Annotated in this window: 193 protein-coding genes, 2 tRNA genes, 5 pseudogenes and 1 riboswitch (2 of these 201 only partly in view); of the genes and pseudogenes, 133 read left to right on the top strand and 67 right to left on the bottom strand. The window is 71.6% G+C overall.

The window, feature by feature from the left end:
• Together JAO84_RS06055 and JAO84_RS06050 are read left to right on the top strand one after the other, a co-directional pair.
• Positions 1–229, top strand: partial view of a TIGR02611 family protein gene (locus JAO84_RS06055; RefSeq protein ID WP_370411101.1) — the 3' portion only. Its footprint begins 260 nt before the window's first position; only the last 229 of its 489 coding nucleotides appear in the window; its start codon lies beyond the left edge, outside the window; it ends in the stop codon at positions 227–229.
• Between the two features lie 54 nt (positions 230–283).
• Positions 284–355 (top strand) — tRNA-Val (locus tag JAO84_RS06050).
• A 49-nt stretch (positions 356–404) separates the two neighbouring features.
• Here the strand turns inward: JAO84_RS06050 and JAO84_RS06045 are convergent.
• Entirely contained in the window at positions 405–2,816 is a 2,412-nt protein-coding gene (locus tag JAO84_RS06045) for an SCO7613 C-terminal domain-containing membrane protein (RefSeq protein ID WP_370411099.1), read from the bottom strand.
• Positions 2,817–2,898: 82 nt separating this feature from the next.
• Here JAO84_RS06045 and JAO84_RS06040 point away from each other — a divergent pair, with 82 nt between their 5' ends.
• Together JAO84_RS06040 and JAO84_RS06035 are read left to right on the top strand one after the other, a co-directional pair.
• Positions 2,899–3,342, top strand: a complete 444-nt coding sequence (locus JAO84_RS06040; RefSeq protein ID WP_370411097.1) for an SRPBCC family protein — start codon at positions 2,899–2,901, stop codon at positions 3,340–3,342.
• 78 nt (positions 3,343–3,420) lie between these two features.
• Positions 3,421–3,492 (top strand) — tRNA-Val (locus JAO84_RS06035).
• A 62-nt stretch (positions 3,493–3,554) separates the two neighbouring features.
• Here JAO84_RS06035 and JAO84_RS06030 read toward each other — a convergent pair.
• Complete coding sequence (locus JAO84_RS06030) at positions 3,555–4,283, bottom strand: 3'-5' exonuclease (protein WP_265865419.1); 729 nt, start codon at positions 4,281–4,283, stop codon at positions 3,555–3,557.
• A 120-nt stretch (positions 4,284–4,403) separates the two neighbouring features.
• On the opposite strand from JAO84_RS06030, the gene JAO84_RS06025 reads away from it, so the two are divergent.
• From JAO84_RS06025 to thrS, 3 genes are all read left to right on the top strand, one after another.
• Positions 4,404–4,979 carry a DUF4365 domain-containing protein gene (locus tag JAO84_RS06025; RefSeq protein WP_370411095.1) on the top strand — a complete coding sequence of 192 codons (576 nt, stop codon included), beginning with the start codon at positions 4,404–4,406 and terminating at the stop codon, positions 4,977–4,979.
• Positions 4,979–6,328 carry a hypothetical protein gene (locus tag JAO84_RS06020; RefSeq protein ID WP_370411093.1) on the top strand — a complete coding sequence of 450 codons (1,350 nt, stop codon included), beginning with the start codon at positions 4,979–4,981 and terminating at the stop codon, positions 6,326–6,328. Before JAO84_RS06025 ends, JAO84_RS06020 begins: the two co-directional genes overlap by 1 nt.
• Before the next feature lie 138 nt (positions 6,329–6,466).
• Positions 6,467–8,443: a threonine--tRNA ligase gene (gene thrS / locus JAO84_RS06015; RefSeq protein WP_370411091.1), complete on the top strand. Its 1,977-nt coding sequence runs from the start codon at positions 6,467–6,469 to the stop codon at positions 8,441–8,443.
• 59 nt (positions 8,444–8,502) lie between these two features.
• On the opposite strand, the gene JAO84_RS06010 is transcribed toward thrS, so the two are convergent.
• Positions 8,503–9,162 (bottom strand): potassium channel family protein, encoded by a 660-nt coding sequence (locus tag JAO84_RS06010; protein ID WP_370411089.1) that lies wholly within the window; start codon positions 9,160–9,162, stop codon positions 8,503–8,505.
• 65 nt (positions 9,163–9,227) lie between these two features.
• Here JAO84_RS06010 and JAO84_RS06005 point away from each other — a divergent pair, with 65 nt between their 5' ends.
• Positions 9,228–9,791, top strand: coding sequence for an HIT domain-containing protein (locus tag JAO84_RS06005; RefSeq protein ID WP_265865414.1), 564 nt, complete (start codon positions 9,228–9,230; stop codon positions 9,789–9,791).
• Positions 9,792–9,875: 84 nt separating this feature from the next.
• Here JAO84_RS06005 and JAO84_RS06000 read toward each other — a convergent pair whose 3' ends face one another.
• On the bottom strand, positions 9,876–11,534 hold the full coding sequence (locus JAO84_RS06000; RefSeq protein WP_370411087.1) for a hypothetical protein: 1,659 nt from the start codon (positions 11,532–11,534) through the stop codon (positions 9,876–9,878).
• 205 nt (positions 11,535–11,739) lie between these two features.
• Positions 11,740–13,941 (bottom strand): elongation factor G-like protein EF-G2, encoded by a 2,202-nt coding sequence (locus JAO84_RS05995; protein WP_370411085.1) that lies wholly within the window; start codon positions 13,939–13,941, stop codon positions 11,740–11,742.
• A gap of 313 nt (positions 13,942–14,254) precedes the next feature.
• Between JAO84_RS05995 and pgsA the strand changes: the two genes are divergently transcribed.
• The 15 genes from pgsA to JAO84_RS05920 all read left to right on the top strand — a co-directional run bounded on the left by pgsA (position 14,255) and on the right by JAO84_RS05920 (position 29,782).
• Positions 14,255–14,914: a phosphatidylinositol phosphate synthase gene (pgsA, locus tag JAO84_RS05990; protein WP_365755747.1), complete on the top strand. Its 660-nt coding sequence runs from the start codon at positions 14,255–14,257 to the stop codon at positions 14,912–14,914.
• Positions 14,911–15,897, top strand: coding sequence for a phosphatidylinositol mannoside acyltransferase (locus JAO84_RS05985; RefSeq protein WP_370411083.1), 987 nt, complete (start codon positions 14,911–14,913; stop codon positions 15,895–15,897). Before pgsA ends, JAO84_RS05985 begins: the two co-directional genes overlap by 4 nt.
• Positions 15,894–17,051, top strand: coding sequence for a glycosyltransferase family 4 protein (locus JAO84_RS05980; RefSeq protein WP_370411081.1), 1,158 nt, complete (start codon positions 15,894–15,896; stop codon positions 17,049–17,051). The genes JAO84_RS05985 and JAO84_RS05980 overlap by 4 nt, the downstream gene beginning before the upstream one ends.
• 148 nt (positions 17,052–17,199) lie before the next feature.
• The gene (locus JAO84_RS05975) at positions 17,200–17,742 is read left to right on the top strand and encodes a hypothetical protein (protein ID WP_370411079.1); all 543 of its coding nucleotides are present in this window, start codon (positions 17,200–17,202) and stop codon (positions 17,740–17,742) included.
• Positions 17,743–17,866: 124 nt separating this feature from the next.
• A complete protein-coding gene (gene pdxS / locus JAO84_RS05970; RefSeq protein WP_265865407.1) occupies positions 17,867–18,781 on the top strand; it encodes a pyridoxal 5'-phosphate synthase lyase subunit PdxS in 915 nt (304 codons plus the stop codon).
• Positions 18,782–18,787: 6 nt separating this feature from the next.
• Positions 18,788–19,378 carry a pyridoxal 5'-phosphate synthase glutaminase subunit PdxT gene (pdxT, locus tag JAO84_RS05965; RefSeq protein WP_370411077.1) on the top strand — a complete coding sequence of 197 codons (591 nt, stop codon included), beginning with the start codon at positions 18,788–18,790 and terminating at the stop codon, positions 19,376–19,378.
• A 62-nt stretch (positions 19,379–19,440) separates the two neighbouring features.
• Positions 19,441–20,193 carry a YebC/PmpR family DNA-binding transcriptional regulator gene (locus tag JAO84_RS05960; protein WP_265865405.1) on the top strand — a complete coding sequence of 251 codons (753 nt, stop codon included), beginning with the start codon at positions 19,441–19,443 and terminating at the stop codon, positions 20,191–20,193.
• A 143-nt stretch (positions 20,194–20,336) separates the two neighbouring features.
• Positions 20,337–20,867, top strand: a complete 531-nt coding sequence (gene ruvC / locus JAO84_RS05955) for a crossover junction endodeoxyribonuclease RuvC (RefSeq protein ID WP_370411075.1) — start codon at positions 20,337–20,339, stop codon at positions 20,865–20,867.
• The gene (gene ruvA / locus JAO84_RS05950) at positions 20,864–21,496 is read left to right on the top strand and encodes a Holliday junction branch migration protein RuvA (protein WP_370411073.1); all 633 of its coding nucleotides are present in this window, start codon (positions 20,864–20,866) and stop codon (positions 21,494–21,496) included. The genes ruvC and ruvA overlap by 4 nt, the downstream gene beginning before the upstream one ends.
• Before the next feature lie 192 nt (positions 21,497–21,688).
• Positions 21,689–22,777, top strand: a complete 1,089-nt coding sequence (gene ruvB / locus JAO84_RS05945) for a Holliday junction branch migration DNA helicase RuvB (RefSeq protein WP_370411071.1) — start codon at positions 21,689–21,691, stop codon at positions 22,775–22,777.
• Between the two features lie 176 nt (positions 22,778–22,953).
• Positions 22,954–23,415, top strand: coding sequence for a preprotein translocase subunit YajC (gene yajC, locus JAO84_RS05940; RefSeq protein ID WP_370411069.1), 462 nt, complete (start codon positions 22,954–22,956; stop codon positions 23,413–23,415).
• A gap of 144 nt (positions 23,416–23,559) precedes the next feature.
• The gene (gene secD / locus JAO84_RS05935) at positions 23,560–25,329 is read left to right on the top strand and encodes a protein translocase subunit SecD (RefSeq protein ID WP_370411067.1); all 1,770 of its coding nucleotides are present in this window, start codon (positions 23,560–23,562) and stop codon (positions 25,327–25,329) included.
• A 1-nt stretch (position 25,330) separates the two neighbouring features.
• Entirely contained in the window at positions 25,331–26,407 is a 1,077-nt protein-coding gene (gene secF / locus JAO84_RS05930) for a protein translocase subunit SecF (RefSeq protein ID WP_370411065.1), read from the top strand.
• A complete protein-coding gene (locus JAO84_RS05925) occupies positions 26,404–26,955 on the top strand; it encodes an adenine phosphoribosyltransferase (protein WP_370411063.1) in 552 nt (183 codons plus the stop codon). Before secF ends, JAO84_RS05925 begins: the two co-directional genes overlap by 4 nt.
• Positions 26,956–27,316: 361 nt before the next feature.
• Positions 27,317–29,782, top strand: coding sequence for a bifunctional (p)ppGpp synthetase/guanosine-3',5'-bis(diphosphate) 3'-pyrophosphohydrolase (locus JAO84_RS05920; RefSeq protein ID WP_370411061.1), 2,466 nt, complete (start codon positions 27,317–27,319; stop codon positions 29,780–29,782).
• 75 nt (positions 29,783–29,857) lie between these two features.
• On the opposite strand, the gene JAO84_RS05915 is transcribed toward JAO84_RS05920, so the two are convergent.
• Together JAO84_RS05915 and JAO84_RS05910 are read right to left on the bottom strand one after the other, a co-directional pair.
• The gene (locus JAO84_RS05915) at positions 29,858–31,087 is read right to left on the bottom strand and encodes a DUF349 domain-containing protein (protein ID WP_265867165.1); all 1,230 of its coding nucleotides are present in this window, start codon (positions 31,085–31,087) and stop codon (positions 29,858–29,860) included.
• 211 nt (positions 31,088–31,298) lie between these two features.
• Entirely contained in the window at positions 31,299–32,090 is a 792-nt protein-coding gene (locus tag JAO84_RS05910; RefSeq protein ID WP_370411059.1) for a peptidylprolyl isomerase, read from the bottom strand.
• Between the two features lie 164 nt (positions 32,091–32,254).
• On the opposite strand from JAO84_RS05910, the gene JAO84_RS05905 reads away from it, so the two are divergent.
• The 5 genes from JAO84_RS05905 (at position 32,255) to rpsD (ending at position 37,402) form a co-directional block, all read left to right on the top strand.
• A complete protein-coding gene (locus JAO84_RS05905; protein ID WP_370411057.1) occupies positions 32,255–32,965 on the top strand; it encodes an MBL fold metallo-hydrolase in 711 nt (236 codons plus the stop codon).
• A gap of 10 nt (positions 32,966–32,975) precedes the next feature.
• A complete protein-coding gene (gene hisS / locus JAO84_RS05900; RefSeq protein ID WP_370411055.1) occupies positions 32,976–34,241 on the top strand; it encodes a histidine--tRNA ligase in 1,266 nt (421 codons plus the stop codon).
• Between the two features lie 150 nt (positions 34,242–34,391).
• Positions 34,392–35,018: a vitamin K epoxide reductase family protein gene (locus JAO84_RS05895; protein WP_370411053.1), complete on the top strand. Its 627-nt coding sequence runs from the start codon at positions 34,392–34,394 to the stop codon at positions 35,016–35,018.
• A gap of 64 nt (positions 35,019–35,082) precedes the next feature.
• A complete protein-coding gene (locus JAO84_RS05890) occupies positions 35,083–36,438 on the top strand; it encodes a replication-associated recombination protein A (RefSeq protein ID WP_370411051.1) in 1,356 nt (451 codons plus the stop codon).
• A gap of 349 nt (positions 36,439–36,787) precedes the next feature.
• Positions 36,788–37,402, top strand: a complete 615-nt coding sequence (gene rpsD, locus JAO84_RS05885) for a 30S ribosomal protein S4 (RefSeq protein ID WP_265867159.1) — start codon at positions 36,788–36,790, stop codon at positions 37,400–37,402.
• Positions 37,403–37,436: 34 nt separating this feature from the next.
• On the opposite strand, the gene JAO84_RS05880 is transcribed toward rpsD, so the two are convergent.
• Positions 37,437–39,638, bottom strand: coding sequence for an AAA family ATPase (locus JAO84_RS05880; RefSeq protein ID WP_370411049.1), 2,202 nt, complete (start codon positions 39,636–39,638; stop codon positions 37,437–37,439).
• A 174-nt stretch (positions 39,639–39,812) separates the two neighbouring features.
• Here JAO84_RS05880 and JAO84_RS05875 point away from each other — a divergent pair, with 174 nt between their 5' ends.
• The 14 genes from JAO84_RS05875 (at position 39,813) to nusB (ending at position 53,221) form a co-directional block, all read left to right on the top strand.
• Entirely contained in the window at positions 39,813–40,274 is a 462-nt protein-coding gene (locus JAO84_RS05875) for a DUF948 domain-containing protein (protein WP_370411047.1), read from the top strand.
• Between the two features lie 5 nt (positions 40,275–40,279).
• Complete coding sequence (locus JAO84_RS05870) at positions 40,280–40,636, top strand: hypothetical protein (RefSeq protein WP_370411045.1); 357 nt, start codon at positions 40,280–40,282, stop codon at positions 40,634–40,636.
• The gene (gene alaS / locus JAO84_RS05865; protein ID WP_370411043.1) at positions 40,636–43,305 is read left to right on the top strand and encodes an alanine--tRNA ligase; all 2,670 of its coding nucleotides are present in this window, start codon (positions 40,636–40,638) and stop codon (positions 43,303–43,305) included. The genes JAO84_RS05870 and alaS overlap by 1 nt, the downstream gene beginning before the upstream one ends.
• A gap of 94 nt (positions 43,306–43,399) precedes the next feature.
• Entirely contained in the window at positions 43,400–43,864 is a 465-nt protein-coding gene (gene ruvX, locus JAO84_RS05860; RefSeq protein WP_123954413.1) for a Holliday junction resolvase RuvX, read from the top strand.
• Between the two features lie 101 nt (positions 43,865–43,965).
• On the top strand, positions 43,966–45,696 hold the full coding sequence (mltG, locus tag JAO84_RS05855; protein WP_370411040.1) for an endolytic transglycosylase MltG: 1,731 nt from the start codon (positions 43,966–43,968) through the stop codon (positions 45,694–45,696).
• Positions 45,693–46,520 carry a shikimate dehydrogenase gene (locus JAO84_RS05850; protein ID WP_370411038.1) on the top strand — a complete coding sequence of 276 codons (828 nt, stop codon included), beginning with the start codon at positions 45,693–45,695 and terminating at the stop codon, positions 46,518–46,520. The genes mltG and JAO84_RS05850 overlap by 4 nt, the downstream gene beginning before the upstream one ends.
• 190 nt (positions 46,521–46,710) lie before the next feature.
• Complete coding sequence (aroC, locus tag JAO84_RS05845; RefSeq protein ID WP_370411036.1) at positions 46,711–47,895, top strand: chorismate synthase; 1,185 nt, start codon at positions 46,711–46,713, stop codon at positions 47,893–47,895.
• Positions 47,892–48,410 (top strand): shikimate kinase, encoded by a 519-nt coding sequence (locus tag JAO84_RS05840; RefSeq protein WP_265867151.1) that lies wholly within the window; start codon positions 47,892–47,894, stop codon positions 48,408–48,410. The genes aroC and JAO84_RS05840 overlap by 4 nt, the downstream gene beginning before the upstream one ends.
• Positions 48,407–49,507 (top strand): 3-dehydroquinate synthase, encoded by a 1,101-nt coding sequence (aroB, locus tag JAO84_RS05835; protein WP_370411034.1) that lies wholly within the window; start codon positions 48,407–48,409, stop codon positions 49,505–49,507. Before JAO84_RS05840 ends, aroB begins: the two co-directional genes overlap by 4 nt.
• Entirely contained in the window at positions 49,504–49,950 is a 447-nt protein-coding gene (aroQ, locus tag JAO84_RS05830; protein WP_370411032.1) for a type II 3-dehydroquinate dehydratase, read from the top strand. The genes aroB and aroQ overlap by 4 nt, the downstream gene beginning before the upstream one ends.
• A 137-nt stretch (positions 49,951–50,087) precedes the next feature.
• Positions 50,088–50,990 carry an AAA family ATPase gene (locus JAO84_RS05825; protein WP_370411030.1) on the top strand — a complete coding sequence of 301 codons (903 nt, stop codon included), beginning with the start codon at positions 50,088–50,090 and terminating at the stop codon, positions 50,988–50,990.
• Between the two features lie 68 nt (positions 50,991–51,058).
• On the top strand, positions 51,059–52,165 hold the full coding sequence (locus tag JAO84_RS05820; protein WP_370411028.1) for an aminopeptidase P family protein: 1,107 nt from the start codon (positions 51,059–51,061) through the stop codon (positions 52,163–52,165).
• A 49-nt stretch (positions 52,166–52,214) separates the two neighbouring features.
• Positions 52,215–52,781, top strand: coding sequence for an elongation factor P (gene efp, locus JAO84_RS05815; RefSeq protein WP_265867146.1), 567 nt, complete (start codon positions 52,215–52,217; stop codon positions 52,779–52,781).
• A gap of 2 nt (positions 52,782–52,783) precedes the next feature.
• Positions 52,784–53,221, top strand: a complete 438-nt coding sequence (nusB, locus tag JAO84_RS05810; RefSeq protein WP_370411026.1) for a transcription antitermination factor NusB — start codon at positions 52,784–52,786, stop codon at positions 53,219–53,221.
• Between the two features lie 166 nt (positions 53,222–53,387).
• Here the strand turns inward: nusB and bldD are convergent, their stop codons facing one another.
• Positions 53,388–53,891: a transcriptional regulator BldD gene (gene bldD, locus JAO84_RS05805; protein WP_265867144.1), complete on the bottom strand. Its 504-nt coding sequence runs from the start codon at positions 53,889–53,891 to the stop codon at positions 53,388–53,390.
• Positions 53,892–54,138: 247 nt separating this feature from the next.
• Here bldD and pyrR point away from each other — a divergent pair, with 247 nt between their 5' ends.
• The 14 genes from pyrR (at position 54,139) to JAO84_RS05735 (ending at position 70,775) form a co-directional block, all read left to right on the top strand.
• Entirely contained in the window at positions 54,139–54,705 is a 567-nt protein-coding gene (gene pyrR, locus JAO84_RS05800) for a bifunctional pyr operon transcriptional regulator/uracil phosphoribosyltransferase PyrR (RefSeq protein WP_370411024.1), read from the top strand.
• 88 nt (positions 54,706–54,793) lie between these two features.
• The gene (locus JAO84_RS05795) at positions 54,794–55,777 is read left to right on the top strand and encodes an aspartate carbamoyltransferase catalytic subunit (protein ID WP_370411022.1); all 984 of its coding nucleotides are present in this window, start codon (positions 54,794–54,796) and stop codon (positions 55,775–55,777) included.
• Positions 55,778–55,781: 4 nt separating this feature from the next.
• The gene (locus tag JAO84_RS05790; RefSeq protein ID WP_370411020.1) at positions 55,782–57,068 is read left to right on the top strand and encodes a dihydroorotase; all 1,287 of its coding nucleotides are present in this window, start codon (positions 55,782–55,784) and stop codon (positions 57,066–57,068) included.
• Positions 57,065–57,649: a hypothetical protein gene (locus JAO84_RS05785; protein ID WP_265867140.1), complete on the top strand. Its 585-nt coding sequence runs from the start codon at positions 57,065–57,067 to the stop codon at positions 57,647–57,649. Before JAO84_RS05790 ends, JAO84_RS05785 begins: the two co-directional genes overlap by 4 nt.
• Entirely contained in the window at positions 57,646–58,803 is a 1,158-nt protein-coding gene (carA, locus tag JAO84_RS05780) for a glutamine-hydrolyzing carbamoyl-phosphate synthase small subunit (RefSeq protein ID WP_370411017.1), read from the top strand. The genes JAO84_RS05785 and carA overlap by 4 nt, the downstream gene beginning before the upstream one ends.
• Positions 58,796–62,104 (top strand): carbamoyl-phosphate synthase large subunit, encoded by a 3,309-nt coding sequence (gene carB, locus JAO84_RS05775; RefSeq protein WP_370411015.1) that lies wholly within the window; start codon positions 58,796–58,798, stop codon positions 62,102–62,104. Before carA ends, carB begins: the two co-directional genes overlap by 8 nt.
• 56 nt (positions 62,105–62,160) lie before the next feature.
• The gene (locus JAO84_RS05770; RefSeq protein ID WP_370411013.1) at positions 62,161–63,282 is read left to right on the top strand and encodes a quinone-dependent dihydroorotate dehydrogenase; all 1,122 of its coding nucleotides are present in this window, start codon (positions 62,161–62,163) and stop codon (positions 63,280–63,282) included.
• Positions 63,279–64,115 carry an orotidine-5'-phosphate decarboxylase gene (pyrF, locus tag JAO84_RS05765; protein ID WP_370411011.1) on the top strand — a complete coding sequence of 279 codons (837 nt, stop codon included), beginning with the start codon at positions 63,279–63,281 and terminating at the stop codon, positions 64,113–64,115. Before JAO84_RS05770 ends, pyrF begins: the two co-directional genes overlap by 4 nt.
• A 323-nt stretch (positions 64,116–64,438) precedes the next feature.
• Positions 64,439–64,762 (top strand): integration host factor, encoded by a 324-nt coding sequence (locus JAO84_RS05760; RefSeq protein WP_030493613.1) that lies wholly within the window; start codon positions 64,439–64,441, stop codon positions 64,760–64,762.
• Positions 64,763–64,835: 73 nt separating this feature from the next.
• Positions 64,836–65,399, top strand: a complete 564-nt coding sequence (gene gmk / locus JAO84_RS05755) for a guanylate kinase (protein ID WP_265867135.1) — start codon at positions 64,836–64,838, stop codon at positions 65,397–65,399.
• 52 nt (positions 65,400–65,451) lie between these two features.
• The gene (gene rpoZ / locus JAO84_RS05750) at positions 65,452–65,724 is read left to right on the top strand and encodes a DNA-directed RNA polymerase subunit omega (protein WP_030810584.1); all 273 of its coding nucleotides are present in this window, start codon (positions 65,452–65,454) and stop codon (positions 65,722–65,724) included.
• Between the two features lie 115 nt (positions 65,725–65,839).
• Positions 65,840–67,057 (top strand): bifunctional phosphopantothenoylcysteine decarboxylase/phosphopantothenate--cysteine ligase CoaBC, encoded by a 1,218-nt coding sequence (coaBC, locus tag JAO84_RS05745; protein ID WP_370411008.1) that lies wholly within the window; start codon positions 65,840–65,842, stop codon positions 67,055–67,057.
• Positions 67,058–67,298: 241 nt separating this feature from the next.
• Positions 67,299–68,507 (top strand): methionine adenosyltransferase, encoded by a 1,209-nt coding sequence (gene metK, locus JAO84_RS05740; protein WP_265867133.1) that lies wholly within the window; start codon positions 67,299–67,301, stop codon positions 68,505–68,507.
• 114 nt (positions 68,508–68,621) lie between these two features.
• Positions 68,622–70,775, top strand: a complete 2,154-nt coding sequence (locus JAO84_RS05735; protein WP_370411005.1) for a primosomal protein N' — start codon at positions 68,622–68,624, stop codon at positions 70,773–70,775.
• A 98-nt stretch (positions 70,776–70,873) separates the two neighbouring features.
• Here JAO84_RS05735 and JAO84_RS05730 read toward each other — a convergent pair whose 3' ends face one another.
• A complete protein-coding gene (locus tag JAO84_RS05730; protein WP_370411003.1) occupies positions 70,874–71,401 on the bottom strand; it encodes a hypothetical protein in 528 nt (175 codons plus the stop codon).
• Positions 71,402–71,644: 243 nt separating this feature from the next.
• Between JAO84_RS05730 and fmt the strand changes: the two genes are divergently transcribed.
• From fmt to JAO84_RS05670, 12 genes are all read left to right on the top strand, one after another.
• Positions 71,645–72,577 (top strand): methionyl-tRNA formyltransferase, encoded by a 933-nt coding sequence (gene fmt / locus JAO84_RS05725; protein WP_370411001.1) that lies wholly within the window; start codon positions 71,645–71,647, stop codon positions 72,575–72,577.
• A gap of 72 nt (positions 72,578–72,649) precedes the next feature.
• On the top strand, positions 72,650–72,772 hold the full coding sequence (locus tag JAO84_RS05720; protein WP_370410999.1) for a hypothetical protein: 123 nt from the start codon (positions 72,650–72,652) through the stop codon (positions 72,770–72,772).
• Between the two features lie 37 nt (positions 72,773–72,809).
• Positions 72,810–74,258 carry an RsmB/NOP family class I SAM-dependent RNA methyltransferase gene (locus tag JAO84_RS05715; protein ID WP_370410997.1) on the top strand — a complete coding sequence of 483 codons (1,449 nt, stop codon included), beginning with the start codon at positions 72,810–72,812 and terminating at the stop codon, positions 74,256–74,258.
• Positions 74,259–74,380: 122 nt separating this feature from the next.
• Entirely contained in the window at positions 74,381–74,836 is a 456-nt protein-coding gene (locus tag JAO84_RS05710) for a hypothetical protein (protein ID WP_370410995.1), read from the top strand.
• A complete protein-coding gene (locus tag JAO84_RS05705) occupies positions 74,833–76,677 on the top strand; it encodes an alpha/beta hydrolase (RefSeq protein ID WP_370410993.1) in 1,845 nt (614 codons plus the stop codon). The genes JAO84_RS05710 and JAO84_RS05705 overlap by 4 nt, the downstream gene beginning before the upstream one ends.
• Positions 76,678–76,793: 116 nt before the next feature.
• Positions 76,794–77,660, top strand: a complete 867-nt coding sequence (locus JAO84_RS05700) for a hypothetical protein (RefSeq protein ID WP_370410992.1) — start codon at positions 76,794–76,796, stop codon at positions 77,658–77,660.
• Between the two features lie 133 nt (positions 77,661–77,793).
• The gene (rpe, locus tag JAO84_RS05695; RefSeq protein WP_265867124.1) at positions 77,794–78,477 is read left to right on the top strand and encodes a ribulose-phosphate 3-epimerase; all 684 of its coding nucleotides are present in this window, start codon (positions 77,794–77,796) and stop codon (positions 78,475–78,477) included.
• Positions 78,478–78,654: 177 nt separating this feature from the next.
• A complete protein-coding gene (locus tag JAO84_RS05690; protein ID WP_265867123.1) occupies positions 78,655–79,704 on the top strand; it encodes a sugar-binding transcriptional regulator in 1,050 nt (349 codons plus the stop codon).
• An 88-nt stretch (positions 79,705–79,792) separates the two neighbouring features.
• Positions 79,793–80,245, top strand: a complete 453-nt coding sequence (locus JAO84_RS05685; RefSeq protein WP_370410989.1) for a ribonuclease domain-containing protein — start codon at positions 79,793–79,795, stop codon at positions 80,243–80,245.
• Positions 80,232–80,576, top strand: coding sequence for a barstar family protein (locus JAO84_RS05680; RefSeq protein ID WP_370410987.1), 345 nt, complete (start codon positions 80,232–80,234; stop codon positions 80,574–80,576). The genes JAO84_RS05685 and JAO84_RS05680 overlap by 14 nt, the downstream gene beginning before the upstream one ends.
• Before the next feature lie 101 nt (positions 80,577–80,677).
• Positions 80,678–82,120 (top strand): GuaB1 family IMP dehydrogenase-related protein, encoded by a 1,443-nt coding sequence (locus JAO84_RS05675; RefSeq protein WP_370410985.1) that lies wholly within the window; start codon positions 80,678–80,680, stop codon positions 82,118–82,120.
• A 79-nt stretch (positions 82,121–82,199) separates the two neighbouring features.
• Positions 82,200–82,703: a GNAT family N-acetyltransferase gene (locus JAO84_RS05670; protein WP_370410983.1), complete on the top strand. Its 504-nt coding sequence runs from the start codon at positions 82,200–82,202 to the stop codon at positions 82,701–82,703.
• Here the strand turns inward: JAO84_RS05670 and JAO84_RS05665 are convergent.
• Positions 82,687–83,706, bottom strand: a complete 1,020-nt coding sequence (locus JAO84_RS05665) for a GDSL-type esterase/lipase family protein (RefSeq protein ID WP_370410981.1) — start codon at positions 83,704–83,706, stop codon at positions 82,687–82,689. The two genes, JAO84_RS05670 and JAO84_RS05665, sit on opposite strands and share 17 nt — an antisense overlap.
• A gap of 332 nt (positions 83,707–84,038) precedes the next feature.
• Here JAO84_RS05665 and JAO84_RS05660 point away from each other — a divergent pair, with 332 nt between their 5' ends.
• Together JAO84_RS05660 and JAO84_RS05655 are read left to right on the top strand one after the other, a co-directional pair.
• A complete protein-coding gene (locus tag JAO84_RS05660) occupies positions 84,039–85,535 on the top strand; it encodes an amino acid permease (protein ID WP_370410979.1) in 1,497 nt (498 codons plus the stop codon).
• Positions 85,536–85,545: 10 nt separating this feature from the next.
• Positions 85,546–86,001, top strand: a complete 456-nt coding sequence (locus tag JAO84_RS05655; RefSeq protein ID WP_030691274.1) for an Lrp/AsnC family transcriptional regulator — start codon at positions 85,546–85,548, stop codon at positions 85,999–86,001.
• A gap of 68 nt (positions 86,002–86,069) precedes the next feature.
• Here JAO84_RS05655 and JAO84_RS05650 read toward each other — a convergent pair whose 3' ends face one another.
• Positions 86,070–86,615: a Repetin gene (locus tag JAO84_RS05650; protein ID WP_370410977.1), complete on the bottom strand. Its 546-nt coding sequence runs from the start codon at positions 86,613–86,615 to the stop codon at positions 86,070–86,072.
• A gap of 302 nt (positions 86,616–86,917) precedes the next feature.
• Here JAO84_RS05650 and JAO84_RS05645 point away from each other — a divergent pair, with 302 nt between their 5' ends.
• Both JAO84_RS05645 and JAO84_RS05640 read left to right on the top strand, forming a co-directional pair.
• Positions 86,918–87,736 (top strand): carbon-nitrogen hydrolase family protein, encoded by an 819-nt coding sequence (locus JAO84_RS05645; protein ID WP_370410975.1) that lies wholly within the window; start codon positions 86,918–86,920, stop codon positions 87,734–87,736.
• 64 nt (positions 87,737–87,800) lie between these two features.
• Complete coding sequence (locus JAO84_RS05640) at positions 87,801–89,501, top strand: flavin monoamine oxidase family protein (RefSeq protein WP_370410973.1); 1,701 nt, start codon at positions 87,801–87,803, stop codon at positions 89,499–89,501.
• Positions 89,502–89,508: 7 nt separating this feature from the next.
• On the opposite strand, the gene JAO84_RS05635 is transcribed toward JAO84_RS05640, so the two are convergent.
• The 3 genes from JAO84_RS05635 to JAO84_RS05625 all read right to left on the bottom strand — a co-directional run bounded on the left by JAO84_RS05635 (position 89,509) and on the right by JAO84_RS05625 (position 92,987).
• A complete protein-coding gene (locus tag JAO84_RS05635; protein WP_370410971.1) occupies positions 89,509–90,240 on the bottom strand; it encodes a DUF5995 family protein in 732 nt (243 codons plus the stop codon).
• A gap of 76 nt (positions 90,241–90,316) precedes the next feature.
• Positions 90,317–91,723, bottom strand: coding sequence for a uracil-xanthine permease family protein (locus JAO84_RS05630; protein WP_370410969.1), 1,407 nt, complete (start codon positions 91,721–91,723; stop codon positions 90,317–90,319).
• Between the two features lie 55 nt (positions 91,724–91,778).
• Positions 91,779–92,987: an MFS transporter gene (locus JAO84_RS05625; RefSeq protein ID WP_370410968.1), complete on the bottom strand. Its 1,209-nt coding sequence runs from the start codon at positions 92,985–92,987 to the stop codon at positions 91,779–91,781.
• 106 nt (positions 92,988–93,093) lie between these two features.
• Here JAO84_RS05625 and JAO84_RS05620 point away from each other — a divergent pair, with 106 nt between their 5' ends.
• On the top strand, positions 93,094–94,218 hold the full coding sequence (locus JAO84_RS05620) for an ROK family transcriptional regulator (protein ID WP_370410966.1): 1,125 nt from the start codon (positions 93,094–93,096) through the stop codon (positions 94,216–94,218).
• Between the two features lie 124 nt (positions 94,219–94,342).
• On the opposite strand, the gene JAO84_RS05615 is transcribed toward JAO84_RS05620, so the two are convergent.
• Positions 94,343–96,721 (bottom strand): chitinase C-terminal domain-containing protein, encoded by a 2,379-nt coding sequence (locus JAO84_RS05615; protein ID WP_370410964.1) that lies wholly within the window; start codon positions 96,719–96,721, stop codon positions 94,343–94,345.
• Positions 96,722–96,972: 251 nt separating this feature from the next.
• A riboswitch (FMN riboswitch) is annotated at positions 96,973–97,102 on the top strand.
• 178 nt (positions 97,103–97,280) lie between these two features.
• Between JAO84_RS05615 and ribD the strand changes: the two genes are divergently transcribed.
• The 10 genes from ribD to JAO84_RS05565 all read left to right on the top strand — a co-directional run bounded on the left by ribD (position 97,281) and on the right by JAO84_RS05565 (position 105,958).
• A complete protein-coding gene (ribD, locus tag JAO84_RS05610; protein ID WP_370410962.1) occupies positions 97,281–98,375 on the top strand; it encodes a bifunctional diaminohydroxyphosphoribosylaminopyrimidine deaminase/5-amino-6-(5-phosphoribosylamino)uracil reductase RibD in 1,095 nt (364 codons plus the stop codon).
• A gap of 2 nt (positions 98,376–98,377) precedes the next feature.
• Positions 98,378–99,022 (top strand): riboflavin synthase, encoded by a 645-nt coding sequence (locus JAO84_RS05605; protein WP_370410960.1) that lies wholly within the window; start codon positions 98,378–98,380, stop codon positions 99,020–99,022.
• Positions 99,019–99,657 (top strand): nicotinamide riboside transporter PnuC, encoded by a 639-nt coding sequence (locus tag JAO84_RS05600; RefSeq protein WP_370410958.1) that lies wholly within the window; start codon positions 99,019–99,021, stop codon positions 99,655–99,657. The genes JAO84_RS05605 and JAO84_RS05600 overlap by 4 nt, the downstream gene beginning before the upstream one ends.
• Positions 99,654–100,931, top strand: coding sequence for a bifunctional 3,4-dihydroxy-2-butanone-4-phosphate synthase/GTP cyclohydrolase II (locus tag JAO84_RS05595; RefSeq protein WP_370410956.1), 1,278 nt, complete (start codon positions 99,654–99,656; stop codon positions 100,929–100,931). Before JAO84_RS05600 ends, JAO84_RS05595 begins: the two co-directional genes overlap by 4 nt.
• Positions 100,932–101,000: 69 nt before the next feature.
• A complete protein-coding gene (gene ribH, locus JAO84_RS05590; RefSeq protein ID WP_265867104.1) occupies positions 101,001–101,486 on the top strand; it encodes a 6,7-dimethyl-8-ribityllumazine synthase in 486 nt (161 codons plus the stop codon).
• 48 nt (positions 101,487–101,534) lie between these two features.
• Positions 101,535–101,807 (top strand): phosphoribosyl-ATP diphosphatase, encoded by a 273-nt coding sequence (locus JAO84_RS05585; RefSeq protein ID WP_116162050.1) that lies wholly within the window; start codon positions 101,535–101,537, stop codon positions 101,805–101,807.
• A gap of 62 nt (positions 101,808–101,869) precedes the next feature.
• Positions 101,870–102,718, top strand: a complete 849-nt coding sequence (gene hisG / locus JAO84_RS05580) for an ATP phosphoribosyltransferase (RefSeq protein WP_370410953.1) — start codon at positions 101,870–101,872, stop codon at positions 102,716–102,718.
• A gap of 53 nt (positions 102,719–102,771) precedes the next feature.
• Complete coding sequence (locus JAO84_RS05575; protein ID WP_370410951.1) at positions 102,772–103,227, top strand: PH domain-containing protein; 456 nt, start codon at positions 102,772–102,774, stop codon at positions 103,225–103,227.
• A 263-nt stretch (positions 103,228–103,490) separates the two neighbouring features.
• Positions 103,491–104,831, top strand: a complete 1,341-nt coding sequence (locus JAO84_RS05570) for a hemolysin family protein (RefSeq protein WP_265867101.1) — start codon at positions 103,491–103,493, stop codon at positions 104,829–104,831.
• Complete coding sequence (locus JAO84_RS05565) at positions 104,828–105,958, top strand: hemolysin family protein (RefSeq protein ID WP_265867100.1); 1,131 nt, start codon at positions 104,828–104,830, stop codon at positions 105,956–105,958. Before JAO84_RS05570 ends, JAO84_RS05565 begins: the two co-directional genes overlap by 4 nt.
• A gap of 30 nt (positions 105,959–105,988) precedes the next feature.
• On the opposite strand, the gene JAO84_RS05560 is transcribed toward JAO84_RS05565, so the two are convergent.
• Entirely contained in the window at positions 105,989–107,878 is a 1,890-nt protein-coding gene (locus tag JAO84_RS05560; RefSeq protein ID WP_265867099.1) for an AAA family ATPase, read from the bottom strand.
• A gap of 306 nt (positions 107,879–108,184) precedes the next feature.
• Positions 108,185–108,841 (bottom strand): uridine kinase, encoded by a 657-nt coding sequence (locus tag JAO84_RS05555; protein WP_370410948.1) that lies wholly within the window; start codon positions 108,839–108,841, stop codon positions 108,185–108,187.
• Between the two features lie 186 nt (positions 108,842–109,027).
• Between JAO84_RS05555 and JAO84_RS05550 the strand changes: the two genes are divergently transcribed.
• Positions 109,028–110,395, top strand: coding sequence for a peptidase C39 family protein (locus JAO84_RS05550; RefSeq protein ID WP_370410946.1), 1,368 nt, complete (start codon positions 109,028–109,030; stop codon positions 110,393–110,395).
• On the opposite strand, the gene JAO84_RS05545 is transcribed toward JAO84_RS05550, so the two are convergent.
• Positions 110,343–111,485, bottom strand: coding sequence for a tyrosine-type recombinase/integrase (locus JAO84_RS05545; protein WP_370410944.1), 1,143 nt, complete (start codon positions 111,483–111,485; stop codon positions 110,343–110,345). The genes JAO84_RS05550 and JAO84_RS05545 overlap by 53 nt on opposite strands.
• Positions 111,486–112,233: 748 nt before the next feature.
• Here JAO84_RS05545 and JAO84_RS05540 point away from each other — a divergent pair.
• Together JAO84_RS05540 and JAO84_RS05535 are read left to right on the top strand one after the other, a co-directional pair.
• The gene (locus tag JAO84_RS05540; protein ID WP_370410942.1) at positions 112,234–113,067 is read left to right on the top strand and encodes a hypothetical protein; all 834 of its coding nucleotides are present in this window, start codon (positions 112,234–112,236) and stop codon (positions 113,065–113,067) included.
• 84 nt (positions 113,068–113,151) lie between these two features.
• Positions 113,152–113,904: a hypothetical protein gene (locus JAO84_RS05535; RefSeq protein WP_370410940.1), complete on the top strand. Its 753-nt coding sequence runs from the start codon at positions 113,152–113,154 to the stop codon at positions 113,902–113,904.
• A 144-nt stretch (positions 113,905–114,048) separates the two neighbouring features.
• Here JAO84_RS05535 and JAO84_RS05530 read toward each other — a convergent pair whose 3' ends face one another.
• A complete protein-coding gene (locus tag JAO84_RS05530) occupies positions 114,049–114,918 on the bottom strand; it encodes a hypothetical protein (RefSeq protein WP_370410938.1) in 870 nt (289 codons plus the stop codon).
• 334 nt (positions 114,919–115,252) lie between these two features.
• Here JAO84_RS05530 and JAO84_RS05525 point away from each other — a divergent pair, with 334 nt between their 5' ends.
• Entirely contained in the window at positions 115,253–115,576 is a 324-nt protein-coding gene (locus JAO84_RS05525) for a hypothetical protein (protein WP_370410936.1), read from the top strand.
• Entirely contained in the window at positions 115,573–115,938 is a 366-nt protein-coding gene (locus tag JAO84_RS05520) for a hypothetical protein (protein WP_370410934.1), read from the top strand. Before JAO84_RS05525 ends, JAO84_RS05520 begins: the two co-directional genes overlap by 4 nt.
• A gap of 427 nt (positions 115,939–116,365) precedes the next feature.
• Here JAO84_RS05520 and JAO84_RS05515 read toward each other — a convergent pair whose 3' ends face one another.
• The 11 genes from JAO84_RS05515 to JAO84_RS05465 all read right to left on the bottom strand — a co-directional run bounded on the left by JAO84_RS05515 (position 116,366) and on the right by JAO84_RS05465 (position 125,419).
• Positions 116,366–117,256: an HEXXH motif-containing putative peptide modification protein gene (locus JAO84_RS05515; RefSeq protein WP_370410932.1), complete on the bottom strand. Its 891-nt coding sequence runs from the start codon at positions 117,254–117,256 to the stop codon at positions 116,366–116,368.
• 57 nt (positions 117,257–117,313) lie between these two features.
• Entirely contained in the window at positions 117,314–117,475 is a 162-nt protein-coding gene (locus JAO84_RS05510) for a hypothetical protein (RefSeq protein ID WP_370410930.1), read from the bottom strand.
• 92 nt (positions 117,476–117,567) lie between these two features.
• Positions 117,568–118,287, bottom strand: coding sequence for a 2OG-Fe(II) oxygenase (locus JAO84_RS05505; protein ID WP_370410928.1), 720 nt, complete (start codon positions 118,285–118,287; stop codon positions 117,568–117,570).
• Positions 118,284–120,167 (bottom strand): radical SAM protein, encoded by a 1,884-nt coding sequence (locus JAO84_RS05500; RefSeq protein ID WP_370410926.1) that lies wholly within the window; start codon positions 120,165–120,167, stop codon positions 118,284–118,286. Before JAO84_RS05500 ends, JAO84_RS05505 begins: the two co-directional genes overlap by 4 nt.
• A 30-nt stretch (positions 120,168–120,197) precedes the next feature.
• Complete coding sequence (locus JAO84_RS05495) at positions 120,198–121,064, bottom strand: hypothetical protein (protein WP_370410924.1); 867 nt, start codon at positions 121,062–121,064, stop codon at positions 120,198–120,200.
• Positions 121,061–121,984: an NAD(P)-dependent oxidoreductase gene (locus tag JAO84_RS05490; protein WP_370410922.1), complete on the bottom strand. Its 924-nt coding sequence runs from the start codon at positions 121,982–121,984 to the stop codon at positions 121,061–121,063. Before JAO84_RS05490 ends, JAO84_RS05495 begins: the two co-directional genes overlap by 4 nt.
• The gene (locus tag JAO84_RS05485; protein ID WP_370410920.1) at positions 121,981–122,646 is read right to left on the bottom strand and encodes a TylF/MycF/NovP-related O-methyltransferase; all 666 of its coding nucleotides are present in this window, start codon (positions 122,644–122,646) and stop codon (positions 121,981–121,983) included. The genes JAO84_RS05490 and JAO84_RS05485 overlap by 4 nt, the downstream gene beginning before the upstream one ends.
• 5 nt (positions 122,647–122,651) lie before the next feature.
• Positions 122,652–123,122, bottom strand: a complete 471-nt coding sequence (locus JAO84_RS05480) for an NUDIX domain-containing protein (RefSeq protein ID WP_370410918.1) — start codon at positions 123,120–123,122, stop codon at positions 122,652–122,654.
• Positions 123,113–123,982, bottom strand: a complete 870-nt coding sequence (locus JAO84_RS05475) for an isocitrate lyase/phosphoenolpyruvate mutase family protein (RefSeq protein ID WP_370410916.1) — start codon at positions 123,980–123,982, stop codon at positions 123,113–123,115. Before JAO84_RS05475 ends, JAO84_RS05480 begins: the two co-directional genes overlap by 10 nt.
• A complete protein-coding gene (locus JAO84_RS05470) occupies positions 123,975–124,661 on the bottom strand; it encodes a dTMP kinase (RefSeq protein WP_370410914.1) in 687 nt (228 codons plus the stop codon). Before JAO84_RS05470 ends, JAO84_RS05475 begins: the two co-directional genes overlap by 8 nt.
• A complete protein-coding gene (locus JAO84_RS05465) occupies positions 124,658–125,419 on the bottom strand; it encodes a hypothetical protein (RefSeq protein WP_370410912.1) in 762 nt (253 codons plus the stop codon). Before JAO84_RS05465 ends, JAO84_RS05470 begins: the two co-directional genes overlap by 4 nt.
• Positions 125,420–125,725: 306 nt before the next feature.
• On the opposite strand from JAO84_RS05465, the gene JAO84_RS05460 reads away from it, so the two are divergent.
• From JAO84_RS05460 to JAO84_RS05450, 3 genes are read left to right on the top strand one after another with little or no spacing between them, the layout of a single operon-like run.
• A complete protein-coding gene (locus JAO84_RS05460; RefSeq protein ID WP_370410910.1) occupies positions 125,726–127,138 on the top strand; it encodes a helix-turn-helix domain-containing protein in 1,413 nt (470 codons plus the stop codon).
• 59 nt (positions 127,139–127,197) lie between these two features.
• Positions 127,198–128,199 (top strand): asparaginase, encoded by a 1,002-nt coding sequence (locus JAO84_RS05455; protein ID WP_370410908.1) that lies wholly within the window; start codon positions 127,198–127,200, stop codon positions 128,197–128,199.
• 27 nt (positions 128,200–128,226) lie between these two features.
• The gene (locus JAO84_RS05450; RefSeq protein ID WP_370410907.1) at positions 128,227–128,685 is read left to right on the top strand and encodes a PPC domain-containing DNA-binding protein; all 459 of its coding nucleotides are present in this window, start codon (positions 128,227–128,229) and stop codon (positions 128,683–128,685) included.
• Here the strand turns inward: JAO84_RS05450 and JAO84_RS05445 are convergent.
• Complete coding sequence (locus JAO84_RS05445) at positions 128,672–129,295, bottom strand: amino acid transporter (RefSeq protein ID WP_370410905.1); 624 nt, start codon at positions 129,293–129,295, stop codon at positions 128,672–128,674. The two genes, JAO84_RS05450 and JAO84_RS05445, sit on opposite strands and share 14 nt — an antisense overlap.
• Positions 129,296–129,624: 329 nt before the next feature.
• On the opposite strand from JAO84_RS05445, the gene JAO84_RS05440 reads away from it, so the two are divergent.
• The 7 genes from JAO84_RS05440 (at position 129,625) to JAO84_RS05410 (ending at position 136,714) form a co-directional block, all read left to right on the top strand.
• Positions 129,625–130,311, top strand: coding sequence for an ATP-binding protein (locus tag JAO84_RS05440; protein ID WP_370410903.1), 687 nt, complete (start codon positions 129,625–129,627; stop codon positions 130,309–130,311).
• Entirely contained in the window at positions 130,308–131,627 is a 1,320-nt protein-coding gene (locus JAO84_RS05435; protein ID WP_370410901.1) for a hypothetical protein, read from the top strand. Before JAO84_RS05440 ends, JAO84_RS05435 begins: the two co-directional genes overlap by 4 nt.
• A complete protein-coding gene (locus JAO84_RS05430) occupies positions 131,572–132,015 on the top strand; it encodes a hypothetical protein (RefSeq protein ID WP_370410899.1) in 444 nt (147 codons plus the stop codon). Before JAO84_RS05435 ends, JAO84_RS05430 begins: the two co-directional genes overlap by 56 nt.
• Before the next feature lie 60 nt (positions 132,016–132,075).
• Positions 132,076–133,275: a damage-control phosphatase ARMT1 family protein gene (locus tag JAO84_RS05425; RefSeq protein ID WP_370410897.1), complete on the top strand. Its 1,200-nt coding sequence runs from the start codon at positions 132,076–132,078 to the stop codon at positions 133,273–133,275.
• A 685-nt stretch (positions 133,276–133,960) separates the two neighbouring features.
• Positions 133,961–134,431, top strand: coding sequence for a hypothetical protein (locus tag JAO84_RS05420; RefSeq protein ID WP_370410895.1), 471 nt, complete (start codon positions 133,961–133,963; stop codon positions 134,429–134,431).
• 128 nt (positions 134,432–134,559) lie between these two features.
• Positions 134,560–135,819 carry an MAB_1171c family putative transporter gene (locus JAO84_RS05415; RefSeq protein ID WP_370410893.1) on the top strand — a complete coding sequence of 420 codons (1,260 nt, stop codon included), beginning with the start codon at positions 134,560–134,562 and terminating at the stop codon, positions 135,817–135,819.
• 265 nt (positions 135,820–136,084) lie between these two features.
• Complete coding sequence (locus JAO84_RS05410) at positions 136,085–136,714, top strand: HAD-IA family hydrolase (RefSeq protein WP_370410891.1); 630 nt, start codon at positions 136,085–136,087, stop codon at positions 136,712–136,714.
• Positions 136,715–137,076: 362 nt separating this feature from the next.
• On the opposite strand, the gene JAO84_RS05405 is transcribed toward JAO84_RS05410, so the two are convergent.
• Positions 137,077–137,949 carry a helix-turn-helix domain-containing protein gene (locus JAO84_RS05405; RefSeq protein ID WP_370410889.1) on the bottom strand — a complete coding sequence of 291 codons (873 nt, stop codon included), beginning with the start codon at positions 137,947–137,949 and terminating at the stop codon, positions 137,077–137,079.
• 548 nt (positions 137,950–138,497) lie between these two features.
• Between JAO84_RS05405 and JAO84_RS05400 the strand changes: the two genes are divergently transcribed.
• The 9 genes from JAO84_RS05400 (at position 138,498) to JAO84_RS05360 (ending at position 145,587) form a co-directional block, all read left to right on the top strand.
• The gene (locus JAO84_RS05400) at positions 138,498–138,824 is read left to right on the top strand and encodes a transcriptional regulator (RefSeq protein WP_370410887.1); all 327 of its coding nucleotides are present in this window, start codon (positions 138,498–138,500) and stop codon (positions 138,822–138,824) included.
• A gap of 1 nt (position 138,825) precedes the next feature.
• Positions 138,826–139,845, top strand: a complete 1,020-nt coding sequence (locus tag JAO84_RS05395; protein ID WP_370410885.1) for a hypothetical protein — start codon at positions 138,826–138,828, stop codon at positions 139,843–139,845.
• Positions 139,845–140,549, top strand: a complete 705-nt coding sequence (locus tag JAO84_RS05390) for an ATP-binding protein (protein WP_370410883.1) — start codon at positions 139,845–139,847, stop codon at positions 140,547–140,549. The genes JAO84_RS05395 and JAO84_RS05390 overlap by 1 nt, the downstream gene beginning before the upstream one ends.
• A 118-nt stretch (positions 140,550–140,667) precedes the next feature.
• The gene (locus JAO84_RS05385) at positions 140,668–141,234 is read left to right on the top strand and encodes a WhiB family transcriptional regulator (RefSeq protein WP_370410881.1); all 567 of its coding nucleotides are present in this window, start codon (positions 140,668–140,670) and stop codon (positions 141,232–141,234) included.
• Positions 141,231–142,322, top strand: coding sequence for a DUF2637 domain-containing protein (locus JAO84_RS05380; RefSeq protein WP_370410879.1), 1,092 nt, complete (start codon positions 141,231–141,233; stop codon positions 142,320–142,322). The genes JAO84_RS05385 and JAO84_RS05380 overlap by 4 nt, the downstream gene beginning before the upstream one ends.
• Positions 142,323–142,413: 91 nt before the next feature.
• Positions 142,414–142,638, top strand: a complete 225-nt coding sequence (locus JAO84_RS05375) for a hypothetical protein (RefSeq protein ID WP_370410878.1) — start codon at positions 142,414–142,416, stop codon at positions 142,636–142,638.
• The gene (gene mobC, locus JAO84_RS05370; RefSeq protein ID WP_370410876.1) at positions 142,635–143,300 is read left to right on the top strand and encodes a plasmid mobilization relaxosome protein MobC; all 666 of its coding nucleotides are present in this window, start codon (positions 142,635–142,637) and stop codon (positions 143,298–143,300) included. Before JAO84_RS05375 ends, mobC begins: the two co-directional genes overlap by 4 nt.
• Positions 143,300–145,075, top strand: a complete 1,776-nt coding sequence (locus JAO84_RS05365) for a relaxase/mobilization nuclease domain-containing protein (protein WP_370410874.1) — start codon at positions 143,300–143,302, stop codon at positions 145,073–145,075. Before mobC ends, JAO84_RS05365 begins: the two co-directional genes overlap by 1 nt.
• 107 nt (positions 145,076–145,182) lie before the next feature.
• The gene (locus tag JAO84_RS05360) at positions 145,183–145,587 is read left to right on the top strand and encodes a hypothetical protein (protein WP_370410872.1); all 405 of its coding nucleotides are present in this window, start codon (positions 145,183–145,185) and stop codon (positions 145,585–145,587) included.
• Between the two features lie 160 nt (positions 145,588–145,747).
• Here the strand turns inward: JAO84_RS05360 and JAO84_RS05355 are convergent, their stop codons facing one another.
• Positions 145,748–147,517: a hypothetical protein gene (locus tag JAO84_RS05355; RefSeq protein ID WP_370410871.1), complete on the bottom strand. Its 1,770-nt coding sequence runs from the start codon at positions 147,515–147,517 to the stop codon at positions 145,748–145,750.
• A 337-nt stretch (positions 147,518–147,854) separates the two neighbouring features.
• On the opposite strand from JAO84_RS05355, the gene JAO84_RS05350 reads away from it, so the two are divergent.
• Positions 147,855–148,685, top strand: coding sequence for a hypothetical protein (locus JAO84_RS05350; protein WP_370410869.1), 831 nt, complete (start codon positions 147,855–147,857; stop codon positions 148,683–148,685).
• A gap of 537 nt (positions 148,686–149,222) precedes the next feature.
• Here JAO84_RS05350 and JAO84_RS05345 read toward each other — a convergent pair.
• The 3 genes from JAO84_RS05345 to JAO84_RS05335 form a co-directional block, all read right to left on the bottom strand.
• Positions 149,223–149,552: an esterase gene (locus JAO84_RS05345; RefSeq protein WP_370410867.1), complete on the bottom strand. Its 330-nt coding sequence runs from the start codon at positions 149,550–149,552 to the stop codon at positions 149,223–149,225.
• A gap of 74 nt (positions 149,553–149,626) precedes the next feature.
• Positions 149,627–149,839: a hypothetical protein gene (locus JAO84_RS05340; RefSeq protein ID WP_370410865.1), complete on the bottom strand. Its 213-nt coding sequence runs from the start codon at positions 149,837–149,839 to the stop codon at positions 149,627–149,629.
• 125 nt (positions 149,840–149,964) lie between these two features.
• Positions 149,965–150,312 carry a DUF317 domain-containing protein gene (locus tag JAO84_RS05335; RefSeq protein ID WP_370410863.1) on the bottom strand — a complete coding sequence of 116 codons (348 nt, stop codon included), beginning with the start codon at positions 150,310–150,312 and terminating at the stop codon, positions 149,965–149,967.
• A 222-nt stretch (positions 150,313–150,534) separates the two neighbouring features.
• Between JAO84_RS05335 and JAO84_RS05330 the strand changes: the two genes are divergently transcribed.
• Positions 150,535–150,801 carry a hypothetical protein gene (locus JAO84_RS05330; RefSeq protein ID WP_370410861.1) on the top strand — a complete coding sequence of 89 codons (267 nt, stop codon included), beginning with the start codon at positions 150,535–150,537 and terminating at the stop codon, positions 150,799–150,801.
• A gap of 4 nt (positions 150,802–150,805) precedes the next feature.
• On the opposite strand, the gene JAO84_RS05325 is transcribed toward JAO84_RS05330, so the two are convergent.
• The 16 genes and pseudogenes from JAO84_RS05325 to JAO84_RS05250 all read right to left on the bottom strand — a co-directional run bounded on the left by JAO84_RS05325 (position 150,806) and on the right by JAO84_RS05250 (position 163,976).
• The gene (locus JAO84_RS05325; RefSeq protein ID WP_370410860.1) at positions 150,806–151,291 is read right to left on the bottom strand and encodes a hypothetical protein; all 486 of its coding nucleotides are present in this window, start codon (positions 151,289–151,291) and stop codon (positions 150,806–150,808) included.
• Positions 151,292–151,350: 59 nt separating this feature from the next.
• Positions 151,351–152,286 (bottom strand): DUF317 domain-containing protein, encoded by a 936-nt coding sequence (locus JAO84_RS05320; RefSeq protein ID WP_370410858.1) that lies wholly within the window; start codon positions 152,284–152,286, stop codon positions 151,351–151,353.
• Positions 152,287–152,403: 117 nt separating this feature from the next.
• Positions 152,404–153,246: a winged helix-turn-helix transcriptional regulator gene (locus JAO84_RS05315; protein WP_370410856.1), complete on the bottom strand. Its 843-nt coding sequence runs from the start codon at positions 153,244–153,246 to the stop codon at positions 152,404–152,406.
• A 23-nt stretch (positions 153,247–153,269) separates the two neighbouring features.
• On the bottom strand, positions 153,270–154,094 hold the full coding sequence (locus tag JAO84_RS05310; protein WP_370410854.1) for a large ATP-binding protein: 825 nt from the start codon (positions 154,092–154,094) through the stop codon (positions 153,270–153,272).
• Entirely contained in the window at positions 154,091–154,750 is a 660-nt protein-coding gene (locus JAO84_RS05305) for a hypothetical protein (RefSeq protein ID WP_370410852.1), read from the bottom strand. Before JAO84_RS05305 ends, JAO84_RS05310 begins: the two co-directional genes overlap by 4 nt.
• Positions 154,747–155,226 (bottom strand): hypothetical protein, encoded by a 480-nt coding sequence (locus JAO84_RS05300; protein WP_370410850.1) that lies wholly within the window; start codon positions 155,224–155,226, stop codon positions 154,747–154,749. The genes JAO84_RS05305 and JAO84_RS05300 overlap by 4 nt, the downstream gene beginning before the upstream one ends.
• Positions 155,223–156,008, bottom strand: coding sequence for a glycosyl hydrolase (locus JAO84_RS05295; protein WP_370410848.1), 786 nt, complete (start codon positions 156,006–156,008; stop codon positions 155,223–155,225). The genes JAO84_RS05300 and JAO84_RS05295 overlap by 4 nt, the downstream gene beginning before the upstream one ends.
• Positions 156,005–156,610, bottom strand: coding sequence for a DUF4913 domain-containing protein (locus tag JAO84_RS05290; protein WP_370410846.1), 606 nt, complete (start codon positions 156,608–156,610; stop codon positions 156,005–156,007). Before JAO84_RS05290 ends, JAO84_RS05295 begins: the two co-directional genes overlap by 4 nt.
• A 93-nt stretch (positions 156,611–156,703) precedes the next feature.
• Positions 156,704–157,609: pseudogene (locus tag JAO84_RS05285) on the bottom strand (DNA cytosine methyltransferase); the annotation flags it as partial.
• A gap of 121 nt (positions 157,610–157,730) precedes the next feature.
• Positions 157,731–157,904 (bottom strand): annotated as a pseudogene (locus JAO84_RS05280) (DNA cytosine methyltransferase); the annotation flags it as partial.
• A 1-nt stretch (position 157,905) separates the two neighbouring features.
• Positions 157,906–158,490 (bottom strand): hypothetical protein, encoded by a 585-nt coding sequence (locus JAO84_RS05275; protein WP_370410844.1) that lies wholly within the window; start codon positions 158,488–158,490, stop codon positions 157,906–157,908.
• Positions 158,491–158,530: 40 nt separating this feature from the next.
• Positions 158,531–159,703, bottom strand: a complete 1,173-nt coding sequence (locus JAO84_RS05270) for a DnaB-like helicase N-terminal domain-containing protein (RefSeq protein WP_370410842.1) — start codon at positions 159,701–159,703, stop codon at positions 158,531–158,533.
• Positions 159,700–159,930, bottom strand: a complete 231-nt coding sequence (locus tag JAO84_RS05265; protein WP_370410841.1) for a hypothetical protein — start codon at positions 159,928–159,930, stop codon at positions 159,700–159,702. The genes JAO84_RS05270 and JAO84_RS05265 overlap by 4 nt, the downstream gene beginning before the upstream one ends.
• Positions 159,927–161,715: pseudogene (locus tag JAO84_RS05260) on the bottom strand (type IV secretory system conjugative DNA transfer family protein). The gene JAO84_RS05265 and the pseudogene JAO84_RS05260 overlap by 4 nt, the downstream one beginning before the upstream one ends.
• 92 nt (positions 161,716–161,807) lie before the next feature.
• Positions 161,808–162,854: a hypothetical protein gene (locus JAO84_RS05255; RefSeq protein ID WP_370410839.1), complete on the bottom strand. Its 1,047-nt coding sequence runs from the start codon at positions 162,852–162,854 to the stop codon at positions 161,808–161,810.
• Between the two features lie 366 nt (positions 162,855–163,220).
• On the bottom strand, positions 163,221–163,976 hold the full coding sequence (locus JAO84_RS05250) for a hypothetical protein (protein WP_370410837.1): 756 nt from the start codon (positions 163,974–163,976) through the stop codon (positions 163,221–163,223).
• A 692-nt stretch (positions 163,977–164,668) separates the two neighbouring features.
• On the opposite strand from JAO84_RS05250, the gene JAO84_RS05245 reads away from it, so the two are divergent.
• Positions 164,669–165,148: a hypothetical protein gene (locus JAO84_RS05245; protein ID WP_370410835.1), complete on the top strand. Its 480-nt coding sequence runs from the start codon at positions 164,669–164,671 to the stop codon at positions 165,146–165,148.
• A 245-nt stretch (positions 165,149–165,393) separates the two neighbouring features.
• Positions 165,394–166,041 (top strand): hypothetical protein, encoded by a 648-nt coding sequence (locus tag JAO84_RS05240; RefSeq protein WP_370410833.1) that lies wholly within the window; start codon positions 165,394–165,396, stop codon positions 166,039–166,041.
• A gap of 74 nt (positions 166,042–166,115) precedes the next feature.
• On the opposite strand, the gene JAO84_RS05235 is transcribed toward JAO84_RS05240, so the two are convergent.
• The 10 genes from JAO84_RS05235 to JAO84_RS05190 all read right to left on the bottom strand — a co-directional run bounded on the left by JAO84_RS05235 (position 166,116) and on the right by JAO84_RS05190 (position 175,758).
• Entirely contained in the window at positions 166,116–166,886 is a 771-nt protein-coding gene (locus JAO84_RS05235) for a hypothetical protein (protein WP_370410831.1), read from the bottom strand.
• Positions 166,887–166,985: 99 nt separating this feature from the next.
• The gene (locus JAO84_RS05230) at positions 166,986–167,639 is read right to left on the bottom strand and encodes a hypothetical protein (protein WP_370410829.1); all 654 of its coding nucleotides are present in this window, start codon (positions 167,637–167,639) and stop codon (positions 166,986–166,988) included.
• 137 nt (positions 167,640–167,776) lie between these two features.
• Positions 167,777–168,475, bottom strand: a complete 699-nt coding sequence (locus JAO84_RS05225) for a hypothetical protein (RefSeq protein ID WP_370410827.1) — start codon at positions 168,473–168,475, stop codon at positions 167,777–167,779.
• 21 nt (positions 168,476–168,496) lie between these two features.
• On the bottom strand, positions 168,497–170,002 hold the full coding sequence (locus JAO84_RS05220) for an ATP-binding protein (protein ID WP_370410825.1): 1,506 nt from the start codon (positions 170,000–170,002) through the stop codon (positions 168,497–168,499).
• Between the two features lie 30 nt (positions 170,003–170,032).
• Positions 170,033–170,470 carry a DUF6238 family protein gene (locus tag JAO84_RS05215; RefSeq protein WP_370410823.1) on the bottom strand — a complete coding sequence of 146 codons (438 nt, stop codon included), beginning with the start codon at positions 170,468–170,470 and terminating at the stop codon, positions 170,033–170,035.
• Between the two features lie 40 nt (positions 170,471–170,510).
• Complete coding sequence (locus JAO84_RS05210) at positions 170,511–171,983, bottom strand: SCO6880 family protein (RefSeq protein ID WP_370410821.1); 1,473 nt, start codon at positions 171,981–171,983, stop codon at positions 170,511–170,513.
• A gap of 137 nt (positions 171,984–172,120) precedes the next feature.
• Positions 172,121–173,503 (bottom strand): ATP-binding protein, encoded by a 1,383-nt coding sequence (locus JAO84_RS05205; RefSeq protein ID WP_370410819.1) that lies wholly within the window; start codon positions 173,501–173,503, stop codon positions 172,121–172,123.
• Between the two features lie 27 nt (positions 173,504–173,530).
• Complete coding sequence (locus tag JAO84_RS05200; RefSeq protein ID WP_370410817.1) at positions 173,531–174,220, bottom strand: hypothetical protein; 690 nt, start codon at positions 174,218–174,220, stop codon at positions 173,531–173,533.
• On the bottom strand, positions 174,220–174,528 hold the full coding sequence (locus JAO84_RS05195) for a DUF6112 family protein (protein ID WP_370410815.1): 309 nt from the start codon (positions 174,526–174,528) through the stop codon (positions 174,220–174,222). The genes JAO84_RS05200 and JAO84_RS05195 overlap by 1 nt, the downstream gene beginning before the upstream one ends.
• An 87-nt stretch (positions 174,529–174,615) precedes the next feature.
• Positions 174,616–175,758: a C40 family peptidase gene (locus tag JAO84_RS05190; protein WP_370410813.1), complete on the bottom strand. Its 1,143-nt coding sequence runs from the start codon at positions 175,756–175,758 to the stop codon at positions 174,616–174,618.
• Positions 175,759–176,321: 563 nt separating this feature from the next.
• Between JAO84_RS05190 and JAO84_RS05185 the strand changes: the two genes are divergently transcribed.
• Positions 176,322–177,068, top strand: a complete 747-nt coding sequence (locus JAO84_RS05185) for a site-specific DNA-methyltransferase (RefSeq protein WP_370410811.1) — start codon at positions 176,322–176,324, stop codon at positions 177,066–177,068.
• A gap of 96 nt (positions 177,069–177,164) precedes the next feature.
• Here JAO84_RS05185 and JAO84_RS05180 read toward each other — a convergent pair whose 3' ends face one another.
• Positions 177,165–178,100 carry a DUF5655 domain-containing protein gene (locus JAO84_RS05180; protein ID WP_370410809.1) on the bottom strand — a complete coding sequence of 312 codons (936 nt, stop codon included), beginning with the start codon at positions 178,098–178,100 and terminating at the stop codon, positions 177,165–177,167.
• A gap of 243 nt (positions 178,101–178,343) precedes the next feature.
• Positions 178,344–180,035, bottom strand: coding sequence for a DUF6119 family protein (locus JAO84_RS05175; protein ID WP_370410807.1), 1,692 nt, complete (start codon positions 180,033–180,035; stop codon positions 178,344–178,346).
• Positions 180,036–180,252: 217 nt separating this feature from the next.
• On the opposite strand from JAO84_RS05175, the gene JAO84_RS05170 reads away from it, so the two are divergent.
• The 5 genes from JAO84_RS05170 (at position 180,253) to JAO84_RS05150 (ending at position 190,242) form a co-directional block, all read left to right on the top strand.
• Complete coding sequence (locus JAO84_RS05170; RefSeq protein WP_370410805.1) at positions 180,253–181,986, top strand: N-6 DNA methylase; 1,734 nt, start codon at positions 180,253–180,255, stop codon at positions 181,984–181,986.
• Positions 181,983–184,013, top strand: a complete 2,031-nt coding sequence (locus JAO84_RS05165) for an N-6 DNA methylase (RefSeq protein ID WP_370410803.1) — start codon at positions 181,983–181,985, stop codon at positions 184,011–184,013. Before JAO84_RS05170 ends, JAO84_RS05165 begins: the two co-directional genes overlap by 4 nt.
• Positions 184,014–184,027: 14 nt before the next feature.
• A complete protein-coding gene (locus JAO84_RS05160; protein WP_370416666.1) occupies positions 184,028–185,284 on the top strand; it encodes a restriction endonuclease subunit S in 1,257 nt (418 codons plus the stop codon).
• Positions 185,285–185,295: 11 nt separating this feature from the next.
• Positions 185,296–188,517: a type I restriction endonuclease subunit R gene (locus JAO84_RS05155; RefSeq protein ID WP_370410801.1), complete on the top strand. Its 3,222-nt coding sequence runs from the start codon at positions 185,296–185,298 to the stop codon at positions 188,515–188,517.
• A gap of 72 nt (positions 188,518–188,589) precedes the next feature.
• Positions 188,590–190,242 carry a protein kinase gene (locus JAO84_RS05150; RefSeq protein WP_370410799.1) on the top strand — a complete coding sequence of 551 codons (1,653 nt, stop codon included), beginning with the start codon at positions 188,590–188,592 and terminating at the stop codon, positions 190,240–190,242.
• A 69-nt stretch (positions 190,243–190,311) separates the two neighbouring features.
• On the opposite strand, the gene JAO84_RS05145 is transcribed toward JAO84_RS05150, so the two are convergent.
• Entirely contained in the window at positions 190,312–193,134 is a 2,823-nt protein-coding gene (locus tag JAO84_RS05145) for a class I SAM-dependent DNA methyltransferase (protein WP_370410798.1), read from the bottom strand.
• A gap of 475 nt (positions 193,135–193,609) precedes the next feature.
• On the bottom strand, positions 193,610–193,777 hold the full coding sequence (locus JAO84_RS05140) for a helix-turn-helix domain-containing protein (RefSeq protein ID WP_370416665.1): 168 nt from the start codon (positions 193,775–193,777) through the stop codon (positions 193,610–193,612).
• Positions 193,778–194,065: 288 nt separating this feature from the next.
• On the opposite strand from JAO84_RS05140, the pseudogene JAO84_RS05135 reads away from it, so the two are divergent.
• From JAO84_RS05135 to ddaH, 16 genes and pseudogenes are all read left to right on the top strand, one after another.
• Positions 194,066–194,206: pseudogene (locus tag JAO84_RS05135) on the top strand (peptidase C39 family protein); the annotation flags it as partial.
• Positions 194,207–194,408: 202 nt separating this feature from the next.
• Positions 194,409–195,695, top strand: coding sequence for a helix-turn-helix domain-containing protein (locus JAO84_RS05130; protein WP_370410796.1), 1,287 nt, complete (start codon positions 194,409–194,411; stop codon positions 195,693–195,695).
• A gap of 194 nt (positions 195,696–195,889) precedes the next feature.
• Positions 195,890–196,420 (top strand): cobalamin B12-binding domain-containing protein, encoded by a 531-nt coding sequence (locus JAO84_RS05125; RefSeq protein ID WP_370410794.1) that lies wholly within the window; start codon positions 195,890–195,892, stop codon positions 196,418–196,420.
• On the top strand, positions 196,417–197,943 hold the full coding sequence (locus JAO84_RS05120) for a methylaspartate mutase (protein ID WP_370410792.1): 1,527 nt from the start codon (positions 196,417–196,419) through the stop codon (positions 197,941–197,943). The genes JAO84_RS05125 and JAO84_RS05120 overlap by 4 nt, the downstream gene beginning before the upstream one ends.
• Complete coding sequence (locus JAO84_RS05115; RefSeq protein ID WP_370410790.1) at positions 197,940–198,941, top strand: asparagine synthetase A; 1,002 nt, start codon at positions 197,940–197,942, stop codon at positions 198,939–198,941. Before JAO84_RS05120 ends, JAO84_RS05115 begins: the two co-directional genes overlap by 4 nt.
• On the top strand, positions 198,938–200,209 hold the full coding sequence (locus JAO84_RS05110; protein ID WP_370410788.1) for a glutamate synthase-related protein: 1,272 nt from the start codon (positions 198,938–198,940) through the stop codon (positions 200,207–200,209). Before JAO84_RS05115 ends, JAO84_RS05110 begins: the two co-directional genes overlap by 4 nt.
• A gap of 217 nt (positions 200,210–200,426) precedes the next feature.
• Positions 200,427–205,205, top strand: a complete 4,779-nt coding sequence (locus JAO84_RS05105) for an amino acid adenylation domain-containing protein (protein WP_370410786.1) — start codon at positions 200,427–200,429, stop codon at positions 205,203–205,205.
• A gap of 59 nt (positions 205,206–205,264) precedes the next feature.
• Entirely contained in the window at positions 205,265–209,788 is a 4,524-nt protein-coding gene (locus JAO84_RS05100) for an amino acid adenylation domain-containing protein (protein ID WP_370410784.1), read from the top strand.
• A 299-nt stretch (positions 209,789–210,087) separates the two neighbouring features.
• Positions 210,088–211,962: a non-ribosomal peptide synthetase gene (locus JAO84_RS05095; protein ID WP_370410782.1), complete on the top strand. Its 1,875-nt coding sequence runs from the start codon at positions 210,088–210,090 to the stop codon at positions 211,960–211,962.
• The gene (locus tag JAO84_RS05090) at positions 211,959–212,786 is read left to right on the top strand and encodes a thioesterase II family protein (RefSeq protein WP_370410780.1); all 828 of its coding nucleotides are present in this window, start codon (positions 211,959–211,961) and stop codon (positions 212,784–212,786) included. The genes JAO84_RS05095 and JAO84_RS05090 overlap by 4 nt, the downstream gene beginning before the upstream one ends.
• The gene (locus JAO84_RS05085) at positions 212,786–213,976 is read left to right on the top strand and encodes a cytochrome P450 (protein WP_370410778.1); all 1,191 of its coding nucleotides are present in this window, start codon (positions 212,786–212,788) and stop codon (positions 213,974–213,976) included. Before JAO84_RS05090 ends, JAO84_RS05085 begins: the two co-directional genes overlap by 1 nt.
• Before the next feature lie 184 nt (positions 213,977–214,160).
• A complete protein-coding gene (locus JAO84_RS05080) occupies positions 214,161–214,373 on the top strand; it encodes an MbtH family protein (protein ID WP_370410776.1) in 213 nt (70 codons plus the stop codon).
• An 8-nt stretch (positions 214,374–214,381) separates the two neighbouring features.
• On the top strand, positions 214,382–215,404 hold the full coding sequence (locus JAO84_RS05075) for a TauD/TfdA family dioxygenase (RefSeq protein ID WP_370416664.1): 1,023 nt from the start codon (positions 214,382–214,384) through the stop codon (positions 215,402–215,404).
• Positions 215,405–215,463: 59 nt separating this feature from the next.
• Positions 215,464–229,065 (top strand): annotated as a pseudogene (locus tag JAO84_RS05070) (amino acid adenylation domain-containing protein); the annotation flags it as partial.
• 6 nt (positions 229,066–229,071) lie between these two features.
• Entirely contained in the window at positions 229,072–230,382 is a 1,311-nt protein-coding gene (locus tag JAO84_RS05065; protein WP_370410774.1) for an MFS transporter, read from the top strand.
• Positions 230,383–230,449: 67 nt separating this feature from the next.
• On the top strand, positions 230,450–230,686 hold the 5' portion of the coding sequence (gene ddaH, locus JAO84_RS05060; RefSeq protein WP_370410772.1) for a dimethylargininase. The gene runs 576 nt beyond the window's last position; only the first 237 of its 813 coding nucleotides appear in the window; its start codon is at positions 230,450–230,452; its stop codon lies off the right edge, out of view.

The following is a 230,686-nucleotide window of genomic DNA, read 5'->3' as shown; positions in this document are numbered from 1 at the left end:
GGTGATCTTCGCCGGCATGGCGATCTGGGCGACCGAGTTCGTCTGGGCCCAGCTGGTGCTGCGCTGGACCAAGCGGAAGGTCACCGAGGCCGCCCAGCGCGCCCTCGACCCCAAGGTCCGGCGCCGGAACATCATCCTCACCAGCATCGGCCTGGTGATCATCGGCGTGCTGCTGGGCATCTACCTGTGGAAGTTCGGCCTCGTCATGCCGTGGAAGATCGACGAGTGACCCGGAAGCGGTTCGGAACCACCGCTGACATGCGGTAATGTTTGCGGTGCACCCGGGCGATTAGCTCAGCGGGAGAGCACTTCGTTCACACCGAAGGGGTCACTGGTTCGATCCCAGTATCGCCCACCCGGACCGAAGGCCCGGAGACGGAATCCGTCTCCGGGCCTTCGGCGTCTCACCGCATCCTGCCCAGCCGCTCCCGCAGCCGGCGCGCGTCGCGCAGCCGCTGCTCGTACGTGGCGCCCACCGCGAGCAGCAGCAGACCGGCCAGGGCCGGCGGCAGCCAGCGCGGCAGCGCGCCCACCGCCTGCACCACGTATGGCGCGAGCTCGTGCAGCCCGACCAGGGCGAGCACCGAGCCGCCGAGCAGCAGCGGCGCCTGCAGCCGGAACCGCGCGCCGAGCAGCGTCACCGCCAGCGACCCGAGCCCGAGCAGCAGCGGACGCGTCCCGTGCGGGTCGGCCCAGGCCGCGAAGAGACTCGGCACCAGAGTGGCCGCGAGCCCCGGCCCGTACGCCGTCCACGAGGACGCCTCCGGGTCCCGGCGCCGCCGCAGCACGCCCACCACCAGAGCGGGCACCGTCACCGGCAGCGTGTACGCCTCCGGGGTCGTGACCTCCCACACCGTGAGCCGCACCCAGGTCGCGAGCAGGAACAGCACCGCCGCCACCCATGAGGCCACCGGGCGGCGCTCCGGCCGTACCGCCGTCGCCGCCGCGACCACCCCGCCGAGCGCCAGCGCCAGCGCGAGCAGCGCCGGGCGGTCGAGCGTCAGGCCGAGCCCGAAGAGACCCACCGCCGCGCCCGTGGCCTCCACCGCCACGGACTCCGGACGCCGGCGCAGCCAGGCCCCCAGACCGGCCGTCCCGGCCGGCACCACGAGCAGCAGCAGACCCGTCACCGGCTCCGACAGACCCCCGGCCGCCGCCCCGGCCCCCACCAGGCCCGCCACCGCCAGGACGCCCGCACAGGCCGCCACCGTCCGCCGGACCCCGCCGCCGAGCAACGCGACCGCGCCGAACAGCGCCGCCAGCACGCCGAGCACCGCGAACGTCGCCGCCCGGGAGTCCAGCGCCGGGGCCACCGCCGCGAGCCCCGAGGCCAGGCCGCACCCGAACCCGAGCCAGGCAAGGACCTCCGCCGAACCGTCGAGCCCGCGCGCCACCGGCGCCGGGCGCACCGCCACCACGAGGGCCGCGGCCGTCGCGCCGAGGAGGACGGCGAGCGAGGCCCCGTACGACAGGCCGAACGCCACCGGCAGACCGACCAGCAGCGCCCAGCCCAGGACGAGAGCCGCCCCACGCGTCCACAGACGCGGCACCACCACCAGTGCGGCGGTCACCATGAGCAGCACCAGCGAGGCCGTCGCCGGGTAGTCGGTCAGCGTCCGCTCCGGGTGTGCGCCCGACCAGATCTCCGTCGAGCGGACCCGCGGGTCGAGCAGACCGAAGACGGCGGGCGGCAGCGCCCACAGCGTCGCGAGGCCGAGGACCCCCGCGCCCGCCCACGCCAGACCGTCCCGGAGTCCCGGCAGCTTCACCGGCTCCGTCCGCGGGCCCGCCCACGGCCCCCGGTGCCAGGCAGTGGCGCCCGCGAGGACCAGCGCGCACAGCGCGTACGCCGGGACGATCCACGCCTCCGGCACCCCGGCACGCAGCAGACCGCCGGCCGCGGCGATCCCCGCCAGACCGGCCACCACGGCGGAGGCGAGCGCCGACGGCGCGTGGCGCACCGCGAGGAACAGCAGCACGGCGGCGCAGGCCAGCAGCAGCGGCAGCGCCTCCAGCGGCGAGGTGAGCGAGAGACCCAGGCCGGCAAGCAGCGCCCAGCCGCCCAGACCCGCCGCACCCACTCCGGCGGTCACCCGCACCGGCAGAGCCTTGACCCACACCACCGCCGCCACGTCCAGCGCGGCCGTGCCGAGCGCCGCCCACGCGAACGCGGTCAGCGCGCCGTCCGCCGCCAGAACCCCCAGCGTCAGCGGCAGTTGGGCCGCCACCACGGCGGCCGGGAGCGGGGTGCGCAGACGGGACAGGGCGGAGCCGTACGCCGCCCAGGCGCCGGCCAGGATCGCCGAGGCCGCCGCCGTGTAGCCGAGACCGCCGGTCTCCGGCAGGGCCACGCGGTGCAGGGCGTACGCGTCGAGGACCGTCAGGACCAGACCGAGCACCGCGACCGACTCCGCCGTGGACACCAGACCGCGGCGCAGCAGCACCACCGGCGCGAACAGGGCCGCCGAGGTCACCACCGCGAGCACCGCGGACCGGCCGCCAATGCCCATCGTGCCCCAGCTGACCAGCGTGAACACGAGCGCGGCCACGGTCAGCAGCATGCCGCCGAGGGTCAGCAGCACGTTCTGCGTGCTGCGCGGGGTCGCCTCGGGCGCCGGCCAGGGCCGCGGGGCCGCCGCCGCGGGCAGAGCCGGCGGCACGGGCGGCACCGGCGGCACCGGCGCGGCCCGCTGCGCGTCCAGGACCCGCACCAGCCAGTCCCGGCGCAGCAGCAACTGCGCCCGGTGGGCGTCGAGTCGGGCCAGTTCGCGGTCGACGAGCGCGAGCTCTTCCGCGGGAGGCAGGGAGGTGTTCATAGCCGGAGTGTGGCGCCGGACACAGCGAAAGGGGATGCGCGCGGATACTCAGATCCGGCCCTGAGTACCCCACACTGGCCCCATGGACTGGTGCCGCTACCGCTTCCGCAGCGTCTGGCGTCTCGCCGCCCCGCCCGCCGCCGTCTACGGCGTCCTGGAGCGGGCCGAGGAGTACCCCCTCTGGTGGCCGCAGGTCCGCGAGGTCGTCCCGCTCGACGACCGCACCGGCACCGCCCGCTTCCGCTCCCTGCTCCCGTACGACCTGGTGATCACCGCCGAGGCCAGGCGCCGCGACCCCGATGCCGGGGTCCTGGAGGTCGGCATGTCCGGAGACCTGGACGGCTGGGCCCGCTGGACCCTCACCGCCGAGGGCACCGGCACCCGCGCCGTCTACGAGCAGGAGGTCGAGGTCCGCAGCCCCCTCATGCGCGCCCTCGCCGTCCCCGGCCGCCCCCTCTTCCGGGCCAACCACGCCCTGATGATGCGCGGCGGCCGCCGCGGCCTCGCCGCCCACCTGCGGACCTAGGCCACACCAGGTGCGCGCCCCGTCCGTGGCCGGTTTGAACGAAGCCCGTCCGGGCCTGTATGGTTTCACCCGTTGCCCGGGCGATTAGCTCAGCGGGAGAGCACTTCGTTCACACCGAAGGGGTCACTGGTTCGATCCCAGTATCGCCCACCGGGAGAGGCCGGTCCGTCAGAAGACGGACCGGCCTCAGCTGTTTTCCGGGGGCATGCCGCTCACGCCGCCGTCGACAGCTCCGGACGCAGCGGCCACGCCGGGTCCACCGCCTCCGGGGTGCCCTGCCGGGCGAACCACGCCTGCAGGCCGCGGGCCTGTGCCGCGTGCCACACCGCCTGCAGGGTGTGCAGCTCCGCCGGCGTCAGCCGCTCCAGACGGGACGCGAACCGCCGCCCCACCGCCCGTACGACCTCGAGCGCCGCCTGCGCGTCCGCCGCCGCGTCGTGCGCGCCGTCGAGCACCACCTCGTACTGCTCGCACAGATCGGTCAGCGTCCGCCGGCCCTTGCGGTAGCGGTCCAGGTGCTTGTCCAGGACCCGCGGGTCGAGCACGCACAGCGGCACGTGCTCCGTGTAGCGGCCCAGCGAGGACGCCCGGTGCCGGCGCAGCTCGCGGTCCAGGATCGTCAGGTCGAACGGCGCGTTCATCACCACCAACGGGCGGCCCGCCGCGCTCTGTTCGGCTATCGCCCGGGCCAGCTCCTCCATCACGGGCGACGGCCAGCGCCCGTTCCGCTGCAGATGATCGTCCGTCAGGCCGTGTATCGCGGTGGCCCCGGGCGGCACCGGCACCCCCGGGTTCACCAGCCACCGGGTCACCCGCGGCCGCATGCCCGCCGCGTCCTGGACGACGAGGGCGGCGGACACGATCCGGTCCTCCTCGACGTCGACTCCCGTCGTCTCCGTGTCGAACGCGGCCAGGGGCCCGTCGAACCAGTGCGTCGTCATCCCCGAACTCCTCGCGCGTGCGCGGCAGATGGCCAGCCCCCTGCCCGAATCGTTGATACCCGGGCTGTTTGCGCCGTACGCGGGCCGGTGACAACACAGGTGACGGGGAAGGGAACTGACATGGCGCTCGCCCAGCCCGCGTCGGACGGGCTGCCGCCCCAGCGGGCGGCACCGCTGCGCGGCTCGCTCGCCACCACCGCCTGCATGGAGACCCTCCAGGTCGGGTATCTCCACGCGGTCGCGGCGGCGGCGGGCTGCTCGCTGTCGCAGCCGTTTCCGGACAACGGCATCGACTGGCACGTGAGCCACAGCGCTCCCGGCCACACCGTCGACGACGAGGTGACCATCAAGGTGCAGCTCAAGTGCACCTACCAGATACCGCCGCGCACCCCGCGGGACGCGAGCGGCAGCTTCTCCTTCACGCTCGACAACGAGCACCTGGTGAAGCTCGCCCGCACCCCCGTCGCGGTCCACAAGATCCTGGTCGTGATGCTCGTGCCCCGCGACCGCGAGGACTGGCTGCGGGCCGGGCACGAGCGGCTCGACCTGCGGCACTGCTGCTACTGGATCAACCTGGCCGGCCACCCGGTCACGGGACGCCGCAGGACCACCGTGCGCATCCCGACGGCACGGATCTTCGACGACCGGGCGCTCTGCGAGATCATGGCGCGGGTCGGCGTGGGAGGGAGACCCTGATGCACCGGCCGATCGACGAACCGGAGAACGGGGCCGGCCACGGCCCCGACCCGCTGCTCCCACCGGGCCACACCGCGCCCCCGCCCTTCCGGCCGCAGCCCCACCCGGCGCCCGGCGAACTCCCCGGCCACTGGACCGGGGTGCCCGCCGCGCCCGTCGGCCCCTGGGCAACCGCGGGCGGGGACCCCGACCCGGGCAGGGTCGACCCCCGGGTGCTCGGCGCGCTGCTCGCCCGCCACGGCTGGCGCCGCCGCGGCGGCGCGGCCGGCCGCTACAGCCGCTGGTCCCCGCCCGGACCCGGCACGAGCGGCCGCGGCACCAGTCTGCTCGTCCCCGAGAACCGCGCCTTCCCCGACTCCGACGACCTCATCGGCGAGGCGCTCACCGCCCTCGCTCACAGCGCCGACCCCTCCGCCCGCGAGGTGCTCACCGGCCTCGCCGTCCCCAGCGACGAGATCCGCTGGTGGCGCGACGTGCCGCCGGGACCCGCCGGGGCCGTGCCCTGGCCCGTGCAGGAACAGCTCCGCAGCGCCGCCCGCGGACTGCTCCTCGCCGGCGCCCTCGCCGTCCGCGACCGGGCCGGTTACCACGGCGCCCGCCACCGGCGGCAGGCCCAGGCCTCCCTGGAGTCCGTCGTCGTCGGCGCCGCCCCCGGCGGCCGCGGCCTCACCGCCTTCCTGCCCGTCGACCCCGGCCGCGCCGTCTCCGTCCGGCTCTATCACGCGCTGTACGCCACCCGGGAGGCCGTCGACTACCAGCGGGCCACCGGCGGCATGGAGGCCTTCGACACCGCCGTCCAGGCCGGCGTCAGCCGCGAGCTCACCGAGGCCCTGGTCGCCCTGGTGCGCGGCACCGAGGGCGCCGGCATCACCCTGGAGTGGTCCCCGGCGGCCGGCACCCCCGCGGGCTGCGCCGCGCGGCCCGAGCCCGTCGAGTTCTCGCCCGGCGATCTGCCGGCCCTGCGCGAGGCCGGCGCGCGCTATCTGAACGACGAGCCCTCCGTACCCGTACGCATCACCGGCACCGTCGTCCGCATGCGCCGCTCCGGGCCGCGCGGCGAGGGCACCGTACGGCTCCGCGTCCTCGCCGGCGCCGAGGTCGGCCATGTCCGCGCCACCCTCGACGAGGAGGCCTACCGCACCGCCGGCCACGCCCATCTGGTCGGCCTGCCCATCCGGGTCGTCGGACGCCTGGAGAGCCGCGGCGGCTTCCGCCGGCTGACCGACACGACCGGGGTCGTACCGGTCCAGGTCGACGAGGCCGAGCGGGACCGGCTGATGAAGTCGCTGCACGACCCCGGCGAGGGCCGCGGGTTCTTCGACGAGGGGACCGATCCGGAGGAAGGGTGAGCCGCGGGAACGCTCCTCGGGGCGCGACCGGGCCCGACCCGAGCCCGTAGGATCGGTGGCGCGCGGCACCTCGTCTCTGCCGTGCACCGTTGGCGCCGGCACCTCGTGTCTGCCCGCGCCCCTATGTATGGAGCATCCGTGTCTGAAGTCCGTGTGACCGTCCAGTCCGCCTCCGGGCCCGAGGAGAGGACGGTGAGCGCGGGCACCACGGCCGGCGCGCTGTTCGCCGACGACCGCACCGTCATCGCCGCCCGCGTGGCCGGCGAGCTGAAGGACCTGTCGTACGAGCTCGCCGAGGGCGATGTCGTCGAGGGCGTCGAGATCTCCTCCGAGGACGGTCTCAACATCCTGCGCCACTCCACCGCGCACGTCATGGCGCAGGCCGTGCAGGAGATCTTCCCCGAGGCCAAGCTGGGCATCGGCCCGCCGGTCCGGGACGGCTTCTACTACGACTTCGACGTCGAGAAGCCGTTCACGCCCGAGGATCTCAAGACCATCGAGAAGAAGATGCAGGAGATCCAGAAGCGCGGGCAGAAGTTCGCCCGCCGCGTGGTCACCGACGAGGCGGCCCGCGCCGAGCTCGCCGACGAGCCGTACAAGCTGGAGCTCATCGGCATCAAGGGCTCCGCGTCGACCGACGACGGCGCGGACGTCGAGGTGGGCGGCGGCGAGCTGACCATCTACGACAACCTGGACGCCAAGACCGGCGAGCTGTGCTGGAAGGACCTCTGCCGCGGTCCCCACCTGCCCACCACCCGCAACATCCCGGCCTTCAAGCTCATGCGCAACGCCGCCGCCTACTGGCGCGGCAGCGAGAAGAACCCGATGCTCCAGCGCATCTACGGCACCGCGTGGCCGTCGAAGGAGGAGCTGAAGGCCCACCTCGACTTCCTCGCCGAGGCCGAGAAGCGCGACCACCGCAAGCTCGGCAACGAGCTCGACCTCTTCTCCATCCCGGACGAGATCGGCTCCGGCCTCGCCGTCTTCCACCCCAAGGGCGGCATCATCCGCCGGACCATGGAGGACTACAGCCGCAAGCGGCACGAGGAGGAGGGCTACGAGTTCGTCTACTCGCCGCACGCCACCAAGGGCAAGCTCTTCGAGAAGTCCGGCCACCTCGACTGGTACGCCGAGGGCATGTACCCGCCCATGCAGCTCGACGAGGGCGTGGACTACTACCTCAAGCCCATGAACTGCCCGATGCACAACCTGATCTTCGACGCGCGCGGGCGCTCCTACCGTGAGCTGCCGCTGCGCCTGTTCGAGTTCGGCACCGTGTACCGGTACGAGAAGTCGGGCGTCGTGCACGGCCTGACCCGGGCCCGCGGCTTCACCCAGGACGACGCGCACATCTACTGCACCCGCGAGCAGATGGCGGAGGAGCTCGACAAGACGCTCACCTTCGTCCTCAACCTGCTGCGCGACTACGGTCTGACCGACTTCTACCTGGAGCTGTCGACCAAGGACGAGACCAAGTTCGTCGGCTCGGACGAGGTGTGGGAGGAGGCCACCGCGGTCCTCCAGCAGGTCGCCGAGAAGCAGGGCCTCCCGCTCACCCCCGACCCGGGCGGCGCCGCGTTCTACGGCCCGAAGATCTCGGTGCAGGCGCGCGACGCCATCGGCCGCACCTGGCAGATGTCGACCGTGCAGCTCGACTTCAACCTGCCGGAGCGCTTCGACCTGGAGTACACGGCGGCGGACGGCTCGCGCCAGCGCCCGGTCATGATCCACCGCGCCCTGTTCGGCTCCATCGAGCGCTTCTTCGCGGTGCTCCTTGAGCACTACGCGGGCGCCATGCCGCCGTGGCTGGCCCCGGTGCAGGCGGTCGGCATCCCGATCGGCGACGCGCACGTCGAGTACCTGCAGGAGTTCGCCGCGGACGCGCGCAAGCGGGGCCTCCGGGTCGACGTGGACGCCTCGTCCGACCGCATGCAGAAGAAGATCCGCAACCAGCAGCGCCAGAAGGTGCCGTTCATGATCATCGTCGGTGACGAGGACATGAACGCGGGCACGGTCTCCTTCCGCTACCGCGACGGTTCGCAGGAGAACGGCATCCCGCGCGAGGACGCGCTTGCGAAGCTGGCCGACGTGGTGGAGCGCCGCGTCCAGGTCTGACGACCTGAGTGAGCGAGTCAGGAGGCCCCCGGGGATCCCCCGGGGGCCTTCCCCGTCGGTCAGTCCTCGTCGCCCTCCCGGCGGAAGACCTGGATCAGCCAGGACGAGAACGAGCCCGTCACCGCGCCGAGCAGGGCCAGGCCGCAGGCCATCATGCCCACCGCCACCATCCGTCCCCCCGGCGTCACGGGCACGACGTCCCCGTAGCCCACGGTCGCCAGCGTCGCGCAGGCCCACCACACCGCGTCGCCGAAGGTGGCGATGGACGCGCCCGGAGCGCCGTACTCGAAGTCGTAGACGGTGAGCGCGCCCGCGAAGCCGAGCAGGGTCGCGGAGAGCCCGGCGTACGCCATGACGCGGGCGTAGAGCGTGAGCCGGGGCTCCTGCTGCCGGCGCTGCGCCCGGTCGTACGCGGTCACCACCCGCAGCGGCCGCAGCAGCGGCAGGATCAGCACCACCGTGTCCAGGAAGTGCCGGCGCACGAAGCGCAGCGGGCCGAGGCCGCTGAGTCTGAGCCGGACTGCGTAGTCGACGGCGAACACGGCCCAGGACGCCATGGTGAGGGCGAGACAGAAGTCGCGCCAGCCGGTGGGCAGGTCGCGGCCGAGGACACGCATCGCGTAGCTGCCGAGGTAGACGAGGGACGTCACCGTCAGGGGGATCTCCATCCGGCGGTCCCAGCGCTCCTGCCCCGGCGGAGTCGGCGGCCTGTCCTTCATCGGACCAGCATGGCGTGCACGGCGATCTTCCGCCCCGGCGACACGTTCCGAACGGGCGAAGCAATATGCTGCACAGCATGACGACTGAGCCGGAGCAGCAGATCGGAGTGGGGACGCAGGACGCGTTCCAGCGCCTGTGGACGCCTCACCGGATGGCGTACATCCAGGGCGAGAACAAGCCGACCGGGCCGGGTGCCGAGGACGGCTGTCCCTTCTGCACGATCCCGGCGAAGTCGGACGAGGACGGTCTGGTGATCGCGCGCGGCACCAGCGTGTACGCGGTGCTCAACCTGTACCCGTACAACGGCGGGCACCTGATGGTGGTCCCGTACCGGCACGTCGCCGACTACACGGACCTCGACGCGGCCGAGACGGCGGAGCTCGGCGAATTCACCAAGCGGGCCATGGTGGCGCTGCGGGCGGCCTCGGGCGCGCACGGCTTCAACATCGGCATGAACCAGGGCACGGTCGCGGGCGCCGGCATCGCCGCCCATCTGCACCAGCACGTGGTGCCCCGCTGGGGCGGCGACACCAACTTCATGCCGGTGGTCGGTCACACCAAGGTGCTGCCGCAGCTGCTCGCGGACACCCGGAAGATGCTGGCCGACGCCTGGCCGGCCGGCCTCTGAGCCGTACGGGAGGTACGAAGGCCCGGTCCCGGATCTCCGGGGCCGGGCCTTCGGCGTTACGGGGCGGGGCCGGGCCCCGGGGTGCTACGCGTCGTAGACGTCGGCCTTCTTCGGGCCCGGGTCCTGGATGCCGCCGCTGAGGACGAGCGAGCGGGCGGCGAAGCGCTCGGTGTCGACGTTGTGCTCGTCGAGGACCCGGAGGGTCGCCGTGTGCACCGCGCGCAGCACCGGGGTGGCGGTGCGGATGGCGTCGTCCGCCATGAAGCGGTGGCGCCAGGGCTGGCCCGCCCAGGCGTGGCGCAGGCCGAAGGGCTCGGGCAGCACGAGCTTGCCGCCGAGGAAGTCCAGGATCGGCGGGAACCAGGTGAGCGGGGCGCGCACGGCCTGGCGGACCACGTCGTCGGTGTCGGTCAGCGGCAGCTTGATCTCGCGGGTCTCCCAGAACCTGACGGTCTTGGAGACCTCCTTGGTCTTCGCCTTCGGCTTGGTCGTGAAGAGGCCGTGGACCGGGCCGAGGGCGTGGCCGGTGACCTCGACGCGCAGCGTGTGGTGGAGGGAGGTGACGGTCACCATCATGGTGAGGACGAGCTGTCCGTCCCAGAGGGTGAACTGGACCCCCAGATAGTGGCGGTTTCCACTGCCGAACTGCTGGTCGTTGCAGATGCGCTGTATCTCGTGCGGCTTCACCTGGAAGTGCACGATGTTCTCGCCCTCGGGGCGGGCGACCTCGTCGGCGCCCTCGCCGACGGGCGAGACGATCCAGTGCTTGACGGTCGGCTTGGGGAAACCGGTCTTGAGCGAGCCGCGTTCGAGGAGGGTCAGCTCGGTGTGGATCTGGCGGACCACGTCCCAGGCGCGGAAGTCGTGGATCTCCTTGCCCTCGCGCGGGACCAGCTCCTCGGCCATGGTCCAGCTGCCCCAGCGGGTGCCCATGCCCAGTATTCCCTTGGGGCCGGCGTAGAACACGACGTTGGACTGCTGCTCGGCGCCCAGCTTCTCCAGGTTGACGCGGAGGTCCTCGGCGGTCTTCTCGGTGGGGTCCTTGGGCACGGCCTCGGGGATCGTGGCCCCGAGGCCGCCGCCGCTGAGCAGCGTGGTCCAGCGCTCGCGCAGGTCCTTGGCGGTGTTCTCGCAGATCTGCCGGGCCAGGTACCAGCCGACGACGGGCGCCACGATCATGGCGCGGAGGTAGTTGGGCAGCACCCCGTCGAAGGGCAGCTTGATCAGGACGAACAGCGCGAAGAGGCCGGCCGCGACGAGGAGGGCGGTGCCGATGGCGCTGGTGCGCTTGTTGTCGGAGCCGGCGGCGGTGCGGCGCAGCCAGATGACGCCGAGCCAGATCAGCAGGCCGGGCAGGAACAGCACGCCGAAGACGAGGGTGACCAGGGTGAGGCGGACGTCGCGCCGCTTGCGGATGCCGTTGGCGGCGAGGCAGTGCTCGACGACGGGCTGGGGGTCGGCGCCGAAGGACTGGATGAGCGGCTTGCGGGCGCCGCCGAGCAGCCGGACCTGGACGGCGCGGGAGAAGGCTTCGCCGAGGTCGGGCCGGAAGAGCTTGTGGGCCTTGCCCTCCTTGACCGTCGACTTGTGGAGGTCGTTGTTGGCTTCGAGGATCGCCTCGACCGGGCTGTCGCGGTACGCGGCGGAGGCGAGGGCATGGGTCGCCGCCGTAGTCGCGTCCGAGCCCTGGAGGGGAATCTGTGCCCCGGGTCCGAAACTGCCGATCGTCACTGCCGCCCCCATCGCCACGGTTCCTGTGCGGGCTGTTCCCAACTGCCGCGCCCCGCACACCTTCTGAGCTGGGCACCACAGCGTAACCGGGTGGCGACGGATGCGTCACCGGAGCGTGCGGAGGCGGCCGAATGCACGAGGGGGCGGCCGAATGCCGCCCACCGGAGGGGAGTTGGCGGGCGGCACCGGCTGTCGGAGGGTCAGGAACGGTGGGGTGTCAGGCGGCGGCCTCCGTGCGGAGCTTCTCCGCCAGCTGCGGGGGCATCGCCTCGTGCCGGGCGTAGGAGCGGTCGAAGGTGCCGGTGCCGTGCGAGACGGACCGCAGATCGACCGCGTACCGCCCGATCTCGATCTCCGGCACCTCCGCGCGCACCACGGTCCGGCCGGGACCGGCCTGTTCGGTGCCGACCACCCGGCCGCGCCGGGTCGACAGATCGCTCATCACCGCGCCCACGTAGTCGTCGGGGACCATCACGGTGACCTCGGCGACCGGTTCCAGGAGGTGGATCGGCACCTCGGCCGCCGCCTCCCGCAGGGCCAGTGCGCCAGCCGTCTGGAAGGCCGCGTCGGAGGAGTCCACCGAGTGCGCCTTGCCGTCCCGCAGGGTGATCCGGATGTCGACCAGCGGATAGCCGGCCGCGACCCCGCGGGCCGCCTGCGCCCGGACGCCCTTCTCGACGGACGGGATGAACTGGCGCGGCACCGCGCCGCCCACCACCTTGTCCACGAACTCGATGCCGCTGCCCGGCGGCAGCGGCTCCACCTCGATCTCGCAGATCGCGTACTGGCCGTGCCCGCCGGACTGCTTGACGTGCCGGCCGCGCCCGGCGGCGCCGGCGCCGAAGGTCTCCCGCAGCGACACCTTGTGCGGGACGGTGTCGACCTGGACGCCGTACCGGCCGCGCAGCCGCTCCAGGGCCACGTCCGCGTGCGCCTCGCCCAGGCACCACAGCACCACCTGGTGGGTGTCCTGGTTCTGTTCGAGCCGCATCGTCGGGTCCTCGGCGACCAGCCGGGCGAGCCCCTGGGAGAGCCGGTCCTCGTCGGCCTTGCTGTGCGCCTCGATCGCCAGCGGCAGCAGCGGTTCGGGCATCCGCCACGGCTCCATCAGGAGCGGGGCGTCCTTGCCGGACAGGGTGTCGCCGGTCTCCGCGCGGCCGAGTTTGGCGACACAGGCGAGGTCGCCGGCCACACAGTGGGCGAGGGTGTTCTGCTGTTTGCCGAAGGGGGCGGTCAGCGCCCCGATCCGCTCCTCCACGTCGTGGTCCTCGTGCCCCCGGTCGGCGAGCCCGTGCCCGGAGACGTGCACCGTCTCGTCGGGCCGCAGCGTCCCGGAGAAGACCCGGACCAGGGAGAGCCGTCCCACGTAGGGGTCGGAGGAGGTCTTCACGACCTCGGCGACCAGCGGACCGGCCGGATCGCACACCACCGCCGGGCGCGACTGCCCCTCGGGGGTCGTCACGGCCGGGGCCTCGCGCTCCAGCGGGCTGGGGAAGCCGCCGGTGATCAACTCCAGGAGCTCGACCGTGCCCAGGCCCTGCTTCCCGCCGTCCGCCGCCGGGGCCGCGGCGAGCACCGGGTGGAAGGAGCCGCGCGCGACCGCCTTCTCCAGGTCGTCGATCAGGGTCTTCAGGTCCACCGCCTCGCCGCCGAGGTAGCGGTCCATCAGGGTCTCGTCCTCGCTCTCGGCGATGATCCCCTCGATCAGTCGGCCCCGGGCCTCCTCGATCAGCGGCCGCTGCGCCGCGTCGGGCGGGTCCTCCCGCCGTACCCCCGTGGAGTAGTCGAAGATCCGCTCCGTGAGCAGTCCCACCAGGCCGGTGGCCGGGGCGTGTCCGTCGGCGCCCTCGGCGCCGCGCACGGGCAGGTAGAGGGGGAGGACGGCGTCCGGGTCGTCGCCGCCGAAGTGCTGTCCGAGGAGCTCGGTGAGCCGGGTGAAGTCGGTGCGTGCCGTGTCCAGGTGGGTGACGACGATGGCCCGGGGCATGCCGACCGCCGCGCACTCCTCCCACACGGCGCGGGTGGCGCCGACCACGGCGTCGGCCTCCTGCGCGGCCGAGACGACGAAGAGGGCCGCGTCCGCCGCGCGCAGACCGGCCCTCAGTTCCCCGACGAAGTCGGCGTATCCGGGTGTGTCCAGGATGTTGATCTTGTAGCCGCCCCATTCGACGGGGACGAGCGAGAGCTGTACGGAGCGTTGCTGGCGGTGCTCGATCTCGTCGTAGTCGGAGACCGTCCCGCCGTCCTCGACGCGGCCGGCCCGGTTGACCGCGCCCGCGGTCTGCGCCAGTGCCTCGACGAGGGTCGTCTTTCCCGATCCGCTGTGGCCGACCAGCACCACGTTCCGCACGGCCGAGGGCCGGTCGGCCGTTGGAGCCCTGCCGGCGGCTCCGGAGCGGGGGTTCGCCTTGTCGCCCATGATGTTCCTCCCGACTGCTCGTACGGTGAGGCGGGGCGCGGGCCCGGGGGAGCGGCGGCACCTGGCGGCGTACGGCCGCCTGTCGCGTGCGGCTCGGCTCCGACCGACGCCCGCGGTTGTCCTTCGAGCTTTGCACCGACGTCACGGTGCGTCCATACGTCGTACGCGCGGCGGCCCGCGGCCGGCCGCGCACGGCGGGGGCGACGCGGCGGGCGGGTGCCGCCGCTGCGGCGGGGGCCCGCGTGGCTACGATGGGCGGGCCGGTGGTCGTAGGGGCCGCGCGGCCCACGAACATCGGGAAGGCCACAAGGCCATGCTGAACAAGTACGCGCGTGCGTTCTTCACGCGTGTCCTCACACCGTTCGCCGCGTTTCTGCTCCGCCGGGGCGTGAGCCCCGACACCGTCACGCTCATCGGCACGGCCGGCGTCGTCGTCGGCGCGCTGGTCTTCTTCCCCCGCGGAGAGTTCTTCTGGGGGACGATCGTGATCACGCTGTTCGTCTTCTCCGACCTGGTCGACGGCAACATGGCCCGGCAGGCCGGGGTCTCCAGCCGCTGGGGCGCCTTCCTCGACTCGACCCTCGACCGGGTCGCCGACGGGGCGATCTTCGGCGGCTTCGCACTCTGGTACGCGGGCAAGGGCGACGACAACGTGCTGTGCGCGGTCGCGATCTTCTGCCTGGCCAGCGGCCAGGTGGTGTCGTACACCAAGGCGCGTGGTGAATCGATCGGCCTGCCGGTGGCCGTCAACGGCCTCGTCGAGCGCGCCGAGCGCCTGGTGATCTCGCTGGTCGCCGCCGGCCTCGCCGGACTCCACGGCTTCGGCGTGCCCGGCATCCAGGTGCTGCTGCCGATCGCCCTGTGGATCGTGGCGGTCGGCTCGGCCGTGACGCTCGGACAGCGGGTCGTGACCGTGCGCAGGGAGTCGGCGGAGGCGGACGCCGCCGCCCGGGGGAGCGAGGCGACGTCATGAGCGGTCTGAAGGACCGGGTGGCCGACGGCCTGTACGGGCTCGGCTGGGCCACCGTGAAGAAGCTGCCCGAGCCGGTGGCGAAGGGCCTCGGCCGCCGCATCGCCGACACCGTGTGGAACCGGCGCGGCAAGAGCGTGCTGCGCCTGGAGGCGAACCTCGCCCGGGTGGTGCCCGACCCCACGCCGCAGCGGCTCCAGGAGCTGTCGAAGGCCGGCATGCGCTCGTACATGCGCTACTGGATGGAGTCCTTCCGGCTGCCCACCTGGAGCAAGGAGCGGGCGGCGGGCAGTTTCGACCCCAAGGACGTCCACCACCTGACCGACGGGCTCGCCTCCGACCGGGGCGTCATCCTCGCCCTGCCGCACATGGCGAACTGGGACCTCGCGGGCGTGTGGGTGACCCGGGCGCTCGGCGTGCCCTTCACCACCGTCGCCGAGCGGCTGAAGCCGGAGACCCTGTTCGACCGCTTCGTCGCCTACCGCGAGTCCCTCGGCATGGAGGTGCTGCCGCACACCGGCGGCTCCGCCTTCGGCACGCTCGCCCGCCGACTGCGGGCCGGCGGCCTGGTCTGTCTGGTCGCCGACCGCGACCTGTCGTCCTCGGGCGTCGAGGTCTCCTTCTTCGGCGAGAAGACGCGGATGCCCGCCGGGCCCGCGATCCTCGCCCAGCAGACCGGCGCGCTGCTGCTGCCCGTGACGCTCTGGTACGACGAGACGGACGTCATGAAGGGCCAGGTGCACGCCCCGATCGAGGTACCCGGGTCAGGTACGCGGGCCGAGAAGACGTCCTCCATGACGCAGGCCCTCGCGGACGTCTTCGCCGAGGGCATCGCCGAGCACCCGGAGGACTGGCACATGCTGCAGCGGTTGTGGCTCGCGGACCTGGAGCGGCGTCCGGAGGGCCAGGACGGGCGTTCACAGGGGCCGCGCCCGGATGGGCCGTGCCCGGATGGGCAGCGTCCGGAGGGGGAGCGGACCGCGTGAAGATCGGGATCGTCTGCCCGTACTCCTGGGACGTGCCGGGCGGCGTCCAGTTCCACATCCGCGACCTCGCGGAGCATCTGATCCGGCTCGGCCACGAGGTCTCCGTCCTCGCGCCGGCCGACGACGAGACCCCGCTGCCGCCGTACGTGGTGTCGGCGGGCCGCGCGGTCCCCGTGCCGTACAACGGCTCCGTCGCCCGGCTGAACTTCGGCTTCCTCTCGGCGGCCCGGGTGCGGCGCTGGCTGCACGAGGGCACCTTCGACGTGGTCCACATCCACGAGCCGGCCTCGCCCTCGCTGGGCCTGCTCACCTGCTGGGCGGCGCAGGGCCCGATCGTGGCCACCTTCCACACCTCCAACCCGCGCTCGCGGGCGATGATCGCCGCGTACCCGATCCTCCAGCCCGCCCTGGAGAAGATCAGCGCGCGGATCGCGGTGAGCGAGTACGCGCGCCGCACTCTGGTCGAGCACCTCGGCGGCGACGCGGTGGTCATCCCCAACGGCGTCGACGTGGACTTCTTCGCGCGGGCCGAGCCGAAGAAGGAGTGGAGCGGGGGCACGCTCGGCTTCATCGGGCGGATCGACGAGCCGCGCAAGGGCCTGCCGGTCCTCATGCGCGCGCTCCCGAAGATCCTGGCCGAGCGGCCCGACACCCGGCTGCTCGTCGCCGGCCGCGGCGACGAGGAGGAGGCCGTCGCCTCCCTGCCGAAGGAGATGCGCTCCCGGGTCGAGTTCCTCGGCATGGTCAGCGACGAGGACAAGGCGCGGCTGCTGCGCAGCGTCGACGTGTACGTCGCCCCCAACACCGGCGGCGAGAGCTTCGGCATCATCCTCGTCGAGGCCCTCTCGGCGGGCGCCCCGGTCCTCGCCTCCGACCTCGACGCCTTCGCCCAGGTCCTCGACCAGGGCGCGGCCGGCGACCTCTTCGCCAACGAGGACGCCGACGACCTCGCCGCCCGCGCCATCGCCCTCCTCGGCGACGCCCCCCGCCGCGAACAGCTCCGCGAACGCGGCTCGGCCCACGTCCGCCGCTTCGACTGGTCCACGGTCGGCGCGGACATCCTCGCCGTCTACGAGACGGTGACGGACGGCGCGGCCTCGGTGGCGACGGACGAGCGAACGGGCGGGGGGTTGCGGGCGCGGCTGGGGCTGTGAGCCCCGCATCATCCGGCCGGCGGTGCCCATGGGGCCGGCTCGGCCGGGTCGGGGAGCGCGCGGGCGGGCGGCTCGTGCGCGGGCTGTTCGGGCATGATCAGGAGGTGTGGGAGGGGAGGCTGCCGGGGTCCCGGTAGCCTGTGCGCCCGTGACCGAAACCCTGATCTGGACCGTGGCCGCGCTGATTCTCATCGGCGTCTACCTCAGCTGGACGGCCGGGCGGCTCGACCGGCTGCACACGCGGATCGACGCGGCCCGCGCCGCGCTGGACGCGCAGTTGCTGCGGCGGGCGTCGGTCGCGCAGGAGCTCGCCACCTCCGGCGTCCTGGACCCGGCGGCCTCGATCGTGCTGTACGAGGCGGCGCACGCGGCCCGGCAGGCCGAGGAGGACCAGCGGGAGGTCGCCGAGAGCGAGCTCAGCCAGGCGCTGCGCGCCGTGTTCGGGGAGCCCGAGCAGGTCGAGGTCGTACGCGCGGCGCCGGGCGGCGAGGAGGCCGCGGGGGAGCTCGCGGCAGCCGTGCGCCGGGTGCCGATGGCCCGCCGCTTCCACAACGACGCCGTCCGCGCGGCCCGGGCGCTGCGGCGGCACCGCAAGGTGCGCTGGTTCCGCCTCGCGGGCCACGCCCCCTTCCCCATGGCCTTCGAAATGGACGACGAACCGCCCGTTGCGCTTGCGGATCGTCCGGCCTGAGCGCTGATCACCTTCGTAACCGGTGAAAACGATCCACCGGGTACACATTGGCCCTTGCTGTGGACCGCTCGCGGCCTGTTTCCTCACTCTTGTCGTCAACCCCGTTGTCACATGTGAGGTACCCGTGTCCAGCACGCCTTCCACCACCGCCCAGTCCCCCGAGACCGGCACCGCCCGCGTCAAGCGCGGCATGGCCGAGCAGCTCAAGGGCGGCGTGATCATGGACGTGGTCAACGCCGAGCAGGCGAAGATCGCCGAGGACGCCGGCGCCGTCGCCGTCATGGCCCTGGAGCGGGTCCCCGCGGACATCCGCAAGGACGGCGGCGTGGCCCGGATGTCCGACCCGAACATGATCGAGGAGATCATCGGCGCGGTCTCCATCCCGGTCATGGCCAAGTCCCGCATCGGCCACTTCGTCGAGGCCCAGGTCCTGCAGTCCCTCGGCGTCGACTACATCGACGAGTCCGAGGTCCTCACCCCGGCCGACGAGGTCAACCACTCCGACAAGTGGGCCTTCACCACCCCCTTCGTCTGTGGCGCCACCAACCTGGGCGAGGCCCTGCGCCGCATCGCCGAGGGCGCGGCCATGATCCGCTCCAAGGGCGAGGCCGGCACCGGCAACGTCGTCGAGGCCGTCCGCCACCTGCGCCAGATCAAGAACGAGATCGGCCACCTGCGCGCCCTCGACCACAACGAGCTCTTCGCCGCCGCCAAGGAGCTGCGCGCCCCGTACGAGCTCGTCAAGGAGGTCGCCGAGCTCGGCAAGCTGCCCGTCGTGCTGTTCTCCGCCGGTGGTGTGGCCACCCCGGCCGACGCCGCGCTGATGCGCCAGCTCGGCGCCGAGGGCGTCTTCGTCGGCTCCGGCATCTTCAAGTCGGGCGACCCGGCCAAGCGCGCCGCCGCCATCGTGAAGGCCACCACCTTCTACGACGACCCGAAGGTCATCGCGGACGCCTCCCGCAACCTGGGCGAGGCCATGGTCGGCATCAACTGCGACACCCTCCCCGAGGCCGAGCGCTACGCGAACCGGGGCTGGTAAGCACCGATGAGCAGCACCCCCGTGATCGGTGTCCTGGCTCTCCAGGGCGACGTACGGGAGCACCTGATCGCCCTGGCCGCGGCTGACGCCGTGGCCAGGCCGGTCCGGCGTCCCGAGGAGCTCGCCGAGGTCGACGGCCTCGTCATACCCGGCGGCGAGTCCACCACCATCTCCAAGCTGGCCGTGCTCTTCGGCCTCATGGAGCCGCTGCGCGAGCGGATCGCCGGCGGCCTGCCCGTCTACGGCACCTGCGCCGGTCTGATCATGCTCGCCGACAAGATCCTCGACCCGCGCTCGGGCCAGGAGACCTTCGGCGGCATCGACATGATCGTGCGCCGCAACGCCTTCGGACGGCAGAACGAGTCCTTCGAGGCCGGGGTCACCGTCGCCGGAATAGACACCCCCGTCGAGGGCGTCTTCATCCGTGCCCCCTGGGTGGAGTCGGTCGGCGCCGAGGTCGAGGTGCTCGCCGAGCACGAGGGCCACATCGTCGCCGTACGGCAGGGCAAGGCCCTCGCGACCTCGTTCCACCCCGAGCTCACCGGCGATCACCGGATCCACCAACTCTTTGTGGACATGGTGCGCACCGAGCGGTGACCCGATCCTTGTAGGATCTCTGGGGTTCGTTCAGAAATTGGTTACGCGAAGGAGACAGGCAGATGTCCGGCCACTCTAAATGGGCTACGACGAAGCACAAGAAGGCCGTGATCGACGCCAAGCGCGGCAAGCTCTTCGCGAAGCTGATCAAGAACATCGAGGTCGCGGCCCGCACCGGCGGCGCCGACCTGGACGGTAACCCGACGCTGTTCGACGCCGTGCAGAAGGCGAAGAAGCAGTCGGTTCCGAACAAGAACATCGACTCCGCGATCAAGCGCGGCGGCGGCCTCGAGGCCGGCGGGGTCGACTACGCGACGATCATGTACGAGGGTTACGGCCCGAACGGTGTCGCCGTGCTCATCGAGTGCCTCACCGACAACCGCAACCGTGCCGCCTCCGACGTGCGCGTCGCCATGACCCGCAACGGCGGCTCGATGGCCGACCCGGGCTCCGTTTCGTACCTGTTCAACCGCAAGGGCGTCGTCATCGTCCCCAAGGGCGAGCGGTCCGAGGACGACGTCCTGGAGGTCGTGCTCGAAGCGGGCGCCGAGGAGGTCAACGACCTCGGCGAGAACTTCGAGATCATCAGCGAGTCCACCGACCTGGTCGCGGTCCGCACCGCGCTCCAGGAGGCCGGAGTCGACTACGACTCGGCCGAGTCCAGCTTCGTCCCGACCCTCCAGGTCGACCTCGACGAGGAGGGCGCGCGCAAGATGTTCAAGCTGATCGACGCGCTCGAGGACAGCGACGACGTGCAGAACGTCTACGCCAACTTCGACGTCAGCGACGAGGTCATGGCGAAGGTCGACGCCTGATCGACGCCTGATCCAGGGCGGCTTCAGCAGCGGGCCGACGGGGACACACCCCGTCGGCCCGCTGCTTTGTGCCGCGTTGTCAGTGGCAGCGGATAGCCTGCACAAACAGACTTGCGATCAGGGAGATCAGGGAGGGGGCGGGCGTGCGCGTACTCGGGGTGGACCCGGGACTCACCCGGTGCGGCGTCGGCGTCGTCGAGGGCGTCGCCGGCCGGCCGCTCACCATGCTCGGCGTCGGTGTCGTCCGCACCCCGGCCGACGCCGACATCGGCGTCCGCCTGGTCGGCATCGAGCGCGGCATCGAGGAGTGGATCGACCGCTTCGAGCCCGAACTCGTCGCCGTGGAGCGGGTGTTCAGCCAGCACAACGTGCGTACGGTGATGGGCACCGCGCAGGCCAGCGCCGTCGCCATGCTGTGCGCCGCCCGCCGCGGACTGCCCGTCGCCCTGCACACCCCCAGCGAGGTCAAGGCCGCCGTCACCGGCAGCGGCCGCGCCGACAAGGCGCAGGTCGGCGCCATGGTCACCCGGCTGCTCCGGCTCTCCGCGCCGCCCAAGCCGGCCGACGCGGCCGACGCCCTCGCCCTCGCCATCTGCCACATCTGGCGCGCCCCCGCCCAGAACCGCCTCCAGCAGGCCGTCGCCCTGCACGCCTCGAAAGGCCGCACGTCATGATCGCCTTCGTCAGCGGCCCGGTCGCCGCCCTCGCCCCCACGACCGCCGTCGTCGAGGTCGGCGGCGTCGGCATGGCCGTCCAGTGCACCCCGAACACCATCGCGGGCCTCCGGATCGGCGAGCCCGCGCGCCTGGCCACCTCCCTGGTCGTCCGCGAGGACTCGCTCACCCTGTACGGCTTCGCGGACGACGACGAGCGGCAGGTCTTCGAGCTGCTGCAGACCGCCAGCGGCGTCGGCCCCCGCCTCGCCCAGGCCATGCTCGGCGTGCACAGCCCCGACGCGCTGCGCCTCGCGGTCTCCACCGGCGACGAGAAGGCGCTCACCGCCGTGCCCGGCATCGGCAAGAAGGGCGCCCAGAAACTCCTCCTCGAACTGAAGGACAAGCTCGGCGCCCCGCTCGGCAGCAGCGGCCTGGTCGGCCAGCAGCGCGCCGTCGCCACCGGCCCCGCCCCCTGGACCGAGCAGCTCTCCGCCGCCCTCATCGGCCTCGGCTACGCGAGCCGCGAGGCCGAGGAGGCCGTCGCCGCCGTCACCCCGCAGGCCGAGGCCGCGATCGCCTCCGGCGGCTCGGCCCCGGTCCCGCAGCTGCTCCGGGCGGCGCTGCAGAGCCTGAACCGGGCGCGCTGACGGATGCCGCTGCGCGGGGCCTCACCCCACCCCGCCCTCCCCCTGGGCTTCGCCCGGGAGGTACCCCCATCCCGAAACCGGGGGCTCCGCCCCCGGACCCCCGCGCCTCAAACTCCCCCTACGCCTGGCGGCGTGAGGGGACCCCCAGCGGGCTGGATTTTCCACCGCACCACCACCACGAAGGCAGACCACGTGAACTGGGACGACGAGACGGACACCGCCGCGGAGCGGATCGTCGGCGCCGCCGCCGAGGGCGACGACCAGGCTGTCGAGGCCGCGCTGCGCCCCAAGGACCTGGGCGAGTTCATCGGCCAGGAGAAGGTGCGCCAGCAGCTCGACCTGGTCCTCAGGGCCGCCCGCCAGCGCGGCGCCACCGCCGACCACGTGCTGCTCTCCGGCGCCCCCGGCCTCGGCAAGACGACCCTGTCGATGATCATCGCCGCGGAGATGAACGCGCCGATCCGGATCACCTCCGGCCCCGCCATCCAGCACGCCGGCGACCTCGCCGCGATCCTCTCCTCCCTCCAGGAGGGCGAGATCCTCTTCCTCGACGAGATCCACCGGATGTCCCGGCCCGCCGAGGAGATGCTCTACATGGCGATGGAGGACTTCCGCGTCGACGTCATCGTCGGCAAGGGCCCCGGCGCCACCGCCATCCCGCTCGACCTGCCGCCCTTCACCCTGGTCGGCGCCACCACCCGGGCCGGCCTGCTGCCGCCCCCGCTGCGCGACCGCTTCGGCTTCACCGCCCACATGGAGTTCTACGAGCCGCACGAGCTGGAGCGGGTCGTCACCCGCTCCGCCGGACTCCTCGACGTCGCCGTCGACCCGGCCGGCGCCGCCGAGATCGCCGGCCGCTCCCGCGGCACCCCGCGCATCGCCAACCGGCTGCTCCGCCGCGTCCGCGACTACGCCCAGGTCAAGGCCGACGGCATGATCACCCGCGAGATCGCCGCCGCCGCCCTCGGCGTGTACGAGGTGGACAGCCGCGGCCTCGACCGCCTCGACCGCGCGGTCCTGGAGGCGCTGCTCAAGCTCTTCGGCGGCGGCCCGGTCGGCCTGTCCACCCTCGCGGTCGCGGTCGGCGAGGAGCGCGAGACCGTCGAGGAGGTCGCCGAGCCCTTCCTCGTACGGGAGGGACTGCTCGCGCGCACGCCCCGTGGCCGGGTCGCCACGCCCGCCGCCTGGAGCCACCTCGGACTGGTTCCGCCGCAGGCAGCGGGCCCGGGCGGGGCCGGAAGCGGAGGGGGAAAGGGACAAGCGGGGCTGTTCGGGATGTGACGAAGGGGTGACGGCGCGGATAGTCGCCCGGTCAGGAACCACGGTGCCATGCTGGGCGTTGTTCCATCGATGCGGACTCGCCTAGACTCCGCCGTTGCCGCCCTTTCTGGTCGGCGTACCCACCCCCGAAGATCAGGCCGCGGTTCCTCCGCGACCGTGCGAAGGAAACCCGTCCCGTGAACATCGTGACCCTCCTCCCCTTCATCGTCCTCATCGGGGCCATGTTCCTGATGACCCGCTCCGCCAAGAAGAAGCAGGCGCAGGCGGCTCAGATGCGGAACGAAATGCAGCCCGGCACCGGCGTACGCACCATCGGGGGGATGTACGCCACCGTCAAGGAGATCGGCGACGAGACCGTTCTCCTCGAGGTCGCGCCCGGCGTGCACGCGGTCTACGCCAAGAACGCGATCGGCGCGGTCCTCGAGGACTCCGAGTACAACCGGATCGTCCACGGTGACGACGACAGCGAGACCGACGCCGTCGTTCCGGACGACGCCTCCTCGCTCACCGGGGACGCCGACGACGCCAAGGGCCAGGAGGGGGCGGCCAAGGCCGACCTGACCAAGAAGGACGCCGCTCCGGCGGACGCCGAGGTCGAGAAGGACGGCAAGGCCGACGGGGAGACCGAGGCGAAGTAATCGCCTCCGGGGTGCAAGCGGACGCCCACCGGCGTCCGCCGCCCCGGAACGGTTCCAGGTCTGCGGGGGCAGGTCCCCACACACACTTCGTGGCCGTCGCGCGCCCACCCGGCGCGGGGCGGTTTGGACAGGGAGAAACGACAGGTGGCAGCACCGAAGAAGGGCCGAAGGCCGGCGGGGGGCCAGAGCCGGCCGGGCCGCGCCCTGGCACTCATTGTGATCGCCATGGTCGCGCTCACCGGCGGCATGTTCTGGTCGGGGCACACCACCCCGCGCCTGGGCATCGACCTCGCCGGCGGCACGTCGATCACGCTCAAGGCGAAGGCGGAGCCCGGACAGGAGTCCGCCGTCAACGAGACCAACATGAACACCGCGGTCGGCATCATCGAGCGCCGTGTCAATGGTCTGGGTGTCTCCGAGGCCGAGGTCCAGACCCAGGGCCGCGAGAACATCATCGTGAACATCCCGCGGGGATCGAACGAGAAGCAGGCTCGCGAGCAGGTCGGCACCACCGCCCAGCTGTACTTCCGGCCGGTCCTGGCCGTCGCCGCGGCCGAGCAGCCCGCGCCGAACCCGAGCGCCACCCCGAGCGGCTCGGCCACTCCGTCGGCGAAGCCCTCCGGCGCCACCGCGGACCAGGGCAAGGACAAGAAGTCCGCCACCCCGTCGGCGAGCGCCTCCACCCAGGGCCGCGCGGTCTCCGAGGCCCTGAAGGCCCCGAGCCCGACGCCGACCGCGAGCGCCTCCGGCGCGCCGAAGGCCACCACGCCGCCGGCCCCCACGCCGACCGCCGACGCGGCGACCGCCGCCCTGCAGCAGAAGTTCGCGGCGCTCAACTGCCTCGACCCCAAGCAGCGCAGCGCCGCCGGCGTGGGCGTCAAGCCCACCGACACCACCGTCGCCTGTGGCAAGAACTCGATCGGCCAGTGGGAGAAGTACCTGCTCGGCCCGGCCGAGGTCGACGGCAAGGACGTCGACGACGCCGCGGGCGTCTTCGACCAGCAGCGCGGCATGTGGATCGTGACCATGGACTTCACGGACTCCGGTTCGAAGAAGTTCCAGAAGATCACCAGCAAGCTGTCGGCGCAGACCGAGCCGCTGAACCAGTTCGCCATCGTCCTCGACGGCGAGGTCGTCTCGGCCCCGTCGGTGCGCCAGACGCTGAGCGCCAGCGCCGAGATCTCCGGCAGCTTCAACCAGCAGTCGGCCCAGGACCTCGGCAACATCCTGTCCTACGGTGCCCTGCCGCTCTCCTTCGAGACCCAGAGCGTCGACACCGTCACCGCCGCCCTCGGCGGCGAGCAGCTGCAGGCCGGTCTGATCGCCGGCGCCATCGGCCTCGCCCTGGTCATCATCTACCTGGTGGCCTACTACCGTGGCCTGTCGCTCATCGCGATCGCCAGCCTCGGCGTCTCGGCCCTGCTCACCTACGTGATCATGTCGCTGCTCGGCCCGGCCATCGGCTTCGCGCTGAACCTGCCGGCCGTCTGCGGTGCCATCGTCGCCATCGGCATCACCGCCGACTCGTTCATCGTGTACTTCGAGCGCATCCGCGACGAGATCCGCGAGGGCCGGACCCTGCGCCCGGCCGTCGAGCGCGCCTGGCCGCGGGCCCGCCGCACCATCCTGGTCTCCGACTTCGTGTCGTTCCTCGCCGCCGCGGTGCTCTTCATCGTCACCGTCGGCAAGGTCCAGGGCTTCGCGTTCACCCTCGGTCTGACCACGCTGCTCGACATCGTGGTGGTGTTCCTCTTCACCAAGCCGGTGATGACGCTGGTGGCCCGCACCAAGTTCTTCGGCAACGGCCACAAGCTGTCCGGCCTCGACCCGAAGAGCCTCGGCGCCAAGCCGCCGCTGCGCCGCACGCGCCGCACCTCCGCCCCCGCCGGCCCCGTCGACCCGAAGGAGGCGTGAGATGTCGAAGCTCGGCGATCTCGGCGCCCGACTCCACCGCGGTGAGGTCGGCTACGACTTCATCGGCAACCGCCGTATCTGGTACGGCATCTCGATCCTCATCACGATCACGGCCATCGTCGCCCTCGCGGTGCGCGGCCTGAACATGGGCATCGAGTTCCAGGGCGGCGCCGTCTTCACCACCCCGAAGTCGGACGTCTCCGTCTCCCAGGCCCAGGAGTACGCCGAGGAGGCCTCCGGCCACCCGGCGGTCGTCCAGAAGCTCGGCAGCGGCTCCCTGCGCATCCAGGTCGGCGGCCTCGACACCGCCAAGTCCGACCAGGTCCGCGCGGAGCTCGCCAAGGACCTGAACGTCCCCGAGCCGAAGATCGCGGCCGAGCTCGTCGGCCCGAGCTGGGGCGAGCAGATCGCCAACAAGGCCTGGACCGGCCTCGGGATCTTCATGATCCTCGTGGTGATCTACCTGGCGATCGCCTTCGAGTGGCGGATGGCCGTCGCGGCGCTTGTCGCGCTGATCCACGACCTCACCATCACCGTCGGCATCTACTCGCTGGTCGGCTTCGAGGTCACGGTCGGCACGGTCATCGGTCTGCTGACGATCCTCGGTTACTCGCTCTACGACACGGTCGTCGTCTTCGACTCGCTCAAGGAGCAGACGAAGGACATCACCAAGCAGACCCGCTGGACCTACAGCGACATCGCGAACCGCTCGATCAACGGCACCCTGGTCCGTTCGATCAACACCACGGTCGTGGCCCTGCTCCCGGTCGCCGGCCTGCTCTTCATCGGCGGCGGCGTCCTCGGCGCCGGCATGCTGAACGACATCTCGCTGTCGCTGTTCGTGGGTCTCGCCGCCGGTGCGTACTCCTCGATCTTCATCGCCACCCCGCTCGTCGCCGACCTCAAGGAGCGCGAGCCGGCGATGAAGGCCCTGAAGAAGCGCGTCCTCGCCAAGCGGGCCGCCGCGGCCGCCAAGGGCGAGGCGCTCGACGCCGACCCGGCGGACGTGACGGACGCCGAGCCGGCCGTCGTCGGCCAGCACGGCCGCCGCGGCCGCTCCACCGGGCGGCGCGGATGACGGCCGAGGCGCAGCGCACCACCGAGCTGCTGCTCAGCCGGATCCGGGACGTTCCCGACTACCCGAAGCCCGGAGTGCTGTTCAAGGACATCACCCCGCTGCTCGCGGACCCGGAGGCGTTCACGGCGCTCACCGACGTGCTGGCCGGGCTGTGCGCCGCGCACGGCGCGACGAAGATCGTGGGTCTGGAGGCCCGCGGCTTCATCCTGGCCGCGCCCGTCGCCGTCCGCGCGGGCCTGGGCTTCATCCCGGTCCGCAAGGCCGGAAAGCTGCCCGGGGCCACCCTGCGGCAGGCGTACGAGCTGGAGTACGGCACCGCCGAGATCGAGGTGCACGCCGAGGACCTGGCAGCGGGCGACCGCGTCATGGTCATCGACGACGTCCTCGCCACCGGCGGCACCGCCGAGGCCTCCATCGAGCTCATCCGGCGCGCCGGGGCCGAGGTCGCCGGCGTCGCCGTCCTCATGGAGCTCGGCTTCCTGCCGGGCCGGGCCCGCCTGGAGCCCGCCCTCGGCGGCGCACCGCTTACCGCGCTCATCACGGTCTGACGGGCCACCGTCCGACCCGTACAGGAACCGCCCCGGCCCGAGGCTCACCGCCTCGGACCGGGGCGGTTCCACGTCGCGGCGCGCGTCCGCGCGGCACCGGCCCCGTACGAGGGCCGGCCGGACCCGTACCGCGGCCGGACCCGTACCGGAGGCGGTACGACCCGTACGAGGTCCGGTCTGCCCTCGTACGAGGGGCGGCCCGGGGAATCCCCGGGCCGCCCCCGTCGTTTTTCGGACACAGCCCGGAAACAGGTCCCGGCGCCGTCTCAGCTCGCAGGCACGTGAGCACAGGTGCTCCCGGCTCGATACGATGGCCTTTCCGGGCCTGACCGGGGGACCCGGAAATGCCCGAGGAGCGCTCTTGCCAGACGAGGCCCAGCCACTCTCCGCCGCGCAGCCCGACAAGCAGGCCGACCAGGCCGCGCAGGGCACAGCCGCGCCCCAGAACCCGCCCGCGGAGAACAGGCCCCGGCCCGCGGCGCCCGCTCCGGCCCCGTCCGCCCGGCCCACGCCGGCCCCGCCCGCCCGCTCCGGCGGCTCCTCCAGCCGCGTCCGGGCCCGGCTCGCCCGCCTCGGCGTCCAGCGCTCGTCCCCGTACAACCCGGTCCTCGAACCGCTGCTGCGGATCGTCCGCTCCAACGACCCGAAGATCGAGACGGCGACCCTGCGCCAGGTCGAGCGCGCCTACCAGGTCGCCGAGCGCTGGCACCGCGGCCAGAAGCGCAAGAGCGGCGACCCGTACATCACCCACCCGCTCGCCGTCACCACGATCCTCGCCGAGCTCGGCATGGACCCGGCGACGCTGATGGCCGGACTCCTCCACGACACCGTCGAGGACACCGAGTACGGCCTGGAGGACCTGCGCCGCGACTTCGGCGACCAGGTCGCCCTCCTCGTCGACGGCGTCACCAAGCTCGACAAGGTCAAGTTCGGCGAGGCCGCGCAGGCCGAGACCGTCCGCAAGATGGTCGTCGCCATGGCCAAGGACCCCCGGGTCCTCGTCATCAAGCTCGCCGACCGCCTGCACAACATGCGCACCATGCGCTACCTCAAGCGGGAGAAGCAGGAGAAGAAGGCCCGCGAGACCCTGGAGATCTACGCCCCGCTGGCGCACCGGCTGGGCATGAACACCATCAAGTGGGAGCTGGAGGACCTCGCCTTCGCGATCCTCTACCCCAAGATGTACGACGAGATCGTCCGGCTCGTCGCCGAGCGCGCGCCCAAGCGGGACGAGTACCTCGCGATAGTGACCGACGAGGTCCAGGCCGACCTGCGGGCCGCCCGTATCAAGGCCACCGTCACCGGCCGGCCGAAGCACTACTACAGCGTCTACCAGAAGATGATCGTCCGCGGCCGGGACTTCGCGGAGATCTACGACCTGGTCGGCATCCGCGTCCTCGTGGACACCGTCCGCGACTGCTACGCGGCCCTCGGCACCGTCCACGCGCGATGGAACCCGGTCCCCGGCCGGTTCAAGGACTACATCGCGATGCCGAAGTTCAACATGTACCAGTCGCTGCACACGACGGTCATCGGCCCCAACGGCAAGCCCGTCGAGCTGCAGATCCGCACCTTCGACATGCACCGCCGCGCCGAGTACGGCATCGCCGCGCACTGGAAGTACAAGCAGGAGGCCGTCGCCGGCGCCTCCAAGGTCCGCACCGACGTGCCCAAGGGCGGCGGCAAGGACGACCACCTCAACGACATGGCGTGGCTGCGCCAGCTGCTCGACTGGCAGAAGGAGACCGAGGACCCGGGCGAGTTCCTGGAGTCGCTGCGCTTCGACCTGTCGCGCAACGAGGTCTTCGTCTTCACCCCCAAGGGCGATGTCATCGCGCTGCCCGCCGGCGCCACCCCGGTCGACTTCTCGTACGCCGTCCACACCGAGGTCGGCCACCGCACCATAGGGGCCCGGGTCAACGGCCGGCTCGTCCCGCTCGAGTCCACCCTCGACAACGGCGACCTGGTGGAGGTCTTCACCTCCAAGGCGGCCGGCGCCGGACCCTCCCGGGACTGGCTGGGCTTCGTCAAATCGCCGCGCGCCCGCAACAAGATCCGCGCCTGGTTCTCCAAGGAGCGCCGCGAGGAGGCCATCGAGCAGGGCAAGGACGCCATCGCGCGGGCCATGCGCAAGCAGAACCTGCCGATCCAGCGCATCCTCACCGGCGACTCGCTGGTCACCCTCGCCCACGAGCTGCGCTACACCGACATCTCCTCGCTGTACGCGGCGATCGGCGAGGGCCATGTCACCGCCCAGTCCATCGTGCAAAAGCTGGTCCAGGCGCTCGGCGGCGAGGAGGCCGCGACCGAGGACATCGCCGAGGCCGCCCCGCCGACCCGCGGCCGCGCCAAGCGCCGCTCCAACGCCGACCCGGGCGTGGTGGTCCGGGGCGTCGAGGACGTCTGGGTGAAGCTGGCCCGCTGCTGCACCCCGGTGCCCGGCGACCCGATCATCGGCTTCGTCACCCGCGGCAGCGGCGTATCGGTTCACCGCAGCGACTGCGTCAACGTGGAGTCGCTGTCCCGGGAGCCCGAGCGGATCCTGGAGGTCGAGTGGGCCCCGACCCAGTCCTCGGTCTTCCTGGTCGCCATCCAGGTCGAGGCGCTGGACCGCTCGCGGCTCCTCTCGGACGTCACCCGGGTCCTCTCGGACCAGCACGTCAACATCCTCTCGGCCGCCGTCCAGACGTCCCGCGACCGAGTGGCCACCTCCCGCTTCACCTTCGAGATGGGCGACCCCAAGCACCTGGGCCACGTCCTGAAGGCGGTCCGGGGCGTGGAGGGCGTGTACGACGTGTACCGCGTGACCAGCGCCCGCAGGCCGTAACAGCGAGTCGGTACGAGGAAGGGCCCCCGGCACCAGGTGCCGGGGGCCCTTTCCCGTAGCGCTACGGGGCCGGCGTCAGCCGCCGAACTCCTGCAGGCCCTTCAGGGCCTGGTCCAGCAGGGCCTGGCGGCCCTCCAGCTCCTTGGCGAGCTTGTCGGCCCGGGCGTCGTTGCCGGCGGCACGGGCCGTGTCGATCTGCTTCTGCAGCTTGTCGACGGCGTCCTGCAGCTGACCCGTCAGACCGGCCGCACGGGCCCGCGCCTCCGGGTTGGTGCGACGCCACTCGTTCTCCTCGGCGTCCTGGATGGCGCGCTCCACCGCGTGCATCCGGCCCTCGACCTTCGGACGCGCATCGCGCGGCACGTGGCCGATGGCCTCCCAGCGCTCGTTGATCGAGCGGAAGGCGGCCCGGGCGGCCTTCAGGTCCGAGACCGGAACCAGCTTCTCCGCCTCGCCCGCGAGCTCTTCCTTCAGCTTGAGGTTCTCGACCTGCTCGGCGTCACGCTCGGCGAACACCTCGCTGCGGGCCGCGAAGAACACGTCCTGGGCGCCGCGGAAGCGGTTCCACAGGTCGTCCTCGTGCTCGCGCTGGGCCCGGCCCGCCGCCTTCCACTCCGCCATCAGCTCGCGGTAGCGGGCGGCCGTCGCACCCCAGTCGGTGGAGTTCGACAGCGCCTCGGCCTCGCCGACCAGACGCTCCTTGATCTTGCGGGCGTCCTCGCGCTGCGCGTCGAGCGCCGCGAAGTGGGCCTTGCGGCGCTTGGAGAACGCCGACCGGGCGTGCGAGAAGCGGTGCCACAGCTCGTCGTCGGACTTCCGGTCGAGCCGCGGCAGGCCCTTCCAGGTGTCCACCAGGGCCCGCAGCCGCTCGCCGGCGGCCCGCCACTGCTCGCTCTGCGCCAGCTCCTCGGCCTCGGTGACCAGCGCCTCCTTGGCGGAGCGCGCCTCGTCGGCCTGCTTCGCCTTCTGGACCTTGCGCTCCTCGCGGCGCGACTCCACCGACTCGGCCAGCTTGTCGAGCCGGACCTTCAGCGCGGCGAGGTCGCCCACCGCGTGGTGCTCCTCGACCTGCTGCCGGATGTGGTCGATGGCCGCCGTGGCGTCCTTGGCCGACAGGTCGGTGGTCCGCACCCGCTTCTCGAGGAGGCCGATCTCGACCACCAGCCCCTCGTACTTGCGCTCGAAGTAGGCCAGCGCCTCCTCAGGGGTGCCGGCCTGCCACGATCCGACGACCTGCTCGCCCTCGGCCGTACGCACGTACACGGTGCCCGTCTCGTCGACGCGGCCCCACGGGTCGCTGCTCACAGCGCCTCCTCCACATGATGCCGTCGCGGGGGCCTCGACCCCCGGGCATCGTCCACGGTTTCCCGGCGGGTCTCGCCCGCCCTCCACAGCGCGGCCGTCGGCCTGCGCTGTACAACGCCAATCTAGGCGAACGGCGGCCCGGCTGTCCGCACTCAGCGCGACCGAAATTCAACGGTCGTACGCAGGTGTGGTCGCCGGGCCGCCCCCGCACTCACTTCTTGGCGACGGTCGCCTTCTCGATCGTGACCGCCTTCTGCGGCGCGCCGTCACCGGCACCGCCCTGGACGCCCGCCTTCGCCACGTCCTCGACGACCTTCAGGCCGTCCGCGTCGAAGGTGCCGAACGGGGTGTAGTTCGGCGGGAGCTTGGTGTCCTTGTAGACGAGGAAGAACTGGCTGCCGCCGGTGTTCGGGCCGGCGTTCGCCATCGCCACGGTGCCCTTCGGGAAGGTGACCGAGCCGTCCTGGCCGGCCTTGCCGAGCCCGTTCAGGTTCTCGTCCGGGATGGAGTAGCCCGGGCCGCCGGTGCCGTCGCCCTTCGGGTCGCCGCACTGGAGCACGAAGATGCCCGAGGTGGTCAGACGGTGGCACTTGGTCCCGTCGAAGTACTTCTTGTCGGCGAGGTGCTTGAAGGAGTTCACGGTGTGCGGGGCCTTCGCCGCGTCCATCGTGACCTTGATGTCGCCGACGTTCGTCTTGAGGGCCATCGTGTACGTGGCCTTCTGGTCGATCGACATCGCCGGCTCGGGCTGCCCCGAGGGCGTCGGCTCCGCGCTCGGGGTGTCGCTCGCGCTCGCCGCGCTGTCGCTCTTGGTGTCGTCCTTGTCGGCGCCGGTCAGGGCCACCGAGGCCCACACCGCGAGACCGGCGGCGAGCACCACCGCGAGCGACGAGGCGATGACGGTGTTCCGGCGCGACTTGCGCTGCGCCTCGGCACGCCGCTGCTGCTGCCGCGCGTACTTCTCCCTGGCGAGCTGCCGCCGCCGCTGATCGCTGGTGACCACCGGGTCCGCTCCCTTTCGATCGAGTGTTCCTGTCCTGGTCGGATGTGCCCGTACCGTATACGGGTTGGCTGTGGAATACGCACCGCCGGTAGGCTCTGATCTGCTGCATTCCGCTGCGTTCCGCACTGGCGCAGCCAACTGCCGGACGACAAATAAGGACGATCGTGCTGATTGCCGGGTTCCCCGCCGGGGCCTGGGGGACCAACTGTTATGTGGTCGCCCCCGCCGCGGGCGAGGAGTGCGTCATCATCGACCCGGGCCACCAGGCCGCCCAGGGGGTCGAGGAGACGCTGAAGAAGCATCGGCTCAAGCCCGTCGCCGTGGTCCTCACGCACGGCCACATCGACCACGTCGCCTCCGTCGTCCCGGTCTGCGGCGCCCATGACGTACCCGCGTGGATCCACCCCGCCGACCGGTACATGATGAGCGACCCGGAGAAGGCCCTCGGCCGCTCCATCGGGATGCCCCTCATAGGCGAGCTGACCGTGGGCGAGCCGGACGACGTGCACGAGCTCACCGACGGTGCCGCGCTGAAGCTCGCGGGCCTCGACTTCTCCGTCGCGCACGCGCCCGGGCATACCAAGGGGTCGGTGACCTTCCGGACGCCGGAGACCACGGAGATCCCCTCCGTCCTCTTCTCCGGCGACCTGCTGTTCGCCGGCTCCATCGGACGCACCGACCTGCCCGGCGGTGACATGGACGAGATGCTCGCATCGCTGACCCGCGTGGTCCTGCCGCTCGAGAACTCGACCGTCGTCCTGTCCGGCCACGGTCCCCAGACGACCATCGGCCAGGAGCGCGCCACCAACCCGTATCTGCGGCAGGTGACGGCTGGCCTCGGGAGCGAGACGCAGGCTCCCCGACGAGGAATGTGACAAGACTTTCGTGAGCACCTTCAAGGCCCCCAAGGGCACCTTCGATCTCATCCCGCCGTTCTCGGCGACCTATCTCGCGGTCCGTGACGCGATCTCCGCACCCCTCCGGAAGTCCGGATACGGGTACGTCGAGACCCCCGGCTTCGAGGACGTCAACCTGTTCGCGCGCGGTGTCGGCGAGTCCACCGACATCGTGACCAAGGAGATGTACACCCTCACCACCAAGGGCGGCTCCAACCTCGCCCTGCGCCCGGAGGGCACGGCCTCCGTCCTGCGCGCGGCCCTGGAAGCCAACATGCACAAGGCCGGCGGGCTGCCGGTCAAGCTCTGGTACAGCGGCTCGTACTACCGCTACGAGCGTCCGCAGAAGGGCCGCTACCGCCACTTCTCGCAGGTCGGTGCCGAGGCCATCGGCGCCGAGGACCCGGCGCTCGACGCCGAGCTGATCATCCTGGCCGACCAGGCCTACCGCTCGCTCGGCCTGCGCGAGTTCCGCATCCTGCTGAACTCGCTCGGCGACAAGCAGTGCCGCCCCGTCTACCGCGAGGCCCTCCAGACCTTCCTGCGCGGTCTCGACCTCGACGAGGAGACGCTGCGCCGCGCCGAGATCAACCCGCTCCGGGTCCTCGACGACAAGCGTGCCGACGTGCAGAAGCAGCTGGTCGACGCCCCGCTCCTCAAGGACTATCTGTGCGAGGAGTGCAAGGCGTACCACTCCGAGGTGCGTGAGCTGCTCACCGCGGCGGGCGTGGCCTTCGAGGACGACGACAAGCTGGTCCGCGGCCTGGACTACTACACCCGGACCACCTTCGAGTTCGTCCACGACGGACTCGGCTCGCAGTCCGCGGTCGGCGGCGGCGGCCGTTACGACGGTCTGTCCGAGATGATCGGCGGCCCCGCGCTGCCGTCCGTCGGCTGGGCGCTCGGCGTGGACCGTACGGTCCTCGCGCTCGAGGCCGAGGGCATCGAGCTCGACATCCCGCCGGCCACCAGCGTCTTCGCGGTGGCGCTTGGCGACGAGGCGCGCAAGGTGCTGTTCGGGTTCGTCACGCGACTCCGCAAGGAAGGCGTGGCCACGGACTTCAGCTACGGCGCGAAGGGCCTCAAGGCCCACATGAAGAGCGCCAACCGCTCCGGCGCCCGCTTCACCCTCGTCGCCGGCGAGCGCGACCTCGCCGAGGGCGTGGTCCAGCTCAAGGACATGGAGTCCGGCGAGCAGACGGCGGTCGCCCTCGACGAGCTGGTCGACGCGGTGAAGGCGAAGCTCGCCGTCTGATCCGTACCGGCTGTACGTGAGAGAGGCCCCCGGCACCCGGTGCCGGGGGCCCTCCGCGTTCGCTCACACCGTCCGTACGACCGGGTGCGGCAGAATGACCCTGCCCCGGTCGGCGGAGACGACGGAAACGACGAAGAGCGAGTGAGCGACATGACCAAGGCAGCGGCCGCGAGCGGGACCGCGGCGGGGGAGGACTCCCGCACCATCGGCGGGAGCCGCGCCTTCGCCTGGCTCCTGGTGATCACCGGGGCGGCGGGACTGCTCGCCGCCTGGATCATCACCATCGACAAGTTCAAGCTCCTGGAAGACCCGAACTTCGTCCCCGGGTGCAGCCTCAACCCCATCGTGTCCTGCGGGAACATCATGAAGAGCGAGCAGGCCTCGGTCTTCGGCTTCCCGAACCCGATGCTCGGCCTCGTCACGTACTCCGTGGTGATCGCGATCGGCGTCGGCCTGCTCGCGGGCGCCCGCTACCGCCGCTGGTACTGGCTCGGCCTCAACGCCGGCACCCTCTTCGGCGTCGGCTTCTGCACCTGGCTGATGCAGCAGTCGCTGTACGAGATCAACTCGCTCTGCCTCTGGTGCTGCCTCGCCTGGGCCGCCACCATCGTCATGTTCTGGTACGTGACCTCGCACAACGTGCGCAACGGGGTGCTGCCCGCGCCGGCCGGGCTGCGCACCTTCTTCTCGGAGTTCACCTGGGTGCTCCCGGTGCTGCACATCGGCATCATCGGCATGCTGATCCTGACCCGCTGGTGGGACTTCTGGACCAGCTGAGCGACCGGCCGGGCACGGGCCGCGCGGACCGGACTGTCAGTGCGGTGACCTAGGCTTCATGACCGTGGAGCCCGACCTTTTCACCGCAGCAGCCGAAGAACGCCAGGAGAAGGACCCGACCAGCAGCCCGCTGGCCGTCCGGATGCGTCCGCGCACCCTCGACGAGGTCGTGGGCCAGAGCCATCTGCTCAAGCCCGGCTCCCCGCTGCGCCGCCTGGTCGGCGACGGCACCGGCGGACCGGCCGGCGCCTCCTCGGTGATCCTCTGGGGCCCGCCCGGCATCGGCAAGACCACCCTCGCCTATGTGGTCTCCAAGGCCACCAACAAGCGCTTCGTGGAGCTGTCCGCGATCACCGCCGGCGTCAAGGAGGTCCGGGCCGTCATCGACGGGGCCCGCCGGGCCGTCGGCGGATTCGGCAAGGAGACCGTCCTCTTCCTCGACGAGATCCACCGCTTCTCCAAGGCCCAGCAGGACTCCCTCCTGCCGGCCGTCGAGAACCGCTGGGTCACCCTGATCGCCGCCACCACCGAGAACCCGTACTTCTCGGTGATCTCCCCGCTGCTCTCCCGCTCCCTGCTGCTCACCCTGGAGCCGCTCACCGACGCCGACCTGAGCGGACTGCTGCGCCGCGCCCTCGACGAGGAGCGCGGGCTCGGCGGGGCCGTCGGGCTCGACGAGGACGCCGAGGCGCATCTGCTGCGGATCGCCGGCGGCGACGCCCGGCGCGCCCTGACCGCCTTGGAGGCGGCGGCCGGCGCGGCCATCGCCAAGCAGGAGAAGACCATCACCCTGGAGACGGTCGAGGAGACCGTCGACCGGGCGGCCGTGAAGTACGACCGGGACGGCGACCAGCACTACGACGTGGCGAGCGCGCTGATCAAGTCGATCCGCGGCTCCGACGTGGACGCGGCGCTGCACTATCTGGCCCGGATGATCGAGGCGGGGGAGGACCCGCGGTTCATCGCCCGGCGCCTGATGATCTCGGCCAGCGAGGACATCGGCCTCGCCGACCCGAACGCCCTGCCGCTCGCCGTGGCCGCCGCCCAGGCCGTCGCCATGATCGGCTTCCCCGAGGCGGCGCTCACCCTGAGCCACGCCACCATCGCGCTTGCGCTCGCCCCGAAGTCCAACGCGGCGACGAACGCGATCTTCGCCGCCCGCGCCGACGTCCAGGGCGGCCTCGCCGGCCCCGTACCGCCGCATCTGCGCGACGGCCACTACAAGGGCGCCGCCAAACTGGGCCACGCCCAGGGGTATGTGTATCCGCACGACGTGCCGGGCGCCATCGCCAGCCAGCAGTACGCGCCGGACGCGGTCCACGGCAAGCAGTACTACGAGCCGACGCGCTACGGCGCGGAGGCGCGCTACGCGGACGTGGTGGAGAAGGTGCGGGAGCGCCTGAAGGGCGAGGGCGGCTGAGAGGGCCCGGCGCGAGGCGCCCGGTGGACCCGGTACACTGACCCGAAGTGCTGCGTCCTGTGTCCGGCTCCGGCCGGCATCACCAGAACAGGACGGACAGCCGGAGTCCCGGCCTTCGGGCGGGGTCTCCAGGAGCGTCGCGCACCTTCGAAGGTGTCGCGGGCAACCCACCACCACCGGGATTCCCCGGAGCAGGCGGTGGGTCGTTCGCGTGCTGCACGTATGTGCCCAGACCAGGGAGCGGCTGCCCGGCAGGTCCCCTGCGGACCCGACGGGTTTCCCGGCTGCGGATTGCGACCTCCCTAAACCCTGGTGAAGCCGTATTCGAAACAGTGAGAGAGGTTGGTTCATGCCGAACCAGTCCCGTCCCAAGGTCAAGAAGTCGCGTGCCCTCGGCATCGCGCTGACCCCGAAGGCCGTCAAGTACTTCGAGGCCCGCCCCTACCCGCCCGGCGAGCACGGCCGTGGCCGCAAGCAGAACTCGGACTACAAGGTCCGTCTGCTCGAGAAGCAGCGTCTGCGCGCCCAGTACGACATCAGCGAGCGCCAGATGGCCCGCGCCTACGACCGCGCCAAGAAGGCCGAGGGCAAGACGGGCGAGGCGCTGGTCGTCGAGCTCGAGCGTCGTCTCGACGCCCTGGTCCTGCGTTCGGGCATCGCCCGCACCATCTACCAGGCCCGCCAGATGGTCGTCCACGGCCACATCCAGGTCAACGGTGGCAAGGTCGACAAGCCGTCCTTCCGCGTCCGTCCCGACGACGTCGTGATGGTCCGCGAGAAGTCGCGCAACAAGACCCTGTTCCAGGTGGCCCGCGAGGGTGGCTTCGCCCCCGACGGCGAGACCCCGCGCTACCTGCAGGTCAACCTGAAGGCCCTGGCCTTCCGCCTCGACCGCGACCCGAACCGCAAGGAAATCCCGGTCGTCTGCGACGAGCAGCTGGTCGTCGAGTACTACGCCCGCTGATCATCGGCGCGCAGTAGTACCACCCCCGCGGTGTTCAGCCCGCCGCTTCCCCACCCGACACGGTGGGGGAGCCGGCGGGCTTCCGCGTGTCCGGGACCGGTGCCCGGCCGGTACGGAAGGGGCGCGGCGCCGCCGCCCCCGCGCCGTTCCCGGTGGCCGGTTCCCGGCGGTCAGCGAGCGCCCGGTCCACCGCCGCGTCGAGCGGGAGCCGCTCGCCCTCCCGGTACCAGGCGCCGTACGCCTCCCCGCCGAGCAGCTCGCCCGCCTGCCGGGCGCACAGCACGCGGGCCCCGTTGAAGTTGCTCGAACCGAACAGCGGCAGCCCCACCGACTGCCACACCGGCATCGCCGCCCCCTGCAGCAGCGCCGCCTCCGCCGGATCCTCCTCGACCACCGTCACCAGCGCGAGCAGCTCGATCCCGAGCACCAGACCCACCAGATCGTGGAAGGCGTGGTTGATCGTCACGCACTCGGTGAGCAGCTCCCGCGCGGACACCGGATCGCCGTCCGTCAGCGCCGCATAGGCGAGGACGTACAGCGCGTACGCCCGGGTCCACCGCTCCCCGCGCTCCTCGCAGACCTCCCGCACCTCGGCGCACAGCGCGACCGCACCCTCCAGATCACCCTGGAAGGCCCGCGCCATCGCCAGCTCCACCTGCCCCATCAGCACATTGCTGTTCAGCTCGCCCAGCTCGCGGTACGAGTGCAGTGCTGTGCCGAGCAGCTCCTCGGCCCGCGGCAGCTCGTCCGAGATGAGGGCCAGACACCCCATCCGGTGCGTCGCGTACGCCTCCGCCAGCGCGTTCCCGGTGATCCGGGCCCGCTCCCCGCACTCGTGCAGCGCCGCCACCGCCGCCGTCGGATCGCCCTGCAGCACCGCCACGTACCCGAGCACCCACAGCGCCTTGAGCCGGGCGTCCTCGTGCAGCGCCACCGGCTGGTGCGAGCCGGCCGTCACCGCCCGGTCCAGCCAGTGCCGGCCCTCCGACAGGCGTCCGCAGCCCGCCCAGTAGAACCACAGCGTCCCCGCCAGATGCTGGGCGAGCGCCGTGTCCTCCGCCGACTCCAGGCACAGCTCGAGGGCCGCCCGCAGATTCGGCAGCGCCACGTCCGTCGCCGCCGCCACCTCCGCCTGCCGCGGGCTGAACCACTCCAGCTCGCACCAGGTGGCCAGGCCCATGTACCAGTCCCGGTGCCGGCGCCGCATCCGCTCGGTGTCGCCGAGCGCCGCCAGCCACTCCGCCCCGTACGCCCCGACCGTGTCGAGCATCCGGTAGCGCGGGCCCGCCACCGTGTCCTCGCGCGCCACGAGCGACTGCGCGAGCAGCTCGCCGAGCACGTCGAGCACCCGGTCCGCCGGCAGCTCGGCGCCCCCGCACACGTACTCCACGGCCTCCAGGTCGAACGGACCGGCGAACACCGAGAGCCGCGCCCACAGCAGCCGCTCCTCCGGCGTGCACAGCTCATGGCTCCAGCCGATCGCCGTGCGCAGCGTCTGATGCCGGGGGAGCGCGCCGCGCCGTCCGCCGTCGAGCAGCCGGAAGCGGTCCTCCAGGCGCGCAAGGAGCTGCTCCGGCGTGAGCAGCGGCAGCCGCGCCGCCGCCAGTTCGAGCGCCAGCGGGATCCCGTCGAGCCGCCGGCACAGCTCCCGCAGGATCTCCGGATCCCCGCCCGCGACCCCGCCCGCGTCCGGCCCCGCGTCCGGCCCCGCGCCCGCCTCCGTCGCCCGCCCCGTGAGCAGCTCCAGCGCGTCCGCCGCGCCCATCGGCGCCAGCGTGCACACCGCCTCGCCGTCCACCCGCAGCGGCCGGCGGCCCGCCGCGAGGACCGTGAGCCCCGGACAGCCGGCGAGCAACTCCCGCAGCAGCCCCGCGCACTCGTCCACCAGATGCTCGAAACCGTCCACCACGAGCAGCAGCCGCCGCTCCGCGAGGTGTTCGAGGAGGACCTCGCGCGGCGGGCGCACCGTGTGGTCGGTCAGCCCGAGCGCCTCGACCAGGGCGTGGGCCACCAGGCCCGGGTCGCGCAGCGCGCTCAGCTCGGCGAGCCGCACCCCGTCGACGTAGCGTTTCTGCAGTGCCGCAGCAGCCCGCAGGGCGAGCCGGGTCTTGCCCACTCCGCCCACTCCGACCACCGTGACCAGCCGGAACTCGGCGATCATCCGGGCCAGTCGGTCCTGTTCGGCGGCCCGGCCCACGAACCGGTTCAGTTCCGCCGGGAGATTGCTCCGTCGCATGGCACACGGAGCGTACTCATCCGCGCGCACTCCGTACAATCGGCGTACGCAACTCCCCTCCCACAGGCGGTAATGCGGTGCGGCCGGGGAGCTCGGGCGCGATAGGGTCGGAGGACGTGTACACACGGGTCCGACGACCGACCGGGACCCGACGACAGCAGAGAGCGGTGCAGCGTGACCGGTGGTGAGGTTGCCGGGATCCTGGTGGCCGTGTTCTGGGCGATCCTCGTCTCCTTCCTCGCCGTGGTGCTGGTGAGGCTGGCGCAGACGCTCCGGGCGACCACCAAGCTCGTCGCGGACGTGACCGAGAAGGCCGTCCCGCTGCTCGCCGACGCCTCCGCGACCGTGCGCTCCGCGCAGACCCAGCTGGACAAGGTCGACGCCATCGCGTCCGACGTCCAGGAGGTCACCTCCAACGCCTCCGCCCTCGCCGGCACCGTGGCCTCCACCTTCGGCGGCCCGCTCGTCAAGGTCGCGGCCTTCGGCTACGGGGTGCGCAGGGCGCTGGGCCGGGACCGGGGCGCGGACCCGGACCGGGGCCGGGGCCGCCAGGACGCGCCCGCCGCGGCCGACCGGCGTACTGTGATCGTCGGCCGTACCGTGCCGTCCGCACGACGCCGGAAGCAGAAGGGCTGAGCACGATGTTCCGCCGTACGTTCTGGTTCACCGCGGGCGCGGCCGCCGGCGTGTGGGCCACCACCAAGGTCAACCGGAAGCTCAAGCAGCTGACCCCGGAGAGCCTGGCCGCGCAGGCGGCGAACAAGGCCGTCGAGACCGGCCACCGGCTCAAGGACTTCGCCCTCGACGTGCGGGCGACCATGCTCCAGCGGGAGGCCGAGCTCGGCGCGGCCCTGGGCCTGGACGCCCCGCCGCCCGTGGAGCAGGAGCGCGAGCTGCCAGGACCGCGCCGCCGCGCGGCGCTCGGCGGCCGTCCCGCCGACGACACGACCACCTATTCGTTTTCGTACAAGTCTGACAACCGGAATGAGGACCACTGATGGAGTCGGCTGAAATCCGCCGCCGCTGGCTGAGCTTCTTCGAGGAGCGCGGGCACACCGTCGTCCCTTCGGCGTCGCTCATCGCGGACGACCCGACTCTGCTCCTCGTCCCGGCCGGCATGGTGCCCTTCAAGCCCTACTTCCTGGGTGAGGTCAAGCCGCCCTTCGCGCGCGCCTCCAGCGTGCAGAAGTGCGTGCGCACGCCCGACATCGAAGAGGTCGGCAAGACCACCCGCCACGGCACGTTCTTCCAGATGTGCGGCAACTTCTCCTTCGGCGACTACTTCAAGGAAGGCGCCATCAAGCTCGCCTGGGAGCTGCTGACCACCCCGGTGGAGCACGGCGGCTACGGGCTCGAGCCGGAGAAGCTCTGGATCACGGTCTACCAAGACGATGATGAAGCCGAGGCCATCTGGCGCGACGTCGTGGGCGTGCCCGCCGAGCGCATCCAGCGCCTGGGCAAGAAGGACAACTTCTGGTCCATGGGCGTCCCCGGTCCCTGCGGCCCCTGCTCCGAGATCAACTACGACCGCGGCCCCGAGTTCGGCGTCGAGGGCGGCCCGGCCGTCAACGACGAGCGGTACGTCGAGATCTGGAACCTCGTCTTCATGCAGTACGAGCGGGGCCAGGGCATCGGCAAGGAGGACTTCGAGATCCTCGGCGACCTGCCGTCCAAGAACATCGACACCGGCCTCGGTCTCGAGCGCCTGGCGATGATCCTCCAGGGCGTGCAGAACATGTACGAGACCGACACCCTCAAGGTCGTCATCGACAAGGCCACCGAGCTCACCGGCGTCGCCTACGGCAAGGCCCACGACTCCGACGTCTCGCTGCGCGTGGTCGCCGACCACATGCGCACCTCCGTCATGCTCATCGGCGACGGCGTCACCCCCGGCAACGAGGGCCGCGGCTACGTGCTGCGCCGCATCATGCGCCGCGCCGTCCGCAACATGCGACTGCTCGGCGCCACCGGCCCGGTCGTCGGCGAGCTCGTCGACACGGTCATCCGCACCATGGGCGAGCAGTACCCGGAGCTGGAGACCGACCGCAAGCGCATCGAGACGGTCGCCCTCGCCGAGGAGGCCGCGTTCCTCAAGGCCCTCAAGGGCGGCACCAACATCCTCGACACCGCCGTCACCGAGACCAAGGCCGCCGGCGGCACGGTCCTCGCCGGCGAGAAGGCCTTCCTGCTCCACGACACCTGGGGCTTCCCGATCGACCTCACCCTGGAGATGGCCGCCGAGCAGGGCCTCTCCGTGGACGAGGACGGCTTCCGCCGCCTGATGAAGGAGCAGCGGGAGCGGGCCAAGGCCGACGCCCTGGCCAAGAAGACCGGCCACGCCGACCTCACCTCGTACCGCGAGATCGCCGACACCGCGGGTGCCACGAGCTTCACCGGCTACACCAACACCGAGGGCGAGACCACGGTCGTCGGCCTCCTGGTCAACGGTGTCCCGGCGCCGGCCGCCTCCGAGGGCGACGACGTCGAGGTCGTCCTCGACCGCACCCCGTTCTACGCCGAGGGCGGCGGCCAGCTCGCCGACCACGGCCGCATCAAGCTGCACTCCGGCGCGGTCATCGAGATCCGCGACGTGCAGCAGCCGGTCCCGGGCGTCTCCGTGCACAAGGGTTCGGTGCAGGTCGGCGAGGTCACCGTGGGCGCCACCGCCTACGCCGCCATCGACGTGCGCCGCCGCCGGGCCATCGCCCGCGCCCACAGCGCCACCCACCTCACCCACCAGGCGCTGCGCGACGCCCTGGGCCCGACCGCCGCCCAGGCCGGTTCGGAGAACTCCCCGGGCCGCTTCCGCTTCGACTTCGGCTCGCCGAACGCCGTCCCCGGCGCCGTCCTCACGGACGTCGAGCAGAAGATCAACGAGGTGCTCTCGCGCGAGCTCGACGTGCACGCCGAGGTCATGCCGATCGACGAGGCCAAGCGCCAGGGCGCCATCGCCGAGTTCGGCGAGAAGTACGGCGAGCAGGTCCGCGTCGTCACCATCGGCGACTTCTCCAAGGAGCTGTGCGGCGGCACCCACGTGCACAACACCGCCCAGCTGGGCCTGGTGAAGCTGCTCGGCGAGTCCTCCATCGGTTCCGGCGTGCGCCGCATCGAGGCCCTGGTCGGCGTCGACGCGTACAACTTCCTGGCCCGTGAGCACACGGTCGTCGCCCAGCTCCAGGAGCTGGTCAAGGGCCGCCCGGAGGAGCTGCCGGAGAAGATCTCCTCGATGCTCGGCAAGCTGAAGGACGCCGAGAAGGAGATCGAGAAGTTCCGCGCCGAGAAGGTGCTGCAGGCCGCCGCCGGTCTGGTCGACTCCGCCCGCGACATCCGCGGCGTCGCCCTGGTGACCGGTCAGGTCCCGGACGGCACCGGCGCCGACGACCTGCGCAAGCTGGTCCTCGACGTCCGCGGCCGCATCCCGTCCGACCGCCCGGCCGTCGTGGCCCTGTTCACCACGGCCAACGGCAAGCCGCTCACGGTCATCGCCACCAACGAGGCCGCTCGCGAGCGCGGCCTCAAGGCCGGCGAGCTGGTCCGCACGGCCGCCAAGACCCTCGGTGGCGGCGGTGGCGGCAAGCCGGACGTCGCCCAGGGCGGCGGCCAGAACCCGGAGGCTGTCGGCGAGGCCATGGCCGCCGTCGAGCGTCAGGTGGCGGGAAACTCGTGAGCGACGCTCGCGCGGCCGCCGGTCCGCAGACGACGACGATGGCCGCACCTCTGCGCCGCGCGAGCGGAGAAGCTCACCAGGAGGTGCGGTGACGATGCGCCGAGGACGTCGGATCGCCGTCGACGTCGGGGACGCCCGGATCGGGGTCGCCTCGTGCGACCCCGACGGGGTCCTGGCCACGCCGGTGGAGACCGTGCCGGGGCGTGACGTCCCGGCCGCCCACCGGCGGCTGCGCCAGATCGTCGAGGAGTACGAGCCGATCGAGGTCGTCGTGGGCCTGCCCCGCTCGCTCAGCGGGCGGGAGGGCCCGGCCGCGACCAAGGTCCGCGCCTTCGCCCGGGAGATGGCCAAGGGCATCGCCCCGGTCCCGGTCCGGCTGGTCGACGAGCGGATGACCACGGTGACCGCGACCCAGGGCCTGCGGGCCTCGGGCGTGAAGTCCAAGAAGGGGCGGTCCGTGATCGACCAGGCCGCCGCTGTGATCATCCTGCAGAACGCTCTTGAGTCCGAACGGGTATCAGGTAATCCGCCCGGTGAGGGCGTCGAAGTGGTCATCTGATCGCGATACGGTAACGTTCCGCGCGATGCGGCGGTGTTCGAACAGCTGCCGCACAACGTAGAGGCGGAACGTCCGGAAGCCTCGCGGCTGTTTGGGGATCGATGACTGAGTATGGCCGGAGCCCCGGCTCCGAACCGTGGCACCCCTCGGACCCCTTGTACGGGGACCAGGGGTGGGAGGGCCAGCAGCAGTACCCGCAGCAGCAGTACCCGCAGCAGGCTCCGTACGGCCACCAGGACCCGTACGCCCAGCAGCAGACGTACGCCGGCGGCCCCTACGAGCAGCAGCAGTCGCACGATCCGCAGCAGTACCCGCAGGGCTACGGCCAGCAGTACGGCGAACAGCAGTACGGGGAGCCGGCCGGTTACGACACGCCCGGCTACCCCGCACAGCAGTACGACGCCACCTGGGAGACGGGCCAGGCGGCGATGCCGTACAACGCCCCGCCCGCCGATCCGTACGGCGGCCAGCAGCCCGACCTCTACGGCACCCCCGAGGCCTACCCCCCGCCGCAGCCCCCCGGCCGGCGCCGGGCCCCGCAGCAGCAGCCGGTGACCGACTGGGACGCGGAGCCGGAGGAGGAGAACCACCCCTTCTTCACCGGCGAGGACGCTCCCGGCAACGAGTCCGAGCGCTACGACGACGACGCGTACGACGACGACTACGACGACGAGCCGGACGGCCGCCGCTCGGGCCGCCGCGGCGGGAAGAACGGCCGGGGCGGCAAGGGCGAGAAGGGCAAGAAGGCCAAGAACGGCATGGCCTGCCTGGTCGTCGCGGTCGTCCTGGTCGGCGGCGTGGGCGGGGTCGGCTACGTCGGCTACAAGTTCTGGCAGGGCCGCTTCGCGGAGGCACCGGACTACGCGGGCCAGGGCACCGGCGAGGTCCAGGTCGAGATCCCCAGGGACTCCGGCGGCTACGCGATCGGCAACATCCTCAAGAAGGCCGGCGTGGTCAAGAGCGTCGACGCCTTTGTCTCGGCTCAGCAGAAGAACCCCAAGGGCATCACCATCCAGGCGGGTGTCTACACCCTGAAGAAGGAGATGTCGGCGGAGAGCGCGGTGGCGCTGATGCTGAACACGGCCGTCAGCCAGGCGAACCTCATCATTCCCGAAGGCAAGCGCAACGCCTGGGTCTACGCGGAGCTCGACAAGCGCCTCGAACTCAAGCCAGGCACCACCAAGGACGTCGCCCACAAGCAGGCCAACAACCTGGGTCTGCCCGACTGGGCGAAGAACCACGCCGAGGTCAAGGACCCGCTGGAAGGATTCCTCTTCCCCGCGAGCTATCCGGTCGCGAAGGGTGCGAAGCCCGAGGACGTGCTGCGCAAGATGGTGTCCCGGTCGGCCGCCGAGTACGGCAAGCTGGACCTTGACGCCAAGGCCAAGGAGCTCGGTCTCAAGGGCCCGTGGGAGCTCGTCACGGTCGCGAGCCTCGTGCAGGTCGAGGGCAAGTACAAGCACGACTTCGACAAGGTCTCGCGGGTCGTCTACAACCGTCTCAAGCCCGGAAACATGGAGACCGTCGGCCGGCTGGAATTCGATTCCACGGTCAACTACCTGCGCGGCGAGAGCACCCTCGACGTCGGCACAGTCAAGGACCTGCGGCAGATCAAGGACCCGTACAACACGTACCGCGTCCAGGGCATCATTCCCGGCCCGATCAGCAACCCGGGTCTCGACGCGGTCAATTCCGCCATGAACCCGACGCCGGGCCCGTGGTACTACTTCGTGTCGATCAACGAGAACAAGACCGTCTTCGCCGTGACGATCGCGGAGCACAACAAGAACGTCGCGGAGTACGAGAAGGAGCGGGAGAAGTCCGGGCAGTGAGCACACGACACAGGGCGGCCGTCCTCGGCTCGCCCATCGCCCACTCGCTCTCCCCGGTCCTGCACCGGGCCGCGTACGCCGCGCTCGGCCTCGACGACTGGTCCTACGGACAGTTCGAGGTCGACGAGGCGGCGCTGCCCGGGTTCGTCGGCGAGCTCGACGCGTCGTGGGCCGGGCTCTCGCTGACCATGCCGCTCAAGCGGGCGATCATTCCGCTGCTCGACGAGATCACCGACACGGCGGCCTCGGTCGAGGCCGTCAACACGGTGGTGTTCACGGAGGACGGGCGCCGGGTCGGCGACAACACCGACATCCCCGGCATGATCGCCGCGCTGCGCGAGCGGGGCGTCGAGAAGGTCGACTCCGCCGCCGTCCTCGGCGCGGGCGCCACCGCCTCCTCGGCGCTCGCCGCCCTCGCCCGGATCTGCTCGGGCCCCGTCACCGCGTACGTACGGAGCGAGGCCCGCGCCGGCGAGATGCGCGGCTGGGGCGAGCGGCTCGGCGTGGACGTGCGCACGGCCGCCTGGGGCGATGCGGCGGAGGCCCTCGCCGCGCCGCTGGTGGTCGCGACCACCCCGGCCGGGACGACCGACGCCCTGGCCGGCGCCGTCCCCGACGCCCCCGGCACCCTCTTCGACGTGCTCTACGACCCCTGGCCCACCCGCCTCGCCGCCGCCTGGTCGGCGCGCGGCGGGAAGGTCGTCGGCGGGCTCGACCTCCTGGTGCACCAGGCGGTGCTCCAGGTCGAGCAGATGACCGGCCGCACGCCGGGGCCGCTGGCCGCGATGCGGGCGGCGGGGGAGCGGGCGCTCGCCGAGCGCTGAGCGCCGGCGGAGGCGCCGACCGCCCCACCCCGACCTGCGCGACCTCACCCGATGCGTGAGACGAGCGTCCCGACCCGTGGACCGGCGATCGATCGGCCGCCGGGACGTGGGAGGATCGGGGCAGGCGGACCCGGGCCGCGCACCCAGGTCGTGCCGTCGCAGTGCCCAGGCGCGAGCATGAGGAGCATCGTTGAGCAGGTTGCGTTGGCTGACGGCGGGGGAGTCGCACGGCCCCGCGCTGGTTGCAACCCTTGAGGGACTTCCGGCCGGTGTTCCGGTCACCACGGAGCTGGTGGCGGATCATCTCGCGCGGCGGCGGCTCGGCTATGGGCGCGGTGCGCGGATGAAGTTCGAGCGGGACGAGGTCACCTTCCTCGGTGGTGTCCGGCACGGTCTTTCGCTCGGCTCGCCGGTCGCGGTCATGGTCGGCAACACGGAGTGGCCGAAGTGGGAGAAGGTGATGTCGGCCGATCCGGTCGATCCCGCCGAGCTGAAGGAGACCGGTCGTAACGCGCCGCTGACCCGGCCGCGTCCCGGTCACGCCGATCTGGCTGGTATGCAGAAGTACGGTTTCGACGAGGCCCGGCCGATCCTGGAGCGCGCCAGCGCCCGGGAGACCGCCGCCCGCGTCGCGCTCGGCGCGGTCGCCCGGTCGTTCCTGAAGGAGGCGGCCGGGATCGAGATCGTCTCGCACGTGGTGGAACTGGCGGCGGCGAAGGCCCCGTACGGCGTCTACCCGACCCCGGCCGATGTCGAGAGGCTCGACGCGGATCCGGTGCGCTGCCTGGACGCGGATGCGTCGAAGGCGATGGTCGCGGAGATCGACCAGGCCCACAAGGACGGCGACACCCTCGGCGGCGTGGTCGAGGTCCTCGCCTACGGCGTGCCCGTCGGCCTCGGCTCGCACGTGCACTGGGACCGCCGGCTGGACGCGCGGCTCGCCGCCGCGCTGATGGGCATCCAGGCCATCAAGGGCGTCGAGGTCGGCGACGGCTTCGAGCTCGCCCGTGTGCCCGGCTCGCAGGCGCATGACGAGATCGTGCGGACCGGGGACGGCATCAAGCGCACCTCCGGCCGCTCCGGCGGCACCGAGGGCGGGCTGACCACGGGTGAGCTGCTGCGGGTGCGCGCTGCGATGAAGCCGATCGCGACCGTCCCGCGGGCGCTTGCCACGATCGATGTCGCGACCGGTGAGGTCGCGGCGGCCCACCACCAGCGCTCCGACGTCTGCGCCGTTCCGGCGGCCGGGATCGTCGCGGAGGCGATGGTCGCGCTGGTCCTCGCGGACGCGGTGGTGGAGAAGTTCGGCGGCGACAGCGTCACCGAGACCCGCCGCAACGTCCAGTCGTACCTCGACAACCTCCACATCCGGTGACCGGCGGCCCGCAGGTCGTCCTCGTCGGACCCATGGGCTCCGGCAAGTCCACCGTCGGCGCGCTGCTCGCCGAGCGGCTCGGCGCCGTCTACCGGGACACCGACGCGGACATCGTCGCCGCCGAGGGGCGCGAGATCTCGGACATCTTCGTCGAGGACGGCGAAGAGCACTTCCGTGCCCTGGAGCGCGCGGCCGTGGCCGCCGCCCTCGCCGAGCACGAGGGCGTCCTCGCGCTCGGCGGCGGCGCCGTGCTCGACGCCGGCACCCGCGCCCTGCTGCGCGGGCGCCCCGTCGCGTACCTCTCCATGGACGTCGAGGCCGCCGTCCGCCGGGTCGGCCTCGGCGCCGCCCGCCCGCTGCTCGCCGTCAACCCGCGCCGGCAGTGGCGCGAGCTGATGGACGCGCGCCGCCATCTGTACGAAGAAGTCGCGAGCGTCGTCGTCGCCACCGACGAGCGCACGCCCGAAGAGGTCGCCGAGGCGGTCCTCGACGCACTGGAGTTGAAGGACGTATGACGGACCAGGACCAGGAAGTCACCCGGATCCCGGTCGGCGGCTCCGAGGGTTCCGACCCGTACGAGGTGCTGGTCGGCCGGCAGCTGCTCGGCGAGCTCGGCGGGCTCATCGGCCCGCAGGCCAAGCGCGTCGCCGTGATCCACCCCGAGGCGCTCGCCGAGACCGGTGAGGCGCTGCGCGCCGACCTCGCCGGCCAGGGCTACGAGGCCGTCGCCATCCAGGTGCCCAACGCGGAGGAGGCGAAGACCGCCGAGGTCGCCGCCTACTGCTGGAAGGCGCTCGGCCAGACCGGCTTCACCCGCAGCGACGTCATCGTCGGCGTCGGCGGCGGCGCCACCACCGACCTGGCCGGCTTCGTCGCCGCGACCTGGCTGCGCGGGGTGCGCTGGATCGCCGTGCCCACCACGGTGCTCGGCATGGTCGACGCGGCCGTCGGCGGCAAGACCGGCATCAACACCGCCGAGGGCAAGAACCTCGTCGGCTCCTTCCACCCGCCGACCGGCGTACTGTGCGACCTGGCCGCGCTGGACTCGCTGCCGGTGCACGACTACGTCTCCGGCCTCGCCGAGATCATCAAGGCCGGCTTCATCGCCGACCCGGTCATCCTCGACCTGATCGAGGCCGACCCGGAGGCCGCCCGTACCCCGTCCGGCCCGAACACCGCCGAGCTGATCGTCCGTTCGATCAAGGTCAAGGCCGAGGTCGTCTCCGGCGACCTCAAGGAGGCCGGCCGCCGCGAGATCCTCAACTACGGGCACACCCTCGCGCACGCCATCGAGAAGAACGAGCGCTACAAGTGGCGGCACGGCGCCGCCGTCTCCGTCGGCATGGTCTTCGCCGCCGAGCTGGGCCGGCTGGCCGGACGCCTCGACGACGCCACCGCCGACCGGCACCGCGCCGTCCTGGAGTCCGTCGGCCTGCCGCTCACCTACCGCGGCGACCAGTGGCCCAAGCTCCTGGAGACCATGAAGGTCGACAAGAAGTCCCGCGGCGACCTGCTGCGCTTCATCGTCCTCGACGGCCTGGGCAAGCCCACCGTCATGGAGGGCCCCGACCCGGCGGTGCTGATCGCGGCGTACGGCGAGGTGTCCGCGTGAGCGAACCGCGCCGCGTCCTCGTGCTGAACGGCCCGAACCTGGGCCGGCTCGGCTCCCGCGAGCCCGACATCTACGGCGCCACGTCCTACAAGGGCCTGGTGGAGTCCTGCCGCGCGCTGGGCGAGCAGCTGGGCTTCGACGTCGAGGTGCGCGAGACCAACGACGAGGGGGAGATGATCCGCTGGCTGCACGAGGCCGCGGACGGTTCGCTCCCGGTCGTCCTCAACCCCGGCGCCTTCACCCACTACTCGTACGGGATGCGCGACGCGGCCGCCCAGCGCACCGCGCCGCTGATCGAGGTGCACATCTCCAACCCGTACACCCGTGAGGAGTTCCGGCACACCTCCGTGGTCGCCGCGGTGGCCACCGGCACCGTCGCCGGCTTCGGCATCGGCTCCTACCGCCTTGCGCTGCGCGCGCTCGCGGAGGAACTGGACGCCTGAGCGGGCCCTCACCCCGGCGGGTGAGGGCCCGTGCCCCCGGCCGATCGCCCCGGGCCGTTTCCCCTGGGGAAGCCGGGGGCGGTAACGTTCCGGCAACGACGGAAACATCGCCGGCAGGGAACGGAGTGGGGCACCGGATGCAGCACGGAATGGGGGCTCCGCTGCCACCGCAGGAACCCGCGGGCCGCACCGGCTGGGCGCAGGGCCCGCAGGCCCACGCCCCCGGCGCCCCGGTCCAGGGCGGACACCCGCCCGTTCCGCCGCCCGTCCCCGGTCACGGCCACCACCCGGCGCCCGCGCACCACCCCGCTCCCGGCCACCACCAGCCCTACCCGGCGCCGCCGGCCCCCCAGGGCCCGCCCGCCCCGCAGGCCCCGCCCGCGCCGCCCGCCACTCCGGGCCCGCCGCCCGGCTGGGGCGGCGCCCCCTCCGGCCAGGTCACCGGCCACATCACCCTGCCGCCCCCGGTCACCGGCACCGGCGGCGCCACCATCGCGGTCCTGCTCATCGGCCCGGCCGGCGCGGGCAAGACCACCGTCGCCCGCCACTGGGCCGCCCGCCGGCCCGTCCCCACGGCCCACATCAGCCTCGACGACGTCCGCGAATGGGTCTGCTCCGGCTTCGCCGACCCCCAGTCCGGCTGGAACGAGAACTCCGAGGCGCAGTACCGGCTCGCCCGCCGCACCTGCGGCTTCGCCGCCCGCAACTTCCTCGCCAATGGCATCTCCTGCATCCTCGACGACGCCGTCTTCCCCGACTGGCCGGTCGTCGGCCTCGGCGGCTGGAAGCGCCACGTCGGCCCCGGACTGCTCCCGGTCGTGCTGCTGCCCGGTCTCGACATCGTCCTGGAGCGCAACGCCGAGCGCAGCGGCAACCGGCGTCTCTCCGACGAGGAGGTCGCCGCGATCCACGGCCGGATGGCCGGCTGGTACGGCTCCGGACTGCCGATCATCGACAACTCCACGTACGACGTGGAGACCACCGCCCGGGTCCTGGACGACGTCCTCGCCCGCGCGATATCCGGCCAGCCGTCGGCGTAGCCGCTGTGCGCTGCCCGGTCGGGTGCGCACAACAGGCCGGGGCGGGCGGGCGCTCGTAGGCTCGGAACATGTCAGAGGTGTATGCGGACCGCCGGACCCGGCTGCGCGACCGGTGCGCGGCCGCGGGCAGCCCGGCGGCCCTGGTCTCCCGCCCCGCCAATGTCCGCTATCTCACCGGCGGTTCGCCCGCCGGGGCCGTGCTGCTGCTCGGTCCCGACGAGGACGTGCTGCTCTGCCCCACCGCCCCGGGCGCCGATCCGGCCGACGGGCGGCTCGACGAGCTGCTCCGCACGCTGGTGCTGCCGGCCGGCGGCGGGGATCCGGCCGTCGCCGGCGTCGACTTCGCCCGCAAGGCCGGCGCGGACGCCCTCTCCGTGGAGGAGCACCATCTGACCGTGGCCCGGCACCGCGCCATGGGCTCGGTCGCCCCCGGGCTGCGGCTCGCCGACCTGTCCTGCTCGGTCGAGCAGCTGCGGATCGTCAAGGACGAGGACGAGATCGGCTGTCTGCGGATCGCCGCCGAGATCGCCGACCAGGCGCTCGGCGAGCTCCTGGAGTCGATCCTCGTCGGGCGCACCGAGCGGCACCTCGCCCTGGAGCTGGAGCGGCGGCTCGTCGACCACGGCGCCGACGGGCCGGCCTTCGCCACCTCCGTCGCCACCGGACCGCACTCCGGGCGGTCCGGGCACCGGCCCACCGACCGGCGGGTCGAGGAGGGCGACTTCCTCACCGTCTGCCTGGGCGCCGACTACCGCGGCTACCGCTGCGAGATCGGCCGCACCTTCGTCATCGGGACCACCCCGGCCGACTGGCAGATCGAGCTGTACGACCTCGTCTTCGCCGCTCAGCGGGCCGGCCGCGAGGCGCTCGTGCCCGGCGCCGAGTACCGGGACGTGGACCGGGCGGCCCGGCAGATTCTCGTCGCGGCGGGTCACGGGGACGCCACCACCCCGCTCACCGGGCACGGCGTGGGCCTGGAAATCGACGAGGACCCGCAGCTCGCACCCGCGGCCATGGGTAAACTGGACGCTTGCGTGCCGGTCACCGTCGAACCGGGGGTCCACCTCCCGGGCCGGGGCGGGGTCCGGATCGATGACACGCTCGTCGTACGCCAGGAGGCGGACGGCGGACCCGAGCTACTCACCATCACGACCAAGGAGCTGCTCGCGCTCTAGCGCGCGCCGTGCCTCTTGGTCCACGTCAGTACCAGGAGATTCCGCAACCGTGGCTTCCACGAACGACCTCAAGAACGGCATGGTGCTCAAGCTCGAAGGCGGCCAGCTCTGGTCCGTCGTCGAGTTCCAGCACGTCAAGCCCGGCAAGGGCCCCGCCTTCGTGCGCACCAAGCTCAAGAACGTGCTGTCCGGCAAGGTCGTCGACAAGACCTTCAACGCGGGTGTGAAGGTCGACACGGCCACCATCGACCGCCGGGACATGCAGTTCTCCTACATGGACGGCGAGTACTTCGTCTTCATGGACATGGAGACCTACGACCAGCTGCACGTCGACAAGAAGGCCGTCGGCGACGCCGCGAACTTCCTCATCGAGGGTTTCACGGCCTCCGTCGCGCGCCACGAGGGCGAGGTGCTCTACGTGGAGCTCCCGGCCGCCGTCGAGCTGAAGATCCAGCACACCGACCCGGGCGTCCAGGGCGACCGCTCCACCGGTGGCACCAAGCCCGCCACCCTGGAGACCGGCCACGAGATCCAGGTCCCGCTCTTCGTCACCACCGGTGAGACGGTCAAGGTCGACACCCGTGACAGCAGCTACCTCGGCCGGGTGAACAACTAGCCGTGGCCGCCCGGAGCAAGGCCCGCAAGCGGGCCTTCCAGATCCTGTTCGAGGCCGACCAGCGCGGCACCTCGGTGCAGGAGGTCCTCGCGGACCAGGTCCGGCTGCACCGGTCCGACGACCGCCGGCCGCCGGTGAACGACTTCACCATGCAGCTGGTCGAGGGCTACGCCAAGCACGTGGCCCGGATCGACGAGCTCATCGCGACCTACGCGGTGGACTGGGACCTCGACCGGATGCCCGCCGCCGACCGGAACATCGTGCGCCTCGCCGCGTACGAGCTGATCTGGGAGGACGGCACCCCGGACGCGGTGGCCATCGACGAGGCGGTGAACCTCGCCAAGGAGTTCTCCACCGACGAGTCGCCGACCTTCGTGAACGGCCTGCTCGCGCGCTTCAAGGACCTGAAGCCGCGCCTGCGCCGGGACGCGGACGCCTAGCCCGTCCACGGCCCTCAGACAGTCGAAAGGGGCCCGCAGCACCTGGTGTGTGCTGCGGGCCCCTTCGTCGTACCGCCACGCAGGCACACAGAAGCGCCGGGGCCCCGGGAGTCGAGGTGACTCCCGGGGCCCCGGCGGCACGTTTCTGCGAGTGTTCTCCGCAGGGTCAGCTGTTGTCCTCGTGGGCGACCGCGCGGCGCGCGTCCGCGTCCAGGACGCCCCAGCTGATCAGCTGCTCGGTGAGGACCGAGGGGGACTGGTCGTAGATGACGGCGAGGGTGCGCAGGTCGTCCTGGCGGATCGACAGCACCTTGCCGTTGTAGTCGCCGCGCTGCGACTGGATCGTCGCCGCGTAGCGCTGGAGGGGGCCGGCCTTCTCCGCGGGGACGTGGGCCAGGCGCTCCAGGTCGAGGACCAGCTTCGGCGGCGGCTCGGCGGCGCCGCCAGGGGTGGTGCCGGGCAGCAGCTCCTGCACCGGCACGCCGTAGAAGTCCGCAAGCTCGGCCAGGCGCTGCACCGTCACGGCGCGGTCGCCACGCTCGTACGAACCGACCACGACCGCCTTCCAGCGGCCCTGGGACTTCTCCTCCACCCCGTGGAGGGAAAGGCCCTGCTGGGTGCGGATCGCACGGAGTTTGGCCCCGAGCTGCTTTGCGTATTCGCTGGACATAACGCTCCCGGACGCTGAGACGACGTTGCGGCTGCGCCGCGCGGCTGGTAACTCACTGTGAGGTTACGCAGCGTGACACTCTCCCGTCAAGCCGAATGGTCCATACCGCCCCCTCCCGGGGGACGGCGCGCGGTGTGGCGGACGGGGGGTGAGCAGGCGTCCCGTCCGCCCCTGGTAGGGTGGATGGCGCAATTCCGACGTCCTTTAAGGTCCGTCCCGTGAGGCGGAGAAGGAGGTCCGTTTACACATGGACGCTCAGCAGCAGTACAGCGAGACGGCGCGGCCCGTTCTGGAGGGCCCCGACATCGCGCGGGTCCTGACCCGCATCGCCCACGAGATCGTCGAGCGCGCCAAGGGCGCCGACGACGTGGTCCTCCTCGGCATCCCCACCCGTGGCGTGTTCCTCGCCGCCCGGCTGGCCGAGAAGCTCGAATCCATCACCGGCGGCAAGATCCCGGTCGGCTCCCTCGACATCACCATGTACCGGGACGACCTGCGGCTGAAGCCCGCCCGCGCCATCGGCCGCACCGAGATCCCCGGTGACGGCGTCGACGGCCGCCTCGTCGTCCTCGTCGACGACGTCCTCTTCTCCGGCCGCACCATCCGCGCCGCCCTCGACGCCCTCGGCGACATCGGCCGCCCGCGCGCCGTCCAGCTCGCCGTCCTCGTCGACCGCGGCCACCGAGAGCTCCCGATCCGCGCCGACTACGTCGGCAAGAACCTTCCCACGTCGCTGCGGGAGACGGTCAAGGTCCTGCTCGCCGAGGAGGACGGTCGCGACACCGTGCTGCTCGGCAGCAAGCCCGCCTCCTGACACCTTCACCGGCCCCCTCGACGGGAGCCGGGGCACAGCCCTGCGCACCCGTCTGCCCTCATCCTCCCCACCACGGAGAAAAACCCCGATGATGCGTCACCTCATCTCGGCCGCCGACCTCACCCGCGACGACGCCGTTCTGATCCTCGACACCGCCGAGGAGATGGCCCGGGTGGCCGACCGGCCGATCAAGAAGCTGCCGACGCTGCGCGGCCGGACCATCTGCAACCTCTTCTTCGAGGACTCCACCCGCACCCGGATCTCCTTCGAGGCGGCCGAGAAGCGCCTCTCCGCCGACGTGATCAACTTCGCGGCCAAGGGCTCCAGTGTCTCCAAGGGCGAGTCCCTGAAGGACACCGCCCAGACCCTGGAGGCGATGGGCGTCGACGCCGTCGTCATCCGGCACAGCGCCTCCGGCGCCCCGTACCGCCTGGCCACCTCCGGCTGGATCGACGCGCCGGTCATCAACGCCGGCGACGGCACCCACCAGCACCCCACCCAGGCCCTGCTCGACGCCTTCACCATGCGCCGCCGCCTGGTCGGCCGGGACGCCGGCCTCGGCAAGGATCTGGCCGGAAAGCGCGTCACCCTCGTGGGCGACGTGCTGCACAGCCGGGTCGCCCGCTCCAACGTCGACCTGCTGCACACCCTGGGCGCCGAGGTCACCCTGGTGGCCCCGCCCACCCTGGTCCCGGTCGGCGTCGAGAGCTGGCCCTGCGAGGTCTCGTACGACCTCGACAACGTGCTGCCGAAGTCCGACGCGGTGATGATGCTGCGTGTGCAGCGCGAGCGGATGAACGCCGCCTTCTTCCCCACCGAGCGCGAGTACTCGCGCCGCTACGGCCTCGACGGCCAGCGGATGGCGAGGATGCCCGAGCACGCCATCGTCATGCACCCCGGCCCCATGGTCCGCGGCATGGAGATCACCGCCGAGGTCGCCGACTCCGACCGCTGCACGGTCGTCGAGCAGGTCGCCAACGGCGTGTCCATCCGCATGGCCGTCCTCTACCTGCTGCTCGGTGGCTCCGAGCCCGCCGCCCCCGCCACCACCACCCGCACCGAGGAGAAGTAAGAACATGAGCAAGATCCTGATCCGCGGTGCGAAGGTGCTCGGCGGCGAGGCGCAGGACGTCCTCATCGACGGCGAGATCATCGCCGAGGTCGGCACCGGCCTCAGCGCCGACGACGCCCAGGTGATCGAGGCCGAGGGGCAGATCCTGCTGCCCGGCCTGGTCGACCTGCACACCCACCTGCGCGAGCCCGGCCGCGAGGACTCCGAGACCGTCCTCACCGGCACCCGCGCCGCCGCCTCCGGCGGCTACACGGCCGTCTTCGCCATGGCCAACACCCACCCCGTCGCCGACACCGCCGGCGTCGTCGAGCAGGTCTACCGGCTCGGCAAGGAGGCCGGCTACTGCGACGTGCAGCCCATCGGCGCCGTCACCGTCGGCCTGGAGGGCAAGAAGCTCGCCGAGCTCGGCGCCATGCACGACTCCGCCGCCGGCGTCACCGTCTTCTCCGACGACGGCAAGTGCGTCGACGACGCCGTGATCATGCGCCGCGCCCTGGAGTACGTGAAGGCCTTCGGCGGCGTCGTCGCCCAGCACGCCCAGGAGCCCCGCCTCACCGAGGGCGCCCAGATGAACGAGGGCGTCGTCTCCGCCGAGCTGGGCCTCGGCGGCTGGCCCGCCGTCGCCGAGGAGTCGATCATCGCCCGCGACGTGCTCCTCGCCGAGCACGTCGGCTCCCGCGTGCACATCTGCCACCTCTCCACCGCCGGCTCCGTCGAGATCGTCCGCTGGGCCAAGTCCCGCGGCATCGACGTCACCGCCGAGGTCACCCCGCACCACCTCCTCCTCACCGACGAGCTGGCGCGCACCTACAACCCGGTCTACAAGGTCAACCCGCCGCTGCGCACCGAGCGTGACGTGCTGGCGCTGCGCGAGGCCCTCGCCGACGGCACCATCGACATCGTGGCCACCGACCACGCCCCGCACCCGCACGAGGACAAGGACTGCGAGTGGGCCGCCGCCGCCATGGGCATGGTCGGCCTGGAGACCGCGCTGTCCGTCGTCCAGCAGACGATGGTCGAGACCGGACTGCTGGACTGGGCCGGCGTCGCCGACCGGATGTCCGTCAAGCCGGCCCGGATCGGGCAGGCGGCCGGCCACGGACGCCCCGTCTCGGCTGGTGAGCCCGCCAACCTGACCCTGGTCGATCCGGCATACCGTGGTGTCGTGGACCCCGCCGACTTCGCCTCCCGCAGCCGCAACACCCCCTACGAGGGCCGTGAGCTGCCGGGACGCGTCACCCACACCTTCCTGCGGGGCCGGGCAACGCTCGTCGACGGGAAGCTGGCGTGACACCACTCATCCAACTGGCCGCAGCCGCCGCCGCGGCCGATCAGAAGTCCGCCGAGGTCACCGACTGGGCCGGCCGGCTCGGCTGGGTCGCCGGACTGCTGCTCTTCATCACCCTGGTCTACTGGCTGATGCGCCAGGGCTGGAAGTGGCGCGGCAGCCTCCAGTCCGGCCTCCCGCCCCTCCCCGAGGTGCCGGAGACCCCCGGTGAGCCCACGCTGGAGCTCAGCGGCCGCTACCACGGCTCCACCACCGCCGGACAGTGGCTCGACCGGATCGTCGCCCACGGCCTGGGCACCCGCAGCCGCGCCGAGCTCACCCTGACGGACGCGGGGATCAGCGTCGTACGCCCCGGCGCGGACGACTTCCTGATCCCGGCCGCCGCCCTGCGCGAGGCCCGCCTCGACAAGGGCATCGCCGGCAAGGTCCTCACCGAGGGCGGACTGCTCGTCGTCACCTGGGAGCACGGCGGCACCCTGCTCGACTCCGGCTTCCGCTCCGACCACGCGGCCGAGCACGCCGCCTGGGTCGAGGCCATCAACCACCTGAACACCGCACGTACGACGGAAGGCACCGCACGATGACGACCTCCATCCAGGGAGACGCCTCAAAGAGGCACAAGGCGGCTCCCGCCGTACTCGTCCTGGAGGACGGCCGCATCTTCCGCGGCCGCGCCTACGGGGCCGTGGGGGAGACCTTCGGCGAGGCCGTGTTCTCCACCGGCATGACCGGCTACCAGGAGACCCTCACCGACCCGTCGTACCACCGCCAGGTCGTCGTGATGACCGCCCCGCACGTCGGCAACACCGGCGTCAACGACGAGGACCCCGAGTCCGCCCGTATCTGGGTCTCCGGCTACGTGGTCCGCGACCCCGCCCGCGTCTCCTCCAACTGGCGCGCCCAGCGCTCCCTCGACGAGGAGCTGCGCCACCAGGGCGTCGTCGGCATCCAGGGCATCGACACCCGCGCCCTCACCCGCCACCTGCGCGAGCGCGGCGCCATGCGCGTCGGCATCTTCTCCGGCAGCGCCCTGCCCGACGACGGCACCCTGCTCGCCGAGGTGCGCCAGCAGCCCGAGATGACCGGCGCCGACCTCTCCGCCGAGGTCGCCACCAAGGAGCCGTACGTCGTCCCCGCGATCGGTGAGAAGAAGTTCACCGTCGCCGCGGTCGACCTCGGCATCAAGGGCATGACCCCGCACCGGATGGCCGAGCGCGGCATCGAGGTCCACGTGCTGCCCGCCACCGCCACCGCCGAGGACGTCTACGCGATCGCCCCGGACGGCGTGTTCTTCTCCAACGGCCCGGGCGACCCGGCAACCGCCGACGGCCCCGTCGCCGTCATGCAGGAGGTCCTGCGCCGCAAGACCCCGCTCTTCGGCATCTGCTTCGGCAACCAGATCCTCGGCCGCGCGCTCGGCTTCGGCACCTACAAGCTGAAGTACGGCCACCGGGGCATCAACCAGCCCGTCCAGGACCGCACCACGGGCAAGGTCGAGGTCACCGCGCACAACCACGGCTTCGCCGTCGACGCGCCCCTCGACAAGGTCTCCGACACCCCCTTCGGGCGCGCCGAGGTCTCCCACGTGTGCCTGAACGACAACGTCGTGGAGGGCCTGCAGCTGCTCGACCAGCCGGCCTTCTCCGTCCAGTACCACCCCGAGGCGGCCGCGGGCCCGCACGACGCCGCGTACCTCTTCGACCGCTTCGTGACCCTCATGGAGGCCGAGCGTGCCTAAGCGCACCGACATCCAGTCCGTCCTGGTCATCGGCTCCGGCCCGATCGTCATCGGACAGGCCGCCGAGTTCGACTACTCCGGCACCCAGGCCTGCCGGGTGCTCAAGTCGGAGGGCCTGCGGGTCATCCTGGTCAACTCCAACCCGGCCACGATCATGACCGACCCGGAGATCGCCGACGCCACCTACGTCGAGCCGATCACCCCCGAGTTCGTCGAGAAGATCATCGCCAAGGAGCGCCCCGACGCCCTGCTGCCCACCCTCGGCGGTCAGACGGCCCTCAACACGGCCATCTCGCTGCACGAGGCCGGCACCCTCGACAAGTACGGCGTCGAGCTCATCGGCGCCAACGTCGAGGCGATCAACAAGGGCGAGGACCGCGACCTCTTCAAGGAGGTCGTCGAGGAGGTCAACCGGAAGATCGGCCACGGCGAGTCCGCCCGCTCGGTCATCTGCCACTCCATGGACGACGTCCTCAAGGGCGTCGACACCCTCGGCGGCTACCCCGTCGTCGTCCGCCCCTCCTTCACCATGGGCGGCGCCGGCTCCGGCTTCGCCCACGACGAGGAGGAGCTGCGCCGCATCGCCGGCCAGGGCCTCACGCTCTCCCCGACCACCGAGGTGCTCCTGGAGGAGTCCATCCTCGGCTGGAAGGAGTACGAGCTGGAGCTGATGCGCGACAAGCACGACAACGTCGTGGTCGTCTGCTCCATCGAGAACTTCGACCCGATGGGCGTCCACACGGGCGACTCGATCACCGTCGCCCCGGCGATGACGCTGACCGACCGCGAGTACCAGATCCTGCGCGACATCGGCATCGCCGTGATCCGCGAGGTCGGCGTCGACACCGGCGGTTGCAACATCCAGTTCGCCGTCAACCCCGACGACGGCCGGGTCATCGTCATCGAGATGAATCCGCGCGTCTCCCGCTCCTCCGCGCTCGCCTCCAAGGCCACCGGCTTCCCGATCGCCAAGATCGCCGCCCGCCTGGCCGTCGGCTACACGCTGGACGAGATCCCGAACGACATCACCGAGAAGACCCCGGCCTCCTTCGAGCCGACCCTCGACTACGTCGTCGTCAAGGCCCCGCGCTTCGCCTTCGAGAAGTTCCCGTCCGCCGACTCCACGCTGACCACGACCATGAAGTCGGTCGGCGAGGCCATGGCGATCGGCCGCAACTTCACCGAGGCCCTGCAGAAGGCCCTGCGCTCCCTGGAGAAGAAGGGCTCGCAGTTCGCCTTCACCGGCGAGCCCGGCGACAAGGCCGAGCTGCTCGCCCTGGCCGTCCGCCCGACCGACGGCCGGATCAACACGGTCATGCAGGCCATCCGCGCGGGCGCCACGCCCGAGGAGGTCTTCGAGGCCACCAAGATCGACCCCTGGTTCGTCGACCAGCTCTTCCTCATCAAGGAGATCGCCGACGACCTCGCCGCCGCCGAGAAGCTCGACCCCGAGCTGCTCGCCGAGGCCAAGCGGCACGGCTTCTCCGACACCCAGATCGCCGAGATCCGCAACCTGCGCGAGGACGTCGTCCGCGAGGTCCGGCACGCCCTCGGCGTCCGCCCGGTCTACAAGACGGTCGACACCTGCGCCGCCGAGTTCGCCGCCAACACCCCGTACTTCTACTCGTCCTACGACGAGGAGACCGAGGTCGCGGCCCGCACCAAGCCCGCGGTGATCATCCTGGGCTCCGGCCCGAACCGCATCGGCCAGGGCATCGAGTTCGACTACTCCTGCGTCCACGCCTCCTTCGCGCTCAGCGACGCCGGCTATGAGACCGTGATGGTCAACTGCAACCCGGAGACCGTCTCCACCGACTACGACACCTCCGACCGGCTCTACTTCGAGCCGCTCACCCTGGAGGACGTCCTGGAGATCGTGCACGCCGAGTCGCTCGCGGGCCCGATCGCCGGTGTCGTCGTCCAGCTCGGCGGCCAGACCCCGCTGGGCCTCGCCCAGGCCCTGAAGGACAACGGCGTGCCGGTCGTCGGCACCTCCCCGGAGGCCATCCACGCCGCCGAGGACCGCGGCGCCTTCGGCCGGGTGCTCGCCGAGGCCGGCCTGCCCGCCCCGAAGCACGGCACCGCGACCACCTTCGCCGGCGCCAAGGCCATCGCCGACGAGATCGGCTACCCCGTCCTCGTACGCCCCTCGTACGTGCTCGGCGGCCGCGGCATGGAGATCGTGTACGACGAGGCGCGCCTGGAGTCGTACATCGCCGAGTCCACCGAGATCAGCCCCACCCGGCCGGTCCTGGTCGACCGCTTCCTCGACGACGCCATCGAGATCGACGTCGACGCCCTCTACGACGGCACCGAGCTCTACCTCGGCGGCGTCATGGAGCACATCGAGGAGGCCGGCATCCACTCCGGCGACTCGGCGTGCGCCCTGCCCCCGATCACCCTGGGCGGCTTCGACATCAAGCGGCTGCGCGCCTCCACCGAGGCCATTGCCAAGGGCGTCGGCGTGCGCGGCCTGATCAACATCCAGTTCGCGATGGCCGGCGACATCCTGTACGTCCTGGAGGCCAACCCGCGCGCCTCGCGCACCGTCCCCTTCACCTCGAAGGCGACCGCGGTGCCGCTCGCCAAGGCCGCCGCCCGCATCTCGCTCGGCGCCACCGTCGCCGAGCTGCGCGCCGAGGGCCTGCTGCCGGCCACCGGCGACGGCGGCACCCTGCCGCTCGACGCGCCGATCTCCGTCAAGGAGGCCGTCATGCCGTGGAGCCGCTTCCGCGACATCCACGGCCGCGGCGTGGACACCGTCCTCGGCCCGGAGATGCGCTCCACCGGCGAGGTCATGGGCATCGACTCGGTCTTCGGCACGGCCTACGCCAAGTCGCAGGCCGGCGCCTACGGCCCGCTGCCCACCAAGGGCCGAGCCTTCATCTCCGTCGCCAACCGCGACAAGCGCTCGATGATCTTCCCGGCCCGTGAGCTGGTCGCCCACGGCTTCGAGCTGCTCGCCACCTCCGGCACCGCCGAGGTCCTCAAGCGCAACGGCATCAACGCCACCGTCGTGCGCAAGCAGTCCGAGGGCGAGGGCCCGAACGGCGAGAAGACCATCGTCCAGCTCATCCACGACGGCCAGGTCGACCTGATCGTCAACACCCCGTACGGCACCGGCGGCCGCCTCGACGGCTACGAGATCCGTACGGCGGCGGTGGCCCGCTCCGTCCCCTGCCTGACCACCGTCCAGGCGCTCGCGGCGGCCGTCCAGGGCATCGACGCACTCAACCACGGCGACGTGGGCGTCCGCTCGCTCCAGGATCACGCGGCACACCTGACCGCGGCCCGCGACTAGCAGCCCACAAGGGGGACACCGGAAACGGTGTCCCCCTCTTGCTGAGGACACTCCCCATGTACAAGTTCTTCTTCACCCTGGTCTTCAAGCGGATGGACCCCGAGAAGGCCCACTACCTGGCCTTCCGCTGGATCCGGCTGGCCGTCCGCGTCCCGGTCCTGCGCACCTTCGTCGCGGCCGTCCTCGCGCCCCGCCACAAGGAGCTGCGCACCGAGGCCCTGGGCCTGCGCATGCACGGCCCCTTCGGCCTCGCCGCCGGCTTCGACAAGAACGCCATCGCCATCGACGGCATGGCCATGCTCGGCTTCGACCACGTCGAGATCGGCACCGTCACCGGCGAGGCGCAGCCCGGCAACCCCAAGAAGCGCCTCTTCCGGCTGATCCCCGACCGCGCCCTGATCAACCGCATGGGCTTCAACAACGAGGGCTCCGCCGCCGTCGCCGCCCGCCTGGCCGCCCGTAACCCGGTCTTCAGGACCGTCGTGGGCGTCAACATCGGCAAGACCAAGGTCGTGCCCGAGGCCGAGGCCGCCGCCGACTACGTGAAGTCGACCGAGCGGCTCGCCGCCCACGCCGACTACCTGGTCGTCAACGTCTCCTCGCCCAACACCCCGGGGCTGCGCAACCTCCAGGCCACCGAGTCGCTGCGCCCGCTGCTCACCGCCGTCCGTGAGGCCGCCGACCGCACGGTGACCGACCGCCGGGTCCCGCTCCTGGTGAAGATCGCCCCCGACCTCGCCGACGAGGACGTGGACGCGGTCGCCGACCTGGCCCTGGAGCTCGGCCTCGACGGCATCATCGCCACCAACACCACCATCGCCCGCGAGGGCCTCGGCCTGAAGTCCGACCCGGCGCTGATCAAGGAGACCGGCGGCCTGTCCGGCGCCCCGGTCAAGCAGCGCTCCCTGGAGGTGCTGCGGCGGCTGTACGCGCGCGTGGGCGACCGGATCGTCCTGGTGGGCGTCGGCGGCGTCGAGAACGCCGAGGACGCCTGGCAGCGGATCCTGGCCGGCGCCACGCTGGTGCAGGGCTACAGCGCCTTCATCTACGAGGGCCCGTTCTACGCCCGCGCGATCCACCAGGGCCTGGCCGCGCGGCTCGCGGCCTCCCCGTACGCCACCCTCGCCGAGGCCGTCGGCGCCGACCACCGCTCCTCCACCGGAAAGGCCGCCAAGTGACTCTCTCCTTCGGGACCCGCCTGCGCTCCGCCATGGACGAGCGCGGACCACTCTGCGTCGGCATCGACCCGCACGCCTCGCTGCTCGACTCCTGGGGCCTCGCCGACGACATCGCGGGCCTGGAGCGCTTCACGTACACCGTGGTGGAGGCGCTCGCCGGCACGGTCGCCGTCTTCAAGCCGCAGGCCGCCTTCTTCGAGCGCTTCGGCTCGCGCGGTGTCGCCGTCCTGGAGCGGGCCACCGCCGATCTGCGCGCGGCCGGCGGCCTGGTCGTGATGGACGCCAAGCGCGGCGACATCGGCTCCACCATGGGCGCCTACGCGGAGGCCTTCCTGCGCAAGGACTCCCCGCTGTTCTCGGACGCGCTGACCGTCTCCCCGTACCTCGGCTACGGCTCCCTGAAGCCGGCCGTGGAGCTGGCCCGGGAGTCCGGCGCCGGGCTCTTCGTGCTCGCCCTCACCTCCAACCCGGAGGGCGCGGAGGTCCAGCGCGCGGTGCGCGAGGACGGGCGGACCGTCGGCGCGACGATGCTCGCCCACCTGGCCGAGGAGAACGCGGGGGAGACCCCGATGGGCTCCTTCGGCGCGGTGGTCGGCGCCACCCTCGGCGACCTGTCCTCCTTCGACCTGGACATCAACGGTCCGCTGCTCGCCCCCGGCATCGGCGCCCAGGGCGCGACCCCGGCCGACCTGCCGAGGGTCTTCGGCGCGGCGGTCCGCAATGTCGTCCCGAACGTCAGCCGCGGGGTCCTGAAGGCGGGTCCGGACGCCGGTGCGCTGCGCTCGGCGGCGGAACGTTATGCGAACGAGATCAGGGAGGCCGTGGGCGCCTGAGGCACCCCGGCGGCCGATTTCGTCCGGTTCTCGCCAATCCGCAGGTCGGGCGGCGTGTCCTCGCCGTCTCACTCCTTGACAAAACTTGGCCCAAAACGGCGTCGTTATGTCGGAAATGTCCTGGTCGGTCGATGCTGACCAGGACTTTTCGTCTGTTCTCGCTGACTCAGGCGGCCTCGGCCGCTAGTCTCCGGGACAGAGTCGGCGTTCGACGTACTCCACGTCGGTCGTTGCTCCACTGGTGTGGCGTGCCCCGCTCGCGCGGGACGCGCCGTCTCCCGCCGGTCCGTATCCGACAGTTCGACATCCGAGGTGACGTAGGCGTGGCTCTTCCGCCCCTTACCCCTGAACAGCGCGCAGCCGCGCTCGAAAAGGCCGCCGCGGCTCGCCGGGAGCGGGCCGAGGTCAAGAATCGACTCAAGCACTCCGGCGCCTCCCTCCACGAGGTCATCAAGCAGGGCCAGGAGAACGACGTCATCGGCAAGATGAAGGTCTCCGCGCTGCTCGAGTCCCTTCCGGGCGTGGGCAAGGTCCGCGCCAAGCAGATCATGGAGCGGCTCGGCATCTCCGAGAGCCGCCGGGTCCGCGGTCTCGGCTCCAACCAGATCGCCTCCCTGGAGCGCGAGTTCGGCGGCGCCGGCGCCTGAGCGCGCCGCGGCCGCGCCGGCGGCCCGGGACCAGGCGTCCCGGGCACACCGGTGAAGCTGGAATAATCGCTGCATGGCAGCAGAGGTACGTCCGCGGCTGACCGTGCTCTCCGGCCCCTCCGGGGTGGGCAAGAGCACGGTCGTCGCTCATATGCGCAAGGTCCACCCCGAGGTCTGGCTCTCGGTGTCGGCCACGACACGGAAGCCGCGACCCGGCGAGCAGCACGGTGTCCAGTACTTCTTCGTCACGGACGACGAGTTCGACAAGCTGGTCGCCAACGGCGAGCTCCTGGAGTGGGCCGAGTTCGCGGGCAACCGCTACGGCACCCCGCGGCGCGCGGTCCTCGACCGTCTGGAGGCCGGCGAGCCGGTGCTCCTGGAGATCGACCTCCAGGGCGCCCGCCAGGTCAAGGAGTCGATGAGCGACGCGCAGCTGGTCTTCCTGGCCCCGCCGAGCTGGGAGGAGCTGGTCCGCCGGCTCACCGGCCGCGGCACCGAGTCGCCCGAGGTCATCGAGCGCCGTCTCGCGGCCGCGAAGGTCGAGCTGGCCGCCGAGTCGGAGTTCGACACCACGCTCGTCAACACCTCGGTCGAGGACGTCGCGCGCGAGCTGCTAACGTTGATGCACGTTGTCTGATCTTTTATCCGTCATGATCCGTGACCGGATATCCATCTTCGGAAGGTAGAGCGTGTCCTCTTCCATCACCGCGCCCGAGGGCATCATCAACCCGCCGATCGACGAGCTGCTCGAGGCGACGGACTCCAAGTACAGCCTCGTGATCTACGCCGCCAAGCGCGCGCGCCAGATCAACGCGTACTACTCGCAGCTGGGCGAGGGCCTGCTCGAGTACGTCGGTCCGCTCGTCGACACCCACGTCCACGAGAAGCCGCTCTCGATCGCGCTGCGCGAGATCAACGCGGGCCTGCTGACCTCCGAGGCCATCGAGGGCCCGGTGCAGTAAGCACGTTTTTCGGTTTGTCACCCAGGCCCGGCGGAACATCCGCCGGGCCTGTGGTGTCTCATGGAGTCGTACGCGCAGTCGTGCGCATCCGAGTGCGGGGAGTGACGTGACAGTGGTGACGACGAAGCCGAAGGTCGTGCTGGGCGTGAGCGGCGGCATCGCCGCGTACAAGGCGTGCGAGCTGCTGCGCCGGCTCACCGAGTCGGGCCACGACGTCCGCGTCGTCCCCACCGACTCCGCGCTGCACTTCGTCGGCGCCGCCACCTGGTCCGCCCTCTCCGGCAACCCGGTCTCCACCGAGGTCTGGGAGTCCGTCCACGAGGTGCCGCACGTGCGCATCGGGCAGGCCGCCGACCTCGTCGTGGTCGCCCCCGCCACCGCCGACATGCTGGCCAAGGCCGCCCACGGCCTCGCCGACGACCTGCTCACCAACACCCTGCTCACCGCCCGCTGTCCGGTGATCTTCGCCCCGGCCATGCACACCGAGATGTGGGAGCACCCGGCCACCCAGGAGAACGTCGCCACCCTGCGCCGCCGCGGCGCCGTGGTGATCGAGCCCGCCGTCGGCCGCCTCACCGGCGTCGACACCGGCAAGGGCCGGCTGCCCGACCCCGGCGAGATCTACGAGGTCTGCCGCAGGGTCCTGGCCCGCGGAGTCGCCACCCCCGACCTGGCCGGCCGGCACATCGTGGTCAGCGCGGGCGGCACCCGCGAGCCCCTCGACCCGGTCCGCTACCTGGGCAACCGCTCCTCCGGCAAGCAGGGCTACGCCCTCGCCAAGGCCGCCGCCGCCCGCGGCGCCCGGGTCACCCTGATCGAGGCCAACACCGGCCTGCCGGACCCGGCGGGCGTCGACGTGGTCCGGATCGGCACCGCCGTCCAGCTCCGCGAGGCCGTCCTCAAGGCCGCCGGCGACGCCGACGCCGTGGTGATGGCCGCCGCGGTCGCCGACTTCCGGCCCGCCGAGTACGCCACCGGCAAGATCAAGAAGAGCGACGACGGCGGCGCGCCGACCATCACCCTGGTACGGAATCCGGACATCCTCGCGGAGATCTCGGCCGATCGCGCGCTGCCCGGCCAGGTCGTCGTCGGATTCGCCGCCGAGACCGACGACGTGCTCGCCAACGGGCGCAAGAAACTCCAGCGCAAGGGCTGTGACCTGCTCGTCGTCAACGAGGTGGGGGAGCGCAAGACCTTCGGCGCGGAGGAGAACGAGGCCGTGGTCCTCGCCGCCGACGGAACCGAGACCCCGGTGCCGTACGGACCGAAGGAAGCGCTGGCAGAGACGGTGTGGGACCTGGTCCTGCCCCGGCTGCGCCCCCTCTCCGGGTGAATTCCGCACCAACGGCGGGAGGCGGGCGCACTGCGCCCCGAAGACCGCGAGAATTCCCACAAAATCGGGCATAACGCCAGCTGGGGGCCCCGGTTGGCGCACAGATCACGCAATCGCCGGGCGGAAGGCCTGGCCAGATGGGCGATCGTGCCTATTAGACTGTCCATGGAACGTCGCGGGGCGCAGCCCCCTGCCGGTCCGCAATCGACAGCCAGCAGCCGCTGCAACCCCAGGGAGCGTTGTGTCCCGTCGTCTGTTCACCTCGGAGTCCGTGACCGAGGGTCACCCCGACAAGATCGCTGACCAGATCAGCGACACCATTCTCGACGCGCTGCTCAAGGAGGACCCCACCTCCCGCGTCGCCGTCGAGACGCTGATCACCACCGGCCTCGTGCACGTCGCCGGTGAGGTCACCACCAAGGCCTGGGCGGACATCCCGACCCTCGTCCGCGGCAAGATCCTCGAGATCGGGTACGACTCCTCGAAGAAGGGCTTCGACGGCGCCTCCTGCGGCGTCTCGGTCTCCATCGGGTCGCAGTCCCCCGACATCGCGCAGGGCGTGGACACCGCCTACGAGCAGCGCGTCGAGGGCGACGAGGACGAGCTGGACAAGCAGGGCGCCGGTGACCAGGGCCTGATGTTCGGCTATGCGTCGGACGAGACCCCGGAGCTCATGCCGCTCCCGATCCACCTCGCCCACCGGCTCTCCCGCCGTCTGACCGAGGTCCGCAAGAACGGGACCATCCCGTACCTGCGCCCCGACGGCAAGACCCAGGTCACCATCGAGTACGACGGCGACAAGGCCGTCCGCCTCGACACCGTGGTCGTCTCCTCGCAGCACGCCTCCGACATCGACCTGGAGTCGCTGCTCGCGCCCGACATCCGCGAGTTCGTCGTCGAGCACGTCCTGAAGCAGCTCGTCGAGGACGGCATCAAGCTCGACACCGACGGCTACCGCCTCCTGGTCAACCCGACCGGACGCTTCGAGATCGGCGGCCCGATGGGCGACGCCGGCCTCACCGGCCGCAAGATCATCATCGACACCTACGGCGGCATGGCCCGCCACGGCGGCGGCGCCTTCTCCGGCAAGGACCCGTCGAAGGTCGACCGCTCGGCCGCCTACGCCATGCGCTGGGTCGCCAAGAACGTCGTCGCCGCGGGCCTCGCCTCCCGCTGCGAGGTCCAGGTCGCGTACGCGATCGGCAAGGCGGAGCCCGTCGGCCTCTTCGTCGAGACCTTCGGCACCAACACGATCGAGACCGAGAAGATCGAGACCGCCATCGCCGAGGTCTTCGACCTCCGCCCGGCCGCGATCATCCGCGACCTCGACCTGCTCCGCCCGATCTACTCCCAGACCGCCGCCTACGGCCACTTCGGCCGCGAGCTGCCGGACTTCACCTGGGAGCGCACCGACCGCGTGGACGCCCTCAAGGCCGCCGCGGGCGTCTGACCCCGCCGCACCACGGCCTGAAGCGACCGGCGAAGGCCCGGCACCCCTGGACGGGGGCGCCGGGCCTTCGGCGTACCGCCGCCGCTGTCGGTGGCGTCTGGTAGGTATGAGGCTGTGAGCAGCGAGAACGAGAGGCCCGCGGGCGACGGGCCCGGGGGGAACGAGGAGCCCGAGCAGCTCGCGCTCATCCGCGAGACGGTGCGCCGGGCGAAGGTGCCGCGGGCCAAGCCGCGGACCTGGCGGGGGGCCGCGCTCGCCAAGGAGCTGCCGGTCGCGCGGGTCGTGGTGAACAAGGGCGTACTGCACCTCGACCAGTTCTTCGACTACGCCGTGCCCGAGGAGCTCGACGAGGCCGCGCGGCCCGGGGTGCGGGTGCGGGTGCGGTTCGGGGCCGGGGCGCACCAGGTGCGGGGCGGACGGCGCGAGGGCGGACGCCTGATCGACGGCTTCCTGATCGAGCGGAAGGCCGAGTCCGACTACTCCGGGCCGCTCGCCGCACTCGCCGACGTCGTCTCCCCCGAGCCGGTCCTCGGACCCGAGTTGCTCGGGCTCGCCCGGGCCGTCGCCGACCGGTACGCGGGCAGCCTCGCCGACGTGCTGCAGCTCGCCGTGCCCCCGCGCAACGCCCGCGCCGAGGCCAAGCCCTCCCCAGAACCGCTGCCGGCACCCCGGCCGCCCGAGCCGGGCAGCTGGGCGCGGTACGAGCAGGGCGCGGCCTTCCTGGAGGCGCTGGCCCACGGCGGCGCCCCCCGGGCCGTGTGGAACGCGCTGCCCGGGCCGCACTGGGCCGAGGAGATCGCCCGCGCCGTCGCCGCCACCCTCGCCGCCGGCCGCGGCGCCCTCGTCGTCGTGCCCGACGGCCGGGCCGCCGGCCGGGTCGACGCCGCCCTCACCGCGCTGCTCGGCGAGGGCCGGCACGCGCTGCTCACCGCCGAGGCCGGACCCGAGAAGCGGTACGCGCAGTGGCTCGCCGTCCGGCGCGGCGCCGTCCGCGCCGTCGTCGGCACCCGCGCCGCCATGTTCGCGCCCGTGCGCGACCTCGGCCTCGCCGTCATCTGGGACGACGGCGACACCAGCCACAGCGAACCGCACGCCCCCCAGCCACACGCCCGCGACGTCCTGCTGCTGCGCGCCGCCCACGACCGCTGCGCCTTCCTGCTCGGCTCCGTCAGCTGCACCGTCGAGGCCGCCCAGCTCGTCGAGTCCGGCTGGGCCCGGCCGCTGCTGCCCGGCCGCGAGCAGGTACGGCGGGCCGCCCCGCTCGTCCGCACCGTCGGCGACACCGATCTCGCCCGCGACGAGGCCGCCCGCGCCGCCCGGCTGCCCACCCTCGCCTGGCAGACCGTGCGGGAGGGGCTGAAGACCGGCCCGGTGCTCGTCCAGGTCCCGCGCCGGGGTTACGTGCCGAGGCTGGCCTGCGAGCGCTGCCGGACGCCCGCCCGCTGCCGGCACTGCTCAGGCCCCCTGGAAGCCCCCGAGCAGCAGGAGCTGCACTGCGCCTGGTGCGGGCGCGGCGCACCCGACTGGCACTGCGTGGCCTGCGGCTCGAACCGGCTGCGCGCGCAGATCGTCGGCGCCCGGCGCACCGCCGAGGAACTGGGCCGCGCCTTCCCCGCCGTACCCGTGCGCACCTCCGGGCGCGACCACGTCCTCGACCGGGTGCCCGACCGGCCCGCGCTCGTCGTCAGCACCCCCGGCGCCGAACCCGTCGCCGACGGCGGCTACGCGGCCGCCCTGCTCCTCGACGGCTGGGCCATGCTCGGCCGCCCCGACCTGCGGGCGGGCGAGGAGGCGCTGCGCCGCTGGATCGACGCGGCCTCGCTGGTGCGCGGCCAGGACCAGGGCGGCACCGTCGTGTGCGTCGCCGAGCCCACCCTGCGCCCGGTGCAGGCGCTCGTCCGCTGGGACCCCGTCGGGCACGCCCAGCGCGAGCTGGCCGAGCGGGCCGAGCTGGGCTTCCCGCCGGTCTCCCGGATGGCCGCCGTGTCCGGCCCCCCGGACGCCCTCGGCGCCTTCCTGCACGGTGCCGAGCTTCCCCCCGACGCCGAGATCCTGGGCCCCGTCCCGCTGCCCGTCACCCGGCCCGGCGGCCCGCGGCGGCCCGGCGACACCCCGCCCGGCGAGCAGTGGGAGCGCGCCCTGATCCGCGTGCCGCCCGGCAGCGGCGCCGCGCTTGCCACCGCCCTGAAGCGCGCCCAGGCCTCCCGTCTGGCGCGCGGCGGCGGGGAGCCGGTCCGGGTCCGGGTCGATCCGCCCGACATCGGCTGAGCGCCGCCCCCTGATGCGGGCGCGCGAAGGGCCGCCCGCGACAGGACGGGCGGCCCTTTCGGGACGCGATGGCGACTGCGACTGCGCGCGACGGTGCGTCAGCCGTTGCGCGGGGCCGGGAAGACCGGCGGGCGGGGCTCCTCGCGGAGCGCCTGGCTGCCCGAGGTGGGCTGCGGCGGCATGCTGCGGGCCGGCGGCACCACGGGCATGGTGCGGGTGGTGCCCCCCGGCTCCGCCGCCCGCTCCTGCTCCAGGGCGGCGCCGGCGCCCGGCTGCGGGGCGCGGCGGGAGCCGTAACGGCGGTGGACGGCCTGCTTGGTGACTCCGAGCGCGGAGCCCACCGCGTCCCACGAGAACCCGAGCGAGCGGTCGAAGTCCACCGCGGCGGTCACCAGGGTCTCTACGCTGTCCCGGAGCTCCTGGGCGAGCCGGACGGTGGGGGCGGGGGCGCGCCCGTAGACGACGAAGCCCGTCGAAGGGGCGGTGCGGCGCGGGCGGTAGACATTGCCCAGCTGGGCCGTGAGCGTGCGCAGTGCGTCCACCTGCCGCCGGACCCGCTCGATGTCCCGCACGAGCAGGTGCAGACTTGCCCGGGCCTGGGCGTCGTGGGTTGCGTGGTCGGCCATGGATGAGCCTCTCGAACCGGCGTGAAAGGGAGCGGGTCGCTGGGGGAGGGCGACCCGATTCGGTCAATCTCTCTTGACCAACGCGCCACTTGGGGTTGGGTCACGCTGCGGGGGCGTATCCGCATATGCACAGGGCGCTCGCCCCCGCGTACACCCCGGCCGCCCGTGTGAAGCCGCGGGCCCCGACGGCGGCCTAGACTGGTGCGCTGCCGTCATCGCCCCCTAGTTGCGAGGTTCTCCCGCGTGAAGCTGGTCTTCGCCGGCACCCCCGAGGTCGCCGTACCCGCCCTGGACGCCCTGCTCGCCTCCGGGCGGCACGAGGTGGCCGCCGTCGTCACCCGGCCCGACGCGCCCGCCGGGCGCGGGCGGCGGCTCGTCGCGAGCCCCGTCGCCGAGCGGGCGGAGGAGGCCGGGATCGAGGTGCTCAAGCCGGAGCGGCCGCGGGACGAGGCGTTCCTCGCGCGACTCCGGGAGATCGCGCCCGACTGCTGCCCCGTCGTGGCGTACGGCGCGCTGCTGCCGCGCGTCGCGCTCGACATCCCCGCGCACGGCTGGGTCAACCTGCACTTCTCGCTGCTGCCCGCGTGGCGCGGCGCGGCCCCGGTGCAGCACTCGCTGATGGCCGGCGACCAGGTGACCGGCGCGTCGACCTTCCAGATCGAGGAGGGCCTCGACTCCGGCCCGGTGTACGGCGTCGTCACCGAGGACGTGCGGCCCACCGACACCAGCGGCGACCTGCTGACCCGGCTCGCGTTCGCCGGCGCCGGGCTGCTCGCCGCGACCATGGACGGCATCGAGGACGGCACCCTGAAGGCCGTGCCGCAGCCCGCCGAGGGCATCACCCTCGCCCCGAAGATCCAGGTCGAGGACGCCCACGTCGACTTCGCCGCCCCGGCGCTGCGCGTCGACCGGGTGATCCGCGGCTGCACCCCGGCCCCGGGTGCCTGGACCCTCTTCCGCGGCGAGCGCCTGAAGATCGTCCAGGCCGCGCTCGTCACCGACCGCACCGACCTCGCACCGGGCGAGCTCGCGGCCGGCAAGAACAACGTGTACGTCGGCACCGGCTCCCACGCGGTGGAGCTGCTCTGGGTCCAGCCCCAGGGCAAGAAGCCGATGAAGGCGGCCGACTGGGCCCGCGGCGTGCGCATCGCGGCGGGCGAGCGGGTCGGGGCGTAAGCCCCCGAGTTCCGGGAGCCCACCCCCGAGGAGCGGGCCGGGATCGTCCGGCTCGTCGGCGAGGAGCCGTCCGTGCTCGTCGCCTTCGAGGCGGACGGCGGCGGCACGCGGCCGGTGACGTGTCTGATCGCCGCCGGGGACCGGGCGATCCGGCACGGCCGTTTTTCCCGGCAGGGGCCCGCGGACGTAGGCTGAGGAGGTTCGACCTCTTCTTTCGTCACGCGGAGCACCTTTGAGCGAGCAGGCACGTCGCCGCACCCCCACGTCCCCCAAGGGCGCGTCCCCCAAGGCCCCCCGGCCGCACCGGCGGCCCAAGAAGGACCCGGTCCGGATCCTGGCCTTCGAGGTGCTGCGGGCGGTGGACGAGCGGGACGCCTACGCGAACCTGGTGCTGCCGCCGCTGCTGAAGAAGGCCCGGGAGAAGAACGAGGGCTTCGACGGGCGGGACGCGGCGCTCGCGACCGAGCTCGTCTACGGGACGCTGCGCCGGCAGGGCACGTACGACGCGATCATCGCGGCCTGCGTCGACCGGCCGCTGCGCGAGGTCGACCCGCCGGTGCTCGACGTCCTGGCGCTCGGCGCGCACCAGCTGCTCGGCACCCGGATCCCCAGCCACGCCGCCGTGTCCGCCACCGTCGAGCTGGCCCGCGTGGTGCTCGGCGACGGGCGGGCCAAGTTCGTGAACGCCGTGCTGCGCAAGATCGCCCAGGACGACTTCGACACCTGGGTGGCGAGGGTCGCGCCGCCCTACGAGGACGACGCCGAGGACCACCTCGCGGTCGTCCACTCGCACCCCCGCTGGGTGGTCTCCGCGCTCTGGGACGCGCTCGGCGGGGGCCGGGCCGGCATCGAGGAGCTGCTCACGGCCGACAACGAGCGGCCCGAGGTCACCCTGGTCGCCCGGCCAGGCCGGGCCACCACCGCCGAGCTGGCCGAGGCCGCCGAAACCGAGCCCGGCCGCTGGTCCCCGTACGCGCTCCGGATGGCCGAGGGCGGCGACCCCGGCACCATCGAGGCCGTACGGGAGAGCCGCGCCGGCGTCCAGGACGAGGGCAGCCAGCTGGTCGCCATCGCCCTCGCCAACGCGCCCCTCGACGGCCCCGACACCCGCTGGCTCGACGGCTGCGCCGGCCCCGGCGGCAAGGCGGCGCTGCTCGGCGCCCTCGCCGCCGAGCGCGGCGCCGCGCTGCTCGCCTCCGAGAAGCAGCCGCACCGCGCCCGGCTCGTCGAGCGCGCGCTGGCCGGCAACCCCGGCCCGTACCAGGTCGTCGCCGCCGACGGCACCCGCCCGCCGTGGCGCGAGGGCAGCTTCGACCGGGTCCTGATGGACGTGCCCTGCTCCGGACTCGGCGCCCTGCGCCGCCGCCCGGAGGCCCGCTGGCGCCGCCGCCCCGGCGACCTCGACGGCTTCGCCCCGCTCCAGCGCGGGCTGCTCACCGAGGCGCTGCGCGCGGTCCGGGTCGGCGGCGTGGTCGGCTACGCCACCTGCTCCCCGCACCTGGCCGAGACCCGGGTCGTCGTGGACGACGTCCTGAAGAAGACCGGCGGCGCCGAACTCGTCGACGCCCGCCCGCTGTTCCCCGGCGTGCCCTCGCTCGGCGACGGCCCCGACGTCCAGCTGTGGCCGCATCTGCACGGCACGGACGCGATGTACCTCGCCCTGATCCGCCGCACGGCCTGAGCGTCCGCGGGCCGCTCCGGTCCGCGCCCCAACCCCGGTGCGGGGACCCGTGAGTTGTGCGTTGCGGTTGCGATGTAGTGTGGCCCGCCTGGTGATCCACATGGGTGAGACGGGGGCTTCGCGTGGCGTGGGACGAGTGGGAACAGATCAAGGCCGGGGCGGCCGGGCAGCAGCCGGCGGCCATGCAGCTCAACCATGTTCCGGTCGAGCCGGACGCCGGGCCGAGCCAGGTGACCGGCGGCCTGAAGTCCAGCCAGAAGGCGTGGAACACGGCCGGTGAAGGGGTCGGTTCCCTGCGCGGGACCATCGGCACCGCGCTGACCAAGCTGGAGGACGGCCAGGCCGGGCTCGGCGGGACCACGGGCTGTCTGACCGCGGCCGCGCAGAAGGACGTCTACGACTCCTGGAAGAAGTACGCCGAGAACGTCAGCAAGCGGTGCGGCTCGCTCCAGGGGATCCTGCAGCAGGTCGGCCGCGACGTGCTGACGACCGACGACGCGGTCAAGGACGAGATGGACCGGCTGAACAAGCAGTACGCGGACACGGACGCCGTCGGCGGCCAGTCGAAGGGCCGGTGACGGAGCCGATGGACTACGCCACCCTCAAGGCCTTCAAGCCCACCGAGTTCGAGGGCGCCGCCGACGGGTACCGCGCCCTCGGCAACGCGGCCCAGGCGGCCAAGAGCCACATCGAGAACACCGTCGCCACCGGCATGCGCAAGTCGCTGTCGGGCGAGTCGGCGAAGGCGTCGCAGAAGCAACTCCAGGCCCTGGCGAAGAACTTCCACTACACCCTCACCGAGTGCCATGTGATCAGCACGGCCCTCAACGGGTTCGCCTACGACTTCGCGGCCGCCAAGCGCAAGCTCGAAGCGGCGGTCGAGGACGCCCGGGCGGACGGCTGCACGGTGACGGAGAACGGCTCGGTGAGCTATCCGGCCGGCCGCAAGCCGGGGGCGGAAAAGGACACCGAGGGCGGCACGGTGACCGGCACCCCCGGCGGCAACGCCACCTCCGACGCCCTGGACCGCCAGGCGGCGAACATCCACCCGAACCCGCACTACGGCAAGGCCATCGGGTACGCGGACCGGATAGCCGACGCGCTCAAGGAGGCCACGGACGCCGACACGAAGTGGGAGCCGAAGATACGGGCCCTCAAGGCCGATGACGACCTGACCGTCAGCGACCGGGACTGGACGGACGTCACGGCGGACACGGGCGGCGTGAGGGAGGCCGCCGACGCCTACCTCGACGCGATCAAGCCGCCGCCCAAGAACGACTGGCCCCAGGACAACGCCAACTGGTGGAAGGGCCTCACGGACGAGCAGCGCGAGGCCTACATATCCATGCACCCCGCGAGCATCGGCGCGCTCGACGGCCTCCCCTCGGACGTGCGCGACGACGCCAACCGCACCGTGCTCGCCGAACAGCGCGCCGCCAAGCAGATCGAGTACGACGCCTGGCTCAAGAAGGAGCCGGAGCACTACAAGCCGTACATCAGCCCCGTCACCGGGCGCGAGGTCAAGGGCGCGATGGTCCCGACGGACGAGTGGAAGGAGTGGGAGGAGAAGCGGAAGAAGCTGGAGAACGGCTACAAGGGCATGGACGCCATCCAGTCCCGCTTCAACAGCTTCACGAGCGAGAGCAACCGCCCCTATCTGCTCGGGTTCGACGGCGACAACATGGGCCGCGCGATCGTCTCCATCGGCAACCCGGACACCGCCGACAACGTGGTGACGTACGTGCCCGGGACGTTCGCCAAGCTGGAGTCGATCGGCGGTGACATGGACCGGGCGGTGGCGCTCCAGGCGGAGGCGGAGCGCCAGGACGCCGCCCACTCGACGGCCTCGATCGTGTGGCTCGGCTACGACGCCCCACAGGGCATCATGACCGACGCCACCGAGACCAAGTGGGCCGACAACGCCAAGGAGCCGCTCGGCAACTTCATCCAGGGGCTCGAGGAGTCCAACCACCGCCCGAACGGCGTGAACCAGACCCTCATGGGCCACAGCTACGGCTCCCTGGTGGTGGGCGAGACGATGGAGATGCACATCGACCTGCCGGTCGACAACGCGATCATGGTGGGCAGTCCGGGCGTCGGAGTGGACCACGCCAAGGACCTGAACATCCCGCCGGACCATGTCTTCGCGGCCACGGCGCAGAACGACCTCATCAACGTCGCCCCGCCGTTCGCCAAGGACTACCTCAGCCCGAAGGCGTACTGGGACACCTTCTTCGACGGCGACGCGATCGTGCACGGCACCGACCCGACCTCCGAGGACTTCGGGGGCCAGGTCTTCGAGGTCCCCGACGGGAAGCTGCCGGGCACGGACTGGGAAATGATGCCCGCGCACTCCCAGTACTGGGACGAGAAGCCCCTCGGCACCATGGGCAAGATCGTGACCGGAGGACGACTGTGAAACCGCGCAAGGTGATCCCTGCCGCCGCTCTGCTGGCCATGACGCTCATGGTGACCGCGTGCGGGGCGCAGGAGGACGGACCGAAGACCGGCGGAAACGCACCGAAGCAGGTAGTGATGAACGAGCAGCAGGCGATCGACCGGGCAGAGGAGATCATCGGGCAGGCGGTCGACGGCATGTCGCCCCGGCCGACCCTGGAGCGCATGGGCGGCGCGCCCGTCGGCGCCTGCATCGCAAGGGACGACCACGGCCCGGACGACCGGGTGCAGGTCACCCTCATCTATAAGCTGACCGGGGTGCCCGGGGCCCAGGCGCAGAACCTGGTACGGCAGGCGCGGGACGCATGGCTGAAGCAGGGCTACGCGTACAACACCTCGGGCGAGGTCGACTGGTCCAGTGCCTTTCCGACGGTCTACATGCGGACGAAGACCGACGACTTCTGGATGGACGCGGTGACCGGCGTCCTGGACCGCGCCAAGGGCGAGGGGGTGGCCTCGCTCAAGGTGACCTCGCCCTGCTTCCTCCCGCCCGGCAAGTCCTCGGCCGCCCCGGCCGACCCCGCCGCCTTCGAGTCGCCGGCGGCCGACGACCCCGCCGGGCGCCGAGCGCTCGGCCACTCCAGCCGGATCTACGACGCGCTGGGCGTGGGCGCGGCGCCCACCCAGCCCGGGGAGGGCATCGGCCGGGTCCGGGACGCGTCCGGGGCCGAGGCGGTCCACCACACCTGGTCGACCCCGCCGCTGCCGGAGCAGGAGCGGGCCCGGGCGGTGGCCCGCGCGCAGGCGTACTTCGTCGGCGCGGGATGGCGGGTCCGCGTCATGCCGACGGCCGAGGGCGCCCCGGGCGTCGTCGCCGGCCACCCCGGGGAGCACACCGTCGCGCAGGTGGTGGTCTCGGACACCGGCGCGGTGCGGGTCGCGGTGACGACCCCCCTCGACGGCGGTCCGGACGGTTCGGACGGTCCGGATTCCGCGGCCGTGTGACAGTCGGATCCGCCGGTCACTGTCGGCGGAATCCACTGGTCTGTACCATTACGTCCCCGGTGTGAAGCGGCCCCCGCGCAATCCGCACCGCTTCGCGGCAAAGAAGTCCTCAAGAACATGGCAGGCTTGGCACATGGCGCAGATCAATCCCAGCATCCTGTCCGCGGACTTCGCCCGGCTCGCCGATGAGGCGAAGGCGGTCGACGGGGCCGACTGGCTGCACGTCGACGTGATGGACAACCACTTCGTGCCCAATCTGACGCTGGGCGTGCCGATCGTCGAGTCGCTGAGCCGGGCCACGGACACCCCGCTCGACTGCCACCTCATGATCGAGGACCCGGACCGCTGGGCGCCGCAGTACGTCGAGGCCGGCGCCGGCTCCGTCACCTTCCACGTGGAGGCGGCGGCCGCGCCGGTGCGCCTCGCCCGGGAGATCCGCGCCAAGGGCGCCCGGGCGTCGATGGCGCTCAAGCCGGCCACCCCGATCGAGCCGTTCGAGGACCTGCTGCCGGAGCTCGACATGCTCCTGATCATGACGGTCGAGCCCGGCTTCGGCGGCCAGGCCTTCCTCGACATCATGCTGCCGAAGATCCGCCGCACCCGTGAGCTGATCTCCAAGCACGGTCTGGAGCTGTGGCTCCAGGTCGACGGCGGCGTCTCCGCCGCCACCATCGAGCGGTGCGCCGAGGCCGGCGCCGACGTCTTCGTGGCCGGTTCCGCCGTCTACGGGGCGGCCGACCCGGCCGAGGCCGTGCGCTCGCTGCGGGCCAGCGCCGAGTCCGCGACCGCCTCGGCGGCGTGGGCGTGTGGCCACTGAGCCTCCACTGACCCACCGGTACGTGAACGCGGCCCGTCGGGCCGCCGACACGGCCGTTCAGGACCCGCCGGATCTGACAGGATGAACGGTGAGTCGAGAGTGTGAACAACAGCACGTGGAAACAAGCCGCGGCGGCGCCCCGAACCGGCGCCACCAACGGCAGCTGAGCAGCCGTACGTGAACAGCAGTGAGGAGATCGCGGTGGCGGGAATGTCGGCGGGACGGTCAGCCCTGCGGATGGGCCCCGCGGAGCTGGTGCAGGCGGCGGCCATGGCCCGCCGCTTCTACCTCGAGGGCAAGTCCAAGATCCAGATCGCCGAGGAGTTCGGCGTGAGCCGCTTCAAGGTGGCCCGGGTCCTGGAGACCGCCCTGGAGCGCGACCTCGTGCGCATCGAGATCCGTGTGCCGGCCGAGCTGGACGCCGAGCGCTCCGACGCGCTGCGCGCCCGCTACGGGCTGCGGCACGCCGTGGTCGTCGAGTCGCCGGCGGAGGGCGAGGACGAGTCGCCCGACCCCGAGAACCTCGGCGAGGTCGCGGCCGACCTGCTCGGCGAGCTGGTCACCGAGGGCGACGTCCTGGGCCTGGCCTGGGGCCGGTCCACCATCCACATGGCGGCCGCCCTCGACCGGCTGCCGCCCTGTACCGTCGTCCAGCTCACCGGTGTGTACGACGCGGGCACGGCCGAGCGCGGCTCGGTCGAGGCGGTCCGCCGGGCCGCCCAGGTCTCCGGCGGCGAGGCGCACCCCATCTACGCGCCGATGCTGCTGCCCGACGCGGCGACCGCCAACGCGCTGCGCAGCCAGACCGGCATCGCGCGGGCCTTCGAGTACTTCGACAAGGTCACCGTCGCCTGTGTCTCCATCGGCTCCTGGGAGCCGGGCATCTCCACCGTCCACGACATGCTGTCCGACGCCGAGCGCGCCCACTACGCCTCGCTCGGTGTCGCCGCCGAGATGTCCGCGCACCTCTTCGACGCCGAGGGGCGCCGGGTCGGCCGGGACCTCGGCGAGCGCTGCATCACCGTCGAGGCGGACCGGCTGCGCCGGATTCCCGAGGTGGTCGCCATCGCAGGCGGCCAGCGCAAGGCGGCGGCGATCGGAGCGGTGCTCCGCTCCGGCCTGGTCACCAGCCTGGTGACCGACCGCTCGGCCGCCGACTTCCTGCTCAGCGAATTCACCCCCGGCCCGCGCCCGGCCCTCGACCGCGCGGACCCGGACGGCCGCTGACCGACCCCGACGGCCGCCGGCCGACACGCCGCCGCCCTCCGCCCCGTACCGGCACGCCGCCGGGGCGGGGCGGTGGCAGCATCGGGGCATGATCACGCGTTGCGCCCGGATCGGGCTCTCCGTCCTGGCCGGGCTCGCGCTGCTCCTCGCGGGGCTCACCGGCTGCTCCGGCGGCGCCGCGGGCCCCGGGGCCGGCGCCCCCTCCCGTACCACCGCGGTGGCGCCCGCCACCCGCCCCACCGCCTCCTCCGGCCTCCCGGTCGTCCCCGAGTCCGAGCTGCCGGCCGAGGCGCGCAGGACCCTCGCCCTGATCAGGAGCGGCGGCCCCTTCCCGTACGCCAAGGACGGCGCCGTCTTCTCGAACTTCGAGCGCGTCCTGCCGCGGCGCGAGCGCGGCTACTACCACGAGTACACGGTGAAGACCCCCGGCGAACGCGACCGCGGCGCCCGGCGCATCGTCACCGGCCGGCAGGGGGAGACGTACTACACGGACGACCACTACCAGAGCTTCCGGGAGGTGGCCACGGATGAGGATCGATGACGCCGTCGTGCTCGACCTGCACGGGGTCGCCGACAAGACGGCCTTCATGAACCGCTGCGTCCGCGCCCTCCCGCTGCCGGTGTGGTTCGGGCGCAACTGGGACGCCCTGGCCGACTGCCTCGCCGACATGCGCGCACCCATGGCGATCGTGGTCACGCACTGGCAGGCTTATGCCGAGGCCGAACCGGAGGAGTGGTCCACCGCCCAGGAGGTGTTCTCGGCGGCGGCCCGCGCCAGCTCGGCCGGCCTCGCGGTCCTCCTGTCGCTGGGCGGCGACCTCGCCCACTTGGAGGATCGGCCAAGCAGCCCCACGCAAGACTCGGACGATTAGCCCGGGGCGGGTACGCGCGCCCCCGTGGGACAATGAACTACGTGCTTTTTCCCCTGGCTGAAATGCCTAGGGGCCGATCCGAACGACTGGGATGTCAGCACGTGCGTTTCCTCAATGACGTCAAGCCGCCGTACGACCTCACGTACGACGATGTGTTCATGGTGCCGAGCCGCTCGGCCGTGGGTTCCCGCCAGGCCGTGGACCTCTCCGCCCCCGACGGAACCGGTACGACGATCCCGCTGGTCGTCGCCAACATGACCGCCATCGCCGGCCGCCGCATGGCCGAGACCGTCGCCCGCCGCGGCGGCCTGGTCGTCATCCCGCAGGACATCCCGATCGAGGTCGTCACCGACGTCATCGGCTGGGTCAAGTCCCGCCACCTGGTCCTCGACACCCCGATCGTCCTGGAGCCGCACCAGACCGTCGCCGACGCGCTGGCCCTGCTGCCCAAGCGGGCGCACGACGCCGGTGTCGTCGTCGACGACGAGCGCCGCCCGATCGGCGTCGTCACCGACGCCGACCTGTCCGGCGTGGACCGCTTCACCCAGCTGTCCGAGGTCATGTCCAGGGACCTGCTGCTGCTCGACGCGGCCATCGAGCCGCGCGAGGCCTTCACCGTCCTCGACAACGCCAACCGGCGCTACGCCCCGGCGGTCGACGAGGACGGCAAGCTCGTCGGCATCCTCACCCGCAAGGGCGCGCTGCGCGCGACCCTCTACAGCCCGGCCGTCGACAAGAACGGCGGACTGCGCATCGCCGCCGCCGTCGGCATCAACGGCGACGTGGCGGGCAAGGCCAAGCAGCTGCTCGACGCGGGCGTGGACACGCTCGTCATCGACACCGCGCACGGCCACCAGGAGTCGATGATCTCCGCGATCCGCACGGTCCGGGCGCTCGACCCGCAGGTCCCGATCGTGGCCGGCAACATCGTCGCCGCCGAGGGCGTCAAGGACCTCATCGAGGCCGGCGCGGACATCATCAAGGTCGGTGTGGGCCCCGGCGCCATGTGCACCACCCGCATGATGACCGGCGTGGGCCGCCCGCAGTTCTCCGCCGTCATGGAGTGCGCCGCCGAGGCGAAGAAGTACGGCAAGCACGTGTGGGCCGACGGCGGCGTCCGGCACCCGCGCGACGTCGCCATGGCGCTCGCCGCCGGCGCGTCCAACGTGATGATCGGCTCCTGGTTCGCCGGCACCTACGAGTCCCCGGGCGACCTCCAGCACGACGCCCAGGGCCGTGCCTACAAGGAGTCCTTCGGCATGGCCTCGGCCCGCGCCGTCAAGAACCGGACCTCCGACGAGTCCTCGTACGACCGCGCCCGCAAGGCGCTCTTCGAGGAGGGCATCTCCACCTCGCGGATGTTCCTCGACCCGCAGCGCCCGGGCGTCGAGGACCTGATCGACTCGATCATCGCCGGTGTCCGCTCCTCCTGCACCTACGCGGGCGCGAGCAACCTCGCCGAGTTCGAGGAGCGGGCCGTCGTAGGCATCCAGTCCGCCGCCGGTTACGCGGAGGGCAAGCCGCTGCACGCCAGCTGGAGCTGAGCCGCGGCGATCTGAGCGCACCGTGGGCCCCCGGGAAATCCTTCCCGGGGGCCCACGGCGTTCCCGTACGGTCGGCCGCATGGACCGTACGGAGATCACGCCCTGCCGGGCCGAGGACCTGCCCCTGCTCGGCCGTCATCTGCCCACCCCGGGCGCGCCCACCCGGCACGCCGACCGCTTCGCCCGCCAGGAGGCCGGACACGGCACGTATCTGATCGCCTGGCACGGCGGGCTGCCGGCCGGCAACGGGCAGATCCGCTGGGACGGCTGTGCCGCGCCGGAGGTGCAGGCGGTGCTCGCCGGCTGCCCGGAGCTCAACGGTCTGGACGTACGGGAGGACCTGCGCGGCCAGGGCATCGGCACGGCCCTGATCCGGGCCGCCGAGGAGCTGGCGCGCGAGCGGGGCCGGACGCACCTGGGCCTCGGCGTGGGCGACGACAACCCCAGGGCGGCCGCCTTGTACGCCCGGCTCGGCTACGGGCCCGTGACGGCGTACACCGACCGCTACGCGTACACGGACGAGGCCGGCCTCCGGCACGACTGCGCCGACCCCTGCACCTTCCTCGTCAGGCGCCTCGCCTGACGGGCGCCGGGCGGCCCGCGAAGCCCGCCTCCCGCAGCGCCCCCGCCACCGCCGCCGCGATCCGCGCGTGGCCCCGGTCGTTGGGGTGGAGGCCGTCCGCGAGGTCTTCGGGGCCGAGGAGCGGGCCGCCGGGCAGCAGGGCGAGCTGCCCGTCGCCCGCCGCGGCCAGGTCCCGTACGGCCGCCTCCATGGCGGCCCGCAGCTCGGTGAGCGTGGCGCCCAGGGCGTTGCCGGTGTGCTCGGCCGCCGGGCGGAGGACGGGGGAGAGGAGCAGCAGCGGGGTGTCCGGGTGGCCGCGGCGCACCAGGGCGACGAACGCCCGGGTGGTCTCGTAGAGCAGCGGCGCCGAACAGGGCACGGCCGCCCAGCAGTTGGTGCCGAAGGCGAGGGTGATCAGGTCGCCCGGGAGCCGGGCGAGGTGCTCGGCGAGCGGGAGTTCGCCGCGCGCCCCGCCCGCGTAACCGAGGTTCACCGGGTCGAGGCCGAGCAGCCGGCCGGCCGCGGCGGGCCACGAGTGGGCCGGGCGGGTCGACCACCAGCCCTCGGTGATCGAGTCCCCGTGCACCAGCCAGCGCGGACGGCGCGGGGCGGGCGCCAGGCCGCCGCCGGCGGCCCGCAGAGCGCACACGACGGGCGCCTGGCCCTCCGGCAGGTGCACCGTGAACTCACCGCCACCGGGCGGGAGTCGGATGCGTACGGTGCCCTCCTCGGCCGGCTCGGCGAACACCTCCGCCAGACACCGGGCGCCCTGCCAGAGCGCGAAGCCGTGCCGCAGCGCCCGCAGCGCGTCCCCGGGCGCCGGGAGCGCCGCGCGGTAGCGCAGCAGCACCGCCCGCGTGCCCGGCGCCGCCGTGAACTCGAGCCGCACCCCGATCGGCAGCGCGGCCCGCTGGGCGATGTCCCGGGGCAGCCGCTCCAGGTCGGCCGGGTCGGCCCGGACCGGGCGGTCGCCGTCCCGCCACGCGGTGCCGCGCAGGAAGGGCGCGGGATCCAGCCAGCTCACCGATGACCTCCGTTCGGGCGGGTGCAGCGTGGGTCAAACGCCCTGAGGAGTCAAGGGTCACGGGAGGCCGCGCATTGCCCCCGATGTGTCGTTTTTTGCGGGGGAGCGCAATGTTTCCCCGTCTGTGCGGCAAGTGCGCAATGATCATCCGTCAGTGCGCAACAACCCTGCATTACGAGTGCGAAGCTTCACCCCTTAGGCTCGTGCCCCGTACCAGGAGTGGCGGCGACCGCCTGCTCGGCGGTTCCCCTTCCCCCGTGGGCCTGCTTTTCCATGCCCACGCACCGCCGCGGTCCCCGCTCGTCGACAGGCAGCGATAAGGAGCCCCCGCAGTGCTGGACCACGGCGCAGCCCCACCGGTCGAGGACACGACCGTCCCCACCGCCCGCAAGACCTCCGGGCTCTCCGCCCTGACCCGCCTCAAGCCGGTAGAAAGCCTGGTCGCCGAGGGTGGCCAGGGCGAGGGCGGCACGCTCCGCCGCACCCTCGGCATGTGGCAGCTGACCATGATCAGCATCGGTGCGACGCTCGGCACCGGCATCTTCGTGGTGCTCGGCTCCGCGGTCCCGAAGGCCGGCCCCGCCGTCACGCTGTCCTTCGTGATCGCCGGTCTCACCGCGCTCTTCTCGGCCCTCTCGTACGCCGAGCTGGCCGGCTCCATACCGGTCGCGGGCTCCTCGTACTCGTACGCGTACGCAACGATGGGCGAACTCGTCGCCTGGGTCTGCGGCTGGTGTCTGGTCCTGGAGTACGGCGTCTCCGTGGCCGCGGTGGCGGTCGGCTGGGGCGAGTACCTCAACGAGCTGCTCGACGGCACGATCGGCGTCACCATCCCCGACGTGCTGTCCTCCGCCCCGGGCGAGGGCGGCATCATCAACCTGCCCGGCCTGATCGTCGTGCTGCTCGCCATGGTGTTCCTGCTCGGCGGCGCCCGTGAGTCCGCCGTGGTCAACACGATCATGGTCGTCGTGAAGATCGCCGCGCTCGCGCTCTTCTGCGCCATCGGCTTCGTGGGCTTCAAGTCCGGCAACTACAAGGACTTCATGCCGCTCGGCGTCGCGGGCGTCGGCGCCGCCAGCGCCAGCCTCTTCTTCTCGTACATCGGCTTCGACGCCGCCTCCACGGCCGGCGAGGAGGCCAAGAACCCCAAGCGCGACCTGCCGCGGGCGATCATGCTCTCGCTGCTCATCGTCACCGTCCTCTACGTGCTCGTCGCCGCCGTCGCGGTCGGCGCCTGGCACTGGAAGGACTTCGAGGGCTCCGAGGCCACCCTGGCCGCGATCATGAACGACGTCACCGGCCAGACCTTCTGGGGCACCCTGCTCGCCGCCGGCGCCGTCATCTCCATCGCCAGCGTCGTCCTGACCGTCCTTTACGGCCAGACCCGCGTGCTCTTCGCGATGTCCCGCGACGGCCTGGTGCCGAAGGTCTTCGGCAAGGTCAGCGCCAAGACCGGCACCCCGCGCGTCAACACCGTGATCGTCTCGCTGTTCTGCGCCGCCCTCGCCTCGGTCATCCCGCTGGGCAAGCTCGTCGACGCCACCAGCATCGGCACCCTCTTCGCCTTCGGCCTGGTCAACATCGCGGTGATCGTGCTCCGCTACACCCGCCCCGACATGCCGCGCACCTTCAAGGTCATGCTCGGCCCGGTCTTCCCGGTGCTCGGCTTCATCTTCTGCGCGTACAACATGTTCAGCCTCGACACCGTGACCTGGGTGGTCTTCGGTTGCTGGATGGCCGCGGGACTCGTGTTCTACTTCCTGTACGGCATTCGCCGTTCCCGACTGGCCACGGCTCCGGCCCTGGCAGAGGCCCCCGCAGAGAAGTGATCCACCCGTAGTGCGACTCAACGACCTCGACGAACGCATCGTCCACGCCCTCGCGGAGGACGCCCGCCGCAGCTACGCCGACATCGGCTCGCTCGTCGGACTCTCCGCGCCCGCCGTGAAGCGGCGCGTGGACCGGCTCCGGGCCGAGGGCGCGATCACCGGCTTCACCGTACGGGTGGACCCGGCGGCGCTCGGCTGGGAGACCGAGGGGTTCGTCGAGATCTACTGCCGCCACAACACCTCGCCGGAGGACATCCGGCGAGGGTTGGAGCGGTATCCGGAGGTGGTGTCCGCGTCGACCGTGACCGGTGACGCGGACGCCGTCGTGCAGGTCTTCGCCTCCGACATGCGCCACTTCGAGCGGGTCCTGGAGCGCATCGCGGGGGAGCCCTTCGTGGAGCGCACCAAGTCCGTCCTGGTGCTGTCGCCGCTGCTGCGGCGCTTCTCCTCGGGCTCGCCCGCCTGAGGACCGCTCGCGCAGAAGGGCGGGCCGCCCACCCCCGTGGGGCGGCCCGCCCTTCCGCGTACCCGGCGCTACTCGGTCGGGTACTCCAGGAGCCAGGGCAGCACGTCGAAGTCGCCGGTGCCGGCCTTGACCTTCTCGAACGGCGGCGCGGTCTGGCACTTCGGCACGTCGCCCTGCTCCGGCGCCTGGGTCAGCCAGCTGTAGCCCAGCCGGTCGTGCTTCCCGAGGTCGTTCACCGAGACCCCGACCCGGGCGCCCTCGAACTCCTTGACGTCGGTCTCGATGATCCGGCCGGTCACGACGGCCACCTTGCCGCCGGTGGCCAGGCAGTCCACCTTCGCCACCGCGTAGCCGCCCCAGTCGCCCTTGTAGTGGCTGAACCGGAAGGTGCCGGTCGCCGCCTCCGGATTCCGGTTGTCCTTCGCCGCCAGGTGCGCGTCGAAGCTGAAGGTGATGTCGTCCCCGGCCGGCCGGTACAGCTTCGCGGTGCCAGTCAGCGCCGCCGCCTCCCGGTGCGCGCCCCGGCCGTCCCCGGAGGCGGTCGCCGAGCCGGCCGCTCCCGCGGTGATCAGCAGGGCCGCGGCCACGGCGGCGATCTTCGTACGGCGGTTCATGTCGTTGCGTCCTTTCGGCAGGTCAACCGGACGCCCACCACTCTTCCGGCCCGGGCCCGCCGGGACATCGCGCCGGGGAACGGTCCCCGCTTCCGCCGTGCGGCGGGGGAGCCGTACGACCTTCGGACGATCACGCTCCCGAGGGGTGCGCAACGAATCACCATCGAGGGGGGTGATCGCGCAACGGTTCGACGGTCGGTCCGCAACGGTCGCGCCTTGTCCCGGCCGAGCCCGAAACCGTACCGTTTTTGACAGCTTCCCCTTGAATTCCTCCCCCCAGCTTCGACCTCCGAGGACGGCCCATGCCCGCGCTGCGCACCGCACTGCTCCAGAGCTCCGGCGAGCTCGGTGACGTGGCCGCCAACCTCAAGGTCCTCGACGAGGCCGCGGGCCGCGCCGCCGCCGCGGGCGCCGCCGTGCTGCTCGCCCCCGAGCTGTTCCTCACCGGCTACGCCATCGGCGACGCCATGGCCCGCCTCGCCGAGCCGGCCGACGGCCCCTCCGCCGACGCGGTCGCCGCGATCGCCGCACGCCACGGCCTGGCCGTCGGCTACGGCTACCCGGAGCGCGACACCGAGCGGCACGGCGTGATCTACAACTCCGCCCAGCTCTTCGGCCCCGACGGCACCCGGCTCGCGCACTACCGCAAGACCCACCTCTTCGGCGACTTCGAGGCGAAGTGGTTCACCCCCGGTGACGACGTCGTCGTCCAGGCGGAGCTCGGCGGCCTCACGGTCGGCCTGATGATCTGCTACGACGTCGAGTTCCCCGAGAACGTACGGGCGCACGCGCTGGCCGGCACCGACCTCCTCCTGGTGCCGACCGCGCTGATGCACCCGGCCGAGATCGTCCCGCTCTCCGTTGTCCCGGTCCGCGCCTTCGAGAACCAGATCTACATCGCGTACGCCAACCGGACCGGCCCCGAGGGCGACTTCGAGTTCGTCGGCCTCTCCGTCCTGGCCGGCCCCGACGGCACCGCCCGGGCCCGCGCCGGGCGCGGCACGGATCTGGTCCTCGGCGACGCCGAACCCGAATTCCTCGCGGCCTCCCGCGCGGAGAACCCCTACCTCCGCGACCGCCGCCCGGGGCTCTACGGCCCGCTGGTCCACGACCAGGCCTGAGCCTCCCCCTCGCCTCCCCGCCTCCCCCTCGCTTCACCCGTTTCGCGCAAGGAGTCCGTACCCCATGACGTCCACCGTGCCCAACGCCGTCGAGCACGCCGACGAGCAGCAGCCGCCGATCACCATGTTCGGTCCGGACTTCCCCTACGCCTACGACGACTTCCTGGCCCACCCGGCCGGCCTCGGACAGGTCCCGGCGACCGAGCACGGCGCCGAGGTCGCGATCGTCGGCGGCGGCCTGTCCGGCATCATCGCCGCCTACGAGCTGATGAAGATGGGCCTCAAGCCGGTCGTGTACGAGGCCGACCAGATAGGCGGCCGGCTGCGCACCGTCGGCTTCGAGGGCACCGGCGCCGAGGGCCTGAGCGCCGAGATGGGCGCGATGCGCTTCCCGCCCTCCTCCACCGCGCTGCAGCACTACATCGACCTGGTCGGCCTGACCACCAAGCCGTTCCCGAACCCGCTGGCCGAGGCCACCCCGTCGACCGTCGTCGACCTCAAGGGCGAGTCGCACTACGCGGAGACCGTCGCCGACCTGCCGCAGGTCTACCGCGATGTCGCCGAGGCCTGGAACAAGTGCCTCGACGACGGCGCCGACTTCTCCGACATGAACCGCGCGATGCGCGAGCGGGACGTCCCGCGGATCCGCGAGATCTGGGCCAAGCTGGTCGAGAAGCTCGACAACCAGACCTTCTACGGCTTCCTCTGCGAGTCCGAGGCCTTCAAGTCCTTCCGGCACCGCGAGATCTTCGGCCAGGTCGGCTTCGGCACCGGCGGCTGGGACACCGACTTCCCGAACTCCATCCTGGAGATCCTGCGGGTCGTCTACACCGAGGCCGACGACCACCACCGCGGCATCGTCGGCGGCTCGCAGCAGCTGCCGCTGCGCCTGTGGGAGCGCGAGCCGGAGAAGATCGTGCACTGGGCGCAGGGCACCTCGCTCGCCTCGCTGCACGAGGGCGGCGCGCCGAAGCCGGCCGTCACCCGGCTGCACCGCACCGCGGACAACCACATCACGGTGACGGACGCCAACGGCGACATCCGCACCTACCGGGCGGCGATCTTCACCGCCCAGTCCTGGATGCTGCTCTCCAAGATCGCCTGCGACGACTCGCTGTTCCCGATCGACCACTGGACGGCGATCGAGCGCACCCACTACATGGAGTCCTCGAAGCTCTTCGTGCCGGTCGACCGGCCGTTCTGGCTGGACAAGGACGAGCAGACGGGCCGGGACGTCATGTCGATGACGCTCACCGACCGGATGACCCGCGGCACCTACCTCCTGGACGACGGCCCGGACAAGCCGGCCGTCATCTGCCTCTCGTACACGTGGTGCGACGACAGCCTCAAGTGGCTGCCGCTCTCCGCCAACGAGCGCATGGAGGTCATGCTCAAGTCGCTCGGCGAGATCTACCCGAACGTCGACATCCGGAAGCACATCATCGGCAACCCGGTGACGGTCTCCTGGGAGAACGAGCCCTACTTCATGGGCGCGTTCAAGGCCAATCTGCCGGGCCACTACCGCTACCAGCGCCGCCTGTTCACGCACTTCATGCAGGACCGGCTGCCCGAGGACAAGCGGGGCATCTTCCTGGCCGGCGACGACATCTCGTGGACGGCCGGCTGGGCCGAGGGCGCGGTGCAGACGGCGCTCAACGCGGTGTGGGGCGTGATGCACCAGTTCGGCGGCGCGACCGACGGCACCAACCCGGGTCCGGGCGACGTGTACGACGAGATCGCCCCGGTCGAGCTGCCGGAGGACTGATCCCGGCCTAAGGGCGTGCCAGTGGGGTGAGCAGCATCCGCCCCACCAGGCCCACCGACCGGTCGAGGCGTTCGGTGAACTCCTCGGCCAGGTCGGGCAGCCGCCGCAGCTGCCACAGCGAGCGGGCGGCGAGCCAGGCCCCGTCGCGGGCCCGGTCCAGGCTCCAGCAGCCGAGCAGATGCGTCAGCGGGTCCGCGACCTCCAGGAGGTCCGGGCCCGGCATCAGTTCGTCCCGGATCCGCTCCTCCAGGAGGACGAGGACGTCGCCGACCCGGTCGAACTCGTCCTCCAGGTCCCCGGGCGCGCAGTCCAGGGTGCGGCAGGTGTCGACGACGGCGAGCGCCAGGTCGTGCCCGATGTGGGCGTTGATCCCGGCGAGCGCGAACTGCAGCGGGCGGACGCCGGGATGGCGGCGGTAGTGGAAGAGCGGGCGCCAGCAGGCGGGCGCGGGGCCGCCGGCGGCGACCGCGTCGACCACTGTCAGATAGCGCTGGGCGAACCGCACGTCGAGGGTGGCGGCGGCCCGCCGGTCGGCGAAGGAGCCGGCCTCGATGGCCCGGCCGATCTCCTCGGTGACGGTCAGATAGACCCGGTTGAACACCGCGACCCCGTCGGCCGGGTGCCAGGCGGCGCGGATCGCCCGCATACGGGCCACCACGGGGTCGACGGCCGTGAACGGCCCGAGCCGGATGTCCTGCGACCGGATGTCCTGCGACTGGATGTCCTGCGTCTGCGCCATGGGTGCAGGGTGGCAGCCGGAGGACCGGACGGTGAGGTTCCGCCGCCCGGCTTCCCCAGAACGGGCGAATGCGGCGCTACTTCGCGGCCGGTTCCCCGCCGGAGCTGCTCTCGGCGCCCTCGTACGAGCTGGTGCCGGAGCCGAGCAGGGGCTCCTGCTGCTTCAGATGGGCCGGGGCGAAGGCGCGCAGCACGTGGTAGCCGGTGATGACCACGATCGTGCCGAGCGCGATGCCGCCGAGCTCGAAGGTGTCGCTGAAGGTGAGCTTCACGCCGCCGACGCCGATGATGATGCCGGCCGCGGCGGGCACCAGGTTGAGCGGGTTGCGCAGGTCGACCTTGGCGTTGATCCAGATCTGGGCGCCAAGCAGACCGATCATGCCGTAGAGGATCACGGTGATGCCGCCGAGCACACCGCCGGGGATGGCGGCGACGACCGCGCCGAACTTGGGGCAGAGGCCGAAGAGCAGCGCGAAGCCGGCCGCGGCCCAGTAGGCGGCGGTGGAGTAGACCCGGGTGGCCGCCATGACGCCGATGTTCTCGGAGTACGTGGTGTTCGGCGGGCCGCCCACGGCGGTGGACAGCATGGACGCGGCGCCGTCGGCGGCGATCGCGGTGCCGAGCTTGTCGTCCAGGGAGGTGCCGGTCATCTCGCCGACGGCCTTGACGTGACCGGCGTTCTCGGCGACCAGGGCGATGACCACGGGCAGCGCCACGAGGATCGCGGACCACTCGAAGCTCGGGCCGTGCAGGCTGGGCAGGCCGATCCAGTCGGCCTTCGAGACCCCGGAGAGGTCGAGCCGCCAGTGGTCGGTGACCTGGCCGCTCGGGGACATCGAGTGGATCCGGCCGAAGACCAGGTCGAAGACCCAGGAGATGCCGTAGCCGAAGACCAGGCCGAGGAAGATCGCGATGCGCGACCAGAAGCCGCGCAGACAGACCACGGCCAGACCGGTGAACAGCATGACGAGGAGGGCCGTCCACTGGTCCTGCGGCCAGTAGGTGGCGGCGGTGACCGGCGCCAGGTTGAAGCCGATCAGCATGACCACCGCGCCGGTGACGATCGGCGGCATCGCCGCGTGGATGATCCGCGCGCCGAACCTGCGCACCGCGAGACCGACCAGGAACAGCACCGCGCCGACCGCCAGGACCGCGCCGGTCACGGTGGCGCTGCTGCCCCCGGAGGCCCGGATCGCGGCGGCGACGCCCACGAAGGAGAGCGAGCAGCCGAGGTACGAGGGGACCGTGCCGCGGGTCGCGAGCAGGAAGATCACGGTGGCGACACCGGACATCATGATCGCGAGGTTCGGGTCGAGGCCCATCAGGACCGGCGCCACGAAGGACGCGCCGAACATCGCCACCACGTGCTGCGCGCCGAGCCCGACCGTACGGGGCCAGGAGAGGCGCTCGTCCGGCCGGACGACCGCACCCGGAGCGGGTGTCCTCCCGTCGCCGTGCAGGGTCCATCGCACGCCGAGGCTCATGTGCTCGCTCCAGTTCTCCGGGGTAAAGAATCAGCCATATGGTAGGCGCCGCAGGTCAGCCGACCTTTTCGGGTGTGCCCGCCGCGGCCGCCGCGGACTTCGTGCGGCCCGCGGACCGCAGCACGCCCGCGCCGAGCACCAGGCCGAAGGTGAGCAGGGTCACCAGGCCGAAGGAGAACACCAGCGAGGTCGCGTCGGCGATGCCGCCGATCGCCGAGGGGGCGATGAGCCCCGAGGTGTACGTGATGGTGGCGACGCCCGCGATGGCCTGGCTGGGGTTCGGGCCGCTGCGCCCGGCGGCGGCGAAGGCGAGCGGGACGACCACCGCGACGCCCAGGCCGATCAGCCCGAATCCGGCCATCGCGACCGCCGCGTGCGGGGCGGCCACCACGAGCAGCCCGCCCAGGGTCGCGGTCGCGCCCCCGACCCGTACCGTGCGCACCGCGCCGAAGCGGTCCACCACACGGTCGCCGACCAGGCGCGCCACGGCCATGGTGAGCGTGAAGGCGGTGGTGCAGGCGGCGGCGAGCCCGGCCGAGCTGCCCAGTTCCTCCTTGAGGTAGACCGCCGACCAGTCCAGGCTGGCGCCCTCGGCGAACACCCCGCAGAACCCGATGGCGCCGATGACCAGCGCGGACTTCGGCGGCAGCGCGAAGCGCGGCGGGGCTTCCTCCTCGGGTGCGCTGTGCAGGTCGAGCACGCCCTGGCAGGCGGCGAGCCCGAGCGCGGTGAGGACCAGGGCGGCGATCAGATGGTGGATCCGGGCGTCGCCGCCGAGGTGGGCGGCGAGGGTGCCGGCCGCCGAGCCGAGCAGGGCGCCCACGCTCCACATGCCGTGCAGGCTGGACATGATCGAGCGGCCGAGCCGGTTCTCGGTCTCCACGCCGAGGGCGTTCATGGCGACGTCGGACATGCCGGCGGTGGCGCCGAAGACGAAGAGCGCCGCGCACAGGCCGTAGACGTTCGGCGCGAGCGAGGGCAGCGTCAGGGCGAGCGTCCACAGCGCGAGCAGCCCGCGCAGCGCGGTGCGGGCGCCGAAGCGGTGGCTGACCGCCCCGGCCAGCGGCATCGCCAGTGAGGCGCCGATCGCGGGGAAGGCCAGGGCGAGGCCGAGCTGCCCGGCACTGACGTCCGCGTGCTCCTGGATCCACGGGATCCGGGTGGCGAAGCTGCCGGTGACCGCGCCGTGCACGCAGAAGACGGCGGCGACGGCGTACCGGGCCCGCCGCAGCCGCTCGGTGGTGAAGACGGTCTCTGCCGCCATGGGTCCCTCCCTCGGTCCTGGTGTGTCGCGTAAACTATCAGGAACCCTGCCTGATAAATAGTGCTCCGGGGCCGGGACACCCTTGATCGTCTGAGAGGATCCCCGCATGGCCGCATCCCCGAGCACCGCACGGGCCATCAACGACCGGCTCGCCCTGCGACTGCTCCAGGACGAGGGCCCGTTGACGGCCACCCAGCTGAAGACGCTCACCGGACTGTCCCGCCCCACCGTCGCCGACCTCGTCGAGCGGCTCAGCGGTTCCGGACTCGTGCACGTCGTCGGCGAGACCGGCGCCGAGCGCCGCGGCCCCAACGCCAAGCTCTACGGGATCGTCGCCGACCGGGCCCACCTCGCCGCCCTCGACGTGCGCACCCGCTCCGTCTCCGTCGTCGTCGCCGACCTCCTCGGCACCACCCTCGCCGAGGCCGCGGCCCCCGTCGGCGAGACCGGCGGCACCGGCGCCGCCGTCGAGCAGGCCGTACGGCTCCTGGAACAGGCCGCGCGGGAGGCCGGCGCCGACCGGCTGCACACGGTCGCCGTCGGCGCGCCCGGCCTCATCGACCCGGCCACCGGCGAACTGCGCGACTCCACCGGACTGCCCGCCTGGCACCGCCGGCTCATCGGCGTCCTCCAGGAACGGCTGCCCGCCCGGGTCCTGGTCGAGAACGAGACCAACCTCGCCGCCGTCGCCGAACTGCGCGCGGGCGCGGCCCGCGACCGCGACGACTTCGTGCTGCTCTGGCTGGGCCAGGGGGTCGGCGCGGCCGTCGTCCTCGACGGACGGCTGCGCCGCGGCGCCTCCGGCGGCGCCGGCGAGATCGGCTTCCTGCCCGTGCCCATGACCTCCGGGCTGCCCTCGGCCACCGGCTGCGACGGCGGCTTCCACGAGCTGGCCTGCGTTTCCGCCGTCCGGGCCCTGGCCGCCGCCCACGGCCTCGACCCGGCCACCGCGCTCGGCTCCGGCCACGGCCCCTTCCTCGACGCCCTCGCCCAGCGCCTCGCGGTCGGCGCGGCGGCCGTCGCCGCCGTCCTCGACCCGGGCTGCGTGGTCCTGGCCGGCGAGACCGGCCACCAGGGCGGCCCGGAGCTCGCCGCCCGCGTCGAGCACGCCCTCGCCGGGCTCTCGCCGCTGCGCACCGAGGTCCGCGCCACCGCGCTCGGCGACGCGGCGGTGCTGCGGGGCGCGCTGCTGCGGGCCCGCGACGCGGCGCAGGACGAGCTCTTCCCGTAACGAGCGACAGTCCGCGGAAACGGGTCCGCGCCGCGCCCCGGACAGGGGGACGCGGCGCGGTGGGAGGCCCGGCGGCGGCAAGGGCCGTGAGAACCGCCGCCGGGGGTATGTCAGGCCGTACGGGCTAGCAGGCGCCGAGGTCCTGCCAGACGCCCCAGTCGCCGGTCGTGCCCGGCTCCTCGTTCTGGGTCCACCACTTGGCCTTCCAGTTGTGGCCCTTGTGCGAGACGACCGATCCGCCGGTGTAGACCTGGCCGGCCACGTACGCCGGGTTGGTGCAGGTGCCGCCGGTCGGCGTCGGCGTGGGGGTCGGCGAGGTGGTGGTCGGGGTCGGGGTCGGCGACGTGGTGGTCGGCGTCGGCGTCGGGGTGGCGGTCGAGCCCCCCGGCTCCACCGTCGTCGTGCCGCGCGCCAGGTCACCGGCGAGCGCGTACGTCGTGCCGTTGATGTTCACCGTCCAGTTCGACGGGGTCGACACCGGCAGGTAGTAGTTGAACGCCAGGTCCACGGAGGCGCCCGGGGCGAGCGTCTGCCAGGCCGGGAGCTTCAGGGAGACCCGGTGGAAGTCGCCCTTCAGACCGCCCACGTTGCTGCCCGTGTGGTCGCTGCTGATCACCTTGGTGCCGAAGCCGGACTGGTCGGAGGCGTTGTTCGGGGCCGAGGTGGCGTAGTCGAACTGGAACTCCGTGCCGCCGGGCAGCGTGGTGGCGGTGTTGTTGGTGATCTTCAGCTTCGGGGTGATCGGGTAGTTGGAGTCGCCGAGCTTGAACTCGGTGAACTCCACGCCCACGTTCACGGCCTGGGTCGGCAGCGCCTTGTTCGACTTCTTGGCGCCGTAGGGGGTGGCGGCCTTGAACTTGTCGTACATCAGCGAGGTGAGCGTGGAGCCCATCTCGTACTGGCCCTTGGCCGCGTTCCAGGCGTAGTCGCCGGCCAGCTCCCAGATCATGGTGCCGCCGATGCCGCGGTCGACCACGTAGTCGGCCTTGGCGCCGACCGACTGCTCGTCCTCGGTGGAGAGGAAGACCTTCTTGTCGGCGTTCCACAGCCACGGCGCGACCAGCGTCGAGTCGTACTTGCGGGCGTAGGTGCCGGTGAGCGTGGTGTTCGCGGGGAAGCCGTACTGGGTGACGTAGTCGCCGACGATCCCCTTCTCGAGGTTCTTGGCGTGCCACATCGGGTTGGAACCGGCGGGCGACTCCTGCCCGTTGGTGTCCTTGTCGTGCCACAGGTTGTCGATGCCGACGGCGCCGTCGCCGCACTTGGTCAGGCCCGCGCCGGCCGGGCAGGTGGTCGTGGCGGCCTTGCCCCACAGACCGTCGGTGCCGCCCTGCACGTTCTTGAAGCCGCGGGTGTAGTACGGCAGGCCGATGTTGATCCGGCCGGACGGCATCGAGCCGCGGAAGTAGTGGTAGGCCCAGTCGGTGTTGAGGTAGCCGATGGAGCCGTACTGCGCGCTGCCGTAGACGTTGGCGGCGGCGAGCTCGGCGTCCTTGCCGTCGTCGAACAGCGAGGCGTTCGGGCCGACGTACTCGTTCCAGGCGCCGTGCAGGTCGTAGGACATGATGTTGACGTAGTCCAGATACTTCTGCATCTGGAAGGTCTCCATGCCGCGCAGCAGATAGCCGGAGGAGGGCGCGGCGACGGTCAGCATGTAGTGCCTGCCGTCGGTGGCGCCGGCCCGGTCGAGCTTCTCGCGCAGCGACTTCATCAGGGCCGCGTAGCCCTGGACGAGGCCGGCCCGGCGCGCGTTGGAGAGCTGCCAGTCGAGCGGGTTGCCCGAGTCCTTCATCGTGGTCGGGTACTCGTAGTCGATGTCGACGCCGTTGAACCCGTACTTCCGGATGAAGTCGACGGCCGAGTTCGCGAACGTGTCGATCCCGGCCTGGTTGACCGAACCGTCGGCGTTGGTGGCCATCGAGTAGAAGCCGCCGGAGTTCACCCGGTTGCCGCTGTCGTCGAAGTAGCCGCCGGTCTCCGCCCAGCCGCCGACCGAGATCAGCGTCTTCACGTTCGGGTGCTGCTTCTTGAACTTGGTGAGCAGGTTGAAATGGCCCTTGTAGGGGAGTGCCGGGTCCATCTCGGCGCCCGCGACACCGGGCCAGGTCATCCCGGTGGCCGCGTTGTTCGGGCCGTCCGTGCCCACGGAGAGCTTGTTGTCGCCGCCGACGTGGCCGAAGGCGTAGTTGATGTGGGTGACCTTGTCCCACGGGATGTCGGAGGCGAGGTAGGCGGGCTCGCCGTTCTTCCCGGTGCGCCAGCCCGTGAAGTAGCCGATGACCCGGCGCTGGTGGTCGGCGCCCATCTTCTCGCGGCCCTCGGAGTCGTACACCGAGCAGTACGGGACGTCGACGCCGGGCGTCTTGTAGAGGCCGTCGGGGCGACAGCTCTCGTTGTCGGCCGCGTACGAGACGCCGCCGGTGGCGAGGGAGCTGATCAGCAGCCCGGCGACGGCTGCACCGGACGCGAGCAGCGTCGCTCTCTTGTGGGTGGGGGACAACACGATCTTCCTCCGTAGAGGTCAGGATTGTTCAACGAACAAGGGGGTGGGTCGTGTTGGGCCCGTGGAGTGCGCACACCGGCGGGCCGTGTCTCGAAGGTGACACGGACATTAAGAGGACTAGACCAGTGCGTCAATAGGTCTGGACCAACGAAGGATTTCGTGGCAGGGTCATGGCGGGTTGTGAGTCAGCCCACAGGACCTCACCCGTATGGCCGGTCGCAGTCCGTGGCATATTGGTCCTGTATCAGCAGCAGCGCACTCCGGGGTCGGTGTAATTCCGAACCGGCGGTATAGTCCGCGACCCGTCCGCAGCCAGCGGCCGGTTGACCAGGTGAGATTCCTGGACCGACGGTGAAAGTCCGGATGGGAGGCAGTGCGCGGCGGGCGACCCCTTCTCGGGGTGAGCCGGCCGTACGTCCGCTGGTCGCCGTACCGGATCCCGGTCCCGGCGCCCCAGCAGGCATCCGGCCTCGGCACACCCTGCGCAAGGCTCTCGTACCCGCTCTCTGTCGTCATCGACAGGCCCCGGAGTCCGTGCCCGAAGAGGCAGGAGGACCCGGTGGCCACCCAGGCCGACATCACCGCCATGCGACGCGCGATCGCGCTCGCCGCCCGCGGTCTCGGCTCCACCAGCCCCAATCCGGTCGTCGGCTGCGTCATCACCGACGCCTCCGGCCACCAGGTCGGCGAGGGCTGGCACCAGCGCGCCGGCGGCCCGCACGCCGAGGTCCACGCCCTGCGCGCGGCCGGTGTCCTGGCCCGCGGCGGCACCGCGTACGTCACCCTCGAACCCTGCAACCACACCGGCCGCACCGGCCCCTGCGCCCAGGCCCTGATCGAGGCCGGGATCGCCCGCGTCGTGTACGCGGTCGGCGACCCGAATCCGCAGGCCACGGGCGGTGCCGACACCCTGCGCGCCGCCGGCGTCGAGGTCGAGCAGGGCCTCCTCGTGGACGAGGCCGAGGCGGGCAACCTGGCCTGGCTCACCTCCGTACGCACCGGCCGCCCCTTCGTGCGCTGGAAGTACGCCGCCACCCTCGACGGCCGGATCGCCGCCGCGGACGGCACCTCCCGCTGGATCAGCTCCGCCGAGTCCCGCGCCGACGTGCACCGGCTGCGCGCCGAGGCCGACGCGGTCGTGGTCGGCTCCGGCACCGCCCGCGCCGACGACCCCCACCTGGCCGTACGGGGCGTGGAGGGCGCCGTCCAGCCGCTCCGCGTGGTCGTCGACACCGAGGCCACCGCCGTCAAGCCCGGCGCCCGGGTCCTGGACGACGCCGCGCCCACCCTGATCGCCGTCGCCGAGGACGCCGAGACCGCGCTCGAACCGGTCGTACGGCTGCCCCGCGCCGCCACCGGCGGGCTCTCCGTCCCCGCCCTCCTGGACGCCCTGTACGCGCGCGGCGTCCGCTCCGTCCTCCTCGAAGGCGGCCCCACCCTCGCGGGCGCCTTCCTCGCCGCGGGCGCCGTCGACCAGGTCGTCGGCTATCTCGCCCCGGTCCTGCTCGGCGCCGGCCCCGCCGCCCTCGCCGACGCCGGAATCACCACCATCGCGGAGGCGTTGCGCCTCGACGTCACCGAGACCGTGCGCATCGGGCCCGACCTCCGCGTCACCGCCGTCCCCACCGTCCCCGCCACCCCCAAGGGAGCCTGACCGTGTTCACCGGAATCGTCGAAGAGCTGGGCGAGGTCGTCGCCGTCGAGCAGCTGGAAGACGCCTCGCGCTTCCGCCTGCGCGGCCCGCTGGTCACGGAAGGCGCCCAGCACGGCGACTCGATCGCCGTCAACGGCGTCTGTCTCACGGTGGTCGAGTTCGGCGACGGCGAGTTCACCGCCGACGTCATGGCCGAGACCCTCAAGCGCTCCTCGCTCGGCGCCCTGGAGGTCGGCTCCCGGGTCAACCTGGAGCGGCCGATGGCCGTCGGCGGGCGCCTCGGCGGTCACATCGTCCAGGGCCACGTGGACGGCACCGGCACGATCCTCGACCGCGAGCCCTCCGAGCACTGGGAGATCGTCAAGGTCGGCCTGCCCGCGCAGCTCGCCCGCTACGTCGTCGAGAAGGGCTCGATCACGGTCGACGGCGTCAGCCTCACCGTCGTCGAGGTCGGCGACGACTGGTTCACCATCAGCCTCATCCCCACCACCCTCGCGCTGACCACGCTCGGCATCAAGCAGAGCGGCGACCCGGTCAACCTCGAAGTGGACGTCATCGCCAAGTACGTCGAGCGGCTGCTCGGCCCGAACGGGCCCTCGAACGGGACCCCGAGCGGGCCCTCGAACGGACAGGAGAACGTCAAGTGAACTGGCTCAACTCCGAGGCGTTCACCCTCCTCGACCAGCACATCATCTGGTCGGACATGATCGGCAACATCTTCGGCCTGGTCGCCCTCACCCTGGGCTGGCGCCGCTCGGTGTGGACCTGGCCCGTCCAGTTCCTGGCCGGTCTCATCCTCTTCGGCGCCTTCTACGGCCACCTCACCGGCAGCGCCGGCAAGCAGGTCGTCGTCATGCTGGTCGCCCTGTTCGGCTGGTGGCAGTGGAGCCGCGGCAAGGGCCAGGGCACGGACGGCCACATCTCCGTGCGCTTCGCCACCTGGCGCGAGCGCGGCGCGATGATCGCCGCTGCCGCGGCGGGCACCGTCGCCGTGGCCCTCCTCTTCAAGGCCTACCCGAGCCTGTCCTGGGACCCCTGGCCCGACGCGTACATCTTCGTCGGCACCATCGTCGCCATGTACGCCCAGGCCCGCGGCATGGTCGAGTTCTGGTTCGCCTGGCTGCTCGTCGACCTCGTCGGCGTCCCGCTGAACTTCGCCAACGGCTACGCCTTCTCCGGCTTCGTCTACGTCATCTACGGCGCGCTCGTCCTCTGGGGCATGCGCGACTGGTGGCTCCGCTCCCGCACCACCGCCCCCACCCTGGAAGGAGCCCGCGCATGAACCCGCTGTCGCTCTGGGACACCTCCGACCTCTCCCTCGACCCCGTCGAGCAGGCCATCGCGGACATCGCCGCCGGCCGCCCCGTGGTCGTCGTCGACGACGAGGACCGCGAGAACGAGGGCGACCTCGTCATCGCCGCCGAGAAGGCCACCCCCGAGGTCGTCGCCTTCATGATGAGCGAGTGCCGCGGCCTGATCTGCGCCCCCATGGAGGGCGAGGAGCTCGAACGGCTCCGGCTGCCGCAGATGGTCGACCACAACACCGAGTCGATGCAGACCGCCTTCACCGTCTCCGTCGACGCGAGCCGCGCCCACGGCGTCACCACCGGCATCTCCGCCGCCGACCGCGCCACCACCCTGCGCATGCTCGCGAGCGGCGAGTACGAGCCCGGCGACTTCGTGCGCCCCGGCCACATCTTCCCGCTGCGCGCCAAGCCCGGCGGGGTCCTGGTCCGCAACGGGCACACCGAGGCCGCCGTCGACCTCGCCCGGCTCGCCGGACTCCGCCCGGCCGGCGCCATCGTGGAGATCGCCGGCGAGGACGGCGTGATGCTGCGGCTGCCCGAGCTGGTCCCGTTCGCCCGCAAGCACGGCCTGACGATCATCTCCATCGAGGACCTGATCGCCTACCGGCGCTCCGCCGAACCCACCGTGCGCCGCGAGGCCGAGGTCCGGCTGCCCACCCGGCACGGCGACTTCACCGCGTACGGCTACCGCTCCACCGTCGACGGCGTCGAGCACGTCGCCCTCGTCCACGGCGAGATCGGCGACGGCGCCGACGTCCTCGTCCGGGTGCACTCCGAGTGCCTCACCGGCGACGTCTTCCACTCGCTGCGCTGCGACTGCGGCCCCCAGCTGGAAGCCTCCATGGACCGCATCACCGAGGCCGGCCGCGGCGTCGTCGTCTATCTGCGCGGCCACGAGGGCCGCGGCATCGGACTGCTCTCCAAGCTGCGGGCGTACGAGCTCCAGGAGCGCGGCCGCGACACCCTCGACGCCAACCTGGAACTGGGCCTGCCCGCCGACGCCCGCGACTACGCGGCCGGCGCCCAGATCCTGGCCGACCTCGGCGTGCGCAGCCTGCGCCTGATGACCAACAACCCCGACAAGATCGACGCCCTCACCCGGCACGGCCTCACCGTCGAGGGCCGCGAGCCCATGCCGGTCCAGGCGGGCGAGCACAACCTGCGGTACCTGCGCACCAAGCGGGACCGGATGGGCCACGACCTGCCCTGGCTGGACGGCACGGCCGCCCCCACCTGCGGCAACCAGTAATCCGCCAACCAGTAAGCACGCAAGCACGCAAGCACGTCAGCACGTACGTACGAATCGGCTAGGAGAGACATGAGCGGCAAGGGCGCACCCGTCCTCAGCGTGAAGAACTGCGGCGACCTCCGCGTCGCGGTCATCGCGGCCCAGTGGCACGAGAAGATCATGGACGGCCTCGTCGACGGCGCCCTGCGCGCCCTCAACGAGCTCGGCATCGAGGAGCCCACCCTGCTCCGCGTCCCCGGCAGCTTCGAGCTCCCGGTCGTGGCCAAGGTCCTCGCCCAGCGCGGCTACGATGCCGTGGTGGCGCTCGGCGTCGTCATCCGCGGCGGAACGCCGCACTTCGAGTACGTGTGCCAGGGCGTCACCCACGGCCTCACCCAGGTCTCGATCGACACCGGCGTACCCGTCGGATTCGGCGTCCTGACCGTCGACAACGAGGAGCAGGCCCTCGACCGGGCCGGCCTCGAGGGCTCCAGCGAGGACAAGGGCCACGAGGCCGTCACCGCCGCCGTCGCGACCGCGACCATCCTGCGCACGGTCAGCGAACCCTGGCGCTGAAACCCTGACGCCGAGACGCGCCTGCCCACCCCGTACTCTTAGGACATCATGGCGAACAAAACCTTCGAAGAGCTCTTCGCCGAGCTCAAGCTCAAGGCCGAGACCGGCGACCCGGCGACCTCCCGCACCGCGGAACTGGTCGGCAAGGGCGTCCATGCCATCGGCAAGAAGGTCGTCGAGGAGGCCGCCGAGGTCTGGATGGCCGCCGAGTACGAGGGCAAGGAAGCCGCCGCCGAGGAGATCTCGCAGCTGCTGTACCACGTCCAGGTGATGATGGTCGCCCGCGGGATCTCGCTCGACGACGTCTACGCCCACCTCTGACCTTCAGAGCACGCACCGCACCACGCAAGACACCGACATCCGAGGCAAAGGAAGCCCGTCCCATGCTGCGCATCGCCGTCCCCAACAAGGGTTCTCTCTCCGGACCTGCGATGGAGATGCTCCATGAGGCGGGCTACCGGCAGCGCAAGGAGTCCAAGGAACTCGTCACCGTCGACCCGGAGAACGAGGTGGAGTTCTTCTACCTCCGCCCCAAGGACATCGCGATCTACGTGGCGTCCGGCCGGCTCGACATCGGCATCACCGGCCGCGACCTGCTCCTGGACTCCGGCGCCAACGCCGAGGAGATCCTGCCGCTGAACTTCGGCCGCTCCACCTTCCGCTACGCCACCCGCCCGGGCACCGCGAAGGGCCCCGCGGACTTCCACGGCATGACGATCGCCACCTCCTACGAGGGCATCGTCGCCAAGCACCTCGCCGAGCAGGGCGTCGACGCCTCCGTCGTGCACCTCGACGGCGCCGTCGAGACCGCGATCCAGTTGGGCGTCGCCCAGATCATCGCGGACGTCGTCGAGACCGGCACCAGCCTGCGCAACGCGGGCCTCGAGGTCATCGGCGAGCCGATCCTCACCTCCGAGGCCGTCGTCGTGCGCCGCACCGGCGCCGTCGACGACGACCCCAAGGTGCAGCAGTTCCTGCGCCGCCTCCAGGGCGTCCTGGTCGCCCGCAGCTACGTGATGATGGACTACGACTGCCGCGCCGAGCACCTGGAGCAGGCGGTCGCCCTCACCCCGGGCCTGGAGTCGCCCACCGTCTCGCCGCTGCACAACGAGGGCTGGGTCGCCGTGCGCGCCATGGTCCCCGCCAAGGAGGCGCAGAAGGTCATGGACGACCTGTACGAGCTCGGCGCCCGCGCCATCCTCACCACGGCCATCCACGCCTGCCGTCTCTGAGCCGCGCGGCCGCACGGAAGAAATCCAGGAACGCCAGAAATCCAGGAACGCCGATGTCCTCCGACACCACCCTCCCCGCCCTCCCGGTCACCTTCCGGCCGGGCCGCACCCGGGCCGTCCTGCTGACCCTCGGCGTGGTGATGTTCGTCGTCATCACGGCGGTCGGGCTGATCCTGGAGAAGCTGAACCCGGGGGAGCGGGTCAGCTTCGTCTTCACCGCCGCGCTCTTCCTCGGCGTCCTGGTGCTGCTCAGCCGCCCCAAGGTGGTCGCCGACGAGGACGGTGTGACGGTCGTCAACATCACCCGGAAGCGACGGCTCGCCTGGGCCGAGATCCTCAGGGTCAATCTGCGCCCCGGCGACGCCTGGGTGTTCCTCGACCTGAGCGACGGCACCAGCCTGCCCGCCCTCGGCATCCAGCCCGGCATCGCCAAGGAGCAGGCCATCCGCGACGCCCGCGCGCTGCGCGCGCTCGCCGAGAGCCGGGGCACCGGCTCCGAGTCCCGCTGACCCCGGTCCGACGCCGGTCCGACTCGGGTCCGGCTCGGGGCCGACCCTGATCCGTCCCCCATACGGGGCCGACCCCCTGCCCGTGACAGCACGGGCGTGACTAATCTGGTGGCGGTGGTGCCGAGCGGCACCACCGCCTCGCATGTGCAGGGCCGCCCGCCGGCGGCCCGCGAGGCCGCCCTTCGACCCGAGGAGTGACTCCCTCCGGCAATGGACGGATCGTCCGGTAGTACCTGCGCCGCCCCCTCACCCGAGGCGGCGGCATGATCGTCTCTCTCCTGCTGCTCGCCGCAGCCTTCCTCCTGATCCTCGCCAACGGCTTCTTCGTGGCCGCCGAGTTCGGCCTCGTCACCGTCGAGCGCGCCGAGGCCGAGCGCGCCGCCGCCGAAGGCGACCGCCGCGCCCGCGGCGTCGTACGGGCCCTGCGCGAGCTGTCCTTCCAGCTCTCCGGCACCCAGCTGGGCATCACCATCACCTCGCTGGTCACCGGCATGCTCGCCGAGCCCGCGCTCGCCGGACTGCTCGACGGGCCGCTGACCGCGACCGGACTGCCCGAAGGGGCCGTCTCCGGCATCTCCGTACTCGTCGGCATGCTGCTCGCCTCCGCGGTGCAGATGGTCGTCGGCGAGCTCGTCCCGAAGAACTGGGCGGTCTCCCGGCCGCTCCAGGTGGCCCGTTTCGTGGCCGGCCCGCAGCATGTCTTCGCGAGCCTCTTCCGGCCCGTGATCGCGCTGCTCAACACCGTCGCCAACCGGCTCGTCCGGCTGTTCGGCGTGGAGCCGGCCGACGAGCTCGACTCCGTCCGCACCCCCGGCGAGCTGGTCTCCCTGGCCCGCCACTCCGCCGAGGCCGGCGCCCTCGAACAGGACACCGCCGACCTCTTCGTACGGAGCCTCACGCTCGGCGGGCTCACCGCCGAGCAGGTCATGACCCCTCGGGTGAAGATGAGCGCCCTCCAGTCGGACGCCACCGCCGCCGATGTCCTCAACCTGACCCGGGCCACCGGCCTGTCCCGCTTCCCGGTCTACCGGGAGCGGATCGACGAGATCGTCGGCATGGTCCACCTCAAGGACGCCCTCGCCGTCGTCCCGCACGAGCGGCACCGCACCCCGGTGGGCCGGATCGCCGTCCCGCCGCTGCTCGTCCCCGAGTCGCTGCCGGCCCAGGCCCTCCTGGAGCGGCTGCGCCGCGAGCAGCCCATCGCGGTCGTCGTCGACGAGTACGGCGGCACCGCCGGCGTCGTCACCCTGGAGGACATCGTCGAGGAGCTGGTCGGCGAGGTGCGCGACGAGCACGACACGGCCGCCGACGAGCGGCCGGAGCTGGCCGCGGTGCCGTCGGAGGACGGCAGCCAGGTCTGGGAGGCCGACGGCTCCTGCCGGGTGCACACCCTGCACCGGATAGGACTCGACGTGCCCGACGGACCGTACGAGACGGTCGCCGGGCTCGTCGCCGATCTGCTCGGGCGCATCCCCGCCCCGGGCGACCGGGCCGAACTCCCCGGCTGGCGGCTCTCGGTCCGCCAGGTCGACCGCTACCGCGCCGAGCGGGTGCGGATCATGCGCACCGCCCCGGTGCCCGTCGGGGCGGAGGCGGCCCGATGAGCCTCCTTCCCCTCCTCTTCGCCGTCCTCCTGGTGCTCGCCAACGGCTTCTTCGTCGGCGCCGAGTTCGCGCTCGTCTCCGTGCGCCGCAGCCAGATCGAGCAGCGCAGCGGCAAGCGGGCCCGCCAGGTCCTGTACGGCCTGGAGAACCTGCCGCAGATGATGGCCGCCGCCCAGTTCGGCATCACGGTGGCCTCGCTGACCCTCGGCGCCGTCGCCGAGCCGACCGTGGCCTCGCTGCTCGAACCGGTCTTCCACGCCGTGGGCGTCCCGGACGGCCTGGTCCATCCGCTCGGCTATGTGATCGCGCTCGCCGCGGTGGTCTTCCTCCACCTGGTGATCGGCGAGATGGTCCCGAAGAACCTCGCCATGGCCGACCCCGAGCGCACCGCGCTCGCGCTCGGCCCCGGCCTGGTCGGCTTCGCGCGCCTGTGCCGCCCGGTCACCAGCGCGCTCGGCGCCTGCGCCCGCCTGGTCCTCAAGGCCTTCAAGGTCGAGCCGAAGGACGAGGTGGAGGCCGTCTTCACCTCCGCCCAGCTCGGCCGGCTCGTCGAGGACGCCGGCCAGGCCGGACTGCTCGACCCGGCCGAGCAGGAGCGCCTGGAGGACGCCCTCGAACTGGGCACCCGCCCGGTCACCGACGTCCTCATCCCGTCCGCCTCCCTGGTCACCGTGCCACCGTCGGTCACCCCCCGGGAGATCGAGGAACTGACCGTGCGGACCGGCTTCTCCCGCTTCCCGGTCCGCGCCCCCGGCGGCGCGGCCGGAGTCGGGGCCGGGGTCGGGGTCGGGGGCCGGGGCACCTTCATGGGCTTCGTGCACGTGAAGGACGTCCTGGACCTGGAGGACCGGGAGCGGGCGGTGCCCCAGCAGGTGTGGCGCCCGATGGCCACGCTGCGGGCCGAACTGCCGCTGGACGACGCGCTCACCGTGATGCGCCGGGCCGCGACCCACCTCGCCCAGGTGTCCGACGCCTCCGGCCGGGTGCTCGGCCTGGTCGCCCTGGAGGACGTCCTGGAGACGCTGGTCGGCGAGGTCCGCGACCCTGCCCACCGGGTGCGGACCGTGGTGCGCCACCCCGTGGGGACAGCGGGCGCGCAGCCGTCCGCCAGGGTGATTGCGAGCTGAGTTCGGCCAGAGCGTTGGGGGAGCCGCCGGTCAGATGCCCGGCGGCTCCTGCGGTCCCCGGTCCATGGGGCCGCGCCCCGAGAGCACTTCGCCGTACGCCTGCATCAGGTCCGGCAGCCGCAGCGTGGCCAGGTCCTCGCGGCTCGGCACGGTGCCGTAGCCGGACAGCCGCAGATCGCGGTAGGCGCAGGACTTCTCGTACAGGGTGCGCAGGAAGCGCCCGTTGCCGAGCTCGTCGATCCAGCCCTGCTCGACCACGTGCCCGCTGATGGAGCGCAGCTCGTCGAGGGACTCCTCGTCCCAGCCGTCGCCGTTCGCCGCGGCGAGCACCTTGCCGATCTCGGTCAGCTCAAGGGGGCGGTACGAGGGGAAGTCGACGCGGGTGGTGAAGCGGGAGGAGAGCCCGGGGTTGGCGGCGAGCAGCCGGTCCATGCCCTCCGGGTAGCCGGCCAGGATCACCACCAGATGGTCCCGGTTGTCCTCGGCCCGCTTGAGGAGCACCTGCAGGGCCTCGTCGCCGTAGGCGTCGCCCTTGCTGTAGCCGGTGTTGGAGAGCGAGTAGGCCTCGTCGACGAAGAGCACCCCGCCGATCGCCGAGTCGATCAACTCATTGGCCTTGACCGCGGTCTGGCCCAGATACTCGCCGACCAGATCGGCCCGCTGGGCCTCCACCAGATGGTCGCCGCCGAGCAGCCCGAGCGCGTAGAACACCCGGCCGAGGATCCGGGCCACCGTGGTCTTCCCGGTGCCCGAGGGGCCGGAGAAGACGAAATGCCGTTTCGGCGGCTGGACGGGCAGGCCCTGCCCGGCGCGCAGCCGGGCCATCTCCAGCTGGGCCGACAGGGCCTTCACCTGCCGTTTCACCGGCTCCATCCCGACCATCCGCTCCAGCTCCGCCAGCGCCTCGGCGAGCAGCTCCGGGTCGGTGGTGCCGGCCGGGAAGCGGGGCGGCACCGGCTGCGCCGGGACGGCCGCCTTCTGCCGTACGACATCGGGCGGCTCCGGCGGCGCGGGCGGCGGGCCGGTCTCCGGTCTGAGCAGCAGCCCGTCGCCGCCCGGGCCCTCCGGCCCGTCCCGCTCGCCGTCCACCGTGTCCTGGCCGAGCCCGCCGTACATCGCCGGGGCGTAGCCCACCGGGTCGTCCGGGCCCTCGAAGCCGTCGTACTCGGCGATGGCCGCCAGCCGCGCCGCGGTGTCCATGAACGCCGGGTCGATCCGGTGCACCGCCCGGTAGAGCGGCAGCGCGGCGGCGGACCGGCCGGTGCCCTCGTGCGCCCGGGCCAGCCAGTAGCGCAGCTCCTTGCGCTGCGGCTGCTCGCTGCGGCAGCGCATCAGCGCCGCCGAGAGCAGCGGCTCGGCCTGCCCGTACATCTCCAGGCGCACCCGGGCCATGCCGCCGAACAGACCCGCCTCGATGCCGAGCAGCGGATCGTCGACCAGCGCCTCGGTGTGCCGGACCAGCTGCTCCCAGTCCTTGACCAGATAGGCGCGGCAGGCGTGCAGGAAGCGCACCTGGGGATCGGCGTCGACCGGCGGAAGCCCGGCGAGCGCCCGGTCCAGCTCGGGAACGTGCCGTCCGTCGAGCCAGTGCGAGGCGTGCGCGAGCAGCAGATCGCGCGGCGTCTCGAGCACCGGCTGCACCCACCAGCCCAGCCAGTACCAGGAGTTGAGGGTGCGGCGGTGCCGGGTGCGCTGCTCGCCGAAGCGCTCGCGGTTGCGGTACATCCGCAGCAGCGCCGTCGTGGTGTCCACCCGCAGCGCGTGCAGCCCGAGCCAGCCGTCGGCCATGCCGGGGTCGATGCGCACCGCCGTCCGGAACTCCTCCTCGGCCTGCGGATACGCGCCCATCGTGTAGGCGTCGACTCCGCGCAGCCAGGCGAGCTCGGCGGGGGCATGCGTGCCCTGTGTGCCGAAGTCCATCGGGTCCCCCACAACCGTCTACACGTGGACGGGAATTGACCGCACCGAGGGGCATCGTACCTGCGCAGGGGGTGCGTGATGAGGGAGAAGAGGGCGATCGGCCGTGATCGACGCGATCCGCCGGCCGTCCACCGGTCGTGACCCACGGTGATGACGGGGGCGGAACGAAGCCCCCGATCACGGGGGAACAACCGGGGGCTTCGCGTCCGCGGCGACTCCGCAGAGCCGCACATTCAGAACGTAAGACCTGTACGCCCCTTGGGTCAAGCCGAGTTGAGGCACTTGCGGAAGTGGAGTTCCGCCCACTCAGTTTGCGGCCGGGGACCCGTCACGATGGGTGATGATCTGGTTCGGGCCCGCTGTCACAGAGGGCCCTGGCAGCCACTCGTAACCCTTCCCGCGCTCCCGTACCAAGGTGTCGGCGAAGGGCCGCGACGGGTCCTCCGTGAAATGGCGAGTCTCCGCCACGGTCCAGCCGTCCCAGAAATCCGCCTGCGCCGGCCCGTCCCGGTGCCGCCCGCGCGCCCAGGACTCCTCGGCACCGCGCTCCATCCACAGCAGCCGCGCCAGGAACGGCCGCACCACCCGCCGCCCGGCCCCCACGCCCTCCAGAAGCACCACCGGCGCCGGCTCCAGCGTCCGCGCCGGGCCGAAGGAGCGCAGATTCCAGTCGTACGGGTGATAGCGCGCCGCCCGGCCCTCGGACAGCGGCACCACGACCTGGTCGAGGAGCCGGCCGTCCCACTCGAAGAGATCCTCGTGGCTCGCGAGGTCGTCGAGATGCAGCACGGGCGCCCCGCCCAGGGCGGCGGCCAGCCGCGCGGCGAGCGTCGACTTGCCGGATCCGGCGTGCCCGTCGACCGCGACGAGCCGCACCGGGCCGCAGGAGGGCGGCAGCAGGCGCAGGGCGGTGGCGGCGCGGTCGAGGCCGGGGCCGGGGCCGGGGTCGGGGTCGGCGGTCATGGCTTCAGGATAGGGGAGCGGGCTTCCGGGATCCGCCCCAGGTCAGCGGGGCTCGTCCCGCCACTGGTGGAGACCAATATTGCTCGCGCGGCACGTGTCGAATCGCTGGCAGAAGGCGTCCGCGAGCCGCGATAGTGGGGCCCGCAGCCCGTCCGTTCGCCACCACCGACTGGAGGGTCACCGCCCATGCCCCCTGCCACCCCGCGCAGAACCGTCCTCGCCGCCGTCCTCGCCGCGGCGGCCGGAACGGCGGCGTCCGCCGCGCCGGCCGCGGCCACGGAAGCCCGCGCCGACGAGGCCGCCCCAGGTCGTGCCCCCGCCCCCGGACGCGTGGACAACCGCTTCTGGTCCACGTACACCGACTGGCGCTGCGGCACCGCGGCCGGCACCCGGGCCGTCGCCGGCCACCGCCCCGGCCTGGTGCTCGCCGCCCCGGCCGGCCGCACCGACTACACCGACCCGCACACCGGCCGGACCGGCACCTGGGAGTACGCGACCTGGACCTCGCCCGTCCACACCTCCACGGTCCCCGCGACCGAGGTCATCGCCTCCTGGAACGCCCACACCCCGCCCGGCACCTGGATCCAGGTCGACCTGCGCGGCACGTACGGCGACGGCACCGACACCCCGTGGTTCGTGATGGGCCGCTGGGCCTCCGGCGACGCCGACATCCGCCGCACCTCGGTCGACGACCAGAGCGACGGCAGGGCCTCCATCTGGACCGACACCTTCTCGATCGACGACCCGGCGAACGGCCTCCGCCTCCTCTCGTACCAGCTCCGCCTCACCCTCCACCGCACCCCCGGCACGGACCTCTCGCCGGTGGTCTGGCGGCTCGGCGCGATGGCCTCCGACATCCCGGACCGCTTCGAGGTCCCCGCCTCCGCGCCCGGCCTCGACCACGAGCTGACCGTGCCGCGCTACTCCCAGAACACCCACGTCGGCCAGTACCCCGAGTACGACAACGGCGGCGAGGCCTGGTGCAGCCCCACCTCCTCGCAGATGATCGTCGAGTACTGGGGCCGCCGCCCCACCACCGCCGACCTCGCCTGGGTGAACCCCGACTTCGCCGACCCCCAGGTCTGCCACGCGGCCCGCCACACCTACGACTACCAGTACGCCGGCTGCGGCAACTGGCCCTTCAACGCCGCCTACGCCGCCGCCTACCCCGACATGAACGCGGTCGTCACCCGCCTGGGCTCGCTCACCGACCTGGAGACCCTGATCCGCGCCGGCATCCCGGCCATAACGTCCCAGTCCTTCCGCAAGGAAGAACTCACCGGCGCCGGCTACGGCACCTCGGGCCACCTGATGACCGTCATCGGCTTCACCGCGGACGGCGACGTGATCGCCAACGACCCCGCCTCCCCCAGCAACGAGGCGGTCCGCCGGGTCTACCGACGGCGCGAGTGGGAGAACATCTGGCTCCGGACCAAGCGTTATGACGCAAACGGCAAGGTCAGAGGCGGTACGGGCGGTGTCTGTTACCTCTTCTGGCCGGTCAAGTCAGCACCAAGTCAGCACCGCGCACTGCAGGCGCTCGGCCTGGTGTGAGCATGTGCGGCCCGACGGTCGTCTCGACGACCTGACGGCAGCGCTCCTGGCCGTCCTGCGTGAGGTGGCCGTACCGGTCCACCGTGACCTTGATCGAACGATGTCCGAGCCAGCGAGACACCTCGTGAATGGACACTCCGTTGGTCAGGGCCACGGTGGTCCATTTATGCCGCAGGTCGTGCGGGTTGTATGCGGGAAGCTCGAGCCGTTTGATGGCGCGGTCCCACGACTTGCGTAGAAGATCGGGATACGGCATTCCGCCGCTTGCATTTCGGATCGGAAGCCGGTCGATGAATGGCTCAAGGGAAGCCGGCACGGGTATGTCGCGCCACTCGCCTTCTTTCCGATGCTTCAACGGGGCGTATTTCGGCGTGTACTTTCCGGAGGCGTCCTTGTAACGAATCACCTGCCGCCGGATTCGCAGGGTGCCATCGCGCATGTCCTCCGGGAAGACTCCCAGAGATTCCCCTATACGAAGTCCGCAACACGTCATGAGCCATATCGCCGGAGACAGACGAGGCCCGATCTCCTCGGCGATGGCGGTTATCTCGTCGAAGCTGGGAAGTTTCCTGTCGTCGACAGGAATGACAGGGTTCTCCAGCTTCTCGGCCTGCGTCATGGGATTCACGGGAATCCGCCTGTGGCGCACAGCGTGGGAGAACAGCGCCGAGAGGGCGATGTGCCGGGACTCGATGGTGTTGAGGGCCGCCCCATCCCGGCGCCAACGTGCGTACAGACCCTCGATGTCCGCTGCGGTGACCTGCGAGATCATCTTGCTCCCCAGGTGGGGGACCACGTGGAGGCGGACGATGCGCTCGTACGACTCGAGGGTGCCGGCGGAAGCCGACTTCTTCGCGAGCCAGTCGTCCGCGTACCGGCGGAGCGACACCTTGCCGGCGTCGGGGTCGACGTAGATGTTCTCGCGCTTGTCGCCTTCCATCTTGGTGGCGAAGTCGACCGCGTCCTTCTTCCGGGCGAACGACTTCTCCCGCTGACGCCCGGTGCGTCCGCCCGGCTCCCTGTAGCGGACGGTCCACCGCTTGCCGGACACGGCAGAACCGTTGTCGATGATTTGAGCCAACCTGTTCACCCATCTCTGCTCACCCGGCCGGTGGCCGCGTTTTTCGGTGTGGGTGGTGTTGTAGTCGATGTTTCCGGCCGCGCCAAATTCTTGGAAAAGAGAAGATTTGACGACCCGTGTCGCCTTGGGTGGTAAAGTCGCGATGATGCCCGGGAGGGCACGCCGCCCACCGTTCGATTACCGTCCGGCATGGCTCGCCGACAGGGGGGAGATCGGGGAGCTTCCTGGCTTCATATCCACCCGAGCTGGTCAGCTCCTACGTCAAATGCGGCCTGATCTGTACCCACCGGGCCCAGGGCTTCGGCGCAGTCGGCGGGTTTCCGTTTCGTGATCGCTTGAGCCCGAGCAGGGCGAGCGTGCGGTCCGCGTTGCGGGCGTTGCATCGCAGAGCGGCGGCGATGTTGGTCGGGTCGGTCAGTCGTAGGGCGCCGATGGTGAGGTTGCGCCAGGTGGCCATAGTCCGGGATGCGTTGCCGGTTCGTAGTTGTGAGGCGTCTTCGGCGAACGTGGTGTCTCTGACGTGGCGCAGGGCTTCGATCTGCCAGTGATCACGGATCAGGGTCGCCAGCTGGGCGGGACTGGGTTGCTCGGCGATGAGGCTGGTGGCGGTCGCCGCCGCTCAGGATGGCCCGACAGTGCGTCGGTGGACGTTCCACCTCGCTCGTGGCAGCGAACCAGGGGCCGTCTCCAATTGGCAGTGCGCCTGCCGGTGGTGGTGCGGCAGGATCAGGGCATTGATCACGACCACTCTGGGGGCATGGTGCAGGAACTCCGCTTCGACGAGAACATCCGGTTCGCTGTGGAGGTGAGCGGCGATCAGGTGGCTCTGCGTCCTGCGCTCGGCGGCCATGAGCTGTTCGTCCCGCTCGCTGTCTCCGTGCCGACGTTCGTCAAGGCCGGCAGAATTCTCACCCTTGAGGTCGAGCTGTTCGGCTTCGGCACCGTGCCCGGTCAGCGGTCGCGGCTCGCCCGGTACACCACTAGCCTGCCGTACACCGAGCAGATACTGATCCACCGCCTGAACCTGCCCTTCCCGCTGACCTCGCGCCAGGTGTACGCGGTAGATGAGGGGCGCCAGGGGGACATCGCGTTCGAGGTCACGATGCGGGCGACGTTGCCCCGAGCAAGTGGGTACCCCGGCTCCACAGAGGAATCCCTGCGGTTCACCATCGCCAAGAGCCGCTGGGAGGACCAGCTTGCGCAGCTGGGCCCCTCGGCGGCGTACGAGATGGCCGTCCCGTATCCGCTCGGTGATCCCGAGCGGGACAAGGTGGGCCGCACCTTGCGGGAAGCTCAGCGGCTCCTGAACGCCGGCGAGATCCTGCCGGCGATTCTGCAGATCCGGCTGGCACTGGAATGGGTGCAGCAGAACTGCGGATGGGACAAGTCCAGCCAGGGCAAGCGCGCACGTGATTGCAGCCAGTCCGAGCGTTGGTGGCGGATTCTGGACTCTCTGTACAGCCAGACCTGCGGAGCGCTCCACGACGACGAGATCACCCGCGACTTCGAGTACAGCCGTGCCGAAGCCGAGACCCTGCTGGCAATGACAGCCGCGCTGCTGCGCAATGTGCCGGGCAAGCAGGCCGAGTAGCCGCCGGGGCGACCACATGCTCGTGAGGTCGTGCCCACCGATATCCCGGTGTGCGTGCCTGTCCCGATCCGGTATGCCTGTGTCGTGATCGCACCCAACACCGTCGACCTCGACGACCCCGCCACGTGGCCGGCCGACCTCTCCGACCTGATCGCCGAACTCGCTTTCGCCGTCCCCGGAATGCTCGACACCGGGAGCGACCTTCACAACGAGGCCAGCGAGCTCGCCAAGCACGACGACCAGGTCCGCGAGATGCTCGCCGGACGCCTGCTGCGCACGTACCACGCGACCCGGCTCCTCGATCACGAGATCGAGGACGTCCGGGCGTCCGGCCTGCGCACCCTGACCGAGGGCTCCCTGACCGAGCGGGTGGACAGGGCGATCAAGGCGGGCAGCATCCCCGCGCACTATGTGAACGCGTTGCGTGAATCGACTGCGCTCGCCCACGAGCCGCCGCACACGGTGCGGTATCGGTTCGGAGAGGTGAGCGTGGTCAGCTCTCGACAGCCGCTCGCGAAGACGTGGCCCCACCGGTTGCTGTCGAACTGGGGCGGAGAGGTACGGCAGTTCGGCCCCGTCTGGACGGACGGCGAGTTCGAGAGCATCCGCCGCCTCGGGCACCCATCGCTGATCATCGCGGGTATCGACGTTTCCACTCAAGCTGCCGTGGGCACGGGTCGGGAACTCATCTTCGACTTCATCGGTATTCACCTCGGCCTGGACGGCAACGGCGTCACCATCCACTACACCGCCGACATCCCGGGTGAACAGATCGTGGACATCTGCCTCCCGGGTCACCCCGAGTACGACCGGCACCCTCACTTCCCGAGGCCGTAGCCGGTCTGCCGCCCCGATCCGAGAACGCCAGAGACCGCCCATGGCAGACGATCACGTGCTAACGATCGCCAGCCGGACCCGCGCGAGCACCTCACCGAGACAGCACACCGGCCCCGTTGATCAGTGGAAATCACGTTGGCGGGCTCATTGAGACGTGCTGTTGCCATCCAGGACAGCCCTGGCAGCGGCGAGGAACTCCTCTTGGGCATCCAGAAGCTGCGCATCGGTCCCCTGCCACTCTTCGCGGACCAAGTCCGGGTGCCTCAGGCTGGCGTGGAGGAAGGTCATTCCCTGCTTGCGAAGAGACCTGGGTATCTGCATCAGCGTTGTAAACGCGGTGTCTTGCAGGTCGCGGATCTGTGATGGCGATGAGCGCACGCGTAGTTCTGTTTCCAGGGCCGCCGAGCCGTCCGGGTACACATGGATCTGTGCCTTGACTACGTCCGTGGCTTCGACGAACTCGCTCAGCGGATCGTCTACGGCAAGGCCGGCGCGTGCTGCCCGGATGCTGTGCGCGGCCTCATCTACCTCCGCTCTTGTTTCACGCACGTCGATGAACCGCTCGCAGCGATGAACGAGAGCCTCTGCCTTGACGGCAGGCTGCTCTGGGCCCTCCAGGGAGACGACGAGAGCGGCCTCCTGTGTCGCAATCCGCGCTGCGGCAAGAGCGGTGCGCTGCGCCGGAAACACCCCGCGAGACGCGCGGTCTTCGACGGAGCCTTCAGTCAGCAGTCGGCCAGCGGTACGTGCCTGGTGGACGGCCAAGAGCAGCGCCGTATAGGCGTCTCGCCGTAGCCCGCGCCGCCACTGAGAGTGCGTGTTGGCGGCTTCGGCTCGCACAGCGTCGAGAGCAGCGCGGTAACTGGCCTCTGCCTGGGCGAATCCAGCGCGACTTGACTGCTCTGCGGCACGTATGGCTGCCTTCATCTGCCAACGGCCCACAACGAGCGCCGCTGGGACCCCAACGGCAGCAACGACAACGGCGGCTATGGCCCCAAATTCCTGAAGATCCATCCCTTGATCTTCACGTACGCGGTGGGTTGGGTGTGCAGGGATTCGACATAGTCACCAGGCTTCCGGTTCATGACGAGCTGCCAGTTGGTCGGCCAGGGAGAATGAAACAGGGCGCGACGCCCCGTGACCTGCCGGGAAGACCGTGCCTGCCGGAGCATCATCGTTGATCCCGCCTGCCCTTGACCAACTCCGAGAGCATCCAGACGTTGCGCTGGAAGCACTGCCCGGACTGTTGGTCCGCCGCGCTCGCGGTCCGATGCTCCGGCAGGTTGTCCTACGATCGCCCCGGCTGCCGTCCGGTGGCCGGGGCCTCATCGTGCAGGAAGGAACCACCTTGCCCACGCACACCCTCACCATCAACGGCGAGCAGATCACACTCACCGAGGGGACTGTCCTCCTGGCCGCAGCCGACGCGCGTCCGAACGTCCGCCCTCAACGCCACGGCGTACTCGTCGGCTCCGTCCTCTGGGCACCGAAGGACCTACTGCGGACCGTCGTCGGCAGCGAAGACCTGGGGAACGTTGACTCCCCGCGGGCTATGAAGGCGTTCAACAACCTCGGCTTCCAGACCTTCACGGAGACTGTCTACTCTGCGGACGGCCTCCCCTTCGTCCATCCCCAGAACCAGCTCCGGACCCAGGATGGAACTCGATCATGACCGCATCGACCACGCTCGTATTCGCCGCCTTGGTCGAGGAGATCGAGCAGAAGCGTGGCGTTCTCCAAGTCAACGTTCGGCGCCTGCGCGACACCCTCGGGGCTGGCCGCACCGGCAGCACCGTGGCCCGCACTATTGAGACCGAGCTCGCCCGCGCGGGCATCGTGCACTTCCCGCCCAGCATCCCGACCAGCCAGGACCAGGCAGTCGTCCTGTGCACGAACCCCATGGTCAAGATGGTCATCGAGAACCTCCGCGCAGCCGACGTCGAGGAACCGACAGACGCGGTCGTCGTAAAGGCGGCGATCACCCTCCAACTCGTCGCTGCCGCGTTCACCCCCGGCAAGACTGAGGAGGCATGATGACCGACCCAACACCGTCCGTGCAGCTCGTCGCCAAGCCGGAGGCTGCGGGAAGTTGACCGCCGGGAAGTGATCGAGGGCGCCCCTGCCAGGCGAATTGGCGGGCGCCTTCCTGCTGCTCAGGGTGTTCGCGGCCAGCGCCTGGGGAGTGGCTTACTTCATCGCGAGCGCCACAGAGCCGCGTTTTCAGATAGCCGTCTGACCTTCAGAGTATTCCCCGAGCCGGACACTGCCTCAGCATTGGCACGAGCGCCGCGCCGCCATCCCTGGCTCGCGCTGTGCACGTGTGATGCAGGGAGCGGACGCTGTCGCCGCGCGGGCGGCCGGGGGCGTACGCGGGGACCGGGAGCTCAGGTACGGCACGCACGTCTCTGTGTCCTGAATGGTGACCTGGGGGTTCGTTCCGGAGTGGCCCGACCCACCGACGCTACATCCCGTGAGTGGCTCTGCCCACGGCGCGGCTGATGTGATTACGGACCACCTCGGCGGGGACGTAGGAGAGCGCCTCTACCAGCGAGTCAGTGACGGAGGCGAACTGGCTCTCCTGCTGGCGAAGGTGGGCGTCGAGGAAGGGGACCACAGTCCCTGTGGCGGCACGGCGGGCCTGCCGTGCGTACAGCACGGTGAGGGAGAAGGCCCAGCAGGCGTGAAGGAAGCCGTATACGGGACGAGTAGTCCCACGCCAGGGTGAGAAGAAGGTGAGGTCGGCGGGGAGGCGCACGTCGTGTGCGGCCAGGGCGTCGTTGAGCCAGTTGTGGGCGGCCTCGTGGATCAGGTCGCGGGCCAGGACCTCGGGATGCGCGGTGTAGTCGGTGAAGACCGTGCCCGGGAGGCGGGTGAGGGCCCAGCTGTGGAGGGTCTCGTCGAGTCGGCGACGGTTGAGCAGGCAGATGACGGGGGCGTGCTGGGTGAGCAGGGTGCCGAAGCCGTGTTCGGCCGCGGAGGCGAGGGCGGCACGAACGAGGCCAAGGGCCTCGGGTGGGGCAGGGCTGGTGTGGGGGCCGACGAGGTAGTACGCGGTTTCGGAGATCTCCGACCGGAGCAGGTCCGCGGGGCGAGCGCTGAGCACGATGTGCGGGCCGGCCGACAGGTGCGTCAGGTCTCGCACCGTCGTACGCCGGAACCAGGCGAGGCGGTCCGCGTCCCGGGCGCGCGCCGCGTGTTCGGCGCCTTCGAGCAGGTGGTGGGCCACGGAGTAGTCGAGAGCGGACGAGCCGAGGCGGTTGCCGAGCATGGAGGCGATGCGGCTGGTCCGTTGGCGCTGGTGGTCGGCGATACCGTCGAGGGCGACCAGGGCTTCCGGGGAGAGAGCGCTCATCTGGGGCTCCGGGAGTGGAACGGGGCCGGACCGGGACGGGCCCGGCCCCGTGGCGGGTCAGGACTCGGTGGTGGGCTCAGCGGCGTCAGGCTGCACCATGGTGGCCAGCCAGGTCTCGGTGGCCGCGTTGGAGGTGTGCGCGGTGGTGCGAACGGGGCCGCTGTCACGCAGGGACGCGACCGCCTCCAGGAACTCGTCGAACGTCTTGTCGTCTTCCACTGCTCGCTCTCTCTCCTCAGGTAGGGGCCGTGGGTCGGGGCGTAGGACTGGTGCGGGCGGGCCGCGGGGGCCGGTCACGGATGCACGGCTCCTTACTCGGAGACGAAGAGCGTCAGGAACTTGCGAACGCGGCCGGCGCGGACCGGTTCGGTGCCGTGGACGAGTTGGCTGCCGAAGACCACGAGAGTGCCGGGAGCGGGTGCGACGCTCCATCGGGTGCGGGGCATGGCGCGAAACCAGGGGGAGGACATGTCCGTTCCGTCGTGTGCGAAGCGCATCCCCGGGGCGTAACCCGACTCGGTCGGCGCCTCGTCGGTGGTCCAGGCGGCGTTGCTGCCCGTGGTCTCCACGTAGAACGCCCCGCCTGTGTCCTGGATGTCCGTGAGCGTGACCGTCGCGGCGGCGATCTGCCGAGGACAGGTGAGGGGATCGGGGGCGATGCCGTCCGCATGCGGGGTGATGTACTGGCCGGCGCCGTACTCGAGGTAGATCCACGGCCGGTGGCAGGTGACCGACGGCAGGGTGCGCGTGATGGCGGACATGTGGAGCTTGAGGGCCTGGTCGAGGAGGGTGGTCGCCTCGTACGGGATGTCGGTCATCTCGATCCGGCCGGCCGGCTCGTAGACGTCCTGCGCCTCGGCGGGGGAGTGACCGGGGATCTCGTGAATGGTCGTATGGCGCCCCGCGCCGTACCGGTCGCGCCCGAGGGAGCCGAGCGCGTCGTCCATGACGTCGTTGAGGCGCTCGATCTCGTTCGGTTTGAGGAAGCTTTCCACGGTCCGGATGGACAGCGTTTCGGCGATGTGGATCACTGCTCGCCTCCATCGCTGGAGTGGGCTTCGGTCGCGCAGGCGCAGAGGGTGGACGGCGGGGCAGAGGCGGCTTCGGCTAGGGCCTCCGTGAGTACGTGCACTGCCTCGGTGAGGTCCTCGAAGTACTCGGCAGGCGTGGTGCCGGCAGAGGGTACGAGATGGAGGTCGAGGGTCGGATACACCCGGCCAGTGGTGCGGCACGTGAGCTCGTTGCGGCCGAGGACCAGCGAACACGCTCCGGGCAGGGAGGACTCGGCTCGGCTGGCGGCACGGCACAGGCGCGCCGCTGTTCGCGTGTACTCGGCGCGGTCGCGCGGCAGGACGCCGACCGAGAGGAACCGGGGCTCGGCTCCAGGGAGGTCGGCGTAGGCGTGGCCCTGGCAGCTGTCATAGGTGACGGTGTTCCAGCCCGCGGTGAGCGCTTCGACGACCGGGCGGACGCCGGGCTCGATGCCCTCGTACCACTGGGGGTGCCGCGGGTCGAGATCATCCGCCTCGTGAACCCCGGGGAGGCCGACCGTGTTGATGTTGCCGTGCGCGCTTACCTGGAGGCGTGCTGGTTGGCGCGGTGCGGCGGGGGCGTCCCAGCGGGCCAGGAACGCCACGACGTGGTGCATGTCGTTGGGGCGGACGGGACGCCAACGCAGCCGGGAACAGGAGGCACTGGGCGGGAGATCCGGCTGGGCGAGCAGGGCGGCGACGCCGTCGATCAGGCGCATGCGGTGGTCGCAGTACGCGTCTTCGTCGCCCGCGGCGGCGAAGCGGAGGCGGACCGCCGGGCAGCCCGCGCCGCAGGTGTCGCGGTAGTCGCAGGTCGTGCATTTCGTGACCAGGGAGCGTGCCTGCCGGAGCAGGGGAGAGCTGCCCTGGGCACCGGCCACGTCGGCCTCAGCGTGTACGTCGCCGAGCGCGGCGAGGCCGGCCTGGGGCCAGGGCAGTTCGTCGCAGCTTCCTAGGCGGTCATCGGGATAGAGGGTGAGGACGTGGTCGCACTTCAAGTCGGAGAAGTGACAGGAACGGGTTTGTAGACCTCTCATGCGGCGGATGACGGAGACGACGGGCTCCAGCTTGACGCGGTGGAACAGGCCGTTGGCGACCCAGTGGTGGGCGGCCTGCAGCACGAAGTCGGCGTACTGGCGCGGCGTGACGGCCCAGGCCGGGCCGGTGGGGCCGATGGCCCGTCGCTGGAGTGCCCGGCTGGTCGGCGTACGGGATCCCGCCACAGTGGTCGACCGGGTGACCGCCGCGTCGAAGCACGGCACCAGGCTGACCGTCGTCACGGAGGGAAAGGAGGCGAGGTGCTCCATGACCTCGGAGGCTCGGCCGAGGACGTACGGGGTGACGGCGCAGATGACGCCGACGCGGCGTTCCCGACGGCCGAGGAGTTCCAGGGCTTCGATCACTCGGGGGTACGTGGGCTGGCCGTCGTAACCGACACGCCACGAGTTCCCGAGCGCGTCCCCGTCGAGGGAGAGGCCGATCTCCAGCTGGGGATAGTGCTGCTCGAACAGGTCCAGCCAGGCGTCGTCGAGCTGGAGGCCGTTGGTCTGGAGGCTCACGCGGATGACGTTCGGCTGTGCGGCGAGCGCGTCCAGGATCTCCGCGATCGGTTCCCGGCCGGCGGTCAGGGGCTCCCCGCCGTGGAGTTCGACGCTGAGCGGACGCCCGGAGAAGATCGAACCGAGGCGGTGGACCTGTTCTGCGCTGATCCGGGCGCCGCCCGGTGACTCCTTGCGCTTCTCGAAGCAGTACAGGCAGTCGATGTCGCAGGTCTCCCCGCGGAGCTTGAGGATGACGGACACGGCCGTGTCCGGCCCGGTGCTCGACAGCGGGGCGTAGAGACTCTCCAGGTCGATGGAGGCGGTGCGGGTGACGGGCATCAGAGGACTCCGGAGGAGGAGAGGCGCGGTCTACGCGCCATCGGTGGAGACCGTGGACAGCCACCCGAGAAGCTGTCCGCCGGTGAGGGGGATGTGGACGTCGCCACGGCGAAGGAACCACCCGTCGGCGTACCGCTGGGGCAGCCAGCCGGCGTCAGGGGCACCCAGATGGGGAGGCTGCTGCAGCGGGTCGTCGACGGGCCAGCAGTCCAGGAGCGCTCTGGCCACGCGTCGCTGAACGGGACGGAACCACTCCCACGTCTCCGCGCGAGTCGGGTCGATCGACGGGCGGGGCTGCGCGCCGGCAAGCAGCGGCAGCCACTTGTCGCCCAGGACCGGGTGGCCGGCCGCCGCGCAGCCGAGCGCGGTGAGGCAGCTCTCCAGCTTCCGGCACACGACACCGACCGATTCGGTCAGGCCGTCCTCGACGAGGCCGGTCAGGTCCTCCGCGAGACTCGCCGCGACCTCTGCCTGGTCGGCGACCGCCCAGCGTCGGTAGCCCTGGCGCTCCCCGGGAGCGAGTACCGGATCCCAGCGCCCCGAGCCGTACGAGAGGGCGGTACGCAGACACATGAGGTCGTGCATCGAGGCGCGTACCCGGCGGAACGATCCGAGGTCGTCGCGGCGGACGTCGAAGGAGCGGAGCAGGTGACGGAGTTCCTCCGCCCGCTGCGGCGCCGTCGCCTGGAGGTCGACGCGGACGCCGTCCACGATGCGTGACTCCCACGTCGGAAGGTCGCCGTCCACGATGCCACGCAGGTCGATGTCGCTCGCCGCGTGGGCGAAGCCGCAGGCGAGGGCTCCCTCCAGCCAGACCTCACGGGCCTCGCCGGACGCGACCAGCGCCTGGGCGACTCTGTCGGCGATCTCCCGGCGCAGTCGTGCCGATGGGTTCACCGGTGGCCTCCCTCGATCAGGATCTTGTCGTCAGCGGTGATCTCCCTGAGGAGATCTATGGCCCATATGTCGAGCGCGCCGCGCACGTCGGACCGCTGGGCGCCGATGTGGGGCGAGGCCAGGAGGTTGAGCGGTGTCGTGGAGCCGGTCAGGAGCGGCAGGTGCTCCCGCTCGACTGGGTCGAGGGCGAGGCCCGAGAGCCTCCCATCCGCTAGCGCCCGCAGGCAGGCGGCGACGTCAAGGGTCTCCAGCCGCCCTGCGCAGATGAGTAGAGGCCGCTGCGGAGCGACGCGTGCCAGGAAGTCCTCGCCGATGAGCTGTTCGGTCGTGCGACGCAGCGGCAGAGCGACCACGTGTACCTGCGACTGCTCCACGAGGGCTGTCGGCGACAGTTCCCGCAGACCGGGAGGGTTCGACGGCCACGCGGCGAAGGCCGTCCCGCCCATGAAGGGGGCCAGGGCCCAGTCGGCGGCCAGTCCCACCGGACCTGCGCCCCAGATACCCGCGGCCAGGGTGCCGAGTGACGCTCCCATGCACGCCTCCTTCTCGTGCCGGCCGAGCAGGAGCGCGTGCTGCCCCAAGGGGATCCGTCGCGCCAGGGAGAGGGCAGCGGCGAGGACCCACTCGCCCACGGCGTCCGCGCCGGCCTCGGCGTTGCGGTGCAGCGTGATGCCACGGTGCCGGAGGGCGCTCACGTCGATGTGGTCGATGCCGGAGCCGGTCCGTACGACGTGCCGCAGGTTAGGGAGCGCGTCCAGCTCTCTCTCGCCGAGACGGACGCCGGAGCGCAGGACGAGTACGGCCGTGTCGGCGGGCGGAGGCGAGTCCAGGTCCGGCAACTCGTGTACGAGGACATCGGGCAGGGCGCGGCGGATCGCGCTCGCGTCCGCCGCACCGCGTAGCACCAGGACAGCGCTCATCCGGGGAACTCCGGCTTCTCGTACCGGCCGAAGGCGAGATCGCCCTCGCCGACGACGACGGTCATGGGCGAGGGCGCGCCGAAGTACGCGTCGCAGGCGCGCTTCACCCCCGGGAGTCCGTCCCAGGCGCGTGGGTTGACCGCCGTGTCCGCGTAGTCGTCGACGAGCAGCACACCTGTCGGCATCAGGCGGGTGACGCAGTGCGTGAGTCCCGTGAGGGTCGAGTCGTAGAAGTCGCCGTCCAGGTAGGCGAACGCGATCTCGTCGGGCAGCTCCATGGGAAGGGTCTCGTCGAACCATCCCGGATGGATGACCGGTGCCGACCTGCCCCAGGCCGCGTGTGTGGCGCGCACATCGTCCGGGGACGACCGGAGCTCGCCCGCCGCCAGATGGTCCGAGTCCTCGGCGCCGGGCGCGGGCATGCCCTGGAAGGAGTCGTAGACGTGGATCTCGCGGTCGCGGTCGCCCAGCGAGTCGAGCACGCTACGGATCCAGAGGGCCATCGCACCCCTGTAGCAGCCGAGTTCCACCACGGCGCCCGGCACGCCGCGGGCGGTCAAGCCGGCGAGCTCGTCGGCGATCACGTGGAGCCGGTCGGCACACACCGTCCCTGCGTGCTCCCGCAGCAGCCACTCCCGGAGACCCTTCAGCGTCGGATCCATGAAGGTCACCACCTGTCCACGAAGGGGTCGGCGAGTTCCCCTCTCAACGCCGCCGACAGTGGGCGGTTGATCCGGGGCAGCAGGTACACGTCGCCCAGACGTTCCAGCGGAACCCACTCGAAGCCCACCTGGATGGGGTCCGGCGGTTCCGGCATGCGCGGCTCCGCGTCGTCCACCTGCTCCGCGAGGAAGTTGAACTGAACCTTCTGTACGTCCCCGAACTCGCCCTGCCACGACTCGGGGACGTACTCGACGACGCACAACAGACGCCGGGCCACGACCTGCAGGCCGGTCTCCTGCGCGACCTTGCGGTTCACGGCCTGGCGCAGGTCCTCGCCGACCTTGGCCTTGCCGCCGGGAAGGTTGTAGTGGAACCCGGCCTCGTCGTCGTACGACAGCAGCAGGACAGCGCCGTCGCGCACGACCGCCGCCTTCACGGAGACACTGATCCGAGGCAGCTCGGGTGTCAGACGCACGACAGCGCCTCCGGCTCGCCGACACGCATCAGGTCGCCGACCTCCGCCAGAGACCCCGCGACGGTGGAGCGGAAACTCCCTCCTCGCCGGAACTGACGGGCGGCGGCGCGCATACCCGCGAGGGCGGCACGGCTGAGCTGGTTCGCGTAGATGCAGAGGTGGAAGCCGGCCTCGCCGAGTTCGGCGGCGCTCAGGTCGGGGAACGCGGTGGGCACGCTGACCAGCGGCACGCCGTGACTCCACGCTCGCCCGATGGCACGTGCCTGATCACCGGTCGCGTCCTTGGAGTGGATGAGTACCGCATCCGCTCCGGCCTCGGCGTACGCCTCGGCACGGGCGATCGCCGTGGCCATGTCCTCGTCGGCGATCAGGGCCTCGGTGCGGGCCACGACCACGAGGCCGTCACCGGCGATCTTCCGTATGCGCCCCACCTGTTCGCACAGCAGGTCCCGGTCGGCGAGGTTCTGGGCCCGGTGGGCCGCGAAGCTGTTGCACTTCGGGTACGCGCTGTCCTCGACACACACCGCCGCGGCTCCGGCGCGCATCAGGTCGGACGCGAACCGCTCCGCCGCGCGCCCCGAACCGCCCGCGTTGTCGATGTCCACGATGACGGGCAGTTCGGTGACACGGCCGAGCGAGGCGACGACGTCGGACAGGTCGCGCGGGCCCAGGACGTTGGCGTCCGGCAGCCCGGAGGCCGCGGACACCTCCAGACCGCTCACCCACAGGGCGTCGAAGCCCGCCTCCGCCGCGACGTGCGCGGCGAGGGCGTTTACCGCACCGATCGCCAGGAGCGGGTGCGCCCGCTCGCTGTCGGCGAGGGCCTCACGCAGATGCATCGCCTTCGTGCCGTCAGCCATGAGTCTCTCCTCCGTCCGTACGGGCGGCGAGCGACGGCACCAGCTGCCGTTCGCGCAGTACGTCCCAGGCGGTGAGCAGCACCTCGGACCGGGGCCGGCGGGCGTCCAGGCGGACCACGTCGCCGAGGAGCGGGAACTCGCCCGGCTTCGTGACCACGGCCTCGTAGGTCTCGCGAACCCGGCTCTGGACGTCGTGCACGTCCCAGTCGGCCCGGACGGCGTCTCCCTGGCGGGCCTGCGCCCGGCTCATCGAGGCGTCGGTCTCCAGGTCCAGGACGAGCGTGAGATCCGGGGCCACGGTGAGCTGCACGGCCAGCGTCTCGTACGTCTCCGACGCCCTCATACCGTGCTTCACCGCGAAGAAGGCCAGCTCGCTGAGAAGCCAGCGATCCGCGATCACCGGCCGGGCCGGCCGCTGGGGGAGCACGAGGCGATCCAGCGTGGCCCGCTTGTCCGCCGCGATCGCGGACAGGTAGGCGTCACGGTTCCCGGCGTTCGGCTGGTACTTGCCGGTGGCGATGGCGGCGGCCTGGTCGGCGGCGAGGAAGTTGGTGGTGAGCATGCACAGCGGGGTGACTCCGTAGAGCCCCTCCCAGAGCCGGAACAGGCCCTTACGCAGCGTCGTCTTGCCGGTGCCGTCGAGCCCCTCGATGACGATGAACGGATAGCGGTGCTTCATTCGACCTGCCCCGCCCCCGTGCCGCCGGCGTACTTGGTGAAGCGACCCCGCCAGCGGGCCGTGGTGGACACCAGGTCCACGAGCCGGAGCTCCGCCAACTCGTCGATGAGGCGGGGCAGCTCGGGCTCGGCGCAGATGCCGGCCTCGATGGCCCGGCAGTACGCGGCGCGGAGGGCCGGGTCGTCGTCGGAGTCACGCAGCGCCGCCTCCAGCACCCGCGTGGCCATGCCGTGGGCCACGACGCTCACCGCGGTGCCCAGGGCCTGTTCGTGGAGCGGACCCGGGTGCGGCTCCAGCGTGATGTGGTGCACCCCGCGGTGGCGGATCACCGAGAAGAAGCCCACCCACCACGCGGCGGCGGCGCTGGCGGCGGTCACGGCGTCGGACCAGGCCGCCCCGGACTGCTCCGCGAGGATGCTCTGGGCAGCGGCGTCGGCGGCGCGCTGAAGTGCCCCGTGCCGGTTCCGCGACTCCGCTCCGTGTTGCTGGGGCAGCTCCCACCAGAAGCCGAGCCCGGCATTCTCCAGCAGCGCCATCGCGGACTCGCCGCCAGCGGGCAGCGGAGACGGGCGCTGGGCCAGCACGGAGACATCGGCGCCCGGCACGTCCGGCAGCACCTTTCCCTCGGCGACGGCAGCCCGCCATTCGTCGAGGTGGAGATGGAGCCGCTGGGTCAGCAGCCCGTCCGCCAGCGTCTGCCAGGCATGGACCAGCGGCGGCGAACCGGGTGGCCGGGGCGGCAGGGTCAAGGAGGTCACAGGTCGGATCCTCACGTCCGGGGAGTCGCGGCACGCGGCTCCGGTCGGTGGTGCTCCACCACGATGGCCGCCACGAAGGCCCACGCTCATGAGTGTTTATGAGCGCCACCAGCGGAACGTGTCCGGGTGGTCGCAGAGCGAGGGAGAATGCCGACCATGGTCGACAGCGGACAGCGGCGGTGTACGCGCTGCGGTGCCCTTCTCAGTCGCTTCAACGCCGGTACACGATGCGCCTCGTGCCAGGACGGGTCGGCCGCCCGACGGGCCGACCCGGCCTTCTGGCGTGATCCGACGGTCCGGCGAGCCGTGGCCGCATGGGAACTCGGCACCGTCGTCAAGCTGTTCAGGAAGCACACGGGCCTCTCCCAGGCCGGCGTGGCGCGGATGGTCAGCATCGACCAGGCCGAAGTCAGCAGACTCGAGCGTGGGCTCAAACAGATCCGCGACCGACGGCAGTTCGTCCAGTGGACCGATGCGTTGGGAGTTCCGGAAGAACTGCTCGGGCTCCTGCCCACGGCCGATCCGCACACCCCGGACGCGACGAGCCCACCAGGATCGGCGGACACCGGGGCCCGTGGGTACGTGGCGCTGCCCGAAGGCCCGGGCCAGCTTCTGTTACCCGCCGGCCGGTCCGTCTCGACGACGGCGCTGCCCGTGCTGACCCTTCCTGCGGCCTCCTTCATCGGGGACAGCCTGCGACTCGACTCCCGCCCGGAGCTGGACGCCTGGCGCACCATGCCGATGCGCGCGCTCGTCGTCGCGAACCGCACGGTGGACGGGGCGGTCCGGCAGTTCGTCACCGACGCCAGGCCGAGCGGCGTACGCGGCACCGCCTCCGACCCGGTCGACATCCCGGCCGCGTACGAACTGGACGACCTGACTTACGGCATCCTGTGGGCCATGTCGGGATTCGAGGCGGCGCTGCTCGGCGACGACCAGGCCCTGCACACCTCGTTGGCTTCGCTCACCGCTTCCCCAGGCTCGCCGCTCGCCTCCGACCACGGCCTGACCGAAGTGTCCACGATGCTGATCGGCTCGGAGACCGCAGCCCGGTACATCCTGGGCCACCGCGACCACCTGGGCGACGCACCCGTCTTCTGGACCAGGGAACAGCGCGGTGAGGAGGCCGCCACCTGGCTGTTCTTCCGGCACAAGTACCGCTACCTCGAACGAATGGCGCCCCGGCGTCCAGGCGGTACCAGCGGCCGGGGGTTCTGCGTCCCCGAGACGGCGGTCGCCTCCTCGCCGGCGTACGAGCGCGTTCTGCTGTTCCTCGCCATCGCGCTCATGGAGTCCTTCGGTATCCGTACCTGGGTGACGGACGACGGAGGCTTCGCGCACACCGACGGTTTCGCCCTCGCCCACGGGCGCCGAGCTGTGATCGCCTCATGGGTACGGACCGAGGGGGCGTCCCACCTCGCGGTCACCGCGCGGCCGGGAGCCCTGCGGACGTTCGCCGACGTGACCGGCCACGTCAGCCACCACTCGGCCACGGCGGCCGAGCAGGCCGGACAACGCCTCGCGGCAACCGCGGAGTACCTCGGCCTCGACGCCTCCTGGCTCGGTCGCCGGTGTGCACAGCTGTCGGCCGTCGGCCCGGAGCGGCTGGCCCGGCCGCGCAGCCGGTTGCTCGGCCTCGAAGGGCTGGAGGCCGCCTGCCGCTTCGTGGCCGAACAGCTGGTGATCATTCCGCGTACCCGGACGGCGCCGACCCGATAGCCTGCCTGAACCACTCGCGAGGCCGCGCTCGGCGGCGTCCGGACAGGGGAGCAGGGGACATGACGGAGTCGGTCAGGAACGTGGCGGTCTTCTCCCTCGGCGGCACGATCGCCATGACCACCGATCCCACCACCGGAGGCGTCGTACCCGCGCTCTCCGCCCACGAACTCCTCGCCGCGGTACCCGCCCTGGCCACGAGCGGCATCGGCCTCAAGGTGAGGGACTTCCGACGCCTACCCGGAGCCTCCCTGACCTTCGAGGACCTCACCGCACTGTCGGCCGCGATGACGGCGGAGCTGGAGACCGGAGACGTCCACGGCGTCGTCATCACCCAGGGCACCGACACCATCGAGGAGACCGCCTTCCTCCTCGACCTCTACCACGGCCACGAGCAGCCGGTCGTCGTCACCGGCGCGATGCGCAACCCCACCCTCCCCGGCGCCGACGGCCCGGCCAACCTCTATGCCGCTGTCCTGGCCGCCGCCGACCCTGGACTCAGGGGCGCCGGCTGCCTCGTCGTCCTCGGCGACGAGATCCACTCGGCCTGGACCGTCCGCAAGTCCCACACCACCAGCCCAGCCGCCTTCACCTCCCCGTCGTGCGGACCGATCGCGCGGGTCGCGGAGCACCGGGTGCGGATGGCGGGCGGCCTACCGCCCCGCGGACCGCTGGTCGGCGCCCCCGACCGTGAGGCGCGTGTCGGCCTCTACGTCGTCACCCTCGGCGACGACGGTGCACTGCTCGACCTGTGGGACGGCAGCTGCGACGGGCTCGTGGTCGGCGCCTTCGGCGTCGGCCACGTCCCGGAGCGTCTCGTGGAAGGGCTCACCAAGCTCGCGTCCCGCATCCCCGTGGTCCTCGCCTCCCGCATCGGCAACGGCCCCGTCCTGTCCGACACGTACGGCTTCCCCGGCTCCGAGAAGGACCTCCTCGGACGAGGACTCATCGGCGCCGGCGACCTCGGCCCGTACCAGGCCCGGCTCCTGCTGCAGGCCCTGCTCGCCCAGGGCGCCGACGGGGCCGCGGTCCGACAGGCCTTCACCGCCGCCTTCGCCCGCTGACCCCACCTCTTCAGGAGACACCCGCACATGCGTGCTCACGAGCTGACCGTCGGCCGTACCTTCGGCGTCACCTTCGACCACGGGGAGGACTTCTTCGAGGCGCTGTCCACCTTCTGCCGGGACAACGGCGTACGGCAGGGCTACATCCCCTCGTTCATCGGGGCCTTCGCGGAGGCCGAGATCGTGGGTGCCTGCGAGAAGCTCGCCGACCCGGACGCACCGGTCTGGGCGAAGACGTACGTCACCAACGTCGAGGCGTTCGGCGCCGGCACCCTCGCTCACGACCCGGCCACCGGCGGGATACTCCCGCACATCCACGTCTCCGCCGGCCTGAAGGCCCAGTCGGCCGACGGCAGGACGAGCCACCTCCTCAGCGCCAAGGTCCAGTTCCTCAGCGAACTGCTGGTCGTGGAGGTCACGACGCCCACGATGACCCGGCCCCGGAACCCCGACCTCTACGACGTCCCGTTGCTCACGTTCGGCTGACCGGCGGGAGCCGCCCGAGCCAGGGGTGATCGGGCGCGATCACGCTGACCGCGTCCGCCAGCCAGGCGCGTGCCGGAGCGTCGAGCAGCGGCAGCACCGCTTCGAAGTCGATCTCGTCCTTCTTCCGGGGCGCCTTCGCCTTGTAGAAGAGTTGGACCTCGGGCGCGAGATACGGGATGCCCGTCTCGGTCGTGCGTCCGAGCTGGTCGATCGGGAGGCGGATCGCCGGGTCACGCCGCGAGACCCACCGGGTGCCCTCGGCCTCGTCCAGCATGAGCTGCACCGACCAGGGCGCCTTGGGCGTGCGGCGGCACCAGATGTCGTGGAGCGGCGGCTGAAGGAACTCTCCAGGTCGCCACGGTCGCAGCTCCCCCTGGCCGGGCGGGTCCGCCACGTACAGGTCCCAGTCGGCCAGCAGGCCACGTACGAGGGCTTGGTCGCGCCGGAGGACGAGGACGTCGAGATCGCCGTGTGCGCGCAGCTCGCGGCCGACCGCGAGTTCGATCGCGTAGCCACCGGCGATCCACCACGGGAAGTCCGCCTTGGCGAAGATCGCGGCCACATCCTCGGGACGATCCGGCACCCAGCGTCCCAACACGTCAGCACTCACCTGCCCATACTCCCAGTGATCAGAGGGGCGGAGGCGAAGGCCGGCGGCGGGTCGGCGGTCTCGCTGGGGCGCCCTGTCGCCCGCTCGCACCCCCTGCGCTCATAAACGCCCATGAGCATCAGGAACACCGGCATCCATTGTTGAGTGCGTGACTCGCGACCGGCCTCGTGGCCGGTGCTTGAGCCACGATCCTTCCGGGGCCGCGTGCCCGAAGCCAGATGCTTCCTACGGCCGTATGCCTCTCAGCGGCGTACTGGCCGCACGTCCTCGACCACGTCGCAGCCCCGGGAGAAGGCCATCGCTGTCACCCACAGGAGGTCCGTCGCCCGATGATCAGCGCGCCATCCGCCGCTCTCGGCCTCGTGTACCGCTGGACCGACCGCACTCCCAACCCGACGGGCGAAGCCCGCGCGGTCCTTAGACGCGTCCTCAAGGACCTGGGGTTGTCCGGGGACGTCGTCAGTGACGGCGTCCTGGCCGTCTCGGAGCTCGTGGCGAACGCGCACGAGCACGCGTGCGGCCCGTACGAGGTGCACGTCCGCTCGGCCGCCGGGAGGTACATCTGCGAGATCCATGATGGGAACCCTCTGCTCCCCGCGGGCCTCTACAGCGGTGCCACGTTGTCATCGGACGCCGAACCGGCCGAGGGCCCGGACGGGTTGCTCGTCGAGCGTGGACGGGGTCTACGCATCGTGAACGAGCTGGCCCAGGGGCAGTGGGGGTTCCACGTCACGGAACGCGGCGCCAAGGCCGCCTGGATCGTGGTGGCCCCGGCGTTGCCGGACCCGTCCGACGGGAATGACGCTGACGGCACTCGGGCATCCCGGCTCGGGAACGAGTCAAAGCTCCGACAGCTTGACAGCGCATCATCATCCCACGATGGCAGCGGTCGAGCCCGCCTCCGACAGGAATCGGCCACAGATGCTCCACGTGCCCGGTGTGGCGGAGTTCCTCCCCTCGCCAACGTGTACGGTCCATCGAACAGCCTGGTGGCCGAGGGCACGGGGGAGTCTTGAATCTTCAACACAAGGCGGGGAACTACGTCAACGCTTCGTGGTCCATGGTGCGGCTGCGGGACCTGATCTACGACATGCTGGGTCTGCTGTTCACGGAGCTCAGCGCTCATGGCGGGATGGCGGGTGACGACAACGCCGGCCGGGCCTTCGCCGCCGTGTACAAGCCGGCGGTGAAGACCGTCTTCGAGGCGGCCGGCCTCGCTCACCAGGTGATGGCGAACGGTGCGGGCGCCATGCTCAAGGCCACCGAGGACTTCCTCAAGCAGGAGAGCGCGATCGCCGCGTCCCTGCTCGGCCAGAGCGTGGGGCCTGACATCGGGGCGCAGCCTGCGAGGCCGGACTGCAACCCGCGCGCCAGCCACAACGCCGAGGAGCTGCCCGAGGTCGTCGGCGAGACCAGCTGGACCGACCAGTACCTGCTCAGCTCGCGCTTCCACGGTCAGCGGGACAAGCTCCGCAAGACGGCCAACGCCTGGCGTTCGGCGGCGGGCATCCTGGACGACGCCTACTGGGACTCCGAAAGCGCCTGGCGCATTGCGACCGCTCAGCAGCTCGGCGAGACCGCCGCAGCCGTCCAGACCTTCTTCACCGTGTTCGTCGGCAAGACACCGCCTCCCTCAGAGGTCGGCGAGGACGAGACCCTGATGGCGAACCTGCCGTCCGCCTGCCGGATGATCGCCCACGCCTGCGACGTGTACGCGGATCACATCGAAACGGCGCTGAAGAGGATCCCGGACGAGGAAAGCCCTCTCTTCGGAGAGCCGCTCGCCATCTGGGAACGACCGCAGTTCGGCGGCGAGGGACACGACGGCGGCCTGCACGAGCTCGTCACCGGCGACGTGCGTATCGCGCGCCTGGGCAACATCCCGCCGGCGCTCGACAGCTCACAGGCCAAGGTCCCCATGCCGCAGCCGGACGGGGGCGGCTTCCTGCCCCTTCCGTCCCTGCCGCCCTTCCTCGCGCCGCTGATCCGGGTGCCCCTCGTGGTCCCCGTGGGCTACCGCCCGCCGAACGGCCCCCGCGTACAGCCGATGCCTCCGCCGACGCCGCCGGACCCGCGCTTCCCGCCCCTCACCGCCCCCGAGCAGCAGAACTTCCAGACGTGGTTGAACTCGTTGCGTGCCGGAGACGTGTCCGGCGGGAAGCCCGCCGAGGTCGCCTACCAGAAGCGGGTCGCCGGCTACCCCGAGTACGAGGTCCCCATCCCGCTCGGCATCAGCGCCAACAGCACCCTGCAGCACACGATGAGGGAGCGAGCGCGTGGACGCGTCCGAACTGGCCGAACTCCGCACCATGTACGTCTTCGGCCCCGCTGAGGGCTCCACATGGGGCCTGACCTACGAGGGGATCGAGACCAAGCTGCGCGAGCGGAAGGCGGACACGTTCGTCCGTATCGATGAGGGGGACGAAGGTCCCGTGCGCGGGTCCGTCATGCACTTCGGCATCACCATCGGCGAGGATGAGCTGGAGGGCATGGCCAAGCTGTCCCCGGAAGGCATCGCCGTCGAGGACTGCACGGCCCATGCCGCAGCGGAGTTCGTCAAGTGGCTGTGGGGCGTCGTCCCGGACGGCAGCAGCATCACCTTCAACACGGAGTGGGGCCTGGAAGCCAGCCTGCCCGACGCGCTCGTCCCCCACGTACCCCGTCCCCGCCTCGTGGCCACCTTCCTCGCTCATCTCGAAGCCACCGGCGGGCTGGACTGACAGCGAGCACACCCCAGGGAATCACGGCCACGTGAGCGACATGCGAAGGGCTTGGACACCATGGCAGAGAAGACCTCCCGTGTCTCGGGCGATGCGACCGGTGCGCCAGTCATCCTGAGCGACGAGCCCGGCTCGTTCGCCTGGGGTGTGCTGGCCAAGCGCCACCCTGCCCTCATCCAGCAGGTACGGGACGCCTTCCCGTACGGCCGCCGGCAGCACGAGGCCCTCGACGCCCTGCTGGACGAGACCACCAACGGCGTCATCGAACCTCTCGCCGCCGCGGACCACGATCGTGAGCGCTGGGCGGACCAGGGGAAGGAGTACTTCGGGCACTCGTGGTACGACGCTCCGTTCCTGTGGGCGGAGAGCTACTTCTACCGCCGGCTCCTCGGCGCGGTCGGGTACTTCGGCGCCGGCCCATGGCAGGGAGTCGATCCGTTCGCGCCGTTCAAGCGGGCCGAACTGCGCGGCGAGGCCGTGGAGGAGGAACTGCGGGCCCTGGACCCCCTCGCCGATGCTTCCGTCGAGGAGCGGGCTACGGCCCTGCTGTACGCCTCGCTCTGGGGCAACCGCGCGGACCTCGGCTTCAGCATCTCGGCGGGGGAGCCCGGACCGAGTGACGTTACGACCTCTGCGCTGGTCGCCGACGACAGCGCCACGCTGTGGCAGCTGCTGCCCGCCGGCGCCACGGCCACCGTGGCCGTGGTGGCCGACAACGCGGGTCGTGAGCTGATTCCCGACCTCGTCCTCATCGACCACCTCCTCGAGCACGGGCGTGCCGAGCGGGTCGTGCTGCACGTCAAGCCCTACCCGTACTACGTCTCCGACGCGATGACGGCGGACGTGGTCGACTGCCTCCGGCGCCTCACCGGGGCACCCGGCGAAGCCGGCCGGATCGGCGGCCGACTCTGGAAGGCCATGGCGGCAGGAAGCCTCGAGGTCCGCACCCACCCGTTCTTCTGCGCTCCACTGCCGTACGAGGAGATGCCCGAAGACCTTCGCGTCGAGTTCGCGAGCGCCACGCTCACCATCCTGAAGGGCGACCTCAACTACCGCCGCCTGGTGGGCGACCGGCTGTGGCACCCCACGACCCCCTTCGCCGAACGCACCAGGTACTTCCCCAGGGCCGTCGCGGCGCTCCGGACCTTGAAGTCCGACGTCATCGTCGGCCTGGAGCAGGAAACCGTGGATGCTCTCGAACTGGCCGGGGACGCCTGGCGTACGAGCGGTACTCACGCGCTGATCCAGGTGCGACCGTAGGCCCGGGGGCGGACGTACCGCCACGCGAGTCCTTCCACCGTTCGCCGGGGCGTTGGCAACTTTCCGGCACCGACCGACCTTGTTCCCCTGTCCTGCAACGAGAGCCACCGCCTGGCCAACACGTTCGTCATCCGCTGGCCCACGACGCACCCCACCAGCTCGGCTGCTCCGACCGGCGACACCGTCACCAAGCCCGTTCCTGGACCTGCCGCTGACGCGAGGGCGAAGGCGGGGTCTGCGCGAAGGCGCTCTTTTTCTCCGCGCCGCCGCAGGCGACCTCCGCTCCGACCGGACCGCGCAAACACAGGTGGACCGGCCTCGCCTCAGGAGCAACCAAAGATCAATTAAGGAAAGGTCGTCTAATTCCGATCTTGGAATACGGATTGCGAGATCATTTTCGCTTGGGTGACCTTCACGACAGCTCAGTCCGCATGGACCGCGCTTTCCTCCTTGTACGATTAGGTGCAGACAGGGCGTGCTGGTCGACCACCGCGAACCTCAGGCGCAAGCTCCTGGCTACTGGCGCCTCGCGGGCTGGCAGTGAACACCTCAGTGGAATTTCGATGGAGCGACGATGCGTTGGCGTAGGGACCCTTCACGGCGTGCCCTCGTGAAAGAGTGTGAGAGTCTGCTCGCCGATCTCCCTATCCCTGCCCCTCTGAGCGTCGAGGCGTTGGTGCGGAATATGGAGAGTGCGCTGGGGCGCCAGATTCGGCTGGTGCCACTGGACGACACCGACGGGGGCCTGGGCACGGCATGCGGTCTCCGGGTCAAGGCGCCGGAGTTCACGATCATTCTCTATCGCCGCCGTTCGAGTCGGAATCAGACTGAGCACATCATTCTCCATGAGCTCGCGCACGAGTGGCTGAACCACGGTACCTCCCTGACAGTCAAGGAGATCGAGCGATACGTCCCTGAGCGCGTTCGTCAGGAAGTGCTTCGACGTTTCCCGTCGGCTCTGGTCCAAGGGCGCGTGGATTTCGGCAGTCCCGAGGAGAAGCAGGCCGAGCTTTCGGCTTCGTTGATCAAACGGTTGGCGCGCCGTCAGTCATTCATGGGAGACGACATGGTCAGCCTCCTGGAGCATTCACTTGCCCACCCGGTCGCCGCTCCACCGCGGCGACGACTCCAGCCGCGATCGGCTGGCGACCGCTGAGGCGCAGCTCTCCCGGCCTTACGGATTCCACCACATCGCCCAGTCCACCCCGTTGGAAAATCAGGCTGCGGCCGACCGGTCTTCCGGGCCGGTGAAACGTGCAGCCGACGCAGATACCCACTGGTTCCGTGTTCGACTACATCAAATACCTTACTGCGGTCGTGATGACCCTTATCGCCGTATGGCGATTCCCAGCGGTTCGGTACGCCGACGCTCACCGCCGGGCGCTCTGGGGCGGTTATGCGGGATTCGCCGTGGCCCTCTGGATCTACACACCAGCAGTGATGGATGCGGTGGATCGCATTCCGGTAGTGGACCTGAGCGCCCTACTCAGGCACTTCGCCAGTACCGCGGCGATCATTGCGGCCCTGACCTATGTCGCCACCAGCTACGGGAAGAGCTCGGAGACGGTCGTGCCCCGGCACGTGGCGGTCTCCTGCTGGATCGCCCGCGCGTCCTACGGGACGGGGGTGATAGGCGTCGTTCTGCTCACGGTCCTGTTCTTCACCGTGGTGGACCGCGACGAGCCGAGCCAGAACTTCCTCGTCGACCACGCTGGGCAATGGGGGGTCGCGGTCTACATGACGGTGTTCTACTTCTTTCCGCTCGTCACGACCGCAGTCTGCGGCTACCAGTGGACGAGGGCGGCGCGACGGGTCGAGGACACGAGCATGCGTGTCGGACTGGGTTTGATGGGGATTTCGATGTGGATGGGGCTGACCCACACGTTGGCGCGTATCACCATCCTTTGGGCTGCGGTAGCTTTCCCTCTGAGTCCCTCCATAGTCCGGCTCTTTGTCGATGCCACAGCGATATGGATGAACCTGCTCTTCCTGATCGTTGCCGTCGGTGCGAGTATTCCCACCACCCGCGCGGCGGCGGCCCGGTGGAGAACTTGGCGCACCCTGTACAGGACTTACCCGCTCTGGTTCGACCTGGTGGATGCGTTTCCCGGGACGAGTCTTTATCCACCAGGGCGGCGCTTCGCGGAACTCAGGCACATACGTGTCCCCATCGATGTTCGCTTGGACCGATGGACTCAGGACATTGCTGACGCTTGCGAGAAGCTGCGCTATTACGCTCCACGAGATCTGATGTTCGCCGCGGAGGACATCACCGCATCGCACCCCGACCCTGAGCCGGCCGCGGAAGCGTACTGGATCAAGGCCGCACTTCAGGTCGCTGACACCTCGCAAGCCAACCCGTACACAACTGCCCCTCTGAGAGAGAAACCGTTCGTTGACACCGACAGTGAAGCGGCGTGGCTTGTGCGGGTCAGCACGGCCTACTCGCACATCACCACGGATCAAGCCCGGGAGCTTCTCCGGCACTCCGTAGAAGTGGAATCCGAACCGAGCCGCCGGCCTGCTATTGGCTTCAGGGTCTGATTTCTCGTTTCAGACCACATTTCCCGATGGGCGAAGCCAGGCTGCATAGCGATCTTGAATGGCGGTCCGGTGAGTGAGATTTGGCACCGTCCACCGTATGAACTGGGCTGATATCGTGGGACATGCGGACTGATAGCTCTTGCTCCGCCTCGTAAGTGCACCCCGGCCTGCGACGCACCTCTACTCCCGTCGCCACATGTAGCCGGGCAGTGACGCTGTCCGGTCTGGATGGGCGTCCGAAATCTCAGCAATCTGGAGTTCTCGCATGTCCAACCGCCGCACGGGCCTCATCCTCGATTTCGGAGGCGTTCTCACCACTCCGCTGCTGCCTGCAGTGCTCGCGTTCGAGCAGCGCGAGGGCCTGCCGCAGGGCGCCTGCCTTACGGCCCTGTACAAGGACGAGGAGGGTGTCCGGATCACCAGCGACCTCGAGCGCGGAGCGGTCTCCCAGGCCGAGTGGAACGAGTTCGCCGGCAAGATGCTGGGTGTGCCGGCTGACAACCTGATGGGCCGCATCTTCGGCGACCTTCGCCCCGAGCCGCTGATGATCAATGCGGCTGCCGCGGCGAGGCGGGCCGGGATCCAGGTGGGCATCCTGTCCAACAGCGTGGGACTCGCCCCGTGGGACCTGTACGACGGCTACGAACTTGAGCGACTGTACGACGTCGTGGTGATCTCCGAGCAGCACCTGCTGCGCAAGCCTGACCCCGAGCTCTTCGAGATCACGCTCAAGCTCATGGATCTGCCCGCCGAGGAGTGCGTCTTCGTCGATGACACCGAAGCGTACGTCCAGGCAGCAGAACAGCTCGGCGTTACAGGAGTGCACAATCAGGACCCCCGGCAGACGGTGGCCATGCTCTCCGAGCTGCTCGGCGTGGACCTCGCGGCGTCGTAGCCCGGCGGTCGGACCAGTCTCGATGCTGGGGGGCGAGACGTCGGCCCTGCTGCTCGCCGGCGCTGCGGCACGGCAACTCGTCCAGGATGTCGACGTTCGCCCGCTGCAGGGGATGCGGAGGGCGAGTGAGCCTCCGCTCGCGGCGTCGGAGTGCCGAGAACAGGAACAGCGAAGGGGCTACGGCGATGCCACTGACAGGGGCATCGCCGTAGTCCCTTCGCTGTTGTCGGCCACCGACGCGGCTGCAGGAACAGCTCATACCGGCCCGGTCTACGCAGGGTCCACGATCCGCGTCAGGCACCAAGCCGACAGAGCGGAAACGCCTCGGACGACCAAGCCCCGAGGAACACCTGCCGACGGCATCACTGCCCGTCCTGCACCTCTGGCAGCTTGTGCTTCAGCTCTCCGACGAGCTCGTTGATCTTGGCCATCATCTCGGCGGACAGTCCACCAGCGTTGCCGCGGGCAGCCAGGCCGAGGATCTGCCCCCGGTGAATCGAGCCGAGGAAGCGGAGTGCCTCCATGAATTCGCGGACCTTAGGGTCGACCTCGGCATCGTCCTGGAAGAGTGCCGCGTCGACCTGGAGGGCCTGGGCCAGGCCGGTACGCACCACATCGGAAGCCTCGGTTGTGGCACCCGCACGGAGGGCGGCGATGTCGTCGGCGGTGACGGCCGCCATGCCCGCATGCTCATTGACAAGCCGTGCGATTTCCTCATCAGAGGGCGCTTCCTGACCGACGTACCCGTGCTGCAGGAGATAGTTGATCTTCTCTCCGACCGTGCGGGGGGCGGACGCCGGCTCGTCACGCGAGGCCCTGGGACGAAGCCCGAACGAGCAGTCCTGGGCGGCCAGCAACTCCTCTTCGGTCACCCCGTACGCCCGTGCGAGCGGCTGTACGTAAGCATCACTGAGTCGGCGCCGGCCGGATTCGGCGTTGCTCACCGGTACGCGGCTCGCGCCGATGATCGCAGCGGCCTGCGCCACGCTGAGGCCGGCGTCGCAGCGCAGGAGCTGAAGATCCGGCGGACCGTCGTGAGGGAAAAGGACATTGAGCGGCTGACCGAGCGCCGCTGCGATCACGGGGAGCTTCTCGCCCTTGGGGAAGTCCTGGCCGCTCTCCCATCGCGCGACCGTGGGGGCGCTGACCCCCACCATCTCGGCCAGTTCCCTTTGGTGAAGATCCTTGCCCCGTCGGACAGCGCGCACGCGGCTGCCGTCGAACTGACGTGGCACATGAACTCCTGCAGGGTGCGAACGGGCCGGTGAGAACGGCCTCTGGAACAACTGTAACCCGGATTTGATGCATCCACGAAACTGACGTACGTTTCCGTACCGCGTCTGGTGGTCGGGATCCGGCTCTCTATGGTGCCAGCCCTGGGGGACCCCTACGCATGTTGGGTTGCCGTGGCCACTCGCGCAACGCGCCGTCGGATTCGATCCAGTCGGTACTGGCGGGCCGAGGGAGTGCCTTCCCCGATACCGGTCGTCGCGAGCCCTGTGCGACCTGTGACGAGTCGGGATGGACTTGCCACGGGTGTCTACGTATGTTCGTCGTCCCCCGCCGGGCGGTGACCCGGGAAGGGCCGATCAGGGAGGAGGTGGAGCGAATGCGAGCGCGCGGTCCGTGACGTGGCTCGGCAACGAAAAAACCGGCGCCCGGGAGGTACCAACTCCCAAGCGCCGGGCCGGCGCCCCGAGGGATGCCGATTCACATCTCGCGGGCGGCGGGGCTTTTGCACGAGAACCGCCACACCGCGTTCCTACGAACAACGGAGTATCGCATGCTCGCCATGCCGAGCGGAACTCTGGCCTGCCCGGACACCAGCCGCCAGCATCGCCTCGCGGCCCAGCTCGCCGACATGATCCCGGGCGCGGCCACCATCCGGGTCGGTCTCGACGATCCGAAGCAGAGGTGGCCCCACCTGCACGCGATCGTCAAGGACGCGGCCGGAAAGACCCTGGAGCCGAACCGTACGCCCCTCAGGGTCGCAGCCCACTGGATCCTGCGGGTCTGGCCGGAGGCGGACTGGACCCGACCTCAGGTCCTCGGCCTCGCCACCGACACCCTCACCCGCAGCGACCTGGTCGCCGCCGACCGGGGCCGCTGACATGGCGAGGATCAGGACCATCAAGCCGGAGGCGTTCTTCTCCGAGTCGCTCGCCGAAGTGCGCGTCGAGGCCGAGCGGACCTTCTTCGGCCTGCTCACCCAGTCCGACGACCACGGCCGGCACCGCGACAACGCCGCGATCATCGCCGGGCTCCTCTGGCCCCTCCGTGCCGAGCACACCTCGGTCCACGTCGAGGACGATCTCCACCAGCTCGCGACCGCCGGCCTGATCTGCCGGTACACCGGCTGTGACGGCCGCCGCTACCTCCATATCGTGACCTGGTCCGAGCACCAGAAGATCGACAAGCCGAGCCAGTCGCGTCTGCCCTCCTGCCCGCAGCACCAGACCGCCGCCCGGTGCGCCCCCTGCAAGGGCACCTGCACCAGGCGGACCGAGGACTCGACCACCGTTCTCCGAGAGCTCGCCGAGGCTTCGCCGAACACTCTCCGAACCCTCGCTCCGGCCGCGCCCTCCGCCGCGACCCCTCGCGAGCACACGGACGAGACTCCCCCAGCCCGACAGGACGCCGTCGATGACATGGGCGGCGCCCGCCAGCACGCGGGAGTGAAAAGTGCAGGTCAGGAGGCACTCGCCGAGCCCTCCCCGAACCTTCCCCGAAGCCTCGGGGAGGGCTCGGCGCCTGGATCTAGGATCTTCGATCCTGGATCTCTTGTCCCTACGGGGCGCAGGGCGCCCGCAGACGGCGTCTCGGCCAACCAGCTCGTCGGCGAGTACGTCGCTGCCTGCGACGAGCGCCCGCCCAGCGACGTGATCGGACACCTCGGGCGGATCACCAAGAAGCTCCTGGGCGAGGGCATCGCGCCGGAGTACATCCGTGCCGGGCTGGCGAATTTCGCGGCCACCCCCAAGCATCCGAGCGTGCTGACCAGCATGGTCAACGAGGCCATGAACGCACGCTCCGGCGGTTTGGTGCGGCCGGGAATCCGGCCTACCGTGCCCGCCCATCAGGCGTGGACCAACCCGATCAACGCCGGTGCCGCCTACGCCGAGGAGCTGTGATGCGCACCCGTCACCGCGAGCCGCAGGCCCTCGGCGAGGGCACCCTGGACCGGATGGCCCGGATCCTGGCCGCGCGCAACATCGCCCCCGCCGTCGTCGCCGCGCCACCCCAAGAGCCCGAGCCGGTCTCCGCGCTGGAGGCTCTGTCGGCCGGGATGCCCCCGCGCTATCGGGCGGCCGTCGCCGACCACCCTCAGGTCTTGGCCTGGGTCCGGACCGTCGCCGAGGCCGCCGTCGCCCCCAACCAGGGAGCCCGGCGGCAGGTCACCACCGGACCCAGCCTGCTGATGGCCGGCGTCGTCGGCGCGGGCAAGACGCACCAGGCGTACGGCGCGGTCCGGCAGCTGGTGCAGAGCGGAGTCGGCGTGCGCTGGCGCGCTACCACCGCCGCCGACTTGTACGCCGACCTGCGGCCCCGGCCCGGAGCCGACAGCGAGCGGGCCCTGGCTGCCGTCAGCCGCTGCCCGCTGCTGATCATCGACGACCTCGGCGCGGCCAAGGCCAGCGAGTGGGTCGAGGAAGTGACGTACCGGCTGATCAACCGCCGGTACAACTACGAGCTTCCGACCCTGATCACCACCAACTTGGCGATCAGGGACCTCCGGGCCCACCTCGGCGACCGCGTCGCCTCCCGGCTCGCCCAGATGACCACCCGGGTCGAGTTCGAGCAGGTCGACCGCAGACGACACCGCCTCGCGGCCTGACCCGCCCCAGGCCGCCACGCCGGGCCGCGCCTTCTCCGCGCCGCCCCGAACACTTCCCCGACCCAGCGCACCTCTCCGCCGACGCCCCTGCGCGCGGAGAGCGATCGGAGCACCCCGCATGACCAGCACGACGAACAGCCCCACCCGCCACCGCCTCCTCGGTGACCAGACCTGGCGGGCCGATGCCGTCTGCCAGAGCACCGAGTACAACCCGGTGGATCCCGAGATCTTCTTCCCGGAGCCCGACGAGACCGACAAGATCACCGCAGCGAAGGCGCTGTGCGACCAGTGCCCGGTCCGCCGCACCTGCTTGGACGCGGCGCTGGAAGGCGGCGACGCCGACGGCATCCGAGGCGGACTGACCGAGGAGGAGCGCGGACCTCTGCACGAGAAGATCGCCGACCGCCTCGACTACAGCCGTGTCAACGACACCATCGCCGGTCGCGACATCCACCTCACCAAGGCCGAGCGCCGCGCGGTCATCCGCGCCGCCTACCGCCACGGGGTGACCGAGCAGCGCCTGGCCTGGCTGCTGAAGATCACCGAGGAGCACGCCCAGAAGCGGTACCGCGAACTCCGCCGCGCCCTGCGCAACCGAGAACTCAACCAGCCCGAGACGGTCACCGCCCCGTCTGAGGCCGGCAGCGAGCGCCTGGGCCGCGACGACTTCGGGACGGCGGCGTGACCACCGTGACCGCGCCGAGGACGGCGCACATATCCGGCTGGGACCGAGCGGTCGTCATCGCCCTCGGCGGCGCGGGCTGCGCCCTGTCGTACGACGCGCTGCAGCAGATGGCCGTCGCCATCCACATCCGAGGCTTCCTCACCTACCTCTTCCCCCTGGTGATCGACGGGTTCATCGCCTACGGCGTCCGGGCCCTCCTGGTCCTGCGCGACGCGCCGCTGCGCGCCCGGCTCTACGTCTGGACGCTCTTCGGCACGGCCACCGCCGCCAGCATCTGGGCCAACGCCCTCCACGCCGTCCGGCTCAACGAGGAAGCGGTCACCGGCACCGGCCTCCGGCTCGGCGACACGGTGGTCGCGGTGCTGTCCACCATCGCCCCGCTCGCCCTGGCAGGCGCCGTCCACCTCTACATCCTCATCGCCCGCGGGCCGGTCAAGAGCAGTGACCGCGAGGACCTCGGTCAGGCCGGTCAGCCGGGTCAGGTCGACCGGGGCGAGGCCGTCGAGGTCACCCGGACCGACCGGGTCGGTCAGCAGCAGCCGGCGGCCGGTCAGGTCACCTCCGGTCAGCCGGTCACCGCACTGACCGACCGGCCCCCGCTGTCTCTGGACAAGAAGGCCCCCGCCCCCCGGTCACTGACCGGGGACACGACCCCGGCGGGCAGCCCGGCGCCGGTCACTGGCCACCCCGGTCACTCCGGTCAGCCGCACGAGGCCGCTGACCTGCCCGGACAGCCGGACACGGCGCGGCCGGTCACGGCGCGGCCGGTCACTGACCGCGCCGAAGACACCGCCCCGGTCACCGGTGACCAGAACAGCGTGGCGGCGGATTCCGGTCAGCCGGTCACCCAGCCGCCGGTCACTGACCGGGGCACCCGGACACCCGGTGACCGGAGGCCCGACCCGGACACCGAGGAGCTGCTGAAGATCGCCCGGTCAGCGGTCAGGACCCAGGACAAGCTGACCCGCAAGGTGGTCGCCCAGGCGATCCGCGGTCAGCAGATCCCGCTCTCCAGCGACACCCTGACCACCCTGATGGCCCAGCTCCGCGCCCAGCACGGACAGTCGGTCACCTCCGCCCGCCCCTGACCGAACCTCCACGGAGCGGGTGACCGAGCCGGTCACCCCGACCGGTCACCCGCTCCGGACACCCCTCCCGAACAGAAGCGGAGCACACCTGATGCGCACTCACCCGGCCACGCCCGCCGAAGTCGAGTCCTGGCTGAGCGTCCTGCACCAGCGCGGCCACCTCCACCACGCCCAGACCGGCCCCGACACCACCTGGATCGTGCAACGAGAGCAGCACGACCGCCCCTGGACCCTGCACCACCCGGTCCTCGCCATGGACTGGATCGAGGAACTCGTCCGCGAAATCCAGCAGCAGAACCCCGAGACGAGCCGGTGACCACCGTCGACCCGGCGGCAACCACGGCCGGAGAGCAGCGTGACCCCACGACGGCTCCTGGCGGAGCAAGCTATCGCGTACGACGGTCCTACGGCCCGTCGTACGCACTTGTCCCCGCCCCAGAGGGCGAGGGAAGCCCGGCTGGTCCCCGAGCGAGGGCGCACGGGGACCAGCCGGACACCCGGCACCAGGGGGCGCCAGTCACCGGGGGAGAAGCCGACCGCGACGACCACCGCGAGCAGCCGAGCCCGAGCACGCCCGCCTTCCCCGACCGCACACCGCGCCGCCGCAGCCGCAACCCGAGCGAGCGCACCCGCAAGACGACCACCCGTCTCTCCGACGACGAGAAAGCCGAGATCGTCGCCGCCGCCGCGCAGCGCAACGTCACCGTCGCCCGCTTCCTCGCCGCCGCCGGCCTTGCCGCCGCCCGCGGTTCGACCGCCCTGCACACCAACGAACAACTCGACACCGCCATCGACGAACTCGCCGCCCTGCGTACCGCGCTGGCCCGGATCGGCAACAACATCAACCAGATCGCCTACGTCCACAACGCCGGCGGGCAGCCCCGCCCCGGTGAACTCGACCTCGCGCTGAGTGTTCTGCTCCGGATCCTCGCCCGCGTCGACGACGCGGCGAACGACCTGGTGATCAGGCGGCTTTGATGGTTCCTGACATCGGACGCGGCTCCCGCACCCACGGCCTCCTCGTCTACCTCTACGGTCCCGGCCGGCGCGAGGAGCACGCCGACGCACACCTCGTGGGCTCCTGGGACGGCTTCGCCCCCGACCCCGGCCGCGACACCAGCCCCGACCCCGACCCGAAGGCCACCCTCGCCCGCCTCACCGCCGCCCTTGATCTGCGGGTCAAGCAGGCCGGCGACCGCGCACCCGCCAAGCATGTCTGGCACTGCTCGGTCCGCACCGCCCCCGGCGACCGGCGGTTCTCCGACAAGGAGTGGAACGCCATCGCCCAGCGCATCGTCCACGCCACGGGCATCGCCCCGGACGGTGACCCCGACGGCTGCCGGTGGATCGCCGTACGCCACGCGGAAGACCACATCCACATCGTCGCCACCCTGGTCCGAGGGGACCTGCGCAACCCCCGCCTGAACTACGACTTCAACAAGGCCCAGGCCGAATGCCGGCGCATCGAGAAGGAGATGGGCCTGCGCCGCCTCAACGCCGGCGACGGCACCGCAGCGAAGAACCCCACCAGCGCCGAGAAGTTCAAGGCCGAACGCACCGGCCGCCCCGAGACCCCCCGCGAGACGCTCCGCGAAGCCGTCCGCCAAGCCCTCGCAGGAGCGGACGACGAGAAGGAGTTCTTCACCCGGCTGCGCGAGGCGGGCCTGCGCGTGAAGGTGCGCCACGCCCCCTCCGGTGACGCGCTCGGCTACAACGTGGCCCTGCCCGGCGACCGCAACCGCCACGGCGAGCCGGTCTGGTACCCCGGCTCCAAGCTGGCCCCCGACCTGTCCCTCCCGAAGATCCGCCTCCGGCTCGCCGACGATACTGCCGAGCAGGCAGCGCCTTCGGCTGTCGAAGGCCGGCCGGAGTGGTCGCCGCCCGCCCGAGCACGCCGCAGCGCCACCGGCACCGCCGAGCGTGCCGCCGGCCTCCTCGACGGCGACGGCGACGACGATGAAGCCGCCGCCCAGCTCGTCGGCGCCGGCGAACTCCTGGACGCGGTAGCCCAGACCTCCCCGGCCGCCACCCGCGCCGAGCTGGCCGCCGCCGCCCGCGCCTTCGAACGGGCGACCCGCAGTCACGTCCGAGCAGAACGAGCAGACACCCGGGCGCTCCGCTCCGCAGCCCGGGGCATCGTCCAGGCCGGCGGCGCGCTCGGCCGGGGTGAGGACGGCGGCACCACCGCCATGCTCCTCTCCACCTTGGTCCTGGTCGCCATCGCGGCTGCCCGCTGGCACTCCGCCCGCGGTCACGCCCAGCAGGCGCACGCCTCCAGGCAAGCTGCCGAGCATCTGCGCACCGCCTACCGCCAGGTCGCCGTCGCCCCGATGCGAGCCCTGCACGACCGAGGCCGTGCCCTTCCCGAAGCCCAACGCCGGACCCACGAGGCCACCCTCCGCGCGGTTCTGCCGGAGCAGGGCGTACGAGCGGACGGCGTGCCGGCGGAGACTGATGCCCTGGTCGCCACCCTTGCCCAGGCCGAGCAGGCGGGCCACGACCCCGAGGCCCTTCTGCGACAGGCCATCGACATGCGCGAACTCGACACCGCCGCGGACGTGAACGACGTCCTGGTCTGGCGCCTGCGCCGGATCGCCCAGCTCCCCGCCCATCCAGGGGAAGCTGCTCGTCGCCAGCAGGCCGGCGCCCGGTCGGACAGGGCCGCGGCCAGCCGCACCAGCGGGCAGAACGTACCCGCAGCGGCGCCGCGCCCTGCCGTCTCCGACCCGCGCAGCCGCCCACCGCGCCGCTGACCAGTACGCCCAGAAGGCCGGCCACAAGCCACCGGACTCCTCGAAATGCCTGGACAGGTGGTTCCACCGGCTGTTACGGCTGAAAACAGCAAGCCCTCGACCGGGAGATGACGCTCGTGCTCAGAACCACCGACCACACCACAGAGCCGGCACCCGTACTGCCCGCCCTCCTTGCCGGCACCGACCCCCTGCTGCACCTCCAGAAGGAGACGCATCCGGCCGACGGCCCCGGCGCAACCCGCTGCCTCAGCCACCCGCACGAGCTGGCCCTCGGCGGCATCCCCGTGATGTGCTCGCGCTGCCGGGCCCGACGCGACTGGCTGCTCATCAACCACGGCCGCAACGTCTGGGTCTGCTGCCGGTGCGGCGACCAGTGGCTCGAACCCGAGATCAGCCGCGCCGACTTCGACGCTCTGATCGGCACCCCGGACGTCACGAACTACCCCAGCGTCGAGCAGGCCCTCACCGCGCTCGGCTTCGACGGCGCTTTTGCAGGCACCTACCTGGCGTAGGACCTGACGGGCGATCACGCGAAACTCGCTGCGTGATCGCCCGGATCATTGGGCGGTTCGGTATGGGCTCAGGCTGCTCGGTCGAATCTCGTACGCTGGCGAGCCCGTCCACGCTCTGCTGCGGTGACCGGCTCCCCGAAAACGATCGACCGCTCCGGTTCTACTCGCTGTCACAGGCTGTGGCGTCGGAACCAGCCGGTTCCGTAGATCTGGTGCTGGCGTTCTCGTTCTTTCCGCCCGCCTGGGGGAGGGCGTAGCGGCGCCGCTGAAACTCATTGCGTTCCACGTCCGGGATCGTCATCGATTCGGCAAGCACGGCGGCGAGCGCGTCCACTTCGGTGTCGGCTACGTCGGTCTGAAAGAGCCACCGGATGTTCTCGTCGCGCGTGATGAGATCGATCGCCGGACGCGCGTTTCCGTCCTGCGCGGTCGCTGCCCGTACGTATCGCACGAGATCGATCGGGATGTCCCGAACGATCTCGCCCTGCTCAAGGAATGCGTTCGCCCTGGCTGTGATGATGCGGCGATCCGTGACGGCGACCAGGGTCTTCGCCGATGCCTTGTCCCTTGCCGCAGCCAACTTCTCCTTTGCTCCGCTGAAGATCGCAGAGATGGGGCCGAAGGCATCGAGCTGGTCGGGGAAGCCGAGGACGCGCAGGGCCTCACCGTCCTTGAGGAACCAGCGCAGGATGGGAAGGTACGGTTCGAGAGTCAGCGATTCGGGGGCGCAGACGATGCTCGGGGCCTCGAGCGGAGGAGTCGGCGGGTGGAGAGCGTCGGCAAGCGGCGCGATTGCTTCCAGAAGCCGGGCGGAGGTTTCACGGGCAGCCTTCACGTCCTTCCGTTTCCCCGGCAGCGGCCATGAGTCGGGCCCGGGGAGCTCGACGGTGATCCGCAACTCCCGCGTCAGCGAGTCGACGAGGCTCGTCGACTCGGCGAGGACGGAGTCGAACTCCGCGCGGGTGTCGCGTGCGATGACCTCGGCATACTGCGCCTCGGCGGCGTCTTCGCGCCCAGCGGCTCTCGCCCTCGCGGCGCGGAGCGCGTGGTACCTGGTCCATGCCTTGAGGGAGGACAGGAGGGCGTAGGCGTCGAAAGCGATCGCCTCGGCGTTCGTCTGCAAATACTCACGGTGGCTGCGTGCGTCAGCCCGACCGATCTGCCGGACGTGGTCGCGGACGTTCCCCTGGTAGAGCTCAAGCTGCTTCTGCAGCAGCGCTCCACTGCCCGCGACGTCATCCCACAAGGACGTCGGGACCGATTCGATCTCCCGCGCCTGGGCGACCGCGCGATCGATGGCGGCGACGAGCCCGGTCAGTTCAGCCCACTGATCCTTGCGGATGTCTGCAAGGACCTGACTCGTCACCGCGAGGTTGGCCCTGACGAGGCCCGAGACCTCACTCAGCATCATCTGAAGGGCGACCATGGCCAGCGCCGGCCCGACCGAGGCCGCGGTCTGCGCCTTGCTCACCGCGTTCACGGAGTAGAAGCGAGCCTGATGCAAGAAGCGGCCAGGAACCATCACCGCGCCGAGGTTCCCGCCGTCCTTGGCGGCGAGGGTCGCGCCGCTCTTGAGCAGGGCCTGCGCCGTGTCGCCGATCCTGTAGAGCCCCTGCACGCTGGCGAACGCGTTTCCGAGATTGCCTGCCAAGGTCGCCGCGTTACCGATCGAGGCGAGGACCGCCGAGATCTGCTTGCGGTCGGCAGCCGGCACGATCCCGAAGTCGATCAGATCGGGCTTCAGCTCCGGCGGGACCTCACCGGCGACGACGGCCACCCCCGGGAGCACCTCCACCAGGACCGTCGACACCGCCGTCGAGTCGACGTCCGAGTCGGACACCGGGCCGTCTGCAATGAGCGAGTCGGCGGAATCGCTCCGACCGTTCTCCCCCGGAACGGCTATCTCCATCGAGTCCGAAGGGTCCTGCATGTGGTTTCCTCCCCAGAGGGCACGCGACGGGTAGACACCGTCGGCACTCACTGCCGAATCCTACGGCCCGACGCCCCGCGGTCCGGCCCGAATCCACCCAGTTGATTCCGGACCGACACGTGCCGGGCACCGGCGCACCTGGCGGCGCGGAACCATTTCCAGCAGGGCTGGCAGCGAACGCCCGCCCCCGCCGTTCCGCGCACGCGGCCTGGCAGCACCATGCGGGGGCGACGGGTACGCTCACCGTCGATGCGGCCCTGTTGCCGCACCCTTCAAACCGATGGGGAGCGAGCCGGCTCGGGGGCGGGCGGCGGCGCGAGGAGAACCGGGGGTAGTCATGTCCATGGCCATGTGTCCGCTGTGCAGTGACGACGAGGACATCGAGGTGCGCGCGACGCTCGACGGCGGACGCCGGGTGGTCCGACACCGGTGCGGCTTCGAGTGGGAGCACGGCGGACTCCCGTCCCCGCAGAAGCAGACGCACCGCTCCTTCGAAGCGCTCAAGGCACGGTTCCCGAAACCTGAGGACGTCGATCCCGAGCGGTTGGAACGCGTGGCCCGGTTGAAGGCGCAGTACCTCGCGGTCAAGCCGGACCTCGACTCGCGAGTAGCCGCCTACTGGTCCAAATACCAGGAGATATTCGCCCCCGACGGGCTGCGAACGTGCAACCCGCAGGTGCTCAAGGACTTCGCCAACTCCGAGATCGGCGCGCGGCCCGGGAACCAGGCCACGTTCAATTCCGCATGGAACGACATGGGCGATGTGGCGGCAGCCGAGGCAACCCGCTCAACGATCGGGTACCTCCTGCACGGACCTGGCGAGGTGCCCTTGGAGGACCGGCTCCAGCAACTGCTCGACGGATCGAAGCCCTTCGCCATGACCGGCTTCAAGGAAGCGCTCCTGACAAGAGTCCTGTGCGTGGTGTACCCCGAGCGATTCCTCACGATCCTCAAGTACATGACGGATGCGGGTGGCAAGCGCGAGATCGCACGCCTGGTCTACGGCTTGGAGCTTCCGGCACCCGAGTCGGTGAGCTGGACCCGTGGACGCCTCATTCTCTGGAGCAATGATCTCCTTCGTACCCTCGTCGGAGAAGGCTTCGCCAACCAGCAGCACTCGGCCGCGTTCCTGTGGTGGGCCAAGGACCGAGTCGAGCGGAGCGGGTGACCGCAGAGCAGGGGCCGAGCGCCGTCGCGCGTGGAGCGGGCAGCGTGCCGTTCGGCGGACTCGAGAACCGTCCTCGATCTTTGGGGGAAAGATGGGCAAATACAACTGCCAGCACTGCGGGAAGATTGTCCCCTTGCGTATTGGTGTCCCATATGCGCAAGTGATGGATGACCACTACCAGCAGGCAGGCCACCGCCGCGCCCGCGCAGGACGCAGTGCTGCACCCGGCACGGCGGGGCAGCAGCACCCAGGATGCATCTTCGTTGTAGTCGCGCTCTTGGTCGTCGCCGTCGTGTCAATTGTCGTCTCGGCAAACGAGAAACCCGCTCCTGCCGACCCGAACCCTACGAGCGAGATCCGGGACCCCGGGTACTCCAGCAGCCTCTGTGAAGGTCGCGACTATCAGGTGTACGACGACTGCGCCTATTGAGGTAGAAGTATCTATTCCTCAGGAAGTGCGCACACGGGACACGGCTGGGCACCAAGACAAGGCCGCCCCGGCCAGGTTGGCGAGAGGCGGCCTTCTGCAGTGCTCGGTCAGACCTCGGCAAGGCGGTTCGAGAGGTCGAGGGCTTTGGTCGTGAACGCGAGGGCGGCGCACAGGCCGGTCACCTCGTGGAGGGTCGGGCGGACCAGGCGTGGCCAGTCGTCCGGGGCCGCGGGCCAGGAGGCGAGGTGTACCTCGGTGGTGGCCAGGCCCAGGTGGGCGTTGACGTTCCAGCCGGCGCGGGGAGCGGGCTCCCAGTGGAGGCGGATGCGGCCGAGGGGGAGCTTCTGGGCATCGACGGGGAGCCAGCTGACGTCGAGAGGGCCGTCGTACCGTGGAGAGACGCGCTGAACGAGCGCGCCGCGGACACCGTCCGGCATGGGGCGGACGGCGAGGCCGTGCAGCGGGTGTATGTGCGGCGGGATGGAAGCCTCCGGGGTGCAGGGAAGCGGGGCTAGGACCAGACGAGGGCGTCGCGGACCGATGGGGGGAGGTAGCCCTCTTGGCCGTCGTCGACGATGAACGCCTTGCCGTCCCGGACGACGACCTCGGCCGCCAGGTGGTGGGTGAAGGGCCAGTCGGGGTTGACGGCGAGGCGGATCGGAAGGGTGGGGTCGAGGTCCTGGAGCTGGCGGAGCAGATGGCCGACGGTCATGTGCTGGGGCACGGGAAGCCTCCGGGAGAGGTGAGGGCGTACGGGGCGGGAGCGTCAGGAGGCGCCGAGACGGAGCAGGTCCCGGGGGACCTTCGGCCCCTGGGTGTGGCTGGCGAGGGCCCGCCCTGACCACCGGTTCAGCGGGTGGAGTGGGCGACGAGGGCCGTGATGAAGCTGGCTACCGCCTCGGCGGGGGTGTGGGTGCCGAACTCCTGGACCCACACGTCGCCTTCGGTGGGCAGTACCTGGACCTGCCAGACGATGTCGCGCGTCCAGGCGGTGGGGTCCTCGGGGAGCCAGCCGACGTAGACGCGGCCGTCCGGGCTCGTCGCGTGGACGTTGCACTCCGGGGTGTCGACGACCGTCCAGTCGAGGGCGTGGAGGAGTTCGAGGACCGGGGTGGCGCAGTGGTCCGAGGAGAGCCAGCGGCGGTCTTCCACGGAGGGGCGGACGACGGCGGGCAGGAGGGCGGCGGAGGCGTTCACGGTTGGACGATCCCTTCGTTGACCTGCGGTTTTTCCCGGCACCCGTACGTTGACATGGGGCGTGCCGAAGTTCGTAGTCGTTTCCGGGGACGGTCCGTCTGCCGTGGGCGAACTGTCCGAGGACGGACCGCCAGGAGGCCGATGGAGGGAATGGAACGGCGGCCGGGGTTGTCGTAACCGAGTTACGGCGGCGAGCCGTATGGGACCGGAGGGGGAGCAGGGATGCGGGAGCCGGACAGACACTGGGACGGGGCCGGGCTGGAGCGCAAGATCCGAGCTGCTGGGCGGCCGTGGACCGTCGGCGATATCGCGATGGTCGCCGACGGCCAGTGGGGTGTCGGCGTGCAGCCCGACAGGTGGCCGGACGAGGACGCGGTGGTGGAGCACCGGGTCGCGGAAGGCCGGTGCGTCGAGCTGACGGTGGAGGAATTGGCCCGCGCGGTGGGCGCCCGCACCGAGGACGCCCACCGGGACGAGGACCTCGCCTGACCGTTCAGCGACGCGGCCCTGAGGCGGGCGCTGGCGGCCCGACGGCGGCGGGAATAGGCTGATCGGGCAGCTGGCTCGGAGCACGCGGAGCGAGCCCCGAGCGGGCGACAGCGGCCCGGGACAGGCTCGCCGCCGGCCCCCGGTCCGCCGCCGAGGAGGCTTCGCGCGCCTCGACCACGCGCCGGATCGCCTGCACGTGTGCACCGCTCTCCGCGAGCGCGACGCGAAGGTCGGCCGCCGAGCTGACGAGCCGGTCCAGCTCGTAGTACGCCGGCACGTACCCGGGCCGGGTCAGGGCGTGCAGACGGTCCTGTTGGACGGCCGCCGCGTTGTCGGTGATGGCCAGGGCCGTACGGATGTGCATGGCCGAGCGCAGGAGCGGGTCCTCGCAGGGGCGGCGGACCGCGAGGACTTCCAGGGCTTCGATGGGCTGGGCCCAGGCTTTCTCGATCATGGAGGTGGCCTGGTCGAGTGCGGTGGTGTCGGGCATGAGGGAACTCCCGGTGTCCGGAGGGGTGGAGAGGGCGCCCGTGAAGGGCCGGGCGGGAGTCAGCGACTGTGCCGGCGTGCCGACGAAGCGACCGGCGCCCGGGCTGCGGCCGTGGGTGCGGGGGAGGGCGACCGCTTCCGGGCCGAGGACGTGGTGCGGCTCTGGGCCGCCATCACGCGGAGGTCGGCGGCTGTCCGCGGAGCGCGCGCGGCACGGCGGACGGCCTCGGTGACGGCGGTGCGCCTGACGTCGAGCGGAGTCGGAGAGCGAGGGCCCGGGGGAGCCGCGGCCGGGTCGACCGGCGTCAGGGTGACCAGCGGCTCCACCTCGCGGTGGATCATGTGCCGCTCACGGACCACCGGGGCTGAACTCGCCATGACGGCAGCCGTCGCGGCGATCAGGTGGGACGGGGTGCGGGACGTGAACACCGCCTCCGCCCGTGTACCCCAGCCCCGGGGGCCGGCCCACAGCGTGACGGCCTCGCTGTCGGGTCCCCCGCGAAGGGTGTCGATCTCGACGCCTGCGAGCCTGTCGGGAGCGGTGATCTCGATGAGTCCGTACGTGAGCCTGCGCTGCCAGCCGGCATCGAGCAGCGGCTGAACGGCGTCGGCCCAGTGCACCGACGGGTTCGCCAGGAAACGTCCGTCGTTCTCGTACGGGTCGGATGCGGCGTAGTCCTGGGCGAGGGCGGTGGTGAGGCCGGCGACGATCTCGGCCGGGGTGACGTGGTTGAAGGTCGCCGTCCAGTGTGGTGGGGCGACGGCCTCCTGGGCTGCGGTGATCTTCCACAGCTCGAAGTCGTCGCCGTACCACCCGATCCTGATCCGCTGGTCGGGCGAGGTGACGAGGAGTTGGCAGGGGCCGTCGTCGAGGTAGTGGTGCGGCCAGTGGGCCACGGGGGCGAAGCCGGCGTCGCCGGCTCCGTTGGAGCCGGCGAGGTACATGGGGCTGACCAGTACCTCTTCGTACCGGTCCGGGCTGTCAGGGGAGTGCATGGTCGAAGCTCCGGGCGCGGGGAAGGGAACGCGCCCGCGTGCGCGACAGAATGATCAGCCGGCGCGCACACGGACGCCGTGGCAGCGGCAGGGCGGCTCTGGTTCTCTTCACCCCGGTCACCGGGCTCGGCCCGGGGCTGACTGGGCGGCCACCGCCGTCGGCACCCGCGGTTGCGGCTGCGGCGCGTGGCTGGACAAGGAGGTCGGCGCGGCAGTGCTTCGCCGCAGGGCCACCGCGGTTCGGGCACCGTCCGCCCGCAGCGGGCTCCCGGCGTGGGTCTGAGTGGCCGTCGCGGCAGGGCGCGGAGTCGGCGAAGCCCTCTGCGTCGTTATCGGCTCGCTCCAGTGTTCAACGGTTGCGTAGACGGCTCCCAACGCCTGACCGGCATCGGTCAGGACGTAGGGGTCGCCGTGGCGCGGACCGGCGCGGGTGACCAGGCCGTCGGCCTGCAGCCGCAGAAGACGATGCCGGGTCCACGCATTGTCCAGACCGGCCTCCTCTGCGATGTGGACGAACCGCGTCGGTCCGTTCACGCCGAGGACCTGGATCACCGCGGTCGAGTCTTGAAGGTGCAGCCGACGCAGGGCGTCCTCGACGCGATGGGCTTCGGCCGTCGCCCCGAGCGGCAGGTGGGCCCGGGACCAGTCCGACACGGTGCGGTACACGGGAGCCAGTGCCGTGCCGAGCGCGCTGAGCCGGTACGGGGCCCCATGGCGGTCGTCGGACCGGGTGACCAGTCCATCGGCGTGCATGGTAGCCAGGCGCTTGCTGACGGTCTGCTCGCCGACGAAGGGAAGCTGGGCGGCGACGTCGCGCACGCGCATGGGGCGGTTCTCCTGGGCCAGGATCATCGTCGACCAGGTGGTCCACTTCGGTCCGATCCGGGCAAGCGCGTCCTCGACGCGCTGCGCGTCGATCGATGCGAAGGAGAAGGCGGGGGGCTGAGCGGGGGCGGGCATGGAAGCGTCCTGTCGGGATGGAGTCAGCGGGAGCGGGAGGCCGTATTGGCCGTCCAGGCGACGGGCACGGCGGCCGAGTCGGCGACGAGGCCGGGGCCGGCCGGGGCGTTGCTGCGGATGAGGGCGGCGTTCACGCGCGGCGTCGCCGTACGCGCTTCACGCAGGGCGACTTCGCCTTGCGGGGTGAGCGAGAGGAGCTGTCCGGGCCGGTACAGGCTCTCGCTGGTGTCCTGGTGCAGCAGTCCGTCGGCGACCAGCCGCTGAGCGGTCTGGGGCCAGACCTGAGGAGCGGTGTGCGGGCGTCGGCTGTCCGAGACGTAGGCGTGGCCGTAGAGCGCGCTCTGGTGGAATCGGAGGCCGCCGGCCTCGGCAGCTTCGAGAGCCCTGAGCCGGCGATCACCCGCGATGGCCCAGTCGTCGTCCCGGCCGGCACCTAGCTCCTGGTCCGCCTCGAGGGCCTTCACCGTCGAGTGCTCGGTGCCGGACTCGGGCAGAAGACGCCGGTACGCGGAGATGGCCTCGACGAGATGGTCGTAGGCCCGATCCTGCTGAGTGAGGAGGTCGCCGAGCTTCGGGATCGAACTCCGCAGGATCGCGTACGAGACGCGTGCACCGCCGAGCTTGCCGTTCCCGACGGGTTCGAGCAGCCGGAGAGCGTCCTTGGCGGCGCGCGTCACCTGGTCGTGCCGCGCATCAAGTTCGTACGCGGCCCCGATCACCCGTGTCGCGGCCCGGTACAGCGGACTGCTGGGGCGGTACGTGGTGTTGAGCGTGGTGACTTCCGAGACGCCGAGCGTCTCGGCGACGAGGTGGGGGCCGGGCTGCTCGTTCGGGTCGTAGGGGTTCACCGGGCCGTCTCCATCCGGGCGAGCAGGGAGCGGACCAGGGTGGGCAGGTTGTTCGGTCCGTCGTCGGTCCGGACGTGGTCGCTCGCCTCGTCCAGGACGTACGCGGCGTCTTCGAGCAGGCTGCTGGAGATCTCCATGCAGTCGTCGGTGATCCGGGAAGCGGCGAGCAGCGACTGGGAGAGGACCTCGACGTAGTCGTTCGGCGAGAGGCCGGCGGCCTCGGCGGCGGTCCGGATCGCCGCCAGTTCCAGCGCGCTGAACGCGAGATCGAACTCGCCGCCCTGTCCGGAATCGTCGGACGCTGCGGAGGCCAGGTTCCGGGGCTCGGAGGGGATGCCCACGCGGGTGCAGATCTGGTCGACCGAGGCGGTCAGCTCGGTGAAGGACTCGGTGAGCCAGCCCAGTGCGGCGGCGTAGGAGGCGAGGGCGAACAGGCCCGCTGGCGTGGCCGGGCGGGGTACGGCGGCCACCAGCCCTTCGAACCTGTTGTTCAGCTCACCGACCACCCGGGGTCCGGCGGACAGCGGGCCCAGTACGGGGTGCAGGTAGGAGCGGCTGGCGGCCGTCGGGTACTCGGCGGTCACGATGCTCGAGACGCTCTGCGCGGCCTCGGTGAGAAGGCCCGCGAGTTCGGTACGGGTCAGAGGAGCGGTCATCGCTGGGAAACCCTTCGGTCAGCGGAGGTCGGAGACGGAGTCACTGCTGGGGGAGGAGCCGTCGGGCCCGTCACCGGCCGGTCGGAGGCGAGCGGAGAACGGGACCGGGCGGCACGTATGCGCGCCTCGGCGGCGGAGTCGGCCTCGACGCCCTGCTGGGGGCCGGTGCGCTGGTGGGCCGCGCGGTAGACGGCGTAGTCGTGTCGGCTTCCGGCGGCGACGAGGTAGATCTCGCGCGTGTGGGTCGAGGTCGGCGGGGCTGGACGGAACTGGATGACCATCCGGTAGGCGACGGAAGGGTCGACGTAGACCTTGTGATAGCCGGCGAGACGGCCCTTCAACGGCAGGCAGTCGTCGCTTCCGTGGACCAGGTTCTGCAGCTCCAGCAGCGCCAGGTCGCGTATCTCGTCGGGTAGTTCCCGAAGGTCCGAGATGGCGTCCGGGTGCGCGGCGAAGGCGAAGCGGGCGCGGCTCACATCGGCCTCCCCTGGCTCGGGCGCCGGCCGGGCTCTGCCGACGGTGTACGAGGGGCGCCGAGGTCGGCCTTCGGCGCTGCGGAGGCACCGGCCGACCGGGCGAGGGCGATGCGGGCGACGCGGGCCCGGACGACGGCGCCGTTGTGATCGCTGTACTCCGGCGGTTCCGGCAGCGGGCCGCTGCGGTCGTCCAGCCAGGCGTGGGCGGCGCCGACGTCGGCGAAGGCGCCCTCGCGCATCGTGTACGTGTCGGCGCCCTGCCCCCACTCTTCGTGGAAGACCCGGATCGGAGCCTCGGCGGCACGGGAGTCGCGGGTCAGCGTCCACGTTTCGCTCGGGTCGAAGTCCGAGGTGTGGGTGTCGAGGACCTCGTACCGGGTGCCCGATTCCCGGATCTGCCGTTCGACCTGGACCGTGAGGTCGTCGGCGGGCTTCACGACGTCGCCGTAGAGCTTGGCGATCTTCTCGGGCGGGCAGCCGCGCTCGATCAGCCACGCCTGAGCGAAGGGCACCGTGGCGTGGTAGCTCGTCTCCAGGGTGAACGTGAAGCGGGTGAGATCCCGGGTGACGGCGATCGCCATGATCTCGGGCTCGCCGGGTGCTCCCCACGTAATGGACTGGTCGTGGGCGACGACGAAGCCGTGGGAGCCGTCGGGCGTGATGTGGTGCCGGGTCAGTGCCCTCAGGTCACCGGACCAGAACCGTTCCACCGCTTCCGCGGACGCGGGATCGGCGGGGGCGAGTTCGTCGAGATCGAAGTCGAAGTCGAAGCCGTCGTTCATGCCGCCACCTCCGCGTACTCGGGGGCGGGAGTGGCCAGGATCCGGTGGTTGGGGCGGGTGGGACTCGTCGTGCACGCGGCGAAGGGGCCGTCCGGGGCACGCAGGTGGGCCAGGGCCTGGTCCAGATGGTCTCGGTGCCAGGTCGAGGGACCTGCCAGGCCGGCCTCGGTGTCGGTGAGCTGCTGCCACGCGAGCCAGAGGGCGTGCAGCCGGGCGACGGCCTCCGGGTGCTCGTGCCACTGCGCGCACCACGGGCGCGTCGTGCTGATCTCCCGGCCGTACACCGGCAGGAGGAGGTGGTTCACCCAGTCGCTGAGAGAGGCGAGTTCGACGGCGTACTCCTCGCCGCCCAGGGCGAGAATGAACACCGAGGTGGGGCCGTCCGCCTCGGCTTCCGCAACGCCGTCCGTCTGCTGTTCGGCAGGGGGTACGGGATCGGGCTCGGAGCCGAGGCGTTCGAGGATGACGCCGTGGCGCCTGACCTCGGCCATGGTCTTGGCAAGAGTGCTGGCGAGGTCGTCGAGGTCCCCGTCGGAGACCCGGAACGGCTCAGGGCCGGAGCCTGATCCGGGTGCGGGGGTGGTCGGGCTGGTGTCGGACATGAGGGCGTGCTCCATCTGTGAGACGGCGACATGCCCGACAGGATCCGGAGAATCCGCGGTTTGGCCCGGCCGGGAAAACCCGGTAGGGAGCCGCTACCCGGTCGCGCAGCGCGGACAGCGCGGGAATGGCGGCGCCAACAACTGAAGTGCCTGGGTGGCCTGTTGGGGTACGACGCCGTTGCCGAGCGCGGTGAGCTGCGCCGGACGCCCGAGTCCCGGGGTGGCGGTGACCCAGCCGGCGTCGAGGCCCTGCATCCACTCGACGAAGTCGGCACGGAGCCGACCGGCCGCGTCCGTGGGCGCCGGCGCGGGGCGGGTGAGCGTCTCCCATCGGGCGATGGCGGCTGCGTACGGTCCCCATCGCCGCTCGACCCCTCGGTTTCCGGGGACGGCTCCGCCCACAGCGGCAGCACCACCGCCGACAGGGGAGGGCGCCACCCCTTCCCGGGGCGGCGGCCCGGGGTGCCCGTATCGCTGGCCCGGGGTGTGGGCAACAGCGACGCCGCCGCACTGGGCAGGGTCATGTCCCCGTTGCCGTGCCGCTGGTTGGGTGAGCCCTTGATTCCGTCCGACGCCTTCGGGGTCGGTAGCAGGAGCCACTCGACCTCGTCGGCCAAGTTCGGACCGTGACCCCCGCTCTTCCTCTTCGTGGGGTGCTGGGAGCCGCCGTTCCTGCCGATGTTGCTGGTCGGCGTCTTGAGCAGGGTCTCCGGCGGGCCAGGCCGTGAGGAAGGTCCGCTCGCGCCGGTGCGGGGCTCCGACGTCAGAGGCGCGAAGCACGAGCCACTTCGCGTCGTACCGGAGGTCGGCCAGGGATCCGAGTACGGCACCGAGTGCCCGCAGAGGAGGCTGACCTGTGGTGTCTCCCAGACACCACGGGCAGGGTGCCACGTCGCCAGGGGAACCGGCGGGGGAGGTGAGGAGGCCACGCACATTCTCGATCACTACCAAGCAGGGTCGGAGGGCCTCGACCGCACGGGCGACGTGCAGCCAGAGCCCTGAGCGGGTCTGGGCGTTGAGTCCGGCCCGGCGGCCGGCGACCGAGACGTCTTTGACAGGGGAAGCCGGCCGTCAGGACGCACACCCGGGGGACGGCCGTCCAGTCGACGGTCGTGATGTCGCCCAGGTTGGGGACGCCGGGCCAGTGGCGGGCCAGGATGCGCGAGGCGTTCGGATCGACCTCCGCGTGCCAGGCCAGGGTGCCGCCGAGAGCGGCCTGCACCCCCAGGTCGAGGCCGCCGTACCCGGAGCACAGCGACCCGATCAGCGGAGAACGGGAGACGATGGCGGGCATCTCACCGGCCCCGTACGGCCCGGGGCGCAGGAGTCGTCGCCGACGCCGATGCCGCGGGGGCAGCCGGTACGGCCCCGTACGCGGGGGAGGTGGTCCGTCCGAGGGCTGCCCGGAGCCGCCTCGACGGCGGCGAGACCGCCGTCGAGGCGGCGTGCAGCGAGTCGGCCGCCCCTCGCAGGGCCGTGTCCGCCGTCCCGAGCGCCTCGTCGATCACCCGCCCCGCCGCCTCACGGGCATCCCGCGAGTCCGGCAGGTCGTGCAGGTGCTCGGTCCGCTCCAGGAACGCGAGCTGCTCCGCCACCTCCCCGAGAGCGGATGCCGCTTCACCGGCGGGACGTACGGCGGCGGAGAAGCCGGAGACGGTCAGGGAGGTGGAGGAGCCGGGCGACTTGTCGACGGTGCGGAAGAGGACCTCGTCGCCCAGCTCGGTGAGCAGCTTGCCGAGTTCGGAGATCTGCCGGGCGACGGCGATGCTGCCGGGGAGGCGGTGAGGGTCGCCGGGGACCGGGAGCTTGCCGCGCTGGGCGTCGAAGTTCGAGGCCATGGCACGTAGGGCCAGGGCGTCGGCGAGAGGATTCGTGGTCACGATGGATCCCGTCTACGGGGAGGAAACGAGGGAAGGTGTGTCAGCTGTGGTTGCGTGAAGGCGGGCGCGCGGTGGCCGCGGCCGGCCCGGGGCGGAGCCGGTCCGGTGGAGACGGAGCGGCACGCGGGGCGCTGCGGGTGAGGGCCGCGTGCACCCGTGCCACCGGCGGCCTGCTCGGGGAAGGCTCGGGGGCGGGCGTTCGGGAGGGCGGCCTGCCGTGCGCGGTCTCCCAGCGGGCGCGGACCTCGTCGAGCGGGCCGAGCGCGTGCAGGGCATGGTTGATCAGCCGCCCCGGAGCCAGGGCCTCGTCCTCGGCCAAAGCGCGGACGGCGCGGGCGGAAGCGCCGGCGGTGCGCGTGATCGAGGAGCGCATCACCTGCCTGCCGAGCCACTCGGCGTCGCCGGCGCCCACGCCGTCACAGATGCCGGCGAACCGGTCCTCCGACAGCGTGCCGTCGGCCAGCAGCCCGCGCCGCTGGGCCTCCCACAACAGGGCGATCCGGTCGAGGGGCTCACCCCGGTGGTGCAGCGCGCCGAGGCACCGGTAGAGCTGCCCGTGGACCGGGTCGGCGAAGTCCCCCGGCCGCAGCCAGTCCACCACCTCGCCCATGGCCCCCGGCCGCTCGACGAGGACGGCCAGAAGGAACACCTCGTCCTCCGCCACCTGATCGGCCCGAGCCGGCGGAACGACGGACGGGACGGTGGCCGGAGGCGTCGCGGGCGCGACCGGTCGCGGTTCGGTGCCCCACCGCCGGGCGAGATCGGTGAGCACCCCCGCAAGGACGTCCGCGTAGTGCAGCGCTCCCTCGACCTCGCCCCGCAGCGCACCCGTGCGCGCCTCTTGGTGGAGCCGGATCGCGTGCTCGGTGACGGTGCGGTGGATCGCCCCCTCCAGCACCATCCGGCCGTACACCGGAGCGTGCGCGGGACGAGGGCAGGCCGAGATCAGGACATGGGCGTACGAGGCGGTCAGCCCCCGGACGTGGAGGTCGGCCTCGGCGACCGCGTCGGTCACCCACGACAGCGGCACCGGCTCCTCGCCCTCCACCGCGGGGTGGCCGTCGCCCCGGAGCTTGCGCAGCGCGGCGAACAGCGCCTGGTGGACGGGCCGGTAGAAGTGACCTGGCGCGAGCCACTCCAGTTTCGAGAGCTGGCCCGGGTCGAGTAGCACCGCGCCGAGGACCGCCTGCTCGGCATTCAGCAGCGGGTTCATCGACGACCTCCCCTGCCGGGGGAGGACGGCTCATCCGGCAGGGCACGCAGATCGGCGACCGCATGGTCGGCGGCGGCCACCGCCTCAGCGAAGCCGTCCAGCACGGTGGCGAAGGAGGGATCGGAGACGGGAACCGACCCGGCATCGCCGACCAGCCACCACCGGCCGTCACACAGGGCGGCCGGCGACTGCGCCAGCCGCGCGGAACGCGGCGTGGGCGCGTTCATGCCGACAGCCCGAGGTCGTCGTGGCCGACGGTCTTCGCCAGGGCCCGCTCGGTGATGGCCTTCGTGGCGCGGGCGGAGGCCGGGCCGATTACCTTGGCGGAGGGCTCCTTGTACCAGGGCCGGATGCTGAGCATGGCGATCCGCAGACCGGTGGCCAGGAGCAGCACCTTGCCCTTGGGCAGGGCGCGGATGGCGTCGGGCGGAAGGATCCGCTCGGTGCGCATGCTGACCGAGGTGGACTTGCCGCCCTCGCTCGTGGAGACCGAGACCGTCTGGACGTCGTGGTCGCCGACCTGTCGGCTGAGCCGGTCGGCGAAGTCGGCGTCGTCGATGCCCGATCCGACGATCTTGACGGTGGCGGCGGACCAGAGGGCGTCCATCCCGGCCTCGCCCCAGCACCGCTGGCCCTGCCGGTAGGACTGCAGGATCGTCATCGGGATGACGCCCCGGCTGCCCAGGTGCGAGTACAGGTCCGGGAGGTCCGAGATCCGGCAGACGTTCGCGGCCTCGTCGAGGACGCACAGGGCGGGCGGGTCGAGCCGTCCGCCGGATCGCTCGGCGACGATCACGGCCGCGCGCATCACGGCGTCGGCCGCCGCCGCGATGATCGCCGACGCGCTACCGCCGCCGTCCTTGCTCAGCAGGTACAGCGTGTCGCGGGAGGTGGCGAAGGCGAGGGGCTTGAACTCGGGGAGGTCCCTGTTCGGGGTGACCCAGGCGGCGACCTCCGGGTCGAGCAGACAGCTCGCGTACTGCCTCGCCGTCTCGTAGATGCCGTCGCGCGTTTCGGTCGCGCCGGAGACGGTGCCCTGCAGCTGGGCGGCGACCGCGTCGTGGCCGGCGTCGATGAGCAGGTCGACCGGGGTCCGGTCGGCGGGGGAGGCGAGCCAGGCCAGCACATCGGTGATCGGCCGCCGGTGGCTCGCGGCGGCCAGGAACAGCGCGCCGAGCGTGTTGGACGCGGCGGTGGACCAGAAGTCGGAACCGCTCGACTCGTCCACGCTCGCCGCGACGAAGTGCCCGGCCAGCCGCTTCGCACCGGCAAGGTCGCGGGCGTCGGCCAGGATGTCCCACCACATCTCGCGCGGATGGTGGGCGATCTGCTGGGGATCGAGCGCCCAGACCGTACCGACCTCCGCTCGAGCGTCCACCGTCGCGGTGAACGCGTCGTTCGCGGCCTTGTTGCTGGTGAGCAGGACCGGTCCGGGAGCCGAGAGGATCGCGGGGATCGCCAGTCCGGAGGTCTTCCCGCTGCGCGGGGCCATGATCGCGACGATCACGTCCTCCCAGGAAGCGCGGACATCAGCCCGACCCGGGTCAAGAGTGCCGAGCAGGATGCCGCGGTCGGCGGGAGCGACCTCTTTTACACTCCCGGTCGCTCAGGGAAGGGCGCAGGCTCTTCGCCTTGGCGGTGATCTCCTTGTCCAGCATCGGCGCCAGGTCGGTCTTGCGGGCGAGACCGGTCTTGGCACCGGAGCGCCAGCGCAGCCACAGCACCAGGCCGGTGGTGAGCAGGGCCAGGGTGAGCAGCCCGGGGACGACGCGGACGCCGACCAGCAGCGCGGTGGTGCTCAGGGCCGGCCACAGCACCTCGGGCTGCAGCAGGGAGTCAGTGGCACTGAACGGGGCCCACGGGCCGCTTCCGACAAGCGCGTTGGTGAGGTTGCCGGTCAGCCAGGCGAGGGAGCCGAAGGCCATGGCAGCGCCGAGGACGCCGAACAGGAGGTAGAGGAGCGCGTCGGAGCCGGTGGTCGTCGATGGCGCACTGGTGCGCGGGGAAGGCACGGGCGGTTCCTTGGGGTGTGAGCGGGCGGGGGCGGGGCGCGCTCGGCTCTCGTGCTCACGGGGCTACTCCTTACGGGTTGAGCAGGAACGTTTCAGCGAGAGCGAGGGGAGATGCGGCCCCCGGATGGAGCAGGCGTGGCGGGCGGTGGAGTGCTGGTGCCGGGGCGGGCCTTGGCCGCGATGGGCGAGGTCTGGCGGGCGGCGGCCTGACGCCGGGCGTCGGTGTCGACGGTCTCGCCGACGTAGCCGACAACCAGGTCCGGGTCGATCGCGACCCGGTACCCCAGATCGGTCAGCTGGCCGACGGCAGCGGAAGCGGCGAACTGCCGGTCCGGGCCGACGATGTGCGATTCGAGGCTGTAGGAGGCGGGGTTGCCCGGGTCGCCGGGGGCGGCGAAGCCGCAGGAGCGCAGGACGCGGTGGGCCGATTCGGGCAGGTCGGTGCGCCCGTCGGCCCAGACCAGGCCGTCGGCCCGGGAGTAGATCTCGACGTCGGTGCCGTAGACGTCGGCCAAGTTGCCCATTGGGGATCCTTCCGGAGAACGGGGCGAGGCGGGAGGAGCGGAGGGAGCGCTTGGGGAGGGCCGACAGTCCGCTTCCGGGCTGCGGGCGCCGAGCGGTGAGGTGTGCGGGCCAGCGCCGAGAACGTCGTCGAGCAGTCCCCGTGTCCGAAGAACGTTGATCATCTTGTGGTGCCGGGAGTCGGTGTGTTCGGCCGGGCACGCGGCGACGCCGTCTTCGGCGGCCTCCAGCTGCTCCCGCACCTCTTCGAGCAGGCCGTGGGCGGCGGCCAGCCGGGTCCAGGTCTCCACGGCGGGGTTGTGGCGCGGGTCGTCGAACGCCACGCGGACGCGGGCCCAGTCGGCGGCATCGGCGACGAGTTCGGTCAGCTGGGGCAGAGCGCCGACGAGCGCGCCGTTGACCTCTTGGATGATCCCGGCCACCTCGTCGGGCGAGGCGTCCTCGGTGAGCCGGGCGATCATTCCCGGCACGGAGTACGGGTCGGCGGCGGCCGACGGGAGACGACGCACCTGAAGGGGCGGGTCGTCGAGGGGCCTTCGCCCGCTGTGGGCGAGCCGGATGTTGTGCTGCATCGCGGCGCCGATGGCCTCGCCGATGCTGGAGTAGTACTCGGGCACAGGTCCTCCTGATGGGTGGTGCTGACAGGCTGGGCCGGGTGGGAGCAGGCGCTCCCACCCGAGGAGACGAGACCGGTCTGGTGGCCGAGGCCGGAGACGGCGGGGTCACGGCGGGACCTGCAGGGCCAGGCCGCCGGCGGCAGCACGACCCGCTCGCCGACCTCGCGGAACCAGGTCACCCGGTACAGCCACGTATAGTCCGGCCCCGGGACCGTCTCCAGACTTCGGGCGGAGAGGACCCCGCTGGCCGGGGGTAGAGGATCTCGATCGCGTAGGTGGCCGTCGCGCTGGCCAGGGCGTCGGCCGCCCGCATGAGGTACGTCCGCGACAAGCCGGCGGAGAACTCGGTGGAAGAAGGCGCCCTGGTCACCGCCGAGGACCGGAGGCGTGCGGCGGACGGACAGCCGGGCGGGATTCCGCGACTTCGGTGCCGAAGGCCGTGGGAGCGACGTCGACCTTGGCCGCCGCGGGCGAGACGGCCAGGGCAACGGCCAGTGCCGCGCTTCGAGAGGCGGACAGGTCCGAGGAACGCGCCGGCAGCTCGTTCCCGGACCGGGACGGGCCGCCGACCCGAAGCAGCTCGTCCTCGGAGCCGACGAGCTCCGACTGTGCCGAGCTGACGAAGTCGGCCGCGAAGCCGAACCGGTCGGCCAACCTGTACGCCTCGTCGTCGAGGTCGCTGATGTGCTCGCCGGCGGCCTCCAGCGCTTCCCGGACACGCTCCAGGGCCCCGTGCTCGGGGTGAAGGAGCTGGTCGACCGCTTGCCGGAGGGCTTCCCCGCTTTCGGCCGACCGGATCTCGTCGGTGATCTGGAGAAGCGCGGCGCCGGCGGCGTAGGACTCCAGGGGGGTCGCCAGGGTGCTCATTCGGGCCTCGTCCAGGGAGGGAGCGAGATCGACGCCGTAGCGGGCGGCGCGGAGCATCTCGGCGGCGTGGCTGGCGATGGCGACCTGGTCGGCGACCGGCATGGTGGTGGGAAGCCGGTGGCGTCGGCCGTGCCAGTCCTCGATCTGCCGGAAGCCGGCGTGCTTGAGGATCATCGCGGACAGGTCGTCGTTGGCGCCCTTGGCCACGACGCTGCCGCTGAGTTCGGACGTGATGGTTATCGAAGGGGCGGGCACACGGGCCTCCTGGGCGCGGGGAGTCGGATCGACAGGGGAGAGGATCCGCAGAATCCGCGATTTGGCCCGGCCGGGGATCGCTGATAGAGACCGCGAGCCACACCGGGGCATCGCCATAGGCCGACGGGAAGCAAGAGACCGGTGCCCCGCCGCAGCGGGGCACCAGACGGTTAGAAGTAGGGGTTCTCGGTGGGGCGGTCGGCGTCGGTGGCGGCCTGGAGCAGCTCAGGGAGGTCGTCCGGGTCGGAGGAGCGCTGGTCGATCCACCAGCCGGCGCGGGTGACCGTGCGAGCGGACTCCTCGGTCTCCTCCCAAGCCGGCCTCGCCGGTGTCGCCTTCGACGACCAGGGCGGTGTAGACAGCAGACAGGACCTGGTGACGGCAGTGCACGCCCCAGGGGACGGCCCGCTCGGTTCCCTCCAGCGGAGGCATCCGGTACTGCTGAGACCAGGCTTCGGACGCGGCCTGCTCCTCGGCTCGCCTGGTCTCCAACCAGGCTCCCTTGTCCCGCTCGTCGGCCTCCTTGGAGGCGCGCCAGCAGGTGGTGCACTCCGCCGTCGTCGTCAGCCGACTGCTCGGATTCCACCAGTCCACCGGAGACAACTGGACCCGCGAAAGCCAGGGATTCGGTCCCGACTATGCCGCAGAAGTCAGCCGCCGGTGAGTCGAAGATCCACAGCTGATTGCCAGGCTTGGACTGCGAGAAGATCCGGAAGGCCAAGACCCTTCCGAAGACTGCCTACCAGAAGAATCTGGGCAGCCAGCGACGGCAGGCCCCAGAGGGCTTCAAGCCTTTTCCAACCGTAGGAATGATCTTTGCCTTCGATAGTATTTCCCCGGAAACGCTTAGCACCCACTTCGCGGAGTGGTGCAGCGAACGCGACCGTTCTGAATGCCCAGACGCCATCTGGCTGCTGGGAAAGGGATACTTCGGCTGGCTCAGCCCTGACCAGGAAGCGCTTCGGCCTTCCCTGCCGGGGACGAACCTCCACCTCGTGGACCCTGTGCCAGACGGCGACGTCATCTATCCCCTTGCCGCTTACATGAACGCTGCATTCGCTTCGGCCTGGATGCCCCCCTTTAATCTCATGGACTATGCATCCAGCGGTTTGGGAGTGAGCCGTAAGTGCTGGGTTGAAGAGGGCAACGGAGACGACGGCGAGGCGCAGTGACCAACACGGTGTGCAGCTAAGCCTCCGCTGAGCTCCGCTGCTGGGAGGGGCTCTGTTTTCAGCTATGTGAGCACTCCGCGAGGTTCGATAGTCGGGGTTACCGATGGACGCGGAGGCTTCAGTCCTGAGTCCGCAGCGAACCTTTCACTTAGGAATGGGCTGGCCCGTCTCGAGTGAAGTTGCGAGAGACGGCAAGCGCAGCGAGGCTTGGTGGGGGGAGTTTCTGCTGTTGGGAGGTACTCCTGATGGTTGACAACCACTTCGTGTTCGGCGTCGATCTCGACGGGGTGGTAGCGGACTTCTACGGCTATATGAGAACTGTCACTGCGGAGTGGCGTGACGTTGAGGTTGACGAGCTGACCCCAGAGGTCCGCTTCGGCCTCCCTGAGTGGGGACTGGCAGAAGGCGAGTACGAGCGTCTCCATCGCTTCGCGATGAAGCAGCGAGGTTTGTTCGAGAACATGGCCCCGATCAAGGGTGCTCCCCAAGCGCTCCGCCGGTTGAGTCATGAGGGCGTGCGAATCAGGATCATCACCCACCGGCTCTACCTCAAGCACTCGCACCAGGTCGCAATTAGCCAGACCGTTCAGTGGCTGGAACACCACGCGGTTCCCTACTGGGACCTGTGCTTCATGAGGGAGAAAGGCGATGTTGGGGCGGACATCTACATCGAGGATGCTCCTTCCAATATCGATGCCCTTCGAGCGGCCAAGAAGCGCGTGATCGTCTTTACGAACTCCACAAATCGTCATATCCCGGACGGACGCGGTGGTCGCGCGAACACATGGGATGAAGCTGAGCGGTTGGTGCGCAAGCGCTACTACAAATGGCTGCGGAAGCGCAGCCTTCCGCTTCCGCCTGGGCCCGGCTTGCCGCCATCCGAGGTTGAATGAGGTCGCATTCCTCAAAGCTGAATATCCGCCCTTACCGATAACAGCCATGAGAGAGGTTTCTTAAGGGAGTTGGGTCAACGGTTACGGGAGAAGGCGATGCGCGGATCGACCGGCCGGGCCGCCGCGAGGGGGGTGGCGGGAGCGGCCACCGGCCGTTTGCCCGGAAGGCCGGCGACGGTTGGGCTGGAGGCGAGCGCGGCGGCGCTGATCGAAGAGCGACGCGCACCGACCCCCTGGACGCGGTCGTGGGGTGGGGAAGGCGCCGGTGCGTCGCGGCGGTCCGCGACGTCCTGGGCGAGGCGGGGCGCCACCGCGACCCGGACACCCGAGCGGTGCAGGTCCAGCGTGGCGTCGGCGACCTTCGCCAGGGCCGCACTCCGGTCGGTGGCAGCGGGCAGCGTGTAGATGTCCAGGCGGGGGTCGTGCCGCCAGCCGTGGTCGAGCAGGGCGAGTCCGGTGAGGCCGGAGGCGCGATCGTCGAGGGCCGCGACGATGCCGAGTTGCGGGTGCTCGGCGAAGGCGACCTCGGGCTCGCCGAGTGGGACCCGGCTCGGAGCAGGCCCCGCGCTGGGAGCGAGGGAGGGATCGAACACGGCGTCCGCGTCGACTCGGAAGCCGGCGTTGCGCAGCAGCGCGACGGCCCGGGTGGCGCGACCCTGCCCGTCGCGCTGCTGGTCGGCCAGGGCATACAGGGTGGGCTCGCCCGGCACGGGGCGGAAGTCGAGCCGTTCCAGCATCCAGGTGTCGGCGGCGAGGTTCTTGGGGTTCGCGGCGACGATGCCGTGGTCGGGATGGCGGCCGACGGTGACGTCGGCGAGCAGTTCTTCGGCGGAAGTGGGCAACACGGCTGATCCATCCGGTGCAGGCTCGGTGATGGGGCGGGTTGAGGGCCGGGACGGTTCTGCTGGTGAGAGACATGCGGCGAACTCCGAGGCGGGAGAAGGTCAGCGACCAGGGGCGGTGGACGAGCGGGCAGGGGGTGTGGCGCGCGGGGGCGGTTCCGCCGCCGGGAGCGTGCGGTCCGTACGCGATCGGGCCGAGGGGGAGGGCGTGAGGGCAGCGCTCACCCGGGGAGGAACAGAGGGCGGCGGCGGAGCGGTCGGGTCTACCGGACTTCGGACCGGACCGGCTTGGGCGGCGCGCCCCTGCGGGGAGGGGTGTTGCCCGGAGCGGGGTGGCACGCCGAGCTGGTCCAGGCGTGTGTCGACGGCGGCGAGCAGGCTTGCGACGCTGCCGCCGTACGGGGCATCCGGACCGTCGGGCTCGGAGTCGTAGACCACTTCGTACACCGGGGGTCCGGCGTCCCGGTGACGGACCACCGTCCAGCTTTCGGGGAACCCGGGCTCCTCGGACGGCGGTTCCTGCGGCGGCGAGATGATCATCGAACTGCCGTCGGGGAGAGCGACGTCGACGACGTAGTCGCTGAGGCCGTACTCGACGGTGACCTCCAGGCCCCGCTGGCGGAGCGGGACGGTGAGGTGGCCGTACCCGCGATCCTGTTTCGGATCCTCGAAGGCGGCGGGCAAGGAGGAGCTGGTCCGCGCGGTGATCTGCCGTCCCTCCTGCTGGCTGGTGATCAGGGGGTTGTTCTGGTTCATGGGTTTTCTCCGTGGTGAGACGCCCCGGCGGCCGACGCTGGGGTGGGCGCGCGCCGGACCGAGCGGGGCGGGCGGTGGTGCACGAGGATCTGGTGATCGGACGGTTTGGTCCGGCCGGGACTCGGTGCTACGGGCGGTCAGCGGGATCGGCCCGGCACTGGTGGGCTGGATGCCGCCGGCGCACGGGAAGGAGCGGGCAGGGCTCCGCGAGGACCGGAGGTGGAGCGGGCGAGGGCCACGCGTGCCCGCTCGGTCCGCACGGACTGCTCGGAGTCCGCCCGGCCGACCAGATGGGTGGCGGCCCGGACAAGGGCGGGACCGCGGATGGCCAGCTCGTCGGCGTAGTGCCAGCCGTCGGCGTTCCGCTCCTCCTTCGCCCGGCCCTCGTAGAGCTGCCGGGAGCCGGGCACGGAGGCGTCCATGAGCACCAGAATCTGGTCCCACTCCCGCTGGAGCCGGCCCGCGTGTTCCAGGGTGGCGTCGATGCCGCGCAGCCAGCGCAGGTCTTCGCTGACCGGGCCCTCGACGTAGTCGGTGCTCCGGGCGGCGGCGCGAACGCCGGCCAGGACCTCGGGGCCGTGGTCGAGGAAGACCTCGACGTGCCGCCACGCCTCGGCGTCGCGTTTCACCTTGCCGTCTCCGTAGCCCTGCTCGTCGACGGGCCAGCCGTCGGTGTCGCAGAAGGAGTCCGAGACCGCGTCCCAGGCGTCGGACGCCTGCCGGATCCCGGCGGCGGCGGAGGCCAGCGCCGAGATGTGCCTCCGCCACGCCAGGTGGTCGGTGGCTGCTGGCGGCTGGTTCTCGGCCGGGGCGGGAGAGCCTGAGGGAACAGACATGATCGGTCCTCCGGACATGGTCTAGGCCGCCATGCGGGCGTCGGTGTCGAACAGTTCGCGTTCGGCCGGGTGGAGGATGTGCTGCGTGATGAAGGACCGGCCCGCGACCTTCCACAGGCCCCGGCCCTTGGTCAGGGCGGACACCGCCTGGGTCTCGACTCCGGTCAGGCCGAGCAGGGACGCGGCGGCGTCGAGCTGGTCGGGCTCCTGCCGGTAGATGATGCGGGTGGAGCAGTCGGCGAGGAGGCCCTCGGCCAGGACCCGGCCGCGCGAGCCGGCGTCGCCCGCCGAGAGCAGGTCGCTGAGCCGGTGGATGACCATGAGGTTCGCGATGCCGAGACCCCGGCTGAGTTTCCACTGGGACTGCATGCGTTCGAGCAGGCCGACGTGCCTCATCAGCCGCCACGCCTCGTCGTAGATCACCCAGCGCCGGCCCCCGTCCGGATCGGACAGAGCGCTCTCCATCCACGCTGAGGCGCAGGTCATGGCCAAGACCAGGGCGGTGTCGTCGCCGGCGCCGCCGAGGCGGGAGAGGTCGATGGACAGCATCGGCGCGGTCGGATCGAAGGCCACCGTCGAGGGGGCGTCGAACATGCCGCTCAGGTCGCCGTGGACGAGGCGGCGCAGGGCGTGCGCGACGTCCTGGGCGGCCGTCCCCAGGTGTCCGGACGGGTGGCCGAGGGCTTGGTCGAGGCGTTCGGGGGAGCCGAGGACGTGCGCGATCGCGCCGAGCAGCGGCACCGTGCCGCGGGCGGCGGCCTCGGCGACGACCAGGTCGAGGGCGAGGTCCAGGGCGGTGTGTTCCATCGGCAGCAGATCGCGCTTCAGGACCGTGCGCGCCAGGCCGGCCAGGAGCAGCAGGCGTCGCTTTCGGACCTCGCTCGCCCAGTCGTCCTCGTTGACGGAGGCGGGCCGGGCCGGGGCGTCCAGCGGGTTCAGCCGGCCCGGGAGGCCGGGGCCGAGCGCGATGCTGTAGCCGCCGAGGGCCTGCGCGACCCCGGTCCACTCGCCCTTCGGGTCGCAGGGGATGTAGATGCGGTAGCCGTGGGCGATCGACCGGGTGGCGATGGACTTCGCGAGCGCGGACTTGCCCATGCCGATGATGCCGGCGAGGACCACGTTCGGATTCGTGAAGCCCTCGATCCGGCCGCTGTTGTACAGCGAGAACGGGTCGAAACAGAACGCGGCCTCCGCGTGGACGTCGCGGCCGATGAAGACGCCTTCGGCTCCCAGACCGCCCTCGGCGACGAACGGATAGGCCCCGGAAGCGGTGGCGGTGGTCATCCGGTGGGCGGGCAGGTTGAGCTTGCCGCCGCGGGCCGCGGCCGGACCGGGACGCCCTGTCGGCGGGTAGACCGGCCGCAGTTCCGGATCGGCGGTCTCCTGGGCACGGTGCTTCGGGGGCGTTTCGGCGAGGCGGGCCTGGCGGTGGGCGTCGGCGAAACCGGCGCGGGCTGCCCGCCGCTGGATGCGCGATGCCTTGTGGGGTACGAACAGGTGGGAGGCGCTGGCGCGGGTACGGGGCATGAACGATTCTCCAGACAGGGAATGGCGGGGTCAGCGACGGGTGAGGCCGGTGAACGGGGTGTGCAGGTCGGCCGGCGTCGTACGGCGGCGGACCAGGTGCGCGGCGCGTTGGTGGCGCTGGCAGATGGTCAGCTCCGGCGCACCCTCTGGAAGGTCGGCCCGGTGCGCCTCGCCGGAGCCCGTACGGGGAGCTGCGTGGTAGGCGGCGTGGATGTGCTCGGCGGCCTGCCAGATCCGGGTGCGGGCGGCACGGAACTGGTCGCCCTCGGCCGGAACGATCTTCTCGGTACGCATGGCGTGGGCGTCGAGCAGCCCGTGCAACGAGACGAGGTGGGAGTGCAGGGCGTCCAGCTCGGCCCGGCTGGTGACGAGCGGGTCGCCGGGGAGGTTGAGCGCGCGATGGAAGTCGAGCGCGGCGGTGGCGAAGGGCACGAAGTCCTGCGCGGTCGGGCTGGCGGTGCGGGACATGCGGGTGCTCTTTCGAAGGAAGGGAGGAAGGAGGCCGCGGTCAGGCGGCAAGCGCGAGCGGCAGGGCGGCGGCGGTGAACGCCTCGGCCTGCTGCCAGGTCAGCGGCCGGAGGTCGAGCTGGGCGCCGACGGCGGCGGTCTCCACCACCGCGCACGCGGTGCGCAGCTCCTCCTCAGAGTCGGCCGACACGGTCAGCAGACCGGTCAGGGCGACATCCGCGTGCCCGGCGATGAGCTGCCGCTCGCGCGCCTTGATGTCCTGGTACTCGATCGAGTCCGCCTCGGAGTCGACCTGACCGCGCCGGGCCCGCTCGGCGGCATCGGCGATCACGCTGGCCTTCTTGCGCTGGACGTCGCGCAGGGCGGCGTCCAGTCCCTTCGGCTCGAAGGAGAGCGACAGCGTGCGCCGGACCCCGCCGGTGAACAGGAGCTGGTGCAGGAAGCCCGCGGACGTCTCCGTCCGAGGCCAGTTCTCCACCCAGTACGTGGCGTGGACGGCGGAGTCGGTCGCGATGTGGTCCGCCTTCTCCACGACCACCACCGGGCCGGCGGCGGAGGCGTCGGCCTCGGGACGGCCGGTGGCGGACCAGCGGTCCAGGGCCGCGAGGGCCTTGGGGTCGTAGGCGGTGCGGACGACGGCTGCGATCTCGCGGGCGGTGAGCCAGCCGGTCGGGTTGAGCCCGGCGGTCCGCGCGGCCTGCTCGAAGGTCGAGGTCAGCTGCGCCAGGACGCCGAAGGACCCGGTCAGGCCGCCGCCGGCCTGGTTGATCAGCCGACGCGCCGCCTTGGTGTCCAGCGACAGCGCGACGTACGCCTCGTGCGGGGCGGCGGCCGGACCGGCGCTCTGGATCAGCTCGTTGTAGATCGCGCCGGCCACCGGGGTGTCGGGGCGGCCGTGCTCCTCCCAGTAGCGGCGCAGGCTGTCGCCGGAGTCCGGGACGGTGCGCTCGATCACCTGGATGCGGGCGATCTGCCCGGTCCGGGCGAGCGCGGCCAGCGCGCGTCCCCAGCCGGAGACGTTGGCGTGCTGGGTGCCCGGGTCGAGCAGGGCGTAGGCGCGGGAGGCGACCTTGACGATGGCGGTCAGCGTGCCGTTGTGCGGGTCGTGGACCGCGCCGTACCGGCCGTCCGGGGCGGTGGCCACGCGCAGGCTGGCGGCGGTGCCGGGCAGGTGGAGCAGTCCCTCGCGGGTCGGCCGGCGCGAGGGGCGGGTGAGCCAGAGGAGCTGGCCGCGCATCCGGCGCAGCGCGTACCGGACGACGATCGGGGTCCAGTCGGCCAGGGCACGGCCCCGGTGGCGGACGAAGACGAACAGGGCGATGACGGCCCACAGGGGGATGAGCGCGAGGGCCCCGACCACGCCGCGGGCGAGGATCACGGCGAGAAGGAGAAGGCCGGTGAGTCCGGCGGCGAGGAGCTGCGGGGCGGTCAGGCCGAGCAGGACGCCGCGCCTGCTGCGGTGGGGGAACTTCACGGTGGCCGAGGGGACTTCGGCCTGGTGCTTACCGGACATGAGGGTTCCAGACGGTGGAGGTGAACGAGAGACGGGGCGGGCGGCACTCTTCTGGAGGACACGGCGGGGCTCCTTCGACGGTCGAGTCGGGAGGGGGCGGGCTGCGGAGGGGCAGCCCGCCCCCGGGGTGTGGTGGGTCAGGAACCCTCGGGCGGCTGGGTGGGGAACACCCAGGTCGTCGGCGTCGGCGAGCCGGTGGCTGACGCCGAGGGCCCGACAGGCGGCGTGGTGCCGATGTAGCTCACGCCGCTGCCCGAAGCCGACGTGCTGGTGAGATGACCGGAGCCGCCGGTAACACCCTGGACGACCGGCTGGGAACCTTCCGCTTCCCCTTCGCCGGGGCGCGTGATCAGCGGCGGGTTTCCCGGGCGCTGGATCAGAGGCCGGCCCTTGTCGCCTGGGGCGTTCGGGGCCTCGCCGTACCGAAAGCGGGTCTGCGGCTTGGGCGGTCCCGCGTCGATGCCCTCCTTGCTGAGGTTGCCGCCGGCAGGGTTGATGCCGGAGGCGACACCGTCGGCACCCGCACCGGGGACCTGGCTCGGCCCCTGGGGCGCAGGGGTTCCGGTGCCGACCCGCATCGCCAGGCTGCCGGCGGTCTTCGCCGCCCCGGCGGCGACAGCCATGCCCGCGACGCCGGTGCGGTGCACATCGTCGTGACCGCCGCCGTCGCTCGCCCAGCGGACGAACTTGTACGTGGCATACGGGCAGAGCAGCACCAGGACCATCACGACGATGCCGGCCATCGCGTCGGACAGGGCAGACAGGCCGTCGCTGGAATCGCTCTTGCCCATGGCGGAGACGCCGATCAGGAAGACCACGGTCATCAACAGCTTGGAGACGACCAGGGTAGCGGTGGCCTCGATCCAGCCGCGCCGCCAGCGCTTGGCGACCTCCCAGCCGCCGCCGGCGCCGGCGAAGACCGCGAGCGTGACCATGATCAGGACGCCGACCTTCCGGGCGACCATGACGCCCCAGTACAGGAAGGCGCCGATCGCGCACCCGAAGGCGACCAGGGCGGGAACGCCCCAGCCCAGGCCGTACATCGCCCCCAACTGATTGATCTTCACGACGCGGCGGACCGCGTCGTCGACCGAGGTGTTGGCGGCTTGGAATAGTCCGGAGGAGAGGGCGTCGACCACGGTGACGGCGACGCTGGTGAAGGCGATGGCGCAGAAACTGAACAGGACGCCGGTCATGGTGCCGACCGCGGCCTGGGCCAGGGCCCGCTCGTCGCGCCGCCAGGCCGCGAGCATCAGCTGGATGCAGAACGTCCCGACGGTCAGCGCGAGCCCGATGGGCAACAGAAGCTCGTAGTTGTCCCGGAACCAGCTGGCGTTGAGGTCGATGGCGGTCGTCTCGTTGACGGCCTTGGCGGCGAGGTCCGCCGCGCTGGCCGCCAGCTCTCCTGCCGACTTCGCGATCCACGCGCCGATGCCGTCGGTGACGGCCCCGGCCGGGTTGGTGACGAAGTCGACGGCGGTGCACACCTTGTCCATCATCGGAAGGCCGCAGACGTCCATGGGGGTACCTCCTTTCGTGAACGGGACTCAGGGCGCGACGGACGGCATGACGCCGGCCAGGGTGCAGGGCTGGTTGGGGCGGCACTGGACCGCGAGGGTGGTGGAGCGGCTCTCCGCGCCGCCGGCGGGCGAGCCCTTCCAGGCGATCGTCTGCTTGCCCGAGACCGTCACCGCGTAGATGTACGCCGTGGTGATCGCTCCCGGATCCTCCTGGAGAGCCCGGGTGAACGCGTTCGGGAAGTGCCCCTCGTTCACCGTGGCCGTGGCGAACTGGCCGTTGGCGGCCATCTCCTTCCACAGCACCGCCGAGGGGATGCCCCTGTCGACCGAGGCCGCATCGGCGTACTTCACCTCCGCCGTCAGCCACGCGCGCAGCGCACGCCGCAGCTCGGCCTGCGAGTACGCACGGGTGTCGTACGACCACAGCGCAGCCGCAGCCGCCTTCCCGAACGAGATCGGCTCGGTGGTCCTCGGAGGAACCGGCAGCGCACGGGGGCGGGGGGTCACCGTGGGCGGCCCGGACGGCGAGGGGGCCGAGGAGGAAGACGGGGACGAACTTGGCTGCGGAGGCGCGGGTTTGGCAGGGGTCCTGCTGTCGCGGGTGAGGTACGCGGCCAGGCCGGCGAGGGCGACGAGCACCACCAGGACGACGGTGCCGAGCAGCGCCCGGCGGCGCACGCGAGATGCGCCGCCGGGGTTCGAGGACCGGGAAGGCATCAGCGGACCTGCGTCCCCAGCGTGCTGAAGAACGCCACCACACCGTTTGCCGCGCCGAGCAGGAGGGCCGCGCCGGCGGACACCAGGACGCCCTTCTTTCCGTTGGCCTCGGCCTGGTGGCCGCCGGAGTGGTGACCCCAGGCCCACACGCCCGCGCTGACCGCGAGCGAACCGACCACGGCGATGAGGCCGAAGAGGTTGATGGAGCCCATCACCTGCTTGAGGACGTTCAGGCCCGGCAGTCCGCCTTCGTTCGGCTTGATTCCGGGGTCGTAGGCGAGCTGTATGACCTGATCTGCGAGATACATGATGGAACTCCAGTTTGATTCAAGGCGCGCCGAAGCCCGTGAGTGGAGCGGCGGTGCGGAGGAGAGGGGGGAAGGGGGGAGCGCCGGTCAGACGACTCGGCGGATCGCGAGAATCCCGGGCTTCCAGGCGGCGACGGTCGTGATGCGGACCACGTCACCGGTGCGCGGGGCGTGCACGATGAGGCCCTGCCCGATGGCCATGCCGACGTGCTCGGGCGAGGCGGCCGTGCCCTCGGTGAAGATCAGGTCACCCGGCCGAAGGTCGTCGGCTGATACCGGTTTGCCTTCGTTGACCTGCGTGTACGTCGTCCGGGTCAGGGTGACCCCGGCGGCCTTGTACGCCTGCTGCATCAGGGAGGAGCAGTCGCACCGGCGCATCGCCGTGTCGCCGTGGGAGTCGGTGCAGGTCCCGCCCCACTGGTACGGCGTGCCGAGCTGTCCGAGCGCCCACCGGATCGCCGTCTGGACTTCTCGCGGAGCGGTGGCGGGGATGCTGTACTCCTTGGGCAGCGCGCCGGCCGGGATGGTGCCGAAGTCGGTCCCGTCCCCTTCGGCGGTGCAGCCGCCCGCGGTGCCGGGCGAGGGACCACGGGCACCGTCCGGCGCCGGATCCGGTGACGTGCCACCGCCACCGGCCTTCGGCAGCAGGGGCTCGATGGCCTTCTGCAGCGCTGTGGCTAGCGGCTCCCACTTGGCGTACGCCTCCGGGAAGCCCGAGCGCTGCACCGCCTGGGCGGCCTGGGTGATCGATAGGGACTCCCAGCCCGAGACCTTCTTGAGCCCCTCGTAGAACTTGGTGCTGGCGTGGACGGGGTCGAGGATCTCGTTCGCCGTGCCCCAGCCCATCGACGGGCGCTGCTGGAACAACCCCAGTGAGTCGCGGTCACCCCAGGTCAGGTTCCTCAGGCCGCTCTCCTGAAGGGCGGTCGCCAGGGCCACGACCTGCCCCCGGGCCGGGACGTTCATCGCGACGCCGGTGGCCTGGATCGTCTTGGCGAAGGGGATCTGCTCGGCCGGATTGTCCAGTCCCGGAACGGAGACCGACTCCGTCCCACCCCCTGCCAGGATGGCCTTCACCTGGTCGGCGACCGCCGCGGTGTTCACGGACTGCGCGCCGCCGGTCGGGCAGGAGGCCGAAGCGGTCCCGGCACCGAAGGCGAGGACCGGCACGACCAGCAGCATCGAGCTGGCCGCGAACAGGCCGACGACGCCCTTGGTGGTCTTGTTCATCACCGCCGCCGTTCACCGGGGCGGTGGGGCCGACCGGGTGACGGCGTCGGGTCGGGGCGCGGAGGTATCAGGACATGCTGCATCGCAGCGGCTCCTCGGTGTTCGTAGGAGGCGCGGCGCCGGCTTCTCGTGCAAAGCCGCCGGCACCGCGCCGATGTGTATCCGCCTCTCGGGCGGGCCCGGTCAGGGGAGTTGGTAGCTCCCGGACACCGGTCTCAGGTCATGCGCGGCAGCCAGCCGCGCTCGTAATCTCAGGCGGTACACGAGGGCCTCCGGACGGCATCGGAAAAGTGTGGGCAACGTGCCTTCCTGCTGGCTCGATTGGACGAGGCAGCACGGATAAGCACAGGTCAGCGGGGGTGGAGCGGGGCTCGGTCCCGGTGACACGGCGAGACAGTAGACCGCGATTCCGGCCGCACCAAACGAGCCTCGGTGCCCATGCCGACCTCGTTAGGTCCGGCCGGAGAACGCCACTAACCTCCGGCACAACCCCGCTCCGGAAGAACGTCGTTGAGCGCTGCCCGGAGAGCGGACAGACCCGCTACGCCCTGAAAGAGGTCCCCATGAGCTACACGCTGCACCGAGGCGACGCCCTGACCGTCCTGAAGTCCCTCCCGGACGAGAGCGTCAACGCCGTGATCACCGACCCCCCGTACAACTCCGGCGGCCGTACGAGCTCGGAACGCACCGGACGCACCGCACGCGCCAAGTACGTCACCAGCAACAGTGCCCACGACCTCGCCGACTTCCCCGGCGAGAACCGGGACCAGCGCTCCTACCGCTCCTGGCTGACCGAACTGCTCACCGAGGCATACCGGGCCTCCACCGAGCACGCGGTCGCCATGGTCTTCTCCGACTGGCGCCAGGAACCGACCACGACCGACGCCCTGCAGATGGCCGGCTGGACCTGGAGCGGCACCATCTCCTGGATCAAGCCCTCCAGCCGGCCCCGCAAGGGAGGCCCGAAGCAGGACACCGAGTTCATCGTCTGGGGCGTCAAGGGATCCCTCGACAACACCCGCGACCTCTACCTGCCCGGCCACTACATCGCCTCCCAGCCCCGCAAGGGACGGGTACACATCACCCAGAAGCCCGTCGAGATCATGCAGCAGCTCGTACAGGTCTGCCCCGAGGGCGGCACCGTCCTCGACCCGTTCACCGGCAGTGGCTCCACGGGCGTCGCCGCCCTCCGCGAAGGCCGGCATTTCGTCGGCGTCGAACTCTCCCCGCACTACGCCGACGTCGCCGAACAGCGGCTCCGTGACGAACTCGACCAGGACGACTTCACCCTGGCCGGGCCGGAGAGCTGATCATGAGAACGAAGACCCCGAGGCCGGAGGGCCGCAGACGCCGAGGGGCGGCTGGAACATCGAGAAACCGATGCTCCAGCCGCCCTTCCGCTTGTTTCAGGCCGCCTCGAACGCCCGTCGGATCAACGGCGCCGCCTTCTCCAGGTCCGTTGCCGAGGCGAGACGTACCTCCAGGTCTCCCGTCCCCAGGTGCCCGACACCGCGCATGTCCCGGGTGAAGCCCTCCTCCAGCACGACTGTGTCCGGGTCGAGTCTGAGATAGACCAGGATCACCTGGTGCTTCGGACGGAAGATCACCGATGCCACGTTCACCAGCCGTCGGTAGGCGATGTAGTGCCGCAACGGCGCCACCTCGACCTCGCCCCACGCCGTGAGCGCCTCGTCCAGCTCCGCGTACAGGTCCCGCAAGGACTCCGGCACGAGGCCGGCACCCGTCGGCGAAGGCGTCGTCGGGACCGCCGGCGCGCTGCCGACCACCGCGTCCCCCTCCCGGCTCCGCCGAGACGAAGCGGCGCTCGGTGAGCCGGGCGAGGAGTCGACGAGCAGCAGACTCAGCAAACCACCCTCGAAGACCCGGTAGCGCACCAGGTCGATCCGCTCGGGCAACCACTGCACGGCCACACGGTCATGGTGGGAGAAGCCAGCCGCGATGCAGACCATCCGCGGACGCCGCCAGTCGATCGACTCGGCCGCCCCCGCGCCCAGCACCCTCCGGACCAGCGCCTCGAACTCGTGCTGCGCCGAACGCAACCAGGACAGATACGAGACGGCCTGCGACAGCACCCCGCTGTCGGAGCCCCTCTTGAACTCGATCACCACCGGGCTGCCGTTCTCATCCAGCCCCAGCGTGTCGATCCGCCCCCGATGCCACGGACCAGTCGCATACTCCGACGCCACGAACCGGATACCGAGCATCTGCTCCAGACCGGCCTCGACCCGCCGCTGCAGCTCCACCTCCAGCGCCACCGTCGAACCGGACAGCTCTACATCCCGCCCGTCCGCGTCCTGCCGGAACAACATCAGCTCGGCCACTAGCGTCCCCCTCCGTGATCACTACAAGAGGAGCAATCGAAACCGGCCTGCGGGTATTCCAGTGGATACCTGCGCCTCATGCCTCGTCGGGCTCCGCTCGCTGTTTCTCGGCCAACGTGGACGTCTCAGGGCCGTTCAGGGAAGATGATCGGCTGCGTTGGGCTCGCCAGATTCGGACGGGTGCTGGACGCGTCACGGCGCTCGCGAAGTCGGTGTGGGGGTCACCCCAGGGGCGGCGTGGGTTCAGCGTCGGATAGCGACGACCTCTACCTCTGCGTTCATCGCGCGCAAGCGACGTGCCGACTGGAGGAGGGAGACCTGGGCGAAGGCGAAGAGGGAGTCGACGGTGATCTCCTTTCCGTCCTTGAGGAGGATGGCGAGCACGACCTTCAGCGTGCCGAAGTCGCTCAGGAGACGGTGGTCGGGAGTACGGTCCGCAACCTGCCCCAGGAAGGCGCTGCGGATGGCTTCGTCGCTGCGCAGGGTTTCGACGGCGGTGACCGCCTGGGCGAAGAGGTGGTTCAGCGGCGCGGTGCCGTCGCTGCTGGTGGCCTTCTTGACGCAGATCAGTTGGTTGTCCGGGCCGAGGACGTCGCAGACCTCCAGTCCGCCACCGTTGAACTTGTCCGTGACGATGTTCTTCTTGTCGAAGAGGAGGTACCCCTCCTGGCCAGCCGCCTGCTTGTTGTACCAGTCCTCACTGTGAGAGTCCCGCCCCTTGGCGTTGGGTACTCCCTTCGGCCAGGAGGGCAGTTGGACGCTGGACGGCTTGCCGAGTAGCTCCCGGAGCTCTTCCTCCAGCGTCTCGAGGAATCCGGCTCCCACCTCGTACCACTTTCCGTGGCCGTAGAAGTACCGCACCGTTTCCACGGGGACGTCCGCGATGAGCCACTCCTTGCCGGTGGTCGCGGCGCTGGCGGGCGTTTTCAAGTCGTCGTCGCTGAACATGACGACCCGAACCTGGCCGAGCGCCTTGAGGCGCTCGCCTTCGGTCTTGTCCGAGACGAACTTGAGGAGGAGAGGAAGGTCCAGGTCGGTGACGTCGGTGCTGCGGCTACCCGAGCTGATCCGGAACGCCTGGGCGGAGCCGAAGCCCTCCTGGCAGCTCTCCGGAACTCCCAGCGTGAGCCGCGGGTGACTCGGGTCGGCGAGCATGCGCTCAAGGACTGCCTGGGCATCTACCGCCCTGCGGCTGCGGTTGTCCAGCGTCCGGAGTCGATCGACGAAGCCCAGTTCGGGCAGCGGATCCGGGCGCGAGCAGACCTCCTCTATCGCGCGCAGGTCGTTGAGGAATTCGCCCGGGGTCGTGGCCAGCGGCAGCTTGATGGTCGACTCGGAGCACTCGACCCGAACATGCTTGGAGGTTCCGGAGGGCAGTGAGGTCAACGGGATGCCGCTGACCGTTCCGCAGATGCGGCGGACGACTGCGCCGAACCGGTCGAGGCCGAAGCCGTCGATACGCTCTCCCCGGGCGACGGAGTACTCGTCGACGCGCCCTCGTCCGTCCATGATCTGGTTGCGCACCTTGATGATGCCGTCCTCGTCGAGGCAGCGGGTGGCGAACTCCAGGCCGAACTCATCATCACGGTAGTACGGGTCCAGCATGTGCTGGCCGACCCCGTAACTCAGGGCGTACAGGCCGCGCTCGGTGCGCATGAGCACCAGGCCCGCAGCGGAGTGATTCCGTTCGTTGACCTCCAGGCCGGTGATCCGCTCGACGGCCGGGCACCAGTCGGCGCGGTCTCGGGGGATTCCCCCGTTCACCAGCAGGCCGGTGACGCCCTCCCAGGCGAACTCGCGGACTTGGTAACCAGGTCTGTCGAGATAGTGAGGGCGCACAAGAGTGCGGAGTTCCACCTCGCCACCGTTGGGAACAGTGAGGCGGTGCAACGTGGACTTTCGGGTGCCAGTGCTGCTCTTCTCCTTGGCGGCCACGTCATGCTCCTTTGAGTCGAGGTGCCGGAGGTCGGTGCCGCGGGGTCGTTCTCTTCGGTCCGCGTGACTTCGTGCTCACGCCCGGTTCTCCTTCGGTGCGATGTGCCGTGTGCGACGTCGGAGTCCTTGGCGCGTGGTACCAGTGAACAGGAGCTAGTTAACGCCGTCAACTGAATGTAACTTGGAAGTCCAAGCGCTAACGGTGTACGGTCACGTCATGACCGGAGGAAACGAGGCGCCTGATGCCACGGCGACCGCTGCGGAGATCGCACGGTTGGCAGGCGTGACGCGTGCTGCGGTGTCCAACTGGCGCCGGCGTCGTTCGGACTTCCCCACGCCCGTAGGCGGCACCTCGGCAAGTCCCCTGTTCTCGCTCGCCGAGGTACGGCAGTGGCTGGAAGGGCAGCGCGACGGGCGAGAGGTCAGCGGGGAGGTCCGGCTCTGGCAGGCGCTGCGCGGCGCCTACGGCGAGGAAATGGCCGGGGCGCTGGCTGCTGTCGGGGAATATCTCTGGGGAGATGCGGAAGACCTCGCTGACCAGGCCGCCCGAGAGGCGGCGGACGGGCTGGTCGCCGACCGGACGCCCACCGAGGTGATGGATGCTCTGGTCGCGCGGCTGCTGGATTCCACCGCGCGCGCCGCGTTGGACGGGGCCTCGACATTGCGGCTGGCGAGCGCGGTCCGAGAATTCGCTGGTGAGACCTCAGGCACCGTCTTTGACCCCGCGTGCGGCATCGGCTCGCTCCTTGTTGCGGTGGGCGGTGGTGCGGTCCGAGGCAGGCTGGGGCAGGACACACAGGCGGATGCGGCCCGCGTAGCCCAGGTGCGTGCGGCCTTGACCGCCACTGGGACAGCGGTGCCGGTTCAGGTCGTGGCAGGCGATTCGTTGCGGGATGACGCGTTCCCCGATCTCCGTGCAGACCTGGTCGTGTGCGAGCCGCCGACCGCCGTGGCCGACTGGGGCCGCGAGCAGTTGCTCGTCGATCCGCGCTGGGAGGCGGGTGTGCCCTCGCGCGGGGAGAGTGAACTCGCCTGGCTTCAGCATTGCTACCACCACACGGCACCCGGCGGGCGAGCCGTGGTGGTCCTGCCGGCATCGGTCGCCCATCGCCGCTCCGGTCGCAGAATCCGTGCGGAGTTGGTGCGTCGCGGTTGCGTCACCGCAGTGGTGGCTCTACCGCCCGGCCTCGCTGCCAGTCATGCACTTCCGCTTCACCTGTGGCTGCTGAACCGTCCCTCCAACCCTGGGCGGGCGGCGGGGACCGTACGCATGGTGGATCTCAGCGCCAACAGCCCGGACGGACCGTGGGCCCCTCAGCCGCACCAGGAAGTGGACGTGCAGCTGATCGATCTGCTGGACAACGAGGTGGACCTCACCCCCAGCCGCTATGTACGCGAGCCGGAACCCGACTACGCGGTGGAGTACGCCAAGCTGCGTGAGGATCTGGACACGCGCCTGCGCCGCCTTCGGGCGCTGCTTCCCGAGCTGCCACCACGTGGCCGGGCCGACGCCCTGGACGTTGGCGTCCCGGTGGCGGTGAGCGACCTGCTGGCCGCCGGCCTGGTCAGCCTGGACGGTGACGAGCTCATCTCCGGCAGCGATCAGTTGGACCCCGACTACGTGCGTGGATTCGCCAGTAGTGCGGCGAACGTCCGTCGGAGCACGTCCTCCTCAGGTACGTTCCGAGCGGACCTGCAGGCGGCGCGCCTACCCCGCATAGACGTTGAGCGACAGCGCCGCTACGGCGACGCCTTTCGCTCGTTGGGCGCGTTCGAGCGCGAACTCGCCGAACTCGCCAGCATGGGAGACCGGGCTGCGCGGCTCGCCCGCGACGGCCTCACCGGCGGCGCACTCGATCCGCCGCCGACCCGTAACGGCGGGAACGCCGAGCACCAAAGCACGACGACCAACGGAGACGCCGCAGTGGGGCGAGAGGACAGGGCACTTTGAGCAAGAACCAGGAACTGGCCGACTTCATCTGGTCGGTGGCCGACCTCCTGCGCGGTGACTACAAGCGCTCGGAGTACGGAAAGGTCATCCTGCCGCTGACGGTGCTGCGCAGGCTGGACTGCGTCATGGCCCCGACCCGCCAGGCGGTGTGGGACCGGGCGGCCTCCTACACGGGGGAGAACAAGGACGGACTGCTGCTGGCAGCCTCCAAGCTCAAGTTCTACAACCTTTCCGAGCAGACCTTCGACACCATCAGCAGCGACGCGGCCAACGTGGCGAAGAACCTCAAGGACTACATCCGGGGGTTCTCGTCGGAGGCCACCGAGATCATCAACCGCTACGAGTTCCACCTCCAGATCGACCGCCTGGACAACGCCGACCTGCTCTACCAGGTGGTGCGGAAGTTCGCCGGCCTGGATCTGAGCTTCAAGGCCGTGGACAACCACGACATGGGTTACGTCTTCGAAGAGTTGATCCGCAAGTTCGCCGATGCCTCCAACGAGACCGCCGGTGAGCACTTCACCCCGCGCGAGGTCATCGAGCTGATGGTCGAGCTGCTGCTCGCCCCGGACGACGACCGGCTCAACGGAGAAGGACAGGTCGTCAAGATCCTCGACCCGGCCTGCGGTACTGGCGGCATGCTCTCGGCGGCTGAGGAGCATATCCGCAAGCTGAACCCGCGCGTGCGCGTCAACCTGTTCGGACAGGAGTTGAACGCCGAGTCGTACGCAATCTGCCGTTCCGACATGCTGCTGAAGGGCCATACCGCCAAGAACATCCGCTTCGGCAACTCCTTCAGCCAGGACGGCCACGACGGCGAGACCTTCAACTACATGCTCGCCAACCCGCCCTTCGGCGTGGAGTGGAAGAAGGTTGAGAAGGTCGTACGCCAGGAGCACGAGGACCGGGGATTCGACGGCCGCTTTGGAGCCGGCCTGCCTCGGATCAACGACGGCTCGCTGCTCTTCCTGCAGCACATGATGAGCAAGATGCAGCCGCTCAAGAAGGACGCGGCGGGCGACGAGGTCGGCGGTACCCGACTGGCCATCGTCTTCAACGGCTCCCCCTTGTTCACCGGTGGTGCGGGGTCGGGCGAGTCGGAGATCCGCAGGTGGATCATCGAGCACGACTACCTGGAGGCGATCGTCGCCCTCCCGGACCAGCTCTTTTACAACACGGGTATCTCCACGTACTTCTGGATCGTCACCAACCGCAAGCCCGCCGACCGCAAGGGCCGCGTGATCCTGCTCGACGCCCGCGACCAGTGGTCCAAGATGCGTAAGTCTCTCGGTGAGAAGCGCAAGGAAGTCACACGGGCGCAGATCGGAAATATCTGCGCGATCTACCGCGATGCCCTGAGCATCGCCAGCGACGAAGCCCATCCGGATCACGGGCGGGTGAAGGTCTTCGCCAACCGAGACTTCGGCTACCAGCGCATCACCGTGGACCGGCCGCTCAAGCTCCGCTTCGAGCTGACCGATGACAGCCTTGCTCAGCTCGGCGCGTCTGCCGCGGTGAAGAAAGCGGTCGGGGGCGAGGCGGCGGTCGAGCTGTTGCTGGACGCGCTCAAGCCGCTGCTTGGGTCGCAGTGGTCGACCAAGGCTGAGGCATGGGACGCCCTGCGGACGGCGATGGTGGCCGGCGGCGTGCTGTGGCCCGCCGTCGCGCCGTTCCAGAAGGCCCTGCGCGACGCTGTGGGAGTGACCGATCCGGAAGGCGAGGCCCAGCTTGTTAAGGGCAAGCCCGAGCCTGACCCCGACCTGCGTGACAACGAGAACGTCCCGCTCGGCGAGGATGTCGACGAGTACCTCGCGCGCGAGGTACTGCCTCACGTCCCGGACGCCTGGATCGCGGAGACCCGCAACCCGAAGACGAAGGAGATGGAGCGGTTCAAGGTGGGGTACGAGATCCCCTTCACCCGCCACTTCTACGTCTACACGCCGCCGAGGCCGCTCGCGGAGATCGACGCAGAACTGAAGTCTCTGGAGGCCGAGATCCAGGCGCTGCTGGGGGAGGTGGCGAAGTGACCTCTGTGCTCGGCATGTCGCTTCCCAATGGGTGGTCTTCTTCTCCCCTGAAGCACGTCACTACAGTCTTGAATCGAGGATCAGCTCCCGACTATGTAGACGACGGGTCCGTGCGTGCTGTGAGCCAGGCAGCTAACCAGCCGAGTGGGCTGGATTGGTCCCGGACGAGGTTCCACGCATTCTCGGGAGACCCGCGCAGATTGAAGGGTTACTTGCAGTCCGGAGACGTGATCGTAAACTCCACCGGTACGGGCACGCTGGGCCGCGTAGGTCAGTTCATGGGATCTCCGGATGGAATCCCCTGTATGGCGGATGGTCATGTGACGATTGCGCGCGCAGACCATCGCACATTGCATCCCCGCTTCTCCTACTACTGGCTCGTGTCCCAGCCGTTCCAGGAGTACGTCTACGCGGCCCTCGTCGTGGGGGCAACAAATCAGATCGAGCTCAACCGCGAACGCCTTGGAGAGGCTCCGGTTCCACTCCCTCCACTGGAGGAGCAGCGCCGCATCGCCGACTTCCTTGATACCGAGACCGCCCGTATTGACAAGCTGGTGGCTCTTCGCCTTCGGCAACGGGATGTCATCCGCAGCCGGCAGCGTGCGCACACCGAGAGGGCGATGGGAGAGTGCGCTTCGGGGGAGTGGACGCGGGTGAAGTATCTCCTTCGGGTGCGACCGCGCTACGGAGTGCTTGTCCCTGTTTTCGAGGATGCGGGAATTCCCTTTATTCGAGTGAATGACTTGCTGGATCTTGAGGGCAGGGCGAGCGGGCTAGCCCAGATTCCCGTAACGCTCTCGAATCAGTACGCGAGGACAATTACCAGGCGGGGCGATGTACTGCTCAGTGTTGTTGGCACCTTGGGCAGGGCGGCTGTCGTCCCGGAGGAACTTGTCGGCGCCAACATTGCAAGAGCCGTTTGCTCAATCCGCTTGCGGCCAGACGTCGACCCGAGCCTCTTCGTTGCCTGGATCGCCACGAGCGAGTTCGAACGCCAGGCGCTCCTTGCTACTGGATCCGACTCTGCTCAGCCCACGCTTGGGATGGAAGATCTGTCGAATTTTGCTATTCGATGGCCTACGGATGCCCGAGAGCAAGCGAGCGTTGCCGGTCAGGTGAGGGAGGGCCAGCAAATCCACTCAGACCTGGTCCGACGTACAGATCGCCAACTCGCCCTCCTCGCTGAGCGCCGGCAGGCGCTGATCACCGCTGCCGTCACCGGCCAGCTCGACGTCACCACAGCCCGTCCCGCGCACGACCGCGACCTCTGAGGGGGATTCAGATGAACGACGCCCGCGTGTACACCGAGAAGGCGTTCGAAAACGCCGTGGAAGCGGCGCTACTGCGCAGCGGCTGGCAGCGCGGGCTGTCGAACACCTACAACCCCACACTCGGTATCGACACCTCCGAGTTGTCCGCGTTCCTCGGCGCGTCGCAGAACGACGCGTGGTTGGCGCTCCAGGACGCCTATGGCGAGGACGAAGATCAGGCCATCGGCCGGTTCGCGAAGCGCGTGGCGCGGGAGATCGACTCGCGTGGCCTGCTGGACGTACTGCGTCGGGGCGTGAATGACCGCAACGTGAAGATCCAGCTTGCGTACTTCCGCCCCGCGCACACTCTCGCCGCCGACGCCTTGGCCGAGTACGACGCCAACCGGCTCACCTTCGTGCGCCAGTTCCACTACTCCGCTGCGCGCCCGGCCGACAGCCTCGACATGGCGTTCTTCCTCAACGGACTGCCAGTCGCCTCGGTGGAGTTGAAGAACGATCTGACCGGCCAGACCGTCGAGGACGCCAAGCGGCAGTACCGCCGCGACCGTGACCCGAAGGAGCTGTTCTTCGCCAAGCGCAGCCTGGTCCACTTTGCGGTCGATCCGACGCTGGCATTTCTGACGACCCGCCTGGCCGGCGACGCCACCCGCTTCCTCCCCTTCAACACCGGCTCCGGTGGCCCCGGCCAGATGGGCGGCGCTGGCAACGTCCCGGCCTCGACCGATGGGAAGTACCCCACCTCATACCTCTTCGACGAGGTGTGGGCTCGGGACAACTGGCTGGAGCTGCTGCAGCGGTTCCTGCACGTTGAGGACGCCGCCGCGAAGGCCGGCCGGGCGCCGTCGCACAAGCCGGGCAGCGCGCACACGCAGCCGTTGATCTTCCCGCGGTTCCACCAGTGGGACGCGGTGCGCAAGCTCATCGCGCACGCGGCCCGCCACGGGGCGGGGGAGAACTACCTGATCCAGCACTCCGCCGGCTCGGGCAAGTCCAACACCATCGCCTGGCTCGCGCACCACCTGTCCAGCCTCCACACCTCCCACGACCTTGGGAAGATCGCACCCGCCGCGCTCGCCTCCGGTCTGGGAGCGAACAAGCTGGTCTTCGACAAGGTCATCGTCATCACTGACCGGCGGGTACTGGACAAGCAGCTCCAGGACACCATCTACCAGTTCGACCACAAGGCCGGCGTGGTCGTGCGGATCGACGAGAACTCCCAGCAGCTCGCGGACGCGCTGACCGGGCCGACGGCCCGGATCGTGATCACCACGGTGCAGAAGTTTCCCTTCGTCCTGGACAAGGTCGCGGGGCTGGGAAGTCAGCGCTACGCGGTGATCATCGACGAGGCGCACTCCTCGCAGGGTGGGGAGAGCGCGGCGGCCTTGAAGAAGGCGCTGGGACGTCTCGGCTCGGACGCGGTGGACGAGGACGGCGACCCGTTGACGGCCGCGGCCCTGGCGCGCGGCAAGCAGCCGAACCTGTCCTTCTTCGCGTTCACGGCCACCCCCAAGGCCAAGACGATCGACCTCTTCGGCACCCCTTACGCCAATCCCGGCTCGGAGGAGCAGGAGAAGGGGCCGTTCCACGTCTACTCGATGCGGCAGGCCATCGAGGAGGGTTTCATCCTCGACGTGCTCGGCAACTACATCACCTACGCCACGTACTTCAAGCTCCAGGAAGCTGCCGCCGAGGAGGCGGAGCAGCAGGTGGACCCGCGCAAGGCGCGCTCGCGGCTGGTGAGGGCCGCGCTGATGTCGGAGGCGTCGATGGCCTCCCGCGCGAAGATCATCGTCGACCACTTCCGCTCGCACTCCAGCCCGCGCCTTGGCGGCCGGGCAAAGGCGATGGTGGTCACCTCCGGCCGTGACCACGCCGTACGGCTCTACCAGGCCATGCGGGCCTACATCGACCAGCGGGGCTTCACCGACTGCGGCACCCTGGTCGCGTTCTCCGGGGCACTGACCATCGACGGGATCGAGTACACCGAGGCCAAGCTCAACGGCTTCCCTGAACGCGAGTTGCCAGCACGTTTCGGCTACACCCGAGCGGACGACCCGAACCCGCCTTCCGTCCCAAAGCCCGAGCACCGCATTCTCGTTGTCGCCGAGAAGTACCAGACCGGCTTCGACCAGCCGCTGCTGACCACCATGTACGTGGACAAGGTCCTGGTGAAGCTGGCCGCGGTGCAGACGCTTTCCCGGCTCAACCGCACCCACCGGCTCAAAACCACCGAGGACCTGTTCATCCTCGACTTCGCCAACCGGCCCGAGGATATCGAGCAGGCTTTCCAGCAGTACTACGAGGCGTCGGTCAGCGAGCCCACCGACCCTAACCTGCTGTTCGACCGCGAACGCGAGGTGATGGCCTACCAGCTGCTGGTGGAAGCCGAGATGGACGCTTTCGTCACCGCGTACTTCGCAGCCTTCCAGGGTGGCTCGGCCACCGACACCGCCATCATGAAGGCCCACGCCCGCCTCTACGGCTATCTGCAGCCGGCTCTGGACCGCTTCAACGCCCTCAACGCCACCGAACCGGAGACCGCCTCCGAGTTCCGCCGCGCCCTGGACTCCTATACCAAGGCGTACGGCTGGCTCTCTCATGTCATCGGATTTGAGAACCTCGAACTGGAACGGCTCTACCAGTACGGACGCTTCCTGCTGCGCCGCCTGCCCGCGCCCGCCCGCAGCGCCGGCGCCGACATAGGGACGGCCGCCCCGAGTCACATGCGCATCGCTCAGACGGGCACCCCAGAGCTGCACCTGGAGGCGGCGGGCGCGCAGGTACTGCCTGGCCTGGTACCCGAGGCGGCCGGAGCGGTGGCCGAGGCGGAGGAGATGTCGCTGGCCGAGGTGATCCAGTCCGTCAACGAGGAGTACGGGACCGGGCTGTCCACCACCGACCAGATCCTGCTCGGCCAGCTCGTTGTCGCAGTCAGCGAGGACCCGGAACTCCGGGCCATCGCCCTGCACCAGGACCAGGACGTCTTCGGCGGGGAACTGGAGAAGGACCTCGACCGGATCGTCATCGACCAGGCGGCGTCCAACGACGCCCTGATGGTCCGCTACTTCGACGACGCCGACGTCAACCGCCTGTTCAAGCAGGTCGCGACCCAGCAGGCGTACCAGCTCATTCGACGCCCGGTCCGACGTGAGGCCGAGCGCCGGGCCACCGAGCAGCGGGCTGCCGAACTCAAGTCGTCCGGAAGCCGTCGGGCGGAACCGCCGACCGCATAGCCTGTGCTTTGCAGCACATCAGACACGAGGAACGGGGTGGTCACGCTCCGACCACACAGAGGGGGACCTCGCATGGTGCAGGGCGGCACGCCGAGCTTCGAAGCCGGCGTACCGGCCCGCGTGATCGCGGGCCGGTACCGGCTGCACACGCCCATTGGCGCGGGTGGCATGGGCGAGGTCTGGCAGGCGTACGACGAGCGCCTGGACCGCCGGGTCGCGGTCAAGATGATGCTGGCCGAGAGCCCGGTTCCGCCCGGGTTCCAGGGCGCGGCCTTCGAGGAGACCCTGCAGACCCGCCGTGCCCGCTTCCTGCGCGAGGTCCAGATCACGGCCGGCATCGAGCACCTGGGTGTGCCGGCCGTCTACGACACCGGAACTGACGAGGCCAGTGGACGGCTGTTCGTCGTCATGCAGCTCCTGCAGGGACGCGAACTGCAGACGTTCATCGACGAGACCGACTACGAAAGCGAGACGGTTTCGGTCTCCTGGGCAGCGGCCGTCGGTGCCCAGATCGCCTCCGTCCTGGACACCGTCCACCGTCACGACGTCGTTCACCGCGACATCAAGCCGTCCAACCTGATGCTCACCCCCGGAGGCGTGGTCAAGGTCCTAGACTTCGGCGTCGCCGCCCTGCGTGGAGTCGGCACCTTGCCCCGCCTCACCCAGGTCGGCATGACCGTAGGAACCCCGCCCTACATGTCCCCGGAACAGAGCCTGGCCAACGCCGTCGGCCCCGCCGCAGACGTCTACGCCCTCGCCTGCGTGCTCCATGAACTACTCACTGGCAAGCCGCCGTTCACCCCCGACGACAGTCGCTCTCACATGTGGCACCACGTCCACACCCCGCCCCCGCTCATTCGCACCCTGCGCCCGGACGTGCCGGCCGAGATCGAGAAGCTCCTGCTGGCGATGCTCACCAAGGAAGCCGAGCAGCGTATGGATGCGATGGCGGTCTACGACACCCTTCTGCCCTTCGTTCATGCCTCCACCGGCACCGCCGCTATGACCGACGAGGGCATGCTCGATCCCCGTCTGCCGTTCCTGCGACCCTTCGGCGGCCGGGCGCCCAGCCCCAGTGCCGCTTCCTCGTACACCCCCACGCTCGTCGTTCCCTCGCCACTCGAGCCCGCACCGGCCGCACCTCAGGGGCCAGCGCCGGGCCCCGCCGCGCTGACAGAGCAAGAGGCGGACATGGTCTCCGACCGGGCAGCGCGGCTCGCTCAGGATGGCCAGTTCACCCAGGCGGCCGACGCGCTCGCCGAGGCCATCGCGAGAGCCGCTGACCCGGATCTCAAAGAAGGCATGCAGTTCAGCCTCGCCCAGGTGAAGTTCCTGGCCGGAAGCCACCGAGAGGCCCTCGCGCTCTTCGAGTCACTAGCCCACCGCTACACCGACCGCTACGGCGACCACGACGAGCAAGCCCAGCTGTGCTGGTACTACGCCGCGCAGTGCCGGATGGAACTCGGCGAGGCCACCGCCGCAATCCAAGCCTTCGACCGCGTTGTGGAGATCACGCCTGCTTCCGAAGGTGAGGACGCAGTCAATCGCCACCTGGATGCCCTCGCACGGCTTATGAGCCTGCATGCAGCGGCGGAAAACCTTCCCCAGGCACTGGAAGTTGGTGGTCGTCTCCGGTCGGAAACCTCCCATCTACGGGGAAACGACTGGCCGGGGCTGGCGCAGATCGACGCCTATCTCCGCCGCCTTCGCCAGGACCTGGGCTAATCGGCTGGGGGGAAGAGCTATCGCGCCGTTGACATGTAGATTCTGGTGCATATCACCTGTCGGGACTGGCTACTGCGAAGCAGGCACCCTGGAGGTCAAGGCGGCGACGAAGGCGGCGGTGGGCGCGGCGGCCGTGATCATTTCTGATTCAGCTACTTCGTGGTAGGCCACAAACCGGATGCCTTCGGACTGTAGACGGTTGTAGTAGTAACAGTCGCTGTTCGATCCGAAGGCTGCTGGCTGCAGCTTGAGCAGTGGGGCCAGTGGCAGTGCACCGCCGCCCTCGCGGGAGACGAGGTACAGGCCGTCTTCTTCCAGAGCCAGGTTGCTCGGGAACTGCTCCTGTTTGAACGGAGTATTTGGGCCAACGGCCAGGTCTACCTCATGGTGGAATACCCCGTTCCTAATCCGAGCCCCACCAGCGCGTACGAGAGGAAAGTCCAGCCAGCCGGCACCGATCAGGTTACGCAAGGTGTGCACGTGGCCGGTTAGGATACCGAGCTGCTCCCTGAGGGAGTCCTCGCTGGTCGCACCCGAGTGGCCACTCCATGTGTTGCGTAGGTGGATCACTTCTCCGAACAGGTTCGTGACGTAGGTGCTCAGGAGGGTGTCCATGAAGTCGGGTGGCGCGTCGGCGAAGGTTGCTCTCACCCGTGCCTGCTCGTCGGTGTCGGTTCCGGTTACCGCGGTGCGGTACCTCTTGGTGAGGCGTTGCAGCACGATATGCCAGACACCAAGGCTGGCCCTTTCGGGGGAAAGCCCCACTTTACTGAACTGCGCAGCGAGGGCAGGGAGTTCCTGCTCGAGGCCTGAACGGTCCTGGAGAAGGCCTGACAGGAGGACAGTGGCGTGGAACTGAATAGTGGCGTCCCAGAAGTGGAACATCTGAGCGTGGCGGGCGTGGAGGTTGCTGTCACCTTTGGATTCGTAGGCCCACAGGGCGCTGGCCATGGGGAAGGGCAGACTTGCAGCCCATTGGGCTAGGTCTGCCGAGGGGATGAGGCGGCTGGCCTCCCTGTAGATATCGGAGCGCTTCCTGGGGTCGTTCCAGAGCTCTCGGTGCGAGTCGACAAGGTGGCGGCGGGCGGCGGCCAGTGCTCGCTCTGTGCGGGCTATGTCGCGCTGGACAGGCAGGTCCGGCAGGGCGATCAGAAGGTCGTCTGCCATGCGCCAGGCTTGGGTGAGATTGAAGCCGCGAGGGCTGACGTAGCTGTCGCTGCCGGAACTAGCGGCCGCCGAGCGCAGTTTCCGGCCCAGGGGGGAGTTGAGCCAGCCCGCGAGGTAGTCGGCGTCGGCGTGCCTGTCTCTTGTCTGGACTACGAGGATGCGGTTGTCGGGAGCGACTTCCCCGGGATCCCCGGTTACTGCGTCCAGGTGCGGTTCGATGGGGAGGATGAGTGCTGGCTCTCCTGAGGCGGATGACAGTATGGCTGGGCGGTCGGCTGCTTTGGCTGAGGGGACGTAGCAGATGTGCTGAGCGAGCTCGGTTAGACGGGCGGTCTTCCAGCCGTGCTGGGTGAGGTCGCGCAGCGCGCGCGGAGGCCGGTCGGTTCGGAAGACGCGGTCTACATCGAACATCGTGAGCTGTGAGTTCGCGACGTCGCTCACGTCCGGTGGCGTTGTGACGTAGCGGGCATTGCGCCACGTTTCGATGGAGGCCGTGACCGGCAGCAGTATGGTGAGCAACGGCACATGGCCCTGCCCGGGCTTGCCGGTGGCTGCAGTGGTGTCGTGCATGACGTTGACTCGACGGAATGAGAGATCACTCGCCGAGGCTGTCCTGCTGTAGGGCGTCGGCTTCGGTTGCTTCAGGCTTCGTGTCAGCTCATCCAGGGCCGCGTCGCTGATGGTACGGCGCTCAAGCCGGCGTGAGTGCACGTCCTCGTAAAAGCCGCGGAGGTCGATGAACTGAACCTTCCGCCGACGCGCCTTGGGCTTGTCGTTGGAGAAGACCAGGGCGAACAGCCGGATGCTGGTGTTCGCGCTGAGTCCTTCGGGCAGAGCGACCACAGCGTCCAGAAGATCTTGCTCCAGCAGCCAGGTGCGGATTGCGCTGCCGCCCGTGTCGGACAGCGGCCCTGTAGCAGTGAACATGATCCCTCGGCCGCCACCGTCCGCCGGGTCTCGAAGCTTGCTTAGCAGGATCTGGGCGAACAGCAGGGAGGCGTTATTGGGCTGCGGCAGACCAGCGGGGAATCGTCCATCCAGGCGCTCGGCCTCAGCTGAACAGGACGCTAGACTGTTGTGCCACGACATGTTGTAGGGGATCTCGGCCACTGTGTAGTCGAACTGGCGACCGGGGAAGGCGTCCTCTTCGAGAGAGTTGGACAAGCTGAATGCGGCGCCCGCTCCGACGAGGTAGGCGTGGGCCCGAGCGCGCTGGATGGTGGATGGGTTGACGTCCTGGCCGGCGATGCTGACCGGTACGTTTGCCCGATCTGCCAGAGACTCGGCGACATCGAGCGCCAGGGTCGCGGACCCGCACGCCGGATCATAGAGATGCAGCGCATCCGTGCGCCCTCCACGCTCGTAAGACGTCAAGGTAGCTTCGGCAACCTTCACCAGAGACGTGGAGGTGGCAAACTCCTCGTGCTGGTGCACAGGGCGCAGCAACGTCCTTGCGTAGCGCCGGATCTGTGCCGGGGTGTAGGTCTGTAGCAGCTCCTGTTCGCCTTCTAGCGTTGAATCCAGCGCAGGGTGGAGGTTCCTCACGCGCTGGGCTGCAAGCTGCATGATGTCGATTTCGGGCGCCGGCAGGCCGGTGGCGCGGGTTCTCCAGTCGACGGCGTTCCACAGCAACGAGTCAGCCAGTTCATTATGGGAGAGTCGGCCTCGGAGGGAGTCGAAGAGTCTCCACAGGTGCTGGTCAACCGTCTGCTGCTCGTCCGTCACAGAGCCCCCCCGGGAGTGTAGGCACGGGCCCCGGTTGATTGGAGCCAGTGCGCTGACTGTGCTGTCCCACTGTAAGGGTGTCAACTTACCGAAAGAGTCCCTGCTCGATACCACTGCTCGCGGATCCCACCTGACGGCTGGCCACACTCGACGAATGCCCGGGTATGGGTCGCTGGCCTCGGATGGACCGGCGGGCCGTGAACCAGGCGAACACCGCCGAAGGCCGCTGCTTGCTCGTCGCCGCCTTCGCCTCAGGGGTGTACCAAGGCGCAGTCGGTGAACCGGCGCGGACTCCTTCGGGTGCCACACCTGGGAGTGGCTCCTTCGCTAAGGGGGTTCTCCTTGCAGAGGTTTCCGCTGCCCGCTAGAGAAGGGCTGACCGAGCCGAAATCCGTGAATGTACTGGTCAGGCAAGGAACCTCAGTGCTTGGCGAGTTCACGCAGTATCGCCCCGAGCGGGGCTCCTCGCAGACGTTCACGCGACCATTCGGCATCGCTCTTCTAGCCACTGTCGAACCTCCGCCGGAGCGAATCGAAGCTGCTGGCCTACACGGAAGCTTGGCAGTTCCTCCCTGAGGTGGTTGTCGTAGACCCAAGAAGTAGGCTTCCCGAGATAGGCAGCAAGTGCCTTGACGTCCCACATCGGCTCGCTCATGAACGATTCCTCTACGCTTGCTTCAGCTGCTCGCGAGGACGGTAGTGAGGAATGGCGGCCGCACCAAACAGGTGGGGGTCTGGCGGGCGACGAGGGCCCTGAAGTCAGCACCGATCCAGCACGACGCACCCGAACGGACCGGAACGGACGCCAGCGGAAGTCGGCACCAGGTCAGCACGAGCGCGTCTGCGCTCGATTTTCCTCGCGCGGTCCGTGCCTCTGACCTGCATGTTTGTGCAGGAGGGTGCCGTGTGGTAAGTGACGCCCTCCCATTTGGAGAACATCTGGCTCCGCACGAAGCGCTACGACGCGAACGGCAAGGTCAGAAGCGGTACGGGCGGTGTCTGCTACCTCTACTGGCCCGCCAGGCCGACATCGACCCAGCTCCACGCACTGCGCTCGCTCGGCCTGGCGTGAGGCGTGGGGGAGTCCGTGGAGGATTCGTGAACGTGCGGTGATCGGGCGTTGATCGGCCGTAGAGCCCTCCCGTGTTCCATCGGCGTCAGGGGGAAAACGGCTCGACGGTCACCACCGGTCGCCGCCGCCCCCGGGCGTGCCGCACCGGCGCCCCGGGCCCCCGTCCCCGGTTGATGGCCAACCCACGGAAGGTGGACGAGGCATGGACGGTGTGCGGTCGTCGCAGTCGACAGCGGGCTTCGGAGAGCTGCTCAGGATCTGGCGCGAGCGGATCGGCCTGACCCAGCAGGTCCTCGCCGATCTCGCGACCCTGAGCGTCCGGGCGATCCGGGACATGGAGACCGGGCGGGTGCAGCGCCCACGGCAGGAGACGGTCCGGCTCCTCGCCGACGCGCTCCGGCTGGAGGGCTCCCACCGGTCCGTCTTCGAGGCGGCGGCACGCCGGCACGTCTTCGCCGAGGAGCCGCGCGACGAGCCGACCGCGCCGCCGGTCGCCCGCGGCGCGATCGTCGGGCGCGAGCTGGAGGTCGAGGTGCTGGCCGACGCCCTCGCGGTCCACGGCGACCGGCTGGTCACGGTGGCCGGCCTGGGCGGGGTCGGCAAGACCCGGCTGGTCCTGGAGGTCGCGAGACGCCTGCACCTCGCGTCCCGGTGGTCCGTGCGCTGGATCGACTGCGACCGGCTCCCCGCCGCCGGACTCGTCCGCCGCGCCGATCTCGCCCGGGCGATCGCGGACCTCGCCGGAGCGATCGGGGAGCGGCCCACCCTGCTCGTCCTGGACGGCGCCGACGCCGGTGTGGACGCGGCCCTCCTCGACGAACTGTTCCTGCGCTGCCCCGGCCTGCGGGTGCTGATCACCGCCAGGGTGCCGCAGCCGTTGCCCGGCGGCCAGGTGATCCCGCTCGCCCCGCTGACCACGCCCGGGCCGGAACTCGACCACGATCCGGCGGCCCTGGCCGAGGTCGCAGCCGTCCGGCTGCTCCTCTCCCACCTGCGCCGACTGCGCCCCGGCTACCGCCTGGGGTGCGACGAGGCACCCGCCGTCGCCGCGCTCTGCCGCCAACTCGATGGACTGCCGGCGGCGTTGGAGCTCGTGGCCGGCTGGTCGACGGTGCTCTCACCGCGCCAGCTCGTCGCCCGCCTCGCGGACGGCCCGTTCCATCTGGCGCCGCCGCCGGGCGGGTACGGCGGCAGGGCGGACGTCGGCGCGGCGCTCGGGGCCGCGCTCGACCGGCTGACGCTGGGCCAGCGCGACCTGCTGGAGCGGCTCGCGGTCGAACCGGGGGACTGGTCGGGCGAGGACGCCGCCGAACTGAGCGGCCGGCCGCCCCACGAGTGCCTGGCCGTGATGCACGAACTGCTCGCGAACGGACTGATCCGCAGCGTCCCGGCCCGCGACGGCGTCCGCTTCACCGTGCTGAACCTCTTCCGGCGGTTCTGCGCCGGGACCGGCGCGCCCGCCCATCTGCAGCTGGCGACGGCGAGCTGAAGCTCCGGCCGAGGGCCGAGGGCCGGGATCGCGTGCTGCCTCGCGGTCGATACTGCCCGCATCCTGCCGGGTGAGCTGCCGGTCCGGCGCGCGTCCCCTCCCTAGCGTTCTGCTTGCGGGAGGGACCGCCCACCTACCCGGAGGGCCGCCACTCCCCGGGTCTCCCACCACCTACCGACACAGAGGTTCGCGCCGTGGAGCAGCATGCCGTGGAGCAGCACGGAAAGGACGAGCCGGCGGTTCTGGACGTCGTCGTGACGACCATGGCCTCGGACTCGCACACCTGGAACCTGGTCTTTCTCCAGCTGTTGCTCGAGGAGCTCGGTCACCGGGTCACCAACCTGGGCGGGTGCGTACCGGACGAGCTGCTCGTCGCCGAGTGCCGCCGGATCGATCCGGACCTGATCGTGCTGAGCAGCGTCAACGGACACGGCTTCCACGACGGACTGCGGCTGATCGCCGCGCTCCGCGCCTGTACCGAGCTGGCCGGCACGGCGACCGTCATCGGCGGAAAGCTCGGGATCGACGGCCCCGGCGACCCCGCCCGGCAGCGGGAGCTGCTGGCGGCGGGCTTCGACGGTGTCTTCGAGGAAGGCGGCTCGGTCGTCGAGTTCCGGTCCTTCGTCGACTCCCTGCCCGCCGGGATCGGTTCCCTGCCGTCCGGGACTCGTTCCCTGCCTGCCGGAACCCGTTCCCTGCCCGCCGGTTCGGGAGCGCTCCGGTGACCGGCTCCGAAGCCGGCGCGCGCTCCGGCTTCGGCGACTTCGTCGCCCGCGCCCGGGCCGCCGGTGACCTGGTCGTACAGCCCAGGATGGGCATGGCCGACCCGCTGCTGATGCGCGACGGACTGATCGCCACGCGATCCGCGGACGCCGTCACCGTCGGCACCCTCACGCTCGACAGCTACACCCGCACCGGCGACCTCGCGGCCGCCCGCCGCGCACTCGAAGGGGGCGTGGGCCTCAACGGCTACCCGATCGCCACGCACTCCGCGGACACCACCCGCGCCCTCCTGCGGGGCGTCGCGGACGCCGGCTTCCCGGTGCAGGTCCGGCACGGCTCGGCGATGCCGGAGCACATCGTCCGCGCCCTCCTCGCGGCCGGCCTGGACGCCACCGAGGGCGGTCCCGTCTCGTACTGCCTGCCCTACAGCCGTACACCGCTGCGCGAGGCGGTCGCCCACTGGCGGCGCAGCTGCGAACTCCTCGCCTCGGCGGCGGAGTTCGGTGCGCGACCGCACGTGGAGACCTTCGGCGGCTGTCTGATGGGCCAGCTCTGTCCGCCGAGCCTGCTGATCGCGGTGAGCGTGCTGGAGGCGCTGTTCTTCCGGCAGCACGGGCTGCGCGGCATCTCGCTCAGTTACGCCCAGCAGGCCGACGAGCGGCAGGACGAGGAGGCGCTCACCGTGCTCGGGCGACTGGCCGGCGAACTGCTGCCGGACGTCGACCACCACGTCGTCCTCTACGCCTACATGGGCGTCTTCCCGCGCACACCCGGCGGGGCCCGGCTGCTCCTGGAGGACGCGGCCCGGCTGGCGGTGCGGGCCGGCGCGGCCCGGCTGATCGTCAAGACCACCGCCGAGGCGCACCGTATCCCGACCGTGGCGGAGAACGTACGGGCGCTGGAGACGGCCGCCGCGGCCGCCGCCGACGAGCGAGCCCGCCGGCCGCACGCCCCGCGCGCCCTCGGCGGTACGCACGTCGAGGACACCGGCATCGAGGCCGAGGCCCGGGCGCTTGTCGGCGCCGTGCTGGACCTCGACGCCGACATCGGCCGGGCGCTGGTCCGCGCTTTCGCCGCCGGCTACCTCGACGTCCCCTACTGCCTGCACCCCGACAACGCCGGCCGGGCCCGCAGCGCGCTCGCGCCCGACGGCCGGCTGCACTGGTCGAGCGTCGGATCGATGCCGATCGCCGGGCTGGCGGACGGCGGCCCGCGTCCGCCGATCCTCGGCTCGGCGGGGCTCCTCTCCGCGCTCTCCCACGTCCAGCGGACCTACGACGCCCGCGCCACCGAACGTCTGCCGTCTGCCGAACGACAGCAGTCCGCCGAACGGCCGCCGACCGCCGTGCCCCTCCCCGGCGCGGCGGCCGCCGTCCCCGGTGCGCCGGGACCTGTCCTCGCCGGCCCCGTCCTCGCCCGCCCCGTCCCCGCCGTTCCGCCTCCCTCCGCCCCTCGCACCACGCCCGTACCGCCGCCCCGCACGACGTCCACGCCACGACGAGAGTTGGGACTCACCACACCATGACCACCGACGGGCCCACGGCCCCCGCACCGATTCCGGACCCCGGCCGCCACCTGACCGCCCCGGCCACGCGCAGCGCGCTCAGGATCCAGCACCGACTCCTCGCCGCCGCCCGCGAGTTCCTGTGCGAGCAGGGCTTCACCGAGCTGCTCCCGCCGGTGATCGGCCCGGTCACCGATCCCGGCTCGCGCGGCTCCAAGCAGGTCGACGTCGACTTCTACGGCCACCGCTACAAGCTGATGACGAGCGCCATCCTCTACAAGCAGGCCTCGCTGCTCGCCTTCGACAAGATCTTCTGCGTCGCTCCCAACGTGCGTCTGGAGCCGCTGGAGACCGCCGGTACCAGCCGCCACCTCGCGGAGTTCCACCAGCTCGACGTGGAGATGGCGGGCGCGAGCCGGGACGACGCCGTCCGGCTCGTCGAGCGGCTGGTCGTGCACATGGTCGACAGCGTGGTCCGCGAGCTGCCCAAGGACTTCGCCGAACTCGGCCGGGACGTCGGCGCGTTCACCGAGCTCCTCAAGGGATCCTTCGGCCGGATGCGGCACGCCGAGGCGGTGGCCGAACTCCAGGGGCTCGGCCACCCGCAGAGCCCGGACGCCGAACTCGACTGGACCGGTGAGGCCCTGCTCTCCGCAGAGCGGGACCGGCCGTTCTTCGTCACCGACTACCCGAAGGGCTCGCGTGGCTTCTACGACCGCGAGCACCCCGAACAGCCGGGCCTGCTCCGGAACTTCGACCTGATCGCGGCCGAGGGGTACGGCGAACTGTGCAGCGGGAGCCAGCGCACCAACGACTACGCGGAGATCGTCACCCGGATGCGGGAGACCGGCGAGAACCCCCAGAAGTACCGCTGGTACCTGGACCTCGTCCGCGAGGGCGTGCCCGGCAGCGCCGGCTTCGGTATCGGCGTCGAGCGGCTGACCCGCTACGTCGCCGGGCTCGACGCGGTCTGGCAGGCGAGCGCCTTCCCCAAGCTGGCCGGGGTGGTGTCGCCGTGAGCGATCTCTCGGCGCCCGGCTTCCCGGAGGAGGAGGTCCGGCGGCGCGCCCGCGCCGGAGCGGCGGCGGCCTTCCCGCCGCCGGGCGAGTACGGCCGCGTCCTGTTCGGCGCGGACCGGGCCGACCGGCACACGGACGGCGAGCGGGACCCGCTCGACACCTTGCGGATCACCCCGCCCGTCTTCATGCCGCAGCGGCTCGCCCGGCTGATCGACCTCGGCCGCGAGCCCGACTACCGCGACGTCGAACTGGCCACCGCCGTCGGCGGGTTCACCTCCGCGCTGCCGGTGTACGTGTCCGCGCTCGGCTCCACCCGGGCCGCCGGCGGCGACCTCGGCCTCGCGCTCAGCCGCCAGGCCGGAGCACTCGGCCTGCCCATGGTGATCGGCGAGAACATCGTCCCGGTGAACGGGTACGGCCGGCTCGGCGAGGACGCCGACCGGGCGCTGCTCGGCCGCCTCCGCGCGTACACGGAGGAACTCCCGGACGGGCGGGGCGGAGTCGCCGTCCAGCAGTCCACCGAGGACGCCGACGCCGAGGTCTGGAACCTCGTCTACAGCGACCCCGCTGCCCTGCCGCTGCTCGAATCCGGGCGGCTGGCCTTCGAGTTGAAGACCGGACAGGGCGCCAAGCCGGGCCTCGGCGGGATGACCGTCCTGGACGGCGAGGCCGCCGGCCGGCTCGGCGACCGCTACGGCATCGACGACGTCTTCGGCGACGGCCGGGTGCTGCGCTCCAGCACTCCCGGCACGTTCACGGCGGAGATCCTGCGCCAGCAGATCCGGCTGATGCGCAACAACTTCCCCCGCGCCCGGGTGTGGGTGAAGCTGCACCCCGGCCGGGACGTCGCCGAGGCCGCCCGGGTCGCCGCCGAGGCGGGCGCGGACGCCGTCACGGTGGACGGCGCCGAGGGCGGCACCGGCTGGGCTCCCGGAGCCTTCCCCGCCCAGGTCGGCCTGCCGCTGGCGGAATGCCTGCGGCGCCTCGCCACGGCGGGGCCGCCGCCCTGTCTGCTGGTCTCCGGACGGATCTGGGAGGGCGGCCGGGCGGTGAAGAGCCTGGCCCTCGGCGCCCGCGCGGTGGGCCTGGGCCGGGCGGCGCTCCTCGCCACCGCGGAGGACCCGGAGGCCGGACTCGTCCGGTTCACGGAATGCCTCGCGCTCGAACTCAGGATGCTGATCAGCGCGCTCGGGAAATACGCGCCGGCCGCACTGGACCGGGACGACGTCTGGTCCCCGGAATTCCCTGGAATTCCCGTCCGAGGATAATCGAAGAACTTCGGAAGAGTTCATTTCCCGCAGCCCGCCCGGGCGCCTTCGTGCGCCTGGGCGGGCTGCGTCGTTCGCGGGATCGTCCCTGTTCAAGCGGCAGTTTTAACTGCCGATGGACTTCCGAGCATTCTGCCGATCGGTCCGGATGGTCCGCCTTATCGTCGAGACCGCTACCGACCACTGCCCGTGGCGTCGTCAAATTCATCGGGGTTGGATGATGGAATCTCGCGGTTTTCCCTTCATATCCGTCGCACGCCGGTTTCCGGACCGCCCGGCCCTGCGGATCGGTTCCCGGACCGTCACCTACCGGGACCTCGACGAGCTGAGCGGTGCACTCGCCGCCCGGATCGCGCCCGGGCGGACGGTCGCCGTCACCGGCAGGGACCGGCTCGACCACGTGGTCGGCCTGCTCGGCGCCCTCCGGGCCGGCGCCGTCTGCCTGCCGCTCGACCGGGAGGCGCCCGAGGAGCGCAACCAGTGGATCCGTCAGGACGCCGGCGCCACCCTCGCCTACACCGACGGCGAGCTCGTCGAAATCGTCGGACTCGACGCGTCCGCCCCGCTCGACCGGGCGACCCGCGCCGGGGGCACCGCCGGGACCGCCGGCTACCTCATCTACACGTCCGGCACCACCGGCCGCCCCAAGGGCGTCCACGTGCCGCTCGCCGCGCTGACCGGCCATCTGGCCGCCGCCGTCGAGCGCTTCGGGCTCACCGAGGACGACGTGGTACTGCACTTCGCCCGCCCCACCGTGGACGTGGCCGTCGAGCAGGTCCTCACCGCGCTCTCGGCCGGCGCCCGCGTCGTCGTACCCGAGCAGCAGCTCCTGGCGCCCGCCGCCCTGCTCGACCTCCTCGACGCCGAGGGCGTCACCGTCGCCAACCTGGCCGCCGGCTACTTCCAGGAGGTGGTGGCCGCGCTCCGCGAGCACGGCCGAGCGGCGCCGCGCACGCTCCGACTGATGATCTCCGGCAGCGACCGGCTCTACCCGGACACCGCCGCCGGCTGGTGGGCCGCCACCGGAATCCCGCTGCTCAACGCCTACGGACCGACCGAGACCGTCGTCACCGCCACCGTCCACGAGCTGGCCGGCCCGGCCGCGGGCCCGGCGGCGGGGGAGGAGTCGCCGGCGGACACCGTCCCGATCGGCCGCCCGCTCGGCGACCGCCGCGCCTACGTCCTGGACGAGCGGCTGCGGCCGGTGGCGCCCGGCACACCCGGTGAGCTGTACCTCGGCGGGCCGCTGCTCGCCTCCGGCTACCACGGGCGGTCCGGCCTGACCGCGGGCCGGTTCGTCGCCGACCCGTTCGCGCCGGAGCCCGGCGCCCGGATGTACCGCACCGGCGACGTGGTGCGGCGGCCCGGCGCCGACGCCGCGCTGGAGTTCGTCGGCCGCGCCGACCACCAGGTGAAGATCCGCGGCTTCCGGGTCGAGCCCGGCGAGATCGAGCAGGTGCTCGCCGGCCATCCGGACGTCGCCGGAGCGGTCGTCGTGGCGCACGAGGGCCGGCTCGCCGCCTATGTGACCGGGACCGCGACCACCGCCGCCACCGCCACCGCGCCCGATCCGGCCGGACTCCGCGCCCACCTGGCCGAGCGGCTGCCCGAGCACATGGTCCCGGCCACCGTCACCCCGCTGGACGCCTTCCCGCTGACCGCCGGCGGCAAGGTCGACCGCTCGGCGCTGCCCGAGCCGCAGGCCGTACCCGCCGCGGCCGCCTCCGCCCGCCGTCCGCCGCGTACCCCCGCCGAGCAGCTGATCGCCGCCGTCTGGGCCGACGTCCTCGGCGTGCCCGAGGTCGGCGCCGACGACAACTTCTTCCACCTGGGCGGGGACTCCCTCACCGCCGTACGCGTGGTCGGCCGCGTCTTCGACGTGTTCGGCATGATCTCCCCGTACACCATCTTCGACGCACCCACCCTCGCCGAGTTCGCCGCCGCCGTCAGCGCCGCGTCGGACGCCGGCGACCGCCCGGAACTGGTCCCGACCGGCGCCACCGAGGCACCGCTGGCGAACTTCCAGCGCGGACTGTGGTTCCTGGAGCAGTGGAATCCCGGCGCGCCGACCTATGTCGTGCCCTGGGTGTTCCGCTTCGCCGGACCGGTCGACCCGGAGCTGCTCCGCCGGGCCCTGGCCGGTGTGGTCGACCGGCACGGCGCGCTGCGCACCACCTTCGAACTGGGCGAGGACGGCCCCCGGCAGATCGTCCACCCCTCCGTGGAGCTGCCGTTCACCGTCCGGGAGACCACCGCCGACGCCCTGGACGCGCTGATCGCCGAGGCCGCGCTCGTGCCCTTCGACCTGGAGACCGGCCCGCTCGTCCGCGCCCATCTCTACCGCACCGGCGCGACCTCCACCCTGCTGCTGCTCTGCCACCACATCGTCTGGGACGAGGGCTCGCTGCCCGTTCTGGAGACCGAACTGGCCGCCCTGTACGAGTCCCTGGCCACCGGCCGCCCCGCCGAGCTGCCCGAACTCCCGGTCCAGTACGCCGACTACAGCGCCTGGCAGCAGCAGGACGGCACCGCCGAGCGGCAGCTCGACCACTGGCGCGAGCAGCTGCGCGACGCGCCCACCGAACCCGTCCTCGCCACCGACCGGCCCCGCCCCGAGGTCCAGGCCTTCCGCGGCGCCTTCCACCGCTTCGCCATGCCCCGTCCGGTCGCCGAGGCCGTCCGGGCCCTGGCCCGCAGCGAGGACGCGACGCCGTACATGGTGCTCCTCGCCGGACTCGCGCTCACCCTGCACCGGCGGACCGGCCGGCGCGACCTCGTCCTCGGCTCCCCGGTGAGCGTCCGCGGTCGGGCCGAACTCGACGCCCTCGTCGGCTACTTCGTCAACCTCCTGCCGCTGCGCGTCCGCCTCGGCGAGGACATGGACTTCCGTGACCTGGTCCGGCATGTCCGCGAGGTGGCCATCGACGGCTACCGCCACCAGGAGGCGCCCTTCGACGCCATCGCCGGCGCCGTCATGGCGGACCGCCCCGACGACCGCGCCGAGGACCGCAACCCGCTCTGCCAGGTGCTCCTCGAACTCCACCCGCTGGACACCCGACCGCTGACCGTCGGCGGCACCGAGGTCGCCCGCGAGCTCCACTCCAACCCGGTCTCCCGCTTCGACCTGTCGATCTCCGTCGACGACCGCGGCACCGACTTCACCGGCCGCTTCGAGTACGACTCCGACCTCTTCGACCCCGGCACCATGGCCGAGCTGTGCGAGGCCTGGCTCGGGACACTCGCCGCGGCCGTCGAGGCGCCGGTGCACACCCTGTTCGAGGACCGGGCCGCCCGGCATCCGCGGGCCCTCGCCCTGGTCTCCGGCGAGGACCGGGTCGACTACGGCACCCTGAACGAGCGGGCCAACCGCCTCGCCCACCACCTCGCAGACCTCGGCATCGGCCGCGGCGACACCGTCGCCGTCCTGGTCGAACGCGGACCGGATCTCGTCGTCGCCCTGCTCGCCGCCCTGAAGGCCGGCGCCGCCTACACCCTGCTCGACCCGGACTTTCCGGCCGAGCGGCTGGCCGGCGCGGTCGCCGACAGCGCCGCCGCGCTGCTCGTCACGCACCGCGAGACGAGCCTGCCGTTCCCGGTCGCCCGCCACCTCGACTTGGACACCGAGGCCGCCGCCCTCGCGGCCCGCCCCGGCCACGACCCCGGCCTTCCGGTCACCGGCGCCGACCTCGCCTGTGTGATGTTCACCTCCGGCTCCACCGGCCGCCCCAAGGGCGTCGCCGTCCCGCACCGCGCCCTCGTCAGCACGTACCTCGGCCAGGACTACGCCCGCTTCGGGCCCGACGAGGTCTGGCTCCAGTGCTCCCCGGTCTCCTGGGACGCCTTCGCCCTGGAGCTGTACGGCGCCCTGGCCTTCGGCGGCGTGTGCGTGCTCCAGCCCGGCCAGCGGCCCGACCCGCAGGCCGTCGCCGAGCTGACCCGGCGCCACGGAGTCACCCAACTCCAGCTCTCCGCCAGCCTGTTCAACTTCCTGCTCGAAGAGTTCCCGGAGACGTACGACGACCTCCGCGTCGCCTTCACCGCCGGCGAGCGGGCCTCGGTCACCCACGTGGGCAAGGCACTCGACCAGTACCCGGAGCTCGTCGTCGCCAATGGCTACGGCCCCGTCGAGAGCCTCGGCCTCACCACCTGCCACCGCGCCACCCCCGAGGACGCCTCCGGCGCCTCCATCCCGATCGGCCGCCCGCTGCACGGCAAGGAGATCCACGTCCTCGACGAGCGGCTGTGCCCCGTGCCGGACGGCACCTCCGGGGAGCTGTACGCGGCCGGCGGCGGCCTCGCCCTCGGCTACGTCGGCCGGCCCGGCCTCACCGCCGAACGGTTCGTCGCCTCCCCGTTCGGCGCACCCGGCGAGCGGCTCTACCGCACCGGCGACCTGGGGCACCGGACGACGGAAGGCGTCCTGGAGATCACCGGCCGCATCGACGACCAGGTGAAGATCCGCGGCTTCCGGATCGAACCCGGCGAGATCGAGGACGCGCTCACCCGCCACCCGTCCGTACGCGAGGCCGCCGTCACCGTCCACGAGCCGGCCCCCGGCGACCAGCGGCTCGCCGCGTACGTGACCGCCGCCGGAACGGCCCGGCCCGACCCGGACGCGCTGCTCGACCACCTGGCCGGACTGCTGCCCGAGCACATGGTCCCGACCACGCTCGATGTCCTCGACGCCCTGCCGCTCAACCCCAACGGCAAGATCGACCGCCGCGCCCTGCCCGCCCCGGCCCAGCGCGCGGAAGCCGCCCCGGCCGACCCGCTGACCCCGGACCAGCGCCTCGTCGCCGACGCCGTCCGGACCGTCCTGAAGCTCAGCGAGGACCCCGGACCCGACGCCGACTTCTTCCGCCTCGGCGGCAACTCGCTGGCCGCCGTACGGGTCTCCATGCAGCTCTCCAAGCAGACCGGCACCCGGGTCCCGCCCCAGGCGGTCTTCCGCGGCCGGACGGTCGGCGCCATCGCGGAACGGCTGGCCGCGCGATGACACGACGCCCGGAGCCGCAGGCCCGCACGAACCGTCCGCCGACCGAAGGGAACGAGGCCGTGAGCCCGTCCGCCGACCTGCCCGCCGACCTGCCCGCCGACCTGTCGGCAGTGCCGCCGATCCCGCCCCCGGCCGGCCCCTTCGCCCGTACCGCGCCCGTCTCCGGTCTCCAGCGCGGACTCTGGTTCCTCGACCGGTGGAACCCGAAGGACCCCACATACACCACACCGTGGACGTACGACGTCACGGGACCGCTCGACCTCGCGCTGCTCCAACGGGCCCTCGACGGCGTGGTCGCCCGGCAGGAGGTGCTGCGCACCACCTTCGAGCTGGGCGAGGACGGCCCGCGCCAGCGCGTCCACCCCACCCTCGCCGTACCGCTCGCCGTCACCGACCTCCGCGACCTCCCCGAAGCCGTACGGGCCGGGCGCGCCGAGGAGTTGATGGCCGAGCGGGCCGCCGAGCCCTTCGACCTGACCACGGGGCCGCTGCTGCGCGCCGAGGCGTTCCGGCTCGCCGACGACCGCACCACGCTCCTGTTCGTGGTCCACCACATCGTCTGGGACGGCTGGTCGGCCGAGCTCTTCGAGCGCGAACTCACCGCGTTCTACGCCGCCTTGGGCACATGCGGGCCGACCGGGCTGCCGGAGCTCAGCACCCGTTACGCCGACTGGGCGGAGGAGGGGCGCCACACGTCGTACGAGGAGCACCTGGCCCACTGGAAGCAGAGCCTCGACGGCGCCCCCACCCTGCTCGAACTGCCCGGCGACCGCCCCCGGCCCGCCGAGCGCAGCCCCCGCGGCGGCACCGAGCCCTTCGACCTCGTGCCCGGCACCGCGGCCGGGGTCCGTGCGCTCGCCGAAGAGGAGGGCGTCACCCCGTTCACCGTCCAGCTCGCCGCCTTCGCCCTCCTGATGAACCGCTGGACCGGCGCCGACGACCTGATCGTCGGTACCCCGGTCACCACCCGCGACCGTCCCGAACTCGGCGACCTGCTCGGCTACTTCGTCAACCTGCTGCCGCTGCGCGTCCGGCTCGCCCCCGACGCGACCTTCCGCCGGCTCCTTGCCGACGTCCAGGACGGCGCCTTCGACGCTTTCGGGTATCTCGACGTCCCCTTCGACCAGCTGGTCGACCTGCTCGGCACCGCCCGCGACGCACAGCACCCGCCGCTGGTCCAGGTGGTGTTCGGCGCCCACGCCGAGGACCGCACGCCGCTCGCGCTCGGCGCCGCCACCGCCGTACGCGGCAGCCGCTCCAACGGCACCAGCAAGTTCGACCTCACCTGGTCGGTGTTCGACAGCACCGACAGCACGGGAGGCGGTGAACTGCGCGGCGAGGCCGAGTACAGCAGCGACCTCTTCGACGCCGCCACCGTGCGCCGGCTCGCCGCCGACTACGCCGGCCTCCTCGACGCCGCGCTCGCCGACCCGGACGCCACCGTGCTCCGGCTCACCTCCACGGGCCACCCGCACCGCCCCGCCCGCCTCGACGCGGGCCACTGCCTCCACCACCTCTTCGAGCGGGCCGCCGACGCGTACGGCGACCGGCCCGCCGTGAGCGACGAGGGCGCCACCCTCACGTACACCGAACTCGACGCCCGCGCCAACCGGCTGGCCCACACCCTGATCGACCGCGGGGTGCGCCCCGGCGACCGGGTCGGCCTGCTCCTGGAGCGCACCGCCGCCGTTCCGGCCGCCATCCTCGCCGTCCTCAAGACCGGCGCCGCCTATGTGCCCGTCGACCTCGCCGCCCCGGCCGACCGCGCGGCCCTCGTCTTCGGCGACACCGCCGTCACGCTCGTCCTCACCGACCGGCCCGACCGGGCCCCCGACGGCCCCTGGCAGACCCTCGACCTCACCGCCCGGGCGGCGGAGATCGCGGCCCACCCGGCCGTCCGGCCGCCCGCCGCCGGCCGCCCCGGCGACCTCGCCTACCTCATCTTCACCTCCGGCTCCACCGGCCGCCCCAAGGGCGTCGGCATCGCCCACGAGCACGTCAGCCGCCTCCTCGACTCAGGCCGCGCGCACTTCGGCTTCGGCCCCGACACCGTCTGGACGCTCTTCCACAGCTACGCCTTCGACTGGACCGTCTGGGAGCTCTGGGGCGCCCTCCTGCACGGCTCCCGCCTGGTCGTCGTCCCCTACCTCACCAGCCGCTCGCCCGACGAGTTCGCCGGACTGCTCGACGCGGAGGCGGTCACCCACCTCTGCCTCACGCCCTCCGCCCTGCGCCAGCTCGAACCGGCGCTGCGCCGCCGGCCGCGCGCCCTGCCCGCACTGCGCTGGATCATGCTCGGCGGAGAGGCGCTCGACCCGGCCGTCGTCCAGCGCTGGCACGCACTCGACCCGCTGCCCCCCGCCCGGCTCTGCAACCTCTACGGCATCACCGAGACCACCGTCCACGTCACGATCCACGACGTAGCCGACGGCGGCACCGGCTTCGAGCGCAGCCTGATCGGCGCACCCATGCCGCACCTCACCGCGCTCGTCCTCGACGACTGGCTGCGGCCGTGCCCGCCCGGCGTCCCCGGCGAGCTGTACATCGGCGGCGGCAGCCTCGCGCACGGCTACTGGGACCGCCCCGGCCTCACCGCGGGCCGCTTCGTCGCCGACCCGTACGGCCCGCCCGGCGCGCGGCTCTACCGCACCGGCGACGTCGCCAGACGGCTGCCGGACGGCGGCCTCGAATACGTCGGCCGGGCGGACTTCCAGGTGAAGCTTCGCGGCTTCCGGATCGAACTCGGCGAGATCGAGAACGCCGTCGCCGCCCATCCCGAGCTGGACGCCTGCGTGGTCACCGTCCACGAGGACCGGCTCGCCGCGTACGTCACGGGACGTGCGCCCGCCGAGCCCCACGACCTTCGGGACTTCCTCGGCCGCACCCTGCCCGCGTACATGATTCCGGCGACGGTCACCGTCCTGGACGCGATCCCGCTCACCGTCAACGGCAAGGTCGACCGGGCCGCGCTGCCCGCACCCGACCGGCTCGCGGCGGCCACCGCCACCGGCCGGCACGTGGAGCCGCGCACCCCGGAGGAGGAACTGTTCGCCGGGGTCTGGACGGAGGTGCTCGGCGTCGCCGGGATCGGGGTCCACGACGACTTCTTCCACCTCGGCGGCGACTCCATCCGAGCCGTCCAGCTGGCCGGCGCGCTGCACGACCGCGGCTGGCAGGTCACCCTGCGGGACGTCTTCAACGCCCCGACCGTCGCCGAACTCCTGCCGCTGGCCCGCCCGGTGGCCGCCGATGCGGACGCCGGCCGGCCGTTCGCGCTGATCGATGAGGAGGACCGGGCCGACCTCCCGCCCGGCATCGTCGACGCCTACCCGATGGTCTCGATGCAGCTCTCCATGGTCTTCCACATGGAGGTCGCCGGCGGCACCGACAGCTACCACAACGTCAACTCCTACCGGATCACCGGCGAGCTCGACGAGACCGCCCTGCGCCGCTCGGTCGAGGAGGCGATGGCCCGGCACGCCGTCCTGCGCACCGGACTCGACCTCTCCGGCTACGGCGAACCGCTCCAGCTCGTCCACGGAACCCTGGCCGCACCGGTCGAGTTCGCGGACTTGCGGGGCGCGAGCGAGGAGCACCAGGACGAACGGATCCGCGCCGTCTTCGCGCACCACCGGGACCGGCCCTTCGACCTCACCGCACCCCCGCTCTTCCGGATCACCGCGCAGCGGCTCGCCGCCGACGCCTTCCAGCTGACGATCTCCGAGCACCACGCCATCCTCGACGGCTGGAGCTTCACCTCGCTCCTTACCGAGATCCTGGAACGGCACACCGGGCTCGCCGCCGACCCGGCATCCGCGCCCACCCCGCCGCCCCGCACCGCCTTCCGCGACTTCGTCGCCGTGGAGCGCGAGGCCGCCGCCGACCAGGACTCCCTGACCTACTGGCAGGGGCGGCTCGACGGCGCCACCGGCCAGCTCTGGCCCGGCAGCGAGGACGTCCACGAGCTGCCCCGCACCGTGGAACGGGTGCTGCCCGACGCCCCCGGACAGCTGCGCGCCGTCGCCGACGCGCTCGCCGTCCCGGTCAAGTCGGTCGCGCTCGCCGCCCACCTCCACGCCCTCGCCCGGATCACCGGACGGCGCAGGGTCACCACCGGCCTCGCCACGAACGGCCGGCTCGAACGGCTCGGCGGCACCGAGGTGTACGGCCTCTTCCTCAACACCGTCCCGCTCGTCGCCGAGCCCGGGGACGACCTGGCGGCGCTCGTGCGCCACGTCCACCGCGAGGAACTGGACATGATGCCGCACCGCCGGGTCCCGTTCGCCCGGCTGGCCCGCATGATGGCCGACACCGCCCTCGACAGCCAGTTCGGCTATCTGCGCTTCCACGCCCTCGGCCGCCTCAGCGCCGCCCGCATCGAGGACAGCCGCATCGGCTGCGAACCCACGCTGCGCCACGAACCCAACAGCTTCGCCTTCGGCGCGTCCCTGATCCAGGACCCGGTCTCCGACCGCGTCCTGCTCGCCGTGGACCACCAGCGCGCGGTGGTGGACGACGCCACGGCGGAGGAGTTCATGAACGCGTACGAGGAGGCGCTGGGGCGCCTGGCGGGCGCCCTCTGACGCACCGGCGGGACCGCGCGGGCCCCGGCCCCGCCGGTCCGGTCCAGGCAGGGTTCGCCGGCGTCGCGCCCGCCGGTCGGTCGAGGCAGGGCCGCCGAGCCGCGCGCGGCGGGCCGGGACGCCGGGTTTCGTACGCCGGTCCCGTACGCGGGCGACGCCGGCGTCCCGGGTCGCCCTTCGGCCGCCCGCAATGCCGGGCCGAAGGCCGTAGCGGGCCCGCCGGCGCCCCGCGGCGACACAACGTGATCAACCCATCCACCCCACCCCACCCACCGACCACCACCGAGGAGTGCCCTCACATGACCACCTACGCCGAGCCGGCCACCGCAACGGCCCTCGCGACCGACACCCCCGCTCAAGTTCCCGCCCCCGCCGTCGACCTCCTGGCCCGACTGCGTGCCGCGGTCGCCGCCCACCCCGAGCGGCCCGCCGTGCACGCCGTCGACGGCAGCCTCGACTTCGCCGAACTGGACCGCCGCACCGCCGGGCTGGCCGGTGCCCTGCGGGCGTCCGGAGTGCGGCGCGGCGACCGGGTCGGGGTGCATCTCGGTCGTACGTCCGATTTGCCCGTCGCGCTGCTCGCCGTCTGGCGGGCGGGCGCCGCGTACGTGCCGCTCGACCCGGCGTACCCGGCCGAGCGGATCGGCTTCATGGCCGCCGACGCGCGGCTCGCCGCCGTGGTCAGCTCCGACGCCGCGCCGCCCGTGCCGGCGGGCGTCGCGGTGCTCCGGCCCGATGCCGCGGCCGAGCCCGCCGCTGCGTTCACGCCGCACCCGCTCGATTCCGCGTACGTCATCTACACCTCCGGCTCCACCGGCCGGCCCAAGGGCGTGGAGGTGCCGCATGGCGCCGTCGCGGATCTCGCCGCCGCGCTCGAGCGCAGCGGCGCCTACCGGCCGGAGCCGGGCGTCGTCGCCTGGAACGCCAGCGTCTCCTTCGACGCCTCCGTGCAGCAGTGGATACGGATCTGCCGCGGCGACACCCTGGTGCTGATCGACGACGCCCGGCGCGCCGAACCCGCCCGTCTCGTCGAGCTGCTCGCCGAGCACGGCGTCACCGATCTCGACCTGACGCCCTCGCACTGGCAGCTGCTCCGCGAACCGCTGGCCGGTACCGGTACCGGCGCCCGTGTGCCGCGCCTGTTCATGGGTGGTGAGCCCGTGCCCGCCCGGACCTGGCGCGAAATGGCCGACGGCGGGATCGACGCGCTCAACCTGTACGGGCCCACCGAGTGCACCGTCGACGCGATCACCGCGCCGATCACCGGCCCCGGCCCGCACCTCGGCGAGCCGCTGCCCGGCGTCCGCGCGTACCTGCTCGACGACCGGCTCGCGCCGGTGACGGGCGCCGGCGCGGTGGGCGAGCTGTATCTGGCCGGACCCGGTCTGGCGCACGGATACCCGGGTCACCCGGGCCTGACCGCGGGCCGGTTCGTGGCGGATCCGTTCGCTCCGGAGCCCGGCGCGCGGATGTACCGCACCGGCGACCAGGCTCGCCGCTCCGCCGACGGGCTGCTCGCATACGTCGGCCGGGTGGACCGCCAGGTCAAGCTGCGCGGCTTCCGGATCGAGCTGGGGGAGGTCGAGCACGCGCTCGCCGCCCTGGACCCGGTCGCCGCGGCCGCGGTCACCGTGCACGAGGCCGCGCCCGGCGACCACCGTCTCGCCGGCTACGTCACCGGCGCGGCCGGCGGCGCGCCCGTCCGCCCCGCCGACCTGCTCGCCGAGCTCCGCCGCGCCCTGCCCGCCCACCTGGTGCCGTCCACCCTGACCGTGCTCGACGCCCTGCCGCTCACCCCGAACGGCAAGGTCGACCACCGCGCCCTGCCCGTTCCGGCCCCGGCCCCGGCCCCGGACACCGCTTCGGACGCGGTCTCGGGCGTATCGGACGCGCACGGGGGAGTGGACGAGCAGGTCGCCGAGGTCTGGCGCACCGTGCTCGGTGTGCCCGCCGTCGAGCCGACCGACGACTTCCTCTCCCTGGGCGGCCACTCGCTCGCCGCCCTCCGTGTCGTCCACCTGCTGCGCCGCAGGCTCGGCGTCGAGCTCCAGCTCCGGCACCTCCTCGACGCCGTCGACCTGGCCGACTTCACCGCCGCCGTCCGTCGCGCCGCCGCGGCCGGCCCCGCCGCCGCACGGCCCGCCCTCACCGCCCGCCGGACGGCCGTCCGATGACCACCACGACCACCTCCTTCCGTACCCCGGCTCCCCGGAGCGCCCGCCCCCGCGTCGAGGGCGACTGGCTGCTGGTCCCCGCTCCCCAGCCGCATCGTCCGGTCCGTCTGTTCTGCTTCCCGCACGCCGGTGGCGACGCCACCGCGTACACCCCGCTGGCCCGCGCCCTCGCTCCCGTCGCCGAGGTGTGGGCGCTGCGCCCGCCGGCCAGGGGCGGCCGCAGCCGGCACCCGATGCCGCCCGACTTCGACGCCCTGGTGGCCGCCGTCACCGAAGCGCTGACCCCGCACCTGACCGGCGGCGGGGGCGGCCGATTCGCCTTCTACGGGCAGAGCTTCGGCGCCCTGCTCGCCTACGAGGTCGCCCGCGCGCTGCCCGCCGACCGCCGCCCCGAGCTGGTCGTCGTGGCCGGCGCGCCCAGCCCCGCCGAGTGGGAGGAGCGCGAGACCGGCAACCTGGACGCGGCCGAACTCCTCCGGCTCACCGGTCTGGAGGAGCTGGTCCGCGCCGATCCGGACCTGGTCGAGCTCGCCCTCGGGGCCATCCGCACCGACCTCGCCGTCAGCGCCACGTACCGCCACCGCCCGCACGCGCCGATCGGCTCCGCGCTCCACGCGGTGGCCGGAGCCGGCGACCCGATGCTCGCCACCACCGACCTGTCCGCCTGGGCCGCCCACACCCGCGGTGCCTTCGGCCACCGCGTGCTGCCCGGCGGGCACCTGCTCGCCACCGTCGACCGGCCGGGACCGGTCGACCTCCTGACCTCTCTCCTGACGAGGCGTCAGGCAACTGATATCTCCTCCACCACCCCCAAGGAGCACTGATGCCGAGCCCCACCACGACCGCCGTCGACCTCACCGACCCGGCCCTGTGGGCCCGGCCCGACACCCCGGAGCTCGTCGCCGAGCTGCGCCGCGAGGCGCCCGTGCACCTCACCGATACGGTCGACGACGGCCCCGTCTGGTCGGTGCTCACGTACCGGGAGTCGGCGGACGTGCTGCGCAACGCCGCCGTGTTCAGTTCGGAGTCCGGCTCGCTGCTCGGGGCCGGTGAGGGCAACGTGCCGGTCGGATCGGGCCGGATGATGGCCCTCACCGACCCGCCGCGCCACCGCGAACTGCGCGCCCCCGCCAACCCGTTCTTCTCCAAGGGCGGTGTACGGGGCGCCGCCCGCTCCATCGCCGAGCGGGCCGGCGAGCTCTTCGACCGGGCCGTGGAACAGGGCGAGGCGGACCTCGTCGACGTGGTCTCCGCGCTGCCGCTCGCCGTCATGTGCGACCTGCTCGACGTGCCCGAGAAGGACCGCGACATGGTGGTGCGGGTCTGCGACGTCGCCTTCCTCGGCCGCACGCCGGAGGAACGCCGGGCCGGACACCAGCAGTTGATCCCGTACCTGCTGCACCAGGTGATGCTGCGCCGCTCCGACCCGCGCGACGACCTGATCTCCATGATGGCCACGTACAAGGTCGGCGGACGGCTCCTGCCGGTCGAGGACGTCGTGCTCAACCTGGACAACATCGTGGTGGGCGGTGTCCAGACCGTCCGCCACACCGCCGCCATGGGCCTGTACACCCTCGTCCAGCGCCCCGATCTGTGGCGGAGGCTGCAGCAGGGCGAGGTGTCCATGGACTCGGCCGTGGACGAGCTGCTGCGCTGGACCTCGGTGGGCCTGCACACGCTGCGCACCGCCACCCGGGACGTCGAGCTGGGCGGCCGGCACATCCGGCGCGGCGACCGGGTCGCGGTGTGGGTGTGGTCCGCCAACCGGGACCCGGAGGCCTTCGAACGGCCCGAGGAGATCCTGCTCGACCGCTCGCCCAACAAGCACTTGGCGCTCGGCCTGGGCGCCCACTACTGCATCGGCGCCCCGCTGGCCAAGGCCGAGCTGAGCGCCCTGTACACGGCCGCGCTGGAGAAGGCCGCCCGCATCGAGCCCGCCGGGCCGGTCGACCACAACCGCTCGATCATCAACTTCGGCCTGGACCGCTTCCCGGTGCGCCTCGTCCGCCGATGAGCCGCCGGCCACGTCCGCCCCAGGTCCCTCCGGACCCCCAGGTCCCTGCGGACCCGCAGGGCCCGCGCCCTCCGGCAGTGCGCCAACTGCCGCTCACCTGCCGGGGCTTGTGCCGCTCCCGCCCGTCCGGCGCACCTACCTTCGAATCACAGCCCGGATCACCGATCACCATACGGAGACCACCATGAGCAACCCGTTCGAGGACGACAACGCCGCCTACCTGGTCCTGGTCAACGACGAGAACCAGCACTCGCTCTGGCCGGTCTGGATCGACGTGCCGGCCGGCTGGACCACCGTCCACGGCGAGGCGCCCCGCCAGGAGTGCCTCGACTGGATCGAGGCCAACTGGACCGACATCCGCCCGGCGAGCCTGCTCGCCACGCTCGACCAGCGGTGAGCGCCGCCATGCCGACCTGGGAGCTGAACCCCGGCCGCCCGGCCCTCGCCCACGTGCCGCCCACCGCCGGCCTCGCCGAGGCCTGCGCGTGGCTGCGCGAGAACGAGACCGCGCTGACCGCCGCCCTGCACGAGCACGGCACGATCTTCCTGCGCGGCCTGCCGGTCGCGGAGCCGGCGGACGTCGCCGCCGTTCGCGATGTGCTGATCCCCGAGCCCACCCCGTACCGGGAGAAGGCCACCCCGCGCAGCGACTTCGGTGACGGCGTCTTCTCGTCCACCGACCTGCCGCCCGCCCAGTCGATCCGCATGCACAACGAGAACAGCTACACCCTGACCTTCCCCGGCCGGCTGCTCTTCGCCTGCCTGACCGCGCCCGAGACCGGAGGCGCCACGCCGACCGCCGACGTCCGCAAGGTCCTCGCCGGGCTCCCCGACCACCTGGCAGAGCGCGGCCGGTCCTCCGGCTGGACGCTCACCCGCAACTACTCGGACTACGTCTCGCTCGGCTGGCGCACCGCCTTCGGCACCGAGGAGCGCGCCGACGTCGAGGCGTACTGCCGGGAGAGCGGCATCACCTGGGAGTGGCAGCCGGACGGCAACCTCCGCACCAGCCAGCTGCGCGCGGCCACGATCCACCACCCGCACACCGGCGAGGAGGTCTGGTTCAACCACCTGGCCTTCTGGAACGAGTGGTCGCTCGACCCGGACATCCGGGAGGCGATGGTCGACGAATTCGGCCCGGACGGGCTGCCGTTCCACACCGGCTTCGGCGACGGCGAGCCGCTGTCGCGCGAGGACGTGGACGCCCTGAACGCGGCCTACGACGCCGCCACCGTCCGCGAGACCTGGCAGGTCGGCGACGTGATGCTGGTCGACAACGTGCTCTGCGCGCACGGCCGCGACCCGTACCGGGGCGACCGGAAGATCGCCGTCGCGATGGGCCGGCCCGTGGACCTCCTGGACTGCCGGCCCACGGTGGACCCCACCGCCGGCCGCACGGCGAACCCGTCCACCGCAGTCCCCGCCTGAGGCGATCCGACCACCATCCACGCCGTGACGTGAGCAGAGGAAGCACCGTGATCCCGGTTTCGTACGCACAACAGCGTCTCTGGCTGATCGACCAGATCGAAGGGCCGACCGCGCTCTACAACCTGCCGTTCGCGGTCCGCCTGCGCGGCGCGCTCGACGTCGACGCGCTGCGCGCGGCGACGGCCGACGTGGTCGCCCGGCACGAGGCCCTGCGCACCGTGTTCCCGGTGGCCGACGGAGTGCCGGTACAGCGGATCCTGCCGTCCATGGAGGCGCGGGTCGCCTTCGATGCGGTGCGCTGCGCACCCGGCGCCTACCCGGCCCTGCGGGACCGGGCCGCCGCCCGCACCTTCGACCTGGCCACCGAACTGCCCATCCGGGTCACGGTCTTCTCGCTCACACCCACCGACGACGGGTCCTGCCCGGGACTGTCCACCGACGACGGGTCCGCCCCGCGACTGTCCACCGACGAGGGGTCCGGCCCGGGACTGTCCACCGACGACGGGTCCGGCCCGGCACTGTCCACCGACGACCGTTCCGGCCCGCGGCCGTCCACCGAGCACGTACTGCTCGTCGTGCTCCACCACATCGCCGGTGACGGCTGGTCGCTCGGCCCGCTGCTGCGGGACCTCGCCACCGCCTACGCCGCCCGCCTCGACGGCGCCGCGCCCGACTGGGAGCCGCTGCCGGTCCAGTACGCCGACTACACGCTCTGGCAGCGGGAACTCCTCGGGGAGGACACCGACCCCGACAGCCTGATGAGCCGCCAGCTCGACCACTGGAGAGGAGCCCTGTCCGGGCTGCCCGAGGAGCTGGAGCTGCCGGTGGACCGGCCCCGGCCGCCCGCCCCGACCGGCGCCGCGGACGCCGTGCCGTTCCACTACGGCCCCGAGCTGCACACCGCTCTCACCGAGCTGGCCCGCGGGCATCGCGCCACCCTGTTCTCCGTCCTCCAGGCCGGTCTCGCCGCGCTGTTCACCCGGCTCGGCGCCGGCACCGACATCCCGCTCGGCACCGGCGTGGCCGGCCGCTCCGACGAGGCGCTCGACGACCTGGTCGGCTTCTTCGTCAACACCCTGGTGCTGCGCACCGACACCTCCGGCGACCCGAGCTTCACCGAACTCCTCGGCCGGGTACGGGAGTCCCAGCTCGACGCCTTCGCCCACCAGGACGTGCCGTTCGAGCGGCTGGTCGAGGAGGTCAACCCGGTCCGCGCCCTCGGCCGCCACCCGCTGTTCCAGACCCTGCTCGTGCTGCAGAACCACGAGGAGGGCGAACTCCGCCTGCCCGGCCTGGAGACGGAGCCCGAACCGCTCGGCCTGCGGGTGGCCAAGTTCGACCTCAACATCGGCGTCACCGAGCGGCGCACCGCCGCCGGCGCCCCCGCCGGCCTCACCGGCTCCGTCGAGTACGCGGCCGACCTCTACGACCGCACCACCATCACCACCCTGTTCGAACGCCTCGGCCGGCTCCTCACCGCCGCGGCCGCCGACCCCGAGGCGCCGATCGGCACCCTCGACATCCTCGCGCCCGCGGAGCACGAGCTGCTGCGCGAGGAGTGGAACGCCACCGCCGCGCCCGTCCCGTACGGCTCGCTGCCCGAGCTCTTCGCGGCCCAGGCCGCCCGTACGCCGGACGCCGTGGCCCTCGCCCACGACGGCGGCACCGTCTCCTACGCCGAGCTCGACACCCGCGCCAACCGGCTCGCCCACCATCTGATCGCCTCCGGCGTCGGCCCCGAGTCCCCGGTCGCCCTGCTGATGGAACGCTCCGTCGACCTGGTCGTCGCCACCCTGGCCGTGCTCAAGGCCGGCGGCTGCTACGTCCCCATGCACGCGAGCCTGCCGCCGGAGCGGATGGCCGCGCTGCTCGCCGACACCGCCGCCCCCGTCCTGCTCACCGACCGCCCCGACCCGGGCTTCCCGCACACCGCCGTCGTGGTCCGCCCCGGCGACGGGACGGCCGCCCCGGCGCACGACCCCGGCCGCGCCGTCCACCCCGACCGGCTCGCGTACGTGATGTTCACCTCCGGCTCCACCGGTACGCCCAAGGGCGTCGCCGTCCGCCACCGCGACGTCGTCGACCTCGCCGCCGACCGCCGCTGGCAGGACGGCCGGCACCGGCGGGTCCTGCTGCACTCCCCGCACGCCTTCGACGCCGCGACCTACGAACTGTGGACACCGCTGCTGTCCGGCGGCACGGTCGTCGTCGCCCCGCCCGGAAACCTGGACGCCGCCGCCCTGCACGCCCTCGCCACCCGGCACGAGGTGACCGCGGTCTTCCTCACCAAGGCGCTCTTCGACCTGGTCGCCGAGCAGGCCCCGGAGACCTTCCGCGCCCTGCGCACCGTCTGCACCGGCGGCGAGGCCGCCTCCGGCACCCTGATGCGGCGCGTCCTCGACCACTGCCCCGACCTGCTCCTCGCCCATGTCTACGGTCCGACGGAGGCCACCACCTTCGCCACCCACCACCAGCTGGCCCCCGCCGACCTGGCCGGCCCGCGGCCGCCGATCGGCGCCCCGCTCGACAACATGCGCGCCCACGTCTTCGACGCCTGGCTGCGGCCCGTCCCGCCCGGCGTCCCCGGCGAGCTGTACGTGGCGGGCGCCGGCCTGGCCCGCGGCTACTGGAACCGCCCCGCGCTCACCGCCGAGCGCTTCGTCGCCGACCCGTCGGCGCCGGGGGAGAGGATGTACCGGACCGGAGACCTGGTGCGCCGCCGGGCCGACGGCGCGATCGAGTTCCTCGGCCGGATCGACGGCCAGGTCAAGCTGCGCGGCTTCCGGATCGAACTCGGCGAGATCGAGGCCGTCCTCTCCCGCCACCCGGCCGTCCGCCAGGTCATCGTGATCCCGCGCGAGGACCGCCCCGGCGACATCCGGCTCGTCGGCTACTGCGCGGTGCCCGACCCCGGACCCGACGGGAACGCCGAACTCGGCGCGGAGATCAAGGAGTTCGCCGCCGGGACCCTGCCCGGCTACATGGTCCCCTCGGCCGTCGTCGTGCTGCCCGCCCTGCCGCTCAACGCCAACGGCAAGGTCGACCGGCGCGTGCTGCCCGCGCCCGAGCTCACCACCGACGCCTCCGGGCGCGCCCCGCGCGACGAGCGCGAGCGCACTCTGTGCGCCCTCTTCGGCGACATCCTCGGCATCGACGACATCACGATCGACGACGACTTCTTCGAACTCGGCGGGCACTCCCTCCTCGCCACCCGCCTCATCGGCCGGGCGCGCACCGAGCTCGGCGCCGAACTCGCCATCGGCGACCTCTTCCAGGCCCCGACGGTCGCCGCCCTCGCCGCCCGGCTCGCCACCGACCCGGCCCGGCCGGCACTGCGCCCGCAGCCCCGGCCCGAGCGGCTGCCGCTCTCCTTCGCCCAGCGCCGGCTGTGGTTCCTCGGCCAGGCCGAGGGCCCCGCCACCACCTACAACATCACCCTCGCCCTCCGGCTCTCCGGCCCGCTCGACCCGGCCGCCCTGGAGAGCGCGCTCCACGACGTCGTCGCCCGCCACGAATCGCTCCGCACCGTCTTCGGCGCCCACGACGGCATCCCCTACCAGCGCGTCCTGCCCGAGGCGCCCGCGCCGCTGCTCACCGTCACCGACCGCACGGTGCAGGAGCTGGCCGGCCACACCTTCGACCTGGCCGCCGACCTCCCGCTGCACGCCTACCTGCGCCCCGAGGCGCCCGACGAGCACGTCCTCCTCCTTGTGCTGCACCACATCGCCGGCGACGGCTGGTCGCTGCGGCCGCTCTTCCGCGACCTCGCCGAGGCGTACACCGCCCGGTTGGGCGGCGAGCTGCCGGTCGGGGAGCCGCTGCCCGTCCAGTACGCCGACTACACCCTGTGGCAGTACCGGCTGCTCGGCGACGACACCGACCCCGACAGCCTGATGAGCCGCCAGCTCGCCCACTGGCGCGAGGCCCTGTCCGGCCTTCCGGACGAGCTGCCGCTCCCGCTCGACCGGCCGCGCCCGGCGGTCGCGAGCCACCGCGGCGACGTCGTGCCGCTCGAGCTCGACCCCGAGCTGCACGCGCGGCTCGCCGAGCTGGCCGCCGCGCACGGAGCCACCCTCTTCATGGTGCTCCAGGCCGCCTACGCGACCCTGCTGCACCGTTTCGGCGCAGGCGAGGACCTGCCCATCGGCACCCCGCTGGCCGGCCGTCTCGACCCCGCCCTCGACGATCTCGTCGGCTTCTTCGCCAGCACCCTGGTGCTGCGCACCGACCTCACCGGCCGGCCTACCTTCGCCGAACTCCTCGACCGAGTACGTGTGTCCGACCTGGCCGCCTACGCGCACCAGGACGTGCCGTTCGAGCGCCTGGTCGAGGAGCTCAACCCGGTCCGCACGCTGGCCCGGCACCCGCTCTTCCAGGTGATGATCGCCTTCGACAACACCGCCGGCGGCGGCCCCGAGTTCCCCGGCACCCGCACCGCCCACGAACCGCTCGGCCTGCCCACCACCGCCTTCGACCTGACCCTGAACCTCGCGGAGCGCCACCACCCGGACGGCGGTCCGGCCGGCCTGGAGGGCGGCCTGGAGTTCGCCACCGACCTGTTCGACCGCGCCACCGCCGAACGGCTCGCCGACGCCCTCGTACGCCTGCTCGCCCAGGTCGCCGACGACCCGCACCGCCCGGTCGCCGAGCTCGACGTGCTCGGTGAGACCGGCCGCGCCGCGCTGGCCGCGTGGCACGACACCGACCGGTTCGACATCGACCGGCCCGGCGCCGACCTCCTCGTCCCGGCGGCCTTCGCCGCCCAGGCGGCCGCGGCCCCGGACCACACGGCCCTGGTCTGCGGGGCGACCCGGCTGACGTACGCCGAGCTCGACGCCCGTAGCAGCCGGCTGGCCCACGGTCTGATCGCCTCCGGCGTCGGCCCGGAGGACGTGGTCGCGCTCGCCCTGCCCCGGTCCGCCGCATCCGTGGTCGCGGTCCTGGCCGTGCTCAAGGCCGGTGCGGCCTTCCTGCCGCTGGACGCCGAGTACCCGCGCGACCGGATCGCCCACATGCTGGCCGACGCCCGCCCGGCCGCCGTGCTCACCGGCACCGGCTGGCCGCTGCCCGAGGTGCTCGACGGCCTGACCGTCCTCGACGTCGCCGAGGAGGACTGGGCCGGGCGGCCGGCCGACGCCCCGCCCGTGCGCATCGGCCCGTCCCACGCCGCCTACGTGATCTACACCTCGGGCTCCACCGGCCGGCCCAAGGGCGTGGTGGTCCGCCACGGCGGCCTCGCCAACCTGCTCGCCTTCCACCGCGACGTGACCATCGCCGCGGCCCACGAGGTCCACCCGGGCCGCAGGTTCCGGTTCGCCCAGACCGCCTCGCTCTCCTTCGACACCGCCCTCGAAGCGCTGCTCTGGATGGTCGCGGGACACGAACTCCACCTGCTCGACGACGACCTGCGCCGCGACGCGGCCGCCATCGTCCGCCACGCCGAGGAGACCGGCGCCGACGTCCTCGACGTCACCCCCGGCCAGGCCCAGCGGCTGGTCGAGGAGGGCCTGCTCGACCGCTGCCCGCCCGCCGTCCTCATGGTCGGCGGCGAGGCCCTCGGCCAGAGCCTGTGGACCGCCCTCGCCGCCGCCCCCGGCACCGTCGTCCTCAACATGTACGGGCCCACCGAGTGCACCGTCGACGCCCTCCACCACCGGCTCGACAGCGACCCCCGCCCCCTGATCGGCCGCCCGCTGCCCAGGCTCCGCGCCCATGTCCTGGACGCCGGCCTGCGACCCGTACCGCCCGGTGTCCCCGGCGAGCTGTACCTGAGCGGCGCCGGCCTCGCCCGCGGCTACCTCGGCCGGCCCGCGCTGACCGCCGAGCGCTTCGTCGCCGACCCGTTCGCATCGGGGGAGAGGATGTACCGCACCGGCGACCTCGTCCGGCGCCGGCCGGACGGCCGGATCGAGTACCTGGGCCGCACCGACCACCAGGTCAAGGTGCGCGGCTTCCGGATCGAGCTCGGCGAGATCGAGACCGTCCTGACCGCCCACCCCGGCATCCTCCAGGCCGCCGTGCTGCCCTACACCGACGGTACGGACAGCATGGCGGGCACCCGCCTCGCCGCCCACGTCGTCACCCGCACCCCGCTCGACCCGGCGGTCCTGCGCGCCCACGCGGCCGCCGCCCTGCCGGACCACATGGTCCCCGCGGCCTTCGTGACACACGACGCGCTTCCGCTCACCGTCAACGGCAAGCTCGACCGCTCCGCGCTGCCCGCGCCCGACTTCGCCGTGGCCACCGGCGGCCGGGCGGCGCGAACCGCGCCCGAGGAGATCCTCTGCGGTCTGTTCGCCGAGGTGCTCGGCGTGACCGGCCAGGTCTCGGCGGACGACGACTTCTTCGCCCTCGGCGGGCACTCGCTGCTCGCCACCAGGCTGCTCAGCCGGGTCCGCTCGGTGCTCGGCGCCGAGCTCGGCATCCGTGACGTCTTCGAGGCGCCGACCGTGGCCGGTCTGGCCCAGCGCCTGGACGGCGCCGGGGCACGGCTCGCGCTCACCGCCGGGGAGCGCCCCGAGCGGCTGCCGCTCTCCTCCGCCCAGCGGCGGCTCTGGCTGATCGACCGCATGGAGGGACCGAGCGCCCTCTACAACATGCCGCTCGCGCTGCGGCTCACCGGCCCGCTCGACCCGGCCGCCCTGGAGCTCGCCCTCGGCGACCTGGTCGCCCGCCACGAGATCCTGCGCACCGTCGTCGCCGAACACGACGGCGAGCCCCACCAATCGGTCCTCGCCCCCGCCGACGCGCCGCTCCGGGTGGAACCGCTCGACTGCGCCCCCGAGTCGATCGAGGCCGAGATCGACCGGGCGGCCCGCCGCCCCTTCGACCTGGCCGCCGAACCTCCCGTACGGATCACCCTGCTCCGGGTCGCTCCCGAGGAGCACGTCCTGGTCGTCGCCCTGCACCACATCGCCGGCGACGGCTGGTCGATGGGGCCGCTGCTGCGGGACCTGGCGGCCGCCTACGGCGCCCGTCGGGACGGTACGGCGCCCGCGTGGCAGCCGTTGCCGGTGCAGTACGCGGACTACGCGCTCTGGCAGCGCGCACTGCTCGGCGACGAGGACGACCCCGAGAGCCTGGTCGCACGCCAGCTCGCCTACTGGCGCGAGACCCTGGCCGACCTTCCGGAGGAGTTGACGCTCCCCGTCGACCGGCCGCGCGGCGCCCGCGCCGACCACCGCGGCGAACGGATCGCCCTGCCGATCGACGCCGCACTGCACCGCGCACTCGTCGAGGTGAGCCGGGAACACCGGGTCACCCTCTTCATGACCTTCCAGGCCGCCCTCGCGGCACTCCTGACCCGGCTCGGGGCCGGCACCGACATCCCGATCGGCTCGGTGGTCGCCGGGCGCTCGGACGAGGCCCTGGACGATCTCGTCGGCTTCTTCGTCAACACCTTGGTGCTGCGCACCGACACCTCCGGAGACCCCACCTTCGGCGAACTCCTCGGCCGCGTACGGGAGACCGGCCTCGGCGCCTACGCCCACCAGGACGTGCCCTTCGAGCGGCTCGTGGAGGAGCTGAACCCGGTCCGCTCGCTCGCCCGCCACCCGCTCTTCCAGGTGGCGATGGTCCTCCAGTCCAACGACGGCGCCGAGTCGGAGCTCGCCGGTCTGCGGGCGGAGGCGCTGGCCGCCGACACCGGCGTCGCCAAGTTCGACCTCAACGTGACCCTTGAGGAGTTCTTCGGACCGGACGGAGCGCCCGCCGGTCTGGACTGCGCGATCGACTACGCCACCGACCTGTTCGACCGGGAGACCGTCGAGGCCGTCGCCGCTCGCTTCGGCCGGCTCCTCACGGCCGTCACCGCCCGCCCCGAGGAGCGGATCGGCCGCGCCGACCTGCTGGCCGACGGCGAGCGCGCCGAGCTCCTCTCCGGCCACCGGCCGCTGCCCACCGGACTGCCGCTCGTACCGGACGCCTTCGCCGCCCGGGCGGCGGCCACACCGGACCTCACGGCCCTGGTCTTCGAGGACACCCGGCTGACGTACGCCAAGCTCGACGCCCGCGCCAACCGCCTGGCCCACGGGCTGCGTGCCCACGGCATCGGTCCCGAGGACGTGGTCGCGCTCGCCCTGCCCCGCTCGGCGCAGACCGTGGTCGCGCAGCTGGCCGTGCTCAAGGCCGGTGCGGCCTTCCTGCCGCTGGACGCCGAGTACCCGCGGGAGCGCACCGCCCACATGCTGGCCGACGCCCGCCCGGCGGCCGTCCTCACCGGCGCCGGCTGGCCGCTGCCCGAAGCCCTGGACGGTCTCACCGTCCTCGACGTCGCCGAGGAGGACTGGGCCGACCGGCCCGCCGACGCCCCGCCCGTCCGCGTCACGGCGTCCCACGCCGCGTACGTCATCTACACCTCGGGCTCCACCGGCCGGCCCAAGGGCGTGGTGGTGAGCCACGGTTCGATCGCCGGCCTGCTCGCCGCCCACCGGGCGGAGACCTTCGCCGAGCCCGAGCGGACCCACGGCCGGCTGCGCGCCGCCCTGACCGCCTCGCTCTGCTTCGACGCCTCCTGGAACGGCCTGCTGTGGCTGGTCGCCGGGCACGAACTGCACCTGATCGGCGAGGACCTGCGGCGCGACCCCGCCGCCCTGGTCCGCCACTTCCGCACCGCCGGCGTCGACGCCGTCCAGTTCACCCCCACGTACGCCGAACAGCTCGTCGCCGAAGGCCTGTTGGACGAACCCGCGCCGCGCGTCGTGCTGCTCGGCGGCGAGCCGGTCGGGCAGGCGCTGTGGGACCGGCTGCGCGCGGCCCCGGCCACCACCGGCCACAACCTGTACGGGCCCACCGAGTGCACCGTCGACACCCTGCTCCAGGCCTTCGCCGACGCGGAGCGCCCCACCCTGGGACACACCGTCCTCGGCACCCGCGCCCACGTCCTGGACGAGCACCTCAACCCGGTCCCCGCGGGCGTCCCGGGCGAGCTCTACCTCGCCGGCGACAGCCTGGCCCGCGGCTACCTCGGCCGCGCGGCGCTGACCGCCGAGCGTTTCGTCGCCGACCCGTTCGCGCCGGGGGAGAGGATGTACCGCACGGGTGACCTGGTACGCCGTGCCCGCGACGGCCGGATCGACTACCTGGGCCGCACCGACCACCAGGTCAAGATCCGCGGCTTCCGCATCGAACCCGGCGAGATCGAGCAGGCGCTGACCCGGCACCCGGCCGTCCACCAGGCCGTCGTCACCCCGCACGAGACCGCGGACGGCGACCGCCGCCTGGTCGCCCACTGCGCGGTCGCCGCGCCGAGCCCCGAACTCGCCCTCGAACTCCGCAGGTTCGTGGCGGACGCCCTCCCCGCGTACATGGTCCCCGCGGCCGTCGTCACCCTCGACGCACTGCCGCTGACGGGCAGCGGCAAGGTCGACCGGCGCGCCCTGCCCGCCCCCGACTTCCAGCTCTTCACCGGCGGCCGGGCCGCCCGCACGGCACGGGAGGAACTGCTCTGCGGCCTGTTCGCCGAGGTGCTCGGCGCCCCGGCTCCGCTCACCGTCGACGACGACTTCTTCGCCCTCGGCGGACACTCGCTCCTCGCCATGAAGCTGGTCAGCCGCGTCCGCACCGTCCTCGCCGCCGAGATCGACGTCCGCGACGTCTTCGAGGCGCCGACCGTGGCCGGTCTGGCCCAGCGCCTGGACGGCACCGGCACCCGGACCGCCCTCACGGCCGGCGAGCGCCCGGAGCGGCTGCCGCTCTCCTTCGCCCAGCGGCGGCTCTGGCTGATCGACCGCATGGAGGGCCCCAGCGCGCTCTACAACCTCCCGCTCGCACTGCGCCTCACCGGCCCGCTCGACCCGGCCGCCCTGGAGCTCGCCCTCGGCGACCTGGTCGCCCGCCACGAGATCCTGCGCACGCTGATCGGCGAGCGGGACGGCGAGCCCCGGCAGCGGATCCTTCCGCCCGCCCAGGCCCGGGTCACCTTCGACCGCCGCACCACGCGGCCCGCCGACCCGGCGGCCGCCCTGGCCGCATGCACCGCCGTCCCCTTCGACCTCGCCGCCGAACTGCCCGTACGAGCCCACCTGTTCCCGCTCGCGGCCGACGAGCACCTGCTCGTCCTCGTCCTCCACCACATCGCCGGCGACGGTCTGTCCATGGACCCGCTGCTGCGGGACCTGGCCGCGGCCTACGGCGCCCGCCGCGACGGTACGGCGCCCGCGTGGCAGCCGTTGCCGGTGCAGTACGCGGACTACGCGCTCTGGCAGCGCGCACTGCTCGGCGACGAGAACGACCCCGACAGCCTCGCCTCCCGGCAGCTCGCCTACTGGCGCGAGGCCCTGGCAGACCTCCCTGAGGAACTGTCGCTGCCCGTCGACCGCCCCCGCCGTGCCGACAGCGGCCACCGCGGCGACCGCGTCGTCCTCCCGCTCGGCGCCGAACTGCACCGCGCACTGGTCGAGGTGAGCCGGGAGAACCGGGTCACGATGTTCATGACCCTGCAGGCCGGGCTCGCCGCACTCCTGACCCGGCTCGGGGCCGGCACCGACATCCCGATCGGCTCGGTGGTCGCCGGGCGCTCGGACGAGGCCCTGGACGACCTGGTCGGCTTCTTCGTCAACACCCTGGTGCTGCGCACCGACACCTCCGGAGACCCGAGCTTCGGCGAACTGCTCCACCGGGTGCGCGAAACCCAGCTCGACGCCCACGCCCACCAGGACGTGCCCTTCGAGCGGCTGGTCGAGGAGCTCAACCCGGCCCGCTCGCTCGCCCGCCACCCGCTCTTCCAGGTGATGCTGCTGCTCCAGGGCGGCGGTCAGGGCGACCCGGAGACGGCGCCGCTCGACCTGGCCGGGCTCGCCGCGACCGTCGAACCGGTCGGCGGGTACGTGGCCAAGTTCGACCTCTCCATCGCCATGGGCGAGTCCTTCGACGCCGACGGCGCACCGGCCGGACTCGAGTGCGCGATCGACTACGCCACCGATCTCTTCGACCGGGAGACCGTCGAGTCCCTGGCGGTCCGCCTCGGCCGGCTGCTCTCCGCCGCTGCCGCCCGACCCGACCGGCCCATCGGCCGCATCGACCTGCTCTCCGCCGCCGAACGCGCGGAGCCGGCCGCCGGTGGCGACGCGCTGCCGTCGGAGGTGCCGCTGCTGCCCGCCGTCTTCGCGGCCCAGGCGGCCCTGACCCCCGACGCGACCGCGCTGGTCGCCGGCGACACCCGACTGAGCTGGGCGGACCTGAACGCCCGTGCCGACCGCCTCGCCGAGCGCCTGACGGCCGCGGGCGCCGGACCGGACTCGGTGGTCGCCCTGGCCCTGCCGCGCACCGCGGACTCCGTGGTCGCGCTGCTCGCCGTGCTCAAGGCGGGTGCCGCCTCGCTCCCGCTGGACGCCGAGTACCCGGCCGACCGTACGGCCGCCATGCTCGCCGACGCGGCACCCGCCCTGGCCGTGACCGGTGCCGGCTGGCCGCTGCCCGAACTGCTCGCCGGCCTGCCCGTACTGACCGTCTCACCGGCGGACGGCACGGACCGGGCCGGCGACACGAACCCGGCGGACTCCGCGGGTCCGGCGCGCCGCGCCACCGCCGCCGACGCCGCGTACGTGATCTACACCTCGGGCTCCACCGGCCGGCCCAAGGGCGTGGTGGTGAGCCACGGTTCGATCGCCGCGCTCCTCGCCTCGCACCGCTCCGCCACCGGCCCGATCGGCGCCGTCGAGCGGCGCCACGGTCGCCGGCGGGTCGCGCTCACCGCCTCGCTCTGCTTCGACGCCTCCTGGGACGGACTGCTCTGGCTGGCCGCGGGCCACGAACTGCACCTCATCGGTGACGAGGTCCGCCGCGACGCCGCCGCCCTCGTCCGGCACCTCCGCACGGAGTCGATCGACGTCCTGGAGGTCACGCCCTCCTACGCCGAACAGCTCGTCGACGAGGGCCTGCTGGACGCTCCCACGCCGTCCGGAACCCCGCGTGTGGTGCTGCTCGGCGGCGAGGCGGTCGGCCAGTCCCTGTGGGACCGGCTGCGCGCGGCCCCGGCCGTCGTCGCCCACAACCTCTACGGCCCCACCGAGGCCACCGTCGACGCGCTCACCCAGCCCTGCGCCGCCACCGAGCGCCCGGCCCTCGGCCGGACCGCCCTCGGCACCCGCGCCTACGTACTCGACGAGCACCTGAACCCCGTACCGCCCGGCGTCCCCGGCGAGCTCCACCTGGCCGGCGCCGGCCTCGCCCGCGGCTACCTCGGCCGCGCGGCGCTGACCGCCGAGCGCTTCGTCGCCGACCCGTTCGCGCCGGGGGAGCGGATGTACCGCACAGGCGACCTGGTCCGTCGCACCCGCGACGGGAACACCGAGTACCTGGGCCGCACTGACCACCAGGTCAAGATCCGCGGCTTCCGCATCGAACCCGGCGAGATCGAGCACGTGCTGACCCGGCACCCCCGGGTCCACGCCGCCACCGTGAGCGTCCACGAGGACGCCACCGCAGGGCCCCGCCTGGTCGCCCACGTAGCAGTGGAGGGGCCGCTCGACCCGGCCGAACTGCGTGCCTTCGCCGCCGAGTCGCTGCCCGGCTACATGCTCCCGGCCGCCGTCGTCCCGCTCGACGCGCTGCCGCTGACCGCCAGCGGCAAGGTCGACCGGCGCGCGCTGCCCGCGCCCGACTTCCGCTCCTCGCCCCACGGCCGCGCACCGCGGACGGCGCACGAGGAACTCCTCTGCGAGCTCTTCGCCGAGGTCCTCGGCCTGCCCGGTCCGGTCTCCGTCGACGACGGCTTCTTCGCCCTCGGCGGCCACTCCCTCCTCGCGATGAAGCTGCTCGGCCGGATCCGCACCGCGCTCGGCGCCGACCTCGGCATCCGGGCCCTCTTCGAGGCCCCGACCGTGGCCGCCCTGGCCCGGCGGGTGTCCCAGGACCTCGTCGACACGACCGACACCGACGCCCGCAGCGCCCTCGACGTGCTCCTCCCGCTGCGCGCCGGCGGCACCAGGGCCCCGCTGTTCTGCGTCCACCCGGCCGCCGGCGTCAGCTGGGTCTACTCCGGACTGCTGCGCCACCTCGACCAGGACCGGCCGGTCCACGGCCTCCAGGCGCGCGGACTGCGCGGGGCGACCGCGCCGTCCTCCGTCTCCGAGATCGCCGCGGACTACGTGGCGCAGATCCGCGCCGTCCAGCCGGAAGGCCCGTACCACCTGCTCGGCTGGTCCTTCGGGGCGGTGGTCGCCCAGGCGATGGCCGTCGCCCTGCAGGCCGACGGCCAGGAGGTCGCCCTGCTCGCCCTCCTCGACGGCCTGCCCGCCGACCCGGCGCGGTACGCCGCCGATCCCGCCCGGTACGCCGCCGGCGCCGGCCCGTCGTCCGGCGACGATCCGGTCGACACGCTGGCCGAACTGCTCGCCTCACTGGGCTACGACCCCGCCGACGGACGCGGCCAGGCCGAACTCACCGCACTCCTCGGCGAGGCCGCCGACGTCCTGCCCGACGTCTTCGAGCTGCACCGCAAGTTGATGGCCGAGCACGTGCCGGACCGCTACCGGGGCGACGCCGTCTTCGTCGGCGCCACCCTCGACAAGCCCGCCGACTGGCCCTACGCGGCGGCCTGGGGCCCGTACGTCGAAGGCCACGTCGAGGAGCACCGCATCCCCTGCACGCACGGCGCCATGACGCGGCCGGAGCCCCTCGCACGGATCGCCTCCGTGCTGGCCGAGAAGCTTGGAGAGTGACCCGCCATGACCACCGCCTCCGTCAGGCCGCCGTCCCCCGGCCCCTCCTTGCCGCCGGCGACCCAGCCGCCGAGGAGAAGCCGCTGGGGCCTCTGGGCACAGAGAAACTTCCGCACGCTCTGGATCGGTGAGACGACCAGCGGTCTCGGCACCGCGGTCGGCAACGTCGCCCTCGCCCTGGTGGCCGTCGTCACCCTGGAGGCCTCGCCGTTCACCGTCGGTCTGCTGACCGCCTCCGCCTGGGTGCCGTGGCTCTTCCTCGGTCTGTTCGCGGGCGCCTGGGTGGACCGCTGGCCCCGGCTGAAGGTGATGCTGGTCTGCGACCTCCTGCTGCTCGTGCTCTTCGGCAGTGTTCCGGTGGCCGCCTGGCTGGGCGTGCTGACCATGGCCCAGCTGGTCGTCGTGGCGCTGCTCGCCGGTGCGGTCAAGGTGTTCCTGTCCACGGCCAACAGCGCCGTACTGCCCGCTCTGGTCGCCAAGCAGGACCTCCTGGAGGCCAACGTCAAGCTGCGCTCCGGTGACGCGGCGGCGGAGATCGCGGGACCGGGTCTTGCGGGGCTGCTCTCCCAGGCCTTCGGGGCGGTCAGCGGACTGCTCGCCGACGCGATCACCTACCTGGTGGCGGCGGTCTGCGTCGGCTCCCTCCGGGTCGAGGAGAAGCCGCCGGCGGTCTCCGAACGGCGCGGGATCCTGCGCGAGATCGGCGAAGGCGTCCGCTTCCTGGTGCGCGACCCGTACCTGCGGACGCTCGCGAGCTTCGCGGCCGTCGGCAACCTCGGCCTCAACGGCATCCAGGCGGTGCAGACCGTCTTCCTCATCCGCAGCGTGGGAGTCACGCCCGGCGGCGTCGGGGCGGTGTTCGCGGTCGTGTCGGTCGGCGGGCTCGCCGGAGCCACGCTCGCCGGACGGATCGCCCGCCGCTTCGGCACGGCCCGCGGACTGCTCCTCTGCGAGCTGGTCGGGGCGCCGTTCATCCTCCTGCTGCCCCTGGCGGGGGAGCGGCTGCCGCTGGCGGCGAGCGCCGTGGCCTGGGCGGTGGCGGTCTGCGGCGTGATCGCCGGGAACGTCATCGCCGGCAGCTTCTACCAGGCGTACTGCCCGCCCGCGATGATCGGCCGGATCCGGGCCAGCGCCTCGACCGTCAACTTCAGCGCCATCCCGCTGGGAGCGCTCCTGGGCGGCTGGCTCGGCGAGGTGCTCGGCGCCCGCACCACCATCTGGATCATGGCGAGCGTGCTGCTCTCGGCCGGCGCGGTGCTCCTCACGAGCCCGCTGCGCGCCATGCGGAGCTTCCCCGAACGCCCGGCCGAGTCCTGATCGCCCCACCTGGGCCGGTCCGACCCCGATCCACCCCACCCGCACACTCCCACCCTCCGGAGCTCCCATGACCCGCACCGCCCGTCCGCGCCGCTTCCTGATGTGCCGTCCGACCCACTTCGAGGTCAGCTATGCGATCAACCCCTGGATGGACCCGGCCAAGCCGGTCGACACCGGCCTCGCCGTCCTCCAGTGGGAGCGGCTGTACGAGCTCTACGCCGAACTCGGCCACCGCGTCGACCTGATCGACCCGCTGCCCGGGCTGCCCGACATGGTCTACGCGGCGAACGGCGCGACCGTCGTC

This window comes from Streptomyces fradiae (assembly GCF_041270065.1).
Lineage (GTDB): Bacteria > Actinomycetota > Actinomycetes > Streptomycetales > Streptomycetaceae > Streptomyces.
Note: the sequence above shows the minus strand (reverse complement) of the source record. Positions and strands in the feature narration are given on the sequence as shown.

What these genes read in the sequence shown, in the direction of transcription:
- JAO84_RS06045 (WP_370411099.1), bottom strand. Translation starts at nt 2,816, where the DNA reads ATGAACACCTCCCTGCCTCCCGCGGAAGAGCTCGCGCTCGTCGACCGC.
- JAO84_RS06040 (WP_370411097.1), top strand. Translation starts at nt 2,899, where the DNA reads ATGGACTGGTGCCGCTACCGCTTCCGCAGCGTCTGGCGTCTCGCCGCC.
- JAO84_RS06030 (WP_265865419.1), bottom strand. Translation starts at nt 4,283, where the DNA reads ATGACGACGCACTGGTTCGACGGGCCCCTGGCCGCGTTCGACACGGAG.
- JAO84_RS06025 (WP_370411095.1), top strand. Translation starts at nt 4,404, where the DNA reads ATGGCGCTCGCCCAGCCCGCGTCGGACGGGCTGCCGCCCCAGCGGGCG.
- JAO84_RS06020 (WP_370411093.1), top strand. Translation starts at nt 4,979, where the DNA reads ATGCACCGGCCGATCGACGAACCGGAGAACGGGGCCGGCCACGGCCCC.
- JAO84_RS06010 (WP_370411089.1), bottom strand. Translation starts at nt 9,162, where the DNA reads ATGAAGGACAGGCCGCCGACTCCGCCGGGGCAGGAGCGCTGGGACCGC.
- JAO84_RS06005 (WP_265865414.1), top strand. Translation starts at nt 9,228, where the DNA reads ATGCTGCACAGCATGACGACTGAGCCGGAGCAGCAGATCGGAGTGGGG.
- JAO84_RS06000 (WP_370411087.1), bottom strand. Translation starts at nt 11,534, where the DNA reads ATGGGGGCGGCAGTGACGATCGGCAGTTTCGGACCCGGGGCACAGATT.
- JAO84_RS05995 (WP_370411085.1), bottom strand. Translation starts at nt 13,941, where the DNA reads ATGGGCGACAAGGCGAACCCCCGCTCCGGAGCCGCCGGCAGGGCTCCA.
- pgsA (WP_365755747.1), top strand. Translation starts at nt 14,255, where the DNA reads ATGCTGAACAAGTACGCGCGTGCGTTCTTCACGCGTGTCCTCACACCG.
- JAO84_RS05985 (WP_370411083.1), top strand. Translation starts at nt 14,911, where the DNA reads ATGAGCGGTCTGAAGGACCGGGTGGCCGACGGCCTGTACGGGCTCGGC.
- pdxT (WP_370411077.1), top strand. Translation starts at nt 18,788, where the DNA reads ATGAGCAGCACCCCCGTGATCGGTGTCCTGGCTCTCCAGGGCGACGTA.
- JAO84_RS05960 (WP_265865405.1), top strand. Translation starts at nt 19,441, where the DNA reads ATGTCCGGCCACTCTAAATGGGCTACGACGAAGCACAAGAAGGCCGTG.
- ruvA (WP_370411073.1), top strand. Translation starts at nt 20,864, where the DNA reads ATGATCGCCTTCGTCAGCGGCCCGGTCGCCGCCCTCGCCCCCACGACC.
- secF (WP_370411065.1), top strand. Translation starts at nt 25,331, where the DNA reads ATGTCGAAGCTCGGCGATCTCGGCGCCCGACTCCACCGCGGTGAGGTC.
- JAO84_RS05925 (WP_370411063.1), top strand. Translation starts at nt 26,404, where the DNA reads ATGACGGCCGAGGCGCAGCGCACCACCGAGCTGCTGCTCAGCCGGATC.
- JAO84_RS05895 (WP_370411053.1), top strand. Translation starts at nt 34,392, where the DNA reads ATGACCAAGGCAGCGGCCGCGAGCGGGACCGCGGCGGGGGAGGACTCC.
- rpsD (WP_265867159.1), top strand. Translation starts at nt 36,788, where the DNA reads ATGCCGAACCAGTCCCGTCCCAAGGTCAAGAAGTCGCGTGCCCTCGGC.
- JAO84_RS05880 (WP_370411049.1), bottom strand. Translation starts at nt 39,638, where the DNA reads ATGCGACGGAGCAATCTCCCGGCGGAACTGAACCGGTTCGTGGGCCGG.
- JAO84_RS05870 (WP_370411045.1), top strand. Translation starts at nt 40,280, where the DNA reads ATGTTCCGCCGTACGTTCTGGTTCACCGCGGGCGCGGCCGCCGGCGTG.
- alaS (WP_370411043.1), top strand. Translation starts at nt 40,636, where the DNA reads ATGGAGTCGGCTGAAATCCGCCGCCGCTGGCTGAGCTTCTTCGAGGAG.
- ruvX (WP_123954413.1), top strand. Translation starts at nt 43,400, where the DNA reads ATGCGCCGAGGACGTCGGATCGCCGTCGACGTCGGGGACGCCCGGATC.
- mltG (WP_370411040.1), top strand. Translation starts at nt 43,966, where the DNA reads ATGACTGAGTATGGCCGGAGCCCCGGCTCCGAACCGTGGCACCCCTCG.
- aroB (WP_370411034.1), top strand. Translation starts at nt 48,407, where the DNA reads ATGACGGACCAGGACCAGGAAGTCACCCGGATCCCGGTCGGCGGCTCC.
- JAO84_RS05825 (WP_370411030.1), top strand. Translation starts at nt 50,088, where the DNA reads ATGCAGCACGGAATGGGGGCTCCGCTGCCACCGCAGGAACCCGCGGGC.
- JAO84_RS05820 (WP_370411028.1), top strand. Translation starts at nt 51,059, where the DNA reads ATGTCAGAGGTGTATGCGGACCGCCGGACCCGGCTGCGCGACCGGTGC.
- bldD (WP_265867144.1), bottom strand. Translation starts at nt 53,891, where the DNA reads ATGTCCAGCGAATACGCAAAGCAGCTCGGGGCCAAACTCCGTGCGATC.
- pyrR (WP_370411024.1), top strand. Translation starts at nt 54,139, where the DNA reads ATGGACGCTCAGCAGCAGTACAGCGAGACGGCGCGGCCCGTTCTGGAG.
- JAO84_RS05795 (WP_370411022.1), top strand. Translation starts at nt 54,794, where the DNA reads ATGATGCGTCACCTCATCTCGGCCGCCGACCTCACCCGCGACGACGCC.
- JAO84_RS05790 (WP_370411020.1), top strand. Translation starts at nt 55,782, where the DNA reads ATGAGCAAGATCCTGATCCGCGGTGCGAAGGTGCTCGGCGGCGAGGCG.
- carA (WP_370411017.1), top strand. Translation starts at nt 57,646, where the DNA reads ATGACGACCTCCATCCAGGGAGACGCCTCAAAGAGGCACAAGGCGGCT.
- JAO84_RS05770 (WP_370411013.1), top strand. Translation starts at nt 62,161, where the DNA reads ATGTACAAGTTCTTCTTCACCCTGGTCTTCAAGCGGATGGACCCCGAG.
- gmk (WP_265867135.1), top strand. Translation starts at nt 64,836, where the DNA reads ATGGCAGCAGAGGTACGTCCGCGGCTGACCGTGCTCTCCGGCCCCTCC.
- JAO84_RS05730 (WP_370411003.1), bottom strand. Translation starts at nt 71,401, where the DNA reads ATGGCCGACCACGCAACCCACGACGCCCAGGCCCGGGCAAGTCTGCAC.
- JAO84_RS05700 (WP_370410992.1), top strand. Translation starts at nt 76,794, where the DNA reads ATGAACGAGCAGCAGGCGATCGACCGGGCAGAGGAGATCATCGGGCAG.
- rpe (WP_265867124.1), top strand. Translation starts at nt 77,794, where the DNA reads ATGGCGCAGATCAATCCCAGCATCCTGTCCGCGGACTTCGCCCGGCTC.
- JAO84_RS05685 (WP_370410989.1), top strand. Translation starts at nt 79,793, where the DNA reads ATGATCACGCGTTGCGCCCGGATCGGGCTCTCCGTCCTGGCCGGGCTC.
- JAO84_RS05680 (WP_370410987.1), top strand. Translation starts at nt 80,232, where the DNA reads ATGAGGATCGATGACGCCGTCGTGCTCGACCTGCACGGGGTCGCCGAC.
- JAO84_RS05670 (WP_370410983.1), top strand. Translation starts at nt 82,200, where the DNA reads ATGGACCGTACGGAGATCACGCCCTGCCGGGCCGAGGACCTGCCCCTG.
- JAO84_RS05650 (WP_370410977.1), bottom strand. Translation starts at nt 86,615, where the DNA reads ATGAACCGCCGTACGAAGATCGCCGCCGTGGCCGCGGCCCTGCTGATC.
- JAO84_RS05645 (WP_370410975.1), top strand. Translation starts at nt 86,918, where the DNA reads ATGCCCGCGCTGCGCACCGCACTGCTCCAGAGCTCCGGCGAGCTCGGT.
- JAO84_RS05640 (WP_370410973.1), top strand. Translation starts at nt 87,801, where the DNA reads ATGACGTCCACCGTGCCCAACGCCGTCGAGCACGCCGACGAGCAGCAG.
- JAO84_RS05635 (WP_370410971.1), bottom strand. Translation starts at nt 90,240, where the DNA reads ATGGCGCAGACGCAGGACATCCAGTCGCAGGACATCCGGTCGCAGGAC.
- JAO84_RS05630 (WP_370410969.1), bottom strand. Translation starts at nt 91,723, where the DNA reads ATGAGCCTCGGCGTGCGATGGACCCTGCACGGCGACGGGAGGACACCC.
- JAO84_RS05625 (WP_370410968.1), bottom strand. Translation starts at nt 92,987, where the DNA reads ATGGCGGCAGAGACCGTCTTCACCACCGAGCGGCTGCGGCGGGCCCGG.
- JAO84_RS05620 (WP_370410966.1), top strand. Translation starts at nt 93,094, where the DNA reads ATGGCCGCATCCCCGAGCACCGCACGGGCCATCAACGACCGGCTCGCC.
- JAO84_RS05595 (WP_370410956.1), top strand. Translation starts at nt 99,654, where the DNA reads ATGAACCCGCTGTCGCTCTGGGACACCTCCGACCTCTCCCTCGACCCC.
- ribH (WP_265867104.1), top strand. Translation starts at nt 101,001, where the DNA reads ATGAGCGGCAAGGGCGCACCCGTCCTCAGCGTGAAGAACTGCGGCGAC.
- JAO84_RS05585 (WP_116162050.1), top strand. Translation starts at nt 101,535, where the DNA reads ATGGCGAACAAAACCTTCGAAGAGCTCTTCGCCGAGCTCAAGCTCAAG.
- hisG (WP_370410953.1), top strand. Translation starts at nt 101,870, where the DNA reads ATGCTGCGCATCGCCGTCCCCAACAAGGGTTCTCTCTCCGGACCTGCG.
- JAO84_RS05575 (WP_370410951.1), top strand. Translation starts at nt 102,772, where the DNA reads ATGTCCTCCGACACCACCCTCCCCGCCCTCCCGGTCACCTTCCGGCCG.
- JAO84_RS05570 (WP_265867101.1), top strand. Translation starts at nt 103,491, where the DNA reads ATGATCGTCTCTCTCCTGCTGCTCGCCGCAGCCTTCCTCCTGATCCTC.
- JAO84_RS05565 (WP_265867100.1), top strand. Translation starts at nt 104,828, where the DNA reads ATGAGCCTCCTTCCCCTCCTCTTCGCCGTCCTCCTGGTGCTCGCCAAC.
- JAO84_RS05560 (WP_265867099.1), bottom strand. Translation starts at nt 107,878, where the DNA reads ATGGACTTCGGCACACAGGGCACGCATGCCCCCGCCGAGCTCGCCTGG.
- JAO84_RS05555 (WP_370410948.1), bottom strand. Translation starts at nt 108,841, where the DNA reads ATGACCGCCGACCCCGACCCCGGCCCCGGCCCCGGCCTCGACCGCGCC.
- JAO84_RS05550 (WP_370410946.1), top strand. Translation starts at nt 109,028, where the DNA reads ATGCCCCCTGCCACCCCGCGCAGAACCGTCCTCGCCGCCGTCCTCGCC.
- JAO84_RS05540 (WP_370410942.1), top strand. Translation starts at nt 112,234, where the DNA reads ATGGTGCAGGAACTCCGCTTCGACGAGAACATCCGGTTCGCTGTGGAG.
- JAO84_RS05530 (WP_370410938.1), bottom strand. Translation starts at nt 114,918, where the DNA reads ATGGATCTTCAGGAATTTGGGGCCATAGCCGCCGTTGTCGTTGCTGCC.
- JAO84_RS05520 (WP_370410934.1), top strand. Translation starts at nt 115,573, where the DNA reads ATGACCGCATCGACCACGCTCGTATTCGCCGCCTTGGTCGAGGAGATC.
- JAO84_RS05515 (WP_370410932.1), bottom strand. Translation starts at nt 117,256, where the DNA reads ATGAGCGCTCTCTCCCCGGAAGCCCTGGTCGCCCTCGACGGTATCGCC.
- JAO84_RS05500 (WP_370410926.1), bottom strand. Translation starts at nt 120,167, where the DNA reads ATGCCCGTCACCCGCACCGCCTCCATCGACCTGGAGAGTCTCTACGCC.
- JAO84_RS05490 (WP_370410922.1), bottom strand. Translation starts at nt 121,984, where the DNA reads ATGAGCGCTGTCCTGGTGCTACGCGGTGCGGCGGACGCGAGCGCGATC.
- JAO84_RS05485 (WP_370410920.1), bottom strand. Translation starts at nt 122,646, where the DNA reads ATGGATCCGACGCTGAAGGGTCTCCGGGAGTGGCTGCTGCGGGAGCAC.
- JAO84_RS05475 (WP_370410916.1), bottom strand. Translation starts at nt 123,982, where the DNA reads ATGGCTGACGGCACGAAGGCGATGCATCTGCGTGAGGCCCTCGCCGAC.
- JAO84_RS05470 (WP_370410914.1), bottom strand. Translation starts at nt 124,661, where the DNA reads ATGAAGCACCGCTATCCGTTCATCGTCATCGAGGGGCTCGACGGCACC.
- JAO84_RS05455 (WP_370410908.1), top strand. Translation starts at nt 127,198, where the DNA reads ATGACGGAGTCGGTCAGGAACGTGGCGGTCTTCTCCCTCGGCGGCACG.
- JAO84_RS05450 (WP_370410907.1), top strand. Translation starts at nt 128,227, where the DNA reads ATGCGTGCTCACGAGCTGACCGTCGGCCGTACCTTCGGCGTCACCTTC.
- JAO84_RS05440 (WP_370410903.1), top strand. Translation starts at nt 129,625, where the DNA reads ATGATCAGCGCGCCATCCGCCGCTCTCGGCCTCGTGTACCGCTGGACC.
- JAO84_RS05425 (WP_370410897.1), top strand. Translation starts at nt 132,076, where the DNA reads ATGGCAGAGAAGACCTCCCGTGTCTCGGGCGATGCGACCGGTGCGCCA.
- JAO84_RS05420 (WP_370410895.1), top strand. Translation starts at nt 133,961, where the DNA reads ATGGAGAGTGCGCTGGGGCGCCAGATTCGGCTGGTGCCACTGGACGAC.
- JAO84_RS05410 (WP_370410891.1), top strand. Translation starts at nt 136,085, where the DNA reads ATGTCCAACCGCCGCACGGGCCTCATCCTCGATTTCGGAGGCGTTCTC.
- JAO84_RS05400 (WP_370410887.1), top strand. Translation starts at nt 138,498, where the DNA reads ATGCTCGCCATGCCGAGCGGAACTCTGGCCTGCCCGGACACCAGCCGC.
- JAO84_RS05395 (WP_370410885.1), top strand. Translation starts at nt 138,826, where the DNA reads ATGGCGAGGATCAGGACCATCAAGCCGGAGGCGTTCTTCTCCGAGTCG.
- JAO84_RS05390 (WP_370410883.1), top strand. Translation starts at nt 139,845, where the DNA reads ATGCGCACCCGTCACCGCGAGCCGCAGGCCCTCGGCGAGGGCACCCTG.
- JAO84_RS05385 (WP_370410881.1), top strand. Translation starts at nt 140,668, where the DNA reads ATGACCAGCACGACGAACAGCCCCACCCGCCACCGCCTCCTCGGTGAC.
- JAO84_RS05375 (WP_370410878.1), top strand. Translation starts at nt 142,414, where the DNA reads ATGCGCACTCACCCGGCCACGCCCGCCGAAGTCGAGTCCTGGCTGAGC.
- JAO84_RS05365 (WP_370410874.1), top strand. Translation starts at nt 143,300, where the DNA reads ATGGTTCCTGACATCGGACGCGGCTCCCGCACCCACGGCCTCCTCGTC.
- JAO84_RS05360 (WP_370410872.1), top strand. Translation starts at nt 145,183, where the DNA reads ATGACGCTCGTGCTCAGAACCACCGACCACACCACAGAGCCGGCACCC.
- JAO84_RS05355 (WP_370410871.1), bottom strand. Translation starts at nt 147,517, where the DNA reads ATGCAGGACCCTTCGGACTCGATGGAGATAGCCGTTCCGGGGGAGAAC.
- JAO84_RS05350 (WP_370410869.1), top strand. Translation starts at nt 147,855, where the DNA reads ATGTCCATGGCCATGTGTCCGCTGTGCAGTGACGACGAGGACATCGAG.
- JAO84_RS05345 (WP_370410867.1), bottom strand. Translation starts at nt 149,552, where the DNA reads ATGCCGGACGGTGTCCGCGGCGCGCTCGTTCAGCGCGTCTCTCCACGG.
- JAO84_RS05330 (WP_370410861.1), top strand. Translation starts at nt 150,535, where the DNA reads ATGCGGGAGCCGGACAGACACTGGGACGGGGCCGGGCTGGAGCGCAAG.
- JAO84_RS05325 (WP_370410860.1), bottom strand. Translation starts at nt 151,291, where the DNA reads ATGCCCGACACCACCGCACTCGACCAGGCCACCTCCATGATCGAGAAA.
- JAO84_RS05320 (WP_370410858.1), bottom strand. Translation starts at nt 152,286, where the DNA reads ATGCACTCCCCTGACAGCCCGGACCGGTACGAAGAGGTACTGGTCAGC.
- JAO84_RS05315 (WP_370410856.1), bottom strand. Translation starts at nt 153,246, where the DNA reads ATGCCCGCCCCCGCTCAGCCCCCCGCCTTCTCCTTCGCATCGATCGAC.
- JAO84_RS05305 (WP_370410852.1), bottom strand. Translation starts at nt 154,750, where the DNA reads ATGACCGCTCCTCTGACCCGTACCGAACTCGCGGGCCTTCTCACCGAG.
- JAO84_RS05295 (WP_370410848.1), bottom strand. Translation starts at nt 156,008, where the DNA reads ATGAACGACGGCTTCGACTTCGACTTCGATCTCGACGAACTCGCCCCC.
- JAO84_RS05290 (WP_370410846.1), bottom strand. Translation starts at nt 156,610, where the DNA reads ATGTCCGACACCAGCCCGACCACCCCCGCACCCGGATCAGGCTCCGGC.
- JAO84_RS05270 (WP_370410842.1), bottom strand. Translation starts at nt 159,703, where the DNA reads ATGAACCCGCTGCTGAATGCCGAGCAGGCGGTCCTCGGCGCGGTGCTA.
- JAO84_RS05265 (WP_370410841.1), bottom strand. Translation starts at nt 159,930, where the DNA reads ATGAACGCGCCCACGCCGCGTTCCGCGCGGCTGGCGCAGTCGCCGGCC.
- JAO84_RS05240 (WP_370410833.1), top strand. Translation starts at nt 165,394, where the DNA reads ATGGTTGACAACCACTTCGTGTTCGGCGTCGATCTCGACGGGGTGGTA.
- JAO84_RS05230 (WP_370410829.1), bottom strand. Translation starts at nt 167,639, where the DNA reads ATGAACCAGAACAACCCCCTGATCACCAGCCAGCAGGAGGGACGGCAG.
- JAO84_RS05225 (WP_370410827.1), bottom strand. Translation starts at nt 168,475, where the DNA reads ATGTCTGTTCCCTCAGGCTCTCCCGCCCCGGCCGAGAACCAGCCGCCA.
- JAO84_RS05220 (WP_370410825.1), bottom strand. Translation starts at nt 170,002, where the DNA reads ATGCCCCGTACCCGCGCCAGCGCCTCCCACCTGTTCGTACCCCACAAG.
- JAO84_RS05215 (WP_370410823.1), bottom strand. Translation starts at nt 170,470, where the DNA reads ATGTCCCGCACCGCCAGCCCGACCGCGCAGGACTTCGTGCCCTTCGCC.
- JAO84_RS05210 (WP_370410821.1), bottom strand. Translation starts at nt 171,983, where the DNA reads ATGTCCGGTAAGCACCAGGCCGAAGTCCCCTCGGCCACCGTGAAGTTC.
- JAO84_RS05205 (WP_370410819.1), bottom strand. Translation starts at nt 173,503, where the DNA reads ATGGACGTCTGCGGCCTTCCGATGATGGACAAGGTGTGCACCGCCGTC.
- JAO84_RS05200 (WP_370410817.1), bottom strand. Translation starts at nt 174,220, where the DNA reads ATGCCTTCCCGGTCCTCGAACCCCGGCGGCGCATCTCGCGTGCGCCGC.
- JAO84_RS05195 (WP_370410815.1), bottom strand. Translation starts at nt 174,528, where the DNA reads ATGTATCTCGCAGATCAGGTCATACAGCTCGCCTACGACCCCGGAATC.
- JAO84_RS05190 (WP_370410813.1), bottom strand. Translation starts at nt 175,758, where the DNA reads ATGAACAAGACCACCAAGGGCGTCGTCGGCCTGTTCGCGGCCAGCTCG.
- JAO84_RS05185 (WP_370410811.1), top strand. Translation starts at nt 176,322, where the DNA reads ATGAGCTACACGCTGCACCGAGGCGACGCCCTGACCGTCCTGAAGTCC.
- JAO84_RS05170 (WP_370410805.1), top strand. Translation starts at nt 180,253, where the DNA reads ATGACCGGAGGAAACGAGGCGCCTGATGCCACGGCGACCGCTGCGGAG.
- JAO84_RS05160 (WP_370416666.1), top strand. Translation starts at nt 184,028, where the DNA reads ATGTCGCTTCCCAATGGGTGGTCTTCTTCTCCCCTGAAGCACGTCACT.
- JAO84_RS05155 (WP_370410801.1), top strand. Translation starts at nt 185,296, where the DNA reads ATGAACGACGCCCGCGTGTACACCGAGAAGGCGTTCGAAAACGCCGTG.
- JAO84_RS05150 (WP_370410799.1), top strand. Translation starts at nt 188,590, where the DNA reads ATGGTGCAGGGCGGCACGCCGAGCTTCGAAGCCGGCGTACCGGCCCGC.
- JAO84_RS05140 (WP_370416665.1), bottom strand. Translation starts at nt 193,777, where the DNA reads ATGTGGGACGTCAAGGCACTTGCTGCCTATCTCGGGAAGCCTACTTCT.
- JAO84_RS05130 (WP_370410796.1), top strand. Translation starts at nt 194,409, where the DNA reads ATGGACGGTGTGCGGTCGTCGCAGTCGACAGCGGGCTTCGGAGAGCTG.
- JAO84_RS05115 (WP_370410790.1), top strand. Translation starts at nt 197,940, where the DNA reads ATGACCACCGACGGGCCCACGGCCCCCGCACCGATTCCGGACCCCGGC.
- JAO84_RS05105 (WP_370410786.1), top strand. Translation starts at nt 200,427, where the DNA reads ATGATGGAATCTCGCGGTTTTCCCTTCATATCCGTCGCACGCCGGTTT.
- JAO84_RS05095 (WP_370410782.1), top strand. Translation starts at nt 210,088, where the DNA reads ATGACCACCTACGCCGAGCCGGCCACCGCAACGGCCCTCGCGACCGAC.
- JAO84_RS05090 (WP_370410780.1), top strand. Translation starts at nt 211,959, where the DNA reads ATGACCACCACGACCACCTCCTTCCGTACCCCGGCTCCCCGGAGCGCC.
- JAO84_RS05085 (WP_370410778.1), top strand. Translation starts at nt 212,786, where the DNA reads ATGCCGAGCCCCACCACGACCGCCGTCGACCTCACCGACCCGGCCCTG.
- JAO84_RS05080 (WP_370410776.1), top strand. Translation starts at nt 214,161, where the DNA reads ATGAGCAACCCGTTCGAGGACGACAACGCCGCCTACCTGGTCCTGGTC.
- JAO84_RS05075 (WP_370416664.1), top strand. Translation starts at nt 214,382, where the DNA reads ATGCCGACCTGGGAGCTGAACCCCGGCCGCCCGGCCCTCGCCCACGTG.
- JAO84_RS05065 (WP_370410774.1), top strand. Translation starts at nt 229,072, where the DNA reads ATGACCACCGCCTCCGTCAGGCCGCCGTCCCCCGGCCCCTCCTTGCCG.